The 228,019-nt window shown below is 66.2% G+C and carries 216 protein-coding genes, 2 pseudogenes and 1 riboswitch (2 of these 219 cut by a window edge); of the genes and pseudogenes, 100 read left to right on the forward strand and 118 right to left on the reverse strand.

Features of this window, described 5'->3' with window-relative positions; genetic code table 11:
• Nucleotides 1-127: the 5' portion of a hypothetical protein gene (locus ACQPYR_RS38020; protein WP_433624201.1), read on the reverse strand. The gene continues 32 nt to the left of window position 1, outside the view; 127 of the gene's 159 nt are visible here — the first part of the coding sequence; the start codon lies at nt 125-127; the stop codon falls past the left edge of the window.
• Nucleotides 128-156: 29 nt separating this feature from the next.
• On the opposite strand from ACQPYR_RS38020, the gene ACQPYR_RS38025 reads away from it, so the two are divergent.
• Nucleotides 157-357 carry a hypothetical protein gene (locus ACQPYR_RS38025; protein ID WP_433624203.1) on the forward strand — a complete coding sequence of 67 codons (201 nt, stop codon included), beginning with the start codon at nt 157-159 and terminating at the stop codon, nt 355-357.
• Between the two features lie 30 nt (nt 358-387).
• On the opposite strand, the gene ACQPYR_RS38030 is transcribed toward ACQPYR_RS38025, so the two are convergent.
• From ACQPYR_RS38030 to ACQPYR_RS38045, 4 genes are read right to left on the reverse strand one after another with little or no spacing between them, the layout of a single operon-like run.
• Nucleotides 388-1,155, reverse strand: a complete 768-nt coding sequence (locus tag ACQPYR_RS38030) for an SWIM zinc finger family protein (protein WP_433624205.1) — start codon at nt 1,153-1,155, stop codon at nt 388-390.
• Complete coding sequence (locus ACQPYR_RS38035; protein WP_433624207.1) at nt 1,152-4,106, reverse strand: DEAD/DEAH box helicase; 2,955 nt, start codon at nt 4,104-4,106, stop codon at nt 1,152-1,154. The genes ACQPYR_RS38030 and ACQPYR_RS38035 overlap by 4 nt, the downstream gene beginning before the upstream one ends.
• Before the next feature lie 44 nt (nt 4,107-4,150).
• Nucleotides 4,151-4,558, reverse strand: a complete 408-nt coding sequence (locus ACQPYR_RS38040) for a DUF3224 domain-containing protein (RefSeq protein ID WP_433624209.1) — start codon at nt 4,556-4,558, stop codon at nt 4,151-4,153.
• Between the two features lie 34 nt (nt 4,559-4,592).
• Nucleotides 4,593-5,810: a benzoate/H(+) symporter BenE family transporter gene (locus ACQPYR_RS38045; protein ID WP_433624211.1), complete on the reverse strand. Its 1,218-nt coding sequence runs from the start codon at nt 5,808-5,810 to the stop codon at nt 4,593-4,595.
• Between the two features lie 276 nt (nt 5,811-6,086).
• On the opposite strand from ACQPYR_RS38045, the gene ACQPYR_RS38050 reads away from it, so the two are divergent.
• Nucleotides 6,087-6,905 carry a sulfurtransferase gene (locus ACQPYR_RS38050; RefSeq protein WP_433624213.1) on the forward strand — a complete coding sequence of 273 codons (819 nt, stop codon included), beginning with the start codon at nt 6,087-6,089 and terminating at the stop codon, nt 6,903-6,905.
• A gap of 4 nt (nt 6,906-6,909) precedes the next feature.
• Here ACQPYR_RS38050 and ACQPYR_RS38055 read toward each other — a convergent pair whose 3' ends face one another.
• The gene (locus tag ACQPYR_RS38055) at nt 6,910-7,584 is read right to left on the reverse strand and encodes an HNH endonuclease family protein (protein ID WP_433635354.1); all 675 of its coding nucleotides are present in this window, start codon (nt 7,582-7,584) and stop codon (nt 6,910-6,912) included.
• A 118-nt stretch (nt 7,585-7,702) separates the two neighbouring features.
• Nucleotides 7,703-8,065, reverse strand: a complete 363-nt coding sequence (locus ACQPYR_RS38060; protein WP_040687025.1) for a hypothetical protein — start codon at nt 8,063-8,065, stop codon at nt 7,703-7,705.
• Nucleotides 8,066-8,267: 202 nt separating this feature from the next.
• Here ACQPYR_RS38060 and ACQPYR_RS38065 point away from each other — a divergent pair, with 202 nt between their 5' ends.
• A complete protein-coding gene (locus ACQPYR_RS38065) occupies nt 8,268-8,951 on the forward strand; it encodes a DUF899 domain-containing protein (RefSeq protein ID WP_433624215.1) in 684 nt (227 codons plus the stop codon).
• Here the strand turns inward: ACQPYR_RS38065 and ACQPYR_RS38070 are convergent, their stop codons facing one another.
• The 3 genes from ACQPYR_RS38070 to pdhA are packed head-to-tail and all read right to left on the reverse strand — an operon-like array spanning nt 8,952 to nt 12,407.
• On the reverse strand, nt 8,952-10,301 hold the full coding sequence (locus ACQPYR_RS38070; protein WP_433624217.1) for a dihydrolipoamide acetyltransferase family protein: 1,350 nt from the start codon (nt 10,299-10,301) through the stop codon (nt 8,952-8,954).
• Nucleotides 10,302-10,326: 25 nt separating this feature from the next.
• Nucleotides 10,327-11,298 (reverse strand): alpha-ketoacid dehydrogenase subunit beta, encoded by a 972-nt coding sequence (locus ACQPYR_RS38075; protein WP_433624219.1) that lies wholly within the window; start codon nt 11,296-11,298, stop codon nt 10,327-10,329.
• Nucleotides 11,295-12,407 carry a pyruvate dehydrogenase (acetyl-transferring) E1 component subunit alpha gene (gene pdhA, locus ACQPYR_RS38080; protein ID WP_433624221.1) on the reverse strand — a complete coding sequence of 371 codons (1,113 nt, stop codon included), beginning with the start codon at nt 12,405-12,407 and terminating at the stop codon, nt 11,295-11,297. Before pdhA ends, ACQPYR_RS38075 begins: the two co-directional genes overlap by 4 nt.
• A 146-nt stretch (nt 12,408-12,553) precedes the next feature.
• Between pdhA and ACQPYR_RS38085 the strand changes: the two genes are divergently transcribed.
• Nucleotides 12,554-13,066: an Lrp/AsnC family transcriptional regulator gene (locus ACQPYR_RS38085; RefSeq protein ID WP_433624223.1), complete on the forward strand. Its 513-nt coding sequence runs from the start codon at nt 12,554-12,556 to the stop codon at nt 13,064-13,066.
• Here ACQPYR_RS38085 and ACQPYR_RS38090 read toward each other — a convergent pair.
• Genes ACQPYR_RS38090 through ACQPYR_RS38100 form a run of 3 tightly spaced genes read right to left on the reverse strand, consistent with a single transcriptional unit; the run spans nt 13,055 to nt 14,629 of the window.
• Nucleotides 13,055-13,210, reverse strand: a complete 156-nt coding sequence (locus ACQPYR_RS38090) for a type II toxin-antitoxin system HicB family antitoxin (RefSeq protein ID WP_433624225.1) — start codon at nt 13,208-13,210, stop codon at nt 13,055-13,057. The genes ACQPYR_RS38085 and ACQPYR_RS38090 overlap by 12 nt on opposite strands.
• 40 nt (nt 13,211-13,250) lie before the next feature.
• Nucleotides 13,251-13,643 carry an acyl-CoA thioesterase gene (locus tag ACQPYR_RS38095; RefSeq protein WP_433635355.1) on the reverse strand — a complete coding sequence of 131 codons (393 nt, stop codon included), beginning with the start codon at nt 13,641-13,643 and terminating at the stop codon, nt 13,251-13,253.
• A 26-nt stretch (nt 13,644-13,669) separates the two neighbouring features.
• Nucleotides 13,670-14,629, reverse strand: coding sequence for an AraC family transcriptional regulator (locus ACQPYR_RS38100; protein WP_433624227.1), 960 nt, complete (start codon nt 14,627-14,629; stop codon nt 13,670-13,672).
• A gap of 81 nt (nt 14,630-14,710) precedes the next feature.
• On the opposite strand from ACQPYR_RS38100, the gene ACQPYR_RS38105 reads away from it, so the two are divergent.
• Entirely contained in the window at nt 14,711-15,559 is an 849-nt protein-coding gene (locus ACQPYR_RS38105) for an NAD(P)H-binding protein (protein ID WP_433624229.1), read from the forward strand.
• Between the two features lie 141 nt (nt 15,560-15,700).
• On the forward strand, nt 15,701-16,972 hold the full coding sequence (locus tag ACQPYR_RS38110) for an MFS transporter (protein WP_433624231.1): 1,272 nt from the start codon (nt 15,701-15,703) through the stop codon (nt 16,970-16,972).
• Here ACQPYR_RS38110 and ACQPYR_RS38115 read toward each other — a convergent pair.
• A complete protein-coding gene (locus ACQPYR_RS38115; protein WP_433624233.1) occupies nt 16,962-17,885 on the reverse strand; it encodes a TIGR03620 family F420-dependent LLM class oxidoreductase in 924 nt (307 codons plus the stop codon). The two genes, ACQPYR_RS38110 and ACQPYR_RS38115, sit on opposite strands and share 11 nt — an antisense overlap.
• Before the next feature lie 87 nt (nt 17,886-17,972).
• Between ACQPYR_RS38115 and ACQPYR_RS38120 the strand changes: the two genes are divergently transcribed.
• The gene (locus tag ACQPYR_RS38120; protein WP_433624235.1) at nt 17,973-18,512 is read left to right on the forward strand and encodes a TetR/AcrR family transcriptional regulator; all 540 of its coding nucleotides are present in this window, start codon (nt 17,973-17,975) and stop codon (nt 18,510-18,512) included.
• A 24-nt stretch (nt 18,513-18,536) separates the two neighbouring features.
• The gene (locus ACQPYR_RS38125; RefSeq protein WP_433624237.1) at nt 18,537-18,773 is read left to right on the forward strand and encodes a ribosomal protein L7/L12; all 237 of its coding nucleotides are present in this window, start codon (nt 18,537-18,539) and stop codon (nt 18,771-18,773) included.
• A gap of 134 nt (nt 18,774-18,907) precedes the next feature.
• Here the strand turns inward: ACQPYR_RS38125 and ACQPYR_RS38130 are convergent, their stop codons facing one another.
• The 4 genes from ACQPYR_RS38130 to ACQPYR_RS38145 all read right to left on the reverse strand — a co-directional run bounded on the left by ACQPYR_RS38130 (nt 18,908) and on the right by ACQPYR_RS38145 (nt 22,968).
• Nucleotides 18,908-19,438, reverse strand: a complete 531-nt coding sequence (locus ACQPYR_RS38130) for a class IV adenylate cyclase (RefSeq protein WP_433624239.1) — start codon at nt 19,436-19,438, stop codon at nt 18,908-18,910.
• Between the two features lie 538 nt (nt 19,439-19,976).
• Nucleotides 19,977-21,407 carry an NAD(P)(+) transhydrogenase (Re/Si-specific) subunit beta gene (locus ACQPYR_RS38135; RefSeq protein WP_433624241.1) on the reverse strand — a complete coding sequence of 477 codons (1,431 nt, stop codon included), beginning with the start codon at nt 21,405-21,407 and terminating at the stop codon, nt 19,977-19,979.
• A complete protein-coding gene (locus ACQPYR_RS38140) occupies nt 21,407-21,745 on the reverse strand; it encodes an NAD(P) transhydrogenase subunit alpha (RefSeq protein WP_433624243.1) in 339 nt (112 codons plus the stop codon). The genes ACQPYR_RS38135 and ACQPYR_RS38140 overlap by 1 nt, the downstream gene beginning before the upstream one ends.
• The gene (locus ACQPYR_RS38145) at nt 21,745-22,968 is read right to left on the reverse strand and encodes a Re/Si-specific NAD(P)(+) transhydrogenase subunit alpha (protein WP_433624245.1); all 1,224 of its coding nucleotides are present in this window, start codon (nt 22,966-22,968) and stop codon (nt 21,745-21,747) included. Before ACQPYR_RS38145 ends, ACQPYR_RS38140 begins: the two co-directional genes overlap by 1 nt.
• Before the next feature lie 316 nt (nt 22,969-23,284).
• Here ACQPYR_RS38145 and ACQPYR_RS38150 point away from each other — a divergent pair, with 316 nt between their 5' ends.
• The 3 genes from ACQPYR_RS38150 to ACQPYR_RS38160 are packed head-to-tail and all read left to right on the forward strand — an operon-like array spanning nt 23,285 to nt 25,224.
• Nucleotides 23,285-23,743, forward strand: coding sequence for an HIT family protein (locus ACQPYR_RS38150; protein ID WP_433624247.1), 459 nt, complete (start codon nt 23,285-23,287; stop codon nt 23,741-23,743).
• Complete coding sequence (locus tag ACQPYR_RS38155; RefSeq protein WP_433624248.1) at nt 23,740-24,579, forward strand: maleylpyruvate isomerase family mycothiol-dependent enzyme; 840 nt, start codon at nt 23,740-23,742, stop codon at nt 24,577-24,579. The genes ACQPYR_RS38150 and ACQPYR_RS38155 overlap by 4 nt, the downstream gene beginning before the upstream one ends.
• Before the next feature lie 6 nt (nt 24,580-24,585).
• Nucleotides 24,586-25,224, forward strand: a complete 639-nt coding sequence (locus tag ACQPYR_RS38160; protein ID WP_433624250.1) for a Type 1 glutamine amidotransferase-like domain-containing protein — start codon at nt 24,586-24,588, stop codon at nt 25,222-25,224.
• On the opposite strand, the gene ACQPYR_RS38165 is transcribed toward ACQPYR_RS38160, so the two are convergent.
• Together ACQPYR_RS38165 and ACQPYR_RS38170 are read right to left on the reverse strand one after the other, a co-directional pair.
• Nucleotides 25,123-25,710 (reverse strand): GtrA family protein, encoded by a 588-nt coding sequence (locus tag ACQPYR_RS38165; protein ID WP_433624252.1) that lies wholly within the window; start codon nt 25,708-25,710, stop codon nt 25,123-25,125. The two genes, ACQPYR_RS38160 and ACQPYR_RS38165, sit on opposite strands and share 102 nt — an antisense overlap.
• A gap of 45 nt (nt 25,711-25,755) precedes the next feature.
• On the reverse strand, nt 25,756-26,067 hold the full coding sequence (locus tag ACQPYR_RS38170; RefSeq protein ID WP_387293984.1) for a hypothetical protein: 312 nt from the start codon (nt 26,065-26,067) through the stop codon (nt 25,756-25,758).
• 220 nt (nt 26,068-26,287) lie between these two features.
• Between ACQPYR_RS38170 and ACQPYR_RS38175 the strand changes: the two genes are divergently transcribed.
• Together ACQPYR_RS38175 and ACQPYR_RS38180 are read left to right on the forward strand one after the other, a co-directional pair.
• Nucleotides 26,288-27,646 (forward strand): FAD-binding oxidoreductase, encoded by a 1,359-nt coding sequence (locus tag ACQPYR_RS38175; RefSeq protein ID WP_433624254.1) that lies wholly within the window; start codon nt 26,288-26,290, stop codon nt 27,644-27,646.
• 38 nt (nt 27,647-27,684) lie between these two features.
• Nucleotides 27,685-28,011, forward strand: a complete 327-nt coding sequence (locus tag ACQPYR_RS38180) for a GNAT family N-acetyltransferase (RefSeq protein ID WP_433624256.1) — start codon at nt 27,685-27,687, stop codon at nt 28,009-28,011.
• On the opposite strand, the gene ACQPYR_RS38185 is transcribed toward ACQPYR_RS38180, so the two are convergent.
• From ACQPYR_RS38185 to ACQPYR_RS38210, 6 genes are all read right to left on the reverse strand, one after another.
• Complete coding sequence (locus tag ACQPYR_RS38185; RefSeq protein ID WP_433624258.1) at nt 28,008-41,420, reverse strand: amino acid adenylation domain-containing protein; 13,413 nt, start codon at nt 41,418-41,420, stop codon at nt 28,008-28,010. The two genes, ACQPYR_RS38180 and ACQPYR_RS38185, sit on opposite strands and share 4 nt — an antisense overlap.
• Before the next feature lie 15 nt (nt 41,421-41,435).
• A complete protein-coding gene (locus ACQPYR_RS38190; protein WP_433624260.1) occupies nt 41,436-41,642 on the reverse strand; it encodes a hypothetical protein in 207 nt (68 codons plus the stop codon).
• 429 nt (nt 41,643-42,071) lie between these two features.
• Nucleotides 42,072-43,232, reverse strand: coding sequence for an acyl-CoA dehydrogenase (locus ACQPYR_RS38195; protein ID WP_040687001.1), 1,161 nt, complete (start codon nt 43,230-43,232; stop codon nt 42,072-42,074).
• Between the two features lie 160 nt (nt 43,233-43,392).
• A complete protein-coding gene (locus ACQPYR_RS38200) occupies nt 43,393-44,073 on the reverse strand; it encodes a TetR family transcriptional regulator (RefSeq protein WP_433624262.1) in 681 nt (226 codons plus the stop codon).
• A 149-nt stretch (nt 44,074-44,222) separates the two neighbouring features.
• Nucleotides 44,223-44,738: a 5-(carboxyamino)imidazole ribonucleotide mutase gene (gene purE / locus ACQPYR_RS38205; protein ID WP_433635356.1), complete on the reverse strand. Its 516-nt coding sequence runs from the start codon at nt 44,736-44,738 to the stop codon at nt 44,223-44,225.
• Nucleotides 44,722-45,897, reverse strand: coding sequence for a 5-(carboxyamino)imidazole ribonucleotide synthase (locus tag ACQPYR_RS38210; protein ID WP_433624264.1), 1,176 nt, complete (start codon nt 45,895-45,897; stop codon nt 44,722-44,724). Before ACQPYR_RS38210 ends, purE begins: the two co-directional genes overlap by 17 nt.
• A gap of 90 nt (nt 45,898-45,987) precedes the next feature.
• On the opposite strand from ACQPYR_RS38210, the gene ACQPYR_RS38215 reads away from it, so the two are divergent.
• Nucleotides 45,988-46,530, forward strand: a complete 543-nt coding sequence (locus ACQPYR_RS38215; protein ID WP_433599537.1) for a GtrA family protein — start codon at nt 45,988-45,990, stop codon at nt 46,528-46,530.
• Here ACQPYR_RS38215 and ACQPYR_RS38220 read toward each other — a convergent pair.
• The 3 genes from ACQPYR_RS38220 to ACQPYR_RS38230 are packed head-to-tail and all read right to left on the reverse strand — an operon-like array spanning nt 46,527 to nt 49,045.
• Nucleotides 46,527-47,840 carry a sensor histidine kinase gene (locus ACQPYR_RS38220; protein WP_433624266.1) on the reverse strand — a complete coding sequence of 438 codons (1,314 nt, stop codon included), beginning with the start codon at nt 47,838-47,840 and terminating at the stop codon, nt 46,527-46,529. The two genes, ACQPYR_RS38215 and ACQPYR_RS38220, sit on opposite strands and share 4 nt — an antisense overlap.
• Before the next feature lie 18 nt (nt 47,841-47,858).
• Nucleotides 47,859-48,536, reverse strand: coding sequence for a response regulator transcription factor (locus tag ACQPYR_RS38225; RefSeq protein ID WP_040686995.1), 678 nt, complete (start codon nt 48,534-48,536; stop codon nt 47,859-47,861).
• Complete coding sequence (locus ACQPYR_RS38230) at nt 48,533-49,045, reverse strand: PH domain-containing protein (RefSeq protein ID WP_433624268.1); 513 nt, start codon at nt 49,043-49,045, stop codon at nt 48,533-48,535. The genes ACQPYR_RS38225 and ACQPYR_RS38230 overlap by 4 nt, the downstream gene beginning before the upstream one ends.
• 264 nt (nt 49,046-49,309) lie before the next feature.
• Between ACQPYR_RS38230 and ACQPYR_RS38235 the strand changes: the two genes are divergently transcribed.
• A complete protein-coding gene (locus tag ACQPYR_RS38235; protein WP_433624270.1) occupies nt 49,310-50,263 on the forward strand; it encodes an acyl-ACP desaturase in 954 nt (317 codons plus the stop codon).
• Between the two features lie 49 nt (nt 50,264-50,312).
• Here the strand turns inward: ACQPYR_RS38235 and ACQPYR_RS38240 are convergent, their stop codons facing one another.
• Entirely contained in the window at nt 50,313-51,113 is an 801-nt protein-coding gene (locus ACQPYR_RS38240) for a biotin--[acetyl-CoA-carboxylase] ligase (RefSeq protein ID WP_433624272.1), read from the reverse strand.
• Nucleotides 51,114-51,122: 9 nt separating this feature from the next.
• Entirely contained in the window at nt 51,123-51,302 is a 180-nt protein-coding gene (locus ACQPYR_RS38245; RefSeq protein WP_433624274.1) for a hypothetical protein, read from the reverse strand.
• Nucleotides 51,303-51,568: 266 nt separating this feature from the next.
• Here ACQPYR_RS38245 and ACQPYR_RS38250 point away from each other — a divergent pair, with 266 nt between their 5' ends.
• The 3 genes from ACQPYR_RS38250 (at nt 51,569) to ACQPYR_RS38260 (ending at nt 54,315) form a co-directional block, all read left to right on the forward strand.
• Nucleotides 51,569-53,209 carry an acyl-CoA carboxylase subunit beta gene (locus ACQPYR_RS38250; protein ID WP_433624276.1) on the forward strand — a complete coding sequence of 547 codons (1,641 nt, stop codon included), beginning with the start codon at nt 51,569-51,571 and terminating at the stop codon, nt 53,207-53,209.
• 136 nt (nt 53,210-53,345) lie between these two features.
• Nucleotides 53,346-53,675 (forward strand): acyl-CoA carboxylase subunit epsilon, encoded by a 330-nt coding sequence (locus ACQPYR_RS38255; RefSeq protein WP_433624278.1) that lies wholly within the window; start codon nt 53,346-53,348, stop codon nt 53,673-53,675.
• A 4-nt stretch (nt 53,676-53,679) separates the two neighbouring features.
• Nucleotides 53,680-54,315, forward strand: a complete 636-nt coding sequence (locus ACQPYR_RS38260) for a Maf family protein (protein WP_433624280.1) — start codon at nt 53,680-53,682, stop codon at nt 54,313-54,315.
• Here the strand turns inward: ACQPYR_RS38260 and ACQPYR_RS38265 are convergent.
• Nucleotides 54,241-55,026, reverse strand: coding sequence for a helix-turn-helix transcriptional regulator (locus tag ACQPYR_RS38265; protein WP_433624282.1), 786 nt, complete (start codon nt 55,024-55,026; stop codon nt 54,241-54,243). The two genes, ACQPYR_RS38260 and ACQPYR_RS38265, sit on opposite strands and share 75 nt — an antisense overlap.
• A gap of 167 nt (nt 55,027-55,193) precedes the next feature.
• Here ACQPYR_RS38265 and ACQPYR_RS38270 point away from each other — a divergent pair, with 167 nt between their 5' ends.
• The 3 genes from ACQPYR_RS38270 (at nt 55,194) to ACQPYR_RS38280 (ending at nt 59,120) form a co-directional block, all read left to right on the forward strand.
• Nucleotides 55,194-56,108: a sulfurtransferase gene (locus ACQPYR_RS38270; protein WP_433624284.1), complete on the forward strand. Its 915-nt coding sequence runs from the start codon at nt 55,194-55,196 to the stop codon at nt 56,106-56,108.
• Nucleotides 56,109-56,271: 163 nt separating this feature from the next.
• Complete coding sequence (locus ACQPYR_RS38275) at nt 56,272-58,077, forward strand: acetyl/propionyl/methylcrotonyl-CoA carboxylase subunit alpha (RefSeq protein ID WP_433624286.1); 1,806 nt, start codon at nt 56,272-56,274, stop codon at nt 58,075-58,077.
• Between the two features lie 74 nt (nt 58,078-58,151).
• Nucleotides 58,152-59,120, forward strand: coding sequence for a patatin-like phospholipase family protein (locus ACQPYR_RS38280; protein WP_433624288.1), 969 nt, complete (start codon nt 58,152-58,154; stop codon nt 59,118-59,120).
• Here ACQPYR_RS38280 and ACQPYR_RS38285 read toward each other — a convergent pair.
• Together ACQPYR_RS38285 and ACQPYR_RS38290 are read right to left on the reverse strand one after the other, a co-directional pair.
• Nucleotides 59,073-61,310: a protein kinase domain-containing protein gene (locus ACQPYR_RS38285; protein WP_433624290.1), complete on the reverse strand. Its 2,238-nt coding sequence runs from the start codon at nt 61,308-61,310 to the stop codon at nt 59,073-59,075. The two genes, ACQPYR_RS38280 and ACQPYR_RS38285, sit on opposite strands and share 48 nt — an antisense overlap.
• Nucleotides 61,311-61,514: 204 nt before the next feature.
• Nucleotides 61,515-63,698, reverse strand: a complete 2,184-nt coding sequence (locus ACQPYR_RS38290; protein WP_433624292.1) for a serine/threonine-protein kinase — start codon at nt 63,696-63,698, stop codon at nt 61,515-61,517.
• A 195-nt stretch (nt 63,699-63,893) separates the two neighbouring features.
• Between ACQPYR_RS38290 and ACQPYR_RS38295 the strand changes: the two genes are divergently transcribed.
• Both ACQPYR_RS38295 and ACQPYR_RS38300 read left to right on the forward strand, forming a co-directional pair.
• Complete coding sequence (locus ACQPYR_RS38295) at nt 63,894-64,307, forward strand: DUF1707 SHOCT-like domain-containing protein (protein ID WP_433624294.1); 414 nt, start codon at nt 63,894-63,896, stop codon at nt 64,305-64,307.
• Nucleotides 64,307-64,645: a hypothetical protein gene (locus ACQPYR_RS38300; protein ID WP_433599553.1), complete on the forward strand. Its 339-nt coding sequence runs from the start codon at nt 64,307-64,309 to the stop codon at nt 64,643-64,645. The genes ACQPYR_RS38295 and ACQPYR_RS38300 overlap by 1 nt, the downstream gene beginning before the upstream one ends.
• A 13-nt stretch (nt 64,646-64,658) precedes the next feature.
• Here ACQPYR_RS38300 and ACQPYR_RS38305 read toward each other — a convergent pair whose 3' ends face one another.
• The 3 genes from ACQPYR_RS38305 to ACQPYR_RS38315 all read right to left on the reverse strand — a co-directional run bounded on the left by ACQPYR_RS38305 (nt 64,659) and on the right by ACQPYR_RS38315 (nt 67,901).
• Nucleotides 64,659-65,870, reverse strand: coding sequence for a hypothetical protein (locus tag ACQPYR_RS38305; RefSeq protein WP_433624296.1), 1,212 nt, complete (start codon nt 65,868-65,870; stop codon nt 64,659-64,661).
• 164 nt (nt 65,871-66,034) lie between these two features.
• Nucleotides 66,035-67,384 (reverse strand): L-lysine 6-transaminase, encoded by a 1,350-nt coding sequence (lat, locus tag ACQPYR_RS38310; RefSeq protein WP_433624298.1) that lies wholly within the window; start codon nt 67,382-67,384, stop codon nt 66,035-66,037.
• A gap of 64 nt (nt 67,385-67,448) precedes the next feature.
• Nucleotides 67,449-67,901: an Lrp/AsnC family transcriptional regulator gene (locus tag ACQPYR_RS38315; protein ID WP_040686931.1), complete on the reverse strand. Its 453-nt coding sequence runs from the start codon at nt 67,899-67,901 to the stop codon at nt 67,449-67,451.
• Between the two features lie 109 nt (nt 67,902-68,010).
• Between ACQPYR_RS38315 and amaB the strand changes: the two genes are divergently transcribed.
• The 4 genes from amaB to ACQPYR_RS38335 all read left to right on the forward strand — a co-directional run bounded on the left by amaB (nt 68,011) and on the right by ACQPYR_RS38335 (nt 76,191).
• A complete protein-coding gene (amaB, locus tag ACQPYR_RS38320) occupies nt 68,011-69,540 on the forward strand; it encodes an L-piperidine-6-carboxylate dehydrogenase (protein WP_433624301.1) in 1,530 nt (509 codons plus the stop codon).
• A gap of 212 nt (nt 69,541-69,752) precedes the next feature.
• Nucleotides 69,753-70,925 (forward strand): aminoglycoside phosphotransferase family protein, encoded by a 1,173-nt coding sequence (locus ACQPYR_RS38325; RefSeq protein ID WP_433624303.1) that lies wholly within the window; start codon nt 69,753-69,755, stop codon nt 70,923-70,925.
• 232 nt (nt 70,926-71,157) lie between these two features.
• On the forward strand, nt 71,158-72,429 hold the full coding sequence (locus ACQPYR_RS38330) for a cytochrome P450 (RefSeq protein WP_433624304.1): 1,272 nt from the start codon (nt 71,158-71,160) through the stop codon (nt 72,427-72,429).
• Between the two features lie 294 nt (nt 72,430-72,723).
• Entirely contained in the window at nt 72,724-76,191 is a 3,468-nt protein-coding gene (locus tag ACQPYR_RS38335) for an indolepyruvate ferredoxin oxidoreductase family protein (protein ID WP_433624306.1), read from the forward strand.
• A 250-nt stretch (nt 76,192-76,441) separates the two neighbouring features.
• Here the strand turns inward: ACQPYR_RS38335 and ACQPYR_RS38340 are convergent, their stop codons facing one another.
• Together ACQPYR_RS38340 and ACQPYR_RS38345 are read right to left on the reverse strand one after the other, a co-directional pair.
• Nucleotides 76,442-77,281, reverse strand: coding sequence for an SDR family oxidoreductase (locus tag ACQPYR_RS38340; protein WP_433624308.1), 840 nt, complete (start codon nt 77,279-77,281; stop codon nt 76,442-76,444).
• Nucleotides 77,278-78,225: a patatin-like phospholipase family protein gene (locus tag ACQPYR_RS38345; protein WP_433624310.1), complete on the reverse strand. Its 948-nt coding sequence runs from the start codon at nt 78,223-78,225 to the stop codon at nt 77,278-77,280. Before ACQPYR_RS38345 ends, ACQPYR_RS38340 begins: the two co-directional genes overlap by 4 nt.
• Nucleotides 78,226-78,294: 69 nt before the next feature.
• Between ACQPYR_RS38345 and ACQPYR_RS38350 the strand changes: the two genes are divergently transcribed.
• Nucleotides 78,295-78,924, forward strand: a complete 630-nt coding sequence (locus ACQPYR_RS38350) for a TetR/AcrR family transcriptional regulator (RefSeq protein ID WP_433624312.1) — start codon at nt 78,295-78,297, stop codon at nt 78,922-78,924.
• Here ACQPYR_RS38350 and ACQPYR_RS38355 read toward each other — a convergent pair.
• Nucleotides 78,914-79,459: a histidine phosphatase family protein gene (locus ACQPYR_RS38355; RefSeq protein ID WP_433624314.1), complete on the reverse strand. Its 546-nt coding sequence runs from the start codon at nt 79,457-79,459 to the stop codon at nt 78,914-78,916. The genes ACQPYR_RS38350 and ACQPYR_RS38355 overlap by 11 nt on opposite strands.
• 137 nt (nt 79,460-79,596) lie before the next feature.
• On the opposite strand from ACQPYR_RS38355, the gene ACQPYR_RS38360 reads away from it, so the two are divergent.
• From ACQPYR_RS38360 to ACQPYR_RS38400, 9 genes are all read left to right on the forward strand, one after another.
• Nucleotides 79,597-84,369: an ATP-dependent helicase gene (locus tag ACQPYR_RS38360; protein ID WP_433624316.1), complete on the forward strand. Its 4,773-nt coding sequence runs from the start codon at nt 79,597-79,599 to the stop codon at nt 84,367-84,369.
• 538 nt (nt 84,370-84,907) lie between these two features.
• Nucleotides 84,908-85,723, forward strand: coding sequence for a DNA-formamidopyrimidine glycosylase family protein (locus ACQPYR_RS38365; protein ID WP_433624318.1), 816 nt, complete (start codon nt 84,908-84,910; stop codon nt 85,721-85,723).
• A gap of 255 nt (nt 85,724-85,978) precedes the next feature.
• The gene (locus ACQPYR_RS38370) at nt 85,979-86,545 is read left to right on the forward strand and encodes a TetR/AcrR family transcriptional regulator (protein WP_433624320.1); all 567 of its coding nucleotides are present in this window, start codon (nt 85,979-85,981) and stop codon (nt 86,543-86,545) included.
• Entirely contained in the window at nt 86,545-87,378 is an 834-nt protein-coding gene (locus tag ACQPYR_RS38375; RefSeq protein ID WP_433624322.1) for an MBL fold metallo-hydrolase, read from the forward strand. Before ACQPYR_RS38370 ends, ACQPYR_RS38375 begins: the two co-directional genes overlap by 1 nt.
• A 66-nt stretch (nt 87,379-87,444) precedes the next feature.
• Complete coding sequence (locus ACQPYR_RS38380) at nt 87,445-88,809, forward strand: hydroxysqualene dehydroxylase (protein WP_433635357.1); 1,365 nt, start codon at nt 87,445-87,447, stop codon at nt 88,807-88,809.
• Nucleotides 88,806-89,453: a TetR/AcrR family transcriptional regulator gene (locus ACQPYR_RS38385; protein WP_433624324.1), complete on the forward strand. Its 648-nt coding sequence runs from the start codon at nt 88,806-88,808 to the stop codon at nt 89,451-89,453. Before ACQPYR_RS38380 ends, ACQPYR_RS38385 begins: the two co-directional genes overlap by 4 nt.
• 92 nt (nt 89,454-89,545) lie before the next feature.
• Nucleotides 89,546-89,764 carry a hypothetical protein gene (locus ACQPYR_RS38390; protein ID WP_433624325.1) on the forward strand — a complete coding sequence of 73 codons (219 nt, stop codon included), beginning with the start codon at nt 89,546-89,548 and terminating at the stop codon, nt 89,762-89,764.
• 54 nt (nt 89,765-89,818) lie between these two features.
• Complete coding sequence (locus tag ACQPYR_RS38395) at nt 89,819-90,493, forward strand: response regulator transcription factor (RefSeq protein ID WP_433624327.1); 675 nt, start codon at nt 89,819-89,821, stop codon at nt 90,491-90,493.
• Nucleotides 90,490-91,758, forward strand: a complete 1,269-nt coding sequence (locus ACQPYR_RS38400) for a sensor histidine kinase (RefSeq protein ID WP_433624329.1) — start codon at nt 90,490-90,492, stop codon at nt 91,756-91,758. Before ACQPYR_RS38395 ends, ACQPYR_RS38400 begins: the two co-directional genes overlap by 4 nt.
• A 3-nt stretch (nt 91,759-91,761) precedes the next feature.
• Here the strand turns inward: ACQPYR_RS38400 and ACQPYR_RS38405 are convergent, their stop codons facing one another.
• On the reverse strand, nt 91,762-93,495 hold the full coding sequence (locus tag ACQPYR_RS38405) for a glycerol-3-phosphate dehydrogenase/oxidase (RefSeq protein WP_433624331.1): 1,734 nt from the start codon (nt 93,493-93,495) through the stop codon (nt 91,762-91,764).
• 290 nt (nt 93,496-93,785) lie between these two features.
• On the opposite strand from ACQPYR_RS38405, the gene glpK reads away from it, so the two are divergent.
• Nucleotides 93,786-95,285, forward strand: coding sequence for a glycerol kinase GlpK (gene glpK / locus ACQPYR_RS38410; protein ID WP_433624333.1), 1,500 nt, complete (start codon nt 93,786-93,788; stop codon nt 95,283-95,285).
• Between the two features lie 3 nt (nt 95,286-95,288).
• On the opposite strand, the gene ACQPYR_RS38415 is transcribed toward glpK, so the two are convergent.
• From ACQPYR_RS38415 to ACQPYR_RS38430, 4 genes are all read right to left on the reverse strand, one after another.
• Nucleotides 95,289-96,464, reverse strand: a complete 1,176-nt coding sequence (locus tag ACQPYR_RS38415) for a PLP-dependent aminotransferase family protein (protein ID WP_433624335.1) — start codon at nt 96,462-96,464, stop codon at nt 95,289-95,291.
• 80 nt (nt 96,465-96,544) lie between these two features.
• Nucleotides 96,545-97,609 carry a hypothetical protein gene (locus ACQPYR_RS38420; RefSeq protein WP_433624337.1) on the reverse strand — a complete coding sequence of 355 codons (1,065 nt, stop codon included), beginning with the start codon at nt 97,607-97,609 and terminating at the stop codon, nt 96,545-96,547.
• 73 nt (nt 97,610-97,682) lie between these two features.
• Nucleotides 97,683-98,669, reverse strand: coding sequence for a hypothetical protein (locus ACQPYR_RS38425; protein ID WP_433624339.1), 987 nt, complete (start codon nt 98,667-98,669; stop codon nt 97,683-97,685).
• Between the two features lie 304 nt (nt 98,670-98,973).
• Nucleotides 98,974-100,377, reverse strand: coding sequence for an NAD(P)H-quinone dehydrogenase (locus ACQPYR_RS38430; RefSeq protein WP_063038809.1), 1,404 nt, complete (start codon nt 100,375-100,377; stop codon nt 98,974-98,976).
• 125 nt (nt 100,378-100,502) lie between these two features.
• Here ACQPYR_RS38430 and ACQPYR_RS38435 point away from each other — a divergent pair, with 125 nt between their 5' ends.
• The gene (locus ACQPYR_RS38435) at nt 100,503-100,982 is read left to right on the forward strand and encodes a gamma-glutamylcyclotransferase (RefSeq protein ID WP_433599568.1); all 480 of its coding nucleotides are present in this window, start codon (nt 100,503-100,505) and stop codon (nt 100,980-100,982) included.
• A 53-nt stretch (nt 100,983-101,035) separates the two neighbouring features.
• Here ACQPYR_RS38435 and ACQPYR_RS38440 read toward each other — a convergent pair whose 3' ends face one another.
• From ACQPYR_RS38440 to ACQPYR_RS38450, 3 genes are all read right to left on the reverse strand, one after another.
• Entirely contained in the window at nt 101,036-102,235 is a 1,200-nt protein-coding gene (locus ACQPYR_RS38440) for a M20 family metallopeptidase (RefSeq protein WP_433635358.1), read from the reverse strand.
• 59 nt (nt 102,236-102,294) lie between these two features.
• The gene (locus tag ACQPYR_RS38445) at nt 102,295-103,524 is read right to left on the reverse strand and encodes a M20 family metallopeptidase (protein WP_433624341.1); all 1,230 of its coding nucleotides are present in this window, start codon (nt 103,522-103,524) and stop codon (nt 102,295-102,297) included.
• Nucleotides 103,525-103,617: 93 nt separating this feature from the next.
• Nucleotides 103,618-104,322 (reverse strand): enoyl-CoA hydratase-related protein, encoded by a 705-nt coding sequence (locus ACQPYR_RS38450; RefSeq protein ID WP_433624343.1) that lies wholly within the window; start codon nt 104,320-104,322, stop codon nt 103,618-103,620.
• Between the two features lie 165 nt (nt 104,323-104,487).
• Between ACQPYR_RS38450 and ACQPYR_RS38455 the strand changes: the two genes are divergently transcribed.
• Both ACQPYR_RS38455 and ACQPYR_RS38460 read left to right on the forward strand, forming a co-directional pair.
• Nucleotides 104,488-105,267 carry a purine-nucleoside phosphorylase gene (locus ACQPYR_RS38455; RefSeq protein WP_433624345.1) on the forward strand — a complete coding sequence of 260 codons (780 nt, stop codon included), beginning with the start codon at nt 104,488-104,490 and terminating at the stop codon, nt 105,265-105,267.
• Entirely contained in the window at nt 105,268-106,761 is a 1,494-nt protein-coding gene (locus ACQPYR_RS38460; protein ID WP_433624347.1) for a phospho-sugar mutase, read from the forward strand. It begins immediately after the preceding gene.
• Between the two features lie 164 nt (nt 106,762-106,925).
• Here ACQPYR_RS38460 and upp read toward each other — a convergent pair whose 3' ends face one another.
• Nucleotides 106,926-107,549 carry a uracil phosphoribosyltransferase gene (gene upp / locus ACQPYR_RS38465; RefSeq protein ID WP_433624349.1) on the reverse strand — a complete coding sequence of 208 codons (624 nt, stop codon included), beginning with the start codon at nt 107,547-107,549 and terminating at the stop codon, nt 106,926-106,928.
• A 153-nt stretch (nt 107,550-107,702) separates the two neighbouring features.
• Here upp and ACQPYR_RS38470 point away from each other — a divergent pair, with 153 nt between their 5' ends.
• The 5 genes from ACQPYR_RS38470 to ACQPYR_RS38490 all read left to right on the forward strand — a co-directional run bounded on the left by ACQPYR_RS38470 (nt 107,703) and on the right by ACQPYR_RS38490 (nt 111,388).
• Nucleotides 107,703-108,011, forward strand: coding sequence for a hypothetical protein (locus tag ACQPYR_RS38470; protein WP_433624351.1), 309 nt, complete (start codon nt 107,703-107,705; stop codon nt 108,009-108,011).
• A gap of 4 nt (nt 108,012-108,015) precedes the next feature.
• Nucleotides 108,016-109,140, forward strand: a complete 1,125-nt coding sequence (locus ACQPYR_RS38475; RefSeq protein WP_433624353.1) for a C40 family peptidase — start codon at nt 108,016-108,018, stop codon at nt 109,138-109,140.
• 20 nt (nt 109,141-109,160) lie between these two features.
• Entirely contained in the window at nt 109,161-109,511 is a 351-nt protein-coding gene (locus ACQPYR_RS38480; protein ID WP_040686879.1) for a hypothetical protein, read from the forward strand.
• 231 nt (nt 109,512-109,742) lie between these two features.
• Nucleotides 109,743-110,090, forward strand: a complete 348-nt coding sequence (locus tag ACQPYR_RS38485) for a YbaB/EbfC family nucleoid-associated protein (RefSeq protein WP_433624355.1) — start codon at nt 109,743-109,745, stop codon at nt 110,088-110,090.
• Between the two features lie 26 nt (nt 110,091-110,116).
• Nucleotides 110,117-111,388, forward strand: coding sequence for a primosomal protein (locus tag ACQPYR_RS38490; protein ID WP_433624357.1), 1,272 nt, complete (start codon nt 110,117-110,119; stop codon nt 111,386-111,388).
• A 3-nt stretch (nt 111,389-111,391) separates the two neighbouring features.
• Here ACQPYR_RS38490 and ACQPYR_RS38495 read toward each other — a convergent pair whose 3' ends face one another.
• The 3 genes from ACQPYR_RS38495 to ACQPYR_RS38505 form a co-directional block, all read right to left on the reverse strand.
• Complete coding sequence (locus ACQPYR_RS38495; protein WP_433624358.1) at nt 111,392-112,489, reverse strand: adenosine deaminase; 1,098 nt, start codon at nt 112,487-112,489, stop codon at nt 111,392-111,394.
• A gap of 336 nt (nt 112,490-112,825) precedes the next feature.
• Nucleotides 112,826-114,112 carry a thymidine phosphorylase gene (locus ACQPYR_RS38500; RefSeq protein ID WP_433624360.1) on the reverse strand — a complete coding sequence of 429 codons (1,287 nt, stop codon included), beginning with the start codon at nt 114,110-114,112 and terminating at the stop codon, nt 112,826-112,828.
• 411 nt (nt 114,113-114,523) lie between these two features.
• Nucleotides 114,524-114,919, reverse strand: a complete 396-nt coding sequence (locus ACQPYR_RS38505; RefSeq protein ID WP_433624362.1) for a cytidine deaminase — start codon at nt 114,917-114,919, stop codon at nt 114,524-114,526.
• 38 nt (nt 114,920-114,957) lie between these two features.
• Here ACQPYR_RS38505 and ACQPYR_RS38510 point away from each other — a divergent pair, with 38 nt between their 5' ends.
• The 6 genes from ACQPYR_RS38510 to ACQPYR_RS38535 all read left to right on the forward strand — a co-directional run bounded on the left by ACQPYR_RS38510 (nt 114,958) and on the right by ACQPYR_RS38535 (nt 119,719).
• Entirely contained in the window at nt 114,958-115,170 is a 213-nt protein-coding gene (locus tag ACQPYR_RS38510) for a hypothetical protein (protein ID WP_433624364.1), read from the forward strand.
• Nucleotides 115,171-115,726: 556 nt separating this feature from the next.
• A complete protein-coding gene (sdhC, locus tag ACQPYR_RS38515) occupies nt 115,727-116,125 on the forward strand; it encodes a succinate dehydrogenase, cytochrome b556 subunit (RefSeq protein WP_433624366.1) in 399 nt (132 codons plus the stop codon).
• A 4-nt stretch (nt 116,126-116,129) separates the two neighbouring features.
• Nucleotides 116,130-116,561, forward strand: coding sequence for a succinate dehydrogenase hydrophobic membrane anchor subunit (locus tag ACQPYR_RS38520; protein ID WP_040686830.1), 432 nt, complete (start codon nt 116,130-116,132; stop codon nt 116,559-116,561).
• 93 nt (nt 116,562-116,654) lie between these two features.
• Entirely contained in the window at nt 116,655-118,421 is a 1,767-nt protein-coding gene (gene sdhA / locus ACQPYR_RS38525; RefSeq protein WP_433624369.1) for a succinate dehydrogenase flavoprotein subunit, read from the forward strand.
• On the forward strand, nt 118,421-119,191 hold the full coding sequence (locus ACQPYR_RS38530) for a succinate dehydrogenase iron-sulfur subunit (protein WP_364346493.1): 771 nt from the start codon (nt 118,421-118,423) through the stop codon (nt 119,189-119,191). The genes sdhA and ACQPYR_RS38530 overlap by 1 nt, the downstream gene beginning before the upstream one ends.
• A 195-nt stretch (nt 119,192-119,386) precedes the next feature.
• Nucleotides 119,387-119,719: a GNAT family N-acetyltransferase gene (locus tag ACQPYR_RS38535; protein ID WP_433624371.1), complete on the forward strand. Its 333-nt coding sequence runs from the start codon at nt 119,387-119,389 to the stop codon at nt 119,717-119,719.
• A 5-nt stretch (nt 119,720-119,724) separates the two neighbouring features.
• Here the strand turns inward: ACQPYR_RS38535 and ACQPYR_RS38540 are convergent, their stop codons facing one another.
• Nucleotides 119,725-120,408 carry a JAB domain-containing protein gene (locus ACQPYR_RS38540; protein WP_433624373.1) on the reverse strand — a complete coding sequence of 228 codons (684 nt, stop codon included), beginning with the start codon at nt 120,406-120,408 and terminating at the stop codon, nt 119,725-119,727.
• A 136-nt stretch (nt 120,409-120,544) separates the two neighbouring features.
• On the opposite strand from ACQPYR_RS38540, the gene ACQPYR_RS38545 reads away from it, so the two are divergent.
• Complete coding sequence (locus ACQPYR_RS38545; RefSeq protein ID WP_433624375.1) at nt 120,545-122,062, forward strand: alpha/beta hydrolase; 1,518 nt, start codon at nt 120,545-120,547, stop codon at nt 122,060-122,062.
• 6 nt (nt 122,063-122,068) lie between these two features.
• Here ACQPYR_RS38545 and ACQPYR_RS38550 read toward each other — a convergent pair whose 3' ends face one another.
• Nucleotides 122,069-122,272 carry a type II toxin-antitoxin system VapB family antitoxin gene (locus ACQPYR_RS38550; RefSeq protein ID WP_063038892.1) on the reverse strand — a complete coding sequence of 68 codons (204 nt, stop codon included), beginning with the start codon at nt 122,270-122,272 and terminating at the stop codon, nt 122,069-122,071.
• 118 nt (nt 122,273-122,390) lie between these two features.
• Between ACQPYR_RS38550 and ACQPYR_RS38555 the strand changes: the two genes are divergently transcribed.
• The 3 genes from ACQPYR_RS38555 to ACQPYR_RS38565 all read left to right on the forward strand — a co-directional run bounded on the left by ACQPYR_RS38555 (nt 122,391) and on the right by ACQPYR_RS38565 (nt 124,775).
• On the forward strand, nt 122,391-122,951 hold the full coding sequence (locus tag ACQPYR_RS38555; protein WP_433624377.1) for a DUF4396 domain-containing protein: 561 nt from the start codon (nt 122,391-122,393) through the stop codon (nt 122,949-122,951).
• A 127-nt stretch (nt 122,952-123,078) separates the two neighbouring features.
• A complete protein-coding gene (locus ACQPYR_RS38560) occupies nt 123,079-123,972 on the forward strand; it encodes a phenylalanine 4-monooxygenase (protein ID WP_433624379.1) in 894 nt (297 codons plus the stop codon).
• A gap of 131 nt (nt 123,973-124,103) precedes the next feature.
• Entirely contained in the window at nt 124,104-124,775 is a 672-nt protein-coding gene (locus tag ACQPYR_RS38565; protein WP_433624381.1) for an ester cyclase, read from the forward strand.
• A gap of 21 nt (nt 124,776-124,796) precedes the next feature.
• Here the strand turns inward: ACQPYR_RS38565 and ACQPYR_RS38570 are convergent, their stop codons facing one another.
• Together ACQPYR_RS38570 and ACQPYR_RS38575 are read right to left on the reverse strand one after the other, a co-directional pair.
• Entirely contained in the window at nt 124,797-125,402 is a 606-nt protein-coding gene (locus ACQPYR_RS38570) for a TetR family transcriptional regulator (RefSeq protein WP_433523005.1), read from the reverse strand.
• Nucleotides 125,392-126,936 carry an MFS transporter gene (locus tag ACQPYR_RS38575; RefSeq protein WP_433624383.1) on the reverse strand — a complete coding sequence of 515 codons (1,545 nt, stop codon included), beginning with the start codon at nt 126,934-126,936 and terminating at the stop codon, nt 125,392-125,394. The genes ACQPYR_RS38570 and ACQPYR_RS38575 overlap by 11 nt, the downstream gene beginning before the upstream one ends.
• 127 nt (nt 126,937-127,063) lie before the next feature.
• On the opposite strand from ACQPYR_RS38575, the gene ACQPYR_RS38580 reads away from it, so the two are divergent.
• From ACQPYR_RS38580 to ACQPYR_RS38605, 6 genes are all read left to right on the forward strand, one after another.
• The gene (locus ACQPYR_RS38580) at nt 127,064-128,353 is read left to right on the forward strand and encodes a D-alanyl-D-alanine carboxypeptidase family protein (protein ID WP_433624385.1); all 1,290 of its coding nucleotides are present in this window, start codon (nt 127,064-127,066) and stop codon (nt 128,351-128,353) included.
• Nucleotides 128,354-128,410: 57 nt separating this feature from the next.
• Nucleotides 128,411-129,262: a hypothetical protein gene (locus tag ACQPYR_RS38585; RefSeq protein ID WP_433624387.1), complete on the forward strand. Its 852-nt coding sequence runs from the start codon at nt 128,411-128,413 to the stop codon at nt 129,260-129,262.
• 740 nt (nt 129,263-130,002) lie between these two features.
• Complete coding sequence (locus tag ACQPYR_RS38590) at nt 130,003-130,326, forward strand: type VII secretion target (protein WP_433624389.1); 324 nt, start codon at nt 130,003-130,005, stop codon at nt 130,324-130,326.
• 80 nt (nt 130,327-130,406) lie between these two features.
• Nucleotides 130,407-131,066 carry a WXG100 family type VII secretion target gene (locus tag ACQPYR_RS38595; RefSeq protein ID WP_433624391.1) on the forward strand — a complete coding sequence of 220 codons (660 nt, stop codon included), beginning with the start codon at nt 130,407-130,409 and terminating at the stop codon, nt 131,064-131,066.
• Nucleotides 131,066-131,611, forward strand: a complete 546-nt coding sequence (locus ACQPYR_RS38600; RefSeq protein ID WP_433624393.1) for a hypothetical protein — start codon at nt 131,066-131,068, stop codon at nt 131,609-131,611. Before ACQPYR_RS38595 ends, ACQPYR_RS38600 begins: the two co-directional genes overlap by 1 nt.
• Nucleotides 131,612-132,099: 488 nt before the next feature.
• Nucleotides 132,100-132,372 carry a hypothetical protein gene (locus ACQPYR_RS38605; protein WP_433624395.1) on the forward strand — a complete coding sequence of 91 codons (273 nt, stop codon included), beginning with the start codon at nt 132,100-132,102 and terminating at the stop codon, nt 132,370-132,372.
• 188 nt (nt 132,373-132,560) lie between these two features.
• Here the strand turns inward: ACQPYR_RS38605 and ACQPYR_RS38610 are convergent, their stop codons facing one another.
• The 4 genes from ACQPYR_RS38610 to ACQPYR_RS38625 are packed head-to-tail and all read right to left on the reverse strand — an operon-like array spanning nt 132,561 to nt 135,617.
• Complete coding sequence (locus ACQPYR_RS38610; RefSeq protein ID WP_433624397.1) at nt 132,561-133,271, reverse strand: ESX secretion-associated protein EspG; 711 nt, start codon at nt 133,269-133,271, stop codon at nt 132,561-132,563.
• Complete coding sequence (locus ACQPYR_RS38615) at nt 133,268-134,608, reverse strand: hypothetical protein (protein ID WP_433624399.1); 1,341 nt, start codon at nt 134,606-134,608, stop codon at nt 133,268-133,270. Before ACQPYR_RS38615 ends, ACQPYR_RS38610 begins: the two co-directional genes overlap by 4 nt.
• 2 nt (nt 134,609-134,610) lie before the next feature.
• Complete coding sequence (locus tag ACQPYR_RS38620) at nt 134,611-135,246, reverse strand: DUF3558 domain-containing protein (RefSeq protein WP_433624401.1); 636 nt, start codon at nt 135,244-135,246, stop codon at nt 134,611-134,613.
• Nucleotides 135,243-135,617 (reverse strand): hypothetical protein, encoded by a 375-nt coding sequence (locus ACQPYR_RS38625; RefSeq protein ID WP_433624403.1) that lies wholly within the window; start codon nt 135,615-135,617, stop codon nt 135,243-135,245. The genes ACQPYR_RS38620 and ACQPYR_RS38625 overlap by 4 nt, the downstream gene beginning before the upstream one ends.
• Nucleotides 135,618-135,961: 344 nt before the next feature.
• Here ACQPYR_RS38625 and ACQPYR_RS38630 point away from each other — a divergent pair, with 344 nt between their 5' ends.
• From ACQPYR_RS38630 to ACQPYR_RS38645, 4 genes are all read left to right on the forward strand, one after another.
• Entirely contained in the window at nt 135,962-136,840 is an 879-nt protein-coding gene (locus ACQPYR_RS38630) for a helix-turn-helix domain-containing protein (RefSeq protein ID WP_433599591.1), read from the forward strand.
• Nucleotides 136,837-137,040 (forward strand): DUF397 domain-containing protein, encoded by a 204-nt coding sequence (locus tag ACQPYR_RS38635; protein WP_433624405.1) that lies wholly within the window; start codon nt 136,837-136,839, stop codon nt 137,038-137,040. The genes ACQPYR_RS38630 and ACQPYR_RS38635 overlap by 4 nt, the downstream gene beginning before the upstream one ends.
• Nucleotides 137,041-137,118: 78 nt before the next feature.
• Entirely contained in the window at nt 137,119-137,277 is a 159-nt protein-coding gene (locus tag ACQPYR_RS38640; RefSeq protein WP_433635359.1) for a DUF397 domain-containing protein, read from the forward strand.
• Entirely contained in the window at nt 137,274-137,513 is a 240-nt protein-coding gene (locus ACQPYR_RS38645) for a DUF397 domain-containing protein (protein ID WP_433624407.1), read from the forward strand. The genes ACQPYR_RS38640 and ACQPYR_RS38645 overlap by 4 nt, the downstream gene beginning before the upstream one ends.
• Nucleotides 137,514-137,615: 102 nt before the next feature.
• Here ACQPYR_RS38645 and ACQPYR_RS38650 read toward each other — a convergent pair whose 3' ends face one another.
• From ACQPYR_RS38650 to ACQPYR_RS38680, 7 genes are all read right to left on the reverse strand, one after another.
• Nucleotides 137,616-138,134 (reverse strand): hypothetical protein, encoded by a 519-nt coding sequence (locus tag ACQPYR_RS38650; RefSeq protein WP_433624409.1) that lies wholly within the window; start codon nt 138,132-138,134, stop codon nt 137,616-137,618.
• A gap of 3 nt (nt 138,135-138,137) precedes the next feature.
• Nucleotides 138,138-139,274: a DUF6973 domain-containing protein gene (locus ACQPYR_RS38655; protein ID WP_433624411.1), complete on the reverse strand. Its 1,137-nt coding sequence runs from the start codon at nt 139,272-139,274 to the stop codon at nt 138,138-138,140.
• 92 nt (nt 139,275-139,366) lie between these two features.
• Nucleotides 139,367-139,666: a hypothetical protein gene (locus tag ACQPYR_RS38660; protein WP_433624413.1), complete on the reverse strand. Its 300-nt coding sequence runs from the start codon at nt 139,664-139,666 to the stop codon at nt 139,367-139,369.
• 90 nt (nt 139,667-139,756) lie between these two features.
• Complete coding sequence (locus ACQPYR_RS38665) at nt 139,757-140,002, reverse strand: hypothetical protein (RefSeq protein ID WP_433624415.1); 246 nt, start codon at nt 140,000-140,002, stop codon at nt 139,757-139,759.
• Nucleotides 140,003-140,394: 392 nt separating this feature from the next.
• Entirely contained in the window at nt 140,395-141,414 is a 1,020-nt protein-coding gene (yhjD, locus tag ACQPYR_RS38670) for an inner membrane protein YhjD (protein ID WP_433624417.1), read from the reverse strand.
• 68 nt (nt 141,415-141,482) lie between these two features.
• Nucleotides 141,483-142,517 carry a tryptophan--tRNA ligase gene (gene trpS / locus ACQPYR_RS38675; protein WP_063038920.1) on the reverse strand — a complete coding sequence of 345 codons (1,035 nt, stop codon included), beginning with the start codon at nt 142,515-142,517 and terminating at the stop codon, nt 141,483-141,485.
• A 98-nt stretch (nt 142,518-142,615) separates the two neighbouring features.
• Nucleotides 142,616-143,548: an oxygenase MpaB family protein gene (locus tag ACQPYR_RS38680; protein WP_433624419.1), complete on the reverse strand. Its 933-nt coding sequence runs from the start codon at nt 143,546-143,548 to the stop codon at nt 142,616-142,618.
• Between the two features lie 254 nt (nt 143,549-143,802).
• On the opposite strand from ACQPYR_RS38680, the gene ACQPYR_RS38685 reads away from it, so the two are divergent.
• On the forward strand, nt 143,803-144,744 hold the full coding sequence (locus ACQPYR_RS38685) for a TetR/AcrR family transcriptional regulator (protein WP_433624421.1): 942 nt from the start codon (nt 143,803-143,805) through the stop codon (nt 144,742-144,744).
• A gap of 68 nt (nt 144,745-144,812) precedes the next feature.
• Here the strand turns inward: ACQPYR_RS38685 and ACQPYR_RS38690 are convergent, their stop codons facing one another.
• From ACQPYR_RS38690 to ACQPYR_RS38700, 3 genes are read right to left on the reverse strand one after another with little or no spacing between them, the layout of a single operon-like run.
• Nucleotides 144,813-145,298 (reverse strand): barstar family protein, encoded by a 486-nt coding sequence (locus ACQPYR_RS38690; RefSeq protein WP_433624423.1) that lies wholly within the window; start codon nt 145,296-145,298, stop codon nt 144,813-144,815.
• Complete coding sequence (locus ACQPYR_RS38695; RefSeq protein ID WP_433624425.1) at nt 145,298-145,783, reverse strand: ribonuclease domain-containing protein; 486 nt, start codon at nt 145,781-145,783, stop codon at nt 145,298-145,300. Before ACQPYR_RS38695 ends, ACQPYR_RS38690 begins: the two co-directional genes overlap by 1 nt.
• 52 nt (nt 145,784-145,835) lie before the next feature.
• Nucleotides 145,836-146,651 carry an exodeoxyribonuclease III gene (locus tag ACQPYR_RS38700; protein ID WP_433624427.1) on the reverse strand — a complete coding sequence of 272 codons (816 nt, stop codon included), beginning with the start codon at nt 146,649-146,651 and terminating at the stop codon, nt 145,836-145,838.
• 70 nt (nt 146,652-146,721) lie between these two features.
• Between ACQPYR_RS38700 and ACQPYR_RS38705 the strand changes: the two genes are divergently transcribed.
• Nucleotides 146,722-147,567, forward strand: coding sequence for an alpha/beta fold hydrolase (locus ACQPYR_RS38705; RefSeq protein WP_387293891.1), 846 nt, complete (start codon nt 146,722-146,724; stop codon nt 147,565-147,567).
• A 6-nt stretch (nt 147,568-147,573) separates the two neighbouring features.
• Here ACQPYR_RS38705 and ACQPYR_RS38710 read toward each other — a convergent pair whose 3' ends face one another.
• The 8 genes from ACQPYR_RS38710 to ACQPYR_RS38745 form a co-directional block, all read right to left on the reverse strand.
• Entirely contained in the window at nt 147,574-148,836 is a 1,263-nt protein-coding gene (locus ACQPYR_RS38710) for an acyl-CoA dehydrogenase family protein (RefSeq protein WP_433624429.1), read from the reverse strand.
• A 15-nt stretch (nt 148,837-148,851) separates the two neighbouring features.
• Nucleotides 148,852-149,733: an SDR family oxidoreductase gene (locus ACQPYR_RS38715; RefSeq protein ID WP_433624431.1), complete on the reverse strand. Its 882-nt coding sequence runs from the start codon at nt 149,731-149,733 to the stop codon at nt 148,852-148,854.
• Between the two features lie 74 nt (nt 149,734-149,807).
• On the reverse strand, nt 149,808-150,686 hold the full coding sequence (locus ACQPYR_RS38720) for a MaoC/PaaZ C-terminal domain-containing protein (protein WP_433624433.1): 879 nt from the start codon (nt 150,684-150,686) through the stop codon (nt 149,808-149,810).
• A gap of 23 nt (nt 150,687-150,709) precedes the next feature.
• A complete protein-coding gene (locus ACQPYR_RS38725) occupies nt 150,710-151,153 on the reverse strand; it encodes a type II toxin-antitoxin system Rv0910 family toxin (protein WP_433624435.1) in 444 nt (147 codons plus the stop codon).
• A gap of 64 nt (nt 151,154-151,217) precedes the next feature.
• A complete protein-coding gene (locus tag ACQPYR_RS38730) occupies nt 151,218-152,423 on the reverse strand; it encodes a lipid-transfer protein (protein WP_433624437.1) in 1,206 nt (401 codons plus the stop codon).
• Nucleotides 152,424-152,723: 300 nt separating this feature from the next.
• Nucleotides 152,724-153,377, reverse strand: a complete 654-nt coding sequence (locus tag ACQPYR_RS38735; RefSeq protein ID WP_397052882.1) for a TetR/AcrR family transcriptional regulator — start codon at nt 153,375-153,377, stop codon at nt 152,724-152,726.
• Nucleotides 153,378-153,475: 98 nt separating this feature from the next.
• Nucleotides 153,476-154,024 (reverse strand): TIGR03086 family metal-binding protein, encoded by a 549-nt coding sequence (locus tag ACQPYR_RS38740; RefSeq protein ID WP_433624439.1) that lies wholly within the window; start codon nt 154,022-154,024, stop codon nt 153,476-153,478.
• Nucleotides 154,025-154,061: 37 nt separating this feature from the next.
• Nucleotides 154,062-155,267: an alpha/beta hydrolase family protein gene (locus ACQPYR_RS38745; RefSeq protein ID WP_433624441.1), complete on the reverse strand. Its 1,206-nt coding sequence runs from the start codon at nt 155,265-155,267 to the stop codon at nt 154,062-154,064.
• Between the two features lie 94 nt (nt 155,268-155,361).
• Between ACQPYR_RS38745 and ACQPYR_RS38750 the strand changes: the two genes are divergently transcribed.
• Complete coding sequence (locus ACQPYR_RS38750) at nt 155,362-155,958, forward strand: TetR/AcrR family transcriptional regulator (RefSeq protein WP_433624443.1); 597 nt, start codon at nt 155,362-155,364, stop codon at nt 155,956-155,958.
• Nucleotides 155,959-156,119: 161 nt separating this feature from the next.
• The gene (locus tag ACQPYR_RS38755) at nt 156,120-156,533 is read left to right on the forward strand and encodes a nitroreductase family deazaflavin-dependent oxidoreductase (protein WP_433624445.1); all 414 of its coding nucleotides are present in this window, start codon (nt 156,120-156,122) and stop codon (nt 156,531-156,533) included.
• Here ACQPYR_RS38755 and ACQPYR_RS38760 read toward each other — a convergent pair.
• The 3 genes from ACQPYR_RS38760 to ACQPYR_RS38770 form a co-directional block, all read right to left on the reverse strand.
• Nucleotides 156,530-157,738, reverse strand: coding sequence for an MFS transporter (locus ACQPYR_RS38760; RefSeq protein ID WP_433624447.1), 1,209 nt, complete (start codon nt 157,736-157,738; stop codon nt 156,530-156,532). The genes ACQPYR_RS38755 and ACQPYR_RS38760 overlap by 4 nt on opposite strands.
• Nucleotides 157,739-158,028: 290 nt before the next feature.
• Nucleotides 158,029-159,246, reverse strand: a complete 1,218-nt coding sequence (locus tag ACQPYR_RS38765) for an NADP-dependent isocitrate dehydrogenase (RefSeq protein ID WP_433523049.1) — start codon at nt 159,244-159,246, stop codon at nt 158,029-158,031.
• Nucleotides 159,247-159,525: 279 nt separating this feature from the next.
• Nucleotides 159,526-161,019 carry an MFS transporter gene (locus tag ACQPYR_RS38770; protein ID WP_433624449.1) on the reverse strand — a complete coding sequence of 498 codons (1,494 nt, stop codon included), beginning with the start codon at nt 161,017-161,019 and terminating at the stop codon, nt 159,526-159,528.
• Nucleotides 161,020-161,152: 133 nt separating this feature from the next.
• Here ACQPYR_RS38770 and ACQPYR_RS38775 point away from each other — a divergent pair, with 133 nt between their 5' ends.
• From ACQPYR_RS38775 to metX, 3 genes are all read left to right on the forward strand, one after another.
• Nucleotides 161,153-161,896, forward strand: coding sequence for a TetR family transcriptional regulator (locus ACQPYR_RS38775; RefSeq protein ID WP_433624451.1), 744 nt, complete (start codon nt 161,153-161,155; stop codon nt 161,894-161,896).
• A gap of 43 nt (nt 161,897-161,939) precedes the next feature.
• Nucleotides 161,940-162,050: riboswitch (SAM riboswitch) on the forward strand.
• Nucleotides 162,051-162,132: 82 nt separating this feature from the next.
• Nucleotides 162,133-162,294 carry a hypothetical protein gene (locus ACQPYR_RS38780; RefSeq protein ID WP_433624453.1) on the forward strand — a complete coding sequence of 54 codons (162 nt, stop codon included), beginning with the start codon at nt 162,133-162,135 and terminating at the stop codon, nt 162,292-162,294.
• Between the two features lie 103 nt (nt 162,295-162,397).
• Complete coding sequence (gene metX, locus ACQPYR_RS38785; protein WP_433635360.1) at nt 162,398-163,510, forward strand: homoserine O-acetyltransferase MetX; 1,113 nt, start codon at nt 162,398-162,400, stop codon at nt 163,508-163,510.
• A gap of 16 nt (nt 163,511-163,526) precedes the next feature.
• Here the strand turns inward: metX and ACQPYR_RS38790 are convergent, their stop codons facing one another.
• Nucleotides 163,527-164,216 carry a TetR/AcrR family transcriptional regulator gene (locus tag ACQPYR_RS38790; protein ID WP_433624455.1) on the reverse strand — a complete coding sequence of 230 codons (690 nt, stop codon included), beginning with the start codon at nt 164,214-164,216 and terminating at the stop codon, nt 163,527-163,529.
• Between the two features lie 137 nt (nt 164,217-164,353).
• Between ACQPYR_RS38790 and ACQPYR_RS38795 the strand changes: the two genes are divergently transcribed.
• Entirely contained in the window at nt 164,354-165,301 is a 948-nt protein-coding gene (locus tag ACQPYR_RS38795) for an oxygenase MpaB family protein (protein ID WP_433624457.1), read from the forward strand.
• On the opposite strand, the gene ACQPYR_RS38800 is transcribed toward ACQPYR_RS38795, so the two are convergent.
• Nucleotides 165,298-165,672 carry a winged helix-turn-helix transcriptional regulator gene (locus ACQPYR_RS38800; RefSeq protein ID WP_433624459.1) on the reverse strand — a complete coding sequence of 125 codons (375 nt, stop codon included), beginning with the start codon at nt 165,670-165,672 and terminating at the stop codon, nt 165,298-165,300. The genes ACQPYR_RS38795 and ACQPYR_RS38800 overlap by 4 nt on opposite strands.
• Nucleotides 165,673-165,741: 69 nt before the next feature.
• On the opposite strand from ACQPYR_RS38800, the gene ACQPYR_RS38805 reads away from it, so the two are divergent.
• Complete coding sequence (locus tag ACQPYR_RS38805; RefSeq protein ID WP_433624461.1) at nt 165,742-166,392, forward strand: nitroreductase family protein; 651 nt, start codon at nt 165,742-165,744, stop codon at nt 166,390-166,392.
• A 250-nt stretch (nt 166,393-166,642) separates the two neighbouring features.
• Complete coding sequence (locus tag ACQPYR_RS38810; protein ID WP_433624463.1) at nt 166,643-167,206, forward strand: hypothetical protein; 564 nt, start codon at nt 166,643-166,645, stop codon at nt 167,204-167,206.
• A 25-nt stretch (nt 167,207-167,231) separates the two neighbouring features.
• Here ACQPYR_RS38810 and ACQPYR_RS38815 read toward each other — a convergent pair whose 3' ends face one another.
• Nucleotides 167,232-167,477: a DUF3017 domain-containing protein gene (locus ACQPYR_RS38815; protein ID WP_083897680.1), complete on the reverse strand. Its 246-nt coding sequence runs from the start codon at nt 167,475-167,477 to the stop codon at nt 167,232-167,234.
• A 284-nt stretch (nt 167,478-167,761) separates the two neighbouring features.
• Here ACQPYR_RS38815 and ACQPYR_RS38820 point away from each other — a divergent pair, with 284 nt between their 5' ends.
• Nucleotides 167,762-168,313 carry a carboxymuconolactone decarboxylase family protein gene (locus tag ACQPYR_RS38820; protein WP_433624465.1) on the forward strand — a complete coding sequence of 184 codons (552 nt, stop codon included), beginning with the start codon at nt 167,762-167,764 and terminating at the stop codon, nt 168,311-168,313.
• Here ACQPYR_RS38820 and ACQPYR_RS38825 read toward each other — a convergent pair.
• Complete coding sequence (locus ACQPYR_RS38825) at nt 168,300-169,208, reverse strand: SDR family oxidoreductase (protein ID WP_433624467.1); 909 nt, start codon at nt 169,206-169,208, stop codon at nt 168,300-168,302. The two genes, ACQPYR_RS38820 and ACQPYR_RS38825, sit on opposite strands and share 14 nt — an antisense overlap.
• A 112-nt stretch (nt 169,209-169,320) precedes the next feature.
• Between ACQPYR_RS38825 and ACQPYR_RS38830 the strand changes: the two genes are divergently transcribed.
• Entirely contained in the window at nt 169,321-169,908 is a 588-nt protein-coding gene (locus tag ACQPYR_RS38830; RefSeq protein WP_433624468.1) for a TetR/AcrR family transcriptional regulator, read from the forward strand.
• Between the two features lie 26 nt (nt 169,909-169,934).
• Nucleotides 169,935-170,399, forward strand: coding sequence for a tRNA (cytidine(34)-2'-O)-methyltransferase (locus ACQPYR_RS38835; protein ID WP_433635361.1), 465 nt, complete (start codon nt 169,935-169,937; stop codon nt 170,397-170,399).
• Between the two features lie 38 nt (nt 170,400-170,437).
• Here ACQPYR_RS38835 and ACQPYR_RS38840 read toward each other — a convergent pair whose 3' ends face one another.
• The 3 genes from ACQPYR_RS38840 to ACQPYR_RS38850 all read right to left on the reverse strand — a co-directional run bounded on the left by ACQPYR_RS38840 (nt 170,438) and on the right by ACQPYR_RS38850 (nt 173,038).
• On the reverse strand, nt 170,438-170,668 hold the full coding sequence (locus tag ACQPYR_RS38840; RefSeq protein ID WP_040686756.1) for a DUF167 domain-containing protein: 231 nt from the start codon (nt 170,666-170,668) through the stop codon (nt 170,438-170,440).
• 674 nt (nt 170,669-171,342) lie between these two features.
• Nucleotides 171,343-172,368, reverse strand: coding sequence for a DUF4349 domain-containing protein (locus ACQPYR_RS38845; protein WP_433624470.1), 1,026 nt, complete (start codon nt 172,366-172,368; stop codon nt 171,343-171,345).
• A 31-nt stretch (nt 172,369-172,399) separates the two neighbouring features.
• Nucleotides 172,400-173,038 carry a TetR/AcrR family transcriptional regulator gene (locus ACQPYR_RS38850; RefSeq protein WP_433624472.1) on the reverse strand — a complete coding sequence of 213 codons (639 nt, stop codon included), beginning with the start codon at nt 173,036-173,038 and terminating at the stop codon, nt 172,400-172,402.
• 107 nt (nt 173,039-173,145) lie between these two features.
• Here ACQPYR_RS38850 and ACQPYR_RS38855 point away from each other — a divergent pair, with 107 nt between their 5' ends.
• Nucleotides 173,146-173,544, forward strand: coding sequence for a nuclear transport factor 2 family protein (locus ACQPYR_RS38855; RefSeq protein WP_433624474.1), 399 nt, complete (start codon nt 173,146-173,148; stop codon nt 173,542-173,544).
• Nucleotides 173,545-173,547: 3 nt separating this feature from the next.
• On the opposite strand, the gene ACQPYR_RS38860 is transcribed toward ACQPYR_RS38855, so the two are convergent.
• Together ACQPYR_RS38860 and ACQPYR_RS38865 are read right to left on the reverse strand one after the other, a co-directional pair.
• Nucleotides 173,548-176,910, reverse strand: coding sequence for an error-prone DNA polymerase (locus ACQPYR_RS38860; protein ID WP_433624476.1), 3,363 nt, complete (start codon nt 176,908-176,910; stop codon nt 173,548-173,550).
• A gap of 68 nt (nt 176,911-176,978) precedes the next feature.
• Nucleotides 176,979-177,434 carry a hypothetical protein gene (locus tag ACQPYR_RS38865; protein ID WP_433523064.1) on the reverse strand — a complete coding sequence of 152 codons (456 nt, stop codon included), beginning with the start codon at nt 177,432-177,434 and terminating at the stop codon, nt 176,979-176,981.
• Between the two features lie 265 nt (nt 177,435-177,699).
• On the opposite strand from ACQPYR_RS38865, the gene ACQPYR_RS38870 reads away from it, so the two are divergent.
• Nucleotides 177,700-178,683, forward strand: a complete 984-nt coding sequence (locus tag ACQPYR_RS38870) for an SDR family NAD(P)-dependent oxidoreductase (protein WP_433624479.1) — start codon at nt 177,700-177,702, stop codon at nt 178,681-178,683.
• A gap of 114 nt (nt 178,684-178,797) precedes the next feature.
• On the opposite strand, the gene ACQPYR_RS38875 is transcribed toward ACQPYR_RS38870, so the two are convergent.
• Genes ACQPYR_RS38875 through ACQPYR_RS38885 form a run of 3 tightly spaced genes read right to left on the reverse strand, consistent with a single transcriptional unit; the run spans nt 178,798 to nt 180,878 of the window.
• The gene (locus tag ACQPYR_RS38875) at nt 178,798-179,709 is read right to left on the reverse strand and encodes a sucrase ferredoxin (RefSeq protein WP_433624481.1); all 912 of its coding nucleotides are present in this window, start codon (nt 179,707-179,709) and stop codon (nt 178,798-178,800) included.
• Entirely contained in the window at nt 179,709-180,101 is a 393-nt protein-coding gene (locus ACQPYR_RS38880; RefSeq protein WP_433599622.1) for a YdeI/OmpD-associated family protein, read from the reverse strand. Before ACQPYR_RS38880 ends, ACQPYR_RS38875 begins: the two co-directional genes overlap by 1 nt.
• 9 nt (nt 180,102-180,110) lie before the next feature.
• Nucleotides 180,111-180,878: an alpha/beta fold hydrolase gene (locus ACQPYR_RS38885; protein WP_433624483.1), complete on the reverse strand. Its 768-nt coding sequence runs from the start codon at nt 180,876-180,878 to the stop codon at nt 180,111-180,113.
• 281 nt (nt 180,879-181,159) lie between these two features.
• Here ACQPYR_RS38885 and ACQPYR_RS38890 point away from each other — a divergent pair, with 281 nt between their 5' ends.
• A complete protein-coding gene (locus tag ACQPYR_RS38890; RefSeq protein WP_433624485.1) occupies nt 181,160-181,858 on the forward strand; it encodes a class I SAM-dependent DNA methyltransferase in 699 nt (232 codons plus the stop codon).
• Here ACQPYR_RS38890 and ACQPYR_RS38895 read toward each other — a convergent pair whose 3' ends face one another.
• Nucleotides 181,859-183,454: a DNA polymerase Y family protein gene (locus ACQPYR_RS38895; protein WP_433624487.1), complete on the reverse strand. Its 1,596-nt coding sequence runs from the start codon at nt 183,452-183,454 to the stop codon at nt 181,859-181,861.
• A gap of 147 nt (nt 183,455-183,601) precedes the next feature.
• The gene (locus ACQPYR_RS38900) at nt 183,602-184,336 is read right to left on the reverse strand and encodes a hypothetical protein (RefSeq protein WP_433624489.1); all 735 of its coding nucleotides are present in this window, start codon (nt 184,334-184,336) and stop codon (nt 183,602-183,604) included.
• A gap of 247 nt (nt 184,337-184,583) precedes the next feature.
• Here ACQPYR_RS38900 and ACQPYR_RS38905 point away from each other — a divergent pair, with 247 nt between their 5' ends.
• The 3 genes from ACQPYR_RS38905 to ACQPYR_RS38915 are packed head-to-tail and all read left to right on the forward strand — an operon-like array spanning nt 184,584 to nt 187,212.
• The gene (locus ACQPYR_RS38905) at nt 184,584-185,183 is read left to right on the forward strand and encodes a TetR/AcrR family transcriptional regulator (RefSeq protein ID WP_433624490.1); all 600 of its coding nucleotides are present in this window, start codon (nt 184,584-184,586) and stop codon (nt 185,181-185,183) included.
• Nucleotides 185,180-186,031 carry a phytanoyl-CoA dioxygenase family protein gene (locus tag ACQPYR_RS38910; RefSeq protein WP_433624492.1) on the forward strand — a complete coding sequence of 284 codons (852 nt, stop codon included), beginning with the start codon at nt 185,180-185,182 and terminating at the stop codon, nt 186,029-186,031. The genes ACQPYR_RS38905 and ACQPYR_RS38910 overlap by 4 nt, the downstream gene beginning before the upstream one ends.
• A 53-nt stretch (nt 186,032-186,084) precedes the next feature.
• A complete protein-coding gene (locus ACQPYR_RS38915; protein WP_433624494.1) occupies nt 186,085-187,212 on the forward strand; it encodes a serine/threonine-protein kinase in 1,128 nt (375 codons plus the stop codon).
• Nucleotides 187,213-187,223: 11 nt separating this feature from the next.
• On the opposite strand, the gene ACQPYR_RS38920 is transcribed toward ACQPYR_RS38915, so the two are convergent.
• Together ACQPYR_RS38920 and ACQPYR_RS38925 are read right to left on the reverse strand one after the other, a co-directional pair.
• On the reverse strand, nt 187,224-187,859 hold the full coding sequence (locus tag ACQPYR_RS38920) for a response regulator (protein WP_040686746.1): 636 nt from the start codon (nt 187,857-187,859) through the stop codon (nt 187,224-187,226).
• 144 nt (nt 187,860-188,003) lie between these two features.
• Nucleotides 188,004-189,407 (reverse strand): ATP-binding protein, encoded by a 1,404-nt coding sequence (locus tag ACQPYR_RS38925; protein WP_433624496.1) that lies wholly within the window; start codon nt 189,405-189,407, stop codon nt 188,004-188,006.
• 508 nt (nt 189,408-189,915) lie between these two features.
• Between ACQPYR_RS38925 and ACQPYR_RS38930 the strand changes: the two genes are divergently transcribed.
• The 4 genes from ACQPYR_RS38930 to ACQPYR_RS38945 all read left to right on the forward strand — a co-directional run bounded on the left by ACQPYR_RS38930 (nt 189,916) and on the right by ACQPYR_RS38945 (nt 196,738).
• The gene (locus tag ACQPYR_RS38930; RefSeq protein WP_433624498.1) at nt 189,916-190,560 is read left to right on the forward strand and encodes an MspA family porin; all 645 of its coding nucleotides are present in this window, start codon (nt 189,916-189,918) and stop codon (nt 190,558-190,560) included.
• A 117-nt stretch (nt 190,561-190,677) separates the two neighbouring features.
• Nucleotides 190,678-194,718, forward strand: a complete 4,041-nt coding sequence (locus tag ACQPYR_RS38935) for a hypothetical protein (protein ID WP_433624500.1) — start codon at nt 190,678-190,680, stop codon at nt 194,716-194,718.
• A gap of 90 nt (nt 194,719-194,808) precedes the next feature.
• Nucleotides 194,809-196,533 (forward strand): PspC domain-containing protein, encoded by a 1,725-nt coding sequence (locus ACQPYR_RS38940; RefSeq protein WP_433624502.1) that lies wholly within the window; start codon nt 194,809-194,811, stop codon nt 196,531-196,533.
• Nucleotides 196,526-196,738 carry a hypothetical protein gene (locus ACQPYR_RS38945; RefSeq protein ID WP_063039019.1) on the forward strand — a complete coding sequence of 71 codons (213 nt, stop codon included), beginning with the start codon at nt 196,526-196,528 and terminating at the stop codon, nt 196,736-196,738. Before ACQPYR_RS38940 ends, ACQPYR_RS38945 begins: the two co-directional genes overlap by 8 nt.
• 214 nt (nt 196,739-196,952) lie before the next feature.
• On the opposite strand, the gene ACQPYR_RS38950 is transcribed toward ACQPYR_RS38945, so the two are convergent.
• The gene (locus tag ACQPYR_RS38950) at nt 196,953-197,408 is read right to left on the reverse strand and encodes a hypothetical protein (RefSeq protein WP_433624504.1); all 456 of its coding nucleotides are present in this window, start codon (nt 197,406-197,408) and stop codon (nt 196,953-196,955) included.
• A gap of 75 nt (nt 197,409-197,483) precedes the next feature.
• Entirely contained in the window at nt 197,484-199,052 is a 1,569-nt protein-coding gene (gene guaA, locus ACQPYR_RS38955; protein ID WP_433624506.1) for a glutamine-hydrolyzing GMP synthase, read from the reverse strand.
• A gap of 143 nt (nt 199,053-199,195) precedes the next feature.
• On the opposite strand from guaA, the gene ACQPYR_RS38960 reads away from it, so the two are divergent.
• The gene (locus tag ACQPYR_RS38960) at nt 199,196-199,996 is read left to right on the forward strand and encodes an alpha/beta fold hydrolase (protein ID WP_433624508.1); all 801 of its coding nucleotides are present in this window, start codon (nt 199,196-199,198) and stop codon (nt 199,994-199,996) included.
• Between the two features lie 11 nt (nt 199,997-200,007).
• Here the strand turns inward: ACQPYR_RS38960 and ACQPYR_RS38965 are convergent, their stop codons facing one another.
• Together ACQPYR_RS38965 and guaB are read right to left on the reverse strand one after the other, a co-directional pair.
• Nucleotides 200,008-201,180 (reverse strand): GuaB3 family IMP dehydrogenase-related protein, encoded by a 1,173-nt coding sequence (locus ACQPYR_RS38965; RefSeq protein ID WP_433624510.1) that lies wholly within the window; start codon nt 201,178-201,180, stop codon nt 200,008-200,010.
• A 302-nt stretch (nt 201,181-201,482) separates the two neighbouring features.
• Complete coding sequence (gene guaB / locus ACQPYR_RS38970; protein WP_157124170.1) at nt 201,483-203,027, reverse strand: IMP dehydrogenase; 1,545 nt, start codon at nt 203,025-203,027, stop codon at nt 201,483-201,485.
• A 385-nt stretch (nt 203,028-203,412) separates the two neighbouring features.
• On the opposite strand from guaB, the gene ACQPYR_RS38975 reads away from it, so the two are divergent.
• Nucleotides 203,413-203,826 (forward strand): DUF5319 domain-containing protein, encoded by a 414-nt coding sequence (locus tag ACQPYR_RS38975; protein WP_040686729.1) that lies wholly within the window; start codon nt 203,413-203,415, stop codon nt 203,824-203,826.
• A gap of 220 nt (nt 203,827-204,046) precedes the next feature.
• Here the strand turns inward: ACQPYR_RS38975 and ACQPYR_RS38980 are convergent, their stop codons facing one another.
• The 3 genes from ACQPYR_RS38980 to ACQPYR_RS38990 form a co-directional block, all read right to left on the reverse strand.
• Nucleotides 204,047-205,132, reverse strand: coding sequence for an anti-sigma-D factor RsdA (locus ACQPYR_RS38980; RefSeq protein ID WP_433624512.1), 1,086 nt, complete (start codon nt 205,130-205,132; stop codon nt 204,047-204,049).
• Nucleotides 205,125-205,703, reverse strand: coding sequence for a sigma-70 family RNA polymerase sigma factor (locus tag ACQPYR_RS38985; protein ID WP_040686727.1), 579 nt, complete (start codon nt 205,701-205,703; stop codon nt 205,125-205,127). Before ACQPYR_RS38985 ends, ACQPYR_RS38980 begins: the two co-directional genes overlap by 8 nt.
• Before the next feature lie 127 nt (nt 205,704-205,830).
• On the reverse strand, nt 205,831-206,592 hold the full coding sequence (locus ACQPYR_RS38990) for a hypothetical protein (protein WP_433624514.1): 762 nt from the start codon (nt 206,590-206,592) through the stop codon (nt 205,831-205,833).
• A gap of 726 nt (nt 206,593-207,318) precedes the next feature.
• Between ACQPYR_RS38990 and ACQPYR_RS38995 the strand changes: the two genes are divergently transcribed.
• From ACQPYR_RS38995 to ACQPYR_RS39005, 3 genes are all read left to right on the forward strand, one after another.
• Nucleotides 207,319-207,612: a WhiB family transcriptional regulator gene (locus tag ACQPYR_RS38995; RefSeq protein ID WP_014981828.1), complete on the forward strand. Its 294-nt coding sequence runs from the start codon at nt 207,319-207,321 to the stop codon at nt 207,610-207,612.
• Nucleotides 207,613-207,951: 339 nt separating this feature from the next.
• On the forward strand, nt 207,952-208,527 hold the full coding sequence (locus ACQPYR_RS39000; RefSeq protein WP_040686725.1) for a sigma-70 family RNA polymerase sigma factor: 576 nt from the start codon (nt 207,952-207,954) through the stop codon (nt 208,525-208,527).
• A 1-nt stretch (nt 208,528) separates the two neighbouring features.
• Complete coding sequence (locus ACQPYR_RS39005) at nt 208,529-208,780, forward strand: RskA family anti-sigma factor (RefSeq protein ID WP_433624516.1); 252 nt, start codon at nt 208,529-208,531, stop codon at nt 208,778-208,780.
• Between the two features lie 140 nt (nt 208,781-208,920).
• On the opposite strand, the gene groL is transcribed toward ACQPYR_RS39005, so the two are convergent.
• Together groL and groES are read right to left on the reverse strand one after the other, a co-directional pair.
• A complete protein-coding gene (gene groL, locus ACQPYR_RS39010; RefSeq protein ID WP_433624518.1) occupies nt 208,921-210,531 on the reverse strand; it encodes a chaperonin GroEL in 1,611 nt (536 codons plus the stop codon).
• A gap of 88 nt (nt 210,532-210,619) precedes the next feature.
• Complete coding sequence (gene groES, locus ACQPYR_RS39015) at nt 210,620-210,919, reverse strand: co-chaperone GroES (RefSeq protein ID WP_040686722.1); 300 nt, start codon at nt 210,917-210,919, stop codon at nt 210,620-210,622.
• Nucleotides 210,920-211,625: 706 nt separating this feature from the next.
• Between groES and ACQPYR_RS39020 the strand changes: the two genes are divergently transcribed.
• A complete protein-coding gene (locus tag ACQPYR_RS39020) occupies nt 211,626-213,170 on the forward strand; it encodes an Hsp70 family protein (RefSeq protein WP_433624520.1) in 1,545 nt (514 codons plus the stop codon).
• Nucleotides 213,171-213,286: 116 nt separating this feature from the next.
• Here ACQPYR_RS39020 and tsaD read toward each other — a convergent pair whose 3' ends face one another.
• The 7 genes and pseudogenes from tsaD to ACQPYR_RS39055 form a co-directional block, all read right to left on the reverse strand.
• Complete coding sequence (gene tsaD / locus ACQPYR_RS39025; protein WP_433624522.1) at nt 213,287-214,330, reverse strand: tRNA (adenosine(37)-N6)-threonylcarbamoyltransferase complex transferase subunit TsaD; 1,044 nt, start codon at nt 214,328-214,330, stop codon at nt 213,287-213,289.
• Nucleotides 214,327-214,830 (reverse strand): ribosomal protein S18-alanine N-acetyltransferase, encoded by a 504-nt coding sequence (gene rimI / locus ACQPYR_RS39030; protein ID WP_433635362.1) that lies wholly within the window; start codon nt 214,828-214,830, stop codon nt 214,327-214,329. Before rimI ends, tsaD begins: the two co-directional genes overlap by 4 nt.
• A gap of 62 nt (nt 214,831-214,892) precedes the next feature.
• Nucleotides 214,893-215,606 carry a tRNA (adenosine(37)-N6)-threonylcarbamoyltransferase complex dimerization subunit type 1 TsaB gene (gene tsaB, locus ACQPYR_RS39035; protein WP_387293842.1) on the reverse strand — a complete coding sequence of 238 codons (714 nt, stop codon included), beginning with the start codon at nt 215,604-215,606 and terminating at the stop codon, nt 214,893-214,895.
• An 89-nt stretch (nt 215,607-215,695) separates the two neighbouring features.
• On the reverse strand, nt 215,696-216,148 hold the full coding sequence (tsaE, locus tag ACQPYR_RS39040; RefSeq protein WP_433624524.1) for a tRNA (adenosine(37)-N6)-threonylcarbamoyltransferase complex ATPase subunit type 1 TsaE: 453 nt from the start codon (nt 216,146-216,148) through the stop codon (nt 215,696-215,698).
• Nucleotides 216,141-217,214 (reverse strand): alpha/beta fold hydrolase, encoded by a 1,074-nt coding sequence (locus tag ACQPYR_RS39045; protein ID WP_433624525.1) that lies wholly within the window; start codon nt 217,212-217,214, stop codon nt 216,141-216,143. Before ACQPYR_RS39045 ends, tsaE begins: the two co-directional genes overlap by 8 nt.
• Nucleotides 217,211-218,350: an alanine racemase gene (gene alr, locus ACQPYR_RS39050; protein ID WP_433624527.1), complete on the reverse strand. Its 1,140-nt coding sequence runs from the start codon at nt 218,348-218,350 to the stop codon at nt 217,211-217,213. The genes ACQPYR_RS39045 and alr overlap by 4 nt, the downstream gene beginning before the upstream one ends.
• Nucleotides 218,351-218,531: 181 nt before the next feature.
• Nucleotides 218,532-219,638, reverse strand: a pseudogene (locus tag ACQPYR_RS39055) (NAD(P)H-hydrate dehydratase); the annotation flags it as partial.
• Here ACQPYR_RS39055 and ACQPYR_RS39060 point away from each other — a divergent pair.
• Nucleotides 219,629-219,862, forward strand: a complete 234-nt coding sequence (locus tag ACQPYR_RS39060) for a Cys-every-fifth RiPP peptide CefA (RefSeq protein ID WP_433635363.1) — start codon at nt 219,629-219,631, stop codon at nt 219,860-219,862. The pseudogene ACQPYR_RS39055 and the gene ACQPYR_RS39060 overlap by 10 nt on opposite strands.
• Nucleotides 219,863-220,045: 183 nt before the next feature.
• On the opposite strand, the pseudogene ACQPYR_RS39065 reads toward ACQPYR_RS39060, so the two are convergent.
• Nucleotides 220,046-220,376, reverse strand: a pseudogene (locus tag ACQPYR_RS39065) (NAD(P)H-hydrate epimerase); the annotation flags it as partial.
• Nucleotides 220,377-220,436: 60 nt separating this feature from the next.
• On the opposite strand from ACQPYR_RS39065, the gene ACQPYR_RS39070 reads away from it, so the two are divergent.
• On the forward strand, nt 220,437-220,919 hold the full coding sequence (locus ACQPYR_RS39070; RefSeq protein ID WP_433624529.1) for a plastocyanin/azurin family copper-binding protein: 483 nt from the start codon (nt 220,437-220,439) through the stop codon (nt 220,917-220,919).
• 327 nt (nt 220,920-221,246) lie between these two features.
• On the opposite strand, the gene ACQPYR_RS39075 is transcribed toward ACQPYR_RS39070, so the two are convergent.
• Nucleotides 221,247-221,729 (reverse strand): MarR family winged helix-turn-helix transcriptional regulator, encoded by a 483-nt coding sequence (locus ACQPYR_RS39075; RefSeq protein ID WP_433624531.1) that lies wholly within the window; start codon nt 221,727-221,729, stop codon nt 221,247-221,249.
• Between the two features lie 139 nt (nt 221,730-221,868).
• Between ACQPYR_RS39075 and ACQPYR_RS39080 the strand changes: the two genes are divergently transcribed.
• On the forward strand, nt 221,869-223,065 hold the full coding sequence (locus ACQPYR_RS39080; RefSeq protein WP_433624533.1) for an MFS transporter: 1,197 nt from the start codon (nt 221,869-221,871) through the stop codon (nt 223,063-223,065).
• Nucleotides 223,066-223,401: 336 nt separating this feature from the next.
• Here ACQPYR_RS39080 and glmS read toward each other — a convergent pair whose 3' ends face one another.
• Nucleotides 223,402-225,282 carry a glutamine--fructose-6-phosphate transaminase (isomerizing) gene (gene glmS, locus ACQPYR_RS39085; protein ID WP_433624535.1) on the reverse strand — a complete coding sequence of 627 codons (1,881 nt, stop codon included), beginning with the start codon at nt 225,280-225,282 and terminating at the stop codon, nt 223,402-223,404.
• A gap of 36 nt (nt 225,283-225,318) precedes the next feature.
• On the opposite strand from glmS, the gene ACQPYR_RS39090 reads away from it, so the two are divergent.
• Entirely contained in the window at nt 225,319-226,176 is an 858-nt protein-coding gene (locus tag ACQPYR_RS39090; RefSeq protein ID WP_433624537.1) for a dienelactone hydrolase family protein, read from the forward strand.
• Here the strand turns inward: ACQPYR_RS39090 and ACQPYR_RS39095 are convergent, their stop codons facing one another.
• Entirely contained in the window at nt 226,177-226,737 is a 561-nt protein-coding gene (locus ACQPYR_RS39095; RefSeq protein WP_433624539.1) for a TetR/AcrR family transcriptional regulator, read from the reverse strand. It abuts the gene before it with no gap.
• Between the two features lie 26 nt (nt 226,738-226,763).
• Complete coding sequence (locus ACQPYR_RS39100; RefSeq protein WP_433624541.1) at nt 226,764-227,213, reverse strand: DUF6640 family protein; 450 nt, start codon at nt 227,211-227,213, stop codon at nt 226,764-226,766.
• 405 nt (nt 227,214-227,618) lie between these two features.
• Between ACQPYR_RS39100 and ACQPYR_RS39105 the strand changes: the two genes are divergently transcribed.
• Nucleotides 227,619-228,019: the start of a WXG100 family type VII secretion target gene (locus ACQPYR_RS39105; RefSeq protein WP_433624543.1), read on the forward strand. Its footprint extends 754 nt past the window's final position; 401 of the gene's 1,155 nt are visible here — the first part of the coding sequence; its start codon is at nt 227,619-227,621; its stop codon lies off the right edge, out of view.

Consider the following 228,019-nt stretch of genomic DNA (forward strand, 5'->3'; position numbering starts at 1 on the left):
ACCGCACCGCCACCTCGATGGCGGCGGGCTCGTCGTCCTCGAGCACCAGATCGATGAGCAGGTCGAGCCGACCGCGCGGATCGAGGTCGGCGGCCTCGATCTCGCGCAGGTACCGAGTGGTGTGCATGTGCGCACCATAATTCACGGGAGGTCGCGATGACCGCGCCGACCACACACACCGGCACATCGGCCCGTTGGGCCGCACCCGTGCATATAGCCGGTGCCACGCTCATCGGCCTCATCGGAGCGGTTCATCTGCTCGTCGTGCACATCTTCAACGGCCCCGACTCCGCGGGCGAAGAGGTGGTCGACCAACTGCTGGCATTGCCACATTGTGTTTTGCGGCCGTGCTGGTAGCCGGGCCGATCGAACAGCACTGAACCGAACTCAGCGATCCAGGGCTTCGTAAAGCGCGCGGATGTCGCGCAGCCCAGCCGCGGCCGTCGGTTCGTCCTCGGCGATCATGCGCAGGGCACGACGCAGCAAGGTCGGGTCCAGATCATCGATGGCGGGCCGGAATTCGAGCTTCGGGAGGTCGGGCAGTCGGATACGGTCGCCGTAGGGGTCGTCGGAAACTGTCGGGGTCGTATCGCGTTCGATGCCGACGATAAGGGTGTCCAGGTCGAGGCCGCGCAAGGTGAGGATTTCGCGAGGACGCTCATCAAGTCGTTCGGCGAGCAGATAGCAGACCGCGGCCACATGTTTGCACGGCCAGCCGGGATCCGGGCAGGTGCAGGAGAAATCGAGATCGGCGGCCGTTGTCGGGAGCAGATGCTCGCCTAGGCTCGTCGGCAGCGCACCAGAGGCGATTTCGGCCAGTACGCCCGGCGTGGTCCGGATGGTCTCGATGAGCAGTTCGAGTTCCTCGTCGCGCAGTGGCCGGATGGCGAATACCGAGGTGAACGGGCGCGGCTGACTCCCTTGGACTTCCGCGGTGACCGCACCGGGTTCGATCCGATAGCTCACGACCTGTCCGGCTCGGGCGTAGGTGCGGCCGCGGGCGAGTCGACCGGGTTCGGCCATTTGCTCGACCGCCTCGATCAGCGCCTTGCCCCACCAGGTTCGTCCGAATCCGCCACGACGACTGCGTGCTGCTACCCCGCCGCGCACCGGACGGCGTTTGCCGTACTTGCTGTAATCCTCGAAGGGACTCAATCGCCGACCGCCTCCGCGCCGAGGGCGAAGAGCCGATGCAGTTCGTCCGTGCTCAATTCGGTGATCCAGTTCTCGCCCGCACCGATGGCCAGATCGGCGAGTTGGCGTTTGCCGCTGATCATTTCGTCGATCTTCTCCTCGATGGTGTCGACGCAGACCAGTTTGCGCACCTGCACATTGCGCTGCTGACCGATCCGGAAGGCTCGATCGGTCGCCTGGTTCTCGACTGCCGGATTCCACCAACGATCCAGGTGCACAACATGGTTGGCCGCCGTGAGATTCAAACCGGTGCCACCGGCCTTGAGCGACAACAGCATCAGCGGTGGGCCTTCCGGTTCCTGGAAGCGCTCCACCATGGTGTCGCGGTGCTTCTTCGGCACGCCACCGTGCAGGAACGGGATCTTCGTGCCGAAGCGCTCGATCAGATAGGGCGCGATGAGCTCGCCAAATTCGCGGAACTGGGTGAACAGCAATGCCTTCTCGCCATCTGCCAGCACCGCATCGAGGACGTCCTCCACCAGGGCGAGTTTGCCGGAGCGGTGACTGCCGCGATGCAGCACACCGGAGCCGTCGCCGAGGAAATGCGCGGGATGGTTGCAGACCTGCTTGAGCCTGGTCAGCGCGCCGAGGACCGCGCCCTTGCGGGCCATGCCCTTCGCATCCTTCAGTTTGGCCATCATGTCGTCGACAACCGCCTGGTAGAGCGCCGCCTGCTCCACGGTCAAGTTGGCGCGCACCGTCATCTCCAGTTTCTCCGGCAGATCGCTGATGACGGCGGGATCGGTCTTCACCCGGCGCAGCACGAACGGCTGCGTGACGGTGCGCAGCCGGCTGATGGCGTTCTCGTCCCGATCGCGTTCGATCGGCACGGCGAACCGGGCACGGAAAGTCTGTGCGCTACCGAGCACCTTCGGCATCGTGAAGTCCAGAATCGAGCGCAATTCTTCGAGTCGGTTCTCCACCGGAGTTCCGGTGAGCGCCAACCGATGTCGGGCAGGCAGCGCCCGCGCCGCCTTCGCCTGTCTGGTTCCCGCGTTCTTGATGTGCTGTGCCTCGTCGAGCACCACGCGATCCCACTGCTGCCGCGCCAATTCGACCGCGTCCCGTGCCAGAAGCGAGTAGGTGGTGATCACCAGATCCGCACCCGCAACGGCTTCGTCCAGATCCGTACCTGACTTGCGGCCGACACCGTGATGCACCAAAACTCGCAGATCGGGGGCGAATCGCTCCGCCTCGCGCTGCCAGTTGCCGACGACCGACATGGGGCATACGAGCAGGCTCGGCCCTGGCGCACCGTCGCCACCGGGTGCCTCCTGCCCGCCAGCGCGCGCATCGCGGTCGTCCCGGCGCCGGACTGCACCCCGCTGCCTCACATCGCGCAACGAAACGACCTGTGCGCCCTCGGACCGCGCAGTACCGGTGTGCCGTTGCGTCAGTTGGCGATCGACCTCGCGTTCATGTACCAAGAGCGCCAAGACCTGCACGGTCTTACCCAGCCCCATGTCATCGGCCAGGATTGCGCCCACCCCGTAGCGACTCATGGTGGCGAGCCAGGCCAACCCACGCTCCTGATACGGCCGCAACTGCGCCTTCAAACCGACCGGCGCAATCACCGGTACCGGCTCGCGGGTCTGGTCCAAAAGGTCCGCGGCCCAACCGGTTGCGCTGACCTCGGTGATCGGGACCTTCTCGACATGGCCGGTGACGAGTTCGCCGACCAGATCGGCGAAGGTGATTTCGGTGTCGTCGAGATGGGCGGCGACATAGCGGGCGGCAGCGGCCAGCACCTTGTGGTCGGCCTGCACCCATTCGCCGCGCAGTTGCACCAGATCCGATTTCGAGCGGACCAGCCGTTCCATCTCGGCTTTGGTCAGCACGGTATCGCCGAGAGCGAGTTCCCAGCGATAGGAGACGAGTCCGCGCATGCCGACGGTGCTCTCGGCAGCGGGTACGCCGCTCTCCACGCGCAGCCGCATGGTCGGGGCGCTGATATTCCAAGCGCGCGGCAGCAGCAGCCGCACACCCGCCGCCTGCAGCGCGTGTGCACCGTGTTCGACCAGGTCCGCGACCACCTCGGTCGGCAGCAGCAGGTCCATCGACTGCGGATCGTTCGGCAGGTCGCGCAGGCGCGGATAGGCCCGCGTCGCCTCCCCCAGCTTCTCGATCGCGGTGCGGACCAGCACCGGATCACCCAGCAGCGGAACCGGATTCGGCGCTTCACCATCGGCGCGCAGACACACCTGCAGCCGCCACAGCGCCACCACGTCATCGGCATCGGTATCGGCCTCGCCGAGCGCGATATCGCCCTCGGGCTCCAGCAGGCGCAGCACCAACTCGGGCTCGTCCCCGGTCAGACTCGCCCGCCAGCGTTCCAGCACCTCGGCCAGCAGATGGCTGCCGCCGTCCAAGGCGACGTCATCGATGAGTGCGGCCACCAGCGGATGCGCCGACGGCGGCGGATCCATCAACTCCCGGACGATCGGATCGGCGAGTTCGGTGACCATATCCTCGAGCAGCATCCCCGGCTTCCCCGCGACGCGCAGCGCGGGCGGCATAGCCACCGCCAACTCCGCCAGCCAAGCACGCTGACGCTCGCCGCCGACCAACCGCCAGCGCACCCACCACTGCCCGTCGTCGCGGCGCAGCTCGGGCACCACCCGCCCCGCCCGCACCCACCGTTCGACACCGTGTGCCACATGCGCGAGAAACCGCAGATCCCCCGACACCGAATCGACCGGCAGCCGTTGTCGCAGCGCGACCGCGGCCGCCGCAGGCACCATCGCATGCGCCCTGACCTGCTCGGTCTTCCCCGGAGACCCGCTGACCAGGACCTGCGCCCGATGCCGGAACTTCGACGCCGCCAGCACCCCGCCCAACGGTTCGGGTAGCGCGACCGGGGCCTCCTGCCAGAGCAGCAAGCCCGATCCCGGCGACCACAGACCGTGCAGCATCACCCCATCCAATCAGGCGGGTCCGACAGAGGCTGCGGCCATCCTCAGTCGAGTTCGTAATCGAACCAGATGCGGTGCACACCGTCGGTGTCGACGGTGAGACCGCCGGTGCCGGTGATACCGGTCAGCTCACCGGTGCCGCTGGTCGGCACGATGGTGAAGAACTCGGCGGTGCGGTCGGTGCCGAGGGTGGTCGCCGAATGCGCGAAGTTGAAGCTGCCCGCGCGATCGTGCAGCGCGCCCTCGAACGATTCCATGGCGACATACGTCCCCGCACCCGTCGCCTGGTCGAAGGCGGCGGTGAACAGGGTCGCCGACCGTCCGGTGATCTCGCCCGCGAATTCCTTCTCGATCTGCGCGATGCCGACCGGCAGCGCGGTCGCGATGGCCGGATCCGGCACGACATCGGTTGGGGTGAAGGAGGCGACGGAGAACGTGCCGATTGCTTTCATGCGGCGGAGCGTAACGGCAGGTACCGACAACTTTTCACGAGTCTTGGCGGTGGGCGAGCACCCTGCGCACGACAAGACCGACGACCAGTGCCCAGAAGGCCGCGCCGATGCCGAGGAAGCCGACGCCGGACGCGGCGATCAGGAAGGTGACCACACCCGCCTCGCGGTGCTGTTCGGATTTCAGGGCACCGGCAAGGGCGGCCGCGAGAGTGGCCAGCAGGGCAAGGCCCGCAACGGTTTCCAGCGTGCCCTTGGGCGCGGTCGCGATCAGGGTGACCAGCGCCGCCGAGCCGAGGGCGAGAATCAGATAGGAGGCACCCGCGGTGCAGGCCGCGATCCAGCGGCGCTGCGGATCCGGATGGGCGGCGGGTGCGGCCGAGAGCGCGGCACTGATCGCGGCCAGGTTGATGGCGTGCCCACCGGCCGGTGCACCCAGCATCGTGCCGATACCGGTGACGGACATCGAAGCGCGCCAAGGGACTTGATACTCGAAGGACTTCATCACGGCGGTGCCCGGAATGTTCTGCGAGGCCATGGTGACGATGTAGAGCGGAATGGCGATACCGATCATCGCCTGCCAACTCCAATGCGGCACTGTCAGTTCGAGCGAGGGGCGCATCGCCGCGAGATCGAGATGCTTGTGCTGCACCGCGATACTGATCCCCGCCCCGACCGCCGCGGTCGCGAAGGCCGCGATCACCGCCCAGCGCTTGGCGAATCGCTGCAGCACCAGCCACACCAGGATCACCGGCACCACCACCGCCGGACTGGCCCGCACGGCCTGCACCGGCGCGAGACACAGCGGCAGCAGCACACCGGCGAGCATGGCCTGCGCGATCTCCACCGGAATCGCGGCGACCAGGTTGCCGAGCCGCTGCCACAGTCCGGTGATCACGATCAGCACACCAGTTATCGCGAACGCCCCGACCGCCGCGGCCCAGCCACCGGCGACCGCGCCGGTGCCGGCGAGCAGTGCCGCACCGGGCGTCGACCAAGCCAGTGTGATCGGCAATCGATACCGATAGCTGAGCAGCATCATTCCGATGGCCAGCGTGAGGCAGAGCACGAGCAGTCCCGACGCCGCCTGCGCCGGGGTGGCCCCGACCGCGGTCAACCCGCTCAGCACCACCGCGAATGAGCTGGTGAATCCGACCAGCGCGGTGACGACACCGGCCCCGACCGGCTGGGCGAGCCGCGCCTCACGCTGGACCGGTGTCGGGGTGTCGGCGAGCGCCGGGGAAAGCCTGGACATTTCTGGAATCCTCCCCGGTCATCAGTCCAGTTGTCACAGCCAGTCCCCCGAAACTGGACTGAATTGCGTGGCGTCCAGCTGGGGTGAATCGCCGAAACCGCACTCGATTCGAAAGTGGACGTACCAACTGATTCGGCGTGTACATGGGTAACTCGTCGGGTACACCCAAAACTGATGTGGCACATGACGCAGGACCTTGTACGCAGGCATAGCGGCACTTACTAGTATGGCCTGAATATTCGGGGAGGCGGAACGGAGAGGCGGAACAGAGCTTTGTTGAGCGCGGTACTGATCTCGGCGGACGAGCTTCGGGAAGTATTGGCGGACAAGCGGGTTCGTCTACTCGATGTGCGGTGGGCGCTCGGTGATCCGGACGGCCCGCAGCATTATCTGGACGGACATATTCCGGGCGCGGTCTTCGTCGATCTGGAGACCGAACTGGCCGCACCCCCGTCCCCCGCGCGCGGGCGGCATCCGCTGCCCGATCCCGCGCAGCTCGAAAAATGCGCACGCAGCTGGGGTTTGCGGACCGGCGATCCGGTGGTCGTCTACGACGCGACGGGCGGCATGGCCGCGGCGCGGGCCTGGTGGTTGCTGCGCTGGGCCGGGATCGCGGACGTGCGGATTCTCGACGGCGGTCTGCCGGCGTGGACCGGTTCGGGCGGTGCGATCGCCTCCGGCGAGGAGGACGATCCCGAACTCGGTGACGTCGAGGTGAATCCGGGGCAGCTGCCGGTCATCAATGCCGATGCGGCCGCCAAATGGTCCGGCGTACTGCTCGACGCACGCGCTGGCGAACGCTACCGCGGCGAGGTGGAGCCGGTCGATCCGCAGGCGGGCCACATTCCGGGCGCGATCAGCGCACCGACCGCGGAGAACCTCGACGCCGACGGGCGATTCCGCAGCGTGGAAGTCTTGCAAGACCGCTTCGCCGCATTCGGGTCCGGGCCGGTCGCGGTCTATTGCGGATCCGGTGTGACCGCCGCCCACCAGATCGCCGCACTCGCCGCCGCAGGTATCGAAGCGGCACTGTATCCGGGCTCGTGGTCGCAATGGTCGAACGACCCGAAACGCCCGGTCGCCGCCGGGGCATAGCTCGCTACGGACACGAGCGGGCAATGTCGTTCAGTACGGCATTGTCCGCAGCGGTCACCGGTAGGTCGTACCGGACCGCGACCGTCAGGTATTTGCCCGCGTAGAAACAATGGTTCGCGCGCGGCGTCCATTCCGATGGTGTGCCGTCCCCCTTGGCCTGGTTGGCATTCGCTGCGGTGGCCAGCAGATTCACGTCGATATCGTTGGCGAAACGCACCCGCCGCTCGAGCGGCCAGGACGCCGCACCCATATCCCAGGCCGCGGCCAGCGGATAGACGTGGTCGATCTGGATATCGCCCGCTTCGGCCTTGCTGAAGGTGATCCGCTTGCCGGTGTACGGATCGTCGAGCGTGCCCGCGGTGACCACGCAGTCGTGGGTGCCCGGCCGGAAGCTCACCCCGATCAGCTGCGCGCTCAGTACGTTGTTGCGGGTATCGCAGCCGTCGTGACCGCCGGGACCGGCGTAGTCATCGGTCCACGACGGTCCGAACACGCACCGCTGCCCTTCCTTACAGCCGCGCTCATAACCGCCGGGATGTCCCCGTGCGGCAACGACTCGCACCGATGCCAACAGCTGGTCGAGCTGAACCCGGGTCGGACCGAGTTCACCCTCCCCGCTGCCAGATGCGGGCGCGACCGGTCTACCGCTCACCTGGGCGCATCCGGACAGCGCGAACATCGCCGCCACGATCAAGGCAGGCAACCATCGTCGGATGTCGGCACGCACGGTGCCAGATGTACCCGTATGGACCGACATTCGTAGAACCCGGCTGGAGCGCCTCGGAGCCGGTCAGGACCTACAGCCAGGCGCGAGCCAGCAGATCGTCATTGGCGACTTCACTGGACCGGGGTGGGAATCTGGTGGCCACAATGGACTCGGTGTGCGCGCCGTCGTGTCCTATCAGCCACGAACCACCGCGCTCCTCGCACTCGGCGATCTTCGCGAAGGTGGTGAGCAGGAACGTGACGGCGTCACGCGGGTCCAGGGTTCGGGCCAGACGCTGTGATTCACCGGGCCGGGACAGGTCCAGCCACACGCCGGACTGTCCGTCCAGTCGCATGCCGACGATCTTGTCGGCATTGACAAAGGTGAATTTGCGCCGTTCCCACGGCGTGGTCGGCGTGAAGCTCTGCTCGAGTACCTGGAGCAGAATCGTCATGCTTTGCCCTCCGCTTTCCGTTGACGCCCAACTGCGGTTCTCATGCGATGACCAGCGGATATACCAGTATGTTCCGAAAGTGGTGCCAAGGGGTAGTAACTGGTCCATCTCGGCGAGTTCAGGGATTTTTCCGGCCACCGATTAGTTCGCCGACCGGGCCGCGTCTATATCTGCAAACGCAAAACGATCAGGGAGGACTCTCATGAATGCTCTGCCGCCCGTCGTCGAGGCCGACACCTGGCAGCGCCAACTCGATGAACTGCGTGTCCGGGAGAAGGCAGCGACCCGAGAACTCGATGCGATCGCTGCCGAGCGGCGGCGCCTGCCGATGGTCGAAATGCCCGAATACACCCTCGAGGGCGAGGAAGGATCGGTCCGGCTGGCGGATATCTTCGACGGTAAGTCACAGCTGATCGTCTACAACCACATGTGGTTCCCGGGCGAGAAGTGGCAGTGCGGTGGTTGTACCGGGTTCACCTCGCAGTTCACCCGGTTGGAGTTCCTGGACAACTACGATGCCCGGTTCGTCATCGTCACCCAGGGGCCGATCGAGGAGGCACTCGCGTACAAGCGGCGGGTCGGGAACAAAATGGCCTGGTATTCCACGGCGAACAGTCCGTTCGGCACCGACGTCGGCGCACCGCCCGGCGGCGGATTCGCGGTCAACGTATTCCTGCGCGACGGCGACACGGTCTATCGCACCTGGCACACCGACGGCCGTGGCACCGAGCAACTCAGTCACAGCTTCGCGCTGATCGACGTGCTGCCGTACGGGCGGCAGGAGCAGTGGCAGGACTCGCCCGAGGGGTGGCCGCAGTCACCGACCTACAGCCGATGGAGCGGCTCCGAAGACATCGCCGCGCACTACGGCGAACCGGGGGCGTGACTACATCCGACCCAATAGCGTGAGCGGATCCTCGAGCAATCCGGCGACGGTCGCGAGGAAGCGCGCTGCCAGCTCACCGTCGATCATCCGGTGGTCGAAACTGATGCCGATGGTGGTGACCCAGCGGATGGCGAGTTCGTCGCGGAATACCCACGGGCGCTTGCGAATCGAGCCGAGGCACAGGATCGCGGCCTCACCCGGATCGACCAGCGGAACACCGGCGTCGACACCGAAGACGCCGACATTGGTGATGGTGAAGGTGCCGCCGCGCAGGTCGGTCGGGGTGGCGCTGCCCGAACGCGCCGTCTCCGCGAGCCAGCCGATCTCGCGGCACAGATCGCGCAGGCTCAATGCCTGGGCTTCCTTGAGATTGGGCACCAGCAGGCCGCGTTCGGTGGCGACCGCGATACCGAGATTCACATAGTGCTTGGTGACGATCTGCTGATTCGCCTCGTCCCAGCATGCGTTGATGCCGGGATATTCCGTGAGGGCGGCGAGGACGGATTTGGCGACCAGGGCCAGTGGTGTCAGCGTCAGGCCCTCGAAGGATTTGGTGGTGCGCAGGTGGTCGAGCAGTTCCATCGATGCGGTGAAGTCGATGGTGACGAACGTGCTGGCCTGCGGGATGGTGCGTGCGCTCGCCACCATGGCGGCCGCGGTGCGTTTACGGATGCCGCGGATCGGCGTGCGTTCCTCACGGGTCGCGGGGCGGATGATGCCCGCATTCGGATCGGTGACCGATGGCGTCGGCGGCGTGGCGGGGCCGTCGGTGCGGGTCGCCGCGGCGCGCGGCTGCGATACCGGGACCGCCCCGCGCACGTCCTCGACCGTGACCGCACCCTCGGGGCCCGAACCCGCGACGTACCAGAGGTCGATGCCGAGTTCCTTGGCGAGTTTGCGCGCACCGGGGGTCGCCGCAATCCTGGCCGTTCCCGACTCGACCGGCTCAGCGGCCGAACTCTCCTGCGGCGCGGTCGGTTCCGCAACCCTTCTGCGCCGCCGGGACACCGTCTCGTCTTCGGGCCCGTATCCGACCAGCACCGACGTCCGCCCGTTCGCCCCTTCCTGCGCGACCGCCAGATCATTGCGCACCCGGATCAGCGGCGCCCCGACCGCAACCGTCTCACCGGGCTGCGCGAGCAATTCGATCACCGTGCCCGAGAACGGCGACGGCAGCGAGACCACGGCCTTGGCCGTCTCGACGTCGGCGATCGTCTGATTCAGCTGCACGGTATCGCCGACGCCCACCGACCACGACACCAACTCCGCGTCGGCCAGTCCCTCGCCGAGATCGGGTAGCCGGAATTCCAGGATATTTCCCTGATCAGCCTCGGGGGCACGATCTTCCACTGGGGCACCTCTCAGTGAGCGGTCGTCAGGCGGCGAGTGAGCGATCGACCGCGGCGAGGATGCGGTCCGGATCGGGCAGGTGGTGCTTTTCGAGCTTAGCCGGGGGGTAGGGGATGTCGAAGCCACCGACGCGCAGCACCGGCGCCTCCAGGTAGTAGAAGCAGCGCTCGGTGATCCGCGCGGCGATCTCGGCGCCGAGCCCGCCGAAGACCGGCGCTTCGTGTGTCACGATCAACCTGCCGGTCTTGGCCACCGAGGCCTCGATGGTGTCGAAATCGATCGGCGACAAACTGCGCAGATCGATCACCTCGAGCGAATGCCCTTCCTCGGCAGCGATTTTCGCGGCGGTAACAGCCGAGGCCACGGTGCCGCCGTAGGCGAGCACGGTGGCATCGGTCCCACTGACGCAGACGCGGGCCCGATCCACCGGCATGGCCTCGGCATCGAAATCGACCTCGGCCTTATCCCAGTAGCGCCGCTTGGGTTCGAAGAAGATCACCGGATCATCGAGTGCGATCGCCTGGCGGATCATGGAATACGCATCGGCGGGATTGCTCGGCGTCATGACACGCAGTCCCGCGGTATGCGCGAAATATGCCTCCGGCGACTCGGAGTGATGCTCCACCGAACCGATTCCACCGCCGAACGGAATGCGAATCGTGATGGGCGCGGTCACCTTTCCCTGTGTCCGGTAGTGGATCTTGGCGACGTGCGAAACGATCTGGTCGAAGGCCGGATAGACGAAGCCGTCGAATTGAATCTCGCAGACCGGCCGGTAGCCGCGCAGCGCCATACCGAAAGCCGTTCCGACAATGCCGGATTCGGCGAGCGGCGTATCGATGACACGGCGGTTTCCGAAATCCTTTTGCAGCGTATCGGTTACCCGGAAGACCCCGCCGAGGCGGCCGATATCCTCGCCCATCAGAACGACTTTCGGATCGTCGTCCATTGCCCGCCGCAGCCCGGCATTGAGCGCTGCGGCGAAGGTCGTGATCATGTGGGGACTCCTTCCGGTCGCGCGGCACTGTCACCGGGATCGCCGGCCAGATACTCCGCGTACTCGCTCCGCTCCTGGGTGATCAGCGGATGCGGGGTGGCATAGACGTGATCGAACAGCTGTGTCGGCGCCGGATCCGGCATATCGATGGTCGCGGTGCGGACCTGCTGCGCGACTTCATCGGCGCGCGCATCGACGTGGCGCTCGAATGCGTTGTCCCACAGAGACTCTCGTTCCAGCAGCTGGCGCAGCCGCGCGATCGGGTCGCGGCGCGCCCATTCTTCGGTCTCAGCGGCGGAGCGGTAGCGCGTCGGATCGTCTGCGGTGGTGTGCGGACCCATCCGGTAGGTGAGCGCCTCGATGAACGACGGCCCGCCACCGGTGCGGGCGCGGGCGGCGGCCTGCCTGGTGACCGCGAGGACGGCGAGCACATCATTGCCGTCGACCTGCAGGCCGGGAATGCCATAACCGTAGGCCCGCCGCGCGATCGGGGTCGCGCTCTGGATCCGGACGGGGGAACTGATCGCCCAGTGGTTGTTCTGACAGAAGAAGATGACCGGCGCGCTCCAACTCGCGGCGAAGCCCAATGCCTCGGCGAGATCGCCCTGACTCGAGGCGCCGTCACCGAAGTAGGCGATGGTCGCGATCTCCGCGCCGTCGAGGTGGGCGGCATAGGCGTAACCGGTCGCGTGCAGGCCTTGCGAGCCGACGATGATATTCGGGTTGGTCATATTGACCGCTTCGGGATCCCAGCAGGAATGCGCGACCCCACGCCACATCCGGGTGAGTTCGATGGGATGGACGCCGCGGCAGTAGGCGACGGCGTGCTCGCGGTAGCTGCAGAAGACGTAGTCGTCGGGGCGCAACGCGTATGCCGAGCCGACCTGGGCGGCCTCCTGCCCGATCATCGGCGCCCACAGTCCGAGCTGGCCCTGGCGTTGCAGAGCGGTTGCCTCGGTGTCGATCCGGCGGGTCACGACCAGGTCCGTGTACATCGCGCGCAACTGGGCGGGCCCGATGTCGGCGATCAGGGCCGCGTGTTCTCGGTCGAGTACGCGGCGGCCGTCGGGTTGGACCAACTGAACCGGATAGTCGGATTTGTTCGTCATTCGGGATCGCCTCCTGACCATGAGCGCAGGGCTGGTGTGCCCTATATCACATAGCATCCACGAGTAGGCGAAGTGCGCAAGTGATCGACACACGAGTAAGCAGAATGCCCAAATCCGGCGGGCGGATTGATGTCATACTGCGTTGTATGACCAGTAGAGAACCCGCCGACGTGACACTGGACGCCACCGACGCGCGGCTGTTGCTCGAGCTGGTCGCCAACCCACGCGCGACCGGTGTCGAGCTGGCGACCCGGCTCGGGTTGTCCCGCAATACCGTGCAGGCGCGGTTGTCGCGCTGGGAGGCGGCCGGTGTGCTCGCCGGCTTCGAACGTCGTGTGCAACCGCAGGCGCTGGGCTACCCGCTGGCGGCCTTCGTCGCCGTCGTCGTCGATCAACACCGATTGGATTCGGTGGTCGCCGAACTCGCCCGGGTGCCGGAGGTGACCGAGGTGTGCGGCATGACCGGCCTGACCGATCTCACTGTGCGCGTGGTGGCGCGGGATGCGGACGATCTGTACCGGATCGCCGGGCAGATATTGAAGATTCCCGGGGTGGAACGCACCAATATGGCATTGGTGATGCAGCAATTCGTCGGACCGCGCACGGCTCCACTACTGGATCGCCTGGCAAGATCCGCCGATCGTTCACTACGAACCTGATCCGGCGGCGACCGCTTCACGGAGATTCGTCAAGGCCTCCTCGATCGTCTGGCCCTGACTGGCTACATCGACCTCCAGGCACTGAGCGACATACCAGTCTTCTTCCTGGTGCACCGCAGCCGTCAATACGCGCTGATCGGCCATGGAGACAGTGTCCCACAATGCCTTCGGCGGCCCGGCACGTTCAGTCGGCGACCAGGGCTGTTGCGGCGGTGCGGATTATTTCGGGGATTTCTACTGGTTTGCGGGTTTCGTTGTCTACGTATACGTGGACGAAGGTGCCGGTGGCGGCCAGTTCCAGCGCGTCGCCCGCTTCGCGGAAGATGGCCAGGTCGTAGGTGATGCTGGAGCGGCCGAGGCGGGAGATGCGCAGGCCTACCTGGAGTTGGTCCGGAAAGCTGAGCGAGCCGTGGTACTGGCAGGAGGTCTGGGCGACCACGCCGAGGGCGGGCAGTTCGCGGATATCCGTGCCCGTGGCGTGCATGAGCCAGGCGTTGACCGCGGTATCGAAGTACGAGTAGTACGTCACGTTGTTCACATGGCCGTAGTGGTCGTTATCGGCCCACCGGGTCGGCATCGGCCAGAGGACCGGATACTGCTGCGTCACCCGGCCGACGATAGCTCAGCCGGGGTGCTGCCCTGCCGGTGGTCGCGCGGACTCACACCGAAGTGGCGTTTGAATGCCGTGCTCAGTGCGAACGCGCTGCCGTAGCCGACCTGGCGGGCAATGGATTCGATGGTGGCATCGGATTCCTGTAGCAGGTCGGCGGCCAGGGCCAGCCGCCATTCGGTGAGGAACGCCATCGGCGGTTCACCGACCAGATCGGTGAACCGGCGAGCGAGCGCGGCCCGCGAAACCCCCACCGCCTCCGCCAAGCTGGCGACCGTCCAGCCGTGCGCCGGATTGTGCTGCAACAGCCGCAGCGCCTTGCCGACCAGCGGATCGCTGTAGGCGTGATACCAGGCGGGCGCGTCATTGCGGGCGAACCAGGCGCGCAGGGCCGCGATCAGCACCATATCGAGCAGCCGGTCCAGGACGACGCCCTGTGCCGGCTCGTCCTTGGTGGCTTCATCGACCAGGATGTCGAGCAGCCGGGTGTCGAAATCGCCGCGCTGCAAGATGATTACCGGCGGAAGGGCACGCAACAGCCGCTGACTCGCCGCGCCGGCCGACTCATAGGTGCCCGTGACCATCAGGGTGGCGCCGTCCGCATCGGTGCCCCACTGGCGCACACCGAGACTCAATGTCTCGCAGAGGATTTCACCGTCGGCCGTCTTGGTGATGTTGCCTGGATCGATGAAGATCTGCGGTGCGGTGGCCGGATCGTCGGCAACCGTATACGGATCGGGACCGCGGAAGATCGCGATATCGCCGGCGCTCACTTGTCGCGGCTTACTGCCCGCAGCATCGGTCATGATCCAGGCGGTGCCGCGGACCATCGACACCACCGTCAGCGGCGCCCGATCCTGGATGCGCAGCGACCACGGCGGGTCGAGCAGTGAACACATGACGAACGCACCTCGGGCGCGTGGACCTTCGAGCAGACTGGCGAGCGCATCCACACCACAAACAGTAGACGCTGGCGCATGATCACGAGTCGCTGAACTATGTTTCCTCGCGCGCCGCGCCGATGTACTGGAAACATGACAAACAGCACCTCCCAGCAGCGCCTCATCCTCGTCACCGGCGGTACGGGCAAGACCGGCGGCCGCGTCGCGACCCGGCTCCGGCAGGCCGGTCATCGGATCCGGATCGGTTCGCGCGCGGCCGAGATCCCCTTCGACTGGGCCGACCGCAGCACGTGGACACCGGCACTGTTCGGCGTGGACGCGGTGTACATCGCCTTCCAGCCGGATCTGGCGGTGCCGGGTGCGCCCGAGACCATCCGCGCATTCATCAATGCGGCCAAGGTCAACGGTGTGCGCAAACTCGTGCTGCTCTCCGGACGCGGCGAACCGGAGGCCGTGGCGTGTGAGCAGATCGTGCAGGGTTCGGGGCTCGACTGGACCATCGTGCGCTGCAGCTTCTTCGCGCAGAACTTCAGCGAAGGCGCATTCCTGGAGTATGTGCTCGCGGGTGCGGTGGCGCTGCCGAATGGCGATGTGCCGGAACCGTTCGTGCATGCCGACGATATCGCCGATGTCGCGTTCGCCGCGTTGACCGAGGACGGGCACAGCGGCGAACTCTACGAACTGACCGGCCCCAGGTCGTTGACGTTCTCCGAAGCCGTCGCGGAGATCGCCTCGGCGACCGGACGCGAAGTCGCTTTCATCCCGATCTCCCGCACGGATTTCGTTGCGGCGCTGACCGAGTACCAGGTTCCCGCCGACGTCGTCAGCCTGCTGGACTACCTGTTCGGCACGATCCTGGACGGCAGGAACGCCAAGACCGCGGACGGCGTCCAGCGTGCGCTCGGCCGGGCACCGAAAGATTTCCGGGATTACGCCGATGAGACTGCGGCCACCGGAATTTGGAACATCTCGAGCGAGTAGGTGGTTGTAGGAATTAAGACCGCCGCACGGATGCCCGATCTCAACGACGAGATCCGTGGAGCCGGACCCTCGGCCGATGATGTCCCGGACCGGCTCCCCGTGCGGCCGCGAGATCGCGCTCGACGCGGTACCGTCGAATCGGTGGCGACCACGACGATCGATCCGCAGATACGGATAGCACGCGCCGCGGTATTCGTGGTGTTCGCGTTGAACGGTTTCCTGCTGGCCATGTGGGTGGTGCACATCCCGGCCATTACCGACCGGACCGGTATCGCGCATTCCACACTCGGCATGTTCATTCTGATGCTGGCCGGTGCGGGCATTGTCGGCATGCGCATCGCGGGCCCGCTCGCCGACCGATTCGGCAGCCGGACCGTGGTCGCGGCCGCCGCGGCGATCGTCTCGATATCCGTGCTCGGCCCCGGACTGGCGACCGGACCGGTCAGCCTGGCGATTGCCTTGGCCTGCTTCGGTTTCGGCAACGGCGCGCTCGACGTTTCGATGAATACCCAAGCGGTGCACGTCGAGCGGGCCTATGACCGACCGATCATGTCGGCGTTCCACGCCTTGTTCTCCGGTGGCGGATTCCTCGGCTCGCTGCTGGGTGCGGCGGCTCAGGGCGCGGGATGGGATGTGCGCCTGAGCTTGTCGCTCGCGGCGGTGGCGGGGTTGGCGATTACCGCCGCGCTGGTGCCACGCCTGCTGGTCGACACCGGATCAGCGGCACGAGAGACGAATTCGGACGCGCCCCTGGAAAGCGGGCCACACGACCGCATTCCGGAAAGCACGGACCACGGTCGTGAGTCCGAAGCGGCACCGCATGATGGCGGTACAGCCCGGTCGACAACCGCACCGAACCGCTCCCGAAAAGTTTGGGCGCTGGCCGCGATCGCCTTCGCTCTGCTCCTCACCGAGGGCGTCGCCGCCGACTGGAGCGCCCTGCAGGTCCGCGACCACCTCGATGTCGACGATGCCACCGCCGCACTGGCATTCGGCGCATTCTCCTGCACCATGACCGCGGGCCGATTCACCGCCGACCGCATCGCGGGTGCGTTCGGACGTGTCGCCGTCGTCCGCTACGGCACCTTGATCGCCGCCTTCGGATTGGTCCTGATCATGGCTTCGGGATGGGTGCCGCTGACGCTGCTCGGCTGGGCGCTGTGCGGCCTCGGCCTCTCCGGCGGCATCCCGCAAATCTTCACCGCCGCAGGCAATCTCGGCTCGACCACGGCGGCTACCGATATGTCGCGGGTATTCAGCCTCGGATACCTCGGCCTGCTCGCGGGCCCCTCCATCATCGGCTGGCTGACCGCGCTGGTCCCACTCACCGCCGCAATGGTCGTTCCGCTCATCGCAGTCCTGCTCTGCTGTTGCTACGCGGGTGCGGTTGCCCCACAACGGACTACCGGATAGCAGCTGATTCCCGGGCAAGCGCGGCGAGCTCACGCCATTGCGGCAGCGGCAGTTCCGTCGGATCGGCGGTGAGCACGTGTAGACACACGTGATCGGCCCCGGCATCCAAGTGCTGCCGAACGCGATCGCCGATCACCTCGATATCCCCATACGCCGCAACCGAATCCACCAGCCGCGAGCTGGGACCACCGAGGATATCCTCGTCGCCGAAACCGAAGCGTCGCATATTTGCCGCCTGATGCGGCGCGGATTCGAGATATCCCGCGATATGCGCCCTGGCCACCTCACGAGCGCGCGCCCTATCGGCATCGAGGACAATGACCTGCTCGACGCCCAGGAATGCCTGCGGCCCCATGATCCGCCGCGCCTCGGCGGTGTGCTCGACCGGCGCGTGATAGGGATGCGCGCCCCAGGTCCGCTCGGCGGCCAATGCCAACATCTTGGGGCCGAGCGCGGCTAGCACCCGCCGTGGCGCCGGCTCCGGCCGCGGCCCGTACTGCGGAACGGCATCCATCGCATCGAGATAGCCGCGCATCAGCGTCAGCGGCTTGCCGCCGGAGGGAATCGTGTAGCCATCGGCCTCGATGGGTCGGCCGCCGACCCGCTGACCGCCGAGTCCGAGCAGATAGCGACCGGGAAACGCCTCGCCGAGTGCGCGTTCGGCGGTGGCCATGGCCATCGGATCCCGCAGTGCCACATTGGCTATGCCCGCGGCGACTACCAGTCGCTCGGTAGCCCCGAGCAATAGCCACGCCTGTCCGACCGTATCGCGTCCGAACGCTTCGCCGAACCACAGTGCGCCGTAACCCAATTCCTCGATCTCGGCGGCGGCGTCGCGCACCTGCCCGACCGGTTGTCCGTCGAATGCGAAGGTCCAGATGCCGACGCCGCCGAGTTCGTGCTCCACCATCATCGCGCTCCCAACACTAAACCGGAGAAGTTCTCCGGTTCCCTGGGCGGTACGATAGCGGAGAACTTCTCCGGTTAACAAGGGGTGCGCATGCGGGTCGACGCTCAGCGGAACTACGAACGCGTACTCGAGGCGGCGACAGCGGCATTCGCCGAGGAGGGGCCCGACGCCTCACTCAATGAGATCGCCCGCCGCGCGGGCGTCGGCCCCGGCACTCTCTACCGGCACTTTCCCAATCGGCAAGCTCTACAGGCCGCGGTACTGAGCGAGCGCGTCGAAAAGCTCTGCGGCCGTGCCGAAGAACTACAGTCGAGCGAGCCGACCGCCGCACTCACCGCGTGGCTGCGCGACCTACTCGTGCATGCCCAGACCGATCACGGCCTCGGCGGCGCCGTCCTGGCCGGACCGGTCGACCTGGGTTTCGACTGCCAGCAGGCCATCCATCAGGCGGGTGTCACTCTGCTCACCAGGGCACAGCAGGGCGGCGGCGTGCGCGCGGATGTCGGCATCGACGATGTGATCCAACTGGTCGCGGGCATTGCCCTGGCGGCACGTCACGGCACCGATCCGGAGCAACCCGATCGCCTGCTCCGCCTCGTCACCGATGCCCTGCACAGTTCGGGCGAATAGCGTCGGAATCGGTAAGTTCGAGAGATGTTCGACAACAACAGGCTCGAGCGTCGGATCGATCGCCTCGAACGCAAGCTGGACCTGATCATCAAGCACCTCGGTCTCCCCAGCCAAGACCCGGCGACCCCCTATGACGAAATCGACGAACTCATTCGGCAGGGCCGGAAGATCCACGCCATCAAGCTCTATCGCGACCTCACAGGTAGCGGCCTGCGGGAGGCCAAGGACGCGGTCGAAGCCCGCGAACGGCACTTGCGATAACGATAGCCTGCCTCCGCGAATGGAAGTGTGTGCGTGCATTCGTGGATGTCGGCTGATGTCGTGCATCAGCCGACGATCGATGGCCAGTCGGTGTGCCGCGAAGATGCGACCGCTGTGGAACCTGTCGTTCCAGCTCAGAAGCGAAGTTCGCGAACGGTGTTGAGGTCGATGCCATGGCGAGCGTAGATCTTGATCGTGTTCTCACCGGTGAGGTCGGATTCGGTATAGCCGAGCAATTCGGCGGCTCGGATCACGTCCTCCTTCGTAGCGGCCTCGATCTCCAGATACGGCGGGATCTGCGGCCAGCTGTCGATCTCGAGTTGCGCGCCATCGAGTGTGAAGCTGACCCGCTTGTTTTCCTGGTAGGACTTCGCGGTGAAGCCCAACATCTCGAGCAGGGCGTTGGTGGTGGCGAAGTCGTCGACGGTCACCTCGACTTCATGGGTGCCGTCGATGGCGTCGCTGGTGATTTCTTTTACGGCCAGCGTGGATTCATTCCCGTTGTCGCGCAGCCTGATCCACTTACCGTCGATGCCGGGTGTGATGTCGTAGACGTAGCGGCGCAGGAATTGCTCGCCGAGCTTACGTCCGCCCTTGTCCAGGATGCGCTGCTCGACGGTATCAGGATCAATATCGAGTACTTTGGCTTCGTGCTCGATGGGCACGGGTTCTCCTTCTCGCGTGGGTCGGTGAGTTGACGTTATCCGGTGCGCCGAGCGGTGAGTCGGCGATACTCGGCATTGCGCCGCGCTCGGCGAGGATGCGTTCGATTGCCTCGATCGAGACGCGGGGCGACTCGCACCGCAGACTTCGAGCCCACGCGAGCGCGCCGCCGCGCGGGGGCTCGCGTTCCCGCCACTGACAGCCAGTCGTGGGCACACAAAAGGCCGACGACACAGACGATTCGCGAAGTGTTGCGCAGGCTTTCGGAGTTGGCATCACCCGCCCGGGTGCGAACACTCCCGGTAGCGAAGGCAATCAATAACTTTCGAGGGGCCGGTATGAGCGAGCGCACAGAAGTGGACGGCTGGCTCGCACACTGGCTACTCGATCACCATCGTATTCGAATAAAGCTGGTGGGTAACGAATCCGAGACACAACGTGAACGCGAACGCACCGAACGCGAGAGCCCACATCGGAACCGGGTACGTAGAGACACGAAAGGCCCTCCGCAGGTGCCGAGGGCCTTTCGCGCACAGGTAGTTACAGTGCCTTGAGTTCCTCGGTGACCGCACCGACCGACTTCTTCGCATCACCGAAGAGCATCGAGGTGTGATCGGCATAGAACAGTGGGTTGTCGATACCGGCGAAACCAGAATTCATGGAACGCTTGAGCACGATAACGCTCTTGGCCTGGTCGACATTCAAAACAGGCATGCCGTAGATCGGGGAGGAGGAGTCCTCGCGGGCGGCAGGGTTGGTGACGTCGTTGGCGCCGATCACCAAAGCCACGTCGGTGCGGGTGAATTCGCCGTTGATGTCGTCCATTTCCTTGAGCGCGTCATAAGACACCTCCGCCTCGGCCAGCAGCACGTTCATGTGGCCGGGCATACGACCCGCGACCGGGTGGATGGCGTATTTGACCTCCACACCCTTGGCCTCCAACAACGACGCCATCTCCTTGACCGCGTGCTGGGCCTGCGCCACGGCCATACCGTAGCCGGGGACCACGATGACCTGGTTGGCGTAGGCCATCTGGATCGCGGCATCCGCCGCGGAGGTGGCCTTGGCCTGCTTCTGCTCCCCACCGGAAGCACCCGGGGCGGTGCCGCCACCACCGAAGCCACCCGCGACGATCGCGGGGATGGAGCGGTTCATGGCCTTGGCCATCAAATTGGTCAGGATGGTGCCGGACGCGCCGACGATCATGCCCGCCACGATCATGGCGGTGTTGTTCAACGCCAAACCCGCCGCGGCCGCCGACAAACCGGTCAACGCGTTCAACAGCGAAATAACCACCGGCATGTCCGCGCCACCGATGGGCAACACGACCATCAACCCGAGCACACCGGCGAGCACGAGCACCGCGATCATCCAGTACTGGGGCACACCATCTTTGGTGGCGCCGATACCGATCACCACCGCGGCGGCGATCGCACCGAGTAGCAGCAGCAGGTTCAGCGGCTGCTGAAGCTTGCCGACACCGATCGGACGTCCGGGCAGGATTTCCTGCAGCTTGCCGAACGCGATCAAAGATCCCCAGAACGACACCGAACCGATGATCGCCGCGAACAGCGAACCGATCACGATGTGCACGGTGGGTTCTTCATCGAAATGCGAAAAACCGTTGCTGTTGATGAACTCCGACCATGCGATCAACGCGACGGTGCCACCACCGACACCGTTGAACGCGGCCACCAACTGCGGCATCGCGGTCATCTTCGTGAACTTCGCAGGCGGCACACCCAGTAGGACACCGACCACGAGTCCGGCGACGATCAGGATCCAGTTGGAGGTGTGGCGGATCGAGATCAGTGTCGCCACCACCGCGATCACCATGCCCGCCGCAGCGATCAGGTTGCCGCGCACAGCGGTCTTCGGCCCGGTCAATCCCATCAGACCGTAGATGAACATGCCGAAGGCGATGATGTAGAGCCCGTTGACCAGATAGGTCACATTGTCGAAGGTATGCATCACGCAGCTCCCTCTGACCGCTCCGCGGAGGCAGCCTTCACCGGTGCGGCCTTCTTGCCCTTGAACATGCCCAGCATCCGGTCGGTCACCACGAAACCACCGATGACGTTCAGGGTTCCGAACACGACCGCGACGAACAGAATGATCTGGGTCAGGATCGAAGGATCCTTGACATTCCCGAGAGTGACCAGCGCACCCAACACGACGATGCCGTGAATGGCGTTGGTACCCGACATGAGTGGGGTGTGCAGGGTGTTGGGGACCTTGGAGATGACGGCGAACCCGACGAACCCGGACAACACCAGGATCGCGATATTCGCTAGCAGTTCGGTATACATCAGTTCTTCACCTTCGCCTCGGTCGTCTCCGTCGCCTCACCGGACTCCGCCACCTCGGCGGGCTCGGCAGACTCAGCCGACTCCACGGCCTCGGTCGCGTCGGCCGATTCGGTCGAATCACGGGTGACGCAGGAATCGGCGAGCACCTGATCGTTGAAATCCGGCGCGAGCTTTCCGTCGACCAGCATCAACTCCAACAGCGCCGCAATATTTTTCGAGTACAACTCCGAGGCATGCTCGGGCATGGTCGCGGGCAGGTTCAACGGCGAGGCGATCGTCACCTCATGCTTGACCACGACCTCACCGGGCTCGGTCAGCTCGCAGTTGCCGCCGGTCTCACCGGCCAGATCCACGATCACACTGCCGGGCTTCATGCCCTCCACCGCTGCCGCGGTGACCAAGCGGGGCGCGGGACGTCCGGGCACGAGCGCGGTGGTGATCACCACGTCGAAACCCTTGATCGCATCTTCCAGGGCCTGCTGCTGCTTGGCCTTCTCCTCGTCGGTGAGCTCACGGGCATAACCACCCTCACCGGCGGCATCGATCCCCAGATCCAGCCACTGCGCACCGACCGACCGCACCTGGTCGGCGACTTCGGGGCGCACGTCGTAGCCGGTGGTCCGCCCACCCAGACGCTTCGCCGTCGCCAAAGCCTGCAGACCGGCGACACCTACACCGAGCACCAGCACGGTCGCGGGCTTCACCGTGCCCGCGGCGGTGGTCAGCATGGGGAAGAAGCGGGTGGATTCCGACGCCGCCAGCAGCACAGCCTTGTATCCGGAGACATTGGCCTGCGAGGACAGCGCATCCATCACCTGCGCCCGCGAGATACGCGGAATCGCCTCCACGGCGAAGGCCTGCACCCCGGCCGATTTCAGCGCGGGAATCTGGTTGTCGGCATTGCGCGGGGCGAGGAAGCCGATCAGGGTCTGCCCGCTGTGCAGCTTCGCCACCTCGGCGTCACTGGGCGCAGCGACCTTCACGACCACATCGGCCGACCACGGATCACCGATGGTCGCGCCCGCATCCACATAGGCCGCGTCCGGAATGAGCGCACCGATACCGGCACCCGCCTCGACCACCACCTCCACGCCCTGCTTCAGCAGGCTCGGGATGATCTTGGGCACCAATGCGACACGCCGCTCGCCCGCGTTTGACTCGCGAACGACTCCGACACGCGCTCCGCGCGGCGACTGGTCGCCTACGCTCTGCGTTGTCTCCACTTGTCAGACTTCCTTCTCTGGCTGAGCTTCAAGCAACCGGTCGACGGCCGGACGATGTTACTTTGGAGTAAGTTCGTCCAAATCCTCGCAACTGTACCCGGCTCGCTGATCTTTTCGAGCGACCTGCAAGCAATCGCTAGCGGCGAGCGTAGCTGAGATGGCGGTCACAAGTTGCGGCCGGATTCCACCGTTATGTCGGATTCGCGACCAACATCAAGGTTCGAATCCTGGTCGGTGCGGCGCAATACCTTCCCATAGTGACGTGCGTCATGGCCGAGTATGTTCCCGGTGAGCGGTAAGCCGTATGGTCGGCGGTGTGAACGACTGCGTCTTCTGCCGCATCGCGGCGGGGCAGGCCCCGGCGACCAAGGTCTACGAGGACGACACGCTGTGCGCGTTCCTGGACATTCGCCCGATCACCCGCGGCCACACCCTGATCATCCCGAAGCGACACGCATCCGAACTGGAGGATCTGGACGCCGAATCGGGAGCGCACATCTTCCGCGCCGGACACCGGCTCGCGCTGGCGATCAGGCGTAGCGACCTGGCCGCGGACGGCGCGAATCTCGTCCTCAATGACGGCGCCGCCGCCTTCCAGACCGTCCCGCACGTCCACCTGCACGTGATCCCGCGCCGGCACGGCGACAAACTGAGCTTCGCCGCCGGACTGCTGCTGCGGCGTCCACACGACCCCGAGTCCACCGCGGCCGCCATCCGCGCCGGAATATCGGCATTGGCAAACGAAGACGAGACCAGCGCCGAGGAGCGAGAATGACCGACCCTACCCAGGACCGGAACGAGCTGACCGGCCTGCTGTCCGAGCAATGGGAGACAATCGCGACGCTGGTCGCCGATCTCGATGAAGATCGTTGGCGCACACCGTCTCCGCTGCCGGGCTGGTCGCTGTTCGATGTGGTGGCACACGTCGTCGGGACGGAATCCTGGTTGCTCGGTGAACGCCCGCCCGCGCACGATCCGATCCGGCCCAAAACCGATGTGACCACGCTCCCGCATGTGCGCAACGAGACCGGCGTGCTCAACGAGATCTGGGTCGACCGGCTGCGGCCGCTGTCGGGTAAGCGACTGCTCGAGCTGTACCGCGAGGTCACCGACCGCAGGCGCGCGGCGCTCGCATCCTTCGGTGATGCGGAATGGCAGGCCGAGACCGTGTCGCCGATCGGCAAGGTCAGCTATGGCCGGTTCATGCGGGTGCGGCTGTTCGACTGCTGGATGCACGAACACGATATCGCCGACGCGCTCGGCATATCCGTCGACGAGGGCGGACCGCGAGCCGAGCGGGCCTTCGGCGAACTCACCGCCACCATCGGGCGGGCGGTGGCCAAGGGTGCGCAGGCGCCGGACGGATCGCGCATCACCTTCGAACTGACCGGCCCGTTGCCACAGACGCTGCACGTCGCGGTGGACGGCCGCGCCAATATCGTCGATGAACTGGACGCGCCCGCCACCGTGGTGGTTCGGATGGGGTCCGGCCTGTTCGCCCGGCTGCGTGGCGGACGCACCACCGCGGATGCGCACGAAGGCGAATTCCGCATTTCCGGCGATGCGGAACTCGGCAACCGACTTGTGCGCAGCCTGGCCTTCACCATCTGAGCCGCGTTGCGACTTTTCCTGTCCAGCTACCGATTCGGCGCACACTACGACCGGCTCGCCGCACTCGTCGGCGAGCCGTGCCGAGTCGCGGTGATTCCCAACGCATGTGACGCCTGGCCGGCAGCCTGGGCGGGCGCGGTCGCCAGTGACGTGATCCCGCTGCGCAGACTCGGCTACTCCCCCGAGGTGCTGGATCTACGCGAATTCGTCGGTCGCGCAACCGAACTGGAAGCCACGCTGGCGAAATATCCACTGGTATGGGTGCGCGGCGGCAATACCTTCGTCTTGCGCGCCCAATTCGCCCGCAGCGGGGCAGATTTCGTACTGCCGAAGCTGCTCGCCGCCGACGCGCTGGTGTATGCCGGGTACAGCGCGGGCGCCTGTCTGCTGACCCCGGATCTGCACGGGCTGGAATCCACAGACGACCCGGCCGAGGTCCAACCGGCGTGCGGTATCGAACCACGGTGGGACGGACTGGGTCTGGTCGACCATCGCATCGTGCCGCACCTGGATTCCGCGACCGATCCGGACGGTGCGTCCGCGCTACTCGCCGCCCGCTACCGGGCCGAGGGCATCGCGCACTGGGCGCTCACCGACGACGATGTCGTCGTGGTCGACGGCAGCGATATCGAGATCCTGCGATAGCCCGCGGAACACCACCCAGCGCATCGCGCAGTACATGTAGGCCGCCTCACAGGCCCCGGCCAGCAGCCGCGACAGGTGATATTCCAAGCCCAGCGCGGCCAGTCCGCTGCCGACACCGAGGATGAAGGCGACGTAGTTGATCACGACAACCACCACATACACCACCGCTTGCCTGCCGACCGGTGCGTGCGAGTGGAAGTTGAACGTGCGATTGAGCACGAAGCTGAGCCCGAACGCACAGATATAGGCCATCGTGACCGATACCCATACGGGCAGTCCCAGCCAGCCGTGCAGCACCGTGAGCAGCGCCAGATCGACACCGAAGGTGCAGCCGTTGATCAGTGCGAAGCCGAGAAACGTCGGGGCGACAACGCGATTCAGCCCGGACGGCAGCCGCGCGACGACGGCCTCGCACCAGCGAGAGAAGCCCGCCACCAGGGACTCGGTGCTCGTCACGCCGCCAGCATGCCAGCGGCAGGTGTCCATCAGGTGATCGTCCAGGAAACAAGATCGGGTGGCACCCGATCCCGATCAGCCGATCTGGGTGAGAGGTGAACGGTGGTCCAGAGCAGACCAGGCGACGAGGCAGCGGCGGCGGGTGACGTCGTCGACGTCTTCCAGGAGGGCCTCGAGCAGGAGGCGGGGTTTGCGCTGCCACTGATCGGACAGGGTGGCGATCACGGTCTTGCCGAACATGCCCGAGCGATCCAGTGCCGTGATCCATTCGGCGATATCGCCCGCGTGTATGCGGCGCAATGAATCCGGGTCGATACCCCCGTCGAGAACTTCGTAGGAGAACACCGCAGCGACCAAATCACGGTAATCCGGCGACTCGACCTGCATGAGACCTCCTCGGCGCGCCTGCGCACCTTATGGAATCGGACAGCGCCCCGAATGGGCGCCTTGTCCGGAATTCTTACCGGCCTACGGACCCGGCACCACTGGACCGGCCCACAATCCCGCCGGGCTCCGCGTTGTAGCAAACCTCCAGGGAGAACCGGACGCGCGGCTGTTACAGTCGGGCACTCACCCTGGCCTGTACCCGCCGTATAGCGTGAGTCGTGTGGACCTGGATGACCTGATCTCCCGCCTGCCCGACGGCGCGGTACTCACCGATCCCGACCTGCTCGCAGGCTATCGGCAGGACTGGGCGCGCGATCCGAGCGCCGGCACACCGCTGGCCGTGGTCCGCGCGACCAGTACCGACGATGTCGCGGCGACGTTGCGGTGGGCGCACGAACACCGGGTCGCGGTGGTGCCGCGCGGGGCCGGATCCGGATTGTCCGGCGGTGCGACGGCCGTCGACGGCGGCATCGTGCTCAGCACCGAACGCATGCGCGCGATCACCGTCGACCCGGTCACCCGCACCGCGGTGGTCCAGCCCGGCCTGCTCAATGCCGAGGTCAAACGCGCGGTCGCCGAGCGCGGCCTGTGGTATCCGCCGGACCCCTCCTCCTTCGAAATTTGCTCGATCGGCGGCAATGCGGCCACCAACGCGGGCGGCCTGTGCTGTGTGAAATACGGCGTGACCACCGATTACGTGCTCGGCATGGAGGTGGTGCTCGCCGAGGGCACAGTGGTGCGGCTCGGCGGGCCACGACTCAAGGATTCGGCGGGCCTGTCACTGACCAAGATGTTCGTCGGCAGCGAGGGCACGCTCGGGGTGATCACCGAACTCACCCTGCGACTGCTGCCCGCCCAACCGCCGCAGGCCACCGTGGTCGCGACCTTCGCGACGCTGACCGCCGCCACCGACGCCATCCTCGGCATCACCGGCACGCTGCGGCCCGCCATGCTCGAGTTCATGGATGCCGTAGCGATCAATGCGGTCGAGGACGAGATGCGGATGGGTCTGGATCGCGAGGCCGCCGCACTGCTGGTCGCCCGCTCCGACGCACCGGGCGAATTCGCCAGGCACGAAGCCGAAATCATGGTCGGAATCTGCGAAAAGGCCGGTGCCACCGAGGTTTTCCATACCGAGGATCCGGAGGAAGGCGAAGCCTTCACTGCCGCACGACGTTTCGCCATTCCGGCGGTGGAGAAGATCGGGCCGCTGCTGCTCGAGGATGTCGGTGTTCCGCTGCCGCGGCTCGCCGAGCTGGTCAACGGTATCGCCGCCATCGGCGCACGCAATGACGTGCTGGTTTCGGTGATCGCGCACGCCGGGGACGGCAATACCCACCCGCTGATCGTGCACGATCCGACCGATGCGGAGATGACCGAACGCGCGCACCGCGCCTTCGGCGAGATCATGGATCTGGCCATCGAGCTCGGCGGCACCATTACCGGCGAACACGGCGTCGGCCGGTTGAAGAAGGCCTGGCTGCCCGAGCAACTCGGACCCGATGTGATGACGCTCACTCGCCGGATCAAGGATGCGCTCGACCCGCATGGCATTCTCAACCCAGGCGCGATTCTGTAGACGGAACATTCCCGGCCGCTGAGGAGTTTGACCCGATCATGACCACCAGGCTCGAGCACAATGTCGCCGATACCCGATTCGAGATCTATCTCGACGACACCCTCGCCGGGTACGCCGACTACGCCGAACGCGATAACACTGACCCCACCCGCCCCGTCGGCTCCGCCGACAACCATCCCCCCAAAGTCCGCGACTTCCACCACACCATGACCTTCCCGGAGTTCCGCGGCCGTGGCGTGGCCGCCCAGGTGGTCGAATACGCGCTGCAGGATTCGCGCGCACAGGGCTTCGCCATCATCCCGACCTGCTGGTACGTCGAGCAGTACATCGCCGACCACCGCGAATACGCCGATCTGGTCGCCTAACTCAGGTAGTCCGCGAGGATCGGACCGATCACCGCCAGAGCTTGCGGGCTGGTGAGTTTGTTGTGTTCGTAGCCGACTTGGTGGTCGGCAATGGTTCCGGTGACATAGGGCCGCCAGGTTTCGGCGTTGGGGATGTACCCGGGTCGGCCGTTGGTGCTGCTGAAGAAGAGCGCGTCGCCCTCGAAGACGGCCGGGTGGTAGTCGGCGCTTTCGCGGATCAACTGCTGGTAGTCGAGGTAGAGGTGCTCGAGATCGGTGGGGGTCAGGGCCGCGAAGGTGCCGCCCGCGGCGCGCAGGAGTTCGGCGGCGCGGTCGGCGAGCGCCGCATCCCCGTCGAAGTTGTCGAGCAGCGCGGGATCGATGCCGCCGAATTCGGCGAGCAACGCCTCCGGAGGCGGCATCTCGACGGCGCTTTCGGGTTCGACATCGGCGCGGCCGTCGATGAGGACCAGGGTCGGCACTTGGGCGCCGCGGCGTTGGAGTTCGACGGCGACCGCATGGGCGAGCGGGCCGCCCGCGGAGTAGCCCAGCAGTCGGTAGGGCCCCGCGGGCTGGGTCAGCAGAATATGGTCGGCGTAGCGGGCGGCGCGTTCGGTGAGGGTGCTCTCCGGTTGGTCGCCGTCGGCCACAGCCGGTGACTGCAGGCCGTAGATCGGGTGATCACCGTCGAGGTATTGCACCAAACCGGCGTAGCACCAGGCCAATCCGATTGCGGGATGGATGCAGAACAGTCCGGGACCAGTGCCGCTCGGGCGCAGGGCCAGGACAGTGCGCAAGGCCGGATCGACGCCTGGTCGGTCACCCTCGATGATGCGTTGTGCCAGGACAGCGGGGGTCGGTTCGCCGAACATCCACTGGACCGGCATATCGAAGCCGCCGCGTTCGCGGATTTCGGCGACCAGTCGAATGGCGACCATGGAGGTGCCGCCGAGTTCGAAGAAGTTGTCGTCCAAGCCGATTCGATCCGCGCCGAGCACCGCTTCGAAGGCATCGACGACGAGACGTTCGGTGCTGGTGACCGGCGGACGGTATGGCAAATCCCTGCGCCGCAGGGTCGTTGGCGGTGGCTGGTGCACGACCGTGCCCGGCGGGGCGGTGACATCGAGGTCGCCGATGACGATGGCCGGGTCCGCGGTGACCTCTTCGAGCACCTGAACGAATCGCTGTGCCAAGGTTTCCGCGGTCGTCTGTTCGAAGAGATCGCGGGCGAAGGTCAGGGTTCCGGTGATACCGGCGGGCGCGCGGTCGGCGTCGAATTCCTCGGCCAGCATCCATTCCAGATCGTATTTTGCGCCGACCGCCGCGCGCGACAACGGTGTGATCACCAGGCCGGGTAGCTGAATCGGTTCGCGATCGAAGTTCTGGAACACCAGAATCACTTGGAACAGTGGCGAATGCGCGGTCGATCTGGCCGGTGCGAGTGCCTCGACCAGCCGCTCGAACGGCAGATCGGCATTGCCGAAGGCGTCCAGATCGGCGTCTTTGGTGGTGGCGAGGATGTTTTCGAAGGTCGCGTCGTGCTCGATCCGGGTGCGTAGGACCAGGGTATTGACGAACATCCCGACGAGATCGTCGAGTTCGCCGTCGCCACGGCCCGCGGTGACCGAACCGATCGCCACATCCGTCGTACCGGAGAGCCTGGCGAGCAGGACCGCGAGCGCGGCGTGCGCCACCATGAAGACACTCACGCCGTGCCAGCGCGCGATCTCCCGAATCCTTTGCTGCACAGTGATTCCGATTTCGAATTCGACCAGGCCCGCGCGATGCGTAGCCACCGTCGGCCGTGGATGATCGGTGGGCAGCGCCGATGCCTCCGGCAGTCCGTCCAGTGCACCGCGCCAGTACTCCAGCTGACTGTGTGCCGCGCTGTCGGGATCGTCATCGGCGCCGAGCAATTCGCGCTGCCACAGCGCGTAATCGGCGTACTGCAACGGCAAGGGCGCGAACGGCGGTGCGGTACCGGCCCGGCGGGCCGCGTACGCCAGCAGCACGTCACGTGTCAGCGGCGCCGATGACCAGCCGTCCGCGGCGATGTGGTGCATGACAACGATGAGCACCCAGCGCTCGGGCTCGAGCCGCAGCAGCCACACGCGCAGCGGAAGTTCTCGGGTCAGATCGAAGCCGTGCCCACCGGCGCGGACGGCGAACTCGGCCGCTGTCGCCGCTCCGATTTCCGAGACAACCACTGGGACAACGGCTTCCGCTGCCGGTAGCACTTTCTGGTACGGATCGCCCGCGGCATCCACCGGATAGACGGTGCGCAGTGATTCGTGCCGAGCGACCAGATCCGCAACGGCAGCGCGCAGCAACTCCGGATCGAGGTCGCCGCGAACCTCGACCGCGATGGGCACATTGTGCGCGGGTGAGGCCGGGTCGTAGCGGTTGAGGAACCACATGCGCTGTTGGGCCGCCGAGAGCGGGATGTGGCTCGGTCGCTCCCGCGGTCCTGGGCGGGGCCCGGGTGGGGCGGCCGCGGTCCGGATCGCCTCGGCGAGGTCGGCCACGGTGGGCGCATCGAAAACACTGCGCACCGGGATTCGGGTATCGAGTGCCGCACCGAGCCGAGCGACGATGCGGGTGGCGATCAGCGAATTGCCGCCGAGGGCGAAGAAGTTGTCGTCGAGTCCGACGCGGGTGACACCGAGCAGTTCGCCGAAGGTTTCGGCGATCACTCGTTCGGTGGGCGTCTCCGGGGCGCGATATCGGCCGCCGCGCAGATCGGGCGCGGGGAGTGCCTTGCGGTCCAGCTTGCCGTTGGCGGTTCGTGGCAGTTCGGTGAGCGCGATAATGACCGAGGGGACCATATAAGACGGAAGTCGCTGTGCCAGAGCGCTCTCGAGCAGATCAGGTGCGAATTCGGCACCGGGTACCACGTAGGCGACGAGCACTTCACCGACGACGGCATCGGTGTGCACGCTCACCGCCGCCTGATCCACGGCCGGGTCGGCGAGCAGCGCCGATTCGATTTCCCCGAGTTCGATGCGCAGGCCGCGCAGCTTGATCTGCAGGTCCGAGCGGCCCAGGTATTCGAGGTCGCGGCCGCGCCAGCGCACCAGGTCACCGGTTCGGTACATGCGTTCACCCGGTCGGCCGTACAGGTCGGCGACGAAGCGCGAGGCAGTCTGGCCGCCGCGGCCGTGATACCCGCGGGCCAGTGCGATGCCCGCCAGATACAGCTCACCGGCGACGCCTTCGGGAACCGGATGCAGCCGATCGTCGAGCACGACTGCGGACATGCCCGCGATGGGGCCGCCGATGGTGACCTCGTCGCCCACTCGCAGCGGGTTGCTCTCCGTTGCCCAGATCGTGGTTTCGGTCGGGCCGTAGTCGTTGAAATGCAGGCGATCCGGCGCGGACCAGCGGGCGACCAATTCGGGCGGACAGGGTTCACCCCCGGTGATGATGACGCGCACTGCGTCGCATCCGGCCGGATCGACCGAGGCGAGGGCCGAAGGTGTGAGGGCGATATGCGAAACCTGTTCTCGTATCAGCAGTTCCGCGAGTTCCGGGCCGCCGAATGCGGTCGGGCCCGCGATGACCAGTGTCGCCGCCGGACCCACTGCGATCAGGAGTTCGAGTACCGCGGCGTCGAAACTCGGTGAGGTCACGTGCAGGACGCGGGAGGTGCTGGTGGTCGCGTCGCGTTTCTGTTGTGCTGCCGCGAGGTTGGCGAGTCCGGTGTGGGTGACGACGACGCCCTTGGGTCTGCCGGTCGATCCGGAGGTGAACAGGACGTAGGCGGGGTTTTCGGGCCGCACGTTCGGCAGCTCGATCGGTGCACCGGCTGTGGTATCGAGTGATTCGATGACCTCCGGGTCATCGAGGGCGAACCACCGCATCGAATCCGGCAGACTCGGCTCGATCGAACTCCGGGTGATGCCGAGCTCGGCAACCGAGTCCGCGATGATCTGTTGGATCCGCTCGACCGGGTTGCCGGGATCGATCGGGACGAAGGCCGCTCCGGTCTTCGCCACCGCCCACACGGCGAGCACCGACTCGAGCGAGCGGCGCAGGGCCACCGCGACCAGCGCCTCGGGACGCGCACCCGCGCGGATCAATAAGCGAGCCAGTCGATTCGAGCGATCGTCGAGTTCGGCATAGGTCAGCGTCGCCGCGCCGTCCACCACCGCTATGCCGCCCGGGTTCGCGGCGACCGCTGCGGTGAGCAGCTCTGCCAGCACGCGCGGCGCCCGCTCGATCCGCGTCCGCCGGGACAGCAGATCGCGGCGATCGGCAGGCGCGAGCAATTCGATATCGCCAACGGGTACTTCGGGATTCGCCGCTACCGCGCGCAGCAAACGCAGCCAGCGCTCGGCCATGTGCGCGACGGTTGCGCGGTCGAACAGGTCGGTGGCGTATGCGATCCGGACCGATAGGCCGGACGAGTCGGTCTCCGCCACCGTGACGCTCAGATCGAAACGGATACTCGGCTGGTCGAGATCCAGCGCTTCGGCGCGCAGGTCCGGCAGCGCGAGTTCGACCGGGGCGGGACTCTGCATCACCAGCATTGTCTGGATCAAGGGGTGCCGGGAGGCCGAGCGGGTGGGTTCGAGCAGATCGACGAGCCGCTCGAAGGGCACGTCGGCGTGGGCGAGTGCGTCGAGGTCGGTGCGTCGAACCCGTCCGAGTAGCTCGCAGAACGGTTCCGCGGCACGAATTTCGGTGCGCAGCACCAGGGTATTGACGAACATCCCGACCACATCGTCGAGCTCGGCGACACCACGGCCCGCCACGGGGGTGCCGATGGCGATATCGGTGGTGCCGCTCAGTCGGGCGAACAGCACCGCGAGTGCACTGTGCAGCACCTGGAATCGTGTGCATCGGTTCGCGGTGGCGAGTTCGTCGAGGCGCGCGGTGAGTGCGGCATCGAATTCGCGGTAGACCGTGTTCGCCCGCAGTGATGCAGTCGGCGGGCGGGGGCGGTCGACGGGCAGTGCGAGTTGATCGGGCAATCCGGCGAGTGTGTCTTTCCAGTACTGAATCTGCTGTGTCAGTGACGATTCCGAATCGAGCTCGGAGCCCAGGCGCTCGTGCTGCCACAGGGTGTAGTCGGCGTACTGCACCGGAAGCGGGACCCAGTCGGGTGCGGCGCCTGCCAGCCGGGCCGTGTAGGCAGTCATCACATCGCGGGCAAGTGGGCCCATCGAGAAGCCGTCGGTGCTGATGTGGTGGATCACCAGCACCAGTACGTGTGTGTTTTCGGCGAGCCGGAACACGCTCAGCCGCAGTGGCACCGCGGTGGTCACGTCGAATCCCGCACCGACACAGTCCATGATCGCGCCTGGCAGTTTCGCATCGGTAATAGTGATCGGATCGATTTCCGGGACAACAGCATCCGTTGGCAAAACCATCTGGTATCCGACACCGTCACGGGCCGGATAAACCGTGCGCAGCGATTCGTGCCGCTCGAGCACATCGCGCACGGCCGCCTCCAGAGCTGCCGTATCCAGCCTTCCGATGAGCCGCAGCACGATCGGCACGTTGTAAGCGCCGGAATCGGGATCGTATTGGTTGATGAACCACATCCGCTGCTGCGCGGGTGAAAGCGGAATTCGTGCCGGCCGTGGTCCCCGCCGAGGACCGGTGCGATCCATCGCGGCCGTGGTGTTCAGTCGCGCGGCGAGCGCGCGGACAGTCGGCGCTTCGAAGATCAGGCGGACGGGCACCGAAATCGCGAGGGCCGAACCGAGCCGTGCGGCGACTCGAATCGCCGAGAGCGAATCACCGCCGAGTGCGAAGAAGTCGTCGGCCGCACCGACCTTTTCACGGTCGAGCACCGTACCGAAGACATCGGCGACCAGGCGCTCCCGTCCGACCGGTTCGACGTATTCGGCCACCACTAGTTCGGGTTCGGGCAGTGCGCGCCGATCGACCTTGCCGTTTCCGGTCAGCGGCAGCTCGGTCAGTACGGTGATCGCCGCGGGCACAAGATGTCTCGGCAGGCGCTGGGACAGGTAGTTTCGCAACTCGTTCGCTTTCAGGATCGCCCCCTCGGTCGGCACCACATAGCTGGCAAGCACATGAGCTCCGGCCGGCCCCTCGCGCGGTACGGTGATCGTCATCTCGACGCCGTGGCACTTGCGCAGCACTGCGTCGACTTCACCCGGTTCCACTCTGATGCCGTGCAACTTCACCTGGAAGTCATTGCGCCTCATGTACTCCAGTCCCCGCCGGGACACCCGGCGAACCAGATCGCCGGTGCGGTACATCCGCTCCCCCGGCGTTCCGAACGGGTTCGCCACGAACCGCGCCGCTGTCAGTCCCGGCTGCCCGACATAGCCACGGGCAAGTCCAGATCCCATGACATACAGCTCGCCGGTCGCACCGACCGGCACCGGACGCAACCACGAATCCAATACGGCCAGACCGGTTCCCGGCAACGGTGCTCCGAGATCGGCGGGTTCCCCCGGACGCAGTGGGCCGGAGAATGTCGCTGCCACCGAGGCTTCGGCGGGGCCATAGGAATTCAGCAGCGCCCGGCCCTCAGCGAGGCGGGCGATCAGCTCCGGCGGGCACGCCTCGCTGCCGGAGACCAGCACTCGCACGCCCGCCAATGCGCTCGCGGGCACCGTGGCCAGTACGGCGGGAGTCGAGGTCAAGTGGGTCGGATCGGATTCGGTGATAGCCGCGCACAGCTCGGCACCGGCATTCGCCTCCGGCGGCGCGATGAGCAGGGTCGCACCGGTTTCGAAGGCGGACAACCACACCAGAATGGCCGCATCGAAACTCGGATTCAGACAGTGCAATACGCGATCACCCGGCCCGGCGCCGATGGCGGCCGCGGTACCGCGCACGAGACCGCTCAGACCGGCATGGGTGACGACTACGCCCTTCGGTGTTCCGGTCGAGCCGGAGGTGTACACGATGTAGGCCGGGTGCGCCGCGAGTAGTGGCCTGCGTCGATCCACGGCTGGCAGCGGCGCCATCGTCACCTTCGGAGCGTCCAGCACCTGCCACGGCACCTCGTCGGGCAGTTGATCCCGCACCGTCGCGACAGTCACCCCGAACAACGCCCGGCAGTCGGCGGCGATATCGACGATCCGCTGCGCAGGCTGGGCCGGATCGACCGGCACAAAGGCGGCCCCGGACTTCGCGATCGCCCACACCGCGACCATCCACTCCGGCGACCGCGGCACCGCGAGCAGCACAGCCGTTTCCGGTTCCGCACCCGCCTCGATCAACACTGCGGCGAGCCGATTCGACTGCTCGTCGAGTTCTCGATAGGCCAATTCCATTGGACCACCACGGATTGCGGTCCGATCGGGTTGGCTGCCGCCTGCCAGGATCTCGGGCAGCAACCGTAGTGACTGTGGACGTGCGCGCAGCACCTCCCCGGGGTCGGCTCCGTTTACTGCCATGACCGGCTGGTTCGGATCCTCGCCGAGCCGCGCGAGAATGCGGGCCAGCCGGTCCGCCAGCGCTGCCGCCTCGGTGGCGTCGAAGTACTGGGCCGAGTAGCTCATGACCAGACGCAGATCGCTTCGGCCGTGTGCGGCCAGCGCGAGTGGATAGTGCGTCCCGTCGTAGGCACGGAATCCGCTGACTCGCAATGCCGCCCGCTCAGCCGCCGCCATGAGCGCCGCGACATCCATCGGATACGACTCGAACACGAGCGTGGTGTCGAAGAGTGGCCCGATACCGGCCGCCGCCTGAATATCGGTCAGTCCTGAAGTGTGATGCTCGAGCAAGCGCGCCTGCTCACGATGTACGCGCCCGAGCAGGTCCGCCACCGACTCGGCCGGTTCGAGGGTGATCCGCACCGGAACGGTGTTCACCAGCATGCCGACAATGCGTTCGGCACCGGGCAATTCGGGTGGACGGCCCGATACGATGGAGCCGAATACGATGTCGTGCTCCCCCGTCAGCTCCGCCAACAGCAAAGCCCACGCGACCTGCACAATCGTATTGAGGGTGACACCGCGCTCAGCGGTAATCCGCTGGAGTGCGGCTGCATTCGGTTGCCCCAACGGGATATCCATGGTCCGAACAGGTTTCGCCCCTCGTTCGTCCGCCGACCGGCTCGCGCTGCCGTCGGCCACAGCCGGAGCCCGACCGGCGGTCACCAAGGTCGGACCTGGTAGATCGGCCAACGCGGCCGACCATGCGGCTCGGGCGGCGGTGTGGTCTCGGTCCGCCAACCACTCCAGGTAATGCCGATACGAGACAGCTGGGGCCAATCCCGCACTGTCACCGTCGGTTTCGTACAACACGAGCAGCTCGCCGAAGAGCAGCGGCATGGACCAGCCGTCGAGGATCAGGTGATGGTTCGTGATCACCAACCGGACATCGCGCTCGCCGCAACGCACGCAGCGAAAGCGCAGCAGCGGTGGCCGATCGCAGGCAAAGGGAGTCGCGAGTTCCGCCTCGGCGATGCGGTCGCATTCCGTCGCATCCGCTTCGATGTAGCTCCACGGCACGGTTACCTGCTCGAGCACCAGCTGAACCGTCGCATCATCGCCGGGCAGGAAGGCCGTGCGCAGCACCTGGTGTCGCTCGACGAGCGCGCAGGCGGCCCGCTCCAGCCGTGCGACATCCACCTCGCCGTCGAATTGGATTACCGCCTGTACCGAGTACCCGTCGGCGCGTCCGGCGGCCAGCTGGGTGTGGAACAGCAGACCTTGCTGCAGTGGCGCGAGCGGCCAGACATCCTCGAATGCCGGATACCGCGACTCCCATTCGTCGATCTGCTGTTGCGTCGCTGATACCAGCGGCAGATCCGACGGAGTGAAACCACCCGCATCCGGTGCCCGCAGCGGTTCGGCAAGCGATGTGAGTTCCGATGTCCACTGCTGCGCAATATCTTCCAGATCCGATGCCGAGCACCTGGAATGCCAGACCGCCTGTAGGACAGGGCCTTCAGCGGTATCCAGTGTCAAGGCATCGATCGCGATATCCCCGGCCGCAGGCAAGACCGGCCCCCCTCCCAATGACGTGACAACCGAATCCGGCAGCCACGGTTCACCCGCATCGACAGCCGGCACCCGGCCGAGATAGTTGAGCCCGATTCGCGGGCGCACGGCCGACAGCCGTTCGCGCCCAATCGGATTCAGATACCGCAACAGCCCGAACGCGGACCCGCCCCGCGGCACCGCCCGCACTTGTTCCTTCACGGCCTTCAACGCCGTCAACGGATCGGCCGACCCGACATCCAAACGCACCGGGAACTGACTGGTGAACCACCCGACCGTCCGGGAAAGGTCCGCCCCCGGCACCAATCCCTCATCCCGCCCATGCCGCTCGATGCTCACCAGCACTGGGCTTCGGTCCCCCCGCCGCCGCGTAACCGCGCACGCCAAGGCACTCAACAGCGCATCCTCCACCCCACACCGCAACGCCACCGGCAACCGCTCGAGCAGCGTCTTCGTCACCTCGACAGGCAGCCGAACCTCGATCCGCTCACGGACTCGCCGCGTTTCGTCGGCAAGGCTCTCCGGCCCCGTGTCGAGGACATCCGGCACGTCAACGGCAATGTCACCGCGTCCCGTCGGCACCTCGATCGCATCGCCGTGATCACCGTGGCCGCCACGCTCTCCCGGCGAGGGCGCGGCCGCACGTCGACGCACCAACGGCGGATCCGGCGTGGCGAGGACCTCGGACCAGTAATCCAGCTCCTCGACCACCGAATCATCGGCGGCGGCCACGGCCAAAGCGTGTGCCCACGTTCGCATGGACGTGCCGACCGGCGGCAGTACCGGCTCGTCTCCCGCCGCGATCCGCGTCCATGCGGTGATCAAGTCGGCGAGCACGATCCGCCAGGACACCGCGTCGATGACCAGGTGATGCGCCACGATGACGAGGTGACCGGCCCGCATCGGCCCGGCATCGAGCCACACCATGGCCAGCATTCGGCCGCATTCCGGATCGAGGCGATTCGTCGCATCCGCGACAGTCCGAGCGGACGCGTCCGACGAAGTCTCGGAATCGACGGCCAGCAGCGCGTCCGCGTCGACCGCCCCGACCGGGCGCACCTCGAGTTCCCCGTCCACCAAGGCCGCGCGCAAGATGTCGTGCCCATCAAGAACGGCCTGTATGGTGCGCACCAACGGGTTTCGCTCGATGCCGACAGGCAGGGTGAGGACCATCGACTGCGCGAAGCTGCGCGCGTCGGTCGACTGTTCGAGCAGCCAGGAAACAATGGGCGTGCGGGGGATCCGGCCGATGCCCGCACCCGGCAATTCATGCAATATCGGGCGACCGGTGGGTTCCGTGACGAATCGGGCCAGGTCGGCAGGTGTCGGATGCTCGAAAACAGCACGGGCCGCGAAGATCAGCCCGTCGGCGCGGGCCCTGGATACCAGCTGAATAGCCATGATCGAATCGCCGCCGAGTGCGAAGAAGGACGATTCCGCGTCAACGCTCTGCGTGCCGAGGATCTCCGCGAATATCGCGCACAGCGCGCGTTCGGTCTCCGTACCCGCCGCGAACACCGGTTCGGTCGCCATAGGCTCGGGATCGGGCAGGGCGCGACGATCGATCTTGCCGTTGCCGGTCAACGGCAGCGCGTCGAGCACGGTAATCGATCCGGGTACCAGATGTCCGGGAAGCCGGTGGGCACAGAAGTCACGGATATCCGAAACATCCAGGTGCACATGCGGTTCCCTGTGATCGACCGGAACCACATACGACGCCAACATCGATCCACCCGCAGCAGTGCGCCGCAGTACCGTCACGGCGATCTCGACACCTGGATGCAGGTCTAGCACGGCATCGATTTCACCCGGCTCGACCCGCATTCCGTGCAACTTGACCTGGAAATCCGTGCGGCCCAGATATTCCAGTACCGGATCCGACGCCCCATCGTGCTCCGCATCGCTCGGATGCTCCATCCGCCAGCGAACCAGATCACCGGTCCGATACATCCGAGATCCGCTCGGCCCGATGGGGTTCGCCACGAAACGTTCGGCGGTTACGCCCATTCGTCCCGCGTAGCCCCTGGCAAGCCCGGACCCGACGATGTACAGCTCCCCCGCAACCCCGATCGGTACCGGCCGCAACCAGCGATCCAGCACCAACAGCCCGACCCCCGGCACCGGACGCCCCAACCCCGACGGCCGAGCCGGCGTCAACCGATCCGTGAAGGTGACCGCGACCGTAGTCTCGGTCGGCCCATAAGAATTCAGCAATGTCCGCCCGGATCCGAACCGTGCCACCAGCTCCGGCGGACACCTCTCGCCACCGGAAGACACCGCATGCACCCCGTCCAACGCATCGGTGGGCAGCGTCGCCAGAACCGCGGGCGTCGAAAACAATTGCGTCACTCCGAAGTCCTGGATCACCCGTGCCAATTCACTCCCGGCCGCCTGATCCCCCTCCGCGACAACCAATGTCGCGCCCGCCGAGAACGCCAGCAGCAACTCCAGTAGCGAGGCATCGAAACTCGGGTTCAAACAGTGCAATACCCGCGCCCACGGCCCCGAATAGAACGAATAACGCTCTGCCGCAACCAGTCCCGCCAAGCCGGCATGCGTAACCACAACCCCTTTCGGCACACCGGTCGAACCCGAAGTGAATACGACATAGGCCGCGTGCTCCGGCCGTACGATCCCACGCAGGTCCGAGTCCACTGCCGCATCGGCATCGGCATCGGCATCGGCATCGGCATCGGCATCGGCATCGGCATCGGCATCGGCATCGGCATCGAGCACAATCCACGTCACATCACTGGGCAGTCCCGGAACCAGCTCCGAAACTGTAATCCCCAGCTGTGCGCCACATTCCGCCGCCATCCGCGCCGCCCGCTGGCTCGGATTGCCGCCCCCGATCGGCACGAACGCCGCGCCCGATCGAGCCACACCCCAGAACGCCAGCACCGATTCGATCGATCGAGGCAACGCGCTCAATACCGGAATATCCGGTCCCGCACCGAGCCCGATCAGCTTGCGCGCCAGAGAATTCGAGAGTCGATCCAGTTCCGCATACGACAACGTCCGGTCACCACATAGCACCGCGGGTGCGTCGGCCTCCGCGGCACGCAACCCCGCCTCCAGCACCTCGGGCAATAACCGCACCGCCGAAACCTTCGGCCCGTGTACCCCACGAAGCAGATGCCGCTCATCGTCGAGGAAGTATTCGAGCTCCCGGACCGGCGTATCCGGCTCCGCGGCGAGCATAGACTCGAACAGTCCGATGAATCGATAATGGTGCCGGGCAAGGGAATCCGCGTCGTACAACTGCGGATTGGCGGTGAAGTCGACGTGGATCGGACTGTTCGCGCCGTGCTGATACAGGTTGACGAACAGGTCCTCGATCGGCCCCGACGTCAGTACATGCAGTGCGGTTCGGACACCGGTGAAAACGACTTCCGTCGGGAACAGCATGATGTTGAATACCGGCCCGACGACACCCCGCCCAGGTACCGCGGCATCGGACTCGTCCGCACCGTGCCGGATTTCCTCGTGCCGGTACCGCTGGTGCCGCAGTGCACCGGACACCTCGAGCCGCACCGCCGCGACGATATCGGCGACCGTACTGTCCGCGGTGACCTCGATCCGCAACGGCACCACATTGGCCAGCATGCCGCCCGAACGCCGCAGCATCGCAGTGGTCCGCCCGGACACCGGCAGGCTCAGCACCACCTCCCGCTCACCGGTCATCCGCGCGTAATACAGCGCGAGCGCCGCGAGCGCCAATCCCGCCGAACCCACACCGAAGCGCGCCGCGGCGGTTTCCATCCGCGCGATCGTCAGCTCCGAGAGCTCGATCCGATGCTGACGCCCAAGCGCATGTGTGGGTGCCGCCGCATCCACCAGACTGCACCGCTGCGGGATGTCCGCCATCCGCTCGGACCAATACGCCGCATCGGTCGCGTATCGCGTCGAGCAGCGATAGCGCATCTCGGATTCGTGCACCTCCCGCAGGCGCGCCGCCGTCGCGGGCGGCGGCTCGACACCTGCCAGCGCCGAGTTGTACAACTCGGCGACCCGATACAGCCCGGTCACCGAGCCGAAGCCGTCCACCACAATGTGATGGGCCCGCGAGTACATCAACACCCGGTCGGCACCGACCCGCAGCACCGCCGTTATGGCGAGTCGATCCCGCAGCAGATCGATCGGCGCCGCCACATCGGCGCGCATCCAACGCAGTGCCTCGGCATCCGGATCCGCCGCGGCGCGGAAGTCCAGATACCTGGCCTCGGTCTCGAGCCGATGATCGACCACTTGATACGGCCGACCATCCTTCTCGATCAACCGCAGCACGCCCGATTCGAACTCGTGCGCGGCCTGGCGACCGACCCGGATCAGCAGGTCGAGATCGAGCGGCCCGGACATCTCGATGTACTGCGCCTCGTAGAGCGGCACATCGGGATCCAGCTGCTGGGCGTACCACATCCCCAGCTGCGCGGGCGAGAGCGGAAAAACCTGAGTTTCAGCGGCAAGCGATGGCCGTGCCGATGACAGGCCGTGCGACATGAGCAACCACCCGGATCAGTTACTTCGATGCCGTCCGACGGGCACCGGTTTACCGTTGGTCCGTGCGTGCGTCGCGTCGACCGTAACCTCCTCGGGCTCGATGTGATGCGCGTCGACATCTGTGACCAATGCGCGCAGTATCGCCTCGCCGCCCTCGGTGGGCCGCATGGACAGCGGGATCCGATTCATCCCCGACCGCGGTCCGCCTACGATCTTGGTCATATCCCCACCTCGTCGTGTTTACGAAGTCGAGTATCCACCCTTTGCGGGTTTCTTTTATATGGAACGAGCCACCTGATTTATTAGTTCAACTTGCCTTCGAAATAGTGTTCGGAAAACATGTAACGCGCGCCACCGCGAGGGCGACATACTTACGAATAGAGTTCCCGGCGCGACCTCGTCGATCGAGGTTCGCAGCGTTTATTTGCGCCTTCTACCAGGCGAATCAGTATCGAACCTCAGGCACGATAGCAATGTGCTACGCGATGTATCGAATTGCTCGGGTTAAGGACACAAATAAACAACCGATCGGCTTCGAAATTATTTCACCGGACATTCCCGTCCCCGATAAGCGGGCATCCCGGAACACAAAAAGACCGGGTGTCCACACCGCTCGGTACAACGGCATAAACACCCGGCCGGAATGCGTTATCAGCCCCGCAGCAGGGCGCGCGACATGACGACGCGCTGAATCTGGTTGGTGCCCTCGTAGATCTGAGTGATCTTGGCGTCACGCATCATCCGCTCCACCGGGAAGTCGGTGGTGTAGCCGGCGCCGCCGAAGAGCTGCACGGCGTTGGTGGTGACCTCCATGGCCACATCGGAGGCGAAGCACTTGGCGGCGGCGGAGATGAAGCCGAGGTTCTTCTCGCCGCGCTCGGCGCGGGCCGCGGAGGTGTAGACCATGAGGCGGGCGGCCTCGATCTTCATCGCCATATCGGCGAGCATGAACTGGGTGTTCTGGAAGTCGGCGATCGCGGTGCCGAACTGCTTGCGGTCCTTGGTGTAGGCGATCGCGGCGTCCAGTGCGCCCTGCGCGATACCGACGGCCTGCGCACCGATGGTCGGACGGGTGTGATCGAGGGTCTGCAGCGCGGTCTTGAAGCCGGTGCCCGGCGCGCCGACAATGCGGTCACCCGGCACCCGGCAGTTCTCGAAATACAGTTCGGCGGTGGGCGATCCCTTGATGCCGAGCTTGTGCTCGAGCGGGCCGACCACGAACCCCTCGTCATCCTTGTGCACCAGGAATGCGGAGATGCCGTTGGCACCCTTCTCCGCATCGGTCACCGCCATGACGGTGTACCAGGAAGACTTGCCGCCGTTGGTGATCCAACACTTGGAGCCGTTGATGATCCAGTCGTCGCCGTCCTGCTTGGCGCGGGTGCGCATGCCTGCGGCGTCGGAGCCGGCCTCACGCTCGGACAGCGCATAGGAGGCCATCTCGCCGTTGACGATATCCGGCAGCACCTTCTGCTTGAGCTCCTCGGAGCCGTTGAGGATCAGGCCCATGGTGCCGAGCTTGTTGACCGCGGGGATCAGCGAGGACGAACCACAGACACGGGCGACCTCTTCGATCACGATGCAGGTGGCGACCGAATCCGCGCCCTGTCCGCCGTAGGCCTCGGGCACGTGCACCGCGTTGAAGCCCGCGGCGTTCAGTGCGGTGAGTGCCTCCTCCGGGAAGCGGGCGTTGCCGTCGACATCCTTGGCGTACGGAGCGATTTCCTTCTCCGCCAGTCCGCGGATGGCCGCACGCAGTTCGTCGTGGAAGTCCTCGAGCTGGAAAAGGTTGAAATCGGGGTTCCCCGCCATGGGACACACTCCTGGGTTTGTCGGTCGTGATTTTGCTGGATCAGAGTTCCAACGGTCGGCACTCAGTGCCACACTCCGATCGAGTATACGCCCAGAGAGCCGTATCAAGTGCGGTTACATCGTGGCACTGAGTGTCAGATACTGCATAGTATGACTCCGGTCACAGATTACCGAGCTGCCGCGTCACCAGATCCGCGACCTGTCGCGGCGGCATATCCCTCGGGAACACCGCGACCACCATTTCCGCCGCCCCCGATCCGCGCCCACGCGGAATCGCCGCCAACTCCTCGCGCAGATCCGTCGCACCGGCATCCGATTCGCCGCGCACCATCCGGCGCAGCAGGTAATTGTGCGTGGCCGTCACCGCGGCCGTGAACTGCACCCGTGCCAGATCCGGCACCTCCGGCAGCCGCTCACGCAGATAGTCGGTGAATAACCGCTCGTACCGGAACACGGTCACGATCTCGCGCTCGCGCAGCGCGGGCACCTTGCGCACCACCCGATACCGCCGCTCGGCGATCTCGCGCCACTGGGTGAACCGCTCGAACACCTGCACCACCGCGGCACAGACCGCCTCCCACGGATCCCCCTGCGCTGCCGCCAAGAACTCCGCCGCCCGGGCCAACTGCGACTCGTGATCTGCGAAGATCACATCCTCCTTCGACCGGAACTGCCGAAAGAACGTCCGGCGCGAAATCCCCGCCGCCTCCGCGATCTCATCCACGGTCGTCGCCTCATATCCCTGCTCGGCGAACAGCCGCAATGCCTGATCCACGACGGTCAGCCGAAACCTGGCCGCATCATCCCCGTTACGCCCCCGAACGGTTTCCTCAATCGCCACCGCATCACCGTACTGACCCCGGCTCATGCGCGATCCGCATGGCCGAAAAAGCTGTCAGCCCGCTGGCATTCATCCTCGCCCAAGCCGCTGACGGTCGCGGGGTCCCGATAGTCCCGTCGCGTGCTCGGGCGGCTCGGCTGACCAGCAGATCAGCTGTGGCCGAGGAGTTTGCCCCGGAGCGCATCGTCCTTCTCCAGGACCATGGCCTCCAGGCCGGCCTGGAACTGCTCCATCCGAGTGCGCAGGGCGGAGTCGGCGGTGGCGAGGATGCGGGCGGCGAGCAGGCCGGCATTGCGGGCGCCGCCGATGGAGACGGTGGCCACCGGGACGCCCGCAGGCATCTGGACGATGGACAGCAGGGAGTCCATGCCGTCGAGATATTTGAGCGGGACGGGGACGCCGATCACCGGGAGCGGGGTGGCGGAGGCGACCATACCGGGCAGGTGGGCGGCGCCGCCCGCGCCCGCGATGATGACCTTCAGGCCGCGACCCGCCGCCTCGCGGGCGTAGTCGAGCATGCGCTGGGGTGTGCGATGCGCCGAGACGACGCCGACCTCGAAGCGAATATCGAACTCCGCCAAGGCGATTGCGGCGGCCTCCATGGTCGGCCAGTCGGAGTCGCTGCCCATGATCAGGCCAACTTGCGCACTACTCACCGTGGGGATCCCATCCGTCGGTCCAAATCGCGTGCGACATCCAGTACGCCGCGCGCTCGGCCTGCTCGCGCACCACGGCGACATCGTCGCCGAGCACGTTGATATGCCCGATCTTGCGATCCGGGCGTTCGCCCTTGCCATAGAGGTGCACCTTCGCCTGCGGCAGTCTGGCGAAGAGATGGTGCAGCCGCTCGTCCATCGACATGGTCGGCGCCTCGGCCGCGCCGAGAATATTCGCCATCACCGTGACCGGCGCCAGCGGACTGGTGTCGCCGAGCGGATAGTCGAGCACCGCGCGCAGATGCTGTTCGAATTGGCCGGTGCACGCGCCGTCCATGCCCCAGTGTCCGGAGTTGTGCGGGCGCATGGCCAGTTCGTTGATCAGGATGGCGCCGTCGTTGGTTTCGAAGAGTTCGACGGCCATCGCACCGACCACACCGAGTTCTTCGGCCAGGTTCAGCGCGAGCGTCTCGGCCTGCGCGGCCAATTCGTCACTCAGATCCGGGGCGGGCGCGATCACCACGGCGCACTGGCCGTTGCGCTGCACCGTCTCCACCACCGGCCAGGTCGCGGCCTGACCGAACGGCGAACGCGCCACCATCGCCGACAGTTCGCGCTTCAGATCCACCTTTGCCTCGGCGAGCAGCTGCACACCGTGCGCGAGCTGATCGGAAACGATCGTCTCGGCGGCGGCCGCCGACTCCGGCATCCAGACGCCGCGGCCGTCGTAGCCGCCGCGGACTGCCTTCAGCACGATCCGCCAGCCGTGCTCGTCACCGAAACGCGCCGCATCGGGCGCCGAAGTGACGGGCACGAAGGCCGGTACAGGCAACCCGAGCTCGGACAGCTTCGTCCGCATGGCCAGCTTGTCCTGCGCGAAGACCAGCGCGTGCGGCGGCGGCTGCACATTCACGCCCTCGGCGACCAGCGCCTCCAGATGGTCGGTCGGCACATGCTCGTGATCGAAGGTGAGGGCGTGCGAGCCGACGGCAGCCTTGCGTAGCGCGCTCAGATCGGTGTGGCTGCCGAGTACGACCTCGGGGCTCACCTGTGCGGCCGGGTCATCCGGATTCTCCGCCAGCACCCGCAGCCGCTGACCGAGCGCGATAGCGGCCTGGTGCGTCATGCGCGCGAGCTGGCCACCACCGATCATGGTGACGGTGGGCATGGCGGCAGGATCGAATGAACGGCTGGCAGTCACGTCGTGCAATCTTGTCATGTCCGGGCAGCACGATCCCTACCGGTACACTCGGGCCTTGTGCCTTTCGTCGACGACGTGGTCAACGTCCTCCCCAAGCCCCTGCGGGAGATCGCTTACCGCCACCACGAACTGATCAAATTCGCCATCGTCGGCGCGACCACATTCATCATCGACTCGGGCATCTTCTATGTGCTCAAGTGGACCGTGCTGGAGACCAAGCCGGTCACCGCGAAGATCATCTCCGGTGTGATCGCGGTCATCTGCTCCTACATCCTCAACCGCGAGTGGTCGTTCAAGAACCGCGGCGGGCGCGAGAAGCACCACGAGGCGCTGCTGTTCTTCGGCGTCAGCGGCGTCGGTGTCGTGCTGAGCTTCATCCCGCTGTGGATCTCCAGCTACGTCTTCGACCTACGCCAGCCCGATGTGAGCTTCACCGTCGAGAACATCGCGGACTTCATCAGCGCCTTCATCATCGGCAACCTGCTGCAGATGGCGTTCCGCTTCTGGTCGATGCGGCGCTGGGTGTTCCCGGACGAAATCAGTGAGCTCGTCGAGGAAATCGAGGAACTGCTCGAAGAAGAGCAGCTCGGCCACAGCTAGCGCGGCTCGGGCGCCTGCGCGCCGTTGGGTGTGCGTTGTGACGCGCTCGATCCGAGGAACATCGCGAACAGCGCAGGGCGGCGGCGCTGCAATTCCAAGCGCCCACCGTCGGCTTCGATGAGTGCCCTGGCAAGGGCGAGTCCGACACCGGTCGAGCCGCCTGCGGAGAAACCGCGGTCGAAGATGTGCGGCGCGAGTTCGTCACGGACGCCGTCACCCTCGTCGGCGACCTCGACCACCACCAGGGGCTCGCGTTCGCTGACGGTGCGCACGGTGCGCACCGATACCGTGCAGGTGCCGCCGCCGTGCATCAGCGCATTGTCGACCAGCACGGCGAGTGCTTCGCGCAGCCGGGAACCGGTGATCGGGGCGCGCAGCGATTCGTCACCGATCAGCCGCAGGATCCGGCCCGCCTCGGTGAACGGATGCGACCATTCCTCGACGACGCCGCGCAGTTCGTCCATCACCGGCACCGGATCACGATCGGCGGCATCCTCGTCGCGCGAGGCCCGCACCAGATCGTCGATCGCATCGGTCAGCCGGTCGACCTGCGCCATTGCCTCCTCGGCCTCGTGCACCACGGCCGGATCGGAATGCGCGGACAACTCGTCCAGCCGCAATCGCACCGCGGTCAGGCGACTGCGCAGCTGATGCGAAACGTCCGCGACCAGCGCGTGCTCGCGCTGCAGTCGCCCGGCGATCTCGACGGTCGCCGAATCGAGCACATCGGAAACCCGGTCCAGTTCGGAAATCCCGTGCCGCCGCGGATCCGGCCGGAAGTCTCCCATGGCCAGCCGGGCGGCGCGGGCCGCCACGTCACGCAGCGGATCGGCGACCCGGCGCGCGGTGATCATGGCCACCGACACCGCCGCGCCCAGTGAGGCGAGCACCGCGAAGGCGACCACCGCGACGGCCTGGATCTGCCGCGTATGCATCGGCCCCGACGGCACCTCCAGGCGCAATGACCCCTTGGTGCCCATCGCCAGCGATTCCACCACCGGATCGTGGACCTGCTCCGCGCCGATATCGAGCCGCGACGCATTGTCCTGCGGCGCCGGATAGATGATGGTCAGCTTGCCGTCCTTGGGGATCAGCGGCCGCACCAGGCGGGTGTCGAGTTCGCCGAGCACCGCGCCGTCGCCGTGTTCCTGGGCGATGATCTCGGCGGCGATCCGCTCGAGCCGGTTCTCCAGATCGTTGCGGGTGATGTCCTCGACCCAGAGCCACGCGGTGTAGATCAGCGGGACGCCGAGCACCACCGTGGTGATGGTCAGCACGGTGAGTATCGATCGCAGAATTCTGCGTCTCATATCAGTTGCGCCGCACCATCAATCGGTGTTCAACCGGAACCCGACACCGCGCACGGTGACGATGCGTCGCTCGGCCATCGGGCCCTCGTCACCGATCTTGCGACGCAGCCAGGACATGTGCATATCCAAGGTTTTCGAACCGCGCAGCTCGGCGTCGCCCCACACCTCGCGCAGGATCGTCTCGCGCGGCACCACCTGGCCCGCCCGATCGATCAAGACCTTGAGCAGCTCGTATTCCTTGTTGGCCAAGCCGACTTCGACGCCGTTCACCAGCACCCGGCGCGCCGCAGGCTCCAGCCGGATACCGCCGACCTCGACCGCCTCGTCACCGATTCCGCTGCGCCGCAACAAAGCTCGCACCCGGGCGAGCAATTCGGCCAACCGGAACGGTTTGCCGACATAGTCATCCGCGCCCGCGTCCAACCCGACGACGAAGTCCACCTCATCGGTGCGCGCGGTGAGCATCAGCACCGCCAGATCGGCACCCCGGGCGCGCACCTGGCGGCACACCTCGAGCCCGTCCATACCCGGCAGGCCCAGATCGAGGATGAGCAGGTCATGATCGCCCTCCAGTGCGCGTTCGAGTACCGCGGGCCCGAAGCGTTCCACGGTGACCGAATAGCCCTCGCGCCCGAGCGCACGCGACAGCGGTGCGGCGATGGCCTCATCGTCTTCGGCCAGCAGTACGGCGGTCATTGGCCCAGATTATCCCGGGATCCCTCGAACACCTGCCGGTACAGCAGTGCGTGCACCTTCTGCACCTGCGGGATGTCGTCGTATTCGAGTGGTTCCTCCGAGGACGATCCGATGATCAGGGTGCCGGTGCCGAGCATCCGGTCGAACACCCCGTGCCGGAACTGCACACTCGAAATCCGGCTCATCGGGATATCGATGCCGGTGTGGGTGAGCACGCCCTGCCGGATGAGCACGCGGCGGTCGGTCACGATGAAGTGCGTCGACTGCCAGCTGATAATCCTTGCGACACAACGCCATACGATGATGCCGAGCCAGACGACCAGCACCACGATCAGCAATACCGAGCGGGTCGTGCCTTCGGTCCTGCGCCAGATCAGTCCCCCGGCGAATCCGGCCAGCGCGGTCGCGATGATGAGCGTCACGATCGGCCAGAACAGCATTTTCCAATGCGGATGACGATGGAGTATCAACTGCTCGTCCGGGGCGAGCACCTCCTCCGGATAACCCATGCCGGAACCCTACCGCGAGAACACGCCGGAAAGCGTGGACAGCGACGCGCGCCGTGCTGCACAATCGGCATCTTGCGCCGTCACCACCTCGAGAGGCTCTCGAGGAACCTCGAGATTCCGCACAGGATCGCTCCATAGCCTCGATCCGACGGCAGCCGCTCGACCCGGCTCCGCCGTAGTTCTCGTTTTGTTCTGCTCAACGCTCTGCCTGTGAAAAGACAAGTCCGGCTTGACAAGACGTCGAAAACGATCGTGGAGGCGTGTGTGACCAAGGATCTGACCCAGCTGGAAATCCTGACCGAACTCGAACCGGTGGCCGAAGAGAATCTGAACCGCCACCTGTCGATGGCCAAGGACTGGCACCCGCACGACTACGTCCCCTGGGACGAAGGGCGCAACTTCGCCGCGATGGGCGGCCAGGACTGGGAGCCGGAACAGTCCAAGCTGAACGAGGTCGCCAAGGCCGCGATGATCACCAACCTGCTCACCGAGGACAATCTGCCCTCCTACCACCGCGAGATCTCGGAGAACTTCTCCTCCCACGGCGCGTGGGGCACCTGGGTCGGGCGCTGGACCGCCGAGGAGAACCGGCACGGCATCGTCATGCGCGATTACCTGGTCGTCACCCGCGGCGTCGACCCGGTCGCGCTCGAGCAGGCCCGCATGATCCACATGACCCGCGGCGTGCATTCGCCCGACGCCTGGAGCGGATTCCTGGTGAATGTCGCATATGTGACCTTCCAGGAACTAGCCACCCGGGTCAGCCACCGCAATACCGGCCGGGTCTGCGACGACCCCATCGCCGATCGCATGCTGCAGCGCGTCGCCGCCGACGAGAACCTGCACATGATCTTCTACCGCAACCTCTGCGCCGCGGGCCTGGATCTGGCGCCCGACCAGGCCATGGCGGCGATCACCAAGATCCTCACCAACTTCGTCATGCCCGGCTACGGCATGCCCGACTTCCGCCGCAACGGCGCGCTGATGGCCAAGCACGGCATCTACGATCTGCGCCAGCATCTCGAAGAAGTGGTGCAGCCGGTGCTGAAGAAGTGGAATGTCTTCGACCGCACCGACTTCGGACCGCGCGGCGAAAAAGCGCGCCAGGAACTCGGCGAGTTCCTGGAGAAGCTGGAGAAGGACGTACTCAAGTTCGAGGAACAGCGCGACCGCCTGCTCGCCCGCGAGGCGGCGCGCGGCATCATGCAACCGGTCTGATCCCCTGACGCCGGAATCCCTTGTCGAGTGCCCCGCAAGGGATTCCAGGTCAGTAGTCGGCGCGCAGGTGGGTTACATCGGCGGCGGAAACGACGTGCTCGCCGATGCGCAGGCGACCCGCGCTGTCGACATCGGTGGCAATGCCCTCGAGGGTCTGGCCGCCTGGCAGTTCGGCACGCACGGGTGCGCCGAGGGTGGCGCAGCGGTCGCGGTAGACGCCGATCAGGTCGGTGGTGGCCCAACCGGCGTCCCGCCACGCGGTGAAGCGGCGGGCGAATTCGGTCAGCAGCGAACGCACGAGCTCGGTGCGGTCGGTGACCTTCGCGCCCGCCAGCGTCAGCGAAGTGGCATGCGGCACCGGCAGTTCCGCCTCGGTGAGACCGACATTCAGGCCGATCCCGACGACAACGGCGGGCGCCCCACCACCGGAGGCGACTTCGGCCAGGATGCCCGCGACTTTGCGGCCATCGATCAGCACATCGTTGGGCCACTTCAGCTTCGCGTCCACACCGGCGGTCGCGCGCAGTGCGTCCACCACGGCGACACCGGTGAGCAGCGGCAGCCAGCCGAGCGCGGCAGGCTCGATGCCGGGCAGCCGCACCAACACCGACATCGCTATCTGCGCGCGCGGCGGGCTGACCCAGCTCCGAGCGTGCCGACCCCGGCCCTGCTCTTGGGTTTCGGCGAGCAGTACCGCGCGATCGGCGTCGAGCTCCCCGGCCCGAGCGATCAGGTCCGCATTGGTGGACCCGGTCGACTCCACCACGGCGATGTGGGAGAAGAACGACAGCTCGGGTGACTCGATGAGACTGCGCCGCAACTGCTCTGCATCCAACGGTGGCCTGTGCACACCGGCAGGCTATCCGACGAGGTCGTACTCGCGAATCGGCACCGCCACGGACACACCGTCATCGGATTCGGCTTCGACCTCGGCCCACTCCTGCCGATCCACTATGGTCGGCTCGGTCTCCACGGTCTGCCAGCTGGTCCACGAGGTCGCCGCGGCGTGCTCGGCGACTCTGCTGCTCCATCCCCACATGATTTGCTCCTCAGCTAGGTGTGCGTCCTCCATGCACCGCACTGCCCCCTTATCTCGAGCTGAAATGCGAACGTTCTCAGGGTATCCGGGCAGCGTCGCGCCGCTCCACTGATTTTCCGGCCTCTAGCACCGCGTTCGGGTCGGCAATCGACCAGGAAGTTTGCCGCCATTCGCATGTTGGAACATGATCTAGCTGCGGTTTTCTACTGACCGGTAAGCGACACTCGGTTACCGAGAGGCACTGGCACTGGTTACACTCCGGAGCCATGACGAGTGTCCAGCACCAGCCCGCATCGGAATCGGCGGGCACCCCCGATATCCACACCACCGCTGGGAAGCTGGCTGATCTGCGGAATCGGCTCGAAGAGGCCAAGCACCCCATGGGTGAAGCCGCGGTCGACAAGGTGCACGCCAAGGGCAAGATGACCGCCCGCGAGCGCATCATCGCACTGCTGGACGAGGGCTCCTTCGTGGAACTGGACGCGCTGGCTCGCCACCGCAGCGTGAACTTCGGCCTGGAGCACAACCGGCCGCTCGGCGACGGCGTGGTGACCGGCTACGGCACCATCGACGGCCGCGACGTCTGCATCTTCAGCCAGGACGTCACCGTCTTCGGCGGCAGCCTCGGCGAGGTCTACGGCGAGAAGATCGTCAAGGTGATGGATCTGGCGCTCAAGACCGGCCGCCCGCTCATCGGCATCAACGAGGGCGCGGGCGCGCGCATCCAGGAGGGCGTCGTCTCGCTGGGCCTCTACGGCGAGATCTTCCACCGCAATATCCAGGCCTCGGGTGTGATCCCGCAGATCTCGCTGATCATGGGCCCGGCCGCCGGTGGGCACGTCTATTCGCCCGCGCTGACCGACTTCGTCGTGATGGTCGACGGCACCAGCCAGATGTTCGTCACCGGACCGGATGTCATCAAGACGGTCACCGGTGAGGACGTCACCATGGAGGACCTCGGCGGCGCGCACACCCACATGACGAAATCCGGTGTCGCGCACTACGTCGCCTCCGGTGAGCAGGACGCGCTGGACTACGTCAAGGATCTGCTGAGCTATCTGCCGAGCAACAACCGCGCCGAGGCCCCGCGCTTCCCGGCCACCGACCCGATCACCGGCGCCATCGAGGATTCGCTCACCGACGAGGACCTCGAGCTGGACACGATCATCCCGGATTCGCCGAACCAGCCCTATGACATGCACGAGGTCATCCGCCGGCTGCTCGACGACGACGAATTCCTCGAGGTGCAGGCCGAGCGCGCGATGAACATCATCGTCGGCTTCGGCCGGGTCGATGGCCGCAGCGTCGGCATCGTCGCCAACCAGCCGACCCAGTTCGCGGGCTGCCTCGATATCGACGCCTCGGAGAAGGCCGCGCGCTTCGTGCGCACCTGCGACGCCTTCAATATCCCGATCATCACCCTGGTCGATGTTCCCGGCTTCCTGCCGGGCACCGGCCAGGAATACAACGGCATCATCCGGCGCGGCGCGAAGCTGCTCTACGCCTACGGTGAGGCCACTGTGGGCAAAATCACGATCATCACCCGTAAGGCTTACGGTGGCGCCTACGACGTCATGGGTTCCAAGCACATGGGCGCTGATGTGAACCTCGCGTGGCCGAGTGCTCAGATCGCGGTGATGGGCGCCTCGGGTGCCGTCGGCTTCGTCTACCGCAAACAGCTGCAAGAGGCCGCGAAGAGCGGAAACGATGTCGATGCGCTGCGCCTGGAGCTGCAGAACGAGTACGAGGACACCCTCGTGAACCCCTACGTCGCCGCCGAGCGCGGGTACGTCGACGCGGTCATCCCGCCCTCGCACACCCGCGGCCAGATCGTCTCGGCACTGCGTTTGCTCGAGCGCAAGATGGTCACCCTGCCGCCGAAGAAGCACGGCAACATTCCGCTGTGATCAAGCGATAACCTCGATGGGCCGCGCACACTGGTTACAGAGACACAATGAGTCGATTCGAGGATGATGATCGCTTGATCCATATGTCTTCGAGTCGAGCATGGGCTCGATCGAAATAGAGAGAGGATCTGGCACTGTGACGACCGTGGCAGATGAAGATGTGTTGACCGCCGTCGAACTGGATCTCACAGTCGACCCGATCGCGGATGCGGTCGAGGCGGCCGCACCGGCGGCAGCACCGGCCCCGGCGGTGGCCGAGCAGCCGTTCATCCGAGTCATCAAGGGTGCGCCGTCCGACGAGGAAGTCGCGGCGCTGGTGTGTGTGCTGTCGGCGGCCGCGAACGGCGGCGCGAGTAGCGGACCGGTCGGTCCGTCCGACTCCTGGGGTCGCCCGACCCTGATGCACCGCGGCACCTCGCCGTTCTCTCCGTACTCTTTCCCGCAACTGTCACACCTGCGCGACTGATCGGATGACGAGACTCGTTCTCGCCTCCGCATCGCCCGCCCGCCGCGCGGTATTGCGCTCGGCGGGCATCGAACCCGTCGTCCGGATCTCCGATGTCGATGAGGACGCCGTCGCCGCGGCACTGCCGCCCGGCACGGCGCCTGAGGTCGTCGTGGTAGAACTCGCGCGGGCCAAGGCACGGTCGGTGGCCGCCACGATTCCGGATTTCGCCGCGGATTGCGTTGTGGTCGGCTGTGATTCGATGCTCCTCGTCGACGGCGAACTACAGGGCAAGCCGCATACGCCCGAGGTCGCGCGGGCCCGCTGGGCCGAAATGGCCGGGCGCAGTGCGGATCTCATTACCGGCCACTGCGTCCTGCGCATGCGCGACGGCGAAATCGTCGCCGAATCCGTCGACTGCAGTTCCACCACAGTGCATTTCGCCAAGCCCGAACCCGAGGAGCTGGACGCCTACATCGCGACCGGCGAGCCGTTGCAGGTGGCCGGTGCTTTCACCCTCGATGGCATGGGCGGTTGGTTCGTCGATCGCATCGATGGCGATCCGTCGAGCGTTATCGGAATCGGACTACCACTGCTGCGCCGACTGCTTGGCGACATTGGGGTCGGCATTGCGCAGTTGTGGCGCCACTCGCCCAGCTGACGGCGGCGCGATCCGCGCCTCCGTCCCGGCCTCCGCGCCGACCGGCACCGGTGTCACGTCGCGTTCCGGCTCCCGCCGTGCCATGAGTTCCAGTCGAACCACGCAGAGCTCCGGCTCGACGAACGGTTGCAGCCGGACATTCACCTCACCGCGCACGCCGTTGCGGTCGAGCACCTCTTTGATCAAGCCCAGGTGCACGCCGCACACCACCTCGGAATGGGTGCGCGCGAGTTCGCGCAGCGGGCAGGCGGTGAGCCGGATCAGGACCTGCTCATCGGTTTCGGCGGCCGCGTCACGCTCCGGCGCGAAACCCAGTTCGGACATCAGCGTCATGGTGACGTCCTTGGCGTCCTCAAGCGATTCGACCGCATGGTCACCCGCGTCGAGTTTGGCACCCCAGGCACGTCCGGCGGCAATGGCCGCCTCGGAGCGACGCCGCGGATCGGGGCCGAGCTGATCGGCCAGGACCTGGGCCAGTTCCTGATAACCAACCGATCGCTGAACCGCGCTGTAGCCGATGCGCGGGCGCCCACGGCCGCGCGGTGGTTGTTGGAACTGCCGCACCAGCGATTCCCTGGTAAGCACGTCCAGATGGAACCGAACAGTGGTGACGTGCTGTCCGGTGATTCTGGCCAGTTCTTGGGCGTCGAGAGGTTCGCTGGCGCCACGTAGGATCGCGAGCAGTCGACGCCTCGGCCAAGAATCGGACATAGCTCACCCCTCCTCCCGGGAGACTTTATCGGATGAGGGTGCGATTTATTCGCCCATTCAGCCGATTTGTGATCTGAAACGAGTTTCACTAACGCCTCACATCTAACATCGGCGTGAGACCCGAACCGCTGTAACCACCCGTCTACCTCGCGTGAAGGACCCATATCGTGCCCGTTGCCCCGGACTCTCATCCAGCCTTCGGTTCGTACGCACATCCTCACCGACTAGTAACCACAGAGTGGCTGTCGGCAAACATCGGCACGCCGGGACTGAAGATCATCGAGTCCAACGAAGACATCCTGCTCTATGACATCGGACACGTTCCAGGCGCCACCAAGGTCGATTGGCGGGGCGACCTCAACGATCCGGTTACGCGTGACTATATCGACGGTGCTCGGTTCACCGAGTTGATGCGCGCCAAGGGAATCGAGCGCGACGATACCGTGGTGATCTACGGCGATCGCGGCAACGCGCAGGCCGCGCATACGTTCTGGGTCTTCACCCTGTTCGGGCATCCGGATGTGCGACTGCTCGACGGCGGACGGGACGCGTGGATCTCCGAGGTGCGCGACACCACCTTCGACCCGCCCTACCTGCCGCGCAGCGAATATCCGACGGTTCGGCGCGATGACAGTACGGTGCGGGCGTTCCGCGAGGATGTGCTGGCCCACCTCGGCAAGCCGCTGATCGACGTGCGCTCCCCCGAGGAGTACTCCGGCGAGCTGATCCAGCCGCCTGCCGATCCCGAGGGCGCGGCGCTGCGCGGCGGACATATTCCGACCGCGACCAACATTCCGTGGACCGAGGCATTCCACGGCGACGGGCGCTTCCGCTCCCGGGCCGAATTGGACGATATCTATGGCGCGCTGGCGATCGCGGACGATCTGGTCGTCTACAGCCGGGTCGGCGAGCGGTCCAGCCACACCTGGTTCGTGCTGACCTATCTGCTCGGGTTCGAAAGCGTGCGCAACTACGACGGGTCCTGGACCGAATGGGGCAACTCGGTTCGCATGCCGATTGCCAAGGGGTGTGAACCGGGTGACGCACCGACGGCCGGTACCCGCAAGGCGCGCGCCCGATAGCCGTGATCTGGGCGCATCACAACCGAAGGCGCATTGTGATGTGTGACCTACTGTGGAGTAGGGCTATCCGAGTGCGGCGGTTGTTGGCAGACTGCCTACACTCGCCCGAGACGGAAGTATGTCGACCACGGGGCGACCAAGAAGATTGCTAACAGGAGGCTCAGTGCCCAGCCATGCCAGCGCGCGGATATCGAAGGTACTCGTAGCTAACCGAGGCGAGATCGCCGTTCGCGTGATCCGGGCAGCCAAGGATGCCGGTATCGGCAGTGTCGCGGTGTACGCGGAGCCGGATGCCGATGCCCCCTTCGTGAAACTCGCCGACGAGGCGTTCGCCCTCGGCGGGCAGACCTCGGCCGAGTCGTACCTCGTCTTCGACAAGATCCTCGACGCCGCGGCCAAGTCCGGCGCCGACGCCATCCACCCCGGCTACGGATTCCTTTCCGAGAACGCCGACTTCGCTCAGGCCGTCATCGACGCCGGGCTGATCTGGATCGGCCCCTCCCCGCAGTCCATCCGCGACCTCGGTGACAAGGTCACCGCGCGCCACATCGCCGAGCGCGCGAAGGCGCCGATGGCGGCAGGCACCAAGGATCCGGTCAAGAACGCGGCCGAGGTAGTGGAGTTCGCCAAGGAGTACGGCGTGCCCGTCGCGATCAAGGCCGCCTTCGGTGGCGGCGGTCGCGGTATGAAGGTCGCGCACACCATCGAAGAGATTCCGGAGCTGTTCGACTCCGCTGTCCGCGAGGCCACCGCGGCGTTCGGTCGCGGTGAATGCTTCGTCGAGCAGTACCTGGACAAGGCCCGCCACGTCGAGGCACAGGTCATCGCCGACAAGCACGGCAATGTCGTGGTCGCCGGTACCCGCGACTGCTCGCTGCAGCGCCGGTTCCAGAAACTGGTCGAGGAGGCACCCGCGCCGTTCCTGACCGATGACCAGCGCGCGCGTATCCATGCTTCGGCCAAGGCCATCTGCAAGGAGGCCGGTTACTACGGCGCGGGCACCGTGGAGTACCTGGTGCAGGGCGACACCGTGTCGTTCCTCGAGGTGAACACCCGCCTGCAGGTCGAGCACCCGGTCACCGAGGAGACCGCGGGAATCGACCTGGTGCGTCAGCAGTTCCGCATCGCCGAGGGCCACGAGCTGGCGATCAAAGAGGATCCGACGCCGCGCGGGCACGCCTTCGAATTCCGGATCAACGGTGAGGACGCCGGCCGCGGCTTCCTGCCCGCACCCGGGCCGGTGTCGGTGTACGAAGAGCCCAGCGGTCCGGGTGTGCGCGTCGATTCCGGTGTGGTGCAGGGCAGTGTGATCGGCGGTCAGTTCGACTCGATGCTGGCCAAGCTGATCGTCACCGGCGAGAACCGCGAGCAGGCGCTGCAGCGGGCCCGGCGCGCGCTGGCCGAATTCCACGTCGAGGGGCTGGCGACGGTCATCCCGTTCCACCGCGCGATCGTCGAGGACCCGGCGTTCATCGGTGACGGCGAGAAGTTCGACGTCTACACCAAGTGGATCGAGACCGAGTGGGTCAACACCGTCGAGCCGTACACCCCGGCTGGTGCCGTCGCTGACGAGGACGAGGATCTGCCGCGGCAGAAGGTCGTCGTCGAGGTCGGCGGACGTCGGGTCGAGGTGTCGCTGCCGGGCAACTTCACCGCAGGCGCCGGCGCCGCGGGTGCGGGCAGCAATGGCGCCGGAGTGGTCCGAAAGAAGCCCAAGCCGCGCAAGCGTGGCGGCGCAGGCGGCGGTGCGGCCTCCGGTGACGCGGTCACCGCGCCGATGCAGGGCACCGTGGTCAAGGTCGCGGTCGAAGAGGGCCAGTCGGTCGAGGCGGGCGATCTGATCGTGGTGCTCGAGGCCATGAAGATGGAGAACCCGGTCAACGCGCACAAGGCCGGTGTGGTCACCGGACTGTCCGTGGAGGCGGGCGCGGCCATCACCCAGGGCACCGTGCTGGCAGAAATCAAGTAAACAGCTGGCGAAGACCGTCCCGGAGCGGGCGCTGGACACCTACGTCCGCGCCCGCTCTGTCGTATCGTGGATCGGTGACCAGCTCTGTCGTCGTGCCCACCGTCGCGGAGGTCATCCGCGGCCGACGTGAATCAGCAAGCCGCGCCGACGGATACCGCCTCGCCTTGGTCGTCGAGGGTGGCGGCAGCCGCGGCGTCTACTCCAGTGGGATGGTGCAGGCGCTCGAGGAACTCGGGCTCGCCGCGGTTTTCGATGCCGTATACGGCACATCGGCAGGCGCGATCAACGCGGCCTGGTTCTTGTGCGGGCGGGCAAAGTCGGGCATGCGGGCCTGGACCGATCCGGTGATCATGCGGCGCGCGGTCGATCCGGCCCGGCTGCTGCGCGGGCGGCCCGCCTTCGATCTGGACTACCTGGTGAACCAGGTCTACGACGGCATCGAGCCGATGGATTTTCCGGCGATTCTGGCCAATAGCACCACCTTTCATCCGATCGGCACCGATATCCGCACCGGGCACGCGGTCGATCTGCGTCGGCACATCGTCGACAAGCCGACGCTGATGACCGCGTTGCGGGCCTCGGCGGGTCTGCCGATTCTCGCGGGTCCGCCGGTGCCGCTCGGAGGTGCCGAATATCTGGACGGTGGGCTGTCCGAAACGGTGCCGATCCGCACCGCGGTGCGCGACGGCGCGACGCACGCCTTGGTGCTGCGCACCCGACGCACCGATGAAAAACGCCCACCCGCGCCTCGGCTGCACCAGGTCGTCGGGGGCAGCTATCTGCGCGTCAGGGCGCCGGGGGCTTACCGCGCCTGGCTGCAGCGGCCCCATCAGCAGGCCGTCGAGGACAACTTCCTGGCGAGTCTCGGGGATGCGGCTCTGCAGATCCACCCGCCCCTCGGCTCCCCGGATGTGGACAGCGCCGCGCGCGACACCGCGCTGCTCTACCAGGCATTGACGATCGGGCGGCAAGCCGTGCATGCGTCCCTGGCCGCGCTAGTTCAGTTCGACGGTGGCGCCGTTGGAAAGCATGAAGTCGTGTAGTTCGAGCCGACTCGGAGTGGCGTCCTGCGCGATGTCGAAGACCAGCTGGGTGGTGGCCGATTGGCCGGGCTGGAGTTCGAACGAATAGCCGTAGCGGCGCTGGGTGGTCTGCCACATGGTCGCGATCGCGTTGTGGTCGACTTGGCGACCATGGGTGTCCACGAGACGTTGCCCGACCGGCAGGAACCACTTCGCCTCGTCGGAAATATTGCGGACCTCGACGGTGACCACGGAATACGAGCCGCTCGCATTCTGCAATCCGATCCGCGGGACACCGGAATCCACCGAGGTGACCACGAATTCGAACTTGCCGTCGCGAACCGGGCTGTTCAAGCCGGCAGCTACCGGCGCGGGCGGCTCGGCTGATTGCGCGGTATCGCCGTCACGCACCGCGGCAGATGGATCGGCCGTGCGCGTGCCGCCGCCGCTGCCGGTATTGCCGAAGGCGATCAGCGCGGCACATCCCGCAGCCAGCATGAACGGGGTCAGGAAGATCACCACGAGTGCGCCGACCAGCCTGGACAGGAAGGACTTACGGCGCCGACGCTGATACTTGCGTGGTGGTGGCGCGATCCATGGGCGGCGCTGCGAGACCGACCAGCGAGGGGCAAGCGGAGCCCGCTTCGGTTGTGGTGCAGCGCGTTTCGCTGCGCGGACGACCGGCGTCGGTTGGACCGCAGGGCGATTCGGTGACCATGGGGAATGCTGCGGTGCGGCGGGTCTCACCGGTGGCGGTGCCAATCGGGTTGCCACGAGTGTCGGCGTTGGGCCGGGCTCGGGCAGGATCTTGGTGGGATCGAGTGGCTTCGGCGAGTGCGTCTCTACCCGTGTCGGCGCGGGTGTCTGCGCGCGCGTCGGTGTCGGGCGCTCATCCGCCACAAGCCCTCGCGTCTCAGGTAACGACGAGGGCGCATCCGGAAGTGGCGGAGGCGGTGTTGCCGTTCGTGATAGCGGCGCCTGCGTCTGCGCTCGCGTAGGCGGGTGCGTCTCCACCCGCGTCGGCGTCGGCTGCATGTCTGCTGCCGGACGTCGGGTCTGCGGTAACGGCGCGTGCGGCTGTGGTGCGCCTGAGAACGGAGGCTGGGGTGCCGGCTGCGGCGCATCCGAGTGCGCAGGCTGGGCTGAAGCCGATTGCGACGCTTGCGGCCGCGGTGCATCTGGGAGCGGAGGCTGGGGTGCCGGCTGCGGCGCATCCGAGTGCGCAGGCTGGGCTGAAGCCGATTGCGACGCTTGCGGCCGCGGTGCATCTGGGAGCGGAGGCTGCGCGGAGAGCACGGCTGGTGGCCGAGCGGATGCAGAGGGCGCATCGGGTGTCGAGTGCTGGGCCGAGGGGGTGGCCACGTCGAGTGTCGATGGATGCGGTGTGGGGTGTGGGAGGCGCGCGAAGGCGGCGGCTGTGTATGCGGCGGCGGCGAATTCGCGGGCGGTGGGATAGCGGTGGGTCTGGTCCTTGGCCATGCCGCGGGCGATCACCGCGTCCAATTCCGTTGGCACCGCGGGGTTCACGGTTGATACGCGGGGCGGGTCGGTCATCAGGTGGCCGTGCATCTGACGGGCCGGGTCGGTGTCTCCGTAGGGGCGGCGACCGGTCAGGCATTCGTAGAGGACGCAGGCCAGGGAGTAGACGTCGGAGCGGGCATCGACGGTGCCGTTGAAACGTTCCGGCGCCATATAGGCCCAGCTACCGATGGCCATGCCGGTGGCGGTGACGGCCGTCTGGCCCAGGCTCTGCGCAATGCCGAAGTCGATCAGATATGCATGCCCACCGGTGCCGACCAGGATGTTCGACGGTTTGACGTCGCGGTGGATCAGCCCGGCTCGATGCGCCGCATCCAGGCCCGAGGCCGCCTGCGTCACGAAGTCGACGGCCGCCGTAGGTGTCAAAGTGCCGACCCTGGTCAGCATTTCGGCCAGGTCGATGCCATCGATGTACTCCATATCGATGTACAACCGGCCGTCGAGTTCGCCGAAACCGTGGATCGGCACGATATGCGGATGTCGCAGACTTGATCCGAGCCGCGCCTCCCGCTGGAACCGCTTTCGATAGTCCGCATCGGCGGCCACCTGCTCCGCCAACACCTTCAGCGCGACCGTGCGCCCGGTTTCGCTGTCATGCGCCAGCCATACCGCCCCCATACCGCCCCGCCCGAGCAAACGGTCGAGCCGGTATTTTCCGAACTGTTCCCCCATCACTGACCTCCATCGCTGGGACGAGGCAGGTGGCCGCGCCATTGCGGAGTGGGACGGCAACCCGATCGAAACCGCATCGCCCGAACCTCTCCCGACCCTAACCCCGCCACCCATCCTCGACCAGTGTGAGCTCCCCTACGTAGTCCTACTCAATCAGCGCCACACGATCGCCACAAACGCTGAGGTGTGCCATTCGGCAACGCTTTACTTGCCCGGCTTGGCGCGGCCGCCATGGCCGGGCTTGCCCTTGTTCGGCTTGTCGTTGCCAGAGTCGCCATTGGCCGAGTTGTCCACATGCGGATTTCCATTGCCAACGATCGTGGGTTCGGACTGCTGTTCGGGTATCTCGCCGAAGGGCTGCGCGGGAACCCAATTCGCGTTGCCACCAGCCACAGTTCGACATGCGAGCGGTGTTCCGTCGGCAGCGGTAGCAATGCCGTCGATATCCGGATTGCACAGTTGCCCCACACCCGCAATCACCACATTCGGCGTCGTCGCCTGCGCCGAATGGGGCGGCACCAACGATGCGGGAACAGTTGGGGTAGTCCTGCCGGACGACGGTGCCGCGGAACTTGTTTCGCCCCCCGGACGCCCCAACCACAGCCCCAACCCGATCACAGCAACCAACGCAGCAATGGCAACAGCCGCATGCCCCGGCCCGACTGCCCACGCCAACTCGACATCTCGCCCCGACTCCGCCACACCCCCGCCAACCCACGTCGACTCACTCGAGGTCCGAACATCCCGCGTCCGCTCGACTGCGGCCGCATCGCCCCGCTCCGGCTGCCCCCCAGACCTGCCGCCCCACTTCGAATCACGCATACCGCCGACATCACGTATTCCCTGCCCCGCGGCCTCACCGACCCGCATCGGCCCGCCCACAGCCCCGACGACCCTCGTCGGCTCAGGGACGCGCCCGGCATCGCCCAGACCGGCAGCTTCGACCCCACCGGCCGATATCGGCTCTGGCACAGATCGAGCCTGCCGCACCCTCGCGCCTCCAGACCGGCCGCCCAACATCGGCCCGCCCACAGCCCCGCTGACCAGCGCCGATTCAGGAACACACCCGGCGCCGCGCAGCCCCGCACCCACGGCCTCACCGCCCAACGCCGACTCCCGCGCAGACCCGGCGCCTACGACCCCACCGGGCCACATCGGCTCCACCACAGGCTGGGTCTCCCACATCCGCCCGCCTTCGGACGGTCCGTCCCGCATCGATTCGCGCGCATGCCCGGCATCGTCGATCCCCGCTCCTTCGCGCTCTCTGGCCCGCATCGGCTCTGGCGCAGGCCGAGCCCCCTGCATCTCCGTGCCCTCGAACGGGCCTTGCGTCGTCGCACGCGCAGACCCGACATCTCGCATCTGCCCACCTGCGGACCCCAAGGCCCCCATCGAGGCAGCCGCAGACTCAGCGACCTGCATCCGCTCGACTCCGCCGCCTCGCATCAGCTCATCGGCAGACTCGGCGACGCGTGGCCCGGCACCGACGCCGAGCGACTCGGCCGCACGCGACGGCTCGGGTAGGCCATAGTTTGTCGGCACAGTTTCCGCCGCGATCTCGACGGTCGAGGCCTCGCGGCCGGTCACCGCGGCATACGCCGCGCAGGCGAATTCGCCTGCGCTGGAATAGCGTTGGCTCGGGTCCTTGGCCATGGCGCGGGTGATGACAGCGTCCAGGGTTGCGGGTATGGCGGGGTTCAGGGTGGTGGCGCTGGGTGGGGCGGTCAGCAGGTGGGCGCGCAGTTGCTGTGGGGAGTCGACATTGCCGAAAGGTCTTTGGCCGGTGACGCATTCGTACAGAACGCAGGCCAGTGAGTATTGGTCCGCGGGCGCCTCGGTGACACCGTCGAAGCGTTCCGGTGCCATATATGCCAGGGTGCCGACCACATTGCCGTGGGCCGTGATCGCGGGCTGATCAATGCGATGCGCGATGCCGAAGTCGATCAGATGGACGAACCCGGTCGGGCCCACCATGATGTTGGAGGGTTTGACGTCGCGGTGCACCAGGCCGACCCGGTGCATGGCATCGAGCGCCATCGCGGTCTGCGCGATGATCGCGACGGCACGCGCCGGATCCAGCGGCCCGCCGTCCCGCAGCAATGCGCTGACATCGGTGCCCTCGATGAACTCCATATCGATATAGAGGCGGCCGTCGTGTTCGCCAAAGGTGTGGATCGGAACCCGGTGCGGTCCCGGGGCCTGGGCTGCCAGACGGGCCTCCCTGGTGAACCGCAGTCGACAGGTCGGATCCGCGGCGTGCGAGCAGGCCAGCACCTTGAGTGCGACGGCGCGGTCGGCGACGGTGTCCCGGGCGAGCCAGACCTGCCCGGTCCCACCGGTGCCGAGCAACCGATCGAGGCGGTAGTGGCCGAACCACGTCTTGCCCATGTCGAACCTCCTACTACCTTCCATTCGTCTTTTAGCTACCCGAAATCCACACCGGCATTACCGAATCCGCGAATTGGTTCCGGCGGCAGAGGCGATCATGACGCAACCGGCCCGCTCGGCGTCGCGAAATTCGACGAGCACGGCGTCGATGCGGGAGCGCGGGAGCGTTCAGCGAAAGCCGCTAGCCTTGCTGTTATGAGTGACCTGCCCGAGATTCGCATCGGCACCGCGGAGCGTGAGCAAGCGATGCAGCGCCTGTCCGATCATTTCGCCGCCGGGCGGCTCAGCGTTGCGGAATTCGACGAGCGCAGCGCTGTGGTCGCGGCCGCGCTGACCCGCGGCGACCTGGATAAAGTCTTCGTCGACCTGCCCGAACCCGCACCCGTTGCCGCGGCGCCCGCCAAACGCGACTCCGGGTTCATCGCCGAGTGGCCGGAGCGGGTGATGGCGGTGATCCCGATCCTCGCCGTCATCCTCTTCTTCGTCACCGGCAGCTGGCTCTGGTTCCTCGCCATCCCGCTCGCGGGCGCACTGCTGTTCGGCGGCCGGCACGAGCACCAACGCCGCCGCCCGCGCGACCGTCGCCGCCGTAGGGAGCTGGAGGACTGATGGAGCCCGTCGAAATCAATGCGGGTACCTGGTACCTGCGTGCCCTGCGCGCCGACGACCGTATCGATGACCGCCCCGCCCTCGCCGACGGCGGTATCACCGATCCCGACTACGTCTCCCGCCGCACCGAGCAGTGGGATGACGAATCCCATTTCTCCTGGGCCGTCTGCGAACCCACCACTGCCGAACTGGTCGCCGAAATCGTCGTCACACCCGGTGCAGGCAACACCGCCGAACTCACCGGCTGGGCCCGCCCCGGTTACGAGCCCGCCCTCGAAACCGGTACCACCGCGGTCCGCCGCTTCGTAGCAGGCGGTCTCGGCCTCCGACTCCCTTGAGCCGGCGGCCGATTCAGCGCATCACACCGGTGTGTCCGGTGGAGTAACGGCCCGGTTGCGGCCAGATAATGAGTCCGTGCGCCCCACGCCCAACGGGGATGCGCGCCAGCAGGTTCCAGTTCTCGATATCGATGGCGTACACCTCACCGTGGTTTCGACCCGATACCCAGAAAACGCGGCCGTCCGCGGAGAGGTTGCCCATGTCAGGACTGCCACCGCCCGGTATGAACCACTTGTGCACCAGGGCATTTGCGGCGAAATCCCAGACGGAGATGCTGCCCTCGCGCCGGTTGGTGATGAGCATCTGTTTGGAGTCGCGCGTGACATACAGGCCGTGGGTGCCTTTGCCGGTCGGCACGAAACCTGTGTTCTCCCAAGATGATACGTCAATGGTATAGATGCCGTCCGCGACCATATCGGCGATGAAGAAGGTGCGCCCGTCCGGGGACAGTTTGACGTCCTGCGGCATGCCACCACGACCGCCCGGCAGGTCGATCATCTTGACCACCTCGCGCTCGGCCACATCGAAAACCAGCATGCGGCCGATGAATTCACAACTGACCAGGGCGAATCGACCGTCGGCTGTGAAGTCCATATGGTCAACGCCCGCGCAGTCGGGCACCGCGAGGGCGTGCAGCTTCTGCCAGGTGTGCGGATCGTAGAAGTCCAGCGACTTATCCGCCTCGGCGACGACCAGCGCGTATCGGCCATCCGGCGTGTAGTACATGTTGTAGGGGTCGCGCACCGGGAAGGGCTCGCCGGGTTTGCCGGTGCGCGGATCGATCGGCAGCAAGGTGCCTGCGCCGATCGGCAGATCATTGGTGACATACAGCGTCTGCATGTCATAGGACGGCACCACATGCTGGGGTTCGCGACCACCGGCCGGGAAATTGTCGACCACCTGAAAGGTTGCCGGGTCGATCACCGAAACCGAATGCGATTCGCTGTTCGGCACGTAGACCAGGGGCCGATGATCGGCCACCGCCGGACTCAACTCCCGGTTCGCGGCATAGACGTCGGTCGGCGACAGCGGCGGCGGCATGCCGGGTAGCAGATTCTCCAGATGCGGCGGTGCCGCGCTCGTCGGGGCGGCGACCGTGGTGGGCGGCGGAGTCGGCATACCCACCGATCCGGCCTCGCTCGGGGCGCACCCCGCGACCGTCACGAGGACGGTCAGCGAGGCGAGCAGTGGTGCGCAGGTTCGGTGATTGCGCTGTCGGTTCACGCGCTGCACCGTGCCAGGAGGTGGTGAAGACGAGATGACATGGGTGCGAAGCCTAGGCGCTGCCGCCCGGATTCCACAGCAATCGCCGCCAGGGCGCGACGGTTTGCCCGAATCATCCGGAAATACGTACTCGGACAGTCAAATTTCCGTTTGCGGTCGGATAACTACACGGCGTCGTTGAGCACCCGATCGAGCGCATCTACCACGGCATCCAGCTCCGATTCGGTAACGGTGAGCGGCGGCCGGAACCGGATGCCGCGTTCGCCGGTACCGAGAATCAGCACATGCTCGCGTTCCCGCAGCGCGGTCAGCACCTCGTCCCGCAGTTCGGCCGAGGCCAGCGTGATGGCACACATCAAGCCGCGTCCGCGCGGTTCGGTAACCCGAGGATGGTCGGCCGCAAGCTGTTCCAGACGCCGCAGCAGATGCGCGCCGAGCGGCCGTGACCGCTCGATCAGCTCATCGCGCTCGAACACCTCGAGGATGCGCCGAGTCCGCACCATATCGGTGAGGTTGCCGCCCCAGGTGGAATTGATCCGAGAGCTGACCACGAAGACGTTGTCGGGCACCTCGTCCACGCGTCCGCCCGCCATGATGCCGCAGACCTGGGTCTTCTTGCCGAACGCGACGATATCGGGCGCTAGCTCGAGTTGTTGGTAGGCCCAAGTGGTTCCGGTCATGCCGACGCCGGTCTGCACCTCGTCGAGGATGAACAGCGCGTCGTTCTCGTGGCAGAGCCGCTGCACGGCCTGCAGGAACTCCGGGCGCATATGCCGGTCGCCGCCCTCGCCCTGGATCGGCTCGGCGATGAAACACGCTATGTCGTGCGGGTTTTCGGCGAAGGCGCGGCGCGCCTGGTCGAGTGCGTGTGCTTCTGCGGCGGCGATATCGACACCGTTGGCCAGGAACGGCGCATCGATGCGCGGCCAATCGAACTTGGGGAAGCGGGCCGTCTTCACCGGGTCGGTGTTGGTCAGCGACATGGTGTAACCGGTGCGGCCGTGGAACGCTCCGGTCAGATGCAGCACCTTGGTGCCGAGTTCCGGTGCGCGCCCGTTGGATTCGTTATGCCTGCTCTTCCAGTCGAACGCGACCTTGAGCGCGTTCTCCACCGCCGGTCCGCCGCCGTCGATGAAGAACAGGTGCGGTAGCCGGGTATCGCCCAGCACCCGCACGAAAGCTTCGACGAAGCGGGCCATCTCGACGGTGTAGATATCGGAGTTGCTCGGCTTGTTGAGCGCCGCGACGCTCAGTTCCGCGCGGAACTCTTCGTCCTCGGCCAGGGCGGGATGGTTCATGCCGAGGGCATTCGAGGCGAAGAAGCCGAACATGTCGAGGTAGGAGCTGCCGTCTCGTTCGTCGACGATCAGGCAGCCACGGGATTTCCGTAGATCCAGCACCAGGTCGAATCCGTCAGCGAGGATGTGTGCCGACAGGATCTCGTGTACCCGGGAGGCGGGGGGGACCGGTGCAGTGCCACTCCCCGCGCGGGTGCGCTCCAGTTCGATGGTCACATCAGTAGGGTACGAAAATCTTTACGAAAATTCTACGTAATAACGGAGTAATTACGGCCAGATGCTATCTGTCGTAGAATGTCTGCAAGATGATGGTGCTTCGAGTTCGCACGTTGGCGGTCGCCCTGATCTCCTGCAGCAACTGCTCGAGGTGCCGGGGAGAGGCCACCCGCACCAGCAACACGTAACTCTCGTCACCGGCCACCGAATGGCATGCTTCGATCCCCGGGATATGTTGCAGCACGGCAGGCGCGTCATCGGGTTGCGAGGGGTCGAGAGGAGTGATGGCGACGAATGCCGACAACAGTTGCCCGAGCGCCTCTGGATCGACATGCGCGGTATAGCCGCGGATCACCCCGCGCGCCTCTAGTCTGCGGACCCGCGACTGCACGGCCGAGACCGATAAGCTCGCCTTTTCGGCCAAATTCGACAGGGTGGCGCGACCATCGGCCATCAGTTCACGAATGAGCAGGCGATCGATGTCATCGAGTACGGGTCTTGCCGGTGTATCCGCCATCAGCGAAGGCTAACCCAGCGGAGGCTACTCGTGGCAAAAACTTCTGCTCGTTAACGCACCGTACCCATCCGATATTGTTCGCCGACCCAAAGCTAAAGCGGAGCAACCGATGACAGATACGCTCGACGACCACCTGACCGAGAACCTGGCGACCCGGGCGGCCCAACTGCTGCGCACACTCGGCGCACCGACACCGGTCGCGGGCGAGCTGCCCGCGCGGACGCCGATCACCGGCGGCACGCTCATGACCCTGCCCGCCGATTCCCTCGACGCCGCGGACGCGGCGATCGAGCGGGCGGCGGCGGCCTTCCGCGGCTGGCGCACCATACCCGCGCCGGTGCGGGCCGGGGTGGTGCGGCGACTGGCCGAACTGCTCACCGTGCACAAGGCCGAACTCGGCGAGTTGGTCACCCTGGAGGCGGGGAAGATCGGCGCGGAGGCCGTCGGCGAGGTGCAGGAGATGATCGATATCTGCGAATTCGCGATCGGGCTGTCGCGCCAGCTCTACGGCAAGACCATGCCCTCGGAGCGACCCGGACATCGGCTGATGGAGACCTGGCATCCGCTCGGCGTGGTCGGGGTCATCTCGGCATTCAACTTCCCGGTCGCGGTGTGGGCGTGGAATACCGCCCTCGCGCTGGTCTGCGGCGACACGGTGGTGTGGAAGCCGTCGGAGACGACACCGCTGACGGCGCTGGCCTGCCATACGCTGCTGCGCCGCGCGGCGGCCGATGTGGGCGTGGATCCCGAAGTGCATCAACTGATTCAAGGTGGCGCGGAGGTCGGGTCCCGGCTGGTCGAGGACGAGCGGGTGGCGCTGGTAAGCGCGACCGGTTCGGTGCGGATGGGCCGTACGGTAGCGCCGCGGGTGGCCGCTCGGTTCGGGCGATGCCTGCTGGAGTTGGGCGGTAACAACGGCGCGATCGTCACACCCACGGCGGATCTGGAGTTGGCGGCGCGCGGCATCGTATTCGCGGCGGCGGGTACGGCCGGACAGCGCTGTACGACCTTGCGTCGGCTGATCGTGCACGCCGATGTCGTCGGGCCGCTGCTGGATCGCGTGGCCGGGGCGTATCGGCAACTGCGCGTCGGCAATCCGCTCGACGACGGTGTGCTCGTCGGCCCGCTGATCAATGGCCGTGCCTACGAAGGGATGCGTGCGGCGATCGATCGTGCGCTTGCCGATGGCGGCGAATTGGTCTGCGGCGGTGAGCGAGTCGACGGCTTCGGCGATGACGCCTTCTACGTGCGTCCCGCGATCGTGCGCATGCCCGCCCAGACCGCCGTGGTCCGGGAGGAGACCTTCGCACCGATCCTGTACGTGCTCACCTACCGCGACTTCGACGCCGCCATCGACCTGCACAACGGTGTTCCGCAAGGCCTTTCCTCGGCCGTCTTCACCGCCGACCAGCGCGAGGCCGAACGCTTCCTCGCCGCCGACGGCTCGGACTGCGGCATCGCCAACGTCAATATCGGCACCTCCGGCGCGGAGATCGGCGGCGCGTTCGGCGGGGAGAAGCAGACCGGCGGTGGGCGGGAATCCGGGTCGGACTCGTGGAAGGCATACATGCGGCGCGCGACCAACACCGTCAACTACTCCGATCAGCTACCGCTTGCCCAGGGCATCCAATTCGGTTGAGCCCGTTCGGGTAGCAGGTTTCGGGAGTGCGACCCGAATGCCCCGCGCGCCGGTTCGCCCCCTTGCCGCCATGGAATCGAGTTCGTGCGCCGCACGGCAATCGCATTGCACTACAACCATTTCGATGATGTGGGTTACTGTCCTGCGGACCCGCGCGCTGGCGATCCAACCGCTCGGGCGGTCATGTCGTACTCCGGAATCGAGGCAAGCGAATGAACCACAAGCTCTGGTTGCTCGGACGGTCTGTCACAGTCGGCGCTCACATTCTCGGTGAGAAGTTGTTTCGGCCGAAAGCCCGCGACGTCGAGGACGTCCCGGTGTCCGGTGAGACGCTGACCCCGCAGTGGCTGACGGCCGTCCTGTGTCGCGATGTCCCCGGTGCCGAGGTGCTGTCGTACGAAACCTTGAACGGCAGCCGCGGAACATCCACTCGGGTCGCGATTCGCGTCGAGTACAACGAGGCGGGCGAGCAGGCGAGCTTGCCGACAGATCTCTTCGCGAAGACCACGACGGCCTTCTCACAACGCATCCTGCTCGGCGGCGGGAAGATGATCGACGGCGAGACCCGATTCTTCCGGGATTTTCGCCCCCGGGCCGACATCGAGGCTCCGGTCGGCTACTGGGGCGCCGCCGACCTGGCATCCTGGCGATCGATCGCCCTGATGGAAGACATCGTCTCGACCCGTGGTGCGCAGTTCATCGAGCCGACCGCCCCGATCGCCCGTGACCAGATCGAAGACTTGGTGCGCAATCTCGCCCGGCTCCACCGCACCTTCTGGAACCACCCGTCGATCACGGACCTCAAGACCACGACCGAGGCACTCCAGGCATACCTTGCCGCCATCGACATGAAAAAACGCTGCGAGGTCGGTCTGCGCCGCGCCGGAGAGGTGGTGCCCGAGGTTCTGCACGGCCAGAGCGAACGACTGTGGGCGGGTGTCGAGCGTGCGATCGACAAGGCTACGAACGAGCTGCCCCAAACCCTGCTGCACGGTGACCCGCACATCGGACAGACATACCGAACCGGAGCGGGGCGAATGGGATTCGTCGACTGGCAGGTCGTGATGCGGGGAGGCTGGGCGCACGACTTCGCCTATACCGTCAACTCGGGATGTGAGCCCGAGGACCGGCGTGCCTGGGACCGGGAACTGCTCGCGGCCTACCTGGACGAACTCGGAACCCTCGGCGGCCACGCGCCGTCCTTCGACGAAGCATGGTCGGCTTACCGGCAACAATCCATGTTCGCTTACGCGGCTTGGGCATTCACCATCGGCAGGGCGGCCTATCAACCCGAGATGCAACCCGTGGAGACCTGCTTGACGCTGTTGCGGCGCATCACCACGGCCATCGACGATCACGATTCGCTGCACGCCCTCGGTGTCTGATATCGATTCGCCGCCAACCGATCTCGCGGCCGGCCGCGCGCCCCGCCGCGCATCGGGCCGAAAAGCGTACTGCAGAGCCATTTTCCCGTGTGTTGATGATTGCCATCCACGGGCGCTATACCATCGACCGGTTCCGGCGCAGACCCGGTAACTCGCTTCAGTGCCGTGTCTGGGCAGGGAGCGGTAGTTCAGCAGTCAAGTAGTGCATACGAATCCGTTTGGAGTTTTGCCCTTGAGTTTGCAGCAATCCCAGGCTCCCGCTCAGTCGTGTCCGGTCGTCCACGGCTCGCCGACCGATTCCGACGACCCGCGGGTGCCCATGTACAGCCCCGAGTTCGCGGCCGATCCACATCATGCCTACCGCGAAATGCGCAGGCGCTACGGATCTTTGGCGCCGATCGAGTTGGCGCCCGGGGTACCTGCCACCTTGGTGATCGGCTACGGGACCGCGGTGCGGATCCTCAACGATCCCGAACATTTCCCCGCCGACCCACGGGCCTGGCAGCAGGACATTCCCGCGGACTGCCCCATTCTTCCCCTGCTGGAGTGGCGGCCCATGGCCAGTCGTAGCACCGGGACCGACTTCACCCGCTACCGAGGGGCGATCACCGCCAGCCTCGACGAGATCGACCTGTATGCCCTGCACGCGGTCGTGGAGCGACTCGCAATCCCGCTGATCAACTCCTTCTCCCAGGACGGGTCCGCCGACCTGATCCGCCAGTATGTGTTCCCCTTGGTGTTCGAAGTGGTGAACTACCTGCTCGGCTGCCCGTCGGAGATCGGCGGGCAGGTCGCCGCCGGTACGGCCGCGCTGCTCGAGGGTGTCGACGCCGAGAAGGGCAATCAAATGCTCGGGGAGGCGCTGATGAGCCTCGTGGCACTCAAACGCGCCGAGCCTCAACGCGACATCACCTCGGCGCTGCTCCAGCACCCCGCCCAGCTGAACGACGTAGAGGCCTCGCACCACGTGTCACAGGTCTACGGTACCGGGATCGAATTCGAGCTGAACCTGATTGCGAACACGTTGCTGCTGATCCTCACCGACGAGCGCTTCGGCGAAAGCTTTCTCGGCGGCAACCTATCCTCCCGCGACGCCCTCGACGAGGTCTTGTTCAACGACCCGCCACTGGCGAACCTGCTGATCACCTATCCGCGCCACCCGATCCTCATCGACGACGTGTGGCTGCCAGCACACCAGCCCGTCGTCATCAGCATGGCCGCCTGCAACAACGACCCCGCGATCCGCACCGGCGACCTGACCGGCAACCGCTCCCACCTGGCCTGGGGCCTCGGCCCGCACGCCTGCCCGGCACGCACCCTGGCCTACCTGATCGCGCAAGAGGCCATCGACCAACTTCTCGACGCACTGCCGGAGATCGAACTCGACCTGCCGAATCAGACACCCGACTGGCGACCAGGCCCCTTCCACCGGGCGCTGACCGAATTGCCGGTCACCTTCCCACCTACCGCTCCACTGAAATACCAGGGGCAGTCTCCGCACTAGCAATGGGATAACCGCGCCTGCGAGTACCGGGCACCCTTGGCCTCCCGCGGGCACCCGGTACAACGGGTGCCCAGTTCCGACAAGGGATGCCGCCCATTCCGGCTTGCGTGGCTCGGGTCACATTTCACCTCACATCCTGCATAGCGCATGCCCACTGGGCGAGCTTCAGATTGAGCAGTCTGCTCAACGTGTCGCATATCGGTTGTGCGTTCAGCTCTTCAAGTACAGGATGGCGGCAAGAAATGCTCAACGAGGCGAAGCGCCCGATCGGTGCCTCGCGGACGGGTGGACGACATGACCGAGCTCGCGGACCGCGAACTGATCCCAGCCCCCTATGACCTGGCCGACCGCTACCGCGTCGGCGCGGGCACCGTTGTCCTCACCGGCGTCCAGGCGATTGCTCGACAGCTGGTCGAGCAGCATGTTCGTGATCTGCGCGCCGGACGCCGGGTCGGCACCTTCGTATCCGGATATCAGGGCAGCCCGCTCGGCGGCGTCGACAAAATGCTCAACGGGATGCCGAATGTGTTGGCCGAGCATGATATTTCGTTCGTTCCCGGATTGAACGAGGAACTCGCGGCGACCTCGGTGTGGGGCAGCCAAACGGATCTGCCCGCGGGCGAGGCGACCCATGACGGCATTGTCGGAGTCTGGTACGGCAAGGGCCCCGGTCTCGATCGCGCGACGGACGCACTGCGGCACGCCAATATGTACGGCGCGAATGCCCGTGGTGGCATGCTGCTGCTGGTCGGCGATGATCCGGCCGCCAAGTCCTCGACCGTCCCTGCGGTGAGTGAGCGTTCGCTGGCAGCAATGGGTATTCCGGTGCTGTTTCCGCGCAATGCCCGCGAAATCATCACGATGGGTCTGCACGGTGTCGCGCTCTCGCGGGCATCGGGATGCCTGGTCGCGCTGAAAATCGTTGCCGATGTCGCCGACGGCGCGTGGACAGTCGAAGGCTCGGTCGGCGATATCGACATCACCGTCCCCGAGGTCGAGTGGGAGGGAAGGCCGTTCACCTATCTCCAGCGGCCGATGGCCGCGCCGACGGACAGCGTGCTCGCCGAGGCCGATCTGTACGGGCCGCGCTGGAAAATGGTGCAGGCCTACAGCACGCTCAATGAACTCGACGTCATCGAGGTGAATCCGGCGCGCGCCCACCTCGGAATCGCCGCCACCGGAACCACATTCGACGCCGTGCGCCAGGCGCTGATCGATCTCGGCGTCGACGATGACGCACTGCATCGCGCGGGGGTCCGACTGCTGCGCATCGGCATGCCGTATCCCATTGCACCCGAACGGGTCCGGCAGTTCGCCGATGGGCTCGAGCGGATCGTCGTCGTCGAGGACAAGACCGCGTTCATCGAAACACAGGTCCGCGAAATCCTGTACGGCACTTCCGGTGCGCCGCAGATAATCGGTAAGCGCGATGCCGAGAACCGACCGCTTTTCGCGCAGGATGGCGAGCTCACTTCGGGTCGGATCGTGGCACCGTTGCGCCGCGCGCTGCAGGGTCGGCTGGAGATGAAACGTCCCTTGCTGCAGCCACTGTCGCTTGCGGTTCTGCCTGCGAAGCGGGCCGCCTACTTCTGTAGCGGCTGCCCGCACAACCGGTCCACCGCCGTGCCGGAAGGGTCGATCGCCGGTGGCGGTATCGGCTGCCACACGATGGTGACCATGTCCGGACGCGAAGACAGCAAGGTGACCGGGCTGACCCAGATGGGCGGCGAGGGTGCGCAGTGGATCGGGCAGGCCCCGTTCACCTCGGTGCCGCATCTGTTCCAGAACATCGGTGACGGAACGTATTTCCACTCCGGACAACTCGCGGTACAGGCGTGTATCGCCGCGGGCGTGAACATCACCTACAAGCTGCTCTACAACGATGTCGTCGCGATGACCGGCGCGCAGGACGCCGAGGGCGCACTCGCGGTGCCCGAGCTGACCCGCAAACTCACCACCGAGGGCGTGCGACAGATCATCATCTGCGCCGATGAGCCGAAGAAGTACCGCAAGCGCGACCTGGCCGCCGGAACCCTGCTCTGGCACCGGGATCGGCTCGACGAAGCCCAGCGCACCCTGCGCGAGATCCCCGGGGTGACCGTGCTCATCTACGACCAGCACTGCGCCGCCGACGCGCGCCGTCAGCGCAAGCGGGGCACGCTGCCGCTCCGGCGCACCCGGGTGGTCATCAACGAGGCGGTCTGCGAGGGCTGCGGCGACTGCGGCATCAAAAGCAACTGCCTCTCGGTGCAGCCGGTCGATACCGAATTCGGCCGCAAGACCCGCATCGATCAGACCTCGTGCAATACCGACTACAGCTGCATGGACGGCGATTGCCCCTCTTTCGTGACGGTCGAGCTTCCAGCGAAAGCCGAGAAGCGCAAGGCAACTCGACGCCCCGAGCCGCCGAGACTGCCCGACCTGTCGAACGACGCACCGGCGACGACCCAGAACGTATTCCTAGCCGGTATCGGCGGCACCGGAATCGTGACGGTCAACCAGGTGCTTGCGACGGCGGCGTTGCGCGCCGGATACGAGGTGGCGAGTCTGGACCAGATCGGCCTGAGTCAGAAGGCCGGACCGGTCGTATCGCACCTGCGGTTCGCCAGTGGCGAATTGGAACCGGCGAACCGCCTGACACCGGGTTCGGCCGATTGCATCGTCGCGTTCGACCTGCTCGCCGCCACCGACAACAAGAATGTGGCCTACGGATCGAAGCAGACCACCCTGTCCGTCGCGTCGACCAGCAAGACCGCGACCGGCGAAATGGTTTATGACAAGTCCATCGCATATCCCGAAGAGCGCGAGCTGCTTTCCCGGCTCGAGCAGGTGTCGCGTTCGGTGCGATCGTTCGACGCGCTGGCCGCCGCCGAGGTGCTGTTCGGCAACACCGCGGCCGCCAACTTCCTGCTCGTCGGCGCCGCCTGCCAGATCGGCGGCCTGCGCATACCCGCATCGGCGATCGAAGAGGCCATCGAGATCAACGGCGTTGCGGTGCATGCCAATATCGCGGCGTTCCGATGGGGTCGAGTGGCGATTGCGCGGCCGGACGAGTTCGCCGCTGTCACCGCGCGAAAGACGCACAAGCGCGCCGAGATCGCCATTCCGGCAGACCTTTTCGACGGCGTGACCGCGACAGGTGCGACCAGGCGGCTGCTCGAACTGCGTGCCGTCGAGCTGATCGGCTTCCAGGGCGTACCCGTCGCGCGCGACTATGTCCGCACCGTGCAACGCACTTGGGAGGCAGAGCAACGCGTCACCGATCGCACCGAGTTCAGCGAGCAGGTGGCCCGCGGCCTCTACAAGTTCACCGCCTACAAGGACGAATACGAAGTTGCCCGCCGCTTGACCGACCCGGCTTTCCTCGACCAGGTCAGCGAGCAACTCCCCGACGGCGCCAACCTCACCTACCGCCTGCACCCGCCGATCCTGCGCGCCATGGGCCGCACGAACAAGATCGGCCTTGGCCCACGCAGCCACTTCGCGCTGCGTGTTCTCGCCAGGGGAAAGCGCCTGCGCGGCACCAAGTTCGACCCCTTCGGCTACGCCCACGTCCGCCGCGTCGAACGCGCCTTGCTCGCCCACTACACGGAAATGGTGACCACCCTGGCCAGCAACCTCGCCCCAGCCGACTACGACCGCGCCATCCGAGCCGCCGCACTCCCCGACCTGGTCCGCGGCTACGAGGACATCAAACTGGCCAATGTCGAGCTCTACCGAAACAGCCTGCAGGACCTCGGCATCGAGCCCCCGCAGCTCTGACCACAGCGAGACCGGGCACCCCGCATATGGAGTGCCTGGTTGCGAGACGGGTTGCCCGGTCGGCTCATATACGGGGAGTGCGAAGCCAGGTGCCGAGGCGTGGCGGACGATTTCAGTTGCGGAGTGCATGCGCCGCAGTTATCGGTCGGGTGCTCCAGGTCTTGTCGGACCCAGCCGATGATGATCCAGCCGAGTACGCGCAAGGTGTCTTGTCGAGGAAGTCGACCACGAGGCTGTGGATGAGTTTCGGCTATTCGGTAATCGATCGGACCTGCCGTTCGTACTTCGCGCGGGTTTCGGAGTCGGCGGGGTGCAGGGCGCGGTCGCCGTCGAAGAGCCTGCGTACCAGGCGGACCGCGCGTTCGGGGGCGGCGGCCAGGGCTATGTCGACGGGGCCCAGGTAGTTCGGGACGGCTACCTCGGCCTTGCGGGTTTCGCAGGTTCGCAGGATGGCGGCGGCGACGTCTTCGGGTTCAACGGTGGGCATGCCCTTGCCGAGCGCCAGGCCGGAGGAGAGGCGGGTGCGGACGGCCGAGGGCATGACGCAGCTGACGCTGACACCCTGCGCGGCGAACTCCAAACGTGTTGCGGCGGAAAGGCCTACGGCGGCGAATTTGCTCGCGTTGTAGACGGCGAGGCCCGCGACCGGGATCTTGCCCGCGAGCGAGGCGACATTGACGACGTGGCCGCGGCGGCGCTCGATCATGCCGGGCACCACGGCGCGCATGCCGTGGATGAGGCCCCAGACGTTGATATCGATGGTGGCGCGGCCGACCGCGTCGGGCTCGTCGAGGAACGCGCCCGCGGGCATGACACCCGCATTGTTGACGAGAACATCCACGGCGCCGAAGTCGGCGACGACCTTGTCCCACTGGTCGCGGGCACGGACGTCGAGCTCAAAGGCGCGCGCACCGATAGCGGCAGCGGCGGATTCGGCTGCGGCAGTATCGACATCGGCGATAACGATTTCAGCGCCCTTGGCCGCGAACAGTTCCGCGGTCGACTGTCCGATGCCGCGGGCCGCGCCGGTGATCAGCACCCGCGCGCCCTTCAGGTCGATATCCGGATAACCGTGACCGAGAATATTCACGCGAAGACTCCTTGTTCCAGCGCTCGGCGGGTGCTGCGCAGACTGTGTTCGAAGGTTGCGAGACGGCGGCGACCGTCCATGAAATTCGGGCCCATCACCGCGAGATCGGCTGCGGTGGCACCGATCACGAGGACGCGGGTACCTGCCGCACGCAACACCGCGACCTCGGCGGCGAGCTGGGCGCTCATGCGAGTGCGCAGCTGCCGCTCCAGGAAATGACCGGGACCGGTCGCGGGGACGTCTTCGACGGAGGCCATCGGCGCGAGCACCAGCACCTCGTCGAGTTGTTGTGCGGCAAGCAGATCCACCGATGCGGTCGAGCCCGCACCGCCATCGATGAAGCGGCGTCCGGCAATGGAAACGGGCGGGAACCAGCCGGGCACCGCCCACGATGCACGCAGCGCCGCACCCAATTTCGCCGACGGCGCGTCGGGCGCGCCGAACGGAACCCGTTCTCCTGTCGCATAGTCCATGGCGACCAGCCAGGTCGCGGGATGCGACACCCAGGAGCGGCCGGGATTCAGGCGATCGGCCAGATGTTGCAGCCAGCCCGCATCACCACCGCCGATCGGCAGTAGGCCGCTGCCCGCGGTGAGCAACCGCTGTCCGGTTGCGGGCGCACGCAGACTCAATGCCAACTCACCCGCCCGCGGCCGGGGCAGCGGCGGGAACCGTCCGGGTTCGGAACGCATATGCGCAGACAGAATCGGATTCGTCGAGGTGCCCCACTGCATGGCGACGAGTTCCTCGACACCGATACCGCTGCCGAGGAGGGTGACCGTCTCGGCGCCCGCCGAGGTGCCGAGCAGCACGTCAGCGTCGCGCGGATCCCAGTCGAGCACCTCGCGGGTGGCGGCCAGCGCGGCGACGATCCAGGCGAACCCGAGCGTGCCGCCGCAGCCGATGGCCAGGCCGCGCCGTTGCGGCCGGTTTTTGTTACCCATGGTTTCAAACACTAGCAGAATTCAAATACCTTCGGTATCCGAAATCCAACGGTACGTAGTATCGGCGGTATGGCACGTCTGACCCGGTCCGAAAGTCAGGCCCGTACCCGGGCCGACCTGATCGCGACCGCACGCGATCTCTTCTTGACCGAGGGCTATGCGAAAACCAGCCTGGAGCGGGTCGCCGAGGAGGCGGGCTACTCGAAGGGCGCGGTCTACTCGAACTTCCGCACCAAGAAGGAACTCTGTCTGGAGGTGCTCGGGCTGATCCACACGACGAAGTTCGGCGAGGTGGCCGATCTGATCGCGGCGGGCGAGACGCTCGACGATCAGCTGGCGCGCTTCCACGAATGGGCCGAACACACCATCGGCGATGTCGGCTGGACCATGCTCGAATTCGAATTCGCCACGGTCGCCCGCGACGATCCGGAACTGCAGGCCGCGCTGGTCTCCAGTCTCGCCATGATGCGCGGCGCCGTCGCTGCGCAGGTGCAGGCGCTTTCGGACACGATCGGAATCCCACTGCCGATGCCCGCAGCGGATGCCGCGACGGCAATCCTGAGCATGGGTATCGGGCTCGGCATGCAGCGGGCCGTCGATCCGTCGATTCCGGTGCGGCTGATCACCGATGCCGTGCGACTACTCGTGACGATGGGCGATGGACCGCTGCGCGCGATGAGCCCGGATCTCACGCCGTGAAGTGCAACGTCCATTCGCCGCGGTAATGCAGCCTGGTGACGCTGCCCGGCGGAATGTCGATCCGCCAGAACGATTTCGGCGGCGCGTCCAGGGTCACCAGCAGCGCCGCGCGGATCACCGCCGGATGGGTGACCGCGATGGTGGACATGCCCTCGGAGGCGATTTCGGCCATCCAGTACCTGGTCCGCTCGACCACATCGATCACGGATTCGCCACCGTGACCACGGAACTGCGGGTCGGTCAGCCAGGCATATAGCTCGTCCTGCGGCACCGACATCAGTTCGCCGCCGCGCCACGCGCCGGCATCCAGATCGCGCAGCCGGGCGTCCTCCGCGCCCGGAAGTCCCATCAGCGCAGCCGTTTCCACGGTCCGGCGTTCGGGTCCGGTGAGCACGCGCGCCGCCGTCAGGCGGCCATACGCTGCGATTGCTCGGCGACCGGCCTCGGTCAGCGATTCGTCTACTGGAAAACGTGCCTTTCGCATCGCCTCGGTCATGCCATGGCTGACCAGGTCGAGTCTGAGCACCTTTTGCACGGTTGGAAGCGTACGGTGCGGCGCTGGCGGCCGTACTTCGATTGCCACCCCTTCGCTCGGGCCGTGAGCCATTTGCCCGACTCGAGGTATTCCGGCCGCCGCTGCCGGTTGTCGGTGCCCGGGTGCACACTGATGCCATGGCCCAGTTCTCCACCGCGACCCAGGAGTGGTTCGACGGCGCATTTCCCGCGCCCACGGCCGCGCAGCTGGGCGCATGGCAGGCCATTGCCGCAGGTGAGCACACCTTGGTCGTCGCGCCGACCGGTTCGGGTAAGACGCTGTCGGCCTTTCTGTGGGCCATCGATCAACTCGCGACCCGGCCGAAGCTCGAGGGCAAGGTCGGCACCTCGGTGCTCTATGTGTCACCGCTGAAAGCATTGGCGGTCGACGTCGAGCGGAATCTGCGCGCACCGCTGGTCGGAGTCACCCAGACCGCGAAGCGGCTCGGCCTCGACCCGCCGACGATCACCGTCGGCGTTCGGTCCGGCGATACCAGTCCGGCGGACCGGCGATCGATGCAGCGGACACCGCCCGACATTCTGATCACCACGCCCGAATCACTGTTCCTGATGCTCACCTCCGCGGCCAGGGAGACGCTGAGCGATGTCGGAACGGTGATCGTGGACGAGGTGCACGCCATCGCGGGCGGTAAGCGCGGCGCGCATCTGGCGCTGTCGCTGGCTCGGATGGATCTGCTGACCGAGCGGCCGGCGCAGCGGATCGGGCTCTCGGCGACGGTGCGACCGCCCGAGGAGGTCGGGCGGTTCCTGGTTGGAAATGCACCGATCACCATCGTTTCGCCGCCCGCGCCGAAAACCTTCGATCTGTCCGTGCGTGTGCCGATCGCGGACATGACCGAACCGGGCGATTCCGATCAGCCCGGGTCGATCTGGCCGCATGTGGACGAGGCGATCGTGGATCTGGTGCTGGACCACCGGTCTTCGATCGTCTTCGCGAATTCGCGCAGGTTGGCCGAACGCCTGACCGCGCGGCTCAATGAGGCCTATGCCGCGCGGCTGGGCGAGGCCGTCGAGACCGAACACAAACCGCCCGCCCAACTCGGTGCGTCCACCGAAGTGATCCACGGCGCGGATCCGCTGCTGGCCCGGGCACACCACGGTTCGGTGAGCAAGGAGCAGCGGGCGCTGATCGAGGACGATCTCAAGAGCGGACGGCTGCGCTGCGTTGTCGCCACCAGCAGTCTCGAACTCGGAATCGATATGGGCGCGGTCGATTTGGTGGTGCAGGTGGAGGCGCCGCCGTCGGTGGCGAGTGGGTTGCAGCGGGTCGGGCGGGCCGGGCACCAGGTCGGTGAGATCTCGCGCGGGGTGCTGTTCCCGAAGCATCGCACCGATGTCATCCACTGCGCGGTCGCCTCGCAGCGGATGACAGCGGGGCAGATCGAGGCACTGCAAGTTCCCGCGCATCCCTTGGACATCCTCGCCCAGCAGACCGTCGCGGCCTGCGCACTCGAGCCCATCGATGTCGACGCCTGGTTCGAAACCGTGCGCGGCACCGGCAATTACGCGTCGCTGCCCAGGTCGGCGTATGAATCGGTGCTCGATCTGCTCGCCGGTCGCTATCCGTCCGACGAGTTCGCCGAACTGCGTCCCCGGCTGGTCTGGGACCGCGACGCGGGCACGCTCACCGGTCGGCCCGGTGCACAGCGACTGGCCGTCACCTCGGGTGGCGCCATTCCGGATCGTGGCCTTTTCGCGGTCTACATGGTCGGCGAAAAGGCCTCGCGGGTGGGCGAACTCGATGAGGAGATGGTGTACGAATCACGCGTCGGCGATGTATTCGCCCTCGGCGCGACCAGCTGGCGCATCGAGGAGATCACCTTCGACCGGGTGCTGGTCACACCCGCGTTCGGGCAGCCGGGGCGGTTGCCGTTCTGGCATGGTGACGGACTCGGTCGTCCCGCCGAACTAGGCGCGGCGCTCGGGGAATTCATTCGCAAGGCCGGTGTGCACGCACCGAAGGGGGTGGATCCCGACACCGATGGAAAGAAAAGCTCCTCAACGGATCCAGCAGTCGACGCACTCCTGCGTGGCGCGGGCCTCGACGACAATGCCACCACGAATCTGGTGACGCTACTCGATGAACAACGAACTGCCACCGGACAATTGCCCACCGACAAGACCCTGATCGTCGAGCGCTTCCGCGACGAGCTCGGCGATTGGCGGCTGGTGTTGCATTCGCCATACGGCCTGCCGGTGCACGCACCGTGGGCATTGGCGATCGGCGCGCGGCTGCGGGAGCGGTTCGGCGTGGACGTCGCGCCGAATGCCTCCGACGACGGCATTGTCGTGCGACTGCCCGATACCACCGACGATCCGCCCGGTGCCGAGCTTTTCGTGTTCGAGCCCGATGAGATCGACGACATCGTCACCGAGCAGGTCGGCGGATCAGCGCTGTTCGCATCGCGATTCCGGGAGTGCGCGGCGCGGGCACTGCTGCTGCCTCGACGCGATCCGGGTAAGCGTGCGCCGCTGTGGCAGCAGCGGCAGCGGTCGGCGCAATTGCTCGATGTGGCGCGGAAGTTTCCGGACTTTCCGATCCTGTTGGAGACGGTGCGCGAATGTCTGCGTGACGTTTACGATCTGCCGTCGCTGCGCGATCTGCTCGGACGGGTGGCGCGTCGCCAGGTGCGACTCGTCGAGGTCGAGACCGCTACGCCGTCACCATTCGCCAACTCCCTGCTGTTCGATTACATCGGGCAGTTCATGTACGACGGGGACAGTCCGCTTGCCGAACGTCGGGCCGCCGCACTGTCGCTCGATTCCAGTCTGCTCGCCGAACTGCTCGGGCGGGTGGAGCTGCGGGAGTTGTTGGACGCCACCGTTATCGAGCAGACCGAGCGGGAATTGCAACGGCTCACACCCGAACGGTTGGCGCGGGATGCGGAGGGGCTGGCCGATCTGTTGCGGTTGCTCGGACCGCTTACTGCCGAGGAAGCCGCGCAGCGGTGCGTCGGCGTTCGAGTCGACGATGCAGAGCCCACCGGTGATCCGGCGGAATGGTTCTTGGGTCTGGTGAAATCCAAGCGCGCACTCGAGGTCACGTTCGCCGGACGAACCTGGTGGGTCGCGGTGGAAGATGCCGCGCGCCTGCGCGACGCGCTCGGCGTGCCGCTCCCGATCGGCACTCCCGCCGCGTTCATCGAACCGGTCGCTGATCCGCTCGGAGACCTGGTCGGGCGCTATGCCCGCACACACGGACCGTTCACTACCGAGGCCGTGGCCGCCCGTTTCGGACTCGGCACCGCGGTCGCGGCGACGGCACTGCATCGGCTGGTCGCGGAAAAGCGCGTGGTGGAGGGCGAATTCACACCTGCGGCCAGCGGCTCGGAGTGGTGCGACAGCCAGGTGCTGCGCCGATTGCGCCGCCGGTCGCTCGCGGCCGCCCGGCATGAGGTCGAGCCGGTCGCCACCGCCGCCTTCGGCCGGTTCCTGCCGTCCTGGCAGCACATCGGCACCGGTGAACTGCGCGGGGTCGACGGGGTCGCGGCGGTGGTGGAACAGCTTGCGGGAGTGCCGATTCCCGCTTCCGCATGGGAGTCGCTGGTTTTGCCCGCGCGGGTGCGCGACTACTCACCCGCCATGTTGGACGAGTTGATGGCCACCGGTGAGGTCATCTGGTCCGGGCACGGCGCCATCACCGCAAAGGACGGCTGGATTGCCCTGCACCTGGCCGATCAGGCCCCGTTCACTCTGACACCCGCCGACGAGATCGAACTGTCCGAGGTGCATCTGCGCCTGCTCAGCGCGTTGGGCGCATCGATCGCCTCGTGGACGCCCATCGATGCCGATACGCCCGGCACGGGATCAGGCCAGGTCGTATCACTGGATGATGATGCAGCACAGGATATTTCAGCGGTGCGAGGCAATTCGGCGACGCTGGGCACCTCGGTGACCACCAACGGTTCAGCGGGCCGAGACGGTTCGCCATTGCGACTTCCCCCGGTCCTGCACGGCGGCGGCGCGTACTTCTTCCGGCAACTCTCCGACGCCACCGGAGTCCTCGACGACACCAAAGTGGCGGATGCATTGTGGGAGCTCGTCTGGGCAGGCGTGGTCTCCGGTGACACCTTCGCCCCCGTTCGCGCCCTGCTCTCGGGTACCGCACGGACCACCACCGCCCATCGCACACCACGGCGCGCACCGCGCGGACGTGCCTACCTCCCACGACCGAATATGCCCACCAGATCCGGACCGCCCGCCGTCGCGGGCCGCTGGTCGCTGCTGCCGGAGCGGGTAGTGGACAACACCCTGCGCGCCCACGCAACGGCCGACACCCTGCTGGAACGGTACGGCGTGCTGACCCGCGGTTCGGTGCAGAACGAGGGCGTACCGGGTGGATTCGCGCTCATGTACCGCGTGCTCACCGAATTCGAGGATCGCGGCCGTTGCCGCCGCGGCTATTTCATCGATTCGCTGGGCGGCGCACAGTTCTCCACCACCGATGTGGTGGACCGACTGCGCTCCTTCGACACCGAGCGCATCCGCCCCGGCACCGGTGGACAACGCCGCAGCATCGCATTCGCCTTGGCGGCAAGCGATCCCGCAAACCCCTACGGCGCGGCACTGCCATGGCCGAAGGGACCGTCCGAGGGCCCGGGGCACCGTCCCGGGCGCAAGGCCGGCGCCATCGTCGTGCTCGTCGACGGCGATCTCGCGCTGTATCTGGAGCGCGGCGGCAAAACCCTGCTCACCTTCACCGAGGACCCGAACATCCGCCAGGCCGCGGCCACCGCCCTGGCCGACCTGGTGCGCGACCGCCGCGTCGACTCACTCGTGATCGACCGGGTCGACGGAGAAACCGTGCACGGCAACACCTTCGCCGGCTTCCTCACCGAGGCCGGATTCTCCGCGACCCCACGCGGCCTCCGACTACGGAGCAAGCCGTGACCCGAGCCGCCCACGGCAACACCATCCCGGCAGCCGCGACAAAGGCCACTCGCACGCCGCAAAGCGAGGCCAGATTCTCGACCACCCCACACCGCCTGCGATTGCGGAGCAAGCCGTGACCCGAGCCGCCCACGGCAACACCACTCCGGCAGCCGCGACAAAGGCCACTCGCACGCCGCAAAGCGAGGCCAGATTCTCGACCACCCCACACCGCCTGCGATTGCGGAGCAAGCCGTGACCCGAGCTGCCCACGGCGACACCACTCCGGCAGCCGCGGCAAAGGCCACTCGCACGCCGCAAAGCGAGCCCGGATTCTCGGTAACCCCATGCGGCCCGCGATTGCGGGGCAAGCCGCACCCCGACGACGAACCAGCGCACGGCGACACCACTCGGGCAGTCGCCTCGACGGGCGTTCACACACTAAAAGACGAGAACCACACGGCAACCACTCGCGCCCTGAAAAGCGGGAATTGCATGGGGAAGCGCGGATTCACACTGCGGAGAGTGAGCCCGGCCCGGATCAACCTATGGTCGAGCCATGCCTGAAGGCGACACTGTATTCCTGACCGCGGCCAGACTGCGCCTCGCGCTGGCGGGAAAGACGCTGATTCGCAGCGATTTTCGGGTGCCGCGCTATGCGACGGTCGATCTGGTCGGGCAGCGGGTCGAGGGGGTCGCCAGCTATGGCAAGCATCTGTTCGTCCGAACCGAAGAGGTCAGCGTCCATACGCATTTGAAGATGGAGGGCGAATGGCGGACCTACTGCGCCGGTGAACGGTGGACGCGGCCGCCGGTGACCGCCCGGCTGGTGCTCGGCACCGATGACACCGAGGCGGTGGGCTTTTCACTCGGCACCGTCGAGGTGCTGCGACGCGCGGACGAGCACACCGCCACCGACCATCTCGGGCCGGACCTGCTCGGCGCGAACTGGGATGTGACCGAGGCGGTGCGACGACTCGCACGGCATCCGGCCCAACCGATCGGCCTCGCCCTACTCGACCAGCGCAACCTGGCCGGTATCGGCAATATCTTCCGCAGCGAAATCTGCTTCCTGCGCCGCGTGCACCCGGCCACACCGGTCGGCGACGTCCCCGACCTGCTCGCCCTGGTACACGAGGCGCATCGTGTACTCACCAAGGCCGCCACCGAACCACCGTGGCGGCCACTTGCCTACGGCCGCGCCCGGCGTCCGTGCCAGCGCTGCGGCACCCGCATGGTCGTCCATCTACTCGGCGAGACCGAACCCCAACCCGGCCGAACGGGCCGAAACCCCCAGTCCGACCGCATCACCCAGCGCGAACGCGGCATCTACTTCTGTCCCCGCTGCCAGCCAGAACCCGCCGGACCGCGATAGTCGGTCGACGACTCGCCGCCCTCGTGGCCACCACCCTCTTGCTCGCCCTCCCGCATCCGCGATTCGTGCACCCCGAACGTTGAGAATCACGTAGAGGATGGCAAGCACGACGCCGCCCGCGCCCACCCAGATACCGGCCAGCGCCAAGCCGCGGCCCCTGTCCACGCTCCTTGCATCCACCGCCACCCAACTTCGAACCTTGCCGGTTTTTCGAACTAACTAGACCGGTCGTCATAGTTGACGTACCGTGAAGGCGTGGCACCTCGCACCGACTCCCGCCAACGCTTCATCGACGCCGCGGCCGACATCTTCCACACCCAGGGCTATCACGCCACCGGCCTGAATCAACTCGTCAGCGCGGGCGGCGCACCCAAGGGCTCGCTCTACTTCCACTTCCCCGGCGGCAAAGAGCAACTCGCCGCCGAGGCCCTCACCCAATCGAGCAGGCAACTGCGCGATCAGCTCGACGCCATCCTCACCGACGGCGGCGATATCGCCACCGTCTTCGACGTCCTCACCGCACTGCTCGTCGATTCCGATTTCGAACGCGGCTGCCCCATCGCGACCATCGCACTCGACGCGGGGCGCGAGAGCGAGACGATCAGGCAGGCCTGCGTCACCGGTTTCGAATCCTGGCGCGAGTCGATCGAAAAGTACCTGCGGGACAAGGGAATCGACCAGGAGCGCGCCACCGACCTTTCGACTGTCGCCCTCGCAACGATCGAGGGCGCCCTCATGCTCGCCAAAACCAAGCGCGATGTCGCGCCGCTACGCGCGGTCGCCGCCCACCTGCGTACCACCTTCGAACGGGAGCTCTCCTGATGCGCGTGCACCACCTCAATTGCGGCACCATGCGCCCCCTCGGCGGCCGACTCCTCGACGGCACCGGCAGCATCTTCCGCCGCGCCGAAATGGTCTGCCACTGCCTGCTCCTCGAACTCGACTCCGGACTCGTCCTGGTGGAGACCGGAGTCGGCGAGCAGGCGGTGCACCGACCCGAGGAATGGCTCGGCCGCCGCTTCATCCGGCTGACCAATCCGGTACTCGATCTCGCACAGACCGCGGTGCGCCAGATCGAGGCGCTGGGCTACCGGCGCACTGACGTCCGCGATATCGTGCTCACCCATCTCGATCTCGACCATGCGGGCGGCCTCGCCGACTTCCCGGAGGCGCGGGTGCACGTATACACGGAGGAACTGCGCGCCTTGCAAGGCGGACATACGCGCGAAGAACGCTTGCGCTACAAGGAACCCCAGTTCCGCCATGGTCCGCGCTGGGAGTCGTACGCGGATACCGGTGACAGCTGGTTCGGTTTCGACGCGGTGCGCGAATTGACCGGCCTGCCACCGGAAATCCTGATCATCCCGCTCGCCGGGCATACCCGTGGCCATGCGGGCGTCGCCGTCGACACCGGGAACGGCTGGCTGCTTTCCGCGGGCGACGCCTACTTCCATCCCGGCGTCCTCGACCCGGTTCGTCCGCGACAACCACTCGGAACAGCCATATTCGAGAAGAATATGCAGACACTTCCCGCCGCCCGCATCGAGAATCAGCAGCGGTTGCGCGAACTGGTGCGCGACCACGGCGACGAGGTCACGGTGTTCTCCGCGCACAGTTCGATCGAATTCCATGCCATGGAGCAGATCGGCGGGTAGCCAAAACCCTTGACGGCCCGAGCAATTCCAATTAACTTGCAGAATGCAAGTTAATACAGGGAGTGCATCGTGAACGATCCGCGGCGGTATGTGGTCATCGGGGGCGGACTGGCCGGGCTCGCGTCCGCGGTCTGGTTGGCCGAGGCGGGTAAGCAGGTGACCCTGCTGGAACGTCGCGGCCGACTCGGCGGCCGGACGCATGCGATGAAAGTCGAAGCGGCCGATGACCTTCCCGATAACGGCCAGCATGTCATCGCCAGCGGTTACGACCACCTGTTCCGCTATCTGAACAGCGTCGGCACCCGCCAGTACGTCGCCTTTCCGAAGGGCGGCACACTGCGCTGGCCCGGCGGACGCAGCACCCCCATAGTGACGAAGGGCTGGGGCGCCTGGCGCACCCTGTTCGGCGCACATCCTGACGCGAGCCTGCTCGATCGGCTGCGCGCGGCCCGCGCCACGGCGCGCCTCGGCTGGCAGAGCCTGCACCAGCCCGACTGCCTTGCCGACCTCACCACCGAACAGTGGTTCAACCGGGTCGGCATGCCCGCTCCGGCGCGAGAAGCGTTGTGGGACTGGCTCGCTCTCGGTCTGGCGGCCGAACCGGTGCGGCAGGAATCGGCCAAGATCCTCGCCGATTTGCTTGCCACCGGCATCCGACTCGGGATGAAACATCGTCGGGCGGTCACCATCGGCTACCCGACCACCGACCTCGATACGCTCTATATCACCGGGGCCCACGGCGTTTTCGAGAAATTTGGCGTCGAGGTCCGCCATCGCGCGGTGGCCCGCCGTATCAATATCGACAATGGCGCGGTGACCGGGGTGACGCTCGCCGACGGCTCGATCGTCCCGGCCGATGCCGTCGTCTGTGCGGTACCGAATTCGAATATCGGCGGGCTGCTCGACGATCTGCCAGAACATTCCGAAATCTATGCCGCCGCAGATAAATTGGGCGTTACACCGATCGTCAGCACCAACCTGTACTTGGACCGACCGCTCGGCACCGAGGCCGAATTCGAGGCGCTGATCGGCGGCACCGGCGTCATCGACGAGGTCTTCGACCGGCAGCGGATGACCGGGCGCAGCACCGATCAGGCCTGGCTGTACTGCCTGACCACCAGCGGCGCGTACGAGCAGATCCACAAGACCAACGAGCAGATCATCGACGAACAGCTGCGCCTACTACGCCGCTACTACCCGGCCGCCGAGCACGCGAAACTCGTTCAGGGACATGTGGTTCGGATGCCGAAGGCGACTTTCTCCCAGGTGCTCGGCACACACGGCCTGCGCCCGGCTCAGCGCACCTCGGTGCCGACGCTGGTGCTGGCGGGCGATTGGACCGCGACCGACTGGTCGGCCACCATGGAGAGCGCGGTGCAGAGCGCTGCCAAGGCGGTGGACCTGCTACTTGCGCTACCGTCTTTGCCGTGACCACGGAGCGCTCGACGTCTGAGCACCCCACTGCGAAGCCATGCCCTACGCCCAAGCGCCGCATGTCCGCGGCCGACCGGCGCGCACAGCTACTCGATGTTGCGCGCGATATCGTCGCCGTCGACGGCTTCGGCGCGGTGAGTATCGAGCGGGTCGCACGCGAGGGCGAGGTCGCACGGGCACTGGTGTATCAGCAGTTCACCGATCTGTCCGGATTGATGACCGCGCTGGTGGATCGCGAATCGGCCATCGCACTGGCCGGTATCGGCACTCTCGACTGGTCCGACACCGATGACGATGCGGATCGGATCGGCCGCGGCATTCTCGCCTATCTGCATGCCGCGCCGACCAGTTGGCGGATCATCCTCAGCCCACCCGACGGCGGACCGCCGGATCTGCGCGACCGGCTCGAACTCGGCCGGGCCTACGCGCGGACGATCGGCGCGGGGCATCTGTCGCGTCACGCCGGGGTCACCGTCGATCCGGATGGCGCGACCGAGCGAATCATGCTCGCGGCATTGGAGGAATTGGCTCGGCTGCATCTGGCTGACGCACAGCGGTACCCGGATGAGCTGGTGCTGCGCTACATTCGGTCGATCCTGGCGTGGGCCACCTATGTCGAAACCCCGAAAAAGGAGTGCTGAACAGCGGTTTCAGCGTCATCACGAAATTCTCACGGACACATTGGTTTTCTTGTCGCAACGCGGGAACAACCCGCGCGAAAGAGAGGAAAACCATGAAGATCCGCACCGCGATCGCCGCCGGAATGTTCGCCCTCGGTGCCGTCGCCGCAGCCGGTGCCGCGTCGGCCGCGCCCACCCCGATGCTCACCCCGTTCATCGGCAACTACGCGACCTACGACGCCTGCGCCGCCGACGGCAACTCCCCGAAAACCGGTGGCACCCAGTGGGAGTGCCGCGAGGTCGCCGACGGCTGGGATCTGTACACCTACTGAGCACTCGGACACCAGTATGCGCACCAGGTGTGAAATACCTTATTCTCTGACCTCGTGCGAGTGCTGGTGATCGAGGACGACGAAGGTCTCGGCATGGAAGTCGCCGCGGGACTGCGCTCGGCCGGTTTCGCGGTGGACCTCGCTCCCGACCTCGCGGATGCTGATTTCAAGATCTCCGTCAATGGCTACGACGTGCTCGTCGTTGATCGCGGCCTGCCCGACGGTGACGGTCTACAGCTGGTCGCGGCACACCGCGCGCGGGGTCAGCGGGTGCCGGTCCTGATGCTCACCGCCCGCGACGCATTGGCCGATCGGATAGCCGGATTCGAACACGGCGCCGACGACTACCTGGTCAAGCCGTTCGCACTGCCGGAACTCGCCGCACGGGTGCGTGCGCTGTCGCGGCGGCGCGAACATCCGGCGCCGGCCCGGATCGTGCTCGGCGATATCGATATCGACCTACCGCGCCGCCGGGTGCAGCGCGCGGGCATTCTGCGCTCGCTGACTCCGAAGGAATTCGCCGTACTCGAACTGCTCGCCACTCGCGCGGGCAGCGTCGTATCGCGTTCGGAACTCATCGAATGCTGCTGGGACGAAATGGCCGAACCCGCTTCGAATGTCGTCGACGCCGTCATAGCGCAGCTGCGGCGCAAACTCGGCGCACCGCCGGTGATCGAGACCGTGCGCGGCGCCGGTTTCATGATCGGAAGTGACTCATTCGCACCTTGATTTCCACGGCGGATGCCCGCCCCGCCGTGGCCCGCCTACGCCGCACCCGCTGGCTGCTCACCGCACTGATCACCGCCATCACCGCGACCTGTCTGATCATTCTCGGCATCGTCGCCGCGACCATCGATACCCGCTCGCGGGAGGCCGCGGTCGACGATTCCCTCGATCGGGTGGTGAGCGGACTGTTCCGCGCCGTCAACCTGCCCGAGGGCGAGGAAACCATCGACGTGAGCCAGCTCGACAACGATGCCCTGGCCAACGGCGAAGTCGCGGTGGTGGTGCTCAGCGCGCCTGGGAATGGCAGGTGGCAGGAGAATTTCGCGCATCTGCGCTCCTGGCTGCCCAAGGACGACGGCGTCGCGGGACTCGCCGATGACGCCGATCTGGCCGGGGAGACCGTCTTCCGCGACGGATACGACGGTGCGGGCCGCCCGGTCCGCATCGCGGCGACACCCATCACCTGGGAGAACGCCGAGACAAAGGCGGTGGTCATCGCGGGCACGAATCCCGGGGCGTTCGACCGTGATCGAGCGCTGCTGATCTGGGGGCTCGTCGTCGGCGGGCTCACGCTGGTCGCGCTGTCCGCGGTGGCCGGACATCTGCTCTCGGGCCGGACCATGCGGCAGGCCATTGTGCTGCTCGAAGAGCAGGAGCGGTTTCTCGGGGATGCCGCACACGAATTGCGCACGCCGCTCACGACTCTCGGTTTGGTCACCGCGCCGCGCCGTCGCAATCCGCACGAGGTCGAGCGGGCGTTGGTCGATGCCAGGGCATTGGGCAGCCGGATGGAGCGGATCGTCTCGGGATTGTTGGCGCGTGCGCGAATGCAGGCGGGCGTCACCACCATGGAACGGGTGCAGTTGCTGCTCGATCAGCTCGCCGAATCGGTGGTCGAGGAATTCCCGCAGGACAATATCGTGCTGCAGGCGAATCCCACTGTGGTGATCGGTGATCCGAATCTGCTGAGCCTTGCGGTGCGCAATCTCATCGAGAATGCGATCACCCACGGGGCGGTCAATCGCGGTGCGCCCGTGCAGGTGCATGTGGCCGACGGCCGGGTCAGCGTGCGTGACCACGGGGCGGGTTTGACTCCGCAGTTGTCGAGCAGTCCGTTCGCGCGCGGGGTGAGCGGTGGGCGTGGTAGCGGAATCGGGCTGGCGCTGGTGGCGTGGATTGCCGAATTGCACGGCGGCACAGCGACAATGGAACCCGCTGCGGGTGGCGGCACCATCGCCTCGATTGTGCTGCCGCCGCCGACTGTCTAGTTCTCAGCTGTCCAACGGAACCGGTTCCAGGATCTCCGCGCGCGGTTCGGGGGCTGCGATGCGCAGCGCATCGGCGGAGGGGTCGTCCGGCTGGGTCTGGGAGCGGATCTCCGCCTCGACGCGTGCTTGGTAGGTGCTGACCTCCCAGTCGATTTCGTCGTCGTCCCAGCCGAGTATCGGCGCGACCAGATGGGCCACCTGTTCGGCGCAGTTCGCGCCGCGGTGCGAGTATTCGATGGAGATCCTGGTCCGGCGGGCCAGAATGTCGTCCAGGTGCAGCGCACCCTCCGCGGCGGCCGCGTAGACGGCTTCCACCTGCAGATACGACGGTGCGTCCATAATCGGTTGCAGCAGTTCGGGTTTGCCGTCGGCCAAGGCCATGACCTCGTCGATGAGCGAACCGTAGCGATCGAGCAGATGCTTGACCCGATACGGATGCACGCCGTAGGCCTCGGCGAGTTGCACCGCCTGATTGATCAGCGCGAAGTAGCCGTCGGCACCGAGCAGTGGAACCTTCTCGGTGATGGACGGTGAGACGCGCGCCGGAATGTCCTGTGCCGCTTCGTCGACCGCGTCATAGGCCATCACCCGGTAGGTGGTGTATTTACCGCCCGCGATGCCGACAAGCCCCGGCGCAACCCGGGCGACGGCGTGTTCTCGCGAAAGTTTGGAAGTCGAATCGCTCTCTCCCGCAAGCAAAGGCCGCAGACCAGCGTAGACACCGTCGATATCGGCGGGCGTGAGCGGCGTGACCAGCACCTGGTTGACCCGATCCAACAGATAATCGATATCGGCCTTGGTCGCCGCCGGATGGGCGAGATCCAGATTCCAATCGGTATCGGTGGTGCCGATGATCCAGTGCGCGCCCCACGGGATGACGAACAGCACCGAGCTCACGGTGCGCAGGATGATCGCGGCATCGCTGACTATGCGGTCGCGCGGCACCACGATGTGCACGCCCTTGGACGCACGCACGTGGAAGCGGCCGCGATTATGCGAAAGCGCCTGGACCTCGTCGGTCCACACGCCGGTCGCATTGATCACCACGTGGGCGCGGATTTCGCCGGTGCGACCGTCCTCGCTGTCGCGCACCTTCACCCCGACGACCCGGTCCGCCTCACGCAGAAAGCCGACGACCTGTGTTGAGGTGCGGATCACCGCGCCGTAGTGCGCGGCGGTACGGGCGACGGTCATGGTGTGGCGGGCATCGTCGACGACGGTGTCGTAGTAGCTGACGCCGCCGATCAGTGAAGTGGGCCGCAAACCCGGCGCCAGTCGCAGTGCGCCGGCCCGGGATAGATGATGTTGGCCGGGAACGGATTTCGCACCGCCCATGGTGTCGTAGAGCACCAGGCCGGCGGCGACATACGGGCGTTCCCAGCCGCGGCGGGTCAGCGGGTAGAGGAAGCGCAGCGGCTTCACCAGATGCGGTGCGAGCCGGGCGAGTGCGAGTTCGCGTTCCCGCAGCGCCTCGCGCACCAGCCCGAACTCCAGTTGCTCGAGGTAGCGCAGTCCGCCGTGAAACATCTTCGAGGAGCGACTCGACGTGCCGGAGGCAAGATCGCGCGCCTCGACCAGCGCGACCTTCAGGCCGCGCGTGGCCGCGTCGAGCGCGATACCGGAGCCGACCACGCCACCACCCACGACGACCACGTCGAAATGATCCTTACCGAAGCGCTCCCATGCCGTCACGCGCTGCTCGGGGCCGAGGAACTGCGATTCCGGTTTGTTGGTCATGTGCGACTCCTCCAGCCGACCCCGGGCGTCGGGGTTCAGACGACGTTTGTGGTCCTTCGGGCACACGATCGAGCTGCTCAGTCGGGGGGTGGTCTTCTGTTGTACAGGCTAAAGGAATCGGCGACGATCCCCTGCCGGGGCCGAAGCCGTGTCGCCCGCGGCCGACAACCCGCACTACTCGCCGGTAACCGATCCCAACACTAGTCCGACAACCCGCTGGTCGCGAGGTGATGCCCGGCGCGCTCCGCGGTTTCCGCCGCGGGCCACGCCGCTTTTAGTAGCCTGCACGAATGCGTCGCTATGTGGCCGCCATTGATCAGGGCACGACCTCCAGTAGGTGCATCATCTTCGACCGGCGGGGCCGTGTCGTCGGTGTCGCGCAGCGCGAGCACGAACAGATCTTTCCGCGGCCGGGCTGGGTCGAGCACGATCCGGAAACCATTTGGCGCAATACCGAATTCGTCCTCGGCGAGGTGCTGCGGAGCACCGGTATCGCCGCCGATGAGATCAATGCGGTCGGTGTCACCAATCAGCGCGAGACGACGGTGGTGTGGGATCGGGCCAGCGGCAAGCCGATTCATCACGCGATCGTCTGGCAGGACACCCGCACCGACCGTCTGGTCACCGAACTGGGCGGCGAATACGGCGCGACGCGCTACCAGGACCGGACCGGTCTGCCGCTGTCCACCTACTTCGCCGGTCCGAAACTGCGCTGGATTCTGGACAATGTCGAGGGCGCCCGAGCCAGGGCCGAGGCCGGTGAGCTGTGTTTCGGCACCATCGACAGCTGGGTGCTGTGGAAGCTCACCGGTCAGCACATCACCGATGTGACCAATGCATCGCGCACCATGCTGATGGATCTGCGTACGCTGCAATGGGATTCGCAGATCTGCGCGGAATTCGGGGTACCGCGATCGATGCTGCCCGAGATTCGCAGCTCGTCGGAGATCTACGCGGAGATCGGCTCCGGTCCGTTGGCGGGCATACCCGTCGCGGGCATTCTCGGCGACCAGCAGGCGGCGACCTTCGGCCAGGCCTGCCTGTCCCCCGGCGAAGCCAAGAACACCTATGGCACGGGCAATTTCATGCTGCTCAATACCGGAACGACGCCGGTATTCAGCAAGCACGGCCTGCTCACCACGGTCTGTTACCAGCTCGGTGGCGAGGCGCCGGTATACGCATTGGAGGGATCCATCGCGGTGACCGGCTCACTGGTGCAATGGTTCCGGGACAATCTCGGCATCATTTCCGCCGCCGACGAGATCGAACCGCTGGCGCGCAGCGTCGAGGACAACGGCGGTGCATACATCGTCCCCGCGTTCTCCGGCCTCTTCGCGCCACGCTGGCGCCCGGATGCCCGCGGCGTGATCGCGGGCCTGACTCGCTTCGTCGACAAGGCGCACCTGGCGCGAGCGGTATTGGAGTCCACCGCATTTCAGACGCGCGAGGTCATGGACGCGATGCGCGCCGATGCCGAATCCCAGCAGCTGCGGCTGGAACTGACCACCCTCAAGGTCGACGGCGGGATGGTCGGCAACGATCTGCTGATGCAGTTCCAGTCCGACATCCTCGATGTGCCGGTGGTGCGCCCGGTCGTCAACGAAACCACCGCACTGGGTGCGGCGTACGCGGCCGGGCTCGCCGTCGGCCTGTGGGAGAGCACCGATGACATCCGCGCCAACTGGGCCGCGGACAAGACCTGGCAGCCCGCGATGTCGGCGACGGATCGCGAAACCCACCTCGCCGCCTGGAACAAGGCCGTGGAGCGCACCTACAACTGGGTGGATTGACGGCTATTCGGCCGCGCGAGCCAGCCGGTCGATCGCCTCCGCCAAGGTCGCCGCGTCCGAAGTGGTGAAGCACATGCGCATGGAGTGGCTGTAGTCGGTGTCGACGGCGAAGGCCGAACCGGGCACGAAGGCGACGCCGTGCTCAAGGGCTCGGGGCAGCAGCCGATCGGTATCGGTGCCGTCGGTGAAATCGGCCCACACGAACATGCCACCGGCGGCGTCGGTGCAGGTGACGCGGTCGCCGAAGCGGGTGCGCACGGCGTGCACGAGCGCCTTGGCACGGTCGCCGTATGCGCTGCGGACGGTGTCGACGTGGCCGGTCAGCCAGGTTTCGTCGGTGAGCAGATCGGCGGCGATCTGATGGGTCAGCGCCGAGCCGCACAGGTCCGCACCCTGTTTCAGCAATTCGACCGCGCGACAGATCCGCTCCTGCGCCACCATCCAGCCGACCCGCAGCGCGGGCGCGAGGATCTTCGAAGCACTGGACAGCCGAATCACGTTGCGGGAGTAGGTTGCCACGGGATCGGGCGAGGGCCGGTCGAACCAGAGCTCACCGTACGGATCGTCCTCGATCACCCAGAAGCCGTAGGTATCGGCGAGTTCGGCCAATTCGCGACGACGCGGCGGACTCATCGTGACGCCACCCGGATTGTGGAAATTGCTCACCGTGTGCACGACCGTCGGACGCTCACCGCGTGCCAGCAGTTCCTTCAGCACATCGAGCCGCATGCCCTCGGAATCCAAGGGCACGGCCACAATTCGCGCACCGGCGGCGCGGAACACTTGCAGCGCACCGACATACGCCGGATCCTCGACGACTACCAGCGCGCCCGGATCCAGCAGCACCTCGGCGAGCAGCGAGAGCGCTTGCTGCGAACCATGCGTCACGAACACCTCGTCGAGCCCGACCGCGCGGCCGAGCTTCGCCGATTCCCGCCGGCGCAGCACATCGCGCAGCGGAGGCCACCCGCGCGACCCGGTGTACTGCAACACCGCGGAATCGCTCAGCGCCGTATCGGCCGCTGCGACGAGCCGCTCCCGGGGCATCAACTCCGCATCCGGCAAACCTCCCGCGAGGCTGATCACCTCTTCGCGCGTGGTGAGCTCGAGCAGGTCACGAATCGCCGAACTCTTCAGTCCGCCCAGTTTGGTTGCGAGCGGTGGATTGATCGGCGACATGGAAACCTCCGAGGGATGCGAAACCCCACTGTCCCACATCGCTACCAAATTGTGAAATATTCATCCCATGATCTGAGAGCTCAGGCGCGCTCCCGGATGGCGAAGATCACGGTCTTGCCGTCCCGGACCACCGTGATGATGGTCTGCCGGTAGACATTGGTCGTGCCGTCTGGCCGATGTTCGGTCAGGTCCACCTCGAACGTGTCCGCCGCCGACTCGGCAATCCGCAGGCAGTGCGTGGTACCCACCGGAATCTGGTCATTGATGGCCTGCTGGATGACCTCGGCCGTCGACACATTCTCGGCATCCGGCGCGACGAATCTGCGCGCCCGCTCACCATTGCGGTCGACGTAGAACTCGTACTGGAAGCCGAGGATCGCACCTGCGCCGGTCGAGGTGTCGCCCTGCCCGTTGCCGCGCGTCACCTTGCCGTCTTTGCTCGCGGGGCAGCTCAGCGCGGCGGAGGTGCTCGGCGGTGCGGGTGGCGCCGCCTTCGGACCGCCGTTGTCATCGCGGCTGACCGCGACGAAGGTCACCACCAGCGCCATGACCACCACGACCGCGGCGAGCACACCGAGCGCTATCCATCGACCGCGCGAACGGTGCCGGGTCGGGGTCGCGGTGATGGTGTCCGAGATCAGCTTCGGCGCAAGACGTTTGGCGATCGGATCGTCGGCCCAGGACAGACCTGACGGCTCGGACGGCGGCTTCGGTACCCCGCCGGATTCGGTCGGACTGCTCCACCAGGTATCGCGCTGGCCTGCCGCGGGGGTCGCATGTCGGACGGTGGCCTCGGTGGGATCCGGTTCCACCGGCGGCTCGGGTCGGCGCGTCGGCGGCTCCGGTCGCCTGGCCGGCGGTGGCGGTGCGTCGCCGAACACCGTCGTATCCGGCGCGCGGTACTGCGGGGGTGGCGGCGGCACCGTCGGCGGTTCGTCGGCGGGACGCCAGATCAGCTCGGGGTGATCGGTGCCGGGCTCGGGCACCGACCACTGCGGTCGGACCTGTTCACCCGTCGGTGGCCCGAACTCGCCGACCGGCGGGCCGAATTCGGAGACCGGCGGGCCGAAATCGTCCAACGGGGGTCCGAATTCCGACCCGGCCCGGTCGGATTCGTTGTCCCTGCCATCACCCTCGGAGCCCACACCAAATCCTTTCCCCAGGACACACGTGTGGGGCGGTCGAGAACGACCGCCCCACCCGTCGAATCAGCTCGTGTCAGTACTGGAGTGACCCACCCCACTGGGTGGTGACCCCGGCAACGTTGACCGTCTGCGGAGCCAGTTCGCCTGGCGGCACCGGAAGTTTAACTTGCGCGGCGGCCTCGAGGGCAGCCGCGCCGCCCGGCTGTTCCCGAATCCAGTGCTCGACAGCGGCCTTGGCCATGTTGGCCTGGGTGGTGTCGAGGATGACCTCGGTCTTGTTGTCGGCCAGCCCCTCACCACCGGTGTAAGAGGTGACCTTGACAGTGTTGGCGCCGATGTATTCGACCGACACACCGGCCTCGCCCTGACCGGTCGGGGTGCGGTACCCGATGGTGCCGACGTAGCCCGCGGCATTGTTGAAGTGGTGGGTGTTGGCCACGTAGCCGGGAGCCAGCGAGCCGCCGTCGATATTGGCGCCGATCTCCTGGTGCGGCCCGTCCATCTCGACGACCGGCGCGGCAGGCGCCTGCTGGAAGCGCGGAGCCTCCCAGCGCGGCTGCTGCACCAGCGTGTCGGTATCCGGCTGCTGCGGGGTCCGGGCGCTCGGACCGCTCGGGGTGTTCGCACCCGGCGCGGTGGTACCGGGCTGCGCGGGCTTCGGCGCCTCCGCACCGGGGGCCGTCTCCGGCACCACGGCGGGGATCGCGGGGCCGGTCTGGCCCGGAACCGGCAGCGGCGCGACGCGCGGGGTGGTGACACCCGGCTGGGTCGGCTGGGCCAGCTTCGGATCCTTGGGCTGATTCGGCATGATCTGGTTCGGATCCGGCGTCGTGACACCCGGCTGGCTCGGCGTCGGCGAAGGCTTGGCCTCCGGCTTGCCCGGGTCCGGCTTGGTGGTCTCCGGCTGGCCCTGATCCGTCGGCGTGGTGCTGCCCGGATCGGCGGGCGCGGGCGCCGGCGTGGTCGGTGTACTCGGCTGATCCGGAACTGCCCCCGCCGGCGCCGCGAAGAGCGTGGCCACGGCCGCCGCGGTGGCCAGTGGCAACGATGTGCTCGCCATCGCTCGCTGCGCCCGACTCGGCTTACGATGTTTCACTTTTCGCAATCCCTTTCCCGTGTGCGACCGAGTGGGTCGCACGCAGTTATCCCTGGTGAGACGCTTGGTCCACGAATGAGGACCGCCGAACGACCAAGCGGTGCGTTCACCGTTCCCGCTGGAAAGGATCGATCCCCCCACACAGAACCCTCGCGATCGCCCGCCGATCGCATCTCTGCGGGAAGTGAACCACATGCGCGCCTTACTGGCAACGCGATGAAAAACCCCACAAGACAGTAAGTCTCGGGGCGGCTGAGTTCAGTGGCGGTTAATCCAGGTCGTCGTGACGCATCAGCAGCCGGGCCGCCTCGGTGACCGAGCCCGTGAGCGACGGGTACACCGAGAAGGTCTGGGCGAGATCGTTGACCGTCAGATTGTTCTGGACCGCGAGTGCGATCGGCAGGATGAGCTCCGAGGCGATCGGGGCGACGACCACACCGCCGATGACCACACCGGTCGCGGGCCGACAGAAGATCTTGACGAAACCCCTGCGCAGACCCGACATCTTGGCGCGCGGGTTGGTATTCAACGGCAGCATGACCGTGCGCGCGGGCACCTCGCCGTTATCGATGGCCGTCTGGCTCACCCCGACCGTCGCGATCTCCGGACGGGTGAATACAGCCGAGGCGACCGTCTTCAGCCGGATCGGGCTGACGCCCTCACCCAGCGCGTGATACATCGCGATGCGGCCCTGCATGGCGGCCACCGAGGCCAGCGGCAGCAGGCCGGTACAGTCGCCCGCCGCGTAGATGCCCGGCACCGAAGTGCGCGACACCCGGTCCACCCGCAGGTAACCACCGCGGTCGAGTTCGATGCCGACGCGCTCCAAGCCGAGGTCGTCGGTATTGGGGATCGAGCCGACGGTCATCAGCGCATGCGTACCCGTGACGGTGCGGCCGTCCGAAAGCTTGACCACGATCCCCTCGGCGGTGCGCTCCACCGCATCGGCGCGCGCGTGCTTGACCAGTTCGACACCGCGTTCGGCGAGCGCGTCCTCGAGCACGAGCGCGGCATCCGCGTCCTCACCGGGCAGCACCCGGTCGCGGCTCGAGACCAATTTCACCCGCACACCCATTTCGGTATATGCGGAGACGAATTCGGCGCCGGTCACACCCGAGCCGACCACGACCAGGGTCTCCGGGAGTTCCTCCAGGTCATAGAGCTGACGCCAGTTCAGGATGCGCTCGCCGTCGGGCTCGGCGCCGGGCAACACGCGCGGGCTCGCACCGGTGGCGATCAACACCACTTCGGCCTCGACGGCCTCCTCGGTGCCATCGGCCAGCAGCGCGCGCACCCGGTGCGCGGCCATGCCGGTGGCCGGATCGCTGAGCTGTCCGCGTCCGGCCAGCACGGTCACGCCCGCGGCCTGCACCTTGGATCGGATATCGGAGGACTGGGCCAGCGCCAGCGCCTTCACACGCGCGTTCACTTCGCCCAATTCGATCTGGGCCTGGCTCGGATCGAGGGTAATGCCCAGGTCACGGGCGCGACGCAGATCGGTGCGCACACCCGTCGAGGCAATAAAGGTCTTCGACGGCACGCAGTCCCACAGGACGCACGCCCCGCCGATGCCGTCGCTATCGATCAGGGTGACCGTGGCCCCGTGTTGGGCCGCCACCAATGCCGCTTCATAACCGGCCGGTCCGCCACCGATGATCGCTATGCGGGTCATGGATACCTCCGCTGGAGCTGTTCGACCGGGATCTCCGGTGCCGGTAAACAACGTTAGCTGGCGAACACACGGTCATCTCGCCGGGATAGAGACGATGCGCGCAGGTTATTGGATACCCTTGCGTCGTGCCGATCTACGCCGCCTACGGGTCCAACATGGACTCGTCCCAGATGCTCGAGCGCTGTCCGCACTCCCCCATGTACGGGACGGGCTGGTTGGAGGGCTGGCGCCTCACCTTCAGCGGTGACGACATCGGCTGGGAGGGCCCGCTGGCCACTGTCGTCGAGGAGCCGGGCTCGCGGGTGTTCGTGGTGCTCTACGACGTGTCCCCCGAGGACGAGGAGCGCCTCGACCGCTGGGAGGGTTCCGATTTCGGCATCCACCGCAAGATCCGGCTGCGTGTGACGCCGAGTGCGGGCAGCGGTTCCGAACCCATCCTGGCCTGGCTGTACGTACTCGATGCGTACGAGGGCGGGCTACCGTCGGCGCGCTATATCGGCGTGATGGCCGATGCGGCCGAAAAGGCAGGCGCGCCAGCGGAATACGTGCACGCGCTGCGCACTCGCAACAGCAAGAACGTCGGACCCGGGTTCTTCGGTAGCTGAACAAACGCGGAAGCGGCCGACCCTTTTCGAGGTCGGCCGCTTCCTTGTCTTCGTCAGCTCGCGTTCAAAACGATATTGCTGAGCACCCGGACACCGACGGCCAGCGCGCGCTCGTCGAGGTCGAAGGTCGGCTGGTGCAGATCCAGCTGTTCGCCGTGCCCGGACCAAACGCCGAGGCGGGCCATCGCGCCCGGCACCTCCTCCTGGTACCAGGAGAAATCCTCACCGCCACCGGACTGCAAGGTGTCGGCGAGTGCGTCCGGGCCGAGCATGCGGATCGCGTCCTCGAACATCCTGGTCGAGTGCTCGTCATTGACCACCGGCGGTACGCCGCGGCGGTAGTTCAACTGGTAGCGCACTCCGGTCGGGGCGAGCAGGCCGTCCACGATCTCGCGCACCATCGGCTCGAGCAGCGACCAGGTCGCGTGATCGCCCGTGCGGACGGTGCCGGTGAGCATGCCGGTCTGCGGTATCGCATTGGGTGCCTTGCCCGCGCTGACCGCACCCCAGACCATCACCGTGCTGGTGCGCGGGTCGATGCGGCGGCTGAGCAGACCGGGCAGGCCGGTGATCACGGTGCCGATGGCGTAGACCAGGTCGCTGGTCAGATGCGGACGCGAGGTGTGCCCGCCCGGCGAATCGAGGACCAATTCGATGGTGTCGGCAGCCGAGGTGATCGCACCGACCCGGATACCGACCCGGCCGACCTCGAGGCGAGGATCGCAATGCAGTGCGAAGATCCGGTCGACGCCCTCCATCGCCCCGGCGGCGACCATATCGATGGCACCACCCGGCATCACCTCTTCGGCGGGCTGGAAGACGAATCGCACGCCGACCGGCAGTTCCTGATCGGCCAGCGCGAGCGCGGTGCCGAGCAGGATGGTGGTGTGCGCGTCGTGCCCACAGGCATGCGATACGCCGGGCACGGTCGAGGCGAAGCTGAGTCCGGTGAATTCCTGCAGTGGGAGCGCGTCCATATCGGCGCGCAGCCCGATGCGCGGTGCGTCCACCGGACCGATGTCACAGAGCACTCCGGTGCCGTTGGGCATCTTCTGCGGCGTCAATCCCGCCTTGGTCAGCCAGGCCGAGACGAACTCGGTGGTGGCGAATTCGGTGCGGGAGAGTTCCGGGTTCGCGTGGATGTGCCGGCGCCACTGGACGAGATCGACCGTGTGCTCGGCCAGCCAGGAATCGACCGCATCCGGGCCGAGTTCCGCGATGTCCGGTTGTGCGGCGCTCCCCTGGCCACCCATGGTCGCGCGCGTCACCGTCCCGGAGCGTGTCGCGTGCGCCGCGGAACGGCCGGTAATGCTCACCGAATGTCCTCCTGTCGTTGAACGAGCCGTTGCAACAACCTGTCCCTATGTACTTGATCGCGAGCTACGGCGATAGCGGTACGCGCGAGCGCGATCGCACCGTCGGTTACCGCACGATCGGCCGAAGCGTTGACGCTCGCCGCGGCGAAGCCGGGCTGATGCGTCACCGCCCCACCGGCATCTATGCCGATGACCGGATGTATGCCCGGTATGACGTTGGTGACGTTGCCCATATCCGTACTCCCGAGCGGCCGCTGCGCCTCGAGTTCCGGTGCGATCGGCACCCGGCCCAAGTCCACGATCTGCTCGCGATAGGCAAACAGTAATCCCGAATCGGGCGTCAGCTCGGTATATGTCGGCGCAACCGTCCGGATTTCGTGAGTGCAGCCGGTCGCCAGCGCACCCGCCTCGAAACAAGCCGACGCTCGTCGCATCAGATCGTCGAGGGATGCGGAGTCGACTGCGCGTAGGTAATACAGCAGTTCCGCACGTCCGGGAACGATGTTGGGGGCTACGCCACCGTCGCTGACTATACCGTGCAGTTGCTGTCCGGGTCGGAGATGTTGACGCAGCAATCCCAGAGCAACCTGCGTGACGGTCACCGCGTCACCCGCATTCCGGCCCAATTCCGGGGCGGCGCTGGCATGCGCCTCATGGCCGTGGAAGACCACCGACAGATCCGCCAGCGCCAGCGAGCGCGCGTCGACGATATCGATGGGGCCGGGGTGCACCATCAGCGCCATCGCGACATCGTCGAAAACGCCGCGCTCGAGCATCAGCACCTTGCCGCCGCCGCTCTCCTCGGCGGGTGTTCCGAAGACGACGACGGTGATGCCGAGCGCGTCGGCCACCTCGGCGAGGCCGAGTCCCGCGCCGACCGCGCAAGCCGCGATGATGTTGTGCCCGCAGGCGTGCCCGATCTCGGGCAGTGCGTCGTATTCGGCGCAGATACCTACGGTGAGCTCGCCGGATCCATAGGTCGCGCGGAATGCGGTCGGCAGGTCGGCGATGCCGGTCTCGACGGCGAATCCGCGCTCGGCCAGCGGCGCGATGGTCTTGGCGACGCTGCGGGTTTCCTCGAACGCCAACTCCGGTTCGGCGTGGATCGAATGCGATAGCGCGACCAGTTCGGGCGCTGCGGCCAGGATCGCGGCCTCCGCCGCCGCACCCTGGTGCGCGTGGTGGTCCGTGCGTGATTCGGGGTGCCCGCTGCGCGGTGGTGGCATGGCACACAGTCTGGCACTGCGCCGAGGATCGGGCGCACCCTGCGCCGCGGGGCGATGCCGCGGTGCGACGCAAGGTTTGTGATCAGCTTGCGGTTATCCCGGGGCGAACGCCAGATTCTCCGGGGTGGTGGGGGTCGCGAGCCCGGCGAGCGCCTTGGCGTGCAGCGACCGCTTGATCACCGGCAGATTGGGCTTGCGATTTGCCGCGAGGGCGCCCGCACGCTCGATCGCGGACTTCAGCAACACATCAGCATCCGCCTTTGCGTCGGCAATTCCCGCGGAAATGGCCTCATCGGCGGCGAAGCGGTGACCGGCGGTCATGGCCTGAACGCAGACCTGATTGGTGAGACGCTCGGTGAGCAGCGCGTTCATGCCGACCGTAAACGGCATGCCCAGATGCACCTCGGGCAGACACCAGAAGCCGCGGTCGGCACGCATCACCCGGAAATCGTGCGAGGTGGCGAGCATGGCGCCCGCGCCGAAGGCATGACCGTTGACGGCCGCGACCGTCGGCAGCGGGAAGGTCAGCAGGCGGGTGTAGATACTGTGCACGCGGTCGAGGTAGCCGTGCATCTTGTCCAGGTTGCCGAAAAGCCAATCGGTATCGAGCCCGTTGCTGTAGAACTTCCCACTCGCCGTGGTCACCAGCGCCGCCGGTCCCTCGGACGCCTCGACCTGGTCCAACAGCCCATGGAACGCATCGATCCAATCCGGATGGAAACGGTTCTCGCTGTCGGTCTGCCCCTCGCTCCCGAGATAGACGACGAACACATCCCCTTCACGTTCCAGATACGGCATGCGTGCAGCGTAACGGGTAAACCCCGCGAAACCTACCCGCGGGTAGCTAACACTCGGCGGGTAGATCAAGATCAGGCGGAACTGGTGGCGGAGGGGCGGCCGCGAGATACCAGGGGGCGCGAAGACGCGGCGCCGCGGGCGCGGCAAATCAGATACGGTGACGGCATGCTTGCCGAACAGGCCGCCAGGGCGATTGCCGAACGTACGGGAGTGGAACGGCACCGGGTTGCGGTGGTGCTGGGATCGGGCTGGCAGGAGGCGGCCGCGGAGATCGGAGCGCCGTCGGCGTCGGTGCCGATGCCGGAGCTGCCCGGATTCGGGACGCCGAGCGCGCAGGGGCATGTCGGGATGGTGCATTCGGTCGCCGTCGACAACACGCCCGTGCTGGTGCTGATGGGGCGTCAGCATCTGTACGAGGGATATCAGCCGAGCGATGTCGTGCATCCGGTGACCGCGGCGATCGCGGCGGGCGTGGAAACCGTGGTGCTCACCAATGCGGCGGGCGGGATCCGGGAAGGACTGCGCGTCGGTGAGCCGGTGCTGATCAGCGACCATCTCAATCTCACCGGCCGCACACCGCTGGCAGGCGCGAACTTCGTCGACCTCGTGGACGCATGGGACCCCGAATTGCGTGCGCTGGCAAGGGAAATCGATCCGAGCCTGACCGAGGGCGTGTACGCGGGCCTGACCGGACCGCAGTACGAGACCCCGGCCGAGATCCGGATGCTGCGCACCATGGGCGCGGATCTGGTCGGCATGTCGACGGTGCTCGAGGTGATCGCGGCACGTGCGCTCGGCGCCCGAGTGCTCGGTATCTCGTTGGTCACCAACCTCGCCGCGGGCGTCACAGGTGCGCACCTCTCGCATGCCGAGGTACTCGCCGAAGGACATGCCGCCGCACCGCGTCTCGGCAAATTACTGCGCGGCGTACTGGAACGGCTGTAGATGCTGCGCTTCGGCACCGCCGGGCTCCGCGGGCCGCTGCAGGACGGGCCCGACGGCATGAACCTGGACACGGTGAGCCGGACGACCGCCGGACTCGTGGACTGGTTGCGCGGTCGCTGCCTCGGCGGCGGTGCGGTGGTCGTCGGGCGCGACGCCAGGCACGGCTCCGCCGAATTCGCCATCGCGACCGCGGAAATCTTTGCCGCCGCGGGCTTTCCGGTGACGTTGCTGCCGCGGCCGCTGCCCACCCCGATCGTCGCCTACGCGGTGCGTGAGCTGGGAGCCGTTGCCGGAGTACAGATCACCGCATCGCACAATCCGGCGACCGACAACGGCTACAAGGTGTACCTGGACGGCGGTTCGCAACTGATCGCACCGGCCGACACCGAGATCGAGCGCTGCATCGCGGCCGTCACCGAGCCGATCCCCCGCACGCCGGTCACACCGGCCGCCGATGACCTGGTGCGCCGCTATATCGATCGGGTGGCCCGACTGCCGGAGTTGATCGGCGGTCCCGGCGAGCGCTCCGATGTCCGGATCGTGTTGACACCGCTGCACGGGGTCGGCGGCGATACGGCGGTGGCTGCCCTCACCGCGGCGGGATTCAAGCATGTGCACGTCGTCGGTGCGCAATTCGCGCCCGATGCCGACTTCCCCACCGTCGCCTTCCCGAATCCCGAAGAGCCCGGTGCCACCGATCTTCTGCTCGCCACCGCCACCCGGATCGGCGCGGACCTCGCCATCGCCCTCGACCCGGACGCCGATCGCTGCGCCATCGGAATTCCGGACGACGGTGGCTGGCGCATGCTGCGCGGCGACGAAACCGGTGTGCTGCTCGGCGATTACGTGCTGCGGACCGCGCCCCCGGATTCATTGGTGGCGACCACCATCGTGTCGTCGCGACTGCTCTCGAAACTCGCCGCCGCTCGCGGCGCGCGGTACGCGGAAACGCTGACCGGCTTCAAATGGCTGGCGCGCGCGGGCGACGGTCTGGTCTACGCCTATGAGGAGGCCATCGGTCACTGCGCGGACCCGGCCGCGGTCCGCGACAAGGACGGCATCTCCGCAGCGGTGCTGGCCGCCGATCTCGTCGCCCGGCTGAAGGCCGCGGACCGCACCCTCGCCGACGAACTCGACGATTACGCGGTCGAATTCGGCCTGCACGCCACCGACCAGGTCTCGCTGCGCCTACCCGACCCGGCCGCCGCCGCTGACCTGGTGAACCGCCTGCGCGCCGCCCCGCCCGACGAAATCGCGGGCGAGCCGGTCGAATACACCGATCTGCTCCAGGTGCGCGGCCGAATGCGCACCGACGCACTGATCTTCGAGGGAGCGCGGTTCCGGATCGTGGTCCGCCCATCCGGCACCGAGCCGAAACTCAAGTGCTACTTGGAAGTCGTCGAGCCGGTCGCCGACCTTGCAGTTCTGGCTGCGGCGAAAACCGCCGCCGGACAACGCGTCGCCGAACTGCGAGCCTTCTGTCAAGGGCTCTGAGCAGGGCCATCATCGCGGACTCGGCCGCCGAGCGAACCACCAGGGATCTCGAAACAGACCCGGCATGGGGCTCTTCGACGGCAGCGGCCGAGTGCTCCCGTGTCCGTTCGCTACCGAGCAATGCCGGAACGGACCTTCTCCGACATATTCGACGCGAAAGTGGCTCAGCGGGGGCCGAATTGACGGTCGCCAGCGTCGCCGAGGCCGGGGACGATGTAGGCGTCGGAGTTGAGGCCGATGTCGACGACCGCGGTGACCAGGCGCACCGGAAATCCCGAATCGGCAAGAGCGGCAATGCCTTCGGGGGCGGCTACGACACAGACCGCGGTGATGTCGGTGGCCCCGCGAGCGGCGAGCAACGCCAGGGTGTGGCGCATCGAACCGCCGGTGGCCAGCATCGGGTCGAGTACGAAGACCGGCATCTCGGAGAGGTCGGCGGGCAGCGATTCCATGTACGGCACCGGCTGATGGGTGGTTTCGTCGCGCGCGATGCCGACGAAACCGACCCGCGCGTCCGGAATGAGTTCGGCGGCCGCGTCGACCATGCCGAGTCCGGCGCGCAGCACCGGAACCAGCAGCGGTGGCTGCGCCAATCGCGTTCCCTCGGTGTCGGATACCGGTGTGGTGATCGGGAAGTGGATCACCGGCGCGTCGCGCAGCGCCTCGTAGATCAGGATTCCGGTGAGATCACGCAGTGCGGCGCGGAAGGCCGGATTGGCCGTGCCCGCATCGCGCATCGTGGTCAGCAGGGCGGCGGCGAGTGGATGGTCCACGGTGTGCGTGCGCATGTTGGAACGATAAGGTCGAAGACGAGTTCGGCGGCAAACCTCCACCCGAATTTTTTTCGAACGGCTGGAACCGATCGGTAAGGCAGCGCGTCGAACTAGGTGGATGACGTACTCTGCCTGGGAACAACAGATGGGGGAAGCACTGTGCGAAAGATGTCGGCCGACACCGAGGGCATCACCGCCTACGGCGCGACGGCCGCGACGATGTCAGGTGATCTCGCCGCCGCCGCAGTGAGCGCCGCGGCCGCCGATCCCACTCTCCTCGGCCCCATAATGGGCTTGATCGGCGGCGATTTCATGGCCGCCTACGCTGCGGCCCATGCCGGGCATGTCGCCTCGATCGGTCAGTTGTCGGCGGTGCTCGCGAGTATGGGTGGTGCGGCAGCTTCTTCGGCCGTCGTACTCGAGGAAACCGACCTGAACAATGCCGCCGGGCTGAATGCCACCGGACTGGACGGGTGACGCCGTGATCGATGTCAGCGCCCTGGTCCAGCCACTGCTCGATCTGCTCTCCAGCTTCGGTACCGGCGTCCTGCCCACCGGCGGGCCCGCCGACGCACTGACCTCCACCTCGACCGCCGTCGACCAGGTGCACGCGGTCGGCCGCAACAGCATCAACCAGGTGAACAACGCATGGGACGGTGCGGCGGCCGATGCCGTTACGGCGAAGGCGCTGCGGGTGCAGACCTCTGCCGCCACCATTTCCGACCGCGGCAACGACATGGCCACAGTCGTGAATCAGGCTGCCGCGCAGGTCGAAACGGGCCAGAAGGAGCTGAACGGGATCGTCCAGTCGTTCGTGAACCAGGCCACCAGTCTCGGTCCGGCGCTGGCCACCCCCGAGGGACTGACGGTGCTCGTCGGCTCCGCGATCGACCACATCGGTCAGGGGCTGAATGTGGTCGGCCGCGTACGCAACGAACTCGATACCCAGACCGCGTCGATGAACGAGCTGACTCCGGCGCCGTCGACGCCGTCGCTGTCCAATGTCGCAGGCACGGTCGGCACCGCCACCCAGGGCGCCTCGCAATTGTCATCGACGGTGAGCAGTGTCGCGAGCGGCGCCGGCGGCGTGCTCAGCAGCCTGATGAGCACCGCGAGCAAAGCCAGCACGACGACCGCGAGCACGGCATCCAGTTCCAAACCGAGTACCAGCACCACGACCGGGACCGGCCAGTCGTCGGCCTCAGGTAAGGGCGTGAAGATCACCTTGCCCGACGGCAGCGTCGTGGAAGCCCCGAACGAGAAGGCGGCGACGGCGGTCAAGGCGGCCATCGGCGCGGTCGGCACGCCTTATGTGTGGGGTGGCAATACGCCCGGCGCCGGACTGGACTGCAGTGGTCTCACCAAGTACGCGTACGGCGAGGCCGGTGTCGACCTGCCCCGGTTGGCGCAGGAACAGGGCAACGGCCACATGCAGGTTTCGCCGGGCGATCTGATGCCGGGCGATCTGGCAGTGTGGGATGGCCACGTCGCGATGGTGGTCGGCAACGGGCAGTTCGTCGAGGCCGGTAATCCGGTCCAGATCAGCTCGGTTCGGACCGACAACATGGGTATGAACTTCTATGGCTTCTACCGGCCGACCTCATAAGTGAGCGGAGCGAACGAATAATGTCCCAGCCCCAGACCCCACCGATACCCAATGTCACGGTGGCGTCGAGCACCAACCGGTCGGGCACCATCTCGGTCCGGGCCACCGACCAGGGCATGCCGATCGAGATCAAGTTCGAACGCAGCGAATACCGTTACGGCGCACAGACTCTGGCCGACGAGATCCTGCGACTGACCAAGCGCTCTACCGTCGCCGCCCGAGCCCGCCGCCGCGAGCTGCTCGCCGAGGCGGGTATGCCCGCCGACATTCTGGACAAGCTCGGCCTGCCGACCCGCCAAGCCGCGGTAGACGAACTGGACCGGATCGATGACGCGGACACGGGACCGACGAGCTGGATGAGGCCGGTTTGAGCGAGCGAACAATGAGCACAGCTGCCACAGCAGTCATGCCGGAGCCGAGCACCAGGGGGGCGCAGGCACATGAGTGAGCGGAGCGAACGAATCATGAACACAGGCGCGCCAGCGCTCATGCCGGAGCCGAGCGCCAGCGAGGCGCAGGCACATGAGTGAGCGGAGCGAACGAATCATGAACACAGGCGCGCCAGCGCTCATGCCGGAGCCGAGCGCCAGCGAGGCGCAGGCATGAGCGCTGAGATGGACGCGTTGGTCGCCAACGCGACGGCGAAACTGGAAGCGCTCGAGGCCGCGCTGTACGGCCTCAAGCAGGTGCACGGCCGGTTCCGGACCGAGGACGGCACGGTCAGCGTCGAGGTGAACAGCGATGGCGCCTTGGTCGCGCTGAGCCTGTCGGAGTCGGTCACCTCACTGCCGCCCGCCGAGGTCGGCCAGCTGATCGTATGGGCCTGTCGCCAGGCCGCCGAGGACGCCGGCACGCAGCGATCGAAGGTCGTTGCGACACTGAACGAGTCGTTCGCGGGGTCGCCGGAGGGTGCCCCGGGAAGCGTTGGGGGCGGGCCGGATAGTCACTGACTCGGAAGGTCGATAGGCTTCCGCACATGGCTTCTGGAGACATCGTCCCGATCGAGCTCGGCCTGACCGACGGCGATCTCGTCACCCTGTGGGCACCGCGCTGGCGCGACGGTGATGACGAGTGGGAGGCGTTCCTCGGACACGAGGACTCGCTGTACGGTTTCGAGACCGTTGCGGAGCTGGCCGCATTCATCCGGACCAACTCCGATAACGATCTCGTGGACCATCCGGCGTGGAAGGTCGTGGCCGGGCTGTCGGCGGTCGAACTGGAGCCGGAGGAGAACTTCACCTTCGATCTGGTCGGGGTCCCGGAGCTGGTCGCGAGCGATCCCGATGTGGACACCATCGCCGAGCTCGACGACACGCTCAGCATGGTGCGCAACATCGGTGAGGTGTGCGAGCTGGAGACGGTGACCAAGTTCTTCGGCTCCCATCCGGTGGTCGGCGCGCTGGCCAGCGGCGTGAGCGCCTTCGTCGGGCGCGACGGCGAGGAGCTGTGGGATCAGATCGGTGCCGCCATCGCCAAGGGCTGGGACGATGTCCTCGATGCCATCGACTCCGTGGTGCAGACCCCCGAGGTCGATGCCGAAGCCGTCGCGGTCGCGGAAGCCGAACTGCTCGCCGCGGAGGAGAACGTCGTCGACGCCGATGACGCGGCCGACAGCGAGGAGGACGAGGAGTTCGAATCCGTTGACCTCGATGCGGACGACGAGGACGAGGAAGAAGACGAAGAGGAGGAGGGAGACGAGTCGTTCTGGCACGAGGTCGGCATCGACCCGGTCAAGATCGTCACCTCCGACGGCACCTACTTCACGCTGCGCTGCTACCTCGACGACGAGCCGATCTTCCTCGGCAAGAATGGTTCCATCACCGTATTCGGCTCCGAGCGTGCGCTGGCCCGCTACCTGGCCGATGACCATGAGCACGAGCTGGCGCGGGTGAGCACCTACACCGATGTGCAGACCGCCGCCGTCGACGGTTCGCTCGAGGTCGAGGTGACCGATGAGAACGTCTACGTCCTGCCCGGTCTCGCCGACGATCTGAGCGAGGGCCCGGAGGCGGTCGATATCGAACAGCTCGATCTGGCGGTCGAATTGTTCACCGACGCAGCCGATTACGCCGACGACGACACGGTGGAGCAGGCGCTGGCGCAGTCCACCCCGCTCGGCTGGTACGTCTCCTATCTGCTGAACCCGGACCCGACCCGCCTGGCACCGAACCCGCCGTTCACCGCGGAGGCCCAGAGCTGGCGGGACCTGGAGCGCAACTTCGAGTCCAGGCTCACGCAGCAGAAGTAGGGGCTAGCCGAGCAGGACGGCGTAACCCGGCTTGATGATGTCGTCGATGATGCGCAGACGTTCGGGGAACGGGATGAACGCGGACTTCATCGCATTGATGGTGAAGCGTTCGAGGTCGCTCCAGCCGTAGCCGAAGGTGTCTACCAGCTTGAGCATTTCCTGGCTCATGCTGGTGTCGCTCATCAGGCGGTTGTCGGTGTTCACGGTGACGCGGAAGCGCAGCCGCGCCAGCAGGTCGAACGGATGCTTGTCGAGTGAGGGGACCGCGCCGGTCTGCACATTCGACGAGGGACAGAGCTCGAGCGGAATTCGCATATCCCGCACGTAGTTCGCGACCAGTCCGAGTTGCGCGTCCTCGATCGCGCCGGGAACGGTGATGTCGTCGGTGATCCGCACACCGTGGCCGAGCCGATCGCAGCCGCAGAACGCCAGCGCCTCGTGGATGGACGGCAGCCCGAACGCCTCACCTGCGTGAATGGTGAAATGCGCGCTGTTGGCTCGCATGTATTCGAAGGCGTCCAGGTGACGGCTGGGCGGGAAGCCCGCTTCCGCGCCCGCGATATCGAAACCGCCGACGCCACGGTCGCGCCACCGCACCGCGAGTTCGGCGATCTCGCGCGAACGCGCCGCATGCCGCATCGCGGTGAGCAGGCAGATCACCACGATCGGGCGACCGGCCTCGGCCGCGGCCGCCGCACCCTCGCGGAATCCGGCGAGGGTGTGCTCGACCACCTCGTCCAGGGTCAGACCGCGCTCGAGATGCTGTTCGGGCGCGAAGCGTACTTCGGCATAGACCACGCTGTCGGCGGCGAGGTCTTCCGCACATTCCCGAGCCACGCGGCGCAGGCCCTCGGGGGTCTGCATAACCGCGACGGTGTGCGCGAAGGTCTCCAGATAGAGCTCGAGCGAGCCGCTGTCGGCCGCATCGCGGAACCACGCCGCCAGTTCGGTCTCATTGTCGGCGGGTAGGTCGTCGTAACCGCAATCGGCGGCGAGCTCCAGAACTGTCGCGGGCCGCAGACCACCGTCGAGATGATCGTGCAGCAGCGCCTTGGGAGCTTGGCGGATCGAGGCAAGGGTCAAAGGCATCGGTCCTGTCATGACCACACGTTAGCCGCACGGACCCATTCATGCGGCTGTGATTGCGCTCTCCGCCAACCCCACCCGAGACATAACCCGCAATGTCCCTGCTCGAGCGGACCTCGAGTACCGGAAAGCCCCTTTAACCAGCCAAGAATTAACGTAGCGGTCGGTTTCCTGCCTGCTTGCCGCAAACCTTTTGCCCCCAGCTCGGTGCGCTCGACTCGCATTCGGACTCGAAGGTGTCGCCGGCGTTCGCCGAACGGACGGCACATACCGACGCACTGAGTCGGCGCGCCACGCATGCCGACGAAATGGCGCGCCGGGCGAATTCGGCAGTGGGAGTGGCCGGTGGTGTCAGGGGGCGATGCGGTCCAGGATCAAGGGGGCTTGCGGTGGGGGCGCGGTTCCGATGGTGAACGAGTTCTCGAGAGCGGCGAGGGCGCCGGGAAAGGCCTCCGGCGTGTCGGTGTGCAGGGTGAGCAGGGGCTCGCCTGTAGTTACGAAATCGCCTGGTTTGGCGTGCATTTCGATGCCTGCGCCGAATTGGACGGGGTCGCCCTGACGGGCTCGCCCCGCGCCGAGTCGCCAGGTCGCGATGCCGACGGCCATCGCATCGAGGCGGGTGAGCACACCGTCTCGTTCGGCCCGAATGATTTCGGTGTGCTTCGCGCGCGGCAGTGGCGCGTCCGGGTCGCCGCCTTGGGCCTGAACCATGGCGCGCCAATGGTCCATTGCGCGACCATCGGCGAGAGCGTCGGCCGGGTCGATATCGAGTCCGGCCTGGGCGACCATCTCGCGGGCGAGGGTGAGCGTCAGCTCGACGATGTCGGCGGGGCCGCCGCCCGCGAGCACGTCCACGGATTCGGCGACCTCGAGTGCATTGCCAGCAGTGCGTCCGAGCGGAGTGTCCATCGCGGTCAGCAATGCCACCGTCCGCACCCCGGCATCGGTGCCGAGTTCGACCATGGCCGTTGCCAATTCGCGCGCGCCGTCCAGGGTTTTCAGGAAGGCTCCGGAGCCGACCTTCACATCGAGTACGAGCGCCGCGGTCCCTTCGGCGATCTTCTTGCTCATGATCGAGCTGGCGATCAGCGGTATGGATTCGACGGTCCCCGTGACATCGCGCAACGCGTACAGCCGCTTATCGGCGGGGGCGAGATCGGCACCCGCCGCACACACGACCGCGCCGATGCCAGGATCGGACAGGATCTCCCGCATCCGCGCCACCGGCACATCGGCCCGCCACCCCGGGATCGCCTCCAGCTTGTCCAGCGTCCCGCCGGTATGCCCCAACCCGCGCCCGGAAAGCTGCGGCACAGCGGCCCCACACGCCGCGACCAACGGAGCCAGCGGCAACGTGATCTTGTCCCCCACCCCGCCGGTCGAGTGCTTGTCCACTGTCGGCCGCGCAAGATCGGTGAAGTCCATCCGACGCCCTGACGCGATCATGGCATTCGTCCACCGCGCGGTCTCCCGACGCGTCATCCCCCGCCACATGATGGCCATCGCCAACGCCGCCATCTGCTCGTCGGCCACCGCTGCGTTGGTGAATCCATCCACCACCCAATCGATCTGCGCATCCGACAGCTCCCCGCCGTCCCGCTTGGTCGTAATGATCGAAACCGCGTCCACTGCCGTCACACCGGCAAGTCTGGCACGTAACGCGCTCGCCCCCTGGAACTTGTCGGTGCCCGTCGATAGCCTCTGCGCATCATCGAGTCGACGTTGGGGGAACGATGACGCACGCACACCTGGACCGCCACGTGACGGATCTCGAGGCCCGCATCCGCGAGGCCGAAGCGGGCTTCGGCGAATCCCAGTTGAAGCTCACGTGACGAGTCACCGCAATCGAAATCGTCCAAAGACGAAGCTGCTGCCGCATTCTCGAACACCTCGCCGTCCGACGAAATCTCGCAGGCCACGGTGACAACCGACGACGAGATCGACGCCGTCCCGGAGCGGATGGGCTACCGCCGATTCAGCTCACCGACGTCGAGATGCCTACCGACGACGAAATCGACGCATCGTTCGAAGGTGATTGCTGAGAGCGACCTAGGTCTGCCCGGCATCCAGATCTTCGGGTCCGAAGGCGTCGGGGAGCAGGGTTCGAAGCGGCACGGGTCCGGTCTTGTGGTCCACCAGAAGTTCGGCACCGCCGTGCTCGTAGAGCAGCTGTCGGCAACGCCCACAGGGCATCAGGATTTCGCCGCGGGAATCGGTGACCGAGAGTGCGAGCAACCGGCCACCGCCGCCCGCGAACAGGTTCCCGATCAGTACGCATTCGGCGCACAGGCCCAATCCATAGGAAACGTTCTCCACATTGCACCCGACGACCACTCGGCCGTCGACCAGCCCGGCCGCCCCGACCGGGAATCGAGAATACGGCGCGTACGCCCGCTGCATGACCTCATATGCGCTGGTCCGCAATAATTTCCAGTCGATATCCACGTGTTCGCTACCTTCCGTGGTCCAGGGTCGGTTTCGGTATGGCCGGCGGCTCGGCTGGTCGAATTCTCCCGTCCCGACCCGATGTCGCCCGGCTCGCCCCACGCCTGAGCGTGGACCTGACCAGATCCCGGCTGCTTCCGATCGGCCTGATCATTGCGGTGCTGTTGTTCGGCGTGCAGACCGAGGACCCCGATGGCGCCGAACACACGATCCTGGTCACCGGGGGCGTCCTGCGGATCGCGAACTCATGACGCGATTGCTGGAACGACGCCGATGGCCGTCGTAGCGAAATTCGGCTGTCGCCGACCGGAATCTGCGATAGTTTTCTGTTACCGATCAGTAGGTTATCGCCCGTCGAATGAGACATTTTCCACATTGCCGACGCTCACAATTCCGCCCGTCGAACTGAGAGCCCCGGCGCCGACCGGAAACCGCGAGTTCGACGCATAGACAATGCACATAACTTGAATTGCCTTGTCGCGCAAGATTCTTCAGTCGAATTCCGATATCGGCAGCCCCTCCGGGGCCTAGCCGCACTTGCCCGCGCAGGGGCCACGGCGCAACCGTTTACACATCAAGAAAGGTAAACCTAACTCGCTCGACTGTAGCGCAACGCACGGCCTACCGAATTAGTTCCGCGATTGCGAGGGGATTAGAGTCCAGAACAGATCGGTTCAGGTTCCCGGCGGCGGGCCCCGCGCGAGCTATTTGGAGCAGCAAAGCGCAGCCACCTGGGCATTTACATCCACGTCGCCTGCCTCGGACTTGCAACCGGGTCCATCAACGACGTTGGAGGCACCGCACTCTATGACCACGATAGAAGCTCCGGCACAGCCGAAGCGGAAGACGCTGTACCGAGGCGACCCCGGAATGTGGTCGTGGGCGCTGCACCGGATCACCGGTGTCACCATCTTCTTCTTCCTCTTCGTGCACGTCTTGGACACCGCACTCGTTCGGGTCAGCCCCGATACCTACGACCACGCCATCGAGACCTACAAGAACCCCATCGTCGCGCTGATGGAGATGGGCCTTGTCGTCTGCGTGCTGTTCCACGCGCTCAACGGCGTACGCGTGATCCTGGTCGACTTCTGGGGCAAGGGCCCGAAGTACCAGAAGACGATGCTCTGGGTGATTCTCGCCATCTGGTTCCTGCTGGTGGTTCCGGCCGTCGGCCGCCAGTTCTTCTACCTGTTCACGGAGCACTGAAACGATGAGCGCACCTGTTCTCGGTAAGTCGTACGACCGGCCCGCGAGCCTGGATCTGCCCCGCTCGCCGCGTGCCCGCTCCAACAACAACTTCGAGAAGTACGCGTGGCTGTTCATGCGCTTCTCCGGCCTGCTGCTGATCGTGCTGGTCCTCGGCCACATGACGATCATGCTGCTGCTCGACGGCGGCGTGAAGCGGCTGAACTTCGCCTTCGTGGCCGGCCGCTGGTCCAGCCCGTTCTGGCAGTTCTGGGATCTGAGCATGCTCTGGCTGGCCCAGCTGCACGGCGGCAACGGCCTGCGCACGGTGATCGCGGACTACTCGCGCAAGGACTCGACCCGGTTCTGGCTGAACACCCTGCTGGCCATTTCGATGATTCTGATCGTGGGCGTCGGCACCTACGTCATCTTCACCTTCGACCCCAACATCAGTTAGGAACAGGCGAACTCCGATGAGCGAGCGCAGCGAACGAATCATCGACACAGCGTGTTTCACACATGCCGGAGCCGAGCGCAGCGAGGTGCAGGCATGAGTGAATCCCGGATTCAGGAGCACCGCTACGACGTCGTCATCGTCGGTGCCGGTGGCGCCGGTATGCGCGCGGCGATCGAGGCCGGTCCCCGGGCCCGCACCGCCGTTCTGACGAAGCTCTACCCGACCCGCAGCCATACCGGTGCTGCACAGGGTGGCATGTGCGCCGCGCTGGCCAATGTCGAAGAAGACAACTGGGAATGGCACACCTTCGACACCGTCAAGGGTGGTGACTACCTGGTCGACCAGGACGCCGCGGAGATCATGGCCAAGGAGGCCATCGACGCGGTGATGGACCTGGAGAAGATGGGCCTGCCGTTCAACCGCACGCCCGAGGGCAAGATCGACCAGCGGCGCTTCGGTGGTCACACCCGCGATCACGGCAAGGCCCCGGTCCGCCGCGCGTGCTACGCCGCCGACCGCACCGGCCACATGATCCTGCAGACGCTTTACCAGAACTGCGTCAAGCACGACGTGGAGTTCTTCAACGAGTTCTATGTGCTCGACCTGGTCATGTCCGAAACCGAGCGCGGTCCGGTCGCGACCGGTGTGGTCGCCTACGAGCTGGCCACCGGCGAACTGCACGTCTTCCACGCGAAGTCGATCATCTTCGCCACCGGCGGTTCCGGCCGGATGTACAAGACCACCTCGAACGCGCACACGCTGACCGGTGACGGTATGGCGATCGTGTTCCGCAAGGGTCTGCCGCTGGAGGACATGGAGTTCCACCAGTTCCACCCGACAGGCCTGGCCGGCCTGGGCATTCTGATCTCGGAGGCCGTCCGCGGTGAGGGCGGCATCCTGCGCAACGCCAGCGGTGAGCGCTTCATGGAGCGCTACGCCCCCACCATCAAGGACCTCGCGCCGCGTGACATCGTCGCCCGCTCGATGGTGCTCGAGGTGCTCGAGGGCCGCGGCGCCGGACCGAACAAGGACTACGTCTACATCGACGTGACCCACCTCGGCGAGGACGTGCTCGAGGAAAAGCTGCCCGACATCACCGAATTCGCGCGCACCTACCTGGGTGTGGACCCGGTGAAGGAACTGGTGCCGGTCATGCCGACCTGTCACTACGTGATGGGTGGCATCCCGACCCGGATCCGCGGCGAGGTGCTGCGCAACAACACCGATGTGGTGCCCGGCCTGTACGCCGCCGGCGAGTGCGCGTGCGTCTCGGTGCACGGCTCCAACCGTCTCGGCACCAACTCGCTGCTCGACATCAATGTCTTCGGCCGCCGCTCCGGCATCGCCGCCGCGGAGTACGCCCAGCGCACCGAGTTCGTCGAGATGCCGGAGAACCCGGCGCAGATGGTGCAGAACTGGCTGGCCATGCTGCTGTCCGAACACGGCAACGAGCGCGTCGCGGATATCCGCACCGAACTGCAGTACACGATGGATATGAACGCCGCGGTCTTCCGCACCGAGGACACCCTCAAGCAGGCGCTCACCGATATCCACGCGCTCAAGGAGCGCTACACCCGAATCACGGTGCAGGACAAGGGCAAGCGTTACAACAGCGACCTGCTCGAGGCCGTCGAGCTGGGCTTCCTGCTCGAGCTGGCCGAGGTCACCGTGGTGGGCGCGCTCAACCGCAAGGAATCGCGCGGCGGCCACGCCCGCGAGGACTACCCGGACCGCGACGACGTCAACTTCATGCGGCACACGATGGCCTACAAGGAGGGCGCGGAGCTCATCTCCGATATCCGCCTCGACTTCAAGCCGGTGGTGCAGACCCGCTACGAGCCGATGGAGCGTAAGTACTGATGACTGCCGTACTCGAAACACCCCCGCAGAAGGCCGCACCGGTGCCCGAGGGCTCGGTCATGGTCGACGTCAAGGTCGCCCGGTTCAACCCGGAGGACGACAAGGGCGCGCACTGGGAGACCTTCCAGGTGCCGGTCCTGCCGACCGACCGCTTCCTGAACGTGCTCATCTACATCAAGTCCTACCTGGACGGCACGCTCACCTTCCGGCGCTCGTGCGCGCACGGTGTCTGCGGTTCGGACGCCATGCGGATCAACGGCGTGAACCGGCTGGCCTGCAAGGTGCTGATGAAGGACATGCTGCCCAAGAGCGGCAAGTCCCTCACCATCACCGTCGAGCCGATCCGCGGCCTGCCCGTGGAGAAGGACCTCGTGGTCAACATGGAGCCGTTCTTCGACGCGTTCCGTGCCGTGAAGCCCTACCTGATCACCTCGGGTAACGAGCCCACCCGCGAGCGCATCCAGAGCCAGGCCGACCGCGCCCGGTTCGACGACACCACCAAGTGCATCCTGTGCGCCTGCTGCACCACCTCCTGCCCCGTGTACTGGAGCGATGGCAGCTACTTCGGCCCGGCCGCGATCGTGAACGCACACCGCTTCATCTTCGACAGCCGCGACGAAGGCGCCCGCGAACGCCTCGATATCCTCAACGACGTCGAAGGTGTCTGGCGCTGCCGCACCACCTTCAACTGCACCGACGCCTGCCCTCGCGGCATCGAGGTCACCAAGGCCATCCAGGAAGTCAAGCGCGCACTGCTGTTCGCCCGCTGACTCCTGGACCAACCTCACCGGCCCGAAAACCGAAGGCCGCCTACATCTTCGGATGCAGGCGGCCTTCGCTATTCGTGCGCTCATCGGCCGTGCCAACCAAAGGCCGTTCGCTCGTATCGAACACATCTGCATCCAGTCACCAGCTGCCTTTGTCGTCTGCGCAATAAACGGCGGTACGGATACGTTCCAGGGGGCATGAGTGGAGAGAAAGTAGAGGTAGTCGGCGTTCCCGCGCGCAATGCGTACGAGATCCGGCTCGATGGCACGACCGTCGGCGAGGAGCTGTATTTCGATGACGGTGTACATCGTGTCTTCTATGCGACAGAAGTCGATCCGGCCTTCGGCGGAAGGGGATTGGGCAGCATTCTGATCCACGACGCGCTCGCGGACACGGTGGCGAGCGGCCGCCGGATCGTGCCGGTGTGTCCGTTCGTGGTGCGGTGGGTCACCAGGCACGACGACTTCGCGGCGAGTGTCGACGAGCCGACACCCGCACTGCTGCATCGCATTCCGGCACTGCCCCGCTGACCACATCACCCACCGGACCGGTGCAGCGGTGCGGCACTGGCCCACCCGTCCCCCGCGATCACCACGTGGTCCAGGAAGCGCAGGCCGACGGTGCGGGCGGATTCCATGAGCAGCGTGGTCGCACGACGATCGTCGAAGCTGGGGACCGGGTCGCCGGAGGGGTGATTGTGCACGACCGCGAAGGCGCGACCGTCGTGGCGCAGCACGGTATTCAGGATTTCCCGGACCGGGACGGCGACCTGATCGATCGCCCCCTCGGCGACGAATACCTTGTGCCGCAAGCGATTCTGCGCATCGCACACCAGCACCAGCAGCCGTTCGACGCGGGCGCCCGCGAACAGCGGCAGCGCCACCCGGACGACGTCGGCGGCGCCGTCCAGGCGTGGGGCGGTCTCCGGACTGTTGCGCGCCCTGGTGCCGAGGTGGAAGGCGGCGATGATGGCCGCCGCCTTGGCATCCCCCACACCCGCACGCCGCGATAATTCCTCCGGCCGCGCGGCCGCCAGACCGGCGACGCCGCCGTGCTCGGCGATCAGTTCGGCGGCCATGTCCAGTGCGCTTTCACCGCGGCGACCTTGGCGCAGCAGCACGGCGAGCAATTCGCTGTCGCTGAGCGCGTGCGGACCGAGGGTGAGCAGCCGTTCGCGTGGACGTTGGCCGGATGGCAGTTTGGCGATGGGTACCGACATCAATCCCCCTCGAATCCGATGCGATCTCCGCATCATGCCAGCACCCACCGACAGGCCGGATGCGATGGCGACAATGGTCTGCGCACCGCGACCGGGTCGGGCAGACTGAGTGCGCAGGTCCAACCATGGGGGTCGAATGTTCAACTGGCGCAGGCGGAGTGCGCGTCACATCGGACTCGCCGCATTCTTTCTCGCGGCCGCCTGCAGTGCGCAGGCCCCATCCGAGCAGAGCCCGCACCTCGACGACACCCCGGGCATCGGCAAGTACTACCACCAAACGCTGGTGTGGGGTTCGTGCGACGGTTTCGAGAACGGCGCGAACCGCACCGGACTTGAATGCGCCCGCGTCACTGTTCCCATCGATTACGCCGAGCCCGATGGCAAAACCGCGCGCCTCGCGATCTCGCGGTTACGCGCACGCGGACAGAAGGTCGCCTCGATCCTCACCAACCCGGGCGGTCCCGGCGGTATCGGCCTGACGCGGCCCGCCGACCTCGCGCAGACACCGCTGGCGCAACGCTTCGATGTGATCGGCATCGATCTGCGCGGACTCGGCGCGTCGACGCCGAAGCTCGTTTGCAGTACGCCCGAGGAGTTGGCGGCCGAACGTGCCGGTCTGGCAGGGGAATACCTGCCCTTCTGGATGTCGCAGGCCGAACACAACAGCATGGAGCTGGCCGCGAAATGCGTGCAGCGCACCGGATTAGCGTTGCTGTCACATGTCGGGACTGCCGAATCAGCCGCCGACCTCGACATCGTCCGCACGGCACTCGGTGAGGAGAAGCTGACCTACTTCGGCGTTTCCTACGGCACCCGACTCGGCTCGACCTATGCCGAGATGTTCCCGGATCGGGTGCGTGCCATGGTCCTGGACGGCGCGGCCGATCCGGCCACCGATATCGCCGATCCGGTGATCGTCTATGCCGGTATGCAGCGGGCTTTCGACGCGTACGCCGCCGACTGCGTCAAAACGCCGGACTGTCCGATCGGCACCGATCCGGTCAAGGCGTCCGAGCGCATGGCGGCATTGCTGCGGCCGCTGGCCGACCGCCCCGCCACCACGAACGACGGTCGCGGCCTCGGCTATTCGGACGCGACGACCGGGGTGATCTCGACCATGTACACCTCGAAGGCGTGGCCGGTGCTGACCCGCGGCCTCACCGAACTGACCAAGGGCCACGGCGATATCCTGCTCGCACTGGCCGACAGCTATCTCGCGCCCGAGTCGGTGGACACCGGATACAGAACCGCCGTGAGCTGCCTCGACGACCGGCGGATCATCGATCGAGCGAGCGCGCTCGAACTGGCACGGCGGGTCCGCGCCGCTGCCCCGGCGTTCGACAGCGGCCGCGCGGCCGATTGGGTTCCGTTCGACGCCTGCACCTTCTGGCCCGTTCCACCGACCAGCCGCCCGCATACCCCGACAGTTGCCGGCCTGCCGAAGTTGGTGGTCGTCTCCTCCACCGGCGATCCGGTCACGCCGTACCAGGGCGCGACGAATCTCGCCCGCGCGCTGGGTGCCACGTTGGTCACTTATGAAGGCATCCAACATGGTTCGTTCCTGGACGGCGTCGAATGCGTCGACGTACCGGTCCTGAAGTACCTGATCGAGCTGACCCCGCCCCAGGAAGGGCTGCGCTGCCCGGCGCGGTGAGCGAGATCAGCCGTCGGCAACCGCGATCTCGGGTCCGGGCAGAGGGGACAGCACACCGGCAGCCAATCGCTGCAGTTGGTGAAGTTGCCGCTCGTGCACGACGATTCGGCGCAGCGCCTCGTTGATGGTGGCGCTGCTCGTCGACGTACCCATGATGGCGGCCGCGGCGGCGAGCAGTTTCTGGTCGAGATCGATCCGCACGGATTTCATGCGCCCTCCTTCGTACATTCGCCATATTGCTTTATCCGGTCCGCTCATGTGTGGCAAATCGGGCACAACGTCGGAATTCACATTTGACTAATTACCCTACGGGGGTATAGTTCCCGACATGGAGCACGAGCACGGAACGCCCGTCGAACACCACGAACATGCCGGGCATACAGCACATTCCGCGCATGCGGCAGCCGCCGGGCATACTCAGCACGCAAACACCGAGCATCGGGCTCCGGCGTCCTGGCAGATGGCCGCCCAGGCCACCCTGCACTGCCTCACCGGCTGCGCGATCGGCGAAATCCTCGGCATGGTGATCGGCACGGCACTCGGCTGGAACAACACCTCGACCATGGTGCTGGCGATCGTGCTCGCCTTCTTCTTCGGCTACGCGCTGACCATGCGCGGCGTACTGAAGGCGGGTCTGCCGCTGGCCGCCGCCATCACCACCGCGCTGGCCGCCGATACGGTCTCGATCACGGTCATGGAAATCGTCGACAATGCCGTCATCCTCGCCGTGCCCGGCGCCATGGACGCACACCTGGACACGGTCATGTTCTGGGCGACGCTCGCCTTCTCCCTGGTGGTGGCCTTCATCCTCACCACGCCGGTCAACAAATGGATGATCGGCCGCGGCAAAGGCCACGCGGTGGTGCACGAATTGCACGGTCACCACTGAACAGCTCGCCGCCGCAGGAGGCGGTCCGCTGCCGGTCATCACGCGAACAAGCCCGTCCAGCTATACAGTTTGACCAGCTGGGCGGGCTTTTGTTGTCGCAAAGACCCCGCGGTGCTTGCATCGACGTATGTTCACCGAAGCTCGGCTGTACTCGCCGGTGACCCGATCCGGCGATGGCGATGTCATGGTGCACCTGAGCGACGAGCACCCCGGCGTGCACGATCCCGATTACCGCGACCGCCGCAATGCGATCGCCGCGCTCGCGCTGGATTACGCACCGGGTAAACCCGCGCCACAGATCGACTACACCGATGAGGAACAACAGGTGTGGCGCATCGTGTCGGCCGAACTCGCACGCAAACACCAGAAGTACGCCGCCACCGAGGTGCTCGCGGCCGCGGCTCGGCTCAACTTGCCGAGCGATCACATTCCACAGCTCGACGAGGTTTCCGCGGCACTGGTCCCGCTGACCGGATTCCGCTATGCGCCGGCCGCCGGCCTGGTGCCGCTGCGCGAATTCTTCGGGTCCTTCGCCGACCGCACCTTCCACTCCACCCAGTACATCCGGCACCATTCGGCCCCGCTGTACACCCCGGAACCCGACGCCATCCACGAGATCATTGGGCACGCCAATCAGATAGCCAGCCCGCGTTTCGCCGCCATCTACGAGGCGGTCGGCGCGGCCGTCGCCCGGCTGACCACCGATACGGCGCTCAAGTTCCTCGCCGATGTCTTCTGGTTCTCCATGGAGTTCGGCGTGGTCCGGGAGAACGGCCAAATCCGTTGCTACGGAGCCGGATTGCTGTCCTCCTACGGCGAGATCGAGGAGTTCCAGCACGCCGAGCTGCGACCGCTGGACGTGGCGACCATGGGCACCGCCGTCTACGACATCACGCACTACCAACCGATTCTGTATTGCGCACAGTCGATTTCGGAGATCGAGGATGTGATCGGCGGCTTCTTCGCCAGCATGGACGACGATTCGCCACGCCGGGTACTGCACACGGCGGGTAGAATGTGACACATCATCGTTTAAAACTCGAAAGTTGCTGGGAGACATAGCGTTCGGCAAATTCAGACCTGCCGCGACAACCGACCGACCGGCTGTTAGCCTGCCTCGCGTCCGATCTCTTCGAAGGGGCGAGAGCCGAAATGACAGCTGATACCACAGATTCCACAACCGAGACCCCGCTGTGGCTACAGGGCCGGGACGCGGTGGTCGCCGCGACGCCGGCCCAGGATTGGCGCAACGGCGCGCCCGATTACCACCTGACCAGGCAAACCGTGCCGCGCGAGCGCACCACCGAGCACGCGGCGGGCTCGCTCGAGGCCGTCGTCGAGGACCTGGTGCGGGTCTTCGAAATGGAGGTCTCGCACAAGAAGGACCCGGCGACCTGGGTTTCGCTGGTGGCCGAGCACTACCGAGGCCGGGTCAACGGCGGGCCTTGGCAGGACGCCGAGGAATTCGCCAGGATCGGCAGCTACAACATCCTGATCGGCGATAACCCGTACTACGAGGTCGAGCAGGAGACCTTCGAGTCCTCCCACGAGACCTTCCACACCGCCTTCCCGAACGGCTTCTTCTGGGAGGTGCTCGAGGTGCTGGCCGGACCGCCCGCGGTCACCTTCCGCTGGCGGCACTGGGGCCGCTACGACGGCGAGTACAAGGGCAACCAGCCCACTGGCGCATTGATCGAGATGTTCGGCGTGACGATCGCCAGGGTCAGCGACGACCTGCGCATTCTCGAGCTCGAGCACTTCTACGACAACAACAAATTGCTCGGCCCATTGGCACACGGGTGTCCGGTTACCAAGTCCGCCTAGGATTTCGGCCGCTCGGCAGCACTACTGCTTGCCGAGCGGTAACCCCGCCTCCAGGAAATCCAGTGCGCGATTGAGGTTCTCGGCATTCAACGGGTTGAACCTGGCGATGCCGAGCGCGACTCCCGCGATGGCACCTGCGGTCACGCGTATCTCGAAATCGTCCGCATCCCGGCCCATCTGGTCGGCGAGCAGGCCCGCCATCAGGTCGATGCCGCGTTGCAGTTCCAATCCGATGGCCGCGCGCAACTCAGGGACGTGATAAAGCAGCGCCTGACGTTCCTGTTCGAACGCCAGCTCGGCTGCGGGCAGATTCGCGAACACCCCCGCGACCGCATTGCGGAACGCCGTCATCGGCGGGATGTCGTGTGGCTGGGCTCGTATCGCGTCGATCATCAGTGGATCGAGATCGTCGGCGAGCACCAGCTGTTCCTTGGTGGGGAAATAGCGGAAGAAGGTGCTGGGCGATACCTCGGCCGCCGCGGCGATCTGCTCGATGGTGGTCTCGGTATAGCCCTGCTCACGGAAGAGCCGGAACGCTTCTTCGCGAATCGTCCGGCGGGTCCGTTCCTTCTTCCGCTCGCGCAGGCTCTGCGCGGCCGTCCCGTCCGCGGGCAGCTCAACCGACATGAGTCGATTCTGACCCATCGACCGGCGCCAGCGTGTCCGGTATCGCCTCCTCGTGTTGCGGTACGGCCGTGGGCCGCCCCGGCAGCACCCGCAGTGCGAGCGGCGCCGCCACCGCGCAGAGAGCCGCACACACCCACAGCATCGCGCTCATGCCGCCGACGAACGCGGACTGCACCTGCTCCAGCATCGCCGCATTGCCGGTCGACTTCGCAACCGCCACACCGGCATTCACGCTGTCGCGAATCGGATCGACATTCAATGCGCCGAGATCGCCGCGGTACACGGTAGCCAGGACGGTGCCGAGCACCGCCACCGCGATGGTGCCCGCCGCCTGACGCAGCGCCTGCACCAGTGCCGAGCCGACGCCCGCACGGGCCACTTCGAGATTGTCCAGCGCGACCGCCATACCGGCTGGCAGTCCGAGGCCCATGCCCGCGCCGGTCAACCCGACCCATACGGCCACGAACCAGTACGAGGTCCCCACTTCGGTCAGCCCGCCCAAGCCCAGGCCGACCGCGAGCACCGTCAGGCCGAGTCCCACCATCAGCGCCGGTCCCAGTTTCGGCTGCAAGCGATCACCCAGTCGCGATCCGATCAGCAGTCCGCCGATCAACGGCAGCAGGCGCACGCCGCTGCCGAGCGCATCCGCGCCGAGGACCGCCTGAAAGTACTGCGGCACAGTGAAGAACAGGCCGAACAAGCCGAAGGTGATGATCACGGTGAACGCCGCGCCCCAGCGAAAGCCGGGGCTGCCGAACAGGCCCAGATCGACCAGCGGGAAGCTCGCGCGCCGCTGCCACGCGATGAAGACCGCGACGGCCACGACGCCACCGAGCAGCGCACCCCAGCCGAGCCCATTGCCCCAACCCTTGTCACCGAGCCGGATGAATCCATAGGTGACGCCGACCATGCCGAGAATCGACAGTGCGACGCCCGGCAGATCCATCGGCCGCTGATCGGGGTTCCGCGACTCCGGCACCAGGACCGCGATGGCCAGCACGCCGAGCACCACCATAGGGACATTGATCAGGAATACCGAACCCCACCAGAAGTTGTCGATCAGCCAGCCGCCGAGGATCGGACCGAGCGGCAGTCCCAGTGCGGTCGAGGTGACCCAGATGTTCATCGCCTTGGCCCGCTGCGCCGAATCCGGGAACAGCACCGGCAGCACCGCCATCGATAGCGGGATCATGACCGCCGCCGCGATGCCGAGCACCACCCGCGCCGCGATGAGTTGACCGGCGGTTGTGGCGAAGGCGCAGGCCAGCGACGCCGCCCCGAACAGCACCAGCGCGCCGAGCAGCAGCTTTTTGCGGCCGTAGCGGTCGCCGAGCGCGCCCGCGGGCAGCATCACGGCCGCGAGCGCCAGTGTGTACGCGGTGCTGAACCACTGCAGCGCGCCGGTGTTCGCGTTCAGGTCGACGGCGAGGGTGGGCAGCGCCACGGTCAGCACGGTCATATCCAGGCCGATGGTCAGCATTGCCAAGGCCAACGCCCCCAGCGCCAACCAGCGGCGAGTCGAATCTGTCTGCATAGCCCCTCCAGAAAATGATAGTTACAACTTTTTGATAGTAGCTCTCATTTAGTAGTACCTGTCAATACTTGGCGCATCCGTGTCTCATGACGGCCCACCGCGCGGCCGGTCAGTAGGCTCGCAGCCGATGAGCACCCGGGATCTTCGCCTCCTCGTCGCACGCTGCCTCGGTTCTGCACTGGCCATTACGGCCGCGACCTGGGGCCCTGTCGCGACCGTCTCGCACGCGACGCCGCCGACCACCACCACGACGCCGTTCAGCACCCCGAATACCGACAGCTGCCCGCAGAAGACGAAGCCGCCCAATCCGATCGACGAATCCGAGGTCCCCGAACCCGGACAGCCGACACCGACCCCGCTGGCCGTGCCGATTCCACCGGTCGGCGGCTCACGCCTGGGTGAATGCGGCGTCGTCATCCCGCGCGGCGCACCGCCGGTGCCGCAGGAGATTTCCGCCACGGCCTGGCAGATTTCGGACCTCGATACCGGTGAGGTGCTCGCCGCCAAGGACCCGCACGGGCGCTACCGGCCCGCCAGCACGATCAAGGTGCTGCTCGCGACCGTCGCGCTGCGCAGCCTCGACCTGAACAAGACCGTCACCGGAACCCAGGACGACGCGAACGCCGACGGCACCCGCGTCGGCATCGGCCCCGGCGGCCGCTACACCAACCGACAGCTCATGCAGGCACTGATCATGGCGTCGGGCAACGATGCCGCGCATGCCATCGCCACCCAGCTCGGCGGCGACGCCGCCACGGTGCAGAAGATGAACGATCTGGCAAAGTCGTTGTACGCCTTGGACACTCGCACCGCCAGCCCGTCCGGCCTGGACGGCCCCGGTATGAGCACCTCGGCCTACGACCTGACGGTGCTGTTCCGCGAGGCCATGACGATTCCCTTGTTCGCCGAATTCATCCACACCGAGCAAATCGATTTCCCCGGCTACCCCAAGGACCCGAAAAACCCTGACGACAAAGACCATCCGGGCTTCCCCATCGCCAACGACAACCACCTGCTCTACGAATACGACGGTGCGCTCGGCGGCAAGACCGGTTACACCGACGACGCCAGGCAGACCTTCGTCGCCGCCGCCCAACGCGACGGCCGCAGACTCGTCGTAACGCTGCTGAAAGCCGATGTGCTGCCGATACGTCCGTGGGAACAGGCCGCGCGCCTACTCGACTACGGTTTCGCCCTGCCGAAGAACTCCACCGTCGGCAAGCTCCCGGAAACCAAGTCCGCATCCACGAAAGGCACTGCGGGACTTGCCTCCCCACCCCCGAAAGACACCGACCACGCGGCCCAGCCCACCGATTCCGACAACCACGCGGGCATCCGCGCGCTATTGCTGGTAGGCGGCGTCATCCTGGTCCTCGCGCTCCTACTCGGAGCGCGCCGCATGAGCCGCCACCGATAGCGCACCGCACACACCTTCAGCAATTCTGATGCACCGGTGTGTGCCATGATCGTCGGCATGGGGATTCTCGGTCGTGGGTGGCGCCGGTTCAAGGGACTTGTGTGGGTCGAGTCGAGCGGGCCACGGTATCACGGCGCTTCGGATGATCCTCGGTATCCGTCCCCGCGCGAGCTGCGCGGCAACGCGGCGGCGTTCTTCGATATCGCGCTGCACGCCGGAGCTACGATCGCGGTCGCGAAAACCACCGTATCGGGACTGGGGATGGTCATCCTCGTCTTCGCGGCGACCTATGCGGCGCTGTCGTTCGCGCATACGGTAATCGTGCAGCGCGTCACCCACGCGACCATCGGCAAAGCGCTGTTCGGCTTGGTGGTCATCCGCGGGCAGGACGGCGGGTGGCCGACTTTCGCCGATCTGGTGCGCGGCTACTTTTGGCGCGGATTCGCCACGGCCTTCTGCTTCTTCGACGACAACGACCTACCGGACTACGACCTCCATGAACCCGCCCGAGTCACCGTGCGGCGGCGCGATGTGCGGGCATTGTCGCCCGAGATCCGGCGGGCTCCGGTCGAATCCTTTCCGGTCGCCGCCCCCGACTACGGCATTCCCTTGGCGCAGCCATACCCGCCTGCTACCTACCCGGCCCACGGCCCGACACCGGCCATCCCGCCCGGTGCCCACCAACCGCACGGCCTACAGCAGCACCCGTATCCGCCAGGAAGCCACCGGCCGAACCCGTATCCGGCGGGCACCCAAGAGTATCCATCGCAGTATTCCCCGAATCCGGCCACACCCAATAGCTATCAGCCCCAGCCTGGACCGGCGTACTCGACGAATCACGCGCCGCCGCAGGGCTATCGCCCGAACAGCAACCAGCCGCCGCACCACTTTCCGCCCCACACACGCTGACACCGCATCCGGACACCCACCTCTCACCAAACTCCCCATCCCACCAGCCAAATCAACCGCCCGCGGCTTCTAACACCGCACGATGCTCCCAAATCCCGGAGCACTGATAGCTGGACGGATGATCACAATGCGCTGGTGGCGGCAAATGCGAGAAAACCCCGCCACCAACGCATTCTCGAGGCACAGCAGGCGCGATTGCATGAGGCAAGGTTCGTTTTCCAGTCGTAATCGGCTGGTACACAACAGGATTCAGCTCCGTGTCGACCAAAACTCGACCTGCGGAGGAACTTTCCGCTGGTGATGACCTGGCGTCGCGGCAGTTCTCGGACAGTCCACTCGCTGCGCCGACAGGTGGTGGCCTCGCCCGCCTTACCGATGAGGCCCGTGCCCGGATCCTGGGCCGGATGCTCGACGTGAAGTATTCTTACGGCGATTCACGAGGGGGGTGACCGCGATGGCATGGTGGACTGCCGACTCGGCGGGACGGCGCGCGAAGTGGCAGGGCTCGGCGCCGAAATCCACGGCTTCCACGCTCTACTGCCGACGGCCACTACCCCCACTGCGCCGAGAAGTGCACCCCGGCACCGGAATCCGGCCCGGGTACTCACCTCCTACCGCCAGGTCGAGTTCGCGCATCGATCGGCCAGCGTAGACGCGCGTCCGACACGCCACCCCAGCCGGAAGCGAACGGGATTGCGCCGGCACGCGCGGTTCTCGCCACATCAACAGAAAGTCAAAGAATGACATACGAATTCAAGGTCGCCCCAGACGATATCGACAAGGCGGCCGACCAGCTGGCGGAAATCGCTGTGGGAAGCGCAAAGGCGGTCGAGTACGCCAAGAATTATCTCGATCTGGAAAGCAATGCCGGTTTGGCCCTGAAACCTCTCATCGGCGTCCTTCAAGAAGCCTGCGCCGAACTGGCGGTGAATTACACACGGCTCGGCTCCAAGACGAGCGAATCCGCCACGGAGTTGAAGAACGCCGCGAACATGTACCGAACAGTCGACAAGGCACGGGCCGAAGCGCTCGACAAGACCTACCCGACAAAGGCTGGAAAATGACAGACCTCACTACCGCGTCAGATCCGACTGAGAAGCTGGTCGAACCGCAGGTGGAGGCCTGGTTGTCGACCGGAGGAAATATGGTCGACTTCGTCCTGGGAAACGCGTACAGCGTTACCTATTACCTGAATCTCATCGTCTCGTTGACCGGATGGAACCCGATCGAAGACGTGCAGAAGTATTTCGGAGGAGATTGGCAGGAGCTGCTCGAGTCCGCCAAGGCGGTAGAGAATCTGGCCGCTTACAACACCGCCTACGGTGACGCCATCGAAGCAGCGATGAAGAATGTCGAGTCATCATGGCAGGGCAATGCGGCCAGCAGCGCGAACGATTACTTCTCCAAACTGACGACGGCCCTCGACGGGCAGGTCGACCCTCTGACAGAGATTTCCAACGCTGTCGCCGCCTTCGCGTGGGCATCGTTCGGCATCGCGCAGACCGTCCAGGCGGGAATACTGGAACTCGGCGACCGTGTCGTTCAGTGGGTTCTGACGCAAGCCGCCGCAGCTGCTGCCGCGGCGAGCGGCGTCGGCGCCTCGGCCGCAGTCGCACTCGAGGTCGTCTGCAATGCCATCCTCCTCGCGATGACACTCAATGTTGTGAAACAAATCAAGAACCTCGGAGCCCTGCTGGCTGCCGCACAAGCAGCGCTCGGCACGATCACGGCATTCATCGGAACCGCGATGGAATTCCAGATCCCCAGTCTCGGCGGAACCTACGACCATCCTGGAGTGAACTGATGAATCGCGAGGAACCGATGCTGGATCTCGCGGGCGGCGACGTCGGCATGTCACGTCACCTTGCGAAGGCTCTGAATATCATTGCCGGCAGCCCGGGCCTCGCCCCGGATCTGAAGACGCAAATGCAGGAGATCCTGCAAGGGAAGGGCACCATCCGCGATCTCGTGCACAGCGAGTCGTTCGCGCGTCTCGGCGACGCGGTCATCCCCAAGGCGCTAGCGGATTTCGCGGCGACATCGCCCGAGGAAATCCAGCGAAAAGCCGAACTGGGAAACGCGATCCTCGAAAGTTACCGGAACCAGGATCCCGAAACTGCGCCACCCGCAGAGCCATCTCCGAGTTCGCCCGCGCAATCACCGACCAGCACTTCCCAGGAAGCTCCGTCCACGTCGGCCCCGAACGTCGCAAGTAGCGGCGACCGCCCTGCGGGTCATGTGATTCCAGGGACTCGAAAGCCCAATCGCGACCGGATCGTCACACCCGACGACCTGGACGACGACGATCTGTACTTCCAGGACCGCAACCAACGCGGATGGCTCGAGTGAGGCGACCTCGCCTGGCCGGTGACTGCTACCGCCCCAATAGTGGTGACGGCTTCGAGGCGAACCCATTACCGCCGACTCCGCTCGTGTATCAGCGGCCATTCACGCATGAGGACGACGTGACGATCCGGCTGCGTCGGTGTCGGGACGCCTTGCCGAATACCGGATCGCTGTGGCGGAAAACGCCCCGGCGGCTACGCGTCGAACCACTCGAACTGGAAATTGCGCAGCCTCTGCCCGCCTTATGTCCCGAGCACGGTCGTCCGGCGGTGTCGCAAAGCCATGTGCGGGCCTGCTTCTACGACACAGATCGACATCCGCGGTTTCATCGCACAGTCAGAGAACGAGACCTCGGCAAGAACTTGTTCACCGGAGGCGTGGTACCGGTCGCGCCTGTTTCGACGATCCTCGTCGGCGAGTGGCCCGTCTGTGACCGATGCGTCCGCACTGCACGGCGGTACCGCTGGGCCGCTCGCTCGCTGCTGTGGTTGATGGCCGCCAATCTCGTCGCTGTGGTGATAGTAAGCGTGGCGAATGTCGAACCCTTGCTCATCCCACTGGTACTCGCACTGTTTCCGGGTTCGATTCCGCTGGGGCTGATGGTGGTCCTGCACCTGTTCAAGAAGAGTGCCCAGCGGGTGACGTACCGCCCCATATATGACGAGAGGTTCGCCTTCGTCCAAGCTCATCCCCGCTTCCGTGCGGCGATAGAACAAGATCCGCGCTATCGTCCTTCGCTCGACAAAGAGCCTGGCACGCCATAACAATCGACTGTCTCGGCCCCGCCGGGGACGGTCGCGTCCGACATCGTGTAACGACCTTTCCGCCGCTTCGCTCGAGTCGTGGGCTCCTGCCAGGCTGTCCTGACAATGCGCGGCTCTTCTCCGTCGATTGGCCGCCCAGTTTCAACATCCAGTGATTTGGCAGCGCCCCTCGGTACTCGAGCGGCGGATCAGGGGATGGGTTGTGCCAGGCGGGTGATTTCGCGGCGGATTGTGGGCTGGTCGCAGGGGGTGATGTGGAATTCGTTGTATTGGTGGCGGCAGTGGTAGCGGCCGTCGCCGTCGATGTCGAACCAGTTCAGGTATTCGGGTGGGGCCGGATGGGAATCGCGTAGGCCGCGAAGGATTTCCACGGTTCCGGAACCGGAACGCGGGGCGCGTAGCAGGCGGTAGATACGGTCGGACGCTGTTTCTTCGAGGCCGGTCCAGGACTCGAGATTGTCGACCAGGCGTTGGGTATCCTCGGCCACGGCCGGATGCCGTCCGGGCGGCACGTCGCCGAGCACCGCTGTAAATACGGCGGGCACGATCGCGGCGGTGCCGACCTCGAGCACTACATTGCCGCCGAACTCGGGGGTGGGGCCCGGCCGTTGCACCAGGGTGACGCCGATATCGGCGTCGATCGCGCCGAACGCGCGCAGCGGGCGTCGCCGAGTTCCGGTGAGTGTCAATGCGATTCGCGGATCTGCCGCCACCCGCAAGGCGGCCGAGAGGTCCGGGTTGGCGTGCAGCGGCATGCGACGGTCCAATTCGCGGGTGAGCTGGTCGAATTCGTCCTCCCAGCGAACCGAGGCGATCAGGCGCAAGGGAAAGGGGTAGCGATCCGACCGCGTCTCGCGCCAGATGTGCATGAACTCATCGGGCGTGAACTCGAACTTCACCCGCGCTCACCGCTCGGGTGGGCCGAGGGCGCGTCGGCCCCGATCGACGGGGGAACCGCCGGATCGTCCGCGCCGACCAGTTCTTCGTACTGGCCGATCAGGTAGTCGGGAACCTTGCGGTTCGACTCGTCCTCCCCTGATTTGCGTCCCGCGCCGGGCGACCCCATGCCCGACATACCGTTCCGGCCAATGCTGGCCGCGCTGGTCGTGGCGGTGGAAATCGTTGCCGCGCTGGCGTTTCCGGTCGTCGGCACACCGGCGACACTGCGTCCTGGACTCGGTGTGGTGCTGCCGGGTCCGGATGTGCCGCCCGGTCCGGATGTGCCGAGGCCGCCCGCATGTCCCGAGGTCGTCGGAGTGGTGGTTGTTGCGGCGGGCGAGGTGGCCGTGGTGCTCGCGGCTGTCGTCGGGGACTGCGCCTGTTGTCCGGCAGTGGAATTCGAGTCGAGACCCGCAGGGTTCACCGTGCCCTGATCGGTCCCCGATGTCCCCGATCCGTTCGACTCACCGCTGTTACCGCCGGTGTTTCCGGTGCCGGATCCGGTGGTGCCGCCATTGCTGCCCCCGCTACTGCCGCCCGGCCCGCTAACGCCCTCGTTGCCCCCGCCGCCCGGCGACGTGACCGGCACGAATGTCGGAACTCCTGACCCGGCGGGACCGTAGGACGGTTTGTAGTTATTGTTCATGGTGTCGATCGCCGTGCGATGCAACGCCTCGATGCCGCGCTGATAGGCGACCTCCTGGCTGTCACCGTCCCCGACCAGGCCCGCGCCGACCGCGGAAATAATGACCTGCGCGGGGTCGAGCGAGGTCGCCGAACCCCTGCTCCCCTGCGCCGCGGACGGTGGCGGCACCGTCATCTTCACCACTTCGGCGGCTGACGCCACGCCCTTTATCCGGTGTCCGCAGGCATTGATCACCTGCTCGACATCACTGGCCTGCCGATAGAACGTCTGCGCCGCAGCGAGAGCCGCATCGGCCATGGCTCCCTCGATGCCCGAGGACAACGCCTTCTGAATCGCGAGATTCGCGCCGAACAGCCCACCGCTCAGCGCGGTGGCGATGCTGATCCAGGTATCGGCCTGATGATGCATGACGCCCGGCATCATCTCCTGTGCGTGGGTGTAGATCTCCTCATGCGTGATGCCCTCGAACTGTTCCATCCGGGTGATGTACGCCGAATCCTGGCCGTCGGCAGAGAGTTTCGCCTCGTACTGCTGCACACCCTGCTGCTGACCGCGCGCAAGCGTGCTCGGCTCGGCGGTGTCGGGCTTGCGGCTCGAATCGAATGCACCGAGGGCTGAGGGAACATTGTTGATATCGAGAGGGCCGGTCATGGTTAGTTGTCCTTGCCGATCTCCGGCTCGATGGTGGAGGCGATGTCGGTGATGCCATCGCAGGGGTTGAGGTCTCGGGGGGCGCGGTCGGTGAGATCGACTGCTATCTGCACGAAACCCGCCTTGGTCTGGACATCAACCTGGCAACTCCGCTTCATGGACGTGGCGGGGTCGTGGACCAACAGGGCTTGGCGTCCGTTCACAGTGATCGGCTCGCTGTATGTGCCGACCTTCGCGAGGTCTTCCGCCCAAGTCGCGTTTCCTGAGTTCAATTGCAGATTTCGCAAAGTTGAGCGAAAGTCGCAGGTGAGGAAGCTGTACTCGGCCACGAGGTCGTCGCCACGTGCCCGGGATGCGGGATCGAATCCAGCTCGTCGAGCTGTGTCATCGCTGATCCATGTACACGGGTCGAAGACGACCTTGGGGCGTCCCGTGCCGGCTGTGTACTGGTTATCCTGCGACGGCGGTTGAAACTTTGGGTTGGTCAATGTCGGCCGCACTGATTGTGTCGCGGTCGACGTGGTTTGACCTGAATCGGCCGGGTGCTGTGTGGCGTCGCTGCCGGACGAACAGCTCACCGCGACTGGTGCGATCGTTATCGCAAATAGTGCCAGCCAAGTTTTGCGGGTTCCCCTCATGAAGACTGCACCTCCGAGGTAGCGGTACTGACCGATCGCGCATACACGGCGTCGGCTTCCTCTACTAGCTGACCAGCACGCAGGTAAGCCGCCGCCATCTTCAATGCGGCCTCTTTCATCCCGTTGAGAGCATCCGTCATCTGCACAGCCTTGCGCGAAAACCCGTCTTGAAGCTGCTTGGCCGACTCGAACCCACCGAAGCCTTCGAGCCGCTGCAAACGAATCGAACGATTTATCTCTGGATCGAGCGTCGTCTCAACAAACCTGGTGTAGACCTCGGCGCACCGCCGCGCGGCGTCGGCCTCCATCCGAAATGTTCCCCCAGTGGCTTGCTGATACAGCGCATTTGCGGCCGACTCACCCACTTCCATCGACTGCCCTCCCTCAGTGCCCGTCCGATCACTGTACTGGACGCGTGAAACGGTCAATCGGTTGCATTGGGACGCAAAGACAGTCTCGATTGGCTTCGATCCTGCGGGTTCGGACCGCTCCCGAAGAGTTCTACCCGAGCGTTCCTCCAGCCGTGTGCCCCCTACAGAGGGGTGTAGCCCCACGCATCGGATGCGCCGATGCTGATCTGGACCCGTGAATACGTCACCAAATGCAACTTGTCCTGGGGTTATGTCCTGATCGCATGGAATTCCGCAGTGTTGCCACCAGCTGAGTCGCGGCGTGATCTCCTGTTGCGAACAGTGAAACCTGAAGGGAGGCAGGCATGTCGGAGGATGGATCGACCCTGGCACGGCGTCAGTTGGGGAAGTATCTGCGCAATGGGAGGCAGGAACGCGGACTTTCGCTCCACGAGGCGGCCAGGCTGATTCAGCGCAGTGGCAGCACGCTCCACCGCATGGAGAAGGGGCAGGTGGCCGAACTGCGCGAGATCGATATCGACGCGCTGTGCACGATCTACGAGTTCGATGCCGACCACACGGCAGCAATGAAAGCGCTTGCGGTACAAGGTAACGAGCTGGGCTGGTGGTATGAGTACGCCGACCTGCTGCCGAAGAACTTCGACTTCTATGTCGGTCTCGAGGCATCGGCACAACGCCTGACGACCTACGAGCCCGAACTCGTACCAGGGTTATTGCAGACGCCAGCGTACGCAAGCGTGCTCATCCGTTCGGTCTACCCTGACGACGATGCCGAAGAGCACGCACGCAGGGTGAGGTTGCGAATGCGAAGGCAAGCCAGAATCACCCGCAAGTACCTTCCGGCATCGCTCGACGTAATCCTTCGAGAGTCGGTCCTACGGGGAATCGTTGGCGGGTCGAATGTCATGGCGACCCAGATGAAGCATCTCGCCGACATGAGCACCCGTCCCAACGTGAATTTGCAGATCCTTCCGTTCAACGCTGGGTTCCCCGTTGGAGCCGCGGTTGGTCCGTTCGTCATCCTGGAGTTCGGCACTGATAGAGATGGACAGCCGATCGAGCCGCCCGTGGTCTACACCGAAAACTTCACGGGTGGCTTGTATCTTGCAAAATCAACCACGGTTCAGCGATACGATCATACGTACGAGAGTCTTCGGCGAAGCGCGATGGACGCCGCTGCCAGCCGGGCTCTGCTCAGGCAGATGGCGAAGGAGTATGCGTGAACAGCGATTTGGCCGGTGCCGACTGGTTCAAGAGTAGGCACAGCGGCGGAGCCGAAAACTGCGTTGAGGTCGCGTTCCTATCGAACACCCTTGTCGGCGTCCGCGATTCGAAGAACCCATCCGGCCCCGCACTCGTATTCACCCCAGCCGAATGGTCAGCCTTCACCACCGCGACAACCCGCGGCAACTTCGACCGCTGATCCCAGGGGCACCGCATAGCGAACCACTCGAACACGAAGTGGTTCAAGAGCAGTCACAGCGGTGCCCACTCGAACCGCATCGAAGCCGCCTTCCTCCCGAACACCCCTGTCGGCGTTCGCGATTCGAAGAACCCAACTGGCCCCGCACTCGTGTATCCACCCCAGCCGAATGGTCAGCCTTCACCGCTGCGACACTCGCGGCGAGTTCGACCACTGATCGCAGAGCGGCACCGATGACGAATCTCTCGAACGCGAACAGGTTCAAGAGCAGCCGCAGCGGTGCCAGCTCGAACTGCGTCGAACTCGCCTTCCTCCCGAACAACCATGTCGGCGTTCGCGATTCGAAAAACCCATCCGGCCCCACACTCGTGTTCACCCAACCGAATGGTCAGCCTTCACCGCCGCAACAACCCGCGGAGAGTCCAACCGCTGACAGTCTGCCAGTCTCGTGGCGAGCAAATCGTCTGCGCTGAGGCGTTGTCCTGCTTACTGTTCGACGGATATGGCGCTTCGCTACAAGTTGCAGCGGAATCCGACCAGGTGGCGCAGCCGAATAACCTCACCAGCATGGACTGCTATGGTGCCGGCTCCAGTCTGTCGTGCCCTGGACGAGGCACGAGCACCGATTCGGCGGTGAGTGCCCCGCGTTCGCGTACTTCGAGTGGCTTCCGATCGCCGCTCCATGAGACGACCTGTACCGGCTTGCCTTTGTCGACGAACAGGTAGTAGCCCTGCTCCGGCCCTTCCCGGTAACCCATTGTGGGGAGATGCTTCCAACACTGACCTGGCGTGTTCGCGTTCTTGTTGAGGTCGGCCTGTGTAGTGGATGCACGCACCTCCACCAACCGCTCCCAGCCATCAGCCCAACCGGCCGCACGGGTTATTTCGATCAGCGTGGCTCCGTTCGCTCCCTTTGCCACCTCGCGCAGCGCGGCATCGAAACGGCGGTTCGATCCAAGCGGCTCGGCTTGGGGAGAATTGAAATCGAATGTGCCAGTGCAGGTTTGATCGTCCGCTCGATCAACGGAGGAGGTGCAGGCGCTCAGCGCTGACACGGCAACGGAGACCAGCAGTACGCACTTCAGTTTAGTCATTGATCACTTCTTCCCTGGCAACGGAATCTCAACTCCGGCAGGCTGCCCGGTATCGCTCTCGCTCACGGTGTTGCTCCAGGTAATTGTCGGCCGACTCCGTATGCCGGTCGCCGGGTCGAGGGGGCTGCCAAGGACAATCGCTTGCCCGCTGTTGATGTGTTCAGTGACCTTCTGCGCCAGTTCTTCCGGAGTTGCATTCGAGTTCGCCGCGCCGATCTTTCGGCCCTGTTCGTTGTTGTAGAGATCCATAGCCTCGCGATGCGGTGGGTTCCCGCCGATCTTTTCATGGCTCGTGGTGTAGGTCTGGGTCCAATCTTCGCCGAACTTCTGCGTCATCAACGCATTCCAGTACGTGTGCCGGAATGCGTCACCGTGCCCGTCCAGGTAAGAGGTCGGATACCGTTTCTTGGCTTCGTCCTCCGCGAGCGAGGTGATATCGAAGAAGTCCTTCAGACCAGGGATTCCCTTCTTGGAGTAGAGGTTGTCGAGAGCCCTGGACTCCTCCTCGGTCATCAGAGTGGCCTTGAAATCCGGGATCGCCATCCGGATGATGTCAAGCAGTGCGCCATCCGACGGCCAGATCACCGGTTTGGAACTCGACGTTTCGGTCTGGTAATCAGTGAGGATCTTTGCCAGGTTCGGATCGGACGGAGTACCAGACACGCCTTGCTTTACTGAATCGGCCAACTTCTCCAGCAGCCGCCCAAGATTTTCCGACCCGGTGAGATCGGCCTCCTGAATTCGAGTCAGCGCCTGACGGATTGCTTGAGTCAGCCGGAACTCCTCTAACTCCTTGTTGGCGACAGCGGTTGCGGGAGACCACCAATGCTCCTTCATCGTCTCCCAATTCGACTGGTGCGAAAGCACTTCGCCGTCTGGTTCGCAGAACAGATCCCAGTCCGAATCCTCGACCTCTTTTAGCCACCCTCGGATCTCTCCGACCTTCCCTGCGATGGTGTCACAGATGCCGTTGATCGACGTTGACATCTCCTCATAGACGTCAACGGTCCTGAAACCATCCTTCTTGTCCTGATCACCGCGCTCACGCACGCTATCGCCCGATTTGCCCTCGAAATATTCGTACGACTGCTCGATCTTGCGGCCCGCGTCAGCCATTTCCGAATCGATTTCACCCGACACGCGCTTCACAATCGATGCCACATCCCGGGCGGGACCGAGATTCCATTCCAGTACCTAAGGAACAGTGAGGGGATGATCCTCGTGAAATCCGCTCATCGCTCACCTGCCTGCCACAGGGGGGTTGCATTGGCTTGGTCCTGCTGCTCGAAGGCTGTGGCCTGTTGCTCGACCACGGCGGCGAGCTCTCGCATCCGGCCGACATGAAAGTCCACGACGCGGTCCAGCGCTTCGAGGGTCTCCTGGATGCGAACCCCTGTAGAAGAACCCGACAGCTTGTTCCGCGCGTCATCGCGACTGTCTTTCGCGACCGGCGCCTTACCAGCAACGGTGTCCGAGTGGACCCGCACATCAGCCGCCAACTTACGCATCCTCACCGGGTCGACCTCGAACACGGGATCACCAAACCTTCGATTCCACTTGCCGCGCCTCGCATGTCGCGTACGTCTGGCTCATCTACAGAATGTTCTCGCGGACCGCTGCCGCTAACTTCGCCGCGTCGGCGCATCCTGGCTGAGCTCTGTATAGATACGTTCGGCCTCAGCCTGAGCATTTCCATACGCGATCCGGTGCTGATCCGCGATCAGCAGTTCGAGCCGCCGAGCACCCGCTTCCAGCGCATACGGCTCGATGTACAGAGCCGTGATCGTGCCGCGCGCATCGGCTTCGACGTACACGCCACCGTCCGCCGATCGCGAGTTCCCGCGCACTTCGGAGACCGCGGCGTTCAATCGTTTGAGATGAGCTGCCCGACGCTCGGTGTACTCGTCCATTACTCCCCAAGCCCGATCGACACACGGATCTTCTACGACGTACAGCGGAACTCTATCGGCCACAAGTTCACAGCGGCAAACCCGTTGGGACTGGGTCGGCCTGCGTCGTCTGGTTCGTCTCGGGAGCTGTCCAGCTGGCGGACCGAACGCGCTGAAGTAAGGTGGTTGGCGGCGGGCGTGGCGGAAGGCTGCGCGGTCCTGACGCGAGGTTCCCGGAATGCGTCCGCTCGATTGACTCAGCATGGGTGGAGACACCGACAGCTGGCCCGCGGCTCAGTCAGCAACTCACGCCCCTAAGGCGCCCATACAGCAGTCGGCGACTCACACCACTCCGGTGTCGGCAACCGTGCTCAGCGACGACGCAACCCTGAAAGCACCAGCGCCGCAAGCGCACCCGCACCAAAGGCAGCGGCGCCGGTGCCCATCGAGACGCCAGGCGCACTCATACGGGGCTTGATCACGGCGGGGGCGGGTGGGGGGATTTCGGCTTCGATCTCGTTCTCCGATGCTGTTGCGGCCCAGGCGGTTGCGAACAGGATGATGCGATAGGTGGTGTAGCTGAACACCATCAGACCGATGATCGATCCGAATACCGCGCCGGCGGGGCTGTGCAGCACCGTCTGCAGGTAGAACGACGCGACGTATTTGAAGAGCTCGAAGATCACTGCGGCAATCGCCGCCGCTCGGGCGGCACTTCGCAAGGTGACCGGCTCGCGGGGCAGGCGCGCGATCATCCAGACGAACACTGCCCACGAGGCGAGGAAACCGAGCAGTATCGAAATGAGCACCAGGATCAGCCGCGCACCGGGCAACTCCGACAGGCGGAAAGTGATCAGCAGCCGCGCGCCGAGGGTGCTCGAGGCCAGGGTGGACAGACCGATCGAGACCACGAAGGCCAGGGCTAGCCCGATCAATGCACCGAGGTCGGAGAGCTTGCTGAGGAACCAATTGCCTTCCGGGGTCTTCTGCTCCCACTGTTCGGTCAGTGCCGCGCGCAGATTCGCCATCCAGCCGAGTCCGGTGTAGACACCGACGAGCAGACCGAGCGTGCCGACCGTGCCGCGCGATCGGACCGCCTGATCGATCAGATCATTGAGCTGGCCGCCGAGTGATCCCGGAATGTTCTCGATGATCTTGTTCCGCAGTTCGGTGAGCATTTCCGGGTCGCCCGACAGCACCGAGCCAGCGATCGCGAAGGCGACCATCAACATCGGAAACAGCGACAGCACAGTGAAGTACGTGATCCCGGCCGCGTAGTAATCACCGCGTTGCCGCTGATAGTTTCCGCCCGCGCGGATGAGGTGAGCCAGCCATGGCCGCGACTGGATCCGCCGTTCGAGCGCCGCCTTGATGTTGTCGATCACCTGCATCTGTCACGCCCCTTAAACAGAGACCGCGCGGTGATGGTCGACAAGCGGTCGCTAGCGGTATTCCCCGGTTAGCGAGCCAAAAACCCCACCCGGTCGTAAACCTGCGCCAGAGTGTTGCCGGCAATCTCCCGCGCCCGCTCGGCACCTGCGTCGAGGATGCGGTCGAGTTCGCCCTGATCTGCCAAATACTCTTCCACCTTCGCCCGCAGCGGGGTGACAAATTCGACCAGCGCGTCGGCGACGTCGGACTTCAGATCGCCGTAACCCTTACCGGCATAGTCGCGTTCCAGCGTGACGATCGGGGTGCCACTCAGCGAACTCAGGATCACCAGCAGATTGCTGACCCCCGCCTTGTTTTCCGGGTCGTAGCGGATTTCGCGCTCGGTATCGGTGACCGCGGAGCGAATCTTCTTGGCGGTGATCTTCGGATCATCGAGCAGGTTGATCAGACCGGCGTCGGTGGAGGCCGACTTGCTCATCTTCGACGTCGGATCCTGCAGGTCGTAGATCTTCGCGGTGCCCTTGACGATATGCGCCTCCGGCACTACGAACGTCTTCTTGAAGCGAGTATTGAAGCGCTGGGCCAGATTTCGGGTCAGCTCCAGATGCTGGCGCTGATCCTCGCCGACCGGCACCTGATGCGCACGGTAGAGCAGAATGTCCGCGGCCATCAGCACCGGATAGGTGAACAGTCCGACGCTGGCGTTCTCCGCGCCCTGTTTGACCGACTTGTCCTTGAACTGGGTCATCCGGCTGGCCTCGCCGAATCCGGTGATGCAGCTGAGCACCCAGGTCAGCTCGGCATGCTCGGGCACCTGGCTCTGCACGAAGAGCGTGGAGCGCTTGGGGTCGATGCCGAGCGCGAGCAACTGCGCGGCCGCCGCCTTGGTGCGCCTGCGCAGTTCCTTCGGATCCTGCGACACGGTGATCGCGTGCATATCCGGGATGAAGTAGAGGGCATCGTAGTCGTCCTGCATGGTCACCCAGTACTGCAGCGCGCCAAGGTAGTTGCCGAGATGGAAGGACGCGCTGGTGGGCTGGATCCCGGACAGCACCCGCTGTTTGCGTTCAGCGGCCGGGTTCGTCTGAGCAGGACTGGACATGTCCCGATCTTCGCATGCGGTGTTCGATCGGCGGCGTTCGCGGGTCCCTCCGTGGTTACGCTGCGCTACCGCCTCCGGGCCCGTCGCTCACGCCGCGGTCACGCGGAATTTCGCGCCGCCCAGTTGCGTGGGTCGACACCGGGCATGCTCGGGCGGCCGGTGCTGTGCAGTTCGCGTTCCCGCTTGGACAACAGCTTGTAGACCGGCGCGCTCGGACCGGCCAGCGTCGCGCGCAGCACCGGCGGAACCAGCGGCGGTGCGATATGCGCGGTGCGCACGCCTTGGGCGAGCGCGCGGAACGCGATTTGTTCGGGCAGCCCCCAGCGCATCCCGTACATATCGCGGATGCGCGGCGGCAGACTGCCCTGCACCAGCAGGTAGAACGCGTCGACGACCTGACGCATCGGCCCGCGCTGCGGATAGGGCACGCGCTGACCGGCCAGATACGAACCGACCAGCCGGGCCTCGTCGGTGAGGAACAGCTCGTCCGAGGCAAGGTAGTCGTCGAAGGATTTGCGGAACAGCGGGTAACTGCCGGGCGCTGCCTCGCGCGGCATGCCGAACAGCTCGCCCCAGCGGACGTAGTCCTGGTACAGGCCCTCGCGTTCGCCGCCGGTCAGCGGGCGGACCAGCAGATCGTGCATCACCTCGGCCGAGTCGAAGGCGAAGGCCATGGTCAGGTACATCAGGTGCGGGTCGAACGCGGAGTAACCGGTGCCCGCCGGATGGTGCGGTCCCGCCTCCTCGGGCAGTGCGCCGACGACCTTCGCGTGCTTCTTGGCGGTGAAGGCGAGCGCGCGATCCGCCTCGTCCTTGCTGCCGAGGAAGACGGCCTCGAAGAGCTTGCCGGTCAACGCGAGTCGCGAGTACGGGGTCATCCGATGCTCGGTGTTCTCGGCGGTCCCGACGTACAGCAGCGGATTGACCGCGCCGATCACCAGGGCGCGCTGGCCATAGGTGAGACCCACCGCGCGCTTGCTCATGACCCGTCGAGCCATCGAATTATCGGCGAAGTAGCCGGGCTTGGACATCGCTGCCTCCTCGTTGAGCGCATCGTCGGACGCATCGGGCTTCGGCGATCCGGATCACCCGTCATCCCGGCGCGCCGGGATCCACAGCATCTGGCAATAGAATCTCCCAGAATCCAGAATCTGGCAATAGCCTCCACCAGATTGTGTCCGGCCCGGATCCGGCCGCGACCGAACTGGACCGCGATCCGGTCGGCCGCAACCGAACTGGACCGCGATCCGGTCGGCCGCAACCACACCCGTGCCAGAATCGCGATATGACTGCATCGCGAAGCGGTTCCGTGCGGGGTGGTGGTCGAGCGACGGGCGGACCGGCATCGCGTAGCGATTCGACGGGCGTTGGTGACCGGACCACAAGTAAGTCGGCATCGCCCAGCGACTCGGCGAGCAGCAGCGATCGCAGGGCGAGTGGGCCAACACCGCCCAGCGACTCCACAGCGGGTGGTGGCCGGAGGACGAGTAGGCCAGATTCGCCAGGCGACTCGGCGAGCAGCAGCGATCGCAGAGCTAGTAGGCAAGCATCGCCTAGCGACTCCACGGAAGGTGGCGGCCGGACGACAAGCGGACCGGGGAAACGGACCTACGGCGGCGTCTCCGCCGACGAGCGCCGCGCCCAGCGACGCGCGGCGCTGCTCGATGCCGCGCTGGAGATCATCGGCACCCAGGGCATCACCAAGCTCACCGTCTCCGGGTTATGCGCGCAGGCCGGACTGAACGAGCGCTACTACTACGAAAGCTTCGACAGCCGCGATGCGGTGCTCGCCGCGCTCATCGATCGGATCGCGGAGGAACTGGCCGGGACGATCATCGGTGCGCTGCAAACCGCACCTTCCGACACTCGCGCCAAGGCGCATGCCGCTATCTCGGCGGGCATTCATCTGCTCACCGACGATCCGCGCAAGGCGCGTGTCGCGCTGGTCGCGGGCATGGCGACGCCGGAGCTGCGCGCCCGCACGAATCAGACGGTGCGGGTTTTCGCCCGCATCGTCGCCGCCGAGGGCATCGACTTCTACCGCATCACCGACCCGAACCCAGAGCCCACCATCGACTTTCGCGCCACCTACCTGGTCGGCGGCCTGGTCCAAACCCTCACCGCCTGGCTGCACGACGACCTCCCGCTCACCCGCGACGAACTGATCGACCACACCACCGATGTGTTCGTCCTCCTCGGCGAGGACCTCGCCCGCCGCCTCACCTGAGCCACCGGCATCACACCGAATGGTTGTTCCTCGAGAGCCTGACAGCCACCATTCGACTGTCCTCGGCGTTACGGGCTCAGGCGGACGATGTCTGGGTCGGTTGGTTCGCCTTGGAGTACGACACGGAAGGCCAGGCCCTTTGTGGACCAGTAGTCGGCGGCCTCGCGCATGGCTTCGGTGAACCACGTGCGTTCTTCCAGTTCATCGATCAGCAGATCGGCCGAATCGCGGATCACGGCAACATATCCGGCGGCGGGGCCGACGAAATCATCGAGATCGCGCAGGCATTCGTCGAAGGCGTCCTTGTTCGCGCCGAAGTAGTACGGAAATTGGAACGCGGCCGCGAATTCGTCGAAAACGCGTGCGGTGGTACGCATTTTGACCCCGCGCAGTTCGCGCACCGCGTAGTCGACGGGTGCGTCGTAGCGCACGCCGCTCAGTGTCGGGGCGTCCACGGGGAGGGCACCGACCACGGCGGTCGGCGCCGAAGGCGGCGCGTCGGTGGGCCGCCGGGCCTCGGGACGGGCAAGGAACTGCGATAACGGAACTGTCATCAGCGCATCCTCGTGAAGGTTTCGTAGTGGTCACCGGTGTACCAGGCGGAGCCGTCGCTGCCGGTGACGATGCGTTCGGCGTCGCGGGAACGGTTGGGCTGCTTCGGGTTCACATCCCATTCCTGGTAGGTGATGGCTTTGCCCGCCGAATCCTTGGCGGGCAGGGTGCCCCCGCGGTTCATCCAGCGCTCACCGCCCTTGGTGCCGGACGCGTTTGCCGAATCCGGCCAGCGGCCCGCGTCGATCTCGACAAGAGTCGCGTAGGCGCGGTCCGGTACGCCGGGGGCTCGAACGGTGGATGTGGTGGTCACATCCGGGCCGCGCGCCGGAACCGCCAAGCTCGCGCTGCGAGTTGTGGAGGTGACCGAGGCCGCGGTCGGCTTGCTGTCCCCGCCGCCACGCGCGGCGAGCAGTGCGATCACCAGGGCCAGCAGGGTCACACCGAGCGCGGCGAAGGCGCGCACCCGCTTCGAGGAAATATTCATGCGATCCCGATCTCCAGCACTGCCATGTCGCGAATCATCTTTATCGGGAACTTTATCGGTATTGCACCGTGACCGGCGCGTGGTCGGACCAACGCTCGGCATAGGTGGCGGCGCGTTCGACCACGGCCTGCTTCGCCCGGCCTGCCACCTCGCCGCGGGCCAGGTGGTAGTCGATGCGCCAGCCCGCGTCGTTGTCGTAGGCGCGGCCGCGGTATGACCACCAGCTGTACGGGCCCGCGACACCGGGATGCAGGTTGCGCACCACGTCCACATATCCGGCGGCGAGCATGCCATCGATCCAGGCCCGCTCCTGCGGCAGGAACCCGGAGTTCTTCAGGTTGCCCTTCCAGTTCTTGATATCGAGTTCGGTGTGCGCGACATTCCAGTCGCCACAGATCACGAAATCGCTGGTCTGCGCCCGCATATGAGCGCCGATCTCATCGAGGAAGCGGTACTTCTCGTCCTGCATCGGCGTATCCGCCTCACCGGTGTGCACATACACGCTGGCCACGGTCAATTCATCGAATTCGGCCTCGACATAGCGTCCGGTACCGGCGAATTCGGCGCTGGGATGCCAGGTTCCGTCGTGCCAGCGCCCCAGCCCGATGCGCACGGCCCGGGGTTCGCGACGGGACAGAATGCCGACCCCGGCCCGCCCCTTCGCACCCGGCTCGGCATGCGTCAGATACCAGCCCGCCTCCAGTGCGGGCGCGAGCGCGGCGCGGGTCTGCTCATCGGTTGCCCGAGTCTCCTGCAGGCAGATGATGTCGGCTTCGGTGACCGCCAGCCACTCGAGCATCCCCTTGCCCGTCTTGCCCGTCGCCGCCCGGACCCCGTTCACATTGATCGACGAGATGATGTAAGGCACCTGACGACCGTACAATGCTGGTCAGAAGAACTCCCCCGGGACATCGAAGTCCAGGAAGGGGTGATTGACGATGAAGTCAGGCACCACCAACTCCCCCGCCCCGATCAAAGCGCTGCATATCGGATCCGGTGATCCGGTCCTACTGCTGCACGGATTCATGCTTTCACCGCACTGTTGGGAACAGGTTGCGCTGCGACTTTCCGCGCATTGCGAGGTGTTCGCCCCCGCCTTCGCGGGCCACTGGGGTGGCGAACCGATCGACGGCTGGTCCACTGATGTCCATGCCCTCGCCGACCGGATCGAGGATCAACTCGACGAACTCGGCTGGCGTACCTGCCATATCGCGGGCAATTCGCTCGGCGCCTGGGTCGGCTTCGAACTGGCCCGGCGCGGCCGGGCCCGCACCCTGACCGCGATCGCACCGGCGGGCGGTTGGCAGTCGCCCTCGCTCATCCAGTTCCGCGTCGGCGCGAAATTCCTGTCATTGGTGCCGATCGTCGAGGTGGGTAAGCGGCTCGGCGGATTCGCGATCAACAACCCGATCGCGCAACGCTTCGCACTCCTGCTGCTCAGCAAGAACGCCGCCGCGGTCGCGCGCCGCGATATCGCCGCCGTGATCACCGCCGCACTGCACTGCGATGCCATGATTCCGTTGATCCTGGGCACCGTGCGCGCTCCCGCGCTGGAAGACCTGTCCAACCTCCCGACCCCGGTGCGCCTGCTGATGGCCGAATACGACCGGATCATCCCCAACCGCGTGTACGCCCGCCGCTTCCTGCAGGAACTGCCCGACTCCGCCGACCGCATCCTCGTCAACGGTGTCGGGCACGTCCCCATGCTCGAAGCTCCGGACCGCATCGCGACCCTGATAGCCGAACACATCTACGCCAGCCGCACACACTTGCGCGCGGTCTGACCGGCACTACTGGGCGAGCAGGCCCTTGGCTATGTGGGTGACCTGGATTTCATTGCTGCCCGCGTAGATCATCAGGGACTTCGCGTCACGGGCGAGTTGTTCCACCCGGTACTCGGTCATGTAACCGTTGCCGCCGAAGAGCTGGACCGCGTCCATGGCCACCTCGGTGGCGGCCTCGGAGGCGTAGAGCTTCATGGCCGAGGCCTCGGCGAGGGTCGGCGGCTTGCCCGCCTTGCCGCGCTCGAGAGTGTTGAAGACCATGTTCTGCACATTGATCCGGGCGATCTCCATCTTGGCCAGCTTGAGCTGCACCAGCTGGAACCGGCCGATCTCCTGGCCCCACAGCTTGCGGCTCTTGGCGTAGTCCAGGCACAGCCGGTGACATTCGTTGATGATGCCGAGCGCCATGAAACCGACACCGATACGTTCGGCGGTGAAGCTGGAACGAGCACTTTCCCGGCCATCGCCGCCCTTGTGCTCCTCGGTCTCGCCGAGCAGCCGATCGCGCCCCAGGCGCACATTGCCGAAGAACAGTTCGCCGGTCGGCGAGGCGTGCAGGCCCATCTTCTTGAACGGCTTGCCCTGGGTGAGACCCTCCATCCCGCTGTCCAGGACGAAGGTGAGCACCTTGCGCTCGCGCTTATCGCCGCCGTCGCCCTCGTCGAGCTTCGCGTAGACGACCATCACATCGGCGTAGGGGCCATTGGTGATGAAAGTCTTCTGGCCGTTGAGGATATAGTCCTCGCCGTCGCGCCTGACGTAGGTCTTCATACCGCCGAACGCGTCCGAACCCGAGTCCGGCTCGGTAATCGCCCATGCCGCAACCTTTTTCATGGTCACGATGTCGGCGAGCCAGCGCTCCCGCTGGGCCAGGGTGCCCCGCGACATGATGGTGGTCGCGCCGAGGCCGATGGACACGCCCATCGCGGTCACCAAACCCATACAGACCCCCGACAATTCGGCGATCAGCACGGCCATCAGCGACTCCTGGCCACTGAACGGGCCACCGCCGGAAGCCTTTTCCTTCTTCTCCGGCTTCGGCTCCCCGGCCGCGACGGCCGCCGCACGAGCCTTCTGCTCGGCGAGCATCTTCTGGATCGCCTCGCCGCCCATCGCGTCGATTCCGAACTCGCTGAACAGCTTCCGGATGATCGGGTACGGCGTCATCTCGCCGCTGTCGAGTGCGTCGAGGTGCGGACGGATCTCCTTGTCGATGAACGTCCGCACGGCGTCGCGGATCATCACATCGGTTTCGGACCATTCGAACATCTTTGTTCTCCTAACTCATGGAAGCCGAGCGGCGATGTCGTCGATGAGCCAGGGACCCTCGGCCTCGATCGTCTTCACGTCGTGCCAACCGGCGAGTTCGGAGATGGCACCGCCCTGTACCGCGAACACCTTGCCGGTGATCGCGCACTTATCGGAAGCCAAGTATGCGACCAACGGGGAGATATTGGCCGGACTGAAGGCATCGAAACCGCCCTCTTCCTCGGCCGCCTCGGCCTCGGCGGCCATCATCTCGCCCATGCCTGGAGTGGCCAGCGTGAGGCGGGTACGCGCGATCGGCGCGATGGCATTGACCCGCACGCCGTAGCGCGCCAGCTCGTCGGCCGCGACCAGTGTCAGCGCCGCGATCCCCGCCTTGGCGGCGCCGTAGTTGCCCTGACCGGCATTGGGCACCGTGACACCCGATGCCGATGCGGTGTTGACGACCGCCGCATTGGGCTGGTTGCCCGCCTTGCTCTGGTCCTTCCAGAACGCCGCGGCGTGATGCAGCACGGCCGCGTGGCCCTTCAGGTGTACGGCGACGACCGCGTCCCACTGCGCCTCGTCCATGCCCGCGAGGAAGGCGTCGCGCAGAATGCCCGCGTTGTTGATCACGATATCCAGGCCGCCGAACTCCAACACCGCCTGATCGACGAGCTTCTTCGCACCGTCCCAGCTCGCGATGTTCTCGGTGTTCGCGACGGCCTTGCCGCCGGCCGCGACGATCTCATCGGCGACCTCCTGCGCGGGACCGACATCGGTCCCCTCGCCGGAGTTGCTGCCGCCCAGGTCATTGACGACGATGTTGGCGCCCTCGCGAGCGAACAGCAGCGCGTGCTCGCGGCCGATACCACGGCCCGCGCCGGTGATAACGGCGACTTTTCCTTCCAGTGCACCCATGTGCGTCGACTCCTGTCCTCTGCCCCGGCATACCGTGGCGAAATGAATGTCGCGGCGCTCGCCGGGACATGTGGCTAATCGGCGATCTCCGCGAGGCCGTCGCTCAGTACGACGTCCTCACCACGGACCGTTTCGAAGGCGAAGGTGGTGACGCCGTCGGCCGAGCCGACCTTCCAGATCCGGGTCTCCAGGTCGTCACCGGGAAAGACCATCTTGGCGAATCGAACGGCAAATCGCTTCAGCCGGTTGACATCCGAGCCCGCCACCTCGGTCAGCACGGCCCACGAGGCGAAGGCCATGGTGCACAGACCGTGCGCGACGATGCCGGGCAGACCGGCGTCCTTGGCTACCTGCTCGTCCAGATGCAGCGGCACCGGGTCACCGGAAGCGGGCGAATAGCGGTAGGTCTGATCGAGATCGACATGCTGCGCCACGACCGCGACCGGATCCTGTGCCCGCAGGTTCTCGTCGAACTTGTGCGCCGGGGCCGCCAGCCCCTCCGACTTGCCCGCGTCGATATTGCGGAAGAAGGCGGTCAGGTACTGCTCGTTGACCAAATCCCCTTCCTCGGTCCGGCATTCGATGAGGATGGTGATGGTGGTGCCATTGGCACGACTGGTGTAGCCGATGGCCTTGGCCCGCGAGACCAGCTTGTCCCCCGGCTGGATCGCGCGGTGGAAATGGAAGTCCTGCTCTCCGTGCACGACCCGGCCGAAGATATCCATCGGCACCACGTCGATCACCGGCATCATCATGGCCTCGAAAACCGGGACGATGCCGAAGATCGGCGCGGCGACCGCGCCCGTCAGATGTGCCTCGATCGGGTCGTTGGTGGCCGCCGCGTACTCGGCGAGCCGCTCCCCGGTGACCTCGAAACGCTCTTCGTCACACCAGATTTCCAGACCGGCGTCGTCGAACTCCACCGGCCGGGCCGCAGTGGTCTCCGCTGTCATCGCACTCTCCTTGGGTGGCGGAATCAGGCCGCCGCGACGGCGAGCGCGTCGAGCTGCTCCAGCGATTTGTCGAGTTGCGCGAGACCGTCCTTTTCGACCGCCTTGCCCAACGCGCCCTTGATCAGCGCGCCCTCGAAGTCACCAGTCACCGATACGGTGGAGCCGCCGCCGTCGTTGGGCTGGATATCGAAGGTGAATTCCGTCTTCACACCGGCCATTCCGGTGCCGCCGAGGGTCAGCTTGTTCGGCTGTGCGACAGCCACGACCGACCACTCCAGCTTGTTGGCCATGCCGAGCATCACGATCTTCGCGACCAGCTTCGCGCCGGGGGTCAGCACGGTGGGCGGCTCCTCGATGAAGCGCTCGTGGATGGTGAACCATTTGTCCCAGGTCTGCGGGTCGGAGACGACGGCCCACAGGGCCTCGGGGGTGGCATTGACGTCCTTGGTGGCTTCGATGTGGCCCATGGTTCGACTCCTCGTCGAGTGTTGTTGTGGCAGTTGGAAGGTCAGCGCGGGATCGGATCGACGCTCAGCGATCGGCACGCTGGTAGGCCGTCACCACGGCGGCGCCGCCAAGCCCGATGTTGTGCTGCAGTGCGGCGGTGACGTTGTCGACCTGACGCTTTTCGGCGGTTCCGCGCAGCTGCCAGGTGAGTTCGGAGCACTGCGCCAAACCTGTTGCGCCCAAGGGATGCCCCTTGGAGATCAGTCCACCGGAGGGATTCACCACCCACTTGCCGCCATAGGTGGTCTGGTTGTCGTCGATGAGCTTTCCGGCCTCACCCTCGTCGCAGAGTCCGAGGGCCTCGTAGAGCAGCAGTTCGTTGGCGGAGAAGCAGTCGTGCAGCTCGATGACCTGGAAATCCTCCGCGCCGAGCCCGGCCTGCTCGTAAACCTTCCGCGCGGCTTGGACATTCATGTCGTAGCCGATGAGGTTCTTGGCGGTGTTGTCGAAGGTGGAGGCGAAGTCAGTGGTCATCGCCTGACCGACGATCTCCACCGCCTGGGCGGCGAGGTCGTGCGAGTTCACGAATTCCTCGCTGGCCAGCACGACCGCGCCCGAACCGTCCGAGGTCGGCGAACACTGCAGCTTGGTGAGCGGGTCGTAGATCATCCGCGAGGCCAGGATGTCATCTAGCGAATACGCGTCCTGGAACTGCGAATACGGGTTGTTCACCGAATGCTTGTGGTTCTTGTAGCCGATCTTCGCGAAATGCTCCGCGGTGGTGCCGTACTGCTTCATATGCTCGCGCCCCGCCGCGCCGAACATCCACGGCGCCACCGGGAAAAGCACCTCGGAGATCTCCGCGAGCGCCATGACATGCTTGGCCATCGGCTGTTCGCGATCGTCCCAGGTGGAACCGAGCGAGCCCGGCTGCATCTTCTCGAAGCCCAGCGCCAGCGCGCAATCGGCGAGGCCGCCCCGAATCGCCTGTGCCGCAAGGAAAAGCGCGGTGGATCCGGTCGAACAGTTGTTATTGACATTGACCACCGGAATGCCGGTCATACCCAGTTCGTAGACCGCGCGCTGTCCGGAGGTGGACTCGCCGTAGACATAACCGACGTAGGCCTGCTCGACTTCGCGATAGTCGATCCCGGCATCGGCGAGTGCCTTCGTACCCGATTCCCGCGCCATGTCCGGGTAGTCCCAAGCGCTGCCGTCTTCGTTCTTACGGCGGCCCGGCTTCTCGAACTTCGTCATGCCGACGCCAACGACGTAGACCTTGTTCGCCATCGAACTCCTCACGTAGTACCTGACCCGGTGCGGCCCAAGTCGGCGGCCCGCAGTGGCCGATCCCGACCGGATCGAACAGAAACAAACATACAGATCTGTATGTAAGCCAGGCAAGCATTCGCGGTGATCCAACCCGACAAAGGAGAGAACTCCCAGCTCAGCGCGCTCAGGAGCAACATGCCGCACGTAGCGAACATTGCGCCATCCGCCAAGGGGCAAGTCGACGCGCGGGGGCATTGCCCGGCGCGCGCACCACTGAGACGTCGGCAGGCGGCGGGCCGAAAAGCCCTATGCCGTCAGCTATTCAGCGGGGCGCAGCAGCGGTCGCGCAACCAGCGCGGCGGTGGCGATCTCCCGCAGATGCACCGAGGCCCGCCGCCAACGCCGGTGCGCCCGTTCGGAATCCGGATCGATGAAATTGGAGACCAGGATTCCGCGCAGTGCGTCCATCGCGGTGTAGACGAAATCGCGGGCTTCCTTGCGCCGCATCTCATCCGGGACGAATCGGGCGACCGCCATCAGCACGGCATTGTTGACGAACGGCTCGACCTTCTCCATGGCCGAGGCGAGCACCGGATCGGTCCGGCCCGCCACCCACAGCTCGGCGGTGGCGATGAACAGTGGCCCCTGATGTAGCTCCCAGAGAAAGTCCAGCGCCGCCCCGACGGGATCGCCACCACCCTGGACCCTGGACATCTCGCGCATCGCGGTCTCCGCGCGCAGCTGCGCCAGATGGCTGATCGCCGCGACCACCAGATCGGTTTTGGACCCGAAGTGGTGCACCTGGGCCCCGCGGGTCACCCCCGCCCGCTCGGCGACCCGCGGCGTGGTCGTCCCCGCATACCCGTATTCGACCAGGCAGTCGATGGTGGCATCGAGCAGCCGCGTACGCATCTCACTACTGCGCTGCTCTTGTGTGCGGCGCTGCTGCTTGGGCGCTTCGGACCTGGTCATTCGGCGATTCTACACTTACATACAGATCTGCATGTTCATCTGCGGGTGCGTGGCTCGCGTGCACGGCCCGCCGCAGCAACGCGGCGGGCCAGCGCGGATCAGGCTCGGCCGACGTAGGCGAGCAGCCCACGGTGTGCGGGGGCGTCGGCGGGCACCTCGACCTCGGGCCCGAACATCCCTGGTACGCGGAATTTTTCGAGGCCCATCTCTCGCATTATCGCCAGCATCTCCGCGCACAGCTGCTCGTCGACCAGGCCCTGCTGTTCGGTGGCGACCGCTAGATCGACACCGTGCACAACGAGTTCGGTCAGGTGGATCACCGCCGCCATCGGCCCGGGCACCTCGCCGAAGCCGAGACGCACCGTCTGCTCGAGTGCGTCGGGGCGATGCCAGGCCGCGCGGTCGAGCACGGCCGCATCGGCGTAGGCGCCCCGCGGGTCGGTGCCGAGCCAGTCGTCGTGGTGATCGCGAACCGGGGTCAGGCCCTGTAGTTGGGCGGCAAAGATATTCATGCCCCCTACCAGGTGATTGAGCAACTCACGCAGATCCCATTCGCGGCACGGCGTCGGTGCGCTCATCTGTTCTGCGGCAATACCTTTGACGATCCCGCCGGTCATATCGATGGCGCGGTCGATGCGGTTGATCATGTCGATCTCCGGGAAAGTCTCGATCAGCTGGGAAGGGTCACGCTTGGTCGAAGGTGTCGTCGAGCCAGTCGTAGATGCGAGCGAGTGCGAGACGCTGTGCGCCGGACTGGCAGTGGGCATCGGCCCCCTCTTCGACGGTGAACTCGAGCAGTGTCTTCGGGCAGGTCAGATGCGCGAAGAGGCGTTCGGGCTGGCCCTTGAAGAAACCGTCCTCGGCACCCGCGCACACCAATGTCGGGCAGGTGATCTTCTCGGCGATGCCGTCACGGACGTGGTAGTCGAGGTAGCTGGCAGCGAAGGCTCGCGGCGTGCTCACATCCATGGCATACATGCCGTGCGAAATCGCCCAGTGCGCAACGGGATTCGCCGCCATCGCAGCCTCGATCGCGGCATCGAGCTCAGGATCGGCGGCGGCGCGCAGCCGACGCTCGAGTTCCGCACGCTCGCCCGGCAGACCCGCGGTGGAGATATCGCCGAGGTCGTAGATGCCGTCGACGGCGATCAGCGCGGCGACCCGCTGGTCGAAGGCGGCGGCACGCGGCGCGAGAACACCGCCCATGCTGACCCCGAACAGCGCGATCCGGTCGGCATCCACCTCCGTTCGGGCGACGACATAGTCGAGCACAGGTCCGACCACGTTCTCCCAGTCCGGCCGGAAGGGCAGTCCCTGATGGTGCCTGGTGCCCGGCTGACCGGGACCATCGAAGCTGAGCACGTGGTAGCCGCGCTCGACGGCCGCGACCGCGCCGAAGAAGTGCATTTCCTCGACGGTGCCGTCGAATCCGTTGTGCATCACCACCGTTGGACGCGGCTCACCCGAATCGTCGGCTCGATAGAAGTAGCCGGGCAGGGCGGTGTCCTCGTACGGAATCAGCACCGGCTCGATCACCTGGTCCATGAGTTCGATTGCGGCGCGGAAGCATTCGACCGAGGCGTCGTAGGCGTGCCGGATGCGCGGGTCGGCGGCATTGCCGTGCAGGAAGAATTCCGCGGCGCGGTAGTAGTTCGATGCGCGCAGGTAGCCGTCGCGGGCGCTCACCCGATGCGCCGTCCGCGCCGCAGCCGCCACCCGATCGGCCATCGCCAGCCACTCGTCGTACCAGCTGTCGTAATCGCCGGGGACGATCCGCTGGGCGGTGACCGCGACCTCACCGAAATCGGCTCCGCCATAAGCGATGTGACCGAAGGTGCGCAGGGTCTCGTACCAGAACGAGGGGTTGTCGGGAAAGAAGATCGGTTCCATGTCAGCTCCTAAACGCAGTTCGCAGCAGCGTTAAGAACAACGATAACGGGTGCTTGCACACAAACGCAAGTCTCTACTGCGTTAAGGTGAGGTCATGGATGAACAAGCCCGCGCCCGCCGTCCCGGAGGCCGCAGCGCCCGAGTGCGCGCGGCGGTACATCAGGCGGTCACCGAACTGGTCGCCGAACGCGGCTACGGCAACTTCACCGTCGCCGATGTCGCGACGCGCGCCGGCGTCGCCGATACCAGCATCTACCGGCGCTGGGGCAATCTCGAGGCGCTGGCCATGGAGGTGACCGTCGATCGGCTCGGCACCGAATCGGCGATTCCGAATACCGGATCGCTCGAGAGCGATCTGCGCGCCTATGCCGCCAAGGCGGCGCGCGATGTCAGCGGGCCCGACGGTCTGGCGTTGCTGCGCACGATCCTCGCACTGCTCGACACCGGCGCGGCGGGCGAACAGACGCGCGATCGCTTCCTCACCGAACGAGCGGACCAGGTGCAGGCCATGCTGGATCGAGCAACCGCACGCGGCGAACAGGCACCCGACGTACTCGAGGTGGTCGACATCATCCTGGCCCCGCTCTACACCCGCACCCTGTTCGGCATCGGCCCGCTCACCGACGATTACGTCGATACGCTGGTCGACCGGCTATTACACACGGCAGCGGCGGCCGATAAGCGAAAGTGATCGAAAGCCAGTCGTTCCCGCCGTGCGGCTCTCGCGGGCTGAGGCGGTCTCCGATGCCGCCGCTGCTCGCCGACCTGCGCGGATTCTCGAAAAGGTGATCTGACGAGGCCACCCATCGGCGACGATTACCTCGACCCGATTTTTCGATCCGAGGAGCGCAGATGGCCAACGATTGGAACCAGAACATCATCGCGGAGTTCCGTGCGAACGCGGGCAAGGTCGGCGGCCCGTTCGAGGGCAAGGATCTGCTGCTGCTCACCACGACCGGCGCGAAAACCGGACTGCCGCGGACGAATCCGGCGGCCTATATCCGCGACGGCAATCGTTTGGTGATCATCGCGTCCAAGGCGGGCGCACCCGATAACCCGGACTGGTATCACAATCTGCGGGCGAATCCGAAGGTCACGCTGGAGATCGGCACCGAGACCATCGAGGCGACAGCCACCCCGATCACCGGCGGCCCGGAACGCGATCGGCTCTATGCGGCGATGGTGGAGGTCATGCCGGGCTTCGCCGAATACGAGACCAAGACGGATCGGGTGATTCCCGTCGTCGCGCTGGAACCCAGCGCCTAAACCGCTGAGCGACGACCGGTCCAGACGGTCACCGTGAACAGCAGAACGCCGAGCACCGCCAGCCCCGCCCCGACGGTCGCGGGTGCGGTGTAGCCGAGACCCGCCGCGATGACGAGTCCACCCAACCACGCGCCCGCCGCATTGGCGATATTGAGGGCCGCGTGATTGAGCGCCGCTGCGAGGGTCTGGGCGTCGGCGGCGACATCCATCAGCCGGGTCTGCAGACCAGGCGCGAGCGCCGCACCCGATGCGCCGATGAAGAACGCGCCGATCGCCGCCGTGTACGGATTGTGCGCGGCGGCAACGAATCCCGCCAGAATGACGACCATGGCGATCATCGCGACGTAGATTGCCCGGTCGACGCCGCGATCGGCCAGGATGCCGCCGACGATATTGCCCGCGACCATCCCGAGTCCGAAGAGCATGAGCACGAACGGCACCAGGCCGAGCCGCAGACCGGCCACATCGGTCAGGGTCGTGGTGATATAGGTGTAGACGGCGAACATGCCGCCGAAGCCGATCGCGCCGACCAACAGGGTCAGCAGCACCTGCGAGCGACGCAGGGCGCCGAGTTCGGTCATCGGGTTGGTGATCCGGATGCCGTGCAGCTGCGGAACGAATCGGATCAGGGCCGCGACGGTGGCGATACCGATCACCGCCACCACCACGAAGGCATCGCGCCAGCCGAGATGCTGGCCCAGCCAGGTCGCACTGGGAACGCCGACAACATTGGCGGCGCTCAAACCCAGCATAACCGCGGCAACCGCCTTGGCACGCTGTCCTACCGGTGCCAATGTGGCAGCGGCCAGCGAGGCGACACCGAAGTACGCACCGTGCGGCAGTCCGGAAACGAACCGCGCGATCACCAGAGTTTCGAACGTCGGCGCGATAACCGTCGCCGCATTGCCGATAGTGAACGCCACCATCAGGGCGACGAGCAGACGTTTGCGCGGCACCCGCGCGGCGAGTGCGGCGATCAGCGGTGCGCCGACGACGACACCGAGCGCATACGCCGATACGGCATGACCTGCCGTCGGCTCGGATACCCGCATGGCGCTCGCGATATCGGGCAGTAAACCCATGGTGACGAATTCGGTTGTGCCGATTCCGAATCCACCGAGAGCCAGCGCGAGCATCGCCGGAATATGCCAGCCGGTCCGCTCGGCCTCGGGTGCTGGGGTCTGCGTCGCAACGGTACTGGTCACGTATTCATGTAACCGGCCGGCGACCGCCTCCGCTTCCCGCGCAAAGGTGAGTTCCCCCACGTCAGCCTCGAGAAATCGAAAGCGCCGCCCACATACCGCGCATTCCGGGCAGCACATGCCAACAGCGCGGCGATTCCCGCACAAATACTGCGATCCCGAGCACTTCACATCGAACGCCGAACACGACTCGTGAAACAGTGCGGGCACCCGTACCACCGGTGTGGCGCGGGTGCCCGTATGTCGCGCCCGGCGCTGGCTCTTGCCCAGCGCCGGGTATTCAGATCAACCGGTCAGCGCAGGGCGCGGGCCAGGTTGGCGTCGAGCGCACCGAGGAACTCCTCGGTGGTCAGGTAGCCCTGATCGCCGCCGACGAGCAGCGCAAGGTCCTTGGTCATCTGGCCGCCCTCGACGGTCTTGATGACGACATCCTCGAGTGTCTGCGCGAAACCGATCACCTCGGGGGTGTTGTCCAGCTTGCCGCGGTGCTCGAGGCCGCGGGTCCAGGCGAAGATCGACGCGATCGGGTTGGTCGAGGTCGGCTTGCCCTGCTGGTGCTGGCGGTAGTGCCGGGTGACGGTGCCGTGCGCGGCCTCGGCCTCACAGGTCCGGCCGTCCGGGGTGAGCAGTACCGAGGTCATCAGGCCGAGCGAGCCGAAGCCCTGGGCCACGGTGTCGGACTGCACGTCGCCGTCGTAGTTCTTGCAGGCCCAGACGTAGCCGCCCTCCCACTTCATGGAGGAGGCGACCATATCGTCGATCAGACGGTGCTCGTAGGTGAGTCCGGCCGCGTCGAACTGGGTCTTGAACTCGGCATCGAACACCTCCTGGAAGGTGTCCTTGAACATGCCGTCGTAGGCCTTGAGGATGGTGTTCTTGGTCGACATGTAGACCGGGTAATTCTGCTGCAGGCCGTAGTTGAACGAGGCCCGCGCGAAGTCCTCGATGGACTTCTTGAAGTTGTACATACCCATCACGACGCCGCCGTCCTCGGGCATCTGCACGACCTCGTGCACGATCGGCTCGCTGCCGTCCTCGGGGGTGAAGGTGAGGGTGACGGTGCCGCCCTGGAACACCTTGAAGTCGGTGGCGCGGTACTGGTCGCCGAACGCGTGACGGCCGATGATGATCGGCTTGGTCCAGCCGGGGACCAGACGCGGCACATTCGAGATGATGATCGGCGCGCGGAAGATGGTTCCGCCGAGGATGTTGCGGATGGTGCCGTTGGGCGAGCGCCACATCTTCTTCAGGCCGAATTCCTCGACCCGGGCCTCATCCGGAGTGATCGTGGCGCACTTGACGCCGACACCGTGCTCCTTGATCGCATTCGCGGCGTCGATCGTGACCTGGTCGTCTGTCTTGTCCCGATATTCGATGCCGAGGTCGTAATACTCGAGGTTCACATCGAGATACGGGTGGATCAGCTTGTCCTTGATGAACTGCCAGATGATCCGGGTCATCTCGTCGCCGTCGAGTTCGACGACGGTGCCTTCAACCTTGATCTTGGACATGGATCTTCGTGTCCTCCTAGGATGGTGCCCTTATTGCACGGCCAGGCGAACACGCTTGTGAGCGGACCCCAGCTGTTCCAACAGACAACGTATATGTCCCGCGTTGTCCGCGAGACGAGTGGTGCAAACAAGACAAGCGTACTGCTGCCATTGTTCTCACCGCGCGGGCAGCCCCCCATGTGAAGCTGCCCGAAATTGTTACCGACAAGTAGGTCGGAGCCTGCCGAAATAGCGATGTCCGGGCATCCCATCGGACACCCGGACATCGCTATTTAAGGATCAGACCGCGACCGGAATCCGCGCGTCTTGCTCGGATCCCTCGATCAGGTTTTCCGGCTTGTCCCGAATCATCAACGCGATCACCGGAATTGCCGCGAGGAAGAAGCCGGCGCCGACATAGAACGCCACGTCGTAGCTGTGGATCGAAGCGCGGGCTATCAGGTTGTCCACCGTCGGATTGTTCTGCGCGAAGGTCTTGGCCGTCTGCACCGAAATGGTGGTGAGCAGTGCGGTACCGACCGCGCCACCGACCTGCTGTGCCGCATTCAACAGCGCACTGGCCACACCCGAGTCCTCCTCCTCGACCTGATGCAGCGCGACGGTCTGCATCCCGACGAACAGCGGGCCCATACCGAGCGCGATCAGCAGCTGCGCGGGCAGCACGCCGACCGAGTAGCTGTCGCCATAGCTCAGCTGCGCCAGCCACACCAGACCGAGCACACCGAGCACGGCCCCGGCCACCATCAGCGGGCGCGGGCCCAGCTTCGGCAGCAGCGCGCTGGTGACACCGGCGGAGATCGCGATGCCCGCCGGGAACGGCAGGAAGGCGAAACCGGCCTTCAGCGACGAGTAGCCGAGGGTGATCTGGAAGTAGTAGCTCAGGAACAGGAACATCGCGAACATCGCGATCGGGATCAGCAACGCCGCCAGGAAGGCGCCACCGCGGTTGATCTCACCCGGAATATGCAGCGGCAGCAGCGGATTCGACGAGCGACGCTCGATGGCGACGAAGGCGATCAGCAGGGCGACACCGATGACGAGCAGCCCGAGGGTGCTGCCGGCCAGCCAGCCGTCCTCGGCGGCGCGGCTGAATCCGTACACGATGGCGATCAGACCGAGCGTCACGGTGACGGCGCCGGGCACGTCATAGCCGCCGGTGCGCGGTGTCGGCACATCCTTCACCACGAAGGCCAGCGCGCCGAGCAGCGCGAGCAATGCGATCGGGGTGTTCACCAGCAGGCACCAGCGCCAGGAGGCGTATTCGGTCAGCGCGCCACCCGCGATCAGGCCGAGTGCCGCACCACCCGCGGAGATACCGGCGAAGACGCCGAACGCGGTCGCGCGCTCCTTGGCCTCGGTGAAGGTCACCGAGAGCAGTGACAGTGCCGCGGGCGCGAGCAGCGCCGCGAACGCACCCTGCAGCGCCCGTCCGGCGAACAGCTCCGCACCGTTCTGCGCCAGGCCCGCCACCGCGGACGCACCGGCGAAGCCGACCAGGCCGACGATGAATATCCGACGCCGCCCGAGGTAGTCGGCCAGCCGTCCGCCGAGCAGCAGCAGACCGCCGAAGATCAGCGTGTAGGCGGTCAGCATCCACTGCCGATTGCCGTCGCTGATGTCGAGATCCTGCTGGGCGAAGGGCAGCGAGATGGTCACGATAGTGGCGTCGAGAACCACCATGAGCTGGGCCAATGCGATCACCCCCAGGGCCAGCCAGCGCGCCGAACTCGTTTGCTTCTCCAGAACTTCCACCGCTGTCGCAGTCTCGCTCACCTTGGTCTCCTCGTCCGAAGTTCGTTGCAGCCATCCTGTCATCAGCAGACATTTGTCGTCAAGAGAAAAATGTCGCACTACGACATTTGGCCGTTAAAGACACAAACCGTCCCGATTGCGCTAACATGAGGACATGCTCGAGTCATCGACGCCGATCGGCGCGAGCGCCACAGCCGAGGACGCTGTGCGCGCCCCAGCGAACCCAGGGCCCAGCGCGCCCGGCGGTCCGGGGTTGCGCGAGCGCAAGAAGCAGCAGACCCGGTTGCGCATCATCGAGGTGGCGCTCGACCTATGCGACGCACAGGGATTCGACGCGACGACGGTCGAACAGATCGCGGACCGTGCGGATGTGTCCCCGCGCACGATCAACCGGTATTTCGACAGCAAAGAGGCCATCGTCCTCGGGCCGGTCAAGGATTTCGGACTCGCGATCGCCGAATGCCTGCGTGGACTGCCGGTCACCGGCAATGAGCTGCAATCGCTGCGCGAGGCCTTCCTGCTGGTCGTCGACCAGGCCGCGGTGAATACCGAGGGACCACTGTCGTTCCGGCGCTTCCAGCAGATGCAGCGGATCCTGCGCAGCAGTCCGACGGTCAGTGCGCAGAGCATGGAACTGGCCGACGACAAGAACGCCGCGATCGCCGACGCGATCGCCGAGCGACTCGGCACCCAGTCCGATGCGCTGCCGGTGCAGCTGGTCGTCGGCGCCTGGCAGCTGATCGGCCACCTCAGCATGGAGTGCCAGAACTCGATCTTCGACGAGGAAGACACCGCTGCGGCCGCCGCGGAGGCCCGCGCCGGATTCACCACGTCGTACGACGAGTTCATGCGTGTATGCACCGGGCAGCCCGCGACCGAACCGGCGGACAACCGGTAACGGATTTCAGTCGCCGACCGCGCGCCGGTTACCATGTCCGTCAGGTCATGAGTGCCAGCGCGAAGCCCCGGCTTGCTGGACGGCAACCCTCCAGCAGCGGTGGGGTGCTCCGGGTGATGACCGGGCTCTCGATGGTCGAGAGCAAGCGCGCACTTCAGGAGGTATTTCCGATGAGTTGTTGTCCGTTACCCAGATCCCGATAAGACCTGTCGGCGAACAACCCTTTGGAGCACGACATGAGTGACCCCATCGCGTCCGCGGCCGCACTCCCGGTCTACCGGACCACGGCCCGGTTCAGTCGGGTAGCTAGCATCGAGGATGTGCGTGCCCTCGTGATCACCCCGGCATCGGCAACGCACTGTCGGCAGCGGGCTGTTTTCACGGCGGCAACGACGTGAGCGAGCGAACCATCAACACAGCACCCTCGGTCGCGACGGAGCCGAGCGCTAGCGAGGCGGAGTCGTGACCGTGACCGACCCGAGTACCGCGCGTTCGTCCGCAGTGGCCCTGCCACCGCCGGACGGGAGGCTCGGCATCATTGCCATCGGGGACGTGCGACTGGAGAGCGGCGCAGTCATCCCGGACGTTCATCTGGCCGTCCAGCGCTGGGGTGAGCTCTCCCCCGCACTGGACAACGTGGTGCTCGTCGAGCACGCGCTGACCGGCGATTCGCATGTCGTCGGGGTGCCCGACGATATCCATCCGATGCCCGGCTGGTGGGACGGCATGGTTGGGCCGGGCGCACCGGTCGATACCGACGAATGGTGCGTCATCGCGACGAATGTGCTCGGCGGCTGCAAGGGCAGCACCGGCCCCTCCACGCTGGCGCCGGACGGAAAGCCTTGGGGTGCAAGGTTTCCGGAGATCTCGATCCGCGATCAGGTGACCGCGGAAGCGGCGCTGCTCGATCTGCTCGGCATCGAACGCCTGGCCGCCGTCGTCGGCGGTTCGATGGGCGGCATGCGGGTGCTGGAGTGGATGGTCGGCGCGCCGGAACGGGTCAGTTCCGCACTGGTACTCGCCGTCGGCGCACGCGCCACCGCCGACCAGATCGGCACGCAGACAACGCAAATCGCCGCCATCAAGGCCGATCCGGACTGGCAGGGCGGCGACTACCACGACACCGATCGCGCCCCGACGACCGGCATGGGCATCGCCCGCCGCATCGCGCACCTGACCTACCGCACCGAGGGCGAACTCGATCACCGCTTCGAGAACAATGCGCAGGGCGACGAGGATCCGCGCAACGGCGGCCGCTATGCGGTACAGAGCTATCTGGACCACCAGGCCGAAAAGCTTTGCAGCCGTTTCGATCCCGCCACCTACGTGCTACTGACCGAGGCGATGAACCGACACGATATCGGCCGCGGGCGCGGCGGCATCGCGGCCGCCCTCGCCGCCACCCCGGTACCGTGCGTGGTCGGCGGCGTCGACTCGGATCGCTTGTACCCGTTGCGAACTCAACAGGAACTGGCCGACGGACTGCCGGGCTGCGAGGGCCTGGAGATCGTGCACTCCCGCGACGGCCACGACGGCTTTCTCACCGAAGCCGCCGCCGTATCCAAATTGCTCACCGAAACAATGCGACTGGCGCAAGTCGGTCGCAACAGCTGAAAGTTCGGCGTCCCCATCACTGCTTCGACTGTGCGGCGGGGGCGCCGACGAGCAGTTGGACGATGGAGTGGACGAAGCCTTCCAATCGCTCGCGCGGATACTCGTCCGGCGCGCTGACCGCAAGCCTGCCGAGCATTTCGGCGACGCTCAGCACCGCATTGGCAAGTAGTGCGGAATCCATTCCCGCCCAACGCGGATCGAGTGCGATACCCATGCTGACCAGGGATTCGGCCTGGGTGAAGATACCGGTACGGGAATCGGCGAGTGCCGCACGGTATTCGTCGGGGGCGCTGCCTGGCGTGGCCAGGATGAGGCGCCAGCGCGTCGGATTCTCCAGTGCGACACCGACGAACGCTTCGACCGTGGCCGAGGCCGCTGCCACCGGATCGGCACCGAGCAGATCGGTGGGCAAGGTCGCGGCGACCTGCTCGAGACCGCGTTCGCGTTCGCGTTCCAGCAGTGCCGCAACGAGTTCCGCGCGAGTCTTGAACACGGTGTACAGCACCGGTTTTCCGACGCCCGCCTCCTGCGCGACCGCCTCCATGCTCAGCTGGTGCAACTCCACCCTGCTCAACACCGCGTAGGCGGCGTCGAGCAGTTGGACGCGGCGCTCCTCGGGAGGTAGGCGTGGCGCGTATCGCCGTCGCGGCCGGTCCGGCGCGGTGCGCGATTCCGTCACTGTCGATGCACCTCCATTCGCGTCCATCCTGTCAGCATCGGCCTCCGATTATGGAAATCCATCCGAGAACAAATGCTACGCGACCGTTGTATTGCCGCGCCGCAATTGCTACGGTTGCGTTGCATTCGCCGATCCAGGAGGGCGAGCAGGCAAAGGAGCAGCAGATGTCCTTCGATCCGACCACTCTTCGCCGGGACGACTACGGGTTCTTCGGCCCGGATTCGCCCAGCTGGAAGATCTGGACCGCGCCGACCGCCGTGATCGGATTCCAGCGCGCGGTGGTACTCGAGCACTTCGATCCGTTCCTGACCGCGGCCGTGGCCGATTCGCAGGGCATCTACACCGACCCGCGCAGCCGGCTGGACCACACCTTCGCCTACTTCCTGCTCGTCGCGATCGCCGACGGCCGTACAGCCATCGAGGCCTCGGAACATCTGATGCAGGTGCACGCGCCGATGACCGGCATCGAACCGATCAGTGGCCGGCGCTACAGCGCGAACAGTCCGGACACCCAGCTGTGGATCCACATCACCGGCTGGCATTCGGTACTCAAGGCCTACGAGGTCTTCGGTCCCGGTCCGCTCGGCCCGGAGGAAGAGGCGCGCTACTGGCGCGAGTGCGCGATCGCCGCCGAACTGCAGACCTGCAAGCCGGAGGATGTGCCGCGCTCTCGCGAGGAGGTGCGCGCGTACTTCGCGAAGGTCCGCCCGAGCCTGTGCACCTCCGAGCGTGCCGAGGAGGGCATGCACCACCTGCTGTGGACCTCGCCGCGCAACGGCGCGGGCATCGGTTACGCCCTCGGCAGTCGGCTACTGTCCCTGGCTTCGGTTGCCACACTGCCGAAATGGATGCGCAAGCTCGGCCGCTTCGATCGCTGGGGAATCGTCGATCTGCTCGTCCAACCGGCCGCGAAGACCATCGTGTGGGGCAGCGCCGCATTCAACTCGTTCGGCCTGATCGCCGCCGCACCATTCATCGCACCGATGGCGGGTCGGATCCTGGAGCAGCACCTGAAGGGCGAGCCGCCGGCCCGGCTGGAGACGATTACGCCGAGCGAGGCGCGCCGGTTGTACGGCGGGCGCGGTCGGCGCGCGATAGCCGAGGTCGGCTAGCGGGCGGCGCGACGTGCGGCTTCGATGCGGTTGATATTGACCTCGATCCAGTCGCGCAGCGCCGCGATCGGGGTGCGCAGGCTGCGGCCGAGGTCGGTGAGGTCGTAGTCGACGCGCGGCGGCACGGTGGGATGCACTGTGCGCGTGACGAATCCGTCGGTTTCCAGCTGACGCAGGGTTTGCGTGAGCATTTTCTGTGAGATGCCCTCGACGCGTCGGTGCAGATCGGTGTAGCGCATGGTGCCCTCGGCGAGCGCGTCCACGATGAGCACAGTCCATTTACCAGCGACATGGTCGAGCACCTGCCGGGTGGGGCACTTCGCCGAGTAGACATCTGCAGGCAGCCCGCTGGCCTCGATCACTGTACGCACCTTTCGGAGTGTAGCGCACTATTTAGTGCTGTCTTCCTAATAGTTCATCACTCTCCGATAGTAAGAATCATGAACACACAGACACTTTCGGTTCCCGCCGCGATCCGCGCCCGTCGCACCACCCGCCACTACCGTCCGGATCCGGTACCCCGCGAACTACTCGACGAACTGCTGGATCTGGCCGTCGAGGCACCTACCGCGTGGAATATGCAGGATCGGTCGATCGTGTTGGTGACCAGCGCGTCCGGCCGCCGCGACCTGTCGAACGCCGCCTTCGGCCAGCCACAACCGCTGGAGGCCCCGGTAGTGCTGGTCTTCGTCGCCGAGACAGCGGCATGGCAGGCCGAGAATGCCGATATCGCCGAACTGGCCGCACGCAACGGCGCGTGGAATGCGGATTTCACCGCAATGTTCCACTCGCGCAGCGAATTCCACTCGCTGCAACAGCGCGGACTCACCCGCGAGAACGCCGTGAAGAATGCGATGATCGCCGCGACCTATGTCATGCTCGCCGCCACCAGCCTCGGCCTGTCGTCGGCCCCGATGAACGGCTGGGATCCGGACCTGGTCAAGAAGGCCATCGGTATCGAGAACCGCCCCGACCTTGCCATCGCGGTCATGGTCGCGATCGGCTACAGCGACACCACCGCGCCGCATCCGGGTCGCCGCCCACGCGAACGCACCGTATTCACCGAGCGATACCCGTCGAGCCGGAGCTGACATCGTATTTCGGCACTGGTGAAATCGCGGCTCCGCAAGATCATGGAAGCCGCTGTTTCACCGCGCTCGACGGAAGCAGCCGCGACCGGTAGCTGCCGACGAAAGTTGTTGTGCCTCAGCCGACACCGAGACCGAACTGGTGACGCATAAGGTATACGTGGGCCGATGGATGTTGCCTTGACTCGGGGAGTCGCCGATGTGCAGACTGGGCCGATATCGCACCGTCTCAGCTCGGCGGGCATTCCGGTTCATGGACGACATCGGGGGTAAGACCATGCGTATTCATCGTGCCGTACTGACATTCGCGCTGCTCGGCGCGGTGTTCACCGGTGTCACGGGGTGCTCGGACGAGCCGACCGAGACCACCCGGCCAGCGGCGTCCACGACCACCCTGCCACCGGCGCCGACCGTCCTCGGCCCGCTCGGCTTCGGCGAACTGCGACTCGGGATGAGCCGGAGCGAGGCCGAGGCCACCGGTGAAATCGCGGCCTTCGACGACACCAACGATCCGCCCGGTTGCGGCCGCTATACCGCACGAGCCGGTTGGCAGGGTTTCACCAACAAGGGCGAGATAGTCGCGATCATGCCCGGCAAACTTCCGGTCCGTACCCCCGAGGGCATAGCCGTCGGCTCCACTGTCGACGAAGTGCGCGCCGCCTATCCCACGCTCGAGATCGGCTACAACTGGAGTTCCGCCGTGGTACCCGACCAACCCGCGCGCTACGGCTTCCTCGGCATCTACCGGAATATGCCCGCCGATGCCAAGGTCACCCAGCTCATGCTCTACAACGACAGGGACACCTGCCACAACTGATATGCGCGGGAAGATCGCTGCGGCCTCAGCCGACGCCGAGCGTATTGATCGTCGCGGCGATGAAGACGATGGCGCTGCCGAGCAGGCTCAGTGCGGCGACATCGAACGGCTTGCTGCGCACGGCGAGCAGTCCGACCCGGGCTGTCGGCAGGCAGAGTCGGAAGGTGGCCGCGAGCAGGGCCGCACCGCCGAAGAACAGCGCGCCGCGACGCCAGCGATCCCAGGCAACGAATACGACCGCGAGCAGAATGACCGCCGTCACGACCAGCATGGGCAGGTGGCAGCGCAGGAACTGCGCACCCGGGCTGGTCCGGTCGGACTGCCGTTCGGCGGCAGACGAGTCAACGTCGGTCACGCCCCGATTCTTGCAGACGACATGCGGCCACTCACACCAGTGCGACACGGCCGCGCACTCACACGACGAGCCTCGAGGCAGGGCTACTGCTCCGCAACAGATTTCGCCGCTCGGCGGCACACCCGATCAGGCATTGCCTCCAACTACTACGCGGCGTAGTTTCAAGAGAAAGATTCATCCGGCACAAGGGGGTACGGACAATGCGAGCGCTCACCCGGATTCGGCACTACCTGCAAGCGGTTCGGCAGGCGAAGCGGAACCGATCCGACCTGTTCGGCTGGCTCGCCCGCCGACCGCAGATTCTTTTCGGCACGATCGGATACGAAACAGCGCTGCTGTTCAGCAACAGACTGGATCCGAAGCTCAAGGAACTGGCCGAACTGAAGACGGCCGGACTCGTGAATTGCGAATTCTGCCTGGATATCGGCTCGGCGCTGGCGCACTCCAGCGGACTCACCGAACAACAACTGCGCGACCTACCGCGCTATCGCACCAGCGACGCCTACAGCGACCTGGAAAAACTCGTCATCTCCTTCGCCGAAGCGATGACCGCAACTCCGGTCATCGACCTCGCGGACCTGCGCACCGAATTGCTGACACACCTGTCCAAAGGACAGTTCGCCGAACTGACTGCCAGCATCGCCTGGGAGAACCAGCGCGCCCGGCACAACCAAGGCCTGGGTGTGCGTCCGACCGGGATGGCCGACGGCATGGCATGCGCCATCCCGGAGCGGGCCGCTAACGAGCGCTGAAGTAATGACCCTGGTCGAGATCCTCGATGAGGCCGGGGTGTGTCGGCTTCCAGGTGAGCATTTCCCGGGTCCGCGCGCTCGAGGTCGGATTGTCCAGCGCGACAAGGGGACCGAGGAAACCGAAGTGAGCGTCCGCCCGCTCCGGCGGGATGCCGATCACCGGTAGGTCCAGATGGCGACCGATCGCTTCGGCGATCTCACGGAAGGGCACGCCTTCGTCGTCGACGGCATGTAACCGCGATCCCGCGGGGGCGGTTTCCAGCGCCAAGCGGTACAGGTGCGCGGCATCGAGTGTGTGTCCGGCGGGCCAGCGGTTGTTCCCGTCACCGACGTAGGCGGCGACGCCCTTATCGCGGGCGGTGGCGATCAAGATCGGGACGAAGCCGTAGCGGTCAAGCGAACTGTGCACGGTCGGTGGTAGCCGGACGACAGCCGATCGAACCCCGCGATCCGCGAGCGCGACCACCGCATTCTCGGCGTCGACCCGCGGCCCTGCATCGAGTGCGTCGGCTTCAGTGCCTGCCCGGCTCAGCCCGGCTGCCGCGAGCGTGAGCGTGCCCGATGTGCCCACGAAGGGTTTGCCGGTGCCCGCGAGCGCATCGCCGATCGTCTTGATGGCACGCAGATCGGCCGCGATCGCTCCGGCGTAGTCGCCGGTCTGCATGGCTTCATGTTTGAAGGCCAGGTGGATGACGCCGTCGGCCGCGGCGGCGGCCGCGCGCAGGTTGTCGAGATCGCCGAGATCTCCGCGGTGCACGTCGGCACCGGCTGCTGCCACCGTGGCGGCCGCTTCGTTCGAGCGAGCCAGGCCGACGACCTCGTGTCCGGCGTCGAGAAGTTCGGGGATGACCGCGGAGCCGATATGTCCCGATGCCCCGGTAATGAAAATCCGCACGGAAGTACTCCAAGTCTCTTGATGCCCTCGCCTGCGCGAAGGCAGTGATGTCAGTGACTGTCATCAACAGTACATCCGATGACAGTCGCTGTCATCGGATAGGATCCCGCATATGAGTCGATGGGAGCCTGATGCGCGCGGTCGCCTCGAAAAATCGGCTCTGGAGCTGTACCGCGAGAACGGATTCGAGAGCACGACCGTCGCCGAGATCACCAACCGGGCAGGGCTCACCGAGCGCACGTTCTTCCGGCATTTCGCCGATAAGCGCGAGGTCCTGTTCGCAGGGGCGAGCGCGCTCCAAGAGGCCCTCGTGCGCGGGGTGCACGACGCGCCCGCAACCATGCCGCCGATCGAGGCGATCGCCACGGCGCTCACCGAGGTCGCCGAAACCGTATTCGAGCAGCGCCGCGAGTTCGCCTGGCAACGGCAAGCCGTTATCGCGGCCAATGCCGAACTTCGAGAGCGCGAGCTGATCAAACTCGCAACGCTCGCCGCCGCGCTGGCCGAGGCGCTACGCGGGCGAGGCGTGACCGATCCGGCCGCGAGTCTGGCCGCCGAGGCCGGGATCGCGGTATTCAAGATCGCCTTCGAGAGCTGGGTCGACGGCGAGCGCACCCTGTCGCAACTCATCCGAGAATCCGTCGACGAACTGAAACTCGTGACGGGCGCGCGGGACCTACCCGATGTCGTTCCGGGCTAGCCGGAGCGACCTGGTTGACTGCACGGGTGTTCCGTTTGATGTTTCACGAGCCCGCGATTCCCGGAAATACCGGCAATGCGATTCGACTTGTCGCGGGGACCGGGTGTGAACTGCATCTGGTCGAGCCGTTGGGGTTCGACCTTTCGGAGGCGAAGTTGCGGCGGGCCGGATTGGATTACCACGATCTGGCCTCGGTGACGGTGCACAAGAACCTTGCGGCGGCGTGGGATGCGGTGCGGCCCGAGCGCGTATTCGCATTCACGACCCAGGCGAGCACGCGGTATACCGATGTGGCGTACCGCGAGGGTGACGTGCTGCTGTTCGGCACCGAACCGACGGGACTGCCGCTGGAGGTGCTCGACGATCCGCACATCACCGATCGACTGCGCATCCCGATGCTGCCCGGCCGGCGCTCGATGAACCTCTCCAATGCCGCCGCCGTGACCGTCTACGAGGCCTGGCGCCAGTTCGGATTTCCCGGCGCTGTATGACCGTGTCGCTCAACCCGATTCGACGATGACGGCGGGAGTCAGAGGTCCAGCTCGAAGCGTTTGAAGCGGGAGGTTGCGCCAGCGGCGAGGCGGACGGCGGATTTGGGGACACCGTAGTGGTCTGCGAGCAGTTCGATGGCGGCCTTGTTGGCCTTGCCCTCCACGGCCGGGGCCCGGACGTACAGCTGCAGGGTGCCGTCGTCGAGGGTTTCGACGAGTGGGCCCTTACGGCTGTTCGGTTTGATCGTCGCCCTTACGACCGTCGGCACCTGTATCTCCTATCGCCCCAGCGCCTTTCGCTGTACCAGCACCTTGCAGGTCTCAGTGCCTCAACCAGTTCCGCACCAGCACCTGCAGTACGGCCCGGTCCCTGTACCTGCACCGGTTCCCGCGCCAGTCCCAGCGCCCGCGCTAATCCCCAATGCCTGCACCAGTTCCCGCGCCAGTTCCAGCACCCGCACAGTCTCAGCACCGGCCCCGGTCCAAGTCCGCATCCCTAACACACCGGCTCCCGCACCCACGCCAGTCCCAGCACCCGCGCTAATCCCCAATGCCTGCACCAGTTCCCGCGCCACTTCCGGCACCCGCACAGTCTCAGCACCGGCAGCACCGGCCCAGGTCCGCATCCCTAACACACCGGCTCCCGCACCCACGCCAGTCCCAGCACCCGCGCTAATCCCCAATGCCTGCACCAGTTCCCGCGCCACTTCCGGCACCCGCACAGTCTCAGCACCGGCCCCGGTCCAAGTCCGCATCCCTAACACACCGGCTCCCGCACCCACGCCAGTCCCAGCACCCGCGCTAATCCCCAATGCCTGCACCAGTTCCCGCGCCACTTCCGGCACCCGCACAGTCTCAGCACCGGCAGCACCGGCCCAGGTCCGCATCCCTAACACACCGGCTCACACCGGCTCCCGCACCCACGCCAGTCCCAGCACCCGCGCTAATCCCCAATGCCTGCACCAGTTCCAGTGCCTGCCCCGGTTCCAGCACTCGTGCCAGTCTCAGCACCGGCACCTGCGTTAGCACCGGTACCTTCTGCCGCCGTCGTGCTCGCCCCGGTCGGCGTACCGACCGCAGCGGCCTTGCCCTGCTCGGATTCTCCCGATCCCGACGAATGCTTCCGGCCCCGCACCACTCGCACGAGACCCCACAACACCGCGCCGATCACCACGACGAACCCGAGCCAGGGAATCGCCTTGCCGGTGAACACCACCGCGTCTTTCAGCCAATCGACCAGTGAATGCCAACCGGATACGATGCCGTCCCAGAAATTGGTCGGCCCCGCATCGGAATCCTTGTCCTCGGTGGTGATGTCGATGGTGAGCGTGGACAGCGCGACCTGATCGTCGAGGTGCCGCTTCTGCGCGGTAAGGCTGTCGAGCTCACCCTGCCGACTCGACAGCGCCTGTTCGGCGGCAATGAGATCCGCGGTATTGGTCGCACCGGAGATGAGCGCGCGCAACCGGTCGACCGAGGCCTGCAGCGCCTTGATCCTGGCGTCGAGGTCCTCCCACTGCATGGTGACGTCGTCGCGGTTGGTGCTCATCCGGGTGACTCGGCCGACCCCGCCGAGGCCGTCGATGAACTTGTCCGTCTTGTCCGCGGGCACTCGCACGGTGAGCGTGGACTGCGGATCGGTGTCATCGGTGCCCGGCTGTTCGGTGCGGCTGTCGACCCGGCCGCCGACCTCGCGCACCTGATCGGTCACCTTGCCGCCCGCCTTGATCGGATCATCCGCGGTGATGTCGACACTGCCGGTGATGACCTCCTTGCGCGCTTCGACGGTGGTCCCGCCGGTATCCCCCTTCGCCGGGGAACCCTCGCGCAGACTCGGCGGCGGCGCCATCGGCGCTACGGTCGCCATGCTCGACCGGCCCGAACTGGCATTGTCGTCGTTGTCATCACCGCAGCCGACCAGCAACGTCAAACCCAGCAGGCCGATCACCAGCACAGCAAGCTTCCGCATGCACGCAGGTTAGCCGCTGCGGCGAATTCGGTCACGAAACTCGATGCGGGCCATTCCCGAATGCCGAAGGGACGCCGACCAGTTTCACGAGAAATCGTTCGATCTGATCGGCGAGCGACGGCCAGGTCTGGCCGGGTTCGTTGAGTCGCATCGACACCGCGCCGTGCACCGCCGCGCGCAGATCGAGCATGACCGAGACCGGGTCGTCGACGGGTGCCAGACCCGCATCCATGCAGCGCCGGATCGCGGCGGCGGTGCGTTCGGTCAGCTCCCGTTTGAACGGCAGGTCCACGCGTTGGTTGAGGGTGCTCTCGTGCAGCACCTTGTACATGCCCGGATGTCGATAGGCCCAGTCGCCGAGGACGCGGATGCGAGCGCGCAGTCTGTCGACGGGATCGTCGACGGCGGCCTCCGCGTCGTCGATCGCGCGCACCAGATCGCCGTGATATCGCTCCAGCGCGGCCGACACCAGTGCGTCACGGTCGGCGAAATGCAGGTAGACCGACGTTGCGGCACTGCCGATTTCGCGCGCGACCGCGCGCATGGACAGGGCCTGATCATCGCCGAGTTCATCCAGCAGCCGGATCGCGGCGTCGATGATCTCCGCACGCAGTCGGCCGCCGTGGCCACGCGGATTGCGACCGCGCCGGGTCGTCGCATCGGAGGTCATCAGAGGATTGTAGCCGGACACACGTAGCGCTACAGTTGTAGCGCTACAGCTGTTCAGTTACCACTAGCGACTGCTCGCAGGTCGCTCGAAAAGATCGGAGTGTGCTCATGACCAGCACTTTCGTCGATCCGAAGCTCGAATCGAATAAACAGACCGTCCTCGCGTTCTACGAAGCCGCATTCAATGCCAAGGATTTCGAGGCCACCGCCGAGTTCTTCGGTTCGCGCTACATCCAGCACAATCCGGAGATCGCCGATGATTTCGACGGACTACTCGCACGCCTCACCGGCCTGAAGGAGGGCGCGCCGAAACTCCGTGTCGAAGTGAAACGCGTTGTGGCAGAGGGTGATTACGTGGTCGCCCATGTGCACGGCGTGCGCGAACCCGGCGACCGCGGACTGGCGATCATGGATATCTTCCGCCTCGCCGACGGAAAGCTGGTCGAACACTGGGATGTCATCCAGCCGGTTCCGGAGCAGGCCGCCAATGCGAACGGAATGTTCTGAGCCTCAACGGAAGTCGCGGGATTTCGTATCGACGCGCAGGTCCATGCGCTGCAGATATTCGGCGACGACACTGACCGCGCCCTCGGCATTCTGGACCCGGCCGCGGATGAGCAGAGCGGGGGCGCTCTGGGCCAAGCGGCGATAGCGGGTCCACAGGCCCACCGAGCAGACGACGTTCACCATGCCGGTTTCGTCTTCCAGGTTGAGGAAGGTGACACCGGCGGCGGTGGCAGGGCGTTGCCGATGCGTGACGGCGCCGCCGACCAGAACGCGGGAGCCGTCGGGCACGTCGAGCAAGCCGGCGGCGGGGACGACACCGAGCGCATCCAGTTGCGGGCGTAGGAATTCGGTGGGATAGCTGCCCGGGGAAATGCCGGTGGCCCAGACATCGGCGGCGGCCAGCTCGAGTTCGCTCATGCCGGGCAGAGCGGGTGCCGTGGTGGCGGCGCCGGTGCCGGGAAGTCGATCGGGACGTTCGCCCGCCGCGGCACCCGCCGCCCACAGCGCCTCGCGTCGGGTGATGCCGAGACAACCCAAAGCGCCTGCGGTGGCGAGTGATTCGGCTTGAGCGACGGTGAGTTCCACGCGACCGGTCAGGTCGAGGAAGGATGTGTACGGGCCGGACGATCGGGCGGCGACAATGCGTTCGGCGAGGTCGGTGCCGATGTGACGGACGGTCGCAAGACCGAGCCGCACCTCGTCACCGTGGTTTTCGACGGTGGGTTCGGCGCGGCTGGCATTGATATCGGGTCCGTGCACCAGGACGCCATGTCTGCGGGCGTCGGCGACCAGCGACTGCGGGGAGTAGAACCCCATCGGCTGGGCACGCAGCAATCCGGCGCAGAAGGCCGCCGGATAGTGCAGTTTGAACCATGCCGAGTAGAAAACGATCGAGGCGAAGCTCTGCGAATGGCTCTCCGGGAAGCCGAAATTCGCGAAGGCATACAGTTTCTCGTAGATGCGGTCGGCAACTTCGCCGCTAATGCCGTGCAAATCGCGCATGCCTTGATACAGCCTGTCCTTGAGGCGCTCCATGCGTTCGGGTGAGCGTTTGGAACCCATGGCGCGGCGCAGCTGATCGGCCTCGGCGGCGGTGAAACCGGCGACGTCGATGGCCATCTGCATGAGCTGCTCCTGGAACAGTGGCACGCCGAGGGTGCGTTTCAGCGAATTCTTCAGTGCGTCATGGTCATAGGTCACTTCCTCGACCTCGTTGCGGCGACGGATGTAGGGATGCACCGAACCACCCTGGATCGGGCCGGGTCGGATCAGCGCCACCTCCACCACCAGGTCGTAGAATTCCCGCGGCTTCAGCCGGGGCAGCGTGGCCATCTGCGCCCGCGACTCCACCTGGAACACCCCCACCGAATCGGCGCGCGAAAGCATCTCGTAGACAGCGGTTTCCTTCAGGTTCAGCTTGTGCAGTTCGACGGTTTCGCCCTTGTGCTCGCGCACCATATCGATCATGTAGTGCAGCGCGGAGAGCATGCCGAGACCGAGCAGGTCGAACTTCACCAGATTTATCGCGGCGCAATCGTCTTTATCCCACTGCAGTACGCTGCGGCCGGGCATGCGCGCCCATTCGACCGGGCAGACATCGGCGATGGGCCGGTCACAGATCACCATGCCGCCGGAATGGATGCCGAGATGTCTTGGCAAACCCTCGATTTCGGTGGCCAGCTCCAGCACTTCCGCGGGAATATCGGTGCCGGTTTCGGCGCCGACCCCCGTCCACCGGCTCACCTGTTTACTCCAGGCATCCTGCTGTCCAGGTGAAAAGCCCAGTGCGCGTGCGGCATCGCGAACCGCTGACTTGCCGCGATAGGTGATCACATTCGCCACCTGAGCGGCGTATTCGCGACCGTATTTGGCGTAGACGTGCTGGATCGCCTCCTCGCGGCGATCGGATTCGATATCGATGTCGATATCGGGCGGGCCGTCGCGCTCTGGTGCGAGGAAGCGTTCGAACAGCAACTCGGCGGCGACCGGGTCGACATTGGTGATGCCGATCGCGTAGCAGACGGCCGAATTGGCGGCCGAACCCCGGCCCTGGCAGAGGATGTCGTTTTCCTTGCAGAAGCTGACGATATCGTGCACCACCAGGAAGTAACCGGGAAACTTCAGCTCGTCGATGATCGCGAGTTCGTGCTCGATCTGCCGATACGCCTCGGGATTTCCCGACGGCGGACCGTAACGCCGAGCCGCGCCCGCAAGGGTGAGTTCACGCAGCCAGGACGCCTCGTCGTGGCCGTCGGGCACGTCGAACGGCGGCAGGCTCGGGGCGATCAATTTCAGATCGAAGGCGCATTCGCGGGCAAGCGTCACCGCGTTCGCCACCGCCTCCGGACAGGCGGCGAACAACTGCGCCATCTCCGCGCCGGAGCGCAGGTGTGCGCCACCGGTCGGTGCCAACCAGCCCGCGATATCGTCCAGGCTCCGGCGCGCCCGGATCGCCGCGAGCGCCATGGCGCGACGGCGCTGGGCAGGTGCGGCGAAATGCGCTCCGGTGGTGGCCACCACGGGCAGACCGAGACGATCGGCCAGGGCGATGAGGTGGGCGTTGCGTTCGTCGTCCTCCGGAATGCCGTGATGGGTGAGTTCCACGCTCACCCGGTCGGCGCCGAAGCGCTCCGTCAGGTCGCGCAGGGCAGCCTCGGCGCGCCCGAGACGGGTGTCTCCCGCCTGTAGGTCGTGGTCGAGGGCGCGGCGCACATGACCTTTGCGACATCCGGTCAGGATGTGCCAGTGCCTGTCCGCCGCGGCGGTGAGCGCGTCCAAGTCGTAGCGGAGGATGCCCTTCTCCCCCGCGGCCATGTGTGCGGCGGCGATCTCACTGGAGAGACGGCGATAGCCCTCTTGACCGCGGGCAAGTACCAGCAGATGCGGACCGGCCGGGTCCGGCGAGCCGGTGCGCGGCGCCGAATCGGGTGCGCCGACATGGCCGAGCGAATTCCCGAGGCGCGGTGTGTCTTCCGCAGTGCCCAGCGACAATTCGGCCCCGTAGACCGTCGGGATACCCCATTCCCTCGCCGCCTCGAAAAAGCGCACGGTTCCGTAGAAGCCGTCGTGGTCGGTGAGCGCGATCGCCTCCAGCCCGAGCCGCACCGCCTCCTCCACCAACTCCTCCGGCTGACTCGCACCGTCGAGGAAGCTGTAGGCCGAATGCGCGTGCAACTCCGCGTACGGCACCACCGGACCACCTGGCGGTTCGACCGGTTCGGGCCGATAATCCCCGCGCTTGCGCGACCACGCCGGACTGTCGCCGCCGTCGCCCGGATACATCGCGTCCGGATTCGTCGGCCCAGGTCGACCGGACAGCACCCGCTCCAACTCCGCCCAGGTAGGCGGGCCGTTGCTCCAACCCATGACACATCACCTCCTCACATAGTCGAACATACATTCGAACTACGAAGGAGGTGTGGATACCCGCCGAATCAGGCAGCCGGGAGCGGATCCATCGACTTCTCGCCCAGCGCGGCCTCGACCTTGTCCAGGCTGGAGCGGATCACGGCGCCATAGGCGTCGTTGGCGAGTACATCGAGATGGCCGCGAGCGATGGTCAGCTGCATGTAGGCCACATCGAAGTCGCCGACGCGGCGGTGACTGTCGGCGAGATTGAGGTAGAGCGAGGGCAGGAATCCGCGTAGCCCCTCATCGAGCGGAACACCCGGGCCGAATACCGCGGCCAGCGCGCGTTGATCCCAGTGCAGCGCACCTTCCGCCGTGCCCTGCAGATCGGCGAGGTGATGCGCAATCACACAGCGCTGCAACGGATCTCCACCGTCGCCGAGCTCGTCCCACAGTTCCGCCAGCATCCGCCGCGCCGCCTCCGGATCACTGCCGGAGAGCCGCACCGCGGCAAAGATTTCCGCCATCCGATCGTCCGCCATGCGCAGAGTATCGCACATATGTTCGATAGATTCGAGGCCGGTTCGAACACCTCGGCGTGGCCCGATTCGAACGCTCGACGTGACACTGCGACGCGAGCGAAGGGCCCGGAGGCGTAGCCGTAGCGACTGCTTGCAGGTCGCTCGAAACGATCAGCTTGCGTAACCGCGGAGGGCCCGCGAATGTCGCCAATCGAACAGAGCGCACTTGGCAGGTAAACTTACTTCAGAGTAAGTTCATGCCAACTCGACCTGCAAAGGAGCAGCGATGACCCGAGCTTCCGCTGACGACGCCGACCTGCGCGGGCAGGTCCGGCGCAATCGCCGCAACCGCGACCTGACGGGGCGGCATGTGCTCATTACCGGCGCGTCCTCCGGCATCGGCCGGGCCGCCGCGCTGGCCGTCGCGGATAAGGGCGCCCTCGTCTTCCTGCTCGCCCGGCGCGCCGACGAACTCACGGCGGTGGTCGAAGAGATCCGGGCCGAGGGCGGCAGCGCCTACGGATATCAGTGCGACGTAACCGATTCCGACTCCGTCGACCACGCCGTCAAGACCATCCTGGACGAGCACGGCCACGTCGACATGCTGGTGAACAACGCGGGCCGCTCGATCCGTCGCGCCATCCACCGCTCCACCGACCGGCTGCACGATTTCGAACGCACCATGGCCGTCAACTACTTCGGCGCCGTGCGATTGACGCTGGCGCTGCTGCCGCAGATGCGCGAGCGCAAGTTCGGCCACATCGTCAATATCAGCAGTGCGGGCGTGCAGGTGGCCACGCCGCGCTTCGCCGCCTACCTCGCGAGCAAGGCGGCGCTGGATAAGTTCGCCGAGGTCGCGGCGGTCGAAACCATGGCCGACGGCGTCACCTTCACCACCATCCACATGCCGCTGGTGCGCACCCCGATGATCACCCCGAGCGGCGATCAGGGTCCCTCGGAGTCCCCCGAATGGGCGGCCGCCACCATCGTGCGCGCGTTGAGCGAGCGGCCCAAGCGCATCGATGTCCCGCTCGGCACCTTCGCCGAATACGGCGCACTGCTCACCCCGAAGCTGCGCGACCGCATCCTGCACCGCTACTACCGGGCCCTCCCCGACTCCCCCGCCGCCAAGGGCGAGCAGGCCGATATCGAGGAACCGGCGGAATCCCCTGTGCCACAACATGAACCGCGTCATCAGTCGACGGCCCGCCGAGTCACCGGCACCGCCCTGCGCCGCGCCGCACGCTGGGTGCCGGGCACCCACTGGTAAGCCCGCGACCTTCATCCCGCAGGGGGCGATAAAGGTCGCCGCGAACGGGAGATGGCTGCGGTGGATTCGCCGCAACCATTTCCCGTTCGTCGTTTCAGTCGAGGACGAGGGGGGCTACTCCACTGTGGTCAACGGCTGGATCCGGTCGGCCACAATCGCGGTGACCGGTTTCGGGGCGGCACCGCAACTGGCTTGGCGTGGCGGGAATTCGACGGTCCGGGTTGTCACCTGCCAGCGGCGGCCGTCGCGATGAGTTACCACGGCCCGTACGGAATCGATTGTGGCGGAATCATTTTCGATGTTGGCGGTGAGATCGTCGAGACGTGCCGAAACCTGTTCGCGGACTGCGATTTCCGCGACCTGCTCGACGGGATGATGACCGCTGCGACCACGCAGTCCGTCCAATGAAACCGCACCGCGCTGCACGGCTTCGACCGCCGCGATGGCGGCCGCGGTATCGACGCGGCCGTAGGTCAGTCCGGACGGCAGCAGCACCATGGCGGGTGCGAAGCGATGACCGCCGGTATGCGAGCACTCCCAGACCCGGTCCGGATAATCGGCGGCCAGATTCGCGGCGATCGGACGGCCGAACAGCGCGCAGCACTGATCGCGCTTCCCGTGCGCGCACACCAGGATCAACGGATCGCGCACGGGCGCACCGATTCCCGGCGGTGGACCGTTCAGCAGGTTCAGGTCCAGGTCGAGCAACTGCTTCAGGTCGGTGATCTCGAAGCGTTCGCACCAGGAATACCGCGGACGCGAACTGGCGATCAAAACCGTTCGGACACCGGTGAATTCGTTGCGGCCCGGCCGCCGGATCAACGTCGGACGAACCTTCGCGGCGGCGGTGCGGACGGCGAGTTCGGCGGTGATCTCCTGACCGAGCACCTCATCACCGATCACATCCCGACCCCACGCGCCCGGCTGCTCGACGCACAACCACCCAGTCACCCGGGTTGCCGTGCCGGGCAAGGGCACATCGACCGCGGCCGCCGCCGAGCAGAGCATCCCTTCGAATCCGGTCATCAGCCCAACGTCTGTCCGTCGGCGAGCGCCACGTCCCAGCGGCCGTCGGCCTTGGCCCGATCGATCTCGGCCTGTCCGGCCGGATGCATCAGCCCCTGCTCGATCAACTCGGCGACCAGGCCGATATTGCGCAGCGACCATGGGCTGCGCTTGCGCCGCGGAGTGAAGCCGACCTGCCAGAACTCCGCATCCTCACCGCGCGCCTGCCCGTCGATCCAGCCGAAGCACAGCGCCTGCCGCAGCGCGCCGGCATGGTTCAGCGAAACGCGTCCGGAGCCCTTTTTGGCGAAACGCAGCCAGACCCCGTCCACCGAGGCATGGTTGGTCAGCAGCCAGTCGCGGAACGACTGCTCGTCGGGGAAGAACAGAACCGGACGGTCTTGCGCGGGCACCGCTTCACTCTAGATAGCCGCGGGTGAGAGCGTCGCCAGGAACGGCAGCACGGCTGCCTCGAATTCGCGGTAGCGGTCGCGGTGGATGCTGTGACCGCAGGTGAAGGCGGTCACCGAGCAGTTCGGGATGGTGTCGCGCAGAATCGCCAACTTCTCCGGATCGACCATGCCGCCGGGACCGCCGCGCAGCACCAGAGTCGGCGCGGCGATGTCGCAGAGCCGATCCCACCACTCCGGATTCGGCTTGCGGAACTGTTCGAGCGCGGTCCGCGTCATCGAGCGATCGAAGGCGAGCACCGCGCGCGGATGCCGGATCAGGCTGGTGGTGGCGTGCCAGAGTTCGGGAATGGTCGGGAAGCGACGGGTCAGCTTCACCTCTTCATCGCCGGAACGCAGCGGCATCGGGCACTCCTCGATGACCAGCCGCCGCACCAGTTCGGGCCGTTCCTGCGCGACACAGGAAACCGCGTAGCCGCCCAGCGAATGTCCGACCAGATCCACCGCGTCCAGCTCGAGGTGATCACAGAGATTCAGCACGTCCGCGCCGAATTCGGCGAACAGATAGGACTCGGTGTGCGCACTGCGTCCGTGCCCGCGCAGATCGGGAATGATCACCCGCCGCCCGGCCCGCATCAAGATGTGCGCGAACCGATCCCAGGTATACCCGTCCCCGCCCATACCGTGCACCAGAACCACCGGCACGCCATCGCCCACCACGGAATCCCGATAGGCGATCCGCACGCCGTCGAGCACAGCCCTGGTCACCGCGAGATCCACGATTTCCGAGAGTACAGTGTTGAATTTGCCGCGCCTGCGGCGCGGCGTGTTCGCGGCCCCCTGATGTCTCGCGTCCGAGCCGTCGAGACTCGCGACTACGTCGCATCGCTTCGACGGCTCGGACGCGAGACGGGCCGCGAACGGTCGCTCGTAAGACTCGCTCCGTGGTGGTCACCGGGGCCGTATGGTCAAGGCACCCATTGCTCGGCAATCAGAGCCCCGGCGGGTGCGGTGCCGAAATTGTCTGGCGAAGGCCGGGGTATCGCGGCAATACTGCGGCCATGCCCTCCTTCGCCGACTTCGATCGCCGCAACTATCGCACCGTTGACGTCGCCGCCGGGTACGACGGATGGGCACCGACGTATGAGCAGACCGTCATGGACGAGATGGATCTCGCACTGCTGAATCGACTACGGCGACCGGACTGGGGTGGGGTGCGCCGCGCCGCGGATCTCGGCTGCGGGACCGGGCGGACCGGAGCTTGGTTGCGAGAGCGGGGAATTCGCCATATCGATGGCGTCGATGTGAGTGCCGGAATGCTGGCGCGGGCACGCGAGCGCGGGGTGCACACCACACTCACCAAGGCCGACGTCCGTGACACCGGATTGACAAGTGGCGCATACGATTTGGTGATCTCCTCGCTGATCGACGAGCACTTGGACGAGTTGACGCCCTTCTACGCCGAAGCCCGGCGGCTGGCCGCACCCGGCGGCACCTGTGTCACGGTCAGCTATCACCCGCAGTTCATGATGGTGACCGGCATGCCGACGCACTACACCCCCGCGTCCGGTGAGCCGGTTGCGATCAGCACGCATCTGCACTTGATCAGCGAGCAGGTGTCGGCGGCATCGGCGGCGGGCTGGGTGCTCACCGAGATGGCCGAGGCGCTGGTGGATGACGCATGGATCGCGGCCAAGCCGAAATGGGCGGAGCTGCGCGGACATCCGTTCACGCTGGCGCTGGTGTGGTCGCGCACGTAGTCAGTCGTAAAGCCCCTCGGCGCGCCAGGTCTGATCGTTGTAGATGAGCAGGAGGACACGGACGTCAGCCGGTTCACCCGCGAGCTGCACCTGGATGCGGGCGGCGATTCCGGCGCAGAGGGTGGCGGATTCCGGGGTCCACCAGTGTTCGTCCACCGGCCACGGACCGGCCCAGCCCGCAAGGGGCCACTGCTTGCTGCCCCAACGCAGCAGGGCGGGGTCGGCGGTGAAGAGGCCGCGGTCGGTGACCTGCACGGGCGTTCCGTCGGCGGCCTCCAGCCGCACCACCGGACGGTTCACCAGGATCACCGCGGGTGCGGGGCGGGGCAGGCGGCCGGGCCACGGCAGGGCCGGATCGGCGGCCGGAATCGGCTCGTCACCGAGGGCGACCATGGTGATGCGTTCGGCGGGTCCGCGGCCGCCGCTGAGCACACCGACCCGGACCGCTTCGCCGCCGAGCAGACCCTGCACCCGGATCAGGGCGCGGCGGGCCCGCTCGTCCTCCTCCCCGACGCCGCCCCACAGACCGAGCTGAAGTGCGCTCGCCGCAACGACTTCGACGGGTTCCAGGCGCAGCAGTGTGATCGGTGCGGTGGGTCGGTCGCGGCGGGTGAGCCAGCCGTCCAGCTGCCAGCGCACCCGATCCGCGGTGCCCTCCGGGGTCAGTGGTTCGGCGCATCGCCAGATGCGCGAAAGTTGTTCGCCCGCCTCGGTTTCCGCGAGCACCGATAGCCGGGTGCAGGCCATCGAGGCATTGGACAGCGCCTCGTGCAACTGGGTGGCGAGCATGCGCCCCGCGAAGGCGGCGGCATCGACCCGATCGATCGGCGGCTCGCAGCGATACTGCACCGCCAGGTCCTTCGGCGGACGACGTGCGGACGGCGGACGTTCCGGCACGGCCCTGGCACAGCGATGCGCCAGCACGGCGTCGGCGCCGAAGCGCGAGGTGACCTCGATCGGGGTCAGTGTGGCGAAATCACCGATCCGCCGTAACCCCAAGCGATGCAGCAGATCCACCAGCTCGATGCGTTCCGGTGCGGACAGGCTCGGTTCGAGCGCGAGTTCGCGCACCGGCAATGGCGCCAGGAATCGCGCACCGTCGCCGGGCGGCACGATCGCGGCGAAACGCGCGGCGATCACCGCCGTGGACAACTCGTCGGCAATACCGATCTGCGCCTCCACTCCCACCGCGGCGGCCGCGTCGACGAGCCGTTCGGCCGCCGCCTCCTCGGATCCGAAAAATCGGGCCGCACCCCGCGCACCGAGCACCAACAGCCCGGGACGCAGCACCTCCACTCCCGGCACCGTCGCATCGATGGCCGCCACCACCGGCTCGAACAATCGCGCATCTCGATCCGGATCCACCTGCGCGACATACACATTCGGACACCGCGCCTGCGCCTCCCGCTTGGTCAGCCCACGCCGCACCCCCTCAGCCCTGGCAATGGCCGAACATTCCACCACCTTATTGGCGAACAGCACCGCCACCGGCCGCGTCGCAGGCACCCGCGCCACCGCCGCCGCCGTCACCGCCGACCAGTCCGGACACCACAGCGCCAGCACTCGCGTCCCACCCACCCGACTCGGCCGGATCACCACCCCACCCCTCCGGACACCCCGCGCAGCAGCCGGCACGCCGACGCACCGCACGCACGGAACGTCACCTCACTTGCTCCGGCCCCGTCGCCGAGTCGAAACTCCGACTCGACGGAAAAGCCGCTGAGCATGGCGCGACGGGCCGACTCATGACGCCGCACCGCGCGCCTCGACGGTCACTTCATCGGCCGCGGCCGCCGTTTCCAGTGCCACCCATTCCACTCGACTCGCACTGGGGCGCAGTTCGATTCGGCCGTGGCAGGGTGGGCCCGCCTTGCCGCGGACCGCGACCTCCAAGCGGAGCGAGCGGAGGCGGCCGCGGCCCGCACCGAGGCCGCCGTACCCGGCGATGCGGGTGTCCACGCGCAGGGACGGATTGGGCCAGCGACCGTCGGTGACCACCAGGGTGGCCCCTTTGCTGCGCGCGCGGGCGGCGATGACACGGGTGCGGGACGGAGCGACGGCGGCGCCTGCGAGGCCGAGCACCACCAAATCGAGGCCGTCGAGCAACACCGCGGCCACCTCCACCGGATCCGGGCCGGGATCGGCGACGACGGCGAGGCGCTGCAATTGCGCACCCATCTCGACCGCGGCGAGCAGCCCGAGCCGCGGCACCCCGACCACCGCGGCATGCCCACCGCCCTCGGTCACCGCGGCGAGCAACCCGGCCAGCAGCGAACTCGCACCCGAATAGGCCACCACCGAACCCTTGACCAGGCCGCCATCAGGCAACAGCTCCGCAAGGGCGGGCGGCACCGCGAGCGCTTCCCTGCGCAATTCGGCGGCGTGCGGAATCCGCTCGGCCGCCGCTTCCCCACGCCCGGGTATCGCCGCCATCCGTCGGCGCAGCTCATCCAGTGTCGGTTTATCCCTCGGCGGCATCCTGTCCCGCCGTCTCCCCGCCCCTGAATCCTCATCCGAACCCATCACAACCACCTACTTCCAACGATGGACCCGAGGCGAAGCACGGCCCGAACCCCCACGATCAAGAGTTCAGCACCGATCCAGCTATCGATCGCTATCGAATATACGTTCGATACTCGCCCAGTAGAAACCCACCCCCGATTTCCGTCAAGTACGCGCGATCACTTCGTTGTTTTTGAGTTGAACTCAACTTATGATCGGAGTCATGAGCGAGCAAGAATGGTCCGGCCGCGGCGCGACGGCACGCAGGCGACTGCTGGAGGCAGCGCATGCGGAGCTGAGCGAAACCGGCGAACTCGAGGTGGCCGCCGTAGCCCGCCGCGCCGGGGTCAGCGTCGGACTGCCCTACCGATACTTCGGCTCGCGAAGCGGACTGCTCACCGCCGTCATCACCGACTTCTACGACCGACTCGGCGAAACCGTCACCTATGCGGAATTCGCCGGAAAGGATTGGCGCGAGCGCGAACACGCGCGCGTGGTGGCCTGGGTGAACTTCCTCTACGCCGATCCGCTCGCCCCCGTCGCGCTCGGACGATTCGGTGACGCCGAGGCGGCGGGCGTGGAACGGCAACGGCTGCAGCAGGCGATCGAGGTCGGCATCCGAAATATGGCGCAGGGCCAGCGCCAGGGCATGGTGCCCGCGGACCGCGATCCGGAATTGCTCGTCGCGGCCGTCCTCGGTGGCGTGCACATGGCCGTTGCGGTGGCGCTCACTCGCAGTCCACGCCCGGACCGCGCCGTCGTCGCCGATCAAGTATGGGAATTCGTGGCCGGAGCAACCGGCGCGGGGAAAGAAGAACAATGAGTAATGCACAACCAGAGGTCGAACGACTCGAGGACCTCGCAGGCGACCTGTCCCGGACCCATCGCGCGGCCCACGATGTACGCGACGTCTCCGCGGCGCAGGTGGACGCCGATCTCGCCGCCCTCGATCGCGACGGCTACGTAATTCTCGAGGGCCTGCTCGACTCGGCGCAGTGCGCGGCACTTCGCGAAGAACTCCTGCCCTTACTCGGTCCGAATGGGCGAAATGCGTTCGAGGGCCACCGGACTCAGCGGCTCTACAGCGTGCTCGGCAAGACGCGCATGGTCGATCGGCTGGTCGACCATCCCCGCGTGCTCGCCCTATTGGATCGACTTCTGCTGCCTGGATATCTGCTGTCGCAGTTACAGATCATCAATATCGCCCCCGGCGAGAATGCCCAACTCCTGCATCCCGACGACGGCTTCTATCCGGTGCCGCGACCACGAAAAGCATTGTCGGCGGCCACCATCTGGGCGATCGACGAATTCACCGCCGAGAACGGCGCGACGATGCTGATCCCGGGCAGTCACCGCTGGCCGGACGGTCGGAAACCGCAAGAGGACGACGTCCGCGTGCCCGGTGTCATGCCCGCCGGATCGTGCGTCTTCTTCCTCGGCACTCTCTGGCACGGCGGCGGCGCGAACCGCTCGGCGAGCCCGCGATTGGCCGCCACCGCGCAGTACTGCGAGCCGTGGTTGCGCACGCAGGAGGCCTTCACTCTCTCGACCAGTCGCGATACGGTGCGCGCGGTCTCGCCCGAAATCCGGCGCATGCTCGGGTACAGCATTCACCCACCCTTCATCGGCATCGTGGACGGAATGCACCCGGATCGCCTGCTGACGCAATAACCGGCACGGCGCGAATCAGGCCAGCTGGCCTTGTTTTCCGCTACCCTCGCACCGTGACCGAACGCGCTCGTCCCATTGTCGGCCCCGATTATCTGGTTGCCGGCCGCTACCGTCTGCAGTCGAAACTGGGCGGCGGCGGTATGGGCGCGGTATGGCTCGCACACGATCGTCTGCTCAACCGGGACGTCGCGATCAAACAGGTGCTCTCCACCGCCGGACTCCCGGAGGCGCAGGCCAACGAGATCCGCAACCAGATCATGCACGAGGGCCGGGTCGCGGCCAAGCTCTCGCATGAGCACGCCATCGCCGTCTACGACGTGGTGCTCGAGGCCGGCGAGCCGTGGCTGGTGATGGAACATCTGCCATCACGCAGTGTCGCAAGGGCATTGGCGCTGGTGAACGCACTGCCGCCGATCGAGGTGGCGCAGATCGGGGCACAAGTCGCCGATGCGTTGGCCGCCGCGCACGCCGCGGGCATCGTGCACCGCGATATCAAACCGGGCAATATCCTCGTCGCCGACCGCGGACCCGTCGTCGGCATGGCCAAGCTCAGCGACTTCGGCATCTCACGTGGTGCGACCGACAACTCCGACGAACCGGACGGCGTGATCACCGGCACCCCCGCCTATCTCCCCCCGGAGGTGGCGCGCGGCGCGCAGCCGACCACGGCCAGCGACGTGTTCTCCCTCGGCGCCACGCTCTACACCGCGATCGAGGGGCAACCGCCGTTCGGTATGGACGACGACACCGATGCCGTGGTCTATCGCGCGGCCATGGCCCAGATCATCCCGCCCAGCCGCAGCGGCATGCTCACCAACGCGCTGCTGCACATGATGGAACCGGCCCCGCAACGCAGGCCGACCATGGCCGAGGCGCGGGACGAAATCCTCACCGCCGCATTCGGTCCCGGCACCGGTCCATATATCCTCGGCGCTCCGGTGCGTACCGAGGACGGCACCATTCCGGCATGGGCGGCCCGCAACTCGGCATCGGGACTGCGCAGCCCGCACTCGACTCCGCTGCCGCGCCCGCACCGCAGCAACCCGTCGGGTCCAGCGGCCGCCGCACCCCAGCGCCCGAAGACGAAGTCGAAAGAAACGAGCAATGCCCCGCTCGCCATCGCCATCGGCCTGCTGATCGGCCTGATCCTCATCATCGCCGTCATCATCGCGATGATGTGATCCGCAGCGGCTCAGTCGATGCGGCGGCGGTGCGCCCAGCGGGTGAGTGCGTTGCGGTTGGACTGCTGAGTCTTGCGGAGCACGTTGGAGGCGTGTGTCTCGACGGTTTTCACCGAGATATAGAGCTTCTCCGCGATTTCCCGATAGGTGTAGCCGCGGGCGAGCAGCCGCAGCACTTCCAGTTCACGCGGGGTGAGCGAATCCAGTTCGGGATCCAGCGGCGGTTCCGGGACCGGTGATTTGCCGGTGAACGAGTCGAGCACGAAACCGGCCAACCGCGGACTGAACACCGCGTCACCACCGGCGACCCGCCGAATGCCATCAGCCAGTTCGGATCCCGAGATCGTCTTGGTCACATAGCCGCGCGCACCCGCACGGATCACCGCGATCACATCCTCGGCGGCATCGGAGACGCTCAATGCCAGGCACACCGGGCCGTCATCGATGCCGGCCAGCACCGCGACCCCGCCGCCGTCGGGCATATGCACATCGAGCAGTACGACATCCGGACGCGCGGCATTGATTCCGGCGACCGCCTCGGCCACGCCCCCGGCCTCTCCGACGACCTCCATATCGGTCTCCCGGCTCAATTCGGCCCGCACACCCGAGCGGAATACGGCGTGATCATCGACGAGAAAGACCCGCACGGTCACCTACTTCTCCTCACCCTCGGTGGTCGACCCACCCTGACGCGCGGACCGCCCGCAGGCCGCCCGCACTTCATCGGTACCACAATTGCCACCGCAGCCGTCGTCATCCGAGCTACGACCTGCGTCGCATCATCGGAGCGATCACTTGGCGTTGCGAACTGGCTGTCGTACTCCGTCGACCTGATCGTCGCCGCCCGGCTGTTCCGCCTCGGCCCGGTCCCGATCGGCACCGGAATCGGTGCGCGGCATGATGATCCGCACCTCGGTGCCCCGACCGGGCGTGGACAGGATCTCCACCTGACCGCCGCGCCGCTCGATTCTGGCGCGAATGGATTTCGCGACACCCCGCCGATCCTGCGGCACCGCCGCGATATCGAAGCCGGCCCCGCGATCGCGCACGAAGATGCTCACCTGATGCGGTTCCGCCTCGGCGAACAGATCGATCTCCGGGACGCCCGCATGTTTGGCGGCATTCACCAGCGCCTCCCGGCTCGCGCCGAGCAATGCGGTGAAATGCTCCTTCGGCAGGCCGGACCCGCTGTCGGCACCGTCCATCGTCACATCGCCGACAGTGACCGGAGTCACCTTCACCCCGTGCTGATCCTCGACCTCGCCCGCGATCGTGCGCAGCGCCGCGGCCAGACTCGATTGCGCGGGCCCGGAATCCTCGAAGAGCCAGCGGCGCAGCTCCCGCTCCTGACTGCGCGCCAGCCGGGCCACCTCTTGCGGATCGTCGGCCTGACGCTGGATGAGCGCCAACGTCTGCAGCACCGAATCATGCAGGTGCGACGCGATCTCCTCGCGTTCCTCATTGCGAATGCGGGCCGCGCGCTCGGCATTCAGCGCGCGCATCATGCGCAGCCACAGCGGCACCGTCAGCAGACCGGCGCCGATCAATGTGACCGCCACCGCGATCAGCGCGGAGCCGAGCGAGCTCAGATCGATCCTGGCCAGCACCACCACGCCGAGTCCGAGCACGATCATGGTGATCCCGGCGACGATGCGCGACCAGGTCACCACCGAGGGGCGCGCGGGCAGTCCGAGCAGCGAGCGTGGACCGTCGGTGTCGTACTCGCGCCACACCAGCGCCGCACCAACCGCCACCACGACGATCGGCACGATCACCTTCGCCGCGGTACCGCTGAACAACCACGACACTCCGACCGCGAGCCCGAGCCCGAGCAGGGCCAACCCGATCGCCTGACGACGCTCCTTACCGGTCGGCTTCACCGCATCATGGCCGCCCGGAGTGAAGATCCACAGCATCCCATAGGCGACGATCCCCGCCCCCGCCAGCGCGGACAGCAATACGAACGCCATCCGCACCTTGAACACATCGAGCCCGAGGTGATCGGCGATACCGCCGGCGACACCGCCGACGATCCGGCCACCCGAACGCCGCACCATCCGCGGATACGGCGGTGTCGGCGGCAGGGCCGGCGCGGCGCCGAAGCGGCCGGGGCCTGGCGCGAACCCGGGCGCGGCGCCGAAACCCCGGGGATCGGCCCCCCGAGCAGCATCGAACGCGGGCACGGACGGGTACATGCCTTCGATACTGGCACGACCCACCGACACCGACCATCAGGAATCACCCTGATCTTCGTCGCTTCGCGAGCAGTGGCGATCAGGCTCGAATGAACAGCCGCAGCGCAGCGTCGACGACATCGTCGCGAGTTCGATCATCCGGATCGGCGTCCGAACGCAGCCAGATGGAGGCCCGCACCGTGCGCCCGCAACCGGAGCATCGGCCATAACGGCTGCCCGAGCGTCCGGTCCGGATAAGAAACCCGCGCTGACCTGTCGTTCTTATCCGCCGCTCAGCCGTAACGCGAGGCACGGATCGGACAAGGGGCCCAGACCGAGCCGATTCGCATTCCGCCGGACCGGATAACTGGTCGCCACCGTATCTACCAGCACTTTCCATACCTGCCGCCGATCGATCGCCTCGGCAGCGCACCGTCTCGCGCCATACGTTTCTTCCGGGTCGGAAACGTCCCACTGAACACAGGGGACTCGTGCCGCAGGGGGCCGAGCACAGGTTCGGGGAGGAATCATGAACATCAAGTCGGTACTACTCACCGCCGCCACCGCGGTCGGAATCGCATTGGCGGGCACGCCATTCGCCGCCGCCCAGGGGATGGCGCCGCACGAGAAGAACTACTCGGGTCCGGGGGGATTCGAGCTCACCGTGGGCCATATGGACGAACAGTTCCGCCCGGTCCCCCCGCTCAACGGAATGCCGACCAACCGAGAGGTGTTCCTGGACAACACCTTCTACGGCACCATCCCCGCGAATGCGACGGGCACCATGAAGGCGGGCTATCTGGTCGCCTGTGCGGTCGATCTCGATCTCACCGTCGATATCCAGGCCGGGATCGGCTTCGACGCCGGGTTCAGCATCGGTGTCAGCGGCAGCGGCGACTCGACCTCGCCGAACTTCGATGCCAGCATCGGCCCGAAGATCTACGCCGGAGTCAGCCTCGACATGTCGATCAGCCCCGGCGAGATCAAACCGATCGAAGTAGGCACCAAGAACCTGGCTCTGGGCGGCACCGGCTATCTGGTCAGCCACGACTACCACCTGGTGGTCAAGAACTGCGGCGGCCCGCTCACCATCCAGTCCTATGTGACCCTCACGGCCGACACACCCGAGGTCACCGCCGCCGACGCGGTGACAGGAGACCGGATCTTCCTGTAATCCGGCAACTCGAGGGCGGCGGTGCGATCGACGATCGCACCGCCGCCCGCCTCGTACCTCACCTCGAACCGGCTAGATTGTCCCTATGTCTGTGTCGCCCAAAAAGATCGGGCGCACGTGGTAGCAGGGGACACCACCGCCGAGGCCCGGGGGGAAATCCGATCACCGCGTGCGGTTTTCGCGCAACGATTCGCCGATCTCTATGCGGCCGCGGGCAATCCGACGCTGCGACGGGTGGCCACGGCGGCCGAAGCGAGGATGCGGGCCGCGCAGGGTACGCGGGCTACCGCGAGTGCTTCGGTGCAGCGGATCAGCGATTGGAAGGCGGGCCGCAATGTTCCGGCTCGCTTCGAATCGCTGCTTCCGGTGGTGCTCACCCTGATCGACCTGGCCAAGAAGGCCGAGTCGCGGACCAGTCGGCAGTTGCTGGAAGTGCGTGAGTGGCAACGGCTCTGGCAGGCCGCCATCACCTGGACTCCGAATGACGAGGACGACGCGGGCTGTCCCTACCTAGGACTCACCTCGTATCGCAAGCAGCACCGGGACCTCTTCTTCGGCAGAACCCGATCCACTGCCGAACTCGTCGATTTGGTCCAGGGCTCCGCCGCCGACGCGGATGGCGTCGTCGTGCTGATCGGCGCATCGGGTGCGGGCAAGTCCTCGCTGTTGGCGGCGGGACTCATACCCGCCGTTACCGACAACTGGTCGACCGCCACGATGACCCCCGGGGTGAGGCCGCTGCGCGCGCTGGCCAAGGCTTTTCACGCGGACAACCCGACAGCCGAGCCATCCGCCGACGAGGTGTGCACGGCACTCGACCAGTGGAGCGCCGAACAACGCCGACTGCTCATCGTGGACCAGTTCGAGGAGCTGTTCACCGCCTGCCCGGATGAACGCGAGCGCGAAGCCTTCCTGAATGTCTTGGACCGCTGCGCGACTCGGGCCGAGGATGCCCTCACCGTCGTCATCGCCCTGCGCGCCGATTTCTACGCCCAGTGCCTCGACTACCCGATCCTGCAGCACGCTCTCGAACACCGGAGCTATCTACTCGGCCCCATGCGGCTGGACGAACTGGACCGGGCACTCATCGGGCCGGCCAACCACGCTGGGCTCGAACTGGAGTCCGGCCTGGCAGAACTGGTGATCACCGAACTCTGCGGACTCGGCGATCACGAGAACCGGCAGAGCTACGATCCCGGCGCACTCCCGCTGCTGTCGCACGTCATGGCCGCCACCTGGCAGCACCGCGAAGGCCGCAAACTCACCGTCGCCGGATATCGCAGGGCCGGCGGTGTCCTCGGCTCCATCGCCGCCACCGCCGAACAGGCATGGAGCGAACTATCCGATACCCAGCAGTGCTCCGCGAAGGATGTGCTGCTCGGACTCGTTACCGTCGCCAATGACTCGCGCGATACCCGGCGCATCGCCGTCCGTCCGAACCTGCTGCAACGCACCACCGACCCGGTATCGGCCACGGCCGCACTGGAACTGCTTGCCCGCACCCGCCTGATCACCCTCGACTCCGACTCGGTGTACCTGACCCACGAGATCGTGCTGGACGCCTGGCCGCGACTGCACACCTGGATCGACGAGGACCGCGTCGGCTACCTGGTCCGGCAGCGGTTGGAAGCCGATGCCGCGGAATGGGATTCGACCGGACAGGATCCCTCACTGCTCTATCGGGGCACCCGGCTCGAGACCGCGCTCGGTCATGTCGATCCACCCATGGTCGGCGGCCAGATCCGCACTTTCCTCGAGCATTCCCGAGCAGCGCGAACGCACACCCGCCGACGGTCGTCGGTGACCCGCGTAGTCCTCGCCATGCTCGGCGTCGGCCTGCTCGTACTCGGCACGGTCGCCTACGCGCAGGTCGAGCTCACCAAACAGCAGCGCAACGACAAGAACTTCGGATCCGTACTGGCAGAGGCGGATCGACTACAACAAATCGATCCATCGCTGTCCGCGCAGCTATATCTCGTCGCCGGACAACTCAGGCCGGGCGATCCCGAGGTGCGGGCACGGTTGCTCGCGACCCAGAACCTCACCCTCGCAACACCATTTGTCGCACACGACGAGGGGATCAGGACCATCGCGTACCGACCCGATGGCCGGGTGCTGGCTTCCGCGAGCAACGACAACACCATCCGCCTCTGGGACGTCGCCGATCCGCGACATCCCCACCCGCTGGGCGAGCCTTTACGCGAATCCCCTTCCGGGGCAACGTCCATGGCATTCAACCCGGATGGCACGATGCTCGCGACCACCGGCACTTCGGCACGACCGCAGCTGTGGGATGTCCGTGATCCGGCGCATCCCCGGCTTTTCGGATCACCGCCGACGACCACCAGCGACACGGGTTATCTGATGTCCTTCAGTCCGAACGGACGGACGCTGGCAATCGGGTCCATGCGCGACAAAGGCATCACCCTGTGGGATGTCGGCAACCCGGCCGAACCGATACCGGGTCGGTTCATCCCCACGCCGCGAGATCGGGACCTGTCCGCATTCGCGTTCAGCGGCACTGGGCGGCTACTGGCGGTCGCGACCAGCGACTGGGACCGCAGTATCGCTACGGTCGAATTGTGGTCCGTCCCGGCCGCGGGGGAAATCACCCGCGCTGGAACACCATTCGAGGTGACCCACGATGTCGAAGCAATCCGGTTCAGCCCTGACAACACCGTCTTCGCTCTGGCCGGTCCACGCCTGACCGTACGGCACACCTACGTCAGCGTGACCCAGCTGTGGGCCGCCGATGACCCCGCCCACCCGCGCCCGCTCGGAAATCCGCTGGTGGATAACGTGGTTCAGCAGCCCGTGCCCCTGCTCGCCTTCAGCCCGGACGGCCACACACTGGCGACCGGTGGTGCCACCGGAGCGAAACTGTGGAATATCGCCGATCCCGCGCAGCCGACCCCGCTGGGCACGCAGCTGTCGGCGATTCCGTCCCGCTGCCTCAACGACGCGAGAATTCCCACCCGATGTACCGGTGAACCGACGGGGCTGGCATTCAGACCGGATGGAAAGATTTTGGCCGTCGGTGGCACCGAGGGAGTCGTGCGGCTGTGGTCCCTGGCGCCTGCGGTTCTCAACGGACACACCGATTGGGGCAGGAGCCCGATATTCGATGCCACCGGCACCCGGATGGTGAGCGATTCCAGCGACGGCACATTCGTCATATGGGATACCGGTAACCCCCGGGAACCAGTCCGGATCGGGGAATTCCGGGCGAAACCTGGATCATCGATCCGGGCCCTGAGCCCTGATGGAAAGTCCCTGATAGCGCGGGACGGTCCGACGGGGCCGATGTTCCTTGTCGACCTGTCCGACCCGAAGCGCCTTCGGATATCGGGCGACTGGCAGGCCGCATCGTCGCAGTGGTCGCGCCTGAGCTTCAACCGCGACTGGACGCTGGCGGCGCAGACTCTGGATCCCAAGGTCGATACCTTCCAACTCGCGAACATTGCGGACCGCTCCCGCCCGGTGCCACTCGGAACACCGACATCCGTGGCTCCCGCCCAGGTCCAAGCCATCGGATTCAATCCGACCGGGCCCACCATCGCGATCATCGAGTCGACCCTGTCCGAACCGAGTTCGCCGGCGATGGCCCTGCGAACCAGGCTGACTCTGTGGGATATCTCGAACCCGGACCGCCCTGTCCGGATGGGTACATCCCCGCCGGAGCACTCGCCGCTGATGCTCGACGTGATCATGCACCCCGACGGCCGCACCGCCGTCACCGTGGCGAACGAAACCTTCCAGGTCTGGGACATCAGTAACCCGGCATCGCCCGAACCGATCGGTGACCGGGTCACCGCACATAATCTGGCGATCATCTCGACCTCGTTCAGTCCCGACGGCAAAACCATGGCCACCAGCGGAAACGACGGATTGGTGCGGTTGTGGGACTTCACCGATCGCCGTCATCCCCGCCTCATGTCCAGTTCCATCGCACCGCCCGGCCCCAACGTCTGGTTCATCCAGTTCCATCCACAAGGCGACTATCTGTCCGCCTCGAGCAGCGGTGGCGAGCGTCGACTGTGGGATCTGGACGAGCAGCACGCGATCGAACGCATCTGTCATGCCACCGCCACCCTCATGACTCCCGAATTCTGGCAGCGCTACCTGCCCCAACTCTCCTACCGTCCGCCCTGCGACTAAACAAGAGACCGCTTGGTCCAAAGAGATCAGAGATTTTCTCAGGGTTCCCCCCGATGCGCCGAAGTGCTGGTCAGCACGACCATGGAAACCATGACGAAAACGAGCTTCGGCGATCAGATTCACCAGATGTGGCAGTCGCGGCCCGTCCGGTTGCCGCGGCAAGGTCCGATCGCGGGCGTCGCGGCCGGGTTCGGGCAGCGCTACGGGATCGATCCGGTGCTCGTGCGGGTCGCGCTCGTGGTGTCGACAATCTTCGGCGGGGCGGGCATTGTGCTCTACCTGCTCGCCTGGCTGCTGTTCAACGAGGCGGGTGATCAATACTCGGCGGCCGAGTCGCTGTTCGGCAAGGGGCACAGCTCGCAGTCACAGACCAAGACCATCGTTTTGATCGTGGCACTCGCCATCGCGGTCAGCACCATCGGACCGGTCGGCGTCGGACTGGCCGGCTCGGGCATGATCAGCATGTCGCTGCTGCTGGCCGGTTGGTGGATGCTGCATATGCGAAATCCGCAGCCGCCGCCCGGCACGAGTTCGCTCGGTGGCTTGGACGGCGGTCTCACCGCGACCGGCTACCCCGGGGCCGTATTCCCTCCGCGCACGATGCCCGGCGACTTCTACGGGCCGGAGAGCAGCATGTACACCCCGTACACGAAGCTGCCGGACGCATATGTTCCGGACGCTCCGGCCCAGGCGGCGCCGAATACCCCTGCGCAGGACCCAGTTCGCTCACCGGATGCCGAAAATGGCGACGCTGAAACCGAACTGATCGAAAAGGCCGGCATGCCGATCGATGCGGCCGCTACGCCGGCCGATCCCGACACCGTCCTGCTGGGTAAAGAAGATGCCGACACCGTCCTGCTCGACAAGGGCGAGGCGGGAACCACGGCACCACCCACCGAGACCACAACGCCCGACAATGCAACGCCGAGAATTGCCGCTCCCGAATCGCCGGACACGATCGGCGGCCCGTCCGGCGCGAGCACGGCGTCCGGCGCAACAGGTGGCGACACCACACATGCCATAACACCCGGCACGAGCAACATCGACGGCGCTTCGGAAAACGGCGGCAGCTCATCGCGAACCGAATCCGCTTCGCGCACAAGCACCCCCCCATCCCGCACAACGGCCGCGACCCCCACCGGCCTGACCCCACCCTCCTGGGACCCCCTCGGCGTAGCCCCACTCGCCTGGGATCTCCCCGAACCCGCCCCGACCCGCACCATCATCGCGCCCCCGCCGAAGCGCCCCCGCTCCCGGCTCACCCCGGTAGTGCTCGGCCTGGCCATCCTGGCCGCCGCGGGTGCGGGTGCGCTGGCCGCCTCCGGCGTCGAGTGGATGACACCGGGACGCATCGGCGCGGTGGCGCTGGCGGTGATCGGGTTGGGTCTGGTGATCGGCGCATTCCTCCGTCGCGGCTTCGGCCTGCTGGTGTTGACCGCACCGCTCGCCGGATTCGTGGTGCTGGCCTCGCTGCTCGGCCCCATCGAATTCGACAGCGCCACCGTCGGTGATCGCACCTGGGCGCCGACCTCGATGGCCGACCTGGCCCCGAAGTACGAGTTGACGGTGGGGACAGGCACATTGGATCTGCGGTCGCTGAACCTGACCGAAAACCGGACCGTCGAGATCGCGGTTCGGCTCGGCGATGCCAGGATCCTGCTGCCCGAGGGCATGACGGTGCGCACCGATTGCACCGTCAATCTGGGAGATGTCAACTGCCCCACCGGTATTACCGGCCCGCATGCCGACGGCGCGCCGGTGCTCGACCTGAAAGTCCATGTCCGGACCGGCAATGCGGAGGTGCACCGTGGCTGACCCCACCGATGACAACGTCACCAAGCGGGGACCGTCCGTCTCCCTGCTGATCGTCGGACTGCTCGCCCTCGGCGTGAGCATCTGGGCCTTCATCGGCCCGGCCACCATGACCGCCACCGGTGTGGCCTCGCTCGGCTGGGTCGTCGTGATCGCCGCCATCGTGGTCGGCATCTTCCTGGTCATATCCCCGCGCAGACCCCGCTGATCACCCCGAATGGCCCGTCCCACGGACGGGCCATTCGCTTTCCGGAGGAGCACAACGCCAATGCCCATGGAACAGTTCGACACCCACGACGAACCGACCGACCATACGGGAATCCCGATCGGCCGCTTCATGCCGCTGACACCGAGCCGGAGCTACCTCGGCGGCGGCTTATTGCTCGGGCAACTCATCCTCGGCCGCACACCGCCGCCCACGACTAGTCCAAATAGGCCGGGCAGCCCAAATGCTCACTGATCCGGTCGAGTAGCCGCTGCATACTCACCCGCTGCTTGCCCTCGACACCCCGCGCGATCATCGGCACCATCCACCGCCCACTGGTCGCGACGTTGAACATCTGCTGGATCACCCGAGCGCCCTTCGGATGCGGCAGCACTCGGCATTCTGCGCGAAACCACCGCTGCCCCTCGACCGCGAACATCGCCTGCGCCCGATCCACCTCGACCCGAATCCCATTGAGATCCCCGGCGATCGCGGCCCGGAATTCATTCGGGCCGCCGCGCAACTCGATCCCGGGGTCGGGCCCGTCGACGAGGAAGAAGGCGTTGTCCGGACCGACCGGGCCCGCGCTCACTGTGGTGAGCAGCGCAGCCACCACCCCACACGGTGCCTCGACAACCGCGTGGAAGGTGCAGAGCGGCTTCTTCGCTGCCATCCGGACCCCCTGGGGAACTGGTCTATCCGGCTGACGGTACTCCCGAAATCCGGCAAATCAGGCCCGATTGCGGGGTCACTCCCATTCGATGGTGCCCGGCGGCTTGCTCGTCACATCGAGGACAACCCGGTTGACCTCGGCCACCTCATTGGTGATGCGGGTGGAAATGCGCTCGAGTACGTCATAGGGCAGCCGGGTCCAGTCGGCGGTCATCGCGTCCTCACTGGAGACCGGGCGGAGCACGATCGGATGGCCGTAGGTGCGGCCGTCGCCCTGCACACCGACGCTGCGCACATCCGCGAGCAGCACCACCGGGCACTGCCAGATCTGGCGATCGAGTCCGGCGGCGGTCAACTCCTCGCGTACGATGGCATCGGCCTGCCGCAGCGTCTCCAGGCGGTCCGCGGTGACCTCGCCGACAATGCGGATGGCCAGGCCGGGCCCCGGGAACGGCTGGCGGGCAACGATTTCCTCGGGCAGCCCGAGTTCGCGGCCGACCGCGCGCACCTCGTCCTTGAACAGCAACCGCAACGGCTCGACGAGGTCGAACTCCAGATCGTCGGGCAGACCGCCGACATTGTGGTGGCTCTTGATATTCGCGGTGCCGCTGCCGCCACCGGATTCGACGACGTCCGGGTAGAGCGTGCCCTGCACCAGGAACTCGACCTCCGGCTCGGCGCCACCGGTCTGTTCCACGACGACCTCGGAGACCGCGTCCTCGAACGACCGGATGAACTCCCGGCCGATGATCTTGCGCTTCTCCTCCGGATCGGTGACGCCCTTCAGCTCACCGAGGAACTTGTCCACCGCGTCGACGGTAACCAGCTTGGCGCCGGTCGCGGCGACGAAGTCCTGCTGCACCTGCTCGCGCTCCCCCGCCCGCAACAGGCCGTGGTCGACGAACACACAGGTCAGGCGGTCGCCGATGGCGCGCTGCACCAGCGCTGCGGCGACCGCGCTGTCCACACCGCCGGACAGCCCGCAGATCGCATGACCGTCGCCGATCTGCTCGCGCACCGAAGTGATCAACGATTCGGCGATATTGGCCGGGGTCCAGGTGGCGGGGATGCCGGCGAGTTCGTGCAGGAAGCGGCTGAGCACCTGCTGACCGTGCGGCGAGTGCAGCACCTCCGGGTGATACTGCACACCGGCCAGCCTGCGAGCCCGGTTCTCGAATGCGGCGACCGGAGCGCCCGCGCTGGTGCCGGTGACCTCGAAGCCCTCGGGCGCATCGGTGACCGCATCGCCGTGGCTCATCCACACCGGCTGTTTGGTGGGCAGACCGCCGTGCAGCAGACCGCCGTCGATATCGAGGTCGGTGCGGCCGTATTCGCGGGTGCCGGTATGGGCGACGGTGCCGCCGAGCGCTTGCGCCATGGCCTGAAAGCCGTAGCAGATGCCGAAGACCGGAATGTCGAGATCGAACAGCCGCGCGTCCAGCTGCGGTGCGCCCTCGGCGTACACGCTGGACGGTCCGCCGGACAGAATCACCGCAAGCGGCTGCTTCTCGGCGATCTCGTCCACCGTGGCGGTATGCGGAATCACCTCCGAATAAACACTCGATTCACGGACCCGCCGGGCGATCAGCTGGGCGTACTGTGCGCCGAAGTCGACGACGAGGACCGGTCTCTGAGTTTCTGCCACTCGAACAGTTTAGTGAGGGAGCGCAGCGACCGAACCATCGGCACAGCAGCATCGCCGGCATCGGAGCCGAGCGCCAGCGTGGCTTTGATGTCAGCGGCGGAAATCTTCCCGCGCGGCCCCGCACTGCTGGTTATCCTCATGCCGTGCCCTTCGCTCGCGCGATAGACGCCGACATCCACTACGAGGACAGTGGCGGCGACGGTCCGGTGGTCTTACTAGCGCACGAATTCTTCATGGACCGGACGATGTTCGCATCCCAGATGGCCGCGCTCGCACCGGAATTCCGGATCGTGTCCTGGGATGCGCGCGGACACGGCCGCACCAGGGACCAGGGGCTACCGTTCACCTACTGGACCGCCGCGCGCGACGCCCTCACCGTGCTCGACCATCTCGGCGCCGAACGCGCCGTGTTCGGCGGCACCGCGCAAGGGGGATTCACCGCGCTGCGCACCGCGCTCATCGCACCCGAACGGGTTTCCGCGCTGATCCTGATCAGCACCGAGGCGCACGGCCCGACGCCCGAGCAATCCACCGCGACCCAGAAATTCCTGGACGAGTGGTACGACGACGGCTCCCGGCAGGAGGCCGTCGAACAGCTCGCGTATTGGCTGATCGGCGATGACGAGTGGTACCGGGCGATCTGGACCAAACGCTGGCTGGTCCGCGACCGCGAGGGCATCGAGGTCGCCGCGGGCTGTCTACTCGGCCGGGATTCGGTATCGGATCGCTTATCCGAAATCACCTGCCCCGCCTTGGTGATTCACGCCACCGACAGCGGCATCGCCCGCGAGCGCGCCCAGCAGCTGGCCGCCGACCTCACCGCATCGACCTTCGTCGAGATCGCGGGTGCGCGCCTGGCGGTCACCATGACCCACCCCGACCCGGTGAATCACGCCATCCAGCAGTTCCTCCGCGAGCGGTCAGTGCCGACGCACGTCCGCTGAGCGCGGCTACCTCACGCGCGCACGCTGAGGCCGACCCGCTGGAATTCCTTGAGGTCGGAGTAGCCCGCCTTGGCCATCGAGCGACGCAGGCCGCCAACGAGATTCAGCGAGCCGAACGGGTCGTCGGAGGGTCCGTACAGGACACGCTCCAGGCTCGGACGCACCGTCTCGCCGGTATCACCGGACAGCTCGCCGCCCAGATCCCACGGATCCTCCACGTGCAGCAGCGAACCGCGCGGCACCGACGGATGCGCGGCCGAGGACGGCCAGTACCAGCCGCGACCAGGCGCCTCGGCGGCCAGCGCAAGCGGGACCCCGAGCATGGCGGCATCGGCGCCACAGGCGATGGCCTTGGCCAGCTGGCCCGAGGTGGCGATATCGCCGTCGGCGATCACGTGCACATAGCGGCCGCCGGTCTCGTCCAGGTAGTCGCGACGCGCGGCGGCGGCATCGGCGATGGCGGTGGCCATCGGCACCCCGATGCCGAGCACCTCACCGGTGGTCGTCGCGCCGGGGTAGGAGCCGTAACCGACGATGACGCCCGCGGCGCCGGTACGCATCAGGTGCAGCGCGGTCTTGTGATCGCTCACGCCACCGGCCACCACCGGCACATCCAGTTCGGCGATGAAGGTCTTGAGGTTCAACGGTTCACCGTCGCCGACGTGTTCGGCGGAGATGATGGTGCCGTGCACCACGAGTAGGTCGATACCGGCCTGCAGCAGCGCCGGGGTCAGCGCGCGGGCGTTCTGCGGGCTCACCCGCACCGCCACCGTCACACCGGCGGCCCGCACCTGCGCGACCGCGGCGGCCAGCAGATCCGGCTGCATCGGCGCGGCATGCAGTTCCTGCAGCAGCCCGACGGCACGCTCGTAGCCGCCCTTGGCGACGAGCTCGAGCAGCTGGTCGATCTTGGCGGCGACATCGGCGTGCCGGGCCCACAGCCCCTCACCGTTGATGACGCCGAGTCCGCCGAGCCTGCCGAGTTGGATGGCGAACTCCGGCGAGACCAGCGCATCGGTCGGGTGCGCCAGGAACGGGATCTCGAATCGGTATGCGTCCAACTGCCACGCCAGCGATACCTGCTTCGACGAACGAGTCCGCCGCGACGGGACGATATCGACATCGTCCAGTTCATAGGTACGCCGGGCGGTCCGACCCATACCGATCTCGACCATGTCGCGCACGCTTGCTCCTTAATTTTGGCCGCGCCTGCGGCGCGGCGTGTTCGCGGCCCCCTGGTGTCTCGCGTCCGAGCCGTCGAGACTCGCGCCTGCGGGCGCATGCGCTTCGACGACTCGGACGCGAGACGGGCCGCGAACGTCGCTCGTAAGACTCGCTCCGTTGTGGTCGCATGAGGCGACAGGCCGAAGCTCGGACCTCGGAGCGCCCCTCGCTTCGCACAGCCTCAGCTGCCGAAGCGCGTGGAGACGCTACCAAGCCCAATCATGCACGGACCGGACGGTCCAGTACACAAACGTCAACCGGGCTAGCCGCGACCAGTGTAGTTGGGCGCCTCGACGGTCATCGTGATGTCGTGCGGGTGGCTCTCCTTGAGGCCCGCCGCGGTGATCTGCACGAACTGCGCCTCCTGCAGATCCGCGATGGACTGCGACCCGGTGTAGCCCATGGCCGCCCGCAGTCCGCCGACGAGCTGATGGATGACCTGGTTGACCGGTCCGCGGAACGGCACCCGCCCCTCGATGCCCTCGGGCACCAGCTTGTCCTCGGCGAGCACGTCGTCCTGGAAGTAGCGGTCCTTGGAGTACGACTTGGCCTGGCCGCGCCCCTGCATGGCGCCCAGCGAACCCATGCCGCGGTAGCTCTTGAACTGCTTGCCGCCCACCAGGATCAGCTCACCCGGGGACTCGGCGGTACCGGCCAGCAGCGAGCCGAGCATCACGGTGGACGCGCCCGCCGCGATGGCCTTGGCGATATCACCGGAGAACTGGATGCCGCCGTCGGCGATCACCGGAACGCCGTACGGCTTGCACGCGGCGACGGCCTCGAGGATCGCGGTGATCTGCGGCGCGCCGACACCGGCGACCACGCGGGTGGTGCAGATGGAGCCGGGACCGACACCGACCTTCACCGCATCCGCGCCCGCCTCGACCAGCGCGGCCGCACCGGCCCTGGTGGCCACATTGCCACCGACGATCTGGATGCGATCGCCGACCTCGGCCTTGACCTTGGTCACCATCTGCAAGACACCGGCCTGATGGCCGTGCGCGGTATCGACGATGAGCACGTCGACCCCGGCGTCGGCCAAAGTCATAGCGCGCGACCAGGAGTCCTCGCCGACACCGATCGCGGCGCCGACGAGCAGGCGGCCGTCACGGTCCTTGGTGGCATTCGGGTATTGATCGGTCTTGACGAAGTCCTTGACGGTGATGAGTCCCCGCAGGCGGCCGTTACCGTCGACGATGGGCAACTTCTCGATCTTGTGGCGGCGCAGCAGACCGAGCGCGGCCTCGGCGGTGACGCCCTCCTGCGCGGTGATCAACGGCGCTTTGGTCATCACATCGGCGACCCGCCGGTTCTGATCGACCTCGAAGCGCATGTCGCGGTTGGTGATAATGCCCACAAGCGCGCCGGTCTCATCCACCACCGGCAGTCCGGAAATGCGGAAGCGGGCGCACATCGCGTCGACCTCGGCGAGGGTGTCGGTGGGGCGACAGGTCACCGGGTCGGTGACCATGCCCGCCTCGGACCGCTTGACGGTCTCGACCTGCGCGGCCTGATCGGCGACGGCCAGATTGCGGTGCAACACGCCCATGCCACCCGCGCGCGCCATGGAGATGGCCATCCGCGCCTCGGTCACGGTGTCCATGGCGGAGCTGCAGAGCGGGGTGCGCAACCGGATCTCACGGGTCAGCTGGCTGGAGGTTTCCACCGAGCTCGGGATGAGATCCGAAGCGGCCGGTAGCAACAGCACATCGTCGAACGTGAGGCCGAGCATGGCGATCTTGTTCGGATCGTCACCACCCGTAGGAGGGCGGACCGCGATTCGTTCGCCCGATACGGGATTACTCATTCGGATCGACCCCTCCTGGACGTCGAAAGCAACGAACGCCGGGTTGGCCGGCGTCGTGGAAGCTGATGGGATGGACGGTGGCGGCTCCGCCAGCGCTGTCGGATACTGGCCGGGGCCTGTGACCCATGGTATCTGTCCCGCAAACACGCGCCCGACGGCGCCTCGCTAACGCTCGGCCCCGCCGCGCGCGAGGCGCGCTGTATCCATGGTTCACTCGCTGGCGCTCGCTCACGACTGCGCCTCGCTGACGCTCGGCTCCGTCGTGCGCGTGAGCGCCTGTGCCTATGGTTCACTCGCTGCGCTCACTCACGGAACTGAGCCCACCACCGAAACTGGCGCGCCACATAGCTGGCGAAGAGCACCCTGTTCTGCGTACCGTGGGGGTGTGCGTGACCATCTACCACCTGGCTTGCCGCCGGATCCGTTCGCCGGAGACCCCTCCGACCCGTCCGCCGCGCTCGATGCCATCGAGCCCGGCGAACCGCTGGATCCCCACGAGCGCCTTGCGGTCGAGGAGGATCTCGCCGACCTTGCGGTGTATGAGGCACTACTAGCGCACCGTGGCATCCGAGGACTCGTGGTCAGCTGCGAAGACTGCAGACAAGATCACTACCACGACTGGGATATGCTGCGCGCCAACCTGCTTCAGCTGCTGGTCGACGGCACGGTGCGCCCGCACGAGCCCGCCTACGACCCGATGCCGGAAGCGTATGTCACCTGGGATTACTGCCGGGGATACGCGGACGCCTCGATGAACGAGGCCTTCCACGGCGACGGGTTCGACGGGTTCGACAGCTGACATCGCGCGCCCCACACACAGCGCGCTGACGCGCGGGCGCGATGTGAAATAGCTGACAGACAAAAAGCCGACCGCCGGTCGGCGATCGGTTCATGCACAACAATTCGAACATCCGCGCACCCACGCGCGCGCGGATGTGGCGGATATGCATCCGCCACAGCGCTTCTGCTGGATCGAGCGCTTCTCACGAGCCAAAGCGCTGTTGGAGTATCGACTCCGATTAAGTGGCCGGCCCCGATCCGGGCAGCCCCGGCAAAGACGGCAAACCGGTGGGAACCACGAAGGTCGGCGGCTGCTGATGAGTCGGGGATTGCGCGGGCGGGCCGGAATCCACGCTCGGCACGACCCCCGTGGGCTGGGTGGCCACGGTGGTCGGCGGAGCCTGAGTCGGATGACTGGGCTGGGTGGGCTGTTCGGGAGCAGGAGTGCTGACCGGCGGCGCGGTTGTCGGCGGTGTCGACTTGCCCGGTGTGTTCGGCTCCGTCGTCGGCACCTTCGAATCGACCGGCGGCACCACCGAGGAGGTAGAACCAGCATCGCCGGAAGGCCTGGTGGTCGGCGAGTTGGTGCCGTCGGTTGCCGTCGGGTTGGGTGCCGTCGTCGATGTCGTGCTCGCCGCGAGCGACTTCCCGATCTCCGGAGCGATCTTGTTCAACTCCGCGAGCAAGGCGTTGAATTCGTTGATTCGCTTGTCCCGCTTGACCGGATCGTCGATCAGCTCGGCATTCGCCTTGGCGCCCTCCAGCTTTGCCCTTGCCTGCTCCGGATTGTCCTGAGCGAGCATCGTTTTCGCATTGGCCAGATCGCTGTCGGCGCGCTGCACCACGGTCGACTGCGCCTGTTCACTGAACACGACTTCCTTGACCCGCCAGAGCGGATCACCAGGAGCGGCGCCATAGGAGAACGCCGAAAGACCACCGATGACCAGTGCCAGCGCGGCAGCCGTCCCGAGAATCGGACGGATAAGCCGTAGTCGCCCACCGGACTGCGCACCGATCCGGACCTGCCGGGCACCGATCTCCTGATTGACCGCGGCAACGATCTCATCGAGATTCGGTCCAGCGGGCAACGGCGGAGAAATCAGCTCCGCTCGCCAGTCCGCCAGCAGCGACGCGAGCTGAAACTCCTCCGCGCTGCCGGTCTGTACCGGGCCGTTGCTAGCAATGGCATCAATCAGCGCATCGTCTCTGCGCACCGCCGCGATGTCCACCGGACCGGTGTCACCACTCCCGGCGTAGGGACCGCTGTTTCGCGATCCACGTCGCGCCTTCCAGTCGCCCCGACCGCGCTCGCCATCCCTAGCCATACATTTCACCTGCCCTCGCCACTTGTGACTTCAGTTTCGCGAGCGCCCGGTGTTGGGCGACGCGTATCGCACCCGCCGTACTGCCCACGGCGACTGCGGTTTCTTCTGCTGACAAACCCATGACCAAACGCAGGATCAGAATCTCTCGATGCTTCTCCGGAAGCGTCGCGAGCAGACTGTTCATCTGCCTGCTCGTTTCGGACTCGAGAGCTCGCTGTTCCGGCCCCTGGTCGGTGGATATGACATCTGGTACTTCGGCCATTGCCTCCGCCTTGTTACGGGCGGCGTTGCGATGAGCGTCGGCAACCTTGTGCGAAGCGATTCCGTATACGAAGGCCATGAAGGGCCTGCCCTGGTCCTGATACCGGGGCAGAGCTGTCATCACGGCCAGACATACCTCCTGCGCGACGTCGTCCGCAGAGAGCTGTCCACGCTCCGCGGCGCCGATCCGCGCGCGGCAATAGCGCACCACCAACGGGCGGACCAATTCGAGTACCTGAGCTAAAGCGGATCTGTCGCCCTGCGCAGCGGCAGCGACGGCGAGGTCCAACTCTTCGCCCGTGTTCGTCATCGTCAGAGAATTTCCTGGCGTTACAAGTGGCACCGGCAGTGATGACCAGTGCTTCCGCCGAAGGGGCGGAACGGGTCTAACAATAGCGATACAACCCGTGGATCCGGGCAACACGGTGGTGTCTTGATCAGACTCGCGAATCACTCATGGGACGAAAGTGCCCGCCACGACGGCGGATTGCCTGCGCGCACCCCTGTGCATCGGCCGCGGCCGCGCTCGCGCGCGCCCCCGTGGACACCCCGGAGCGCAACATCGAACTGGCCCAACGCAATGGGAGCAATCCGTGCTCGCGGCACTGCTCGGCGACCTCATCGGCGAGCGTTCGCGCATGCTCGACATCACCGGCTGCCGCGGCGGTCGCTGCGACCAGGAGCCGGGACTTGACCCGATGCCGGACGGACGGTCCGTCCTCGGCCAGCGCGAGGGCCGTCGCGGCATGGGGCGCGGCGGTGTCGGCGGCGCCGGCGGCGAGTGCGGTCTCCGCGCAGACCCAATGCCACCGGATCAGCGTTCGCCAGCCGTGCGACGACCGCGTCTGGGTCATCGCGTCATGACAGCGCCGGAGCAGGCGCGAAGCGAGCGCCAGACGGCCGGTGCCGAGCGCGTCGGCCGCGAGACCGGTCAGCGCGTCACAGATCGCGTCCACGCGTCCGGGACCGACCGCATCCCCCGTCGGCAGGATCAACGCGGCCGCGCGACCGTCGTATCCGGCGGCACGGGCATGCCAGCCGAGCTGACGCAGAAACGAGCCCTCGGTACTCGCGGCCAGCGACAGCAACACCGGATCGGTGGTGTGTGCGCGCAATACCCGCAACTCTTCACGTGCCGCGGCGTAGCGGCCCTGACCACCGAAGATCACCGCCCGATGCCAGAAATCGAGCGGGTTCACGGCGGTTGGCAACTCGTTAGCGGCACGGCCGGGGCAGGCACCGAAAGCCGCGTCGGCAAGCATGGCGGACTCGATATATATAGGGGAAGCAGGCACGAGCACGCCGAACTCTAACCCGAGCGCCGCGGGTGGCCGCGCAGCGAGAAACCGTCCGTCAGGTACTTCCGGCTAATATTGAGCATTTCATCGCCGTCGCCATGTTTCCATCAAGTAAAAGTACTTCCGGCAATCACATAGCGTGTGTGACCGGAATTCACATGCGTTTCGCGCAATTAACCTCAGCGCCCCGTTTCTGCCATCTGCGATCGACCGGACATCGTAGCGGGCCGTCGACGGTGTGATAGGACCCACGTCTTCGCCTACTCGCTACCACACCGGGATGCAACCACCGACCGGTTCCCACCTGCGGGAATGCGGAATACTGACGCCATGCGAAGACCTACCAGCCTCTGGCCAACCGATCAGTATTGCCGGACGGGCCCAAAAAGTAAACAGCTTCGAGGTTAATTTTCGCAGCTTAAGATTTAGAAAACTGCTGCATCGAACTATTGACGGAATTTCGCGGCTGGACCTAACGTAACTCATCGCCACGGTCGGCGCCGCGCGAAATTGCAGCGACCGCAATAGGCGAGCCCATGGCACGCCGCCGACCCAGCGCCGTGGCCACAACTGTTGCAGAACAACTGCTCGACAACGCTGACGAGCTCGCACCACGAGGAGTTCACCATGCCCATGCCGACTCACCTCCCCGGACCGAACGCGGACGTCTGGGACTGGCAGATGCGAGGATCCTGCCGAGGCCAGGACTCCGCGGTGTTTTTCCATCCGGACGGTGAACGCGGCCGCGCCCGCACCGCACGCGAGATGCGCGCCAAAGAGATCTGCCGAGCCTGCCCGGTGCTCATGCAGTGCCGCAGCCACGCACTCAAAGTCAGCGAGCCCTACGGCATCTGGGGCGGTATGTCCGAAACCGAGCGGGAGATGCACGCTCGACGCAACCGTCGTCGGATGGCCGTTTAAAACCAACTTCTTCCCATCCGGGTGGCGCGGCGCGCCGAATGCCTAGCAAACACCCGGCGATGGCCACAAGCCGAAGTCGGTTACAGATGCGGCGTTTCGTGAAACCAACGGCGTGTCACGGCGTGTCCTCTCCAGAAACGTCTGGCGTGTCGAGGCTTACCGGGAAGTTGCCGGCCCCGCATGCGGTTCGCTGACACCCCACCGCATGGGGTCCGATAGCGGCCAGCTACGGTAGTGACCGATGACACAGAATGGAGCGTTGTGACAACGCGGCCGCCGGCCGCAGAGGGCGACTCGTTCCGAAGAGAAGCCATCCCACCCACCATTACGTCGAATCGGGTGGAATCTGCGGTAACGGCACGCGCCGCCGAAAGTATCGAGCTCGCCGCACTTCTCGAACGTTGCGGCCGGTCCGACCAGGAAGCATTCGCCGAGCTGTACGACCGAACGTGCGCGCGCGTGTTCGGCTTGGTGCTACGCGTCCTGCACGACCCCGGCTACGCGGAGGAGACCACCCAGGAGGTGTATCTCCAGATCTGGCGGACCGCGTCCAGTTTCGACGCGACCAAAGGTTCCGCGGTGACATGGTTGATGACCCTCGCCCATCGGCGGGCCGTCGACCGAGTCCGCGCCGAACAGGCCCATACCCTGCGCGAAGTCGCCTATGGGATAAGGGTTCTCGGCAACGAATTCGATGAGGTCACCGAAGAAGTGGAGCGAAGGCTCGAGCAGCAGGCCGTCCAGCAGGGTCTAGGGACGTTGACACAGACTCAGCGGGAAGCCATTTCGCTCGCCTACTACGGCGGGCGAACCTACGCGGAAGTGGCCGACTTCCTCGGCGTAGGGTTACCGACCGTTAAGTCCCGTATACGGGACGGATTGACACGACTGAAGAAAAGTTTGGGGGTGACGTGAGATGAACGAAGCCCGGATCGATCTCGCGCACGCCGTCGCGCTCGGATCGATCGACGACGAAGACCACAATGCGTTGCAGGAAGTACTCGACGGCGAGGACCCCGTACTACGCGCGGAATTCATGATCGAAGTCCAGCAGACGAAGGAAGTCCTCGGCACTCTCGCGGAGGCGACGGCGGCCCAGCCGCCCGCCGCCCTGCGTGCCGGATTGCTCGCCGCCATCGCCGCCGAGCAACCACCCGTCGCCTCTTAGAACTTCGCCGACCAGAGTCGGAATCAGTTCTCGCGATTGATATTTTTCGACTTGTTGCGCGCCATTGCGTTCATATTGTTCACAACACGAAGGCCCCCGGGACGTGCGGTCCCGGGGGCCTTCTGCCGTGCGGCCTGCGCTCAGTGGGCGTGACCGTGGTGGCTGTGGTCGTGCTCCTCTTCGGCGGGCTTGTCGACCACGGCGCTCTCGGTGGTGAGAATCATCCGGGCCACCGACGCCGCGTTCACGACCGCGGAGCGGGTCACCTTGACCGGGTCGACGACACCGTCGGTGAGCAGATCACCGTAGGCGAGGGTGGCGGCATTGAAGCCCTCCTTGCCGTCGGCGACCTTGCTGACCACCACGGAACCGTCCACGCCCGCATTGGTGGCGATCCAGAACAGCGGCGCCGACAGTGCGGTACGCACCGCCTCGACACCGATGGCCTCGTCGCCGGAGAGCGAGTCGCGCAGTTCGACGAGCTTGGCCGCGGCGTGCACCAGGGCGGTGCCTCCACCGGGCACGATGCCCTCGTCGACGGCGGCCTTGGCCGCGCTGACCGCGTCCTCGACCCGGTACTTGCGCTCCTTGAGCGCGGTCTCGGTGGCCGCGCCGACCTTGATCACCGCGACGCCGCCTGCCAGCTTGGCCAAGCGCTCCTCGAGCTTCTCCCGATCCCAATCGGAATCGGTGGCCTCGATCTCGCGCCGCAGCTGCGCGCCACGGGCCGCGATGTCCGCGGCGGTGCCGGCACCGTCGATGATCGTGGTGTCGTCCTTGGTGACGACGATGCGACGCGCCTTGCCGAGCACCTCGATGCCCGCCTCGCGCAGCGAGATGCCCAGATCCGGGTTGACCACGGTGCCCGCGGTGACGACGGCGAGGTCGTCGAGGAAGGCCTTGCGCCGGTCACCGAAGAACGGTGCCTTCACCGCAACGGCCTTGAGCGTCTTGCGGATCGAGTTGACCACCAGGGTGGACAGCGCCTCGCCCTCGACGTCCTCGGCGATGATCAGCACCGGCTTGCCGGATTCGGCGATCTTCTCCAGCAGCGGGAGCAGATCGGGCAGCGAGCTGATCTTCTCCCGGTTCAGCAGGATGTAGGCATCCTCGAGAACAGCCTGCTGGCTGTCGGCGTCGGTGACGAAGTAGGGCGAGAGGTAGCCCTTGTCGAACTGGACGCCCTCGGTGACGACGAGTTCGGTCTGCAGCGTCGAGGACTCCTCGACGGTGACCACGCCGTCCTTGCCGACGGTGGTCAGCGCCTTGCCGACCATTTCGCCGATCTCCTCGTCGCGCGAGGAGACGGTGGCGACCTGTGCGATGGCCTGCTCACCGGAGACCGGGGTGGCCAGCGCGAGCAGCGCCTCGGAGACCGCGTCGGCGGCCTTGCCGATGCCCGAACCCACCACGATCGGATTCGCGCCCGCCGCAACGTTCTTCAGACCCGCGCGCACCAGCGCCTGGGCCAGCACGGTGGCGGTGGTGGTGCCGTCACCGGCGACATCGTTGGTCTTGGTCGCGACGCTCTTGACCAGCTGCGCGCCGAGGTTCTCGAACGGATCCTCGAGGTCGATATCGCGCGCGATGGTGACACCGTCGTTGGTCACGGTCGGGCCGCCGAAGGCCTTCGCGAGCACGACGTGGCGACCACGCGGCCCGAGGGTGACCTTCACCGCGTCGGCGAGCTTGTCGACACCGCGCTCGAGAGCACGACGAGCCTTCTCGTCGAACTCGATCTGCTTTGCCATGTTTTTGTCAGCTCCTGTGTGTTCTGGGCCGAACGCACTCCGCCCCGGGTCGCGAAAGACACCGGGGCGGAACGCATGTGCCTATCGGCTACTTGGTGACGACGGCCAGGATGTCGCGCGCCGACAGGATGAGGTATTCCTCGCCCTGGTACTTGATCTCGGTGCCGCCGTACTTGCTGTAGATGACGACGTCGCCTTCCTTGACGTCGACCGGGATGCGGTCACCCTTGTCGGTGACGCGTCCTTCGCCGACGGCGATGACGGTGCCCTCCTGCGGCTTCTCCTTCGCCGTGTCGGGGATGACCAGGCCGGAGGCCGTCGTCGTCTCGGCCTCGTTGGCCTGGACGAGGATCTTGTCCTCGAGCGGCTTGATGTTCACGCTCGCCACGTTGAGCCCTCCACTTTCAGGGGATTTACGGTCGTCCGGAACTGTTGTCCCGGACCATCGGTATCGGTTTGTATCGAGCGACCCGCAAGCAGTCGCCGACGGTCACTCGAACTCGACCCTGCGCATCAGCCCCGTCGTCGCGGGTGCCGGGACCCCTGCTCAGTAGTCGAACTGGCACACGCACATCACACAGTGCCGACTAGCACTCTATACATGAGAGTGCCAGCGCTCAAGGTTGGACGGTGCCAAAGTCGTTGGTCCCGGCCTACGCGTGTCGTTTTCCGACACGCGTGCGCCACGCCACGCCCAGATGTCTGAGGGCTTCCCAAGACTTCGGCAAATCTGTAACGTTCGGATAACGGATTGTGACAGTATTGACGACGGTCGTGCTCCGCTCGCCGTGTTCGTCACGAACCGGCGCTTCGGGGGGAGTACCAAGCGTCACGAAACACCCAGTGCCACAGAGCAATACCCGCTCCGCAAGAGCAAGATCAACGTCAGTACCAGCGTCACGACACCAGCGTTTTCAACAAGAAGCTTCACCAGAGGGCAAGACCACACGTGATCCATGGCCGTCCCAGCGACCCATCCGGACAATGGGTCGGCCCGGTCCCGCGTCCGGATCGCTCGCCACCCACGCGAGCTGTCCGGCTGTCCATTCAAGATGGTCGGCGACACCATGACCATCCGCTCGAAGGGAGGTGACATGCGAACATCCCTCGGCATATCGGCCGGTAACGAGGTCGTGTGCTCGGCGCTGGTCGCTACCGCGTCCAATGGCGCGCAGAGTTTCGACTATCGAGTGGTTTCCGCGGACGCGGCCCACTCCGATCTCGGTGATCTCGTCGCGTCCTCGATCGAGCTCATGACCACCCAGCTTCCGACCACGCAGCTCTCCTATGACGTGGCCTTTCCTGCGCATCCGGTCGGCGCGCGCTTCGCCGGTGCGAAATCGGTCGGTGTCGACTCCGCCGCCGGTCGCCCGCCCACCAGCGTCGCGGTCGCCTATCGCAGTAAAGAGCAGGCGCAGGTGATCCGGTCGGCCACCGGCAAACAGCGCGATCTGCGGCTGGTGCCGGAAGGTACTGCGGCACTGACGTATTTGCGGCACACCGGACTCGTGGACCGCTACGAAACGGTCGCCATCGTCGACCTCGGCGCGACCGGTCTCAGCGTCACCGTGGCCGACCAAGCCGACGCCACCATCCTGCGCACCGAACGCACCGCGGCGATCAGCGGCAATGCCATCGACGAGCTGATCTATCACCACCTGGTCGATCTGCACTACGCCCGGCGCGGCACCCGCCCCAACCGGGGCATGCTGACCAACCGCGGCCGCGCCGCCAAGGAACACCTATCGATCGCGCCCGCCGTGACCATCGATCATGTCGCCGGGCAGCCGCTCAAGCTGACCAGGGCCGACTTCGAGGAACTGATCTCGGATCTGCTGCGCGAGACCGCCGTTTTCGTCGCCGCGGTTTTCGCGCGGGCGCCCACGTTTCCGCAGGCCGTGATTGTGATCGGCGGCGGGGCCAATATTCCGGCCGTCCTGTCCACCCTCGAACGCACGCTGGACATTCCGGTGCACACCATCGACGATCCGGAGGCGGTGATCGCGAAAGGCGCCGCGCTGGTGGCGGATTCGGTGCAGCCGTCGGTATTCCCGGTCGTCGGCGCCGCCGACGCGCCGGTCGGTACCTTCACCAAGGTCGTCGGCACGCTGGCGGGTGCGATCGTGGTGGTCGGACTGGTCATCGGCTACGGCGTGAAGACCTTCGCGCCGACCGGGGACGACGAGATCTCCCCCGCGGGCACCACCAGCAGTGCCCAACTACCCACGGCGCCGGTGACGGTGGCGCCGCCGACCGGTGCGGGCACTTCGACCACCGGCCCGAACCGAGAGAGCACCAACCGGCCCACCGGCGCCAGTATCCCCTCGCTCACTCCGGACCGCGGCCAACCGGCCACCTCGACCGCCTCGTCGCCCGTCGGGACCACCCCGTCCGCGCCGACGCTGCGCCCGGATCCGAACCTGCCGCCGATTCCGTTCCCCGAGTTGCTCGGACCGCTGTTCGGAAATCCGAATTCGCCGGGTGTCGGGTCGTCGGGGCAGGACCGCGGTCCGGCGTCATCGCCGCCGCAACTGGGACCCACGCAGGGACCTGCACAATCGCGGATTCCATTTCCGCCCAAGGCGAATTCGGGGTCGAGTGCGGGGCGGTCGGGGATGCTGATCGGCCCTCCCGACTGAGTGGACCGTCCGAGCGCGGGCAGTCAGAGGATGAAACGGATCGCTGCTGACAAATGAGCAGGTGGAAACCTTGGCAAAATGCGACCGCCCCTCAGTGCCACCTGATCTTGATTGCGTCAGCTGACTTGGCTGAGGGAGACCGGGAGGCCGGGGTCGGTGGCGACGGTCAGCGGGGATGGGGGTGCGCCGCCTGCGATTACGTGGGCGCCGAGGGCGGCGATCATTACGCCGTTGTCGGTGCACAGGCGGGGTTTGGGGACGCGCAGGCGCAATCCCGCCGCGGCGCAGCGGTCTTCGGCCATCGAGCGGATTCTGGAGTTCGCGGTCGCGCCGCCCCCGAGGACCAGAGTCTGCACACCGACGTCTTGGGCGGCACGTACCGCCTTCATGGTGAGTACGTCGGCGACCGACTCCTGGAACGATGCCGCGATGTCCGGGATCGGAAGTTCATCGGCGGTGAATCCGTTGCGCTGGGCCGCCTCGACGTAGCGCGCGACGGCGGTTTTGAGGCCGGAGAAGGAGAAGTCGTAGCGGGGGTCGCGGGGACCTGTCATGCCGCGGGGGAAGGCGATGGCCTTCGGATCGCCGTGTGCCGCAGCGGCATCCAGCGCGGGTCCACCCGGGAAGCCGAGGCCGAGTAGCCGGGCGACCTTGTCGAAGGCTTCGCCCGCCGCGTCGTCCACGGTGCTGCCGAGTTCGACGATCGGCTCGGCCAGATCGGTGACGTGCAGCAGATGCGTGTGCCCGCCGGAGACCAGCAGCGCGACGCACGGCGGCATCGGACCGTGCTCGAGGGTGTCCACCGCGACATGTCCACCGAGATGGTTCAGTGCGTAGAACGGCACATCCCACGCTGCCGCATAGGCTTTCGCGGCCGCGACGCCGACCAGCAGCGCACCGGCCAGTCCGGGTCCGATGGTCACCGCGAGTGCGTCGGGCTTGCTGATGCCCGCGGCGGCCAGCGCTCGGCGCATCGCGGGCACGATGGCCTCGAGATGTGCGCGTGAGGCGATCTCCGGGACCACACCGCCGAAGCGGGCGTGCTGTTCGACGCTGGAGGCGACCTCGTCGGCGAGCAGTTCACAGGTGCCGTCGGGGTGTCGGCGTACGATGCCGACTCCCGTTTCGTCACAGGAACTTTCGATACCCATGACGATCACGAAAGCACCTCGTTCGGTTGTGCCGATTCGGCCGGCTGCGGGCGCCAGGCCGGGTTCGCTGCTAGTTCCGGTCTGCGCATGGTGTACGCGTCGGCGCCGCTGGGGTGGTAGTAGTTCTTGCGCAGGCCGATGATGTGGAAGCCGTGCTTGGCGTAGAGCGCGATGGCGGGGGCGTTATCGGTGCGCACCTCGAGGAAGACCGGCCCGCCACGCTTACCGGCCTCGGCGAGCAACGCCTCCAGCAGCATGGTGCCGACACCGCCGCGATGGCAGCCCGGATCGACGCCGATGGTGTGTACCTCGGCCTCGGGGTGTTCGGCATCCCCGAGCAGCGCGATACCCGCATAGCCGACCATTCGCCCGGCCTTGTCACGCGCGACGATATAGCGGTTGTGTGGGCCGGCCAGTTCGGAGTGGAACGACACCGCCTGCCACGGATCGTCCTCCGGGAACAACAACTGCTCGAGTTCGACACAGCGCTCGATATCGGCGGCGTCCATGGGCTCGATGCGAGTCACGGGTCTGCTTCGCCCCTTGGACCTCCGGTCGGGTTCCACGGCCGTCACGCCCCCGTCCGGTCGAGCGTGCGGTAGCTCCGTTCCACCGCATCCGGTCTGCGCAGGTACAGCGGGATCAACGGTTCCGGGACGGCGCGCGCCAGCAGTTCGGCAGCCGCGACCCGCACCAGACCGGCCGGTGACGGGGTTTCGGCCGGGAGCACGGGCAGGTCGAACAGATCCACGTGCGAGGCGGAACCGGCGATCATGGTGGCCTGCACGGGATCCAGGTCACCGGGCTTGCTCACCTCCGGGCCCTCGATGCGATATCCGTCACGGTAGCGGGCCCAGTACACCTCGCGGCGGCGCGCGTCGGTGACCACGAGCAGTTCGCTCTCGGGTGTGATGCCAGGCAGCAGCGAGGGTTCGAGCACCGCGTCGGCGGCAATCGCGTCGAGGCTGCACACACCGTAGACCGGGACGCCGAGCGCGTCACCGAAGGCGGCGGCGGTCGCCATGCCGACGCGCAGTCCGGTGAACGGCCCCGGACCGATGCCGACCACGACGGCCTCGATATCGGCCCTGGAACGATCTGCCTCCGAGAGGCATTCGAGGATTTGCGGAGTGAGCACCTCGGCGTGAGCGCGGGCGTCGACCCGGACGCGAGCGGCGACGGTGCGCACCCGCGCCGGTGCGACGGTTCCGGGTGCGGCCTGCTCCAGTTCCACCAATCCCGCCGTTACGGCGGGGGTCGCGGTGTCGACGGCTAGTACAAGCATGATTGGCCCAACGATACCGGGTGGTACCTGGGCGTGGTGCGGAGCTACTCGGTAGTTACGGCACCCTGGTCAAGGGGCCTCTCCGCGACCTATCCGACCCATTCCCAGATCGCGGTGCGGACTTCGGAATTCGGTTCGCGCGAGAGCAACACGTACAGGTGCCGCTCGGCGAGGTGTTCCACGACACCCTTGCCCCACTCCACCACCACGACCGCTTGATGCAGATCGGTGTCGAGATCCAGGGCGTCCAATTCGTCCAGATCGCCGCCGAGTCGGTACGCGTCCACATGCACCAGCGGCACCGGCGCGGCGCCTTCGCGCTGTCCGGCCCGGTGCTGGCGGGCGATGATGAAGGTCGGTGAGCTGACCCGGCCCTGTACGCCGAGGCCCTCGGCGATACCGCGAGTCAGTGCGGTTTTGCCCGCACCGAGCGGTCCGTCGAGTACCACCAGATCACCCGCGCCCAGGCTCGCGGCGAGTTCACGGCCGAAGGCCTCGGTGTCGGCGACCGTGGGCAGAATCCGTTGCTGCCGTTCAGTCACCGGCGACCTCCGCGGTTGGTTGGGTGTCCTCGATGACGCCCGCACGTACGAGCAGCCGGTCGAGTGCGGCATTGACGAGATCCGGGAATTGCATATGCGCCATATGCGCGGCGTCATCGAGTCGGACGAGTTCGCTCTCGGGCAATTCGCGTGCCAGCGCCCGCGAGTTGCGGAACGGAATGACGACATCGTGCGCGCCGCCCAGCACCAGCACCGGCAGGCCGGCGAGCGTCGGCAGTGCGGCAGATTCGTCGTGCAGTTCGAAGGCCTTCAGGAATTTCACGATCGTTTCGACGGGCGTGCGGTCGATCATGCGCGTGGTGAAGCGCGACAGCGTGGGGCTGACGGGTCCGTGAAACGAGCTGACGTGCAGCATCGGCGCGATCACATGCCGGACGGTGCTGCGCCCGGCCTGCACCAACGTCGGCGCGGTGTGCACGGCCAAGCGGAAGCCGTCGACCGCCGGGTTGCGCAGCAGCTGCGCGATACCCGCCGAGGTGACCTCGGCCGCGGCGGTCGAGAGCAGACCGATCCCGATCACCCGCGCCGTGAACAACTCCGGGAACTGCGCTGCCGCGGCGAGCACCGCCATGCCGCCGAGCGAATGACCGACCAGGACCACCGGACCGATCGGCACGGTCGCTTCGATGACGGCCGCCAGATCGCGCCCGAGTTGGGCGACGGTGCAGCGGCCGGTGGTCGGGGTGCCTGAGCGACCGTGGCCGCGCAGATCGAAGAAGACCAGGCGAGCGCTTGCGCCCCAACGCTTTTCCAGATCACGGCGCTGGAAGTGGTACGACTCCATGGTGTTGCAGAAACCGTGCACGAAGATCACGGTGACCGGGGCGGCGGGCGAGCCGCATTCCCGGGTGGCCAGGCGCACACCGTCCTCGGTCAGCACCGCACCGGAGCGATCCTCGTCGAGCAGGTCGAAGTTCTCGTCGCGGTATTCGTCGACGCGAGTGGGCCGCAGCACCCGGGCGCCGATGCGGCGCAAGGCATGGGCACCGGCCAGCGCGCCGACCACACCGGCGGTTGCCAAACCGCCGCGGACGACTGTTCTCATCGAATTCCCCCTACGTGGCGCCGCACCACTCGGCCGTGTGGGGAGCACACGATCTCATAGTGGATGGTGCCGAGCAGATCTGCCCAGTCCTGGGCGCGCGGTCGGTCCGCGCCGAACAGGATCGCGGTATCGCCTTCGACGACGCGCGCGGCATTGTCGCCCAGATCGACGACGAATTGGTCCATGCAGATGCGACCGACGTTGGGGCGCAATGCGCCACCGAGCCACACCGCGAAGCGGTTGCTCAACGGACGGAACACACCGTCGGCGTATCCGGCGGGAATGAGGGCGACGGTGGTGTCGTGCGGAGCGATCCACTGGTGGCCGTAGGAGACGCCCGCACCGGCGGCGACCTCTTTGACCAAGGCGACTCGCGCTTGGAAGGTCATCGCGGGCCGTAGGCCGAACTCGCCGAGTTCGGGTATCGGAGTCAGGCCGTACATCGCGATACCGGGGCGGACCATATCGAAGGCCAGATCCGGGCGGGTGAGCGTGGCAGCCGAGTTCGCGAGGTGGACCAGTTCCGGTTCGAGGCCGTGTTCCTTGGCGGCGGCGACGGCCTCGACGAAGCGGTCGCGCTGGACGTCGAGGAAGGGGTGGTCCGGCTCATCGGCGTGTGCGAGGTGAGAGAAGATCGCGCGGAATCGCACCACCTGTTCGTCCACCAGCGTGCGCAGGGCCGCGAGCACCGCCGGGTATTCGAGGGGCGCGATGCCGTTGCGGTTGAGGCCGGAGTCGACCTTCAGCGAGACGATGGCAGTGCGGCCGCAGGCGCGCGCCACGGCCTCGATCGCACGCAGGTGCTCCAGGGAGGAGACGCCGATCTCGATATCGTGCTCGACCGCGGCGCGGAAGTCGGCATCGGAATTATTGAGCCAGCACAGGATCGGGGCGGTAATTCCGGCGGTGCGCAACTGCACCGCCTCGGCGACCGTGGTGACCCCGAGTTCCGCCGCACCCGCCGCCAGCGCGGCCTGCCCGACCTCGACGGCGCCGTGGTTGTAGCCGTCGGCCTTGACCACCGCCATCACCGCAGCGTCCCCCGCATATTCACGCAGGATCCGCACGTTGTGGGCAATGGCATCCAGATCGATAACCGTCTCCACTTGCGCCTCCACGCTTATTGATCCTGCCATTCGACTGCTGGCTCGCGCGAGGGCGTCGGTTCATGGCCCAGCGGCGAGGGGCCGGGGCAGGGGCGTTTGGAGGCGAGCGCCGGTAGGACTCGGATGTCCGGCCGGCCGCCGGTCGCCGAGACCAACGCGTTTCGCGGGGGAGTCGATGCGGCGATAAAAGTGCGGTCCGGGGCAGCGCACCTCACTTCGCCGCAAGCGTGCGCAATATGCGGATTGCTGGACGCAGGTGGTCGAGGAGCGGTGATGCGGAGGTGGGGGCTGCGGATGGGTGGCTTTCGTGGGCGGCGAGGTTGGCGGCGAGGGCGTGGACGCGGGCGGCAGCGGCGGCGGACCAGGCGGGATCGTAGCCCGCAGCGAGGAGGGCGCCGACGATGCCGGAGAGGACGTCACCCGCGCCGGCGGTGGCGGCCCAGGAACCCCCTGCCTCGTTGACGAGGACAGGGCGGCCCGGCGTGGCGACGAGGGTGGCTCGGCCTTTGAGCAGGACGGTGAGTTGCCAGGATTCGGCGAGCTCGCGGACCGCGGCCACCCGGTCCTGGCCGACTTCGTGCCCGGTCAGCCGGGCGAATTCGCCTGCGTGCGGGGTCAATACGGTCGCGGCGGTGCGGCCGCGGACCAGGTCGGGATCGGCGGCGAGCAAGGTGAGGCCGTCGGCGTCGACGACGACGGGCAGGTCGGTGGCGAGGATTTCGGCGAGTCGCTTGTGGGCGTCGGTGTCGGTGCCCGCGCCGGGGCCGAATACCCAGGACTGCACGCGGCCGGTGGAGGAGATGGTCTGGGCGGCAATGACTTCGGGGAAATGGTCGAGGACCTCGGCCGCGCCGGTTCCGGCGTATCGGACCATACCGGAAGTGGCCGCGACGGCGGCACCGGTGCACAGCACGGCTGCGCCGGGATAGGTCGCGCTGCCCGCACAGATGCCGGTGACGCCCTGGGTGTATTTGTCGTCCGCGGGTCCCGGGATCGGCCACCGCGCACCGATCTCCGACGGTTCCAACGCTGCGAGATTCGGTTCGGGAAGCCGTAAACCGATGGGCACCAGTTCGATTCGGCCGCAGTACGGCGCGGCCAAGGCATGTACCGGCTTGTATGCGCCGAAGGCGACCGTGACCTCGGCTCGGACAGCGGGGCCGGTCACCGCGCCGGTGTCCGGATCGACCCCGCTCGGCAGGTCGGCGGCGATGATCGGAACATTCAGAGCGGCAACGATTTCCGCGGCCATCGGGCGCAGCGGGCCACGGCCGGAGATACCGACGATGCCATCGATCACCAGGTCGGGTGCGCCCAAGCCAGTTTCATCTAGGCTCGATCCGGCGCTGCTCGATCCGGCACTGCTCGACCCGGCACTGCTCGACCCGGCACTGCTCGACCCGGCACTGCTCGACCCGGCAGTGCTCGACCCGGCAGTGCTCGATCCGGCACTGCTCGATCCGGCAGTGCTCGATCCGGCACCGCTCGATCCGGCACTGCTCGACCCGGCGACGCCGGCCGATCCGACGGGACTCGACCTGACCGCGCCCCGTCCAAGGGAACCTGCCCTCGTCGCGCCAGCCGCCCCAGCGAAGCTCGAGCCCGTCGCGCCACCTGGCTCAACGGAACTCACCCCCGTCGCGCTTGCCGCCCCGGTGGGAATCGATCCGGCGTCACCTGACGTGGTCGAGCTCGCGCCATCAGCACGCAATACATCCGACGCATTTCGGATCCGGCCACCTGCCTTGCGCAGTGCGGCAAGGCCTTTCGCGTGGGCGCGTTCCGGATTCAGCAGCAGAGCGGTCACGGCGACGCCGCGGCGACGCAGCATTGATCCGGCCCACAGCACGTCGCCGCCGTTATCACCGGAGCCCACGAGCAGCAGCACCGACCTGCCCGCGATGCCGCCGGTCCGCGCACGCAACTCGCTCGCGGCCACCGTCGCCAATCCGTAGGCCGCCCGATGCATGGGCATGCCCTCGGGGACACGGGTGAACAGCTCGGCCTCGGCGGCGCGCACTTCATCGGCGGTGAAATAGCCTCGCTGGCTGGACATGAACGCTCGCCTCCACTGCGTCGATCGGGCACTGCGGTTCCGCTCGTACGGGACAGGCCGATGCGGCAACGCCATAGCGCCGCGCGGGCCCGCACCGTCAGCAGACTACGCTTGGCCGTCATGCCGATGGTGCGCCGCGCGATGTCCACCCGGATCGCAACCGGATTCGTCCTGGCCGCGACACTACTGCTGGCAGGCTGCGGCTCCAGCGATACGAACTCGACTGCCGCGTCGACCACCGCGAAGGCCGGCCGGCCGACGACGACCAGGTCCGGCGATTCGAAACCCGCCGCCGTCACCGTCGATGTCACGGATATGAAGTTCTCCCCCGCCGATGTCACCGTCAAGGTCGGCGAGACCGTGACCTGGAAATTCAAGGACTCCGTCCCGCACACCGTCCAGGGCATCGGCGATAAGGCCATGGGCATCAACAGCCCGATCTTCGACAAGGGCGAATGGAGCTACACCTTCTTCGCCCCCGGCACCTACCGCTACCTGTGCTCCCTGCACCCCCAGATGCGCGGCACCGTCACCGTCGAGTAGCTCGATCCGCGCAGACGGCCCGGCTATCGCATCGGCATTGCCTGCCTTTCACGACACTCGATACACCCTCCCGTGCCGAAACACGCCGATCGACCGGCGCAGCCTTTTGACCCGCCCCAGCGAGATTCGGACCCCTTGTCCGCGTCGCAGCCCGCACACGCAATGGCAATACTGGCCAGCGCGCGATCGCGCCGATCAACAGAGCACCAAGTGAACCGCGCAGGCGCGATTCGGACCACTGTCTGCATGGCAGCCCGCACATGTGACGAGCATCCACGTCGAGTGCGGCCGGACATTTCGACAATCACCGATGCACCGAATGAACCGCTATGCCTGCGGGATTCGGGTGTCGCGGGCCGCGTTGGTGTTCATCGCTTCGACAGCGGCGACCAAAGGGGCCAGTTCAGGGTCGGCGGCGGCTTGGCCCAGAGCGCTGGACAGGGCGGTGTCGTGGGTGGGGCGGGCGCGGGTCAGTAGCTCGAGGCCCGCGGAGGTGACGTCGGTGTAGATGCCGCGGCGGTCGTCGGGGCAGAGGTAGCGCTGCAGCAGGCCGCGGTCTTCGAGACGGGTGACCAGCCGGGTTGTCGCACTCTGGCTGAGCACCACGGCTTCGGCGACCTGATTCATGCGCAGGTGCCCGCCGGGTCCGTCGTGCTGACGACTGAGCACGACGAGCAGCGAGAATTCGCGCACGCTCAGCTCGTGACCGGATTGCAGGGCGCGTTCGATATGCGCCTCGATCCGATCGTGCAGCAGCGACAGTGCGTACCAACCATCGGCCAGGCCGGTCAGGGCGGCATCCGCGGTCATGGCATTCCTTCTGCGTCGGGACTCGTCCCTCCAGGATAGATGAACGCTGCAATAGTCAGCGTTTGCAATTAAAACGCGTCTGCAATTATTGTTGACGCCTGTAACGCTCAGGCGCAACATCACGTGGAGGCCCCTGCTCATGCCGCTCGCACTACTGGCCCTGACACTCGGGGCCTTCGGAATCGGTACCACCGAATTCGTCGTCGTCGGGCTGCTGCCCGACATCGCCGACACCTACACCGTGTCGATCCCGACCGCGGGCCTGCTGGTCACCGGGTATGCGCTCGGCGTGCTGGTCGGCGCGCCGATCATGACCGGGTTCGGCACCCGGGTATCGCGCAAGCGCATGCTGCTCATCAGCCTGTTGCTGCTGATCGCGGGCAACGTATTGTCCGCGCTCGCACCGACGTTCGGCTTCATGCTGACCGGACGCATCGTCGCCTCGCTCGCGCACGGCGCCTTCTTCGGCATCGGATCGGTGGTCGCCGGAAATCTGGTCGGCCCGGATCGCAAGGCCGGCGCGATCGCCATGATGTTCACCGGACTGACCGTCGCGACCATCCTCGGCGTGCCGCTGGGCACTCTGCTCGGCCAGCAGTTCGGTTGGCGGCTCACCTTCCTGCTCGTCGCATCGGTAGGCCTGGCCGGTCTCGTCGGCGTCGCCGCGCTGGTGCCCGAACAGCGCGCGCCCCGCGACGTGCGCCTGCGGCACGAACTCGCCGTCCTCACCAACCCGCAGGTGCTGCTCGCGATGGCTATGACGGTCCTCGGCTTCGGCGGTGTCTTCGCGGCGATCACCTACCTCGCACCGATGACGACCGAGGTCACCGGCTATGCGGAGAGTTCGGTCACCTGGCTGCTCGTCCTGTTCGGCATCGGCTTCTTCCTGGGCAATCTGATCGGCGGCAAATTCGCGGACCGGCATCTGATGCCGATGCTCTACACCACCCTCGGCGGCCTCGCGCTGGTGCTCGCACTGTTCACGCTCACCGCGCACGACAAGGTCGCGGCCGCAATCACGGTCGTCCTCATCGGCGCCCTCGGCTTCGCGACCGTTCCGCCGCTGCAGAAGCGTGTCCTCGACCAGGCAGGCAGCGCACCGACGCTGGCCTCGGCCCTCAATATCGGCGCATTCAACCTCGGCAACGCGATCTCCGCATGGCTCGGCGGCGTCGTCATCGCCGCAGGATACGGCTACACCTCGCCCAACTGGGTCGGCGTCGTCCTGGTCGTCAGCGCGCTCGGCCTGGCGGTCCTGTCGGGCAATCTCGAACGTCGCGGCACCGAAACATCAAGCGAGCCAACCGAATCCCTGGCAACGGCCGGGCACCCCTGATAACCGGCGGCGCTCGCCGGTTACGACTGTCCCGCCGAACCCGCGCCGCAATCGGCATACCACCGGTTCTCCGACGCCACAGCGGAGCCGTCCCCCGTGAACCGTTTCACCGCGCGGTCGACTACCAAGCCGCCCTGCCGAACAGGCCACCCCAATTCTCTCCACCGAGCACCCCATAGGCTCCGGCACCAGTGGCGCTCTGTACACGAGATGGCGCACCTGGCGATGACCTCGCACCGGCTTCTACCCTGCGCGAGGCCATCACCAACTGTGCGCCATCTCGCGAGACCGGACTGGTCGGGCGGGTAACGCACCGCTGAATGGATCGACCGGGCGCTATTCGACGGTGACGGACTTGGCCAGGTTGCGCGGCTTGTCGATGTCGTAGCCGCGCGCCTGAGCCACCTCGGCGGCAAAGATCTGCAGCGGAACGGTCGATAGCAACGGCTGGAAAAGCGTTGGCGCCGATGGGATTTCGATGAGATCGTCGGCGAACGGGCGCACCGTGTCGTCGCCCTCCTCGGCGATCACGATGGTGCGGGCGCCGCGGGCCTGGATCTCACGGATATTGCTCAGCAGCTTCGAGTGCAGCACTGCGCGCCCCTTGGGTGAGGGCATGACGACGATCACCGGCAGCCCCTCCTCGATCAGCGCGATCGGGCCGTGCTTGAGCTCACCCGCCGCGAAGCCCTCGGCGTGCATATACGCGAGTTCTTTGAGCTTGAGCGCACCCTCCAACGCCACCGGATAGCCGACGTGTCGGCCGAGGAACAGCACGGTCGGCACATGCGCCAGTTCCCTGGCGATCGCGCGCACCTGCGGCGCGGTCTCCAGTACCTGCTGCACCAGGTGCGGCATCGCCTCGAGTTCGGCGAACTCGCGGGCCACCTCATCCGGATACTTGGTGCCGCGCGCCTGCGCCAGGGCCAGCCCGACCAGGTAGTTCGCCGCCACCTGCGCCAGGAACGCCTTGGTGGAGGCGACACCGATCTCCGGTCCGGTCCTGGTGTAGAGCACCGCATCGGACTCGCGCGGAATCTGTGCGCCATTGGTATTGCAGATGGCGAGCACGCGCGCCTTCTGCTCCTTCGCGTGCCGCACCGCCTCGAGGGTGTCGGCGGTCTCACCCGACTGCGAGATCGCCACCACCAGTGTCGAACGGTCCAAAACCGGGTCTCGATACCGGAATTCGCTGGCCAGCTCGACCTCGACAGGGAGCCTGGTCCAGTGCTCGATCGCGTACTTGGCCAACAGTCCGGCGTGATAGGAACTGCCGCAGGCGACGACGAATACCTTGTCGAAGTCGCGCAGTTCCTGATCGGCGAGGCGCTGCTCGTCCAGCACGATCCGGCCACCGGCCTCGTCCTGGGTGAAGTGGCCGATCAACGTGTCGGCGACACCGGCGGGCTGTTCCTCGATCTCCTTCAGCATGAAGAAGTCGTGCCCGCCCTTCTCGGCGGCGGCCAGATCCCAGTCGATGGTGAACGGGCGAGTGCGCGCCGATCCGTCATTGCCCGCGAAGTCGGTGACCGTGTAGGTGTCGGCGGTGATCACAACGGCCTGGTCCTGGCCGAGTTCGACGGCCTCGCGGGTGTGCTCGATGAATGCGGTGACGTCAGAGGCGATGAACATCTCGCCCTTGCCGACACCGACGACCAGCGGTGTCGAGCGACGTGCGGCGACAATGACATCCGGGTGGTCGGCATGGGTGAAGACCAGCGTGAACGCACCCTCCAGCCGGCGCAGCACAGCCAGCGCGCTCGCCGCGAAATCGCCCGCGGCGGGGCCTTCGGCGTACGCGCGCGCCACCAGGTGCACGGCGACCTCGGTGTCGGTGTCACTGCTCAGCTCGACGCCGGCGTCTTCGAGCTCCCGGCGCAGCGGGGCGAAGTTCTCGATGATGCCGTTGTGCACCACGGCCACCTTGTTGGTGATGTCGCGGTGTGGATGGGCGTTGCGGTCGGTCGGCGCGCCGTGAGTGGCCCAGCGGGTGTGTCCCATACCGGTGGTGCCCGCGAAGTGGTCGGCCCCCACGTCAGCCAGTTCGGCCTCGAGATTGGCCAGTTTGCCGGCCTTGCGTTCCACCGCCAACACGCCCGTGCCATCCAGGATCGCGACGCCCGCGGAGTCGTATCCTCGATATTCCATGCGGCGCAACGCGTCAACGACAACGCCGAGAGCGTCCCGGTATCCGACGTACCCCACGATTCCGCACATGGCTCACCAGAGTACTTATCGGATAACGTTCACGTCGTGTCGGCGTCTGTGAAATCACTCCTGAGCACCCTGACCAGCCGGGGGCCCCACCGCGTACTGCGCGGCAATCTCGCCATCGCCGGTCAGCCCGGCGTGGTGTTCACCCCGGAGTCCGGATCGAATCTACCCGCGGTCGCATTCGGCCACGGCTGGCTGACCGGCGCCGCCAACTATCGCGCCACGCTCGAACACCTGGCGTCCTGGGGTTTTGTGGCCGCGGCCCCGGATACCGAGCGCGGGCCGATTCCGTCACACCTCGGATTGGCCACCGATCTGCTCACCACGCTCGATATCTGCACCAGCGTCCGGCTCGGTGACGGTGCGATCAGCGTGCATCCGGACCGGCTGGCGCTGGCCGGGCACGGCATGGGCGCGGGCGCCGCGGTGATCGCCGCCGGACAGCGTCGCGTTGCCGCGGTTGCCGCCCTCTACCCGGCGCCGACCGCGCCGTCCGCCGAGTCCATCGCACCGGATATCGATACGCCTGCTCTGGTGGTAGCGGGGGCGACCGATATCGAATCGGTCAGCTCGAATGCGCTCCCGCTGACCGCCGCGTGGGCCGGGCCGGTGGTGCTGCGGGCGGTCGACGGGGCGTCGCACAACGGCATTGTCGAAGGGCGCCGCGCGTTGGCGGCGTTGGGGGTAGGCAAGCACGAAGCCAAGACCGCGCGGACGACGCGGGCGCTGCTCACCGGGTTTCTGCTGCACAAACTGTTGCGCGATAAGACATATGCGGCGTTTTCCGATCCGGAAGCGGTAATCCCGCACGCCACGGTTGTCGATCCGGAAGCGCCGCGTGAAGAGGAGAAGCCCAAGTTCTCGGTCATGCAACTCGCGCAGTTGTTGCGCAAGTGATCATGGCCGGAGGCCGTCGAGCGCTAGTTCGATGAACCGCCGCCAGTCACCGAATCCATCGCGGCTGATCGTGGCGACCGCGCCGACGATCATATAAAGGTCGGCGACGGTCGCATCCGCGCGAATACTGCCGTCGCCTCGCCCCCTGGCCAGTAGCTCCGCGCCGAGTTCGGCCAGATCGTCGCGTACCGTACCGCGCGGTTCGGTGTCGCCGAGCATCGATTCGATCGTGCCGGACAGTGCACGCCCCTGCTCGTGCACTTCGGCGACATGGCTGAGGAAACCGGCCAGCGCCTGCCGCGGATCCGGATTCGGCAGGCAAGTGCGGCGCACATACTCGAGAATCCCGGCGAAACGCTGCTCGGCAGCCGCCTCGATCAAGGCACGGCGGGTCGGAAAATGGCGGTAGATGGTGCCGACCCCGACCCCCGCCGCACGTGCCACATCGGCCATCTGCACATCGTCACCACGTTCGGCGAACAGGGACGTCGCGGTTGCCAGGACCTGGTCGCGATTGCGGGCGGCGTCGGTGCGGAGTTTGCGGGTGTTCGAGTCGGTCATCTATCTCCCTGTCTGCCGGTCGTAGGTTAGACCCGGATCGGTGCGCGAGTGCGCTCGACGACGATCGCTACCGCCAAAGCGATCAGCATCACCAAGGCGATGAACAGTTGCGGGTCCATGCCGATGACTCTGGTGGCGTCGGCGGCGTGCTCCGGATCCTGAGCCGCGGTACCGGGGAAGAGCAACGCGCCCCACATGGCCAGCCAGGTGACCGATCCGAGTGCGGCAGCCAGGAAGAATTGGGCGCGCATGTTCCCCGTTCGCCGCCATAGGACCGCCAGCCCGATCGCGCCGATGAGTGCGCCCATGCCGATGTATTGGGCGTCGTGGAATTTGGCATGCGGGGGCCAGGCGGGGTTGTGCAGGTGCAGGTCGGCGATGTCGGGGATGACCAGGTCGGCGAGGAGTGGGCCGATGAGGGTGTTGAGGAGGACGGCGCCGACGAGGATTCGCGGGAGGGTCCAGTGGGTGGTCATGGGGGTCCTATCGATCAGTTGATGGAACCGGAATCCGATTCCGATTTAACGGTAGAGCTGTGGGCCGCGGACTGTCAACGGGCCGTTGGCATTCCGGGTAGTTCGGGCCGTGGACGACCGGTCGTGGGGCGCTTGCACGGTGGTCGACTGCTCGGTACGGTCGATCCAGCTGAATAGGGGGCGGGGAGCCGGTCCGGCCCTGTTCGATGTCATCGACATCCGGCGACCGGGGAGTACCACATGGTCAGCAGGGGGAAGCTCGTGGTTGAGTCCGTTTTCGCGGTTGAGGCTGTTGTGTCGGCGGGGTGTGGGGGTCGACTGATGGGAGCGGCGAACCTGCCGCAGCAGGCCCCGCCGACGCCGAAGATCTTCTCCTGGCCAGGGCTGTAAAGAAGGGGCGATTCGATGTCAGGCAATGAGCCCACGAGAATCCCCCCGCACGGGGAGAACGTATTCCATTGGGAACGTACCGAAATCGAGGAAGCGTTCAAGCCGCTGGATCCGAAGAATGCCCACGGCGCGGCCATGACCTACTCCAACGTGGCCACCCAATGGGACCAGGGTCTGGAGACTTTCGCCCGATCCGTCCAGGGCTCGATCGCCGAAGCATGGGAAGGCTCGGCCGCAGATAAAGCCAAAGAGGCGATCAACCGCTACGTCACCAGCGCCCACGAGCTGACGCCATTGATCACCCAGATGTCGAACGACATGGAAGCCGCCGCCGACGGAGTCCGCAACGTCGCCAACGGAATTCCGGAAGCCAACCACCACTCCTGGACCGCGAACGTCTGGCCGCCACGCGCCCA

The organism is Nocardia sp. CA-120079, assembly GCF_050955745.1.
Classification (GTDB): domain Bacteria; phylum Actinomycetota; class Actinomycetes; order Mycobacteriales; family Mycobacteriaceae; genus Nocardia.

What these genes read in the sequence shown, in the direction of transcription:
- ACQPYR_RS38615 (WP_433624399.1), bottom strand. Translation starts at nt 134,608, where the DNA reads ATGACCGGCCCTCTCGATATCAACAATGTTCCCTCAGCCCTCGGTGCA.
- ACQPYR_RS38845 (WP_433624470.1), bottom strand. Translation starts at nt 172,368, where the DNA reads ATGCGGAAGCTTGCTGTGCTGGTGATCGGCCTGCTGGGTTTGACGTTG.
- ACQPYR_RS38820 (WP_433624465.1), top strand. Translation starts at nt 167,762, where the DNA reads ATGCGAGCGCTCACCCGGATTCGGCACTACCTGCAAGCGGTTCGGCAG.
- ACQPYR_RS38090 (WP_433624225.1), bottom strand. Translation starts at nt 13,210, where the DNA reads ATGGCCGATCAGCGCGTATTGACGGCTGCGGTGCACCAGGAAGAAGAC.
- ACQPYR_RS38690 (WP_433624423.1), bottom strand. Translation starts at nt 145,298, where the DNA reads ATGACAGTTCCGTTATCGCAGTTCCTTGCCCGTCCCGAGGCCCGGCGG.
- ACQPYR_RS38930 (WP_433624498.1), top strand. Translation starts at nt 189,916, where the DNA reads ATGAACATCAAGTCGGTACTACTCACCGCCGCCACCGCGGTCGGAATC.
- ACQPYR_RS39045 (WP_433624525.1), bottom strand. Translation starts at nt 217,214, where the DNA reads ATGAGAACAGTCGTCCGCGGCGGTTTGGCAACCGCCGGTGTGGTCGGC.
- ACQPYR_RS38155 (WP_433624248.1), top strand. Translation starts at nt 23,740, where the DNA reads ATGACCGACCCTACCCAGGACCGGAACGAGCTGACCGGCCTGCTGTCC.
- ACQPYR_RS38815 (WP_083897680.1), bottom strand. Translation starts at nt 167,477, where the DNA reads ATGCTGGTCGTGACGGCGGTCATTCTGCTCGCGGTCGTATTCGTTGCC.
- sdhC (WP_433624366.1), top strand. Translation starts at nt 115,727, where the DNA reads ATGACCACGATAGAAGCTCCGGCACAGCCGAAGCGGAAGACGCTGTAC.
- ACQPYR_RS38290 (WP_433624292.1), bottom strand. Translation starts at nt 63,698, where the DNA reads ATGGGCAAGACGTGGTTCGGCCACTACCGCCTCGATCGGTTGCTCGGC.
- ACQPYR_RS38900 (WP_433624489.1), bottom strand. Translation starts at nt 184,336, where the DNA reads ATGCCGCCGAGGGATAAACCGACACTGGATGAGCTGCGCCGACGGATG.
- ACQPYR_RS38905 (WP_433624490.1), top strand. Translation starts at nt 184,584, where the DNA reads ATGAGCGAGCAAGAATGGTCCGGCCGCGGCGCGACGGCACGCAGGCGA.
- tsaB (WP_387293842.1), bottom strand. Translation starts at nt 215,606, where the DNA reads ATGCTTGTACTAGCCGTCGACACCGCGACCCCCGCCGTAACGGCGGGA.
- ACQPYR_RS38795 (WP_433624457.1), top strand. Translation starts at nt 164,354, where the DNA reads ATGTCCTTCGATCCGACCACTCTTCGCCGGGACGACTACGGGTTCTTC.
- ACQPYR_RS38485 (WP_433624355.1), top strand. Translation starts at nt 109,743, where the DNA reads ATGAGCGCTGAGATGGACGCGTTGGTCGCCAACGCGACGGCGAAACTG.
- ACQPYR_RS38495 (WP_433624358.1), bottom strand. Translation starts at nt 112,489, where the DNA reads ATGACAGGACCGATGCCTTTGACCCTTGCCTCGATCCGCCAAGCTCCC.
- yhjD (WP_433624417.1), bottom strand. Translation starts at nt 141,414, where the DNA reads ATGCAGGTGATCGACAACATCAAGGCGGCGCTCGAACGGCGGATCCAG.
- ACQPYR_RS38300 (WP_433599553.1), top strand. Translation starts at nt 64,307, where the DNA reads ATGGAGCCCGTCGAAATCAATGCGGGTACCTGGTACCTGCGTGCCCTG.
- ACQPYR_RS38925 (WP_433624496.1), bottom strand. Translation starts at nt 189,407, where the DNA reads ATGTACCCGTCCGTGCCCGCGTTCGATGCTGCTCGGGGGGCCGATCCC.
- ACQPYR_RS39100 (WP_433624541.1), bottom strand. Translation starts at nt 227,213, where the DNA reads ATGACCACCCACTGGACCCTCCCGCGAATCCTCGTCGGCGCCGTCCTC.
- ACQPYR_RS38550 (WP_063038892.1), bottom strand. Translation starts at nt 122,272, where the DNA reads ATGAAATCCGTGCGGATCGATCTCGACCAGAAACTGCTCGCCGCCGCG.
- ACQPYR_RS38120 (WP_433624235.1), top strand. Translation starts at nt 17,973, where the DNA reads ATGCGGGTCGACGCTCAGCGGAACTACGAACGCGTACTCGAGGCGGCG.
- ACQPYR_RS38810 (WP_433624463.1), top strand. Translation starts at nt 166,643, where the DNA reads ATGGACGACATCGGGGGTAAGACCATGCGTATTCATCGTGCCGTACTG.
- ACQPYR_RS38195 (WP_040687001.1), bottom strand. Translation starts at nt 43,232, where the DNA reads ATGGCGGGGAACCCCGATTTCAACCTTTTCCAGCTCGAGGACTTCCAC.
- ACQPYR_RS38870 (WP_433624479.1), top strand. Translation starts at nt 177,700, where the DNA reads ATGACCCGAGCTTCCGCTGACGACGCCGACCTGCGCGGGCAGGTCCGG.
- ACQPYR_RS38260 (WP_433624280.1), top strand. Translation starts at nt 53,680, where the DNA reads ATGACGAGACTCGTTCTCGCCTCCGCATCGCCCGCCCGCCGCGCGGTA.
- ACQPYR_RS38740 (WP_433624439.1), bottom strand. Translation starts at nt 154,024, where the DNA reads ATGATCAACCGCATCGACCGCGCCATCGATATGACCGGCGGGATCGTC.
- ACQPYR_RS38830 (WP_433624468.1), top strand. Translation starts at nt 169,321, where the DNA reads ATGAGTCGATGGGAGCCTGATGCGCGCGGTCGCCTCGAAAAATCGGCT.
- ACQPYR_RS38685 (WP_433624421.1), top strand. Translation starts at nt 143,803, where the DNA reads ATGACTGCATCGCGAAGCGGTTCCGTGCGGGGTGGTGGTCGAGCGACG.
- sdhA (WP_433624369.1), top strand. Translation starts at nt 116,655, where the DNA reads ATGAGTGAATCCCGGATTCAGGAGCACCGCTACGACGTCGTCATCGTC.
- upp (WP_433624349.1), bottom strand. Translation starts at nt 107,549, where the DNA reads ATGCGCACGCACACCGTGGACCATCCACTCGCCGCCGCCCTGCTGACC.
- guaB (WP_157124170.1), bottom strand. Translation starts at nt 203,027, where the DNA reads ATGAGTAATCCCGTATCGGGCGAACGAATCGCGGTCCGCCCTCCTACG.
- amaB (WP_433624301.1), top strand. Translation starts at nt 68,011, where the DNA reads ATGACAGATACGCTCGACGACCACCTGACCGAGAACCTGGCGACCCGG.
- ACQPYR_RS38415 (WP_433624335.1), bottom strand. Translation starts at nt 96,464, where the DNA reads ATGTCGCCGATCAATCCACCGCTCGCAACCAAACTGGGCGGACTGAAG.
- ACQPYR_RS38265 (WP_433624282.1), bottom strand. Translation starts at nt 55,026, where the DNA reads ATGTCCGATTCTTGGCCGAGGCGTCGACTGCTCGCGATCCTACGTGGC.
- ACQPYR_RS38360 (WP_433624316.1), top strand. Translation starts at nt 79,597, where the DNA reads ATGGCCCAGTTCTCCACCGCGACCCAGGAGTGGTTCGACGGCGCATTT.
- ACQPYR_RS38630 (WP_433599591.1), top strand. Translation starts at nt 135,962, where the DNA reads ATGTCGGAGGATGGATCGACCCTGGCACGGCGTCAGTTGGGGAAGTAT.
- ACQPYR_RS38045 (WP_433624211.1), bottom strand. Translation starts at nt 5,810, where the DNA reads ATGTCCAGGCTTTCCCCGGCGCTCGCCGACACCCCGACACCGGTCCAG.
- ACQPYR_RS38185 (WP_433624258.1), bottom strand. Translation starts at nt 41,420, where the DNA reads ATGTCGCACGGCCTGTCATCGGCACGGCCATCGCTTGCCGCTGAAACT.
- ACQPYR_RS38950 (WP_433624504.1), bottom strand. Translation starts at nt 197,408, where the DNA reads ATGGCAGCGAAGAAGCCGCTCTGCACCTTCCACGCGGTTGTCGAGGCA.
- ACQPYR_RS38765 (WP_433523049.1), bottom strand. Translation starts at nt 159,246, where the DNA reads ATGTCCAAGATCAAGGTTGAAGGCACCGTCGTCGAACTCGACGGCGAC.
- ACQPYR_RS38065 (WP_433624215.1), top strand. Translation starts at nt 8,268, where the DNA reads ATGAATGCTCTGCCGCCCGTCGTCGAGGCCGACACCTGGCAGCGCCAA.
- ACQPYR_RS38425 (WP_433624339.1), bottom strand. Translation starts at nt 98,669, where the DNA reads ATGGCGAGCACATCGTTGCCACTGGCCACCGCGGCGGCCGTGGCCACG.
- ACQPYR_RS38775 (WP_433624451.1), top strand. Translation starts at nt 161,153, where the DNA reads ATGCTCGAGTCATCGACGCCGATCGGCGCGAGCGCCACAGCCGAGGAC.
- ACQPYR_RS38595 (WP_433624391.1), top strand. Translation starts at nt 130,407, where the DNA reads ATGGTCGACTTCGTCCTGGGAAACGCGTACAGCGTTACCTATTACCTG.
- ACQPYR_RS38105 (WP_433624229.1), top strand. Translation starts at nt 14,711, where the DNA reads ATGACAAACAGCACCTCCCAGCAGCGCCTCATCCTCGTCACCGGCGGT.
- ACQPYR_RS38710 (WP_433624429.1), bottom strand. Translation starts at nt 148,836, where the DNA reads ATGTTCGAATGGTCCGAAACCGATGTGATGATCCGCGACGCCGTGCGG.
- ACQPYR_RS38450 (WP_433624343.1), bottom strand. Translation starts at nt 104,322, where the DNA reads ATGCCGTATCTGGAACGTGAAGGGGATGTGTTCGTCGTCTATCTCGGG.
- ACQPYR_RS38705 (WP_387293891.1), top strand. Translation starts at nt 146,722, where the DNA reads ATGAAGTCAGGCACCACCAACTCCCCCGCCCCGATCAAAGCGCTGCAT.
- ACQPYR_RS38460 (WP_433624347.1), top strand. Translation starts at nt 105,268, where the DNA reads ATGCTGCGCTTCGGCACCGCCGGGCTCCGCGGGCCGCTGCAGGACGGG.
- ACQPYR_RS38170 (WP_387293984.1), bottom strand. Translation starts at nt 26,067, where the DNA reads ATGCAGGTCGAGTCGCCGGATTACCGTGATTTGGTCGCTGCGGTGTTC.
- ACQPYR_RS39095 (WP_433624539.1), bottom strand. Translation starts at nt 226,737, where the DNA reads ATGACCGACTCGAACACCCGCAAACTCCGCACCGACGCCGCCCGCAAT.
- ACQPYR_RS38980 (WP_433624512.1), bottom strand. Translation starts at nt 205,132, where the DNA reads ATGGCTAGGGATGGCGAGCGCGGTCGGGGCGACTGGAAGGCGCGACGT.
- ACQPYR_RS39005 (WP_433624516.1), top strand. Translation starts at nt 208,529, where the DNA reads ATGAACGAAGCCCGGATCGATCTCGCGCACGCCGTCGCGCTCGGATCG.
- ACQPYR_RS38780 (WP_433624453.1), top strand. Translation starts at nt 162,133, where the DNA reads ATGAGTGACCCCATCGCGTCCGCGGCCGCACTCCCGGTCTACCGGACC.
- pdhA (WP_433624221.1), bottom strand. Translation starts at nt 12,407, where the DNA reads ATGACGAACAAATCCGACTATCCGGTTCAGTTGGTCCAACCCGACGGC.
- ACQPYR_RS38875 (WP_433624481.1), bottom strand. Translation starts at nt 179,709, where the DNA reads ATGACCGGATTCGAAGGGATGCTCTGCTCGGCGGCGGCCGCGGTCGAT.
- ACQPYR_RS38890 (WP_433624485.1), top strand. Translation starts at nt 181,160, where the DNA reads ATGCCCTCCTTCGCCGACTTCGATCGCCGCAACTATCGCACCGTTGAC.
- ACQPYR_RS38225 (WP_040686995.1), bottom strand. Translation starts at nt 48,536, where the DNA reads ATGACCGCCGTACTGCTGGCCGAAGACGATGAGGCCATCGCCGCACCG.
- ACQPYR_RS38865 (WP_433523064.1), bottom strand. Translation starts at nt 177,434, where the DNA reads ATGGCGGACGATCGGATGGCGGAAATCTTTGCCGCGGTGCGGCTCTCC.
- ACQPYR_RS38470 (WP_433624351.1), top strand. Translation starts at nt 107,703, where the DNA reads ATGTCGGCCGACACCGAGGGCATCACCGCCTACGGCGCGACGGCCGCG.
- ACQPYR_RS38995 (WP_014981828.1), top strand. Translation starts at nt 207,319, where the DNA reads ATGCCCATGCCGACTCACCTCCCCGGACCGAACGCGGACGTCTGGGAC.
- ACQPYR_RS38040 (WP_433624209.1), bottom strand. Translation starts at nt 4,558, where the DNA reads ATGAAAGCAATCGGCACGTTCTCCGTCGCCTCCTTCACCCCAACCGAT.
- ACQPYR_RS38445 (WP_433624341.1), bottom strand. Translation starts at nt 103,524, where the DNA reads ATGCCACCACCGCGCAGCGGGCACCCCGAATCACGCACGGACCACCAC.
- ACQPYR_RS38735 (WP_397052882.1), bottom strand. Translation starts at nt 153,377, where the DNA reads ATGACCAGGTCCGAAGCGCCCAAGCAGCAGCGCCGCACACAAGAGCAG.
- ACQPYR_RS38055 (WP_433635354.1), bottom strand. Translation starts at nt 7,584, where the DNA reads ATGTTCGCGCTGTCCGGATGCGCCCAGGTGAGCGGTAGACCGGTCGCG.
- ACQPYR_RS38325 (WP_433624303.1), top strand. Translation starts at nt 69,753, where the DNA reads ATGAACCACAAGCTCTGGTTGCTCGGACGGTCTGTCACAGTCGGCGCT.
- ACQPYR_RS39075 (WP_433624531.1), bottom strand. Translation starts at nt 221,729, where the DNA reads ATGACCGCGGATGCCGCCCTGACCGGCCTGGCCGATGGTTGGTACGCA.
- ACQPYR_RS38390 (WP_433624325.1), top strand. Translation starts at nt 89,546, where the DNA reads ATGAAGATCCGCACCGCGATCGCCGCCGGAATGTTCGCCCTCGGTGCC.
- ACQPYR_RS38510 (WP_433624364.1), top strand. Translation starts at nt 114,958, where the DNA reads ATGGCCGGCGGCTCGGCTGGTCGAATTCTCCCGTCCCGACCCGATGTC.
- ACQPYR_RS38555 (WP_433624377.1), top strand. Translation starts at nt 122,391, where the DNA reads ATGGAGCACGAGCACGGAACGCCCGTCGAACACCACGAACATGCCGGG.
- ACQPYR_RS38315 (WP_040686931.1), bottom strand. Translation starts at nt 67,901, where the DNA reads ATGGCGGATACACCGGCAAGACCCGTACTCGATGACATCGATCGCCTG.
- ACQPYR_RS38140 (WP_433624243.1), bottom strand. Translation starts at nt 21,745, where the DNA reads ATGTATACCGAACTGCTAGCGAATATCGCGATCCTGGTGTTGTCCGGG.
- ACQPYR_RS38455 (WP_433624345.1), top strand. Translation starts at nt 104,488, where the DNA reads ATGCTTGCCGAACAGGCCGCCAGGGCGATTGCCGAACGTACGGGAGTG.
- ACQPYR_RS38805 (WP_433624461.1), top strand. Translation starts at nt 165,742, where the DNA reads ATGAACACACAGACACTTTCGGTTCCCGCCGCGATCCGCGCCCGTCGC.
- ACQPYR_RS38755 (WP_433624445.1), top strand. Translation starts at nt 156,120, where the DNA reads ATGGCCAACGATTGGAACCAGAACATCATCGCGGAGTTCCGTGCGAAC.
- ACQPYR_RS38060 (WP_040687025.1), bottom strand. Translation starts at nt 8,065, where the DNA reads ATGACGATTCTGCTCCAGGTACTCGAGCAGAGCTTCACGCCGACCACG.
- ACQPYR_RS39020 (WP_433624520.1), top strand. Translation starts at nt 211,626, where the DNA reads ATGCGAACATCCCTCGGCATATCGGCCGGTAACGAGGTCGTGTGCTCG.
- ACQPYR_RS38220 (WP_433624266.1), bottom strand. Translation starts at nt 47,840, where the DNA reads ATGAGACGCAGAATTCTGCGATCGATACTCACCGTGCTGACCATCACC.
- ACQPYR_RS38180 (WP_433624256.1), top strand. Translation starts at nt 27,685, where the DNA reads ATGACCACCAGGCTCGAGCACAATGTCGCCGATACCCGATTCGAGATC.
- ACQPYR_RS38135 (WP_433624241.1), bottom strand. Translation starts at nt 21,407, where the DNA reads ATGCATACCTTCGACAATGTGACCTATCTGGTCAACGGGCTCTACATC.
- glmS (WP_433624535.1), bottom strand. Translation starts at nt 225,282, where the DNA reads ATGTGCGGAATCGTGGGGTACGTCGGATACCGGGACGCTCTCGGCGTT.
- ACQPYR_RS38430 (WP_063038809.1), bottom strand. Translation starts at nt 100,377, where the DNA reads ATGACCCGCATAGCGATCATCGGTGGCGGACCGGCCGGTTATGAAGCG.
- ACQPYR_RS38725 (WP_433624435.1), bottom strand. Translation starts at nt 151,153, where the DNA reads ATGGGCCACATCGAAGCCACCAAGGACGTCAATGCCACCCCCGAGGCC.
- ACQPYR_RS38580 (WP_433624385.1), top strand. Translation starts at nt 127,064, where the DNA reads ATGAGCACCCGGGATCTTCGCCTCCTCGTCGCACGCTGCCTCGGTTCT.
- ACQPYR_RS39070 (WP_433624529.1), top strand. Translation starts at nt 220,437, where the DNA reads ATGCGGCAACGCCATAGCGCCGCGCGGGCCCGCACCGTCAGCAGACTA.
- ACQPYR_RS38480 (WP_040686879.1), top strand. Translation starts at nt 109,161, where the DNA reads ATGTCCCAGCCCCAGACCCCACCGATACCCAATGTCACGGTGGCGTCG.
- ACQPYR_RS38285 (WP_433624290.1), bottom strand. Translation starts at nt 61,310, where the DNA reads ATGGGGGAACAGTTCGGAAAATACCGGCTCGACCGTTTGCTCGGGCGG.
- ACQPYR_RS38720 (WP_433624433.1), bottom strand. Translation starts at nt 150,686, where the DNA reads ATGACAGCGGAGACCACTGCGGCCCGGCCGGTGGAGTTCGACGACGCC.
- ACQPYR_RS38545 (WP_433624375.1), top strand. Translation starts at nt 120,545, where the DNA reads ATGTTCAACTGGCGCAGGCGGAGTGCGCGTCACATCGGACTCGCCGCA.
- ACQPYR_RS38645 (WP_433624407.1), top strand. Translation starts at nt 137,274, where the DNA reads ATGACGAATCTCTCGAACGCGAACAGGTTCAAGAGCAGCCGCAGCGGT.
- ACQPYR_RS39080 (WP_433624533.1), top strand. Translation starts at nt 221,869, where the DNA reads ATGCCGCTCGCACTACTGGCCCTGACACTCGGGGCCTTCGGAATCGGT.
- ACQPYR_RS38850 (WP_433624472.1), bottom strand. Translation starts at nt 173,038, where the DNA reads ATGACCTCCGATGCGACGACCCGGCGCGGTCGCAATCCGCGTGGCCAC.
- ACQPYR_RS38405 (WP_433624331.1), bottom strand. Translation starts at nt 93,495, where the DNA reads ATGACCAACAAACCGGAATCGCAGTTCCTCGGCCCCGAGCAGCGCGTG.
- ACQPYR_RS38345 (WP_433624310.1), bottom strand. Translation starts at nt 78,225, where the DNA reads ATGGGTAACAAAAACCGGCCGCAACGGCGCGGCCTGGCCATCGGCTGC.
- ACQPYR_RS38650 (WP_433624409.1), bottom strand. Translation starts at nt 138,134, where the DNA reads ATGACTAAACTGAAGTGCGTACTGCTGGTCTCCGTTGCCGTGTCAGCG.
- ACQPYR_RS38035 (WP_433624207.1), bottom strand. Translation starts at nt 4,106, where the DNA reads ATGCTGCACGGTCTGTGGTCGCCGGGATCGGGCTTGCTGCTCTGGCAG.
- ACQPYR_RS38375 (WP_433624322.1), top strand. Translation starts at nt 86,545, where the DNA reads ATGCGCGTGCACCACCTCAATTGCGGCACCATGCGCCCCCTCGGCGGC.
- ACQPYR_RS38365 (WP_433624318.1), top strand. Translation starts at nt 84,908, where the DNA reads ATGCCTGAAGGCGACACTGTATTCCTGACCGCGGCCAGACTGCGCCTC.
- trpS (WP_063038920.1), bottom strand. Translation starts at nt 142,517, where the DNA reads ATGTCCAGTCCTGCTCAGACGAACCCGGCCGCTGAACGCAAACAGCGG.
- ACQPYR_RS38350 (WP_433624312.1), top strand. Translation starts at nt 78,295, where the DNA reads ATGGCACGTCTGACCCGGTCCGAAAGTCAGGCCCGTACCCGGGCCGAC.
- ACQPYR_RS38575 (WP_433624383.1), bottom strand. Translation starts at nt 126,936, where the DNA reads ATGCAGACAGATTCGACTCGCCGCTGGTTGGCGCTGGGGGCGTTGGCC.
- ACQPYR_RS38210 (WP_433624264.1), bottom strand. Translation starts at nt 45,897, where the DNA reads ATGCCCACCGTCACCATGATCGGTGGTGGCCAGCTCGCGCGCATGACG.
- ACQPYR_RS38860 (WP_433624476.1), bottom strand. Translation starts at nt 176,910, where the DNA reads ATGGGTTGGAGCAACGGCCCGCCTACCTGGGCGGAGTTGGAGCGGGTG.
- ACQPYR_RS38715 (WP_433624431.1), bottom strand. Translation starts at nt 149,733, where the DNA reads ATGGGTGCACTGGAAGGAAAAGTCGCCGTTATCACCGGCGCGGGCCGT.
- groL (WP_433624518.1), bottom strand. Translation starts at nt 210,531, where the DNA reads ATGGCAAAGCAGATCGAGTTCGACGAGAAGGCTCGTCGTGCTCTCGAG.
- ACQPYR_RS38585 (WP_433624387.1), top strand. Translation starts at nt 128,411, where the DNA reads ATGGGGATTCTCGGTCGTGGGTGGCGCCGGTTCAAGGGACTTGTGTGG.
- ACQPYR_RS38440 (WP_433635358.1), bottom strand. Translation starts at nt 102,235, where the DNA reads ATGGGTGGCCAGGGGAGCGCCGCACAACCGGACATCGCGGAACTCGGC.
- ACQPYR_RS38025 (WP_433624203.1), top strand. Translation starts at nt 157, where the DNA reads ATGACCGCGCCGACCACACACACCGGCACATCGGCCCGTTGGGCCGCA.
- ACQPYR_RS38115 (WP_433624233.1), bottom strand. Translation starts at nt 17,885, where the DNA reads ATGATGGTGGAGCACGAACTCGGCGGCGTCGGCATCTGGACCTTCGCA.
- ACQPYR_RS38620 (WP_433624401.1), bottom strand. Translation starts at nt 135,246, where the DNA reads ATGAGGGGAACCCGCAAAACTTGGCTGGCACTATTTGCGATAACGATC.
- ACQPYR_RS38750 (WP_433624443.1), top strand. Translation starts at nt 155,362, where the DNA reads ATGGATGAACAAGCCCGCGCCCGCCGTCCCGGAGGCCGCAGCGCCCGA.
- ACQPYR_RS38560 (WP_433624379.1), top strand. Translation starts at nt 123,079, where the DNA reads ATGTTCACCGAAGCTCGGCTGTACTCGCCGGTGACCCGATCCGGCGAT.
- ACQPYR_RS38335 (WP_433624306.1), top strand. Translation starts at nt 72,724, where the DNA reads ATGACCGAGCTCGCGGACCGCGAACTGATCCCAGCCCCCTATGACCTG.
- ACQPYR_RS38490 (WP_433624357.1), top strand. Translation starts at nt 110,117, where the DNA reads ATGGCTTCTGGAGACATCGTCCCGATCGAGCTCGGCCTGACCGACGGC.
- ACQPYR_RS38075 (WP_433624219.1), bottom strand. Translation starts at nt 11,298, where the DNA reads ATGATCACGACCTTCGCCGCAGCGCTCAATGCCGGGCTGCGGCGGGCA.
- ACQPYR_RS38695 (WP_433624425.1), bottom strand. Translation starts at nt 145,783, where the DNA reads ATGAATATTTCCTCGAAGCGGGTGCGCGCCTTCGCCGCGCTCGGTGTG.
- ACQPYR_RS38910 (WP_433624492.1), top strand. Translation starts at nt 185,180, where the DNA reads ATGAGTAATGCACAACCAGAGGTCGAACGACTCGAGGACCTCGCAGGC.
- ACQPYR_RS38855 (WP_433624474.1), top strand. Translation starts at nt 173,146, where the DNA reads ATGACCAGCACTTTCGTCGATCCGAAGCTCGAATCGAATAAACAGACC.
- ACQPYR_RS38540 (WP_433624373.1), bottom strand. Translation starts at nt 120,408, where the DNA reads ATGTCGGTACCCATCGCCAAACTGCCATCCGGCCAACGTCCACGCGAA.
- ACQPYR_RS38680 (WP_433624419.1), bottom strand. Translation starts at nt 143,548, where the DNA reads ATGTCCAAGCCCGGCTACTTCGCCGATAATTCGATGGCTCGACGGGTC.
- ACQPYR_RS38295 (WP_433624294.1), top strand. Translation starts at nt 63,894, where the DNA reads ATGAGTGACCTGCCCGAGATTCGCATCGGCACCGCGGAGCGTGAGCAA.
- ACQPYR_RS38085 (WP_433624223.1), top strand. Translation starts at nt 12,554, where the DNA reads ATGACCAGTAGAGAACCCGCCGACGTGACACTGGACGCCACCGACGCG.
- ACQPYR_RS38730 (WP_433624437.1), bottom strand. Translation starts at nt 152,423, where the DNA reads ATGGCGAACAAGGTCTACGTCGTTGGCGTCGGCATGACGAAGTTCGAG.
- ACQPYR_RS38790 (WP_433624455.1), bottom strand. Translation starts at nt 164,216, where the DNA reads ATGGACGCGAATGGAGGTGCATCGACAGTGACGGAATCGCGCACCGCG.
- ACQPYR_RS38985 (WP_040686727.1), bottom strand. Translation starts at nt 205,703, where the DNA reads ATGACGAACACGGGCGAAGAGTTGGACCTCGCCGTCGCTGCCGCTGCG.
- glpK (WP_433624333.1), top strand. Translation starts at nt 93,786, where the DNA reads ATGCGTCGCTATGTGGCCGCCATTGATCAGGGCACGACCTCCAGTAGG.
- ACQPYR_RS38250 (WP_433624276.1), top strand. Translation starts at nt 51,569, where the DNA reads ATGACGAGTGTCCAGCACCAGCCCGCATCGGAATCGGCGGGCACCCCC.
- ACQPYR_RS38590 (WP_433624389.1), top strand. Translation starts at nt 130,003, where the DNA reads ATGACATACGAATTCAAGGTCGCCCCAGACGATATCGACAAGGCGGCC.
- ACQPYR_RS38230 (WP_433624268.1), bottom strand. Translation starts at nt 49,045, where the DNA reads ATGGGTTATCCGGAGGAGGTGCTCGCCCCGGACGAGCAGTTGATACTC.
- ACQPYR_RS38095 (WP_433635355.1), bottom strand. Translation starts at nt 13,643, where the DNA reads ATGCCGACCCGGTGGGCCGATAACGACCACTACGGCCATGTGAACAAC.
- alr (WP_433624527.1), bottom strand. Translation starts at nt 218,350, where the DNA reads ATGGCAGGATCAATAAGCGTGGAGGCGCAAGTGGAGACGGTTATCGAT.
- ACQPYR_RS38125 (WP_433624237.1), top strand. Translation starts at nt 18,537, where the DNA reads ATGTTCGACAACAACAGGCTCGAGCGTCGGATCGATCGCCTCGAACGC.
- ACQPYR_RS38530 (WP_364346493.1), top strand. Translation starts at nt 118,421, where the DNA reads ATGACTGCCGTACTCGAAACACCCCCGCAGAAGGCCGCACCGGTGCCC.
- ACQPYR_RS38745 (WP_433624441.1), bottom strand. Translation starts at nt 155,267, where the DNA reads ATGGAACCGATCTTCTTTCCCGACAACCCCTCGTTCTGGTACGAGACC.
- ACQPYR_RS38625 (WP_433624403.1), bottom strand. Translation starts at nt 135,617, where the DNA reads ATGGAAGTGGGTGAGTCGGCCGCAAATGCGCTGTATCAGCAAGCCACT.
- ACQPYR_RS38600 (WP_433624393.1), top strand. Translation starts at nt 131,066, where the DNA reads ATGAATCGCGAGGAACCGATGCTGGATCTCGCGGGCGGCGACGTCGGC.
- ACQPYR_RS38245 (WP_433624274.1), bottom strand. Translation starts at nt 51,302, where the DNA reads ATGTGGGGATGGAGCAGCAGAGTCGCCGAGCACGCCGCGGCGACCTCG.
- rimI (WP_433635362.1), bottom strand. Translation starts at nt 214,830, where the DNA reads ATGGACGCCGCCGATATCGAGCGCTGTGTCGAACTCGAGCAGTTGTTG.
- ACQPYR_RS38565 (WP_433624381.1), top strand. Translation starts at nt 124,104, where the DNA reads ATGACAGCTGATACCACAGATTCCACAACCGAGACCCCGCTGTGGCTA.
- ACQPYR_RS38570 (WP_433523005.1), bottom strand. Translation starts at nt 125,402, where the DNA reads ATGTCGGTTGAGCTGCCCGCGGACGGGACGGCCGCGCAGAGCCTGCGC.
- ACQPYR_RS38165 (WP_433624252.1), bottom strand. Translation starts at nt 25,710, where the DNA reads ATGGACACCTGCCGCTGGCATGCTGGCGGCGTGACGAGCACCGAGTCC.
- ACQPYR_RS38520 (WP_040686830.1), top strand. Translation starts at nt 116,130, where the DNA reads ATGAGCGCACCTGTTCTCGGTAAGTCGTACGACCGGCCCGCGAGCCTG.
- ACQPYR_RS38940 (WP_433624502.1), top strand. Translation starts at nt 194,809, where the DNA reads ATGACGAAAACGAGCTTCGGCGATCAGATTCACCAGATGTGGCAGTCG.
- ACQPYR_RS38190 (WP_433624260.1), bottom strand. Translation starts at nt 41,642, where the DNA reads ATGACCAAGATCGTAGGCGGACCGCGGTCGGGGATGAATCGGATCCCG.
- ACQPYR_RS38605 (WP_433624395.1), top strand. Translation starts at nt 132,100, where the DNA reads ATGGCCGCCAATCTCGTCGCTGTGGTGATAGTAAGCGTGGCGAATGTC.
- ACQPYR_RS38535 (WP_433624371.1), top strand. Translation starts at nt 119,387, where the DNA reads ATGAGTGGAGAGAAAGTAGAGGTAGTCGGCGTTCCCGCGCGCAATGCG.